The sequence below is a fragment of the Kineococcus sp. AC630 genome (genome assembly GCF_979255925.1).
In genome coordinates this window covers 56,587-236,230 of record NZ_CEEDMJ010000006.1, presented here as the reverse complement: position 1 = coordinate 236,230, position 179,644 = coordinate 56,587, and the positions used below count along the sequence as shown (strand labels likewise).

Sequence of the window (179,644 nt, the reverse complement as noted above, 5' to 3'; positions counted from 1 at the left end):
GGGTGGAGGGAGGTGGGGGGAACGGGTGTGGGAGTGAACGGGCGGAGCGCCTGTGTCGTGGGGCAGAGTGGAGCCGTCGCGCGCTGGGGTGCTCGGACCTGAGGGGTTCGGGCACCCTTCGGCGGCTCCGGACGTTCGCACCCGCGGACGCCCATCGACGAGACGAGGCCACGTGACCACGACGAGCGCACTCCCGGGCAGCCACTCCGGCGAGCCCCTCGCCCTCGACCCCCGGGAGCTCCCCGCGGCCCTGGAACGCCTGCGCGGCACCGCCGACGCGCTCGCCACGACCGTGGACCGGGTCATCCAGGGCAAGGACGAGACGGTCCGCCTCGCGCTGACCGTCCTGTTCGCCGAGGGGCACCTGCTCGTCGAGGACGTGCCCGGGGTCGGCAAGACGATGCTCGCCAAGACCCTCGCCCGGGCCGTGGACGGGACGGTCCGCCGGATCCAGTTCACCCCCGACCTGCTCCCCAGCGACGTCACCGGGTCGAGCATCTGGAACCAGGAGCGCGGTGCCTTCGAGTTCCGCCCGGGTGCGGTGTTCGCCAACGTCGTCATCGGCGACGAGATCAACCGCGCTTCGCCCAAGACCCAGTCGGCGTTGCTGGAGTGCATGGAGGAGGGCCAGGTGACCGTGGACGGCACCACCTGGAAGCTGGACCGGCCCTTCATCGTCTTCGCCACCCAGAACCCGGTGGAGATGGACGGCACCTACCCGCTGCCCGAGGCGCAGCGCGACCGGTTCATGGCGCGGATCTCGATGGGCTACCCCTCGGCCGACGCGGAACTGACCATGCTCAACGAGCACGGCGGAGCGGCCCCGCTGGACGCGGTGAGTCCCGTCGTGGACGTCGCCGAGGTTCGGCTCCTCGCCCGGGCCGTCCGCAGCGTGCACGCCGCCGAGGCGCTGAAACAGTACGTCGTGGACCTGGTGCGGCGCACGCGGGTGCACCCGGACCTGCGTCTGGGCGCCTCGCCCCGCGCCGCCCTGCACCTGCTGCGGGCGGCCCGCTCCCGGGCTGCGCTCGAAGGGCGTGACCACGTCCTGCCCGACGACGTCCAGGCCCTCGCGGTCCCCGTCGTCTCCCACCGCCTGCTGCTGACCGCGGACGCTCTGCTCGCCGGCCGGGACGGGTCCGACGTGGTCACCGACGTCCTGCGCACGACGGCCCTCCCCTCGCCGCGGTGAGCGCACGGTGAACCAGGGTCCGGTGCGTCTGCGCCCGACCGCGCGGGGGTGGTCCTTCGCCGGCGTCGCGGTGGTGCTGCTGATCGGCGCCCCCGTGCTGGGGCAGCGCGACATCCTGCGGGTCGGGGTCCTGCTGGCGGTGCTCCTCGTCGTCGCCGGCTGGTCGTCGGTGCGCAGCGCGAGAACCCTCGACCTCGTGGCGAGGTCGAAGTCCGAACTGGTCGAGGCCGGGGTCTCCAGCACCGTGCGGTTGACCGTCCTCGGCCGGTCGCGGTCCGGCGTGCGCCTCGTCGTGGAGGACCAGGCTCCGCTGACGCTCGGCGGGACGGCGCGCCTCGCCGTGCCGCGCCTCCAGGAGGGCCAGACCCTCGACCTCGAGTACAAGGTGAGAGCTGAGGTCCGGGGGTCCTACCCCCTCGGACCGGCGACGTTGATCGCCCGTGACGTGTTCGGCCTCGTGACGGCCAGCCGGACCGTCGGCGAGAGCGTCACCCTCGACGTTCTGCCCCGCGTCCACCCGCTGGCCGACCTCACCCTCGGTGAGCTGGGTGGAGCCCGCGGTTCGTCCGCGAGCGCCTCGGCGGCCGCCTCCCCCGACGACGTGTCGATCCGGGAGTACCGCGTCGGCGACGACCTGCGTCGGGTGCACTGGCGCTCCACCGCTCGTCGCGGGTCGGTCATGGTGCGTTCCGACGAGCACCCCGGCCGCCCCGACGTGGTGCTGCTGCTGGACAGCCGGGCGGGGGCGCACGCGGGCCGGGGCGCGGGTTCCTCGCTGGAGTGGGCGGTCAGCCTGACCGCCTCGGCCGCCGTGCACCTGCACCGGCGCGGGCACCGTGTCCGACTGCTGCACGACGGCGCCTTCGACCCCCCGCGCGAGCTCGACGACACCTCCGCCGTCCGCGGGTTGATGCGCTCGCTGGCCCGGTTGCAGCCCGGCTCGCCGGACGGGCTGGCGCGTTCCACCGCCGCCCTCGGGCGCGCCGAGTCCACCCTGCTGGTCGCGGTCCTCGGGGCCGTCGACGAGGACGACGTCGCTCCGCTGCTGGCTGCGCGCCCGCTCGGGGTGCCCGCGCTGGCGATCCTGGAACGGACCGCGGCCTGGGCGAGTCCCGGGCCGTCGGAGGACGGCGCCGGTCTGCAGCGTGCGCACCTGGTCCTGGCCCGGGCCGGCTGGCGCACCGCGCTCGCCGGTCCCGGTGACCCCGTCTCCGACGTCTGGGCCCGGCTGACCCGCACCGGTGCGCGGGGGGTACCGACGGGGGTCTCCTCCGGCACGGCCGCCGGCGTCAGCGACACCACCCCGCTCACCGACCAGGAGGTCGCCCCGTGACCCGAAGTGCCCGTACCGCCCTGTGGGCGGGAGTCGCGAGCGCCGCCGCCGTCCTCACCCTGCGCCCGCTCGTCGTCTCCTCCGGGTGGGTCGTCGGGGCCCTGGGGATGGTCTGCGCCGTGACCGCCTCGGGGTTGCTGGTCCGGGGACTGTTCCGTCGTCGGGGGCTCGCCGTCGGGGTGCAGGTCCTCGTCCTGCTGGCGGTGCTCCTCGTGCTGTTCGGCGGGAGCACCACCCTGCTCGGGGTCCTCCCCACGCCCAGCACCCCGGGCCGGTTCGTGCAGCTGGCCACCGACGGGGTGCAGGTCATCCGTCGCTACAGCGTGCCGGCCGTCGACCTGCGGGGGCTGCGGTTGCTGCTGGTGACGGGTGCGGGGCTCACGTCCCTCGCCGTGGACCTCTTCGCCGTCACCCTGCGACGGCCCGCGCTGGCGGGGTTGCCGCTGCTCGTCGTGATGGCGGTGCCGTTGGCCCTGGCCCCCGGTGGTTCCGGGGCGATCGCCTTCGTCATCGCGAGCATCCCGTTCCTGGTGCTGCTGGCGGGCGACCGTCGCGGGGCCTTCCTGCGCCCGGCCGGGTCCGCCCGCCGTTCGGTCGCGGGGGTGACCGCGAGCGCCACGGCGGCCGTCGCGCTGGTGGCTGCGATCGCCGTGCCCGCGGCGGTCCCGGGTCTGGACGAACGGCCGCTGACCATCGACACCGGCCCGGGCGACACCATCGCGGTGATCAACCCGATCCTGAACCTCAAGGCCAGCCTGGGCGCGCGGTCGGACGCCACGATCCTGACGTACCGGACCGATCAGCCCGATCCCGCGCCGTTGCGGATCGTGACCGCTGACGTGTTCGACGGCGAGACGTGGGCGCCGAGCACGGGGGCGGACATCCCCCGCAGCCAGCGGGTGCAGGACGGTCTGTCACCCGCGCCGGGCCTGTCCGAGGTGGTGCGCGACGCCTCGACGGTGCGCACCACCTCGATCTCGGTGCGCGGGCTGGACCAGACGTACCTCCCGCTGCCGTACCCGAGCCTCGAGGTCGCCATCAATGGCGACTGGCTCTACGAGACCGACAGCCTCAACGTCGTCGGCGACGGTGAGACGACCCGGGGCCGCTCCTACACGGTGAACCACCTCGAGGTGACGCCGACGGAGGACCAGCTGCGGGCCGCCCCCGCGGCACCGGGCGACATCGAGTCGCGTTACACCGAGCTGCCGAAGGACCTGCCTCCGGTCGTTCAGCAGACGGCCGAGCAGGTCACGGGTGGGGCGAGCAACCCGTACGAGAAGGCCGCCGCGTTGCAGCAGTGGTTCCGTTCCACCGGGGGGTTCACCTACTCGACGGACGCCCCCAACGACGGCGGCACGAGTGCGGTCGTGGACTTCCTGACCCAGAAGTCGGGGTTCTGCGTGCAGTTCGCCTCGGCGATGGCCGTGATGGCCCGCTCGCTGGGGATCCCCGCCCGGGTGGCCATCGGGTTCCTGCCGGGTCAGGAGAACTCCACCGGCGGCGACGACGGCACCAGCAGCTGGCGGATCAGTGCGCAGGACGCGCACGCCTGGCCGGAGCTGTACTTCGAGGGAGTGGGCTGGACCCGCTTCGAACCCACGCCCGCCACCCGGACCGGTCGGTCGCCGTCCTGGACGGTACCGCTGACCCCGGTGCCGACGGCGACTCCGTCCTCCTCGGCCTCGGCGCCCGTCGCCGGGCCGTCCGCCTCGTCCCCGACGGCGACCTCCTCGACCGCGACCTCGACCGCGACCGGTGCGGCTGACGCTGCGCCGCTGACCGGCTGGGGCCGGGTGGCTGCGCTGCCGTGGGGATGGATCCTCGGAGCCCTGCTGCTGGTGCTGCTGGTCCTCACGCCGTGGGTGTCTGCGGTGGTGACCGGGCGGCGGCGGTGGGCCGGGGTGCACGACACCGGTTCCTCGGCGGAGGCGGCCTGGTCGGAACTGGAGGAACGGGTCCACGACCTGGGGGTGCACTGGCCCCCGTCGACGACACCCCGTCAGCGGGCGGCGGAGTTGCTGGCGTTCACCGTTCCCGGCTCGCCCGCGGCGGAGGAGGTCCAGCGGATGCGCGCGGCGGTGGAGGGCAACCGCTTCGGCTCCCGGCCCACCGCGGCGGGTTCGGTGCTGGTGGAGTCGCGCACGGCAGCCCAGACCGGGCGCCTGGTCCGGGCGCAGGTCGACGTCGTGGTCGACACCGTGGCGGCGAGCCGGTCGCGGTGGCAGCGGTGGCGGGCGCGGCTGTTCCCGATGGCCGGGGTGCGTCGGCTGCTGGCGTGGTGGGACCGGGACTGACCGGTCCCCGGCTCACCGGGGTACGACGAGGACGGGCGCCGCGAGGATCTCGCGGCGCCCGTCCTGGTGTTCTGCGTGTGGTCCGCACCGGACCGGGTCCGGTGCGGAGTGGATCACCACTGACCGCGTCGGCGGTCCCACCGTTGCTCGAGGCGTTCCATGAAAGACCCGCTCTTCCGCGACTTGGCCGGTCGCGTCGGGCGTGGGCCACTCGCGGGAGGCTGTCCGGCGGCGGTCCCCGACGTTCCCCGAGCCGGCGAGAAGGCCCAGATCGTGCCGGCGAGCATGACGATGAAACCGCCTGCTCCCAGCCAGATCAGACTCATGCTGGCCCCGATGATGAGGAGCACGAGACCCACCACGACGGCAGCGATGCCGATGAAGAGGCGCCGCTTGGCGGCGCGTCCGTGACGAGAACCTTTCATGGCGTTGGCGAACTTGGGATCGTCCGCGGACAGCGCACGTTCCATCTGCTCGAGCAGACGCTGCTCATGTTCCGAGAGCGGCACCTGTACCTCCTGGCGTGCGCACGTTGAGCTTCAAGGATATGTCCCCGCGGCTGCGGACGAAACTCGGCTTACCACATCGTCGCGTACCGACCGTCGTGCCGTGGTGCTGTTGGCGTGTCTCGTACCTCTGCCGGATGAACGACGCAGCTCTGCAGTCGGTTCCACCGCAGGTCAGACGAGTGTGCCGGATGCCCACCGGGAACGCTCCCCAGGGCCTGGCGATCACCGGGGGGTGAGGAGAGTGGCAGGTCTCACACTCCCGGCCCCGAAGCGGGCACCGGCCTGGTCGACCGCCCCGTCGGCCTCGCGCCACCCGTGGGCCCGTTCCCCGAGGACCAGCTGCCGCGGCTGGGTCGCGGCGTCGGCCAGCCCTTCCAGCCGGACCCCGACCAGGCGCAACCGGGCGCGGTCCAGGGCGAGGGCGTCGAAGAGGTCACGGGCGGTCGTGTGGATCTCCCGGGTGACGTCGGTGCGTTCGCGCAGGGTGCGGGACCGGGTGATCGTCGTGAAGTCGGCGAAGCGGACCTTGAGGACGACCGTGCGTCCGGCCATCCCCGCGGCCCGGGCGCGCGAGGCGGTCCGCTCAGCCAGCCGCAGCAGTTCGCGGTGCACCACCCGGGGGTCGTCGACGTCGCGGGAGAACGTCTCCTCGGAGCCGATGCTGCGTTCGGGGGCGACCGCCACGACCCGACGTCCGTCGCGGCCCCAGGCCAGGGCGTGCAGGTGCTTGCCGGTGGCCTCCCCCAAGCCGCGCACCAGCGTCGACTCCGGGGTGTGGGCGATGTCGGCGACGGTCCGCAGGCCGAGCCGGGCCAGCGCCTCCTCGGTGCGCTCCCCCACCCCCCACAACGCCGAGACGGGCAACGCGTGCAGGAAGGCGACCGTCTGGGCGTGCGGGACCACCAGCAGGCCGTCGGGTTTGGCCCCACCGGAGGCGAGCTTGGCGACGAACTTCGTCGAGGCGACCCCGACGGAGCAGGTGATGCCCTGCTCGTCGGCGATCCGGTCACGCAGGGCCGCGCCGATCTGAGCCGGGCGGCCGAGGCGGCGGAGCGCACCGGAGACGTCGAGGAAGGCCTCGTCGAGGCTGAGCGGTTCGACGACCGGGGTGACCGACCGGAACACCTCCATGACCCCCGCGGAGATCCGGGAGTAGTCCTCGTGGTGCGGGAGCAGGACGGTGGCGCTCGGGCACAACCGTCGGGCGCGGGCCATGGGCATGGCGGCGTGCACGCCGTAGCGGCGAGCTTCGTAGGTCGCGGACAGCACCACCCCGCGGCTGCCGCCGCCGACGATGACCGGGGTGCCGACCAGGTCGGGGCGGCGCAGCAGTTCGACGGAGGCGTAGAAGGCGTCCATGTCGACGTGCAGCACCGTGCAGCCGGAGTCGTCGTCGTCCAGTCCCCAGCCACCGGGTGCGCTGGGACGCCGCAGCTGCCGGCGGCTCACCGCCCCCTCCCCGTGGGAGGGAGCGGTTCAGCGGGTCGCGTGCAGGTGCAGGTGGCCGGCGAGACCGAGCAGCTCCGGTGAGGCCGAGGCCCGCGACTCCAGCTCGCGCAGGAGGGCGAGGGCGTCGTCGGACCCGGTGCCGGCCGAGGGCACGACGTCGCTGAAGGTCCGGGTTCCCTCGACCGCGGTGACGTCGAACCCGACCGCTTCGGCCAGGGCCGTCGCCGAGGCGCGGTCGAAGCGTCGGCGCAGCGGGTCGTGCCCGCTCCAGCGGTGGTCGGGGTCGGAGAGCACGTGCAGCGCCTGGTCGAGGTGACCCGCGAGGACGCGGGAGAGGACGGTGGCCGGCCACTGCGCGACGAGCAGGCTGAGCCGGCCCCCGGGGCGCAGGACCGTGTGCGCGGCCCGGAGCGCGGCGGCCGGGTCGTCCACGACCTCGAGGACACCGTGGCAGAGCAGGACGTCGACGCTGCCGGGTTCGAGGACGGCAGCGAGGTCGGACGCGTCGCCCTGCAGGGAGCGGACCCGGTCCGACAACCCCGCCTCGACGGTGCGACGCTCCAGCGCGGCGAGGGCGTCGGGCGAGGGGTCGACGACGACGACCCGGTGACCCAGCGCGGCGACCCGCACGGCGAGCCCACCGGTGCCGCCACCGAGGTCGACGACGGTGAGTTCAGCGCTGCCCGGGCCTCCCGACCCCGCGGCCTCCTCGAGCAGGCGTGCGACCCCTTCCCAGAGGACCGTCGACGTGCGGGGACGGCCCCGTTCCTTCGCCACTCGTTCCTCCAGGGTCGTGCGGTTCGTCCGGTCGGTGCTGCGCCTCCCCACCCTAGACACCCCGTACCGCCGAGCCCGTCCGCCATCCCGGTCACCACCCCGAACTGCCCTGGCTGGAGTGCCACAGCTTGCGCGGGGGCTCCTCCCGGTCCTCCTCGGGAGCCGCGGCCCGGCCGATGGACCGGGAGTTTCGGGTGTCCTCGCCCGCCGGTCTCAGATCTGCGTAGGGCGACTGGCGGAACCCGCTGGCGTGCACCAGCACGCGTCGGGTGCCCACCCCCCCGGCGGAACCGTGCTCCTCGGCGTGCGGGGCCGGGGTCATCACCGGACGGGAGGAACGACTGGCGGCGGCGCCGACGGTCGCAGCGCGGGAGTACTCGGGGTTCGGGGCGCTGGTGATGAGGTCGCGCACGACCTCGATCCCGCCGTCGGTCCAGGCGTCCCACAACGCGGGCAGTTCCCAGGCGCCCGTGGCGCGCAACGAGACCCCGCGCGGGCCGGTGCGGCGCAGCACCCCGCGCACCACGAGCAACCAGGAGTGGAAGACCGTCGCGGCGTAGGGACCCTGCGCGTCCTCGAAGAAGGTCGCGTCGAGGGGGCCGGTGGTGTCGTCGAGGGTGAGGAAGACGACACGCCGCCCGGAGCGGACCGGCGGGGTCTGGGTGGCGACCTTCACCCCGGCGACGAGCAGTTCGGCGGCGTTGCGCCGCGAACGCAGATCACGGGCCGGGGTGACCTGCAGCGCCCGCAGCAGCGGTGCGTAGAAGTCGACGACGTGCGCACTGACGTCGAGGCCGAGGACGTCGAGTTCCGCCCGGACCCGTTCGGCCCCGGTCATCTCGGGCAACCCGCTGAGCGCGACCTCCTCGGGGGCGTCCCCGAGGTCGAGGGCGAGCTGGACGGTGCGGGCGGAGTCGTCGACGGGCCGGGCGGCCCGGGACTGCGCGTCCGCAGCCGCCCGGACGTCGAGGGGGCCGCTGCGCGGGGCGGTCCTGCGGGCGCGGGTGGTGGTGGTGGTGCCGGTGGGCGAGCGGCTCCAGCGGTCGAGTTCGGCGACCTGCAGCAGCAGGTCCCGGCGGGTGGCGCGGCCCCGGCGGGGGACGGCGTCGCCGGCCCGGCCGACCGGACGCATGCCGTGCAGGGAGTCCAGCGCACCGGCCAGGACGAGTCGTTCGGCGATCGGCCGGGTGGGCCGGGCCCGGTGCCAGAGGTCGGCCAGCGACCGGTAGGGCCGGCCGGCGACGATGCGGGTGACCTCGGCCTCGGAGATGCCCTTGACGTCGGTCAACGAGAGCCGGATGCCGAAACCCGTGCCGTCGGCGATGCCCTCCCCCAGGCCGTCGGCGTTGCGCACCCCGCGGCCACCGAGCCAGGGGTCGAGGAGTTCCTGACCGTCGTGCCCGGCCCGGGGTTCGGGCACGTCCACGCGTTCGACGCGGTAGGTGTCGTCGGAGGCGTTGACGTCGAGGCCAAGCACCTCGATGCCGAGGTTGCGGGCGTCGTCGAGGATCAACCGCTTCGGGTACATGCCCGGGTCGTGCGTGAGGACCCCGGCCAGGAACGCGGCCGGGTGGTGCGCCTTCAGCCACGCCGACTGGTAGGTCGGCAACGCGAAGGCAGCGGCGTGGGCCTTGCAGAACCCGAACGAGGCGAACGCCGTGAGCACCTCCCAGATCCGGTCGACCGTCGCCTCGGGGTACCCGTGCTCGATCGCGCGACGCTTGAACTGGGGTTCCATCTCCTCCTGGCCGGCACGGGTGCCGAGGTGGCGGCGGTACTCGTCGGAGACCGCGAGGTCGTGGCCGGTGGTGGCCTGGATGAGTTCGATCACCTGCTCGTGGAACACGACCACCCCGTAGGTCTGCTCGAGCACGTGGCGGAGCCGGTCGTCGAGGTACTCCGGCTGCGCCCAGCCCTGCCGGGCGCGCAGGAACGGGTTGACCATGTCCGACTTCACCGGTCCGGGACGGAACAGCGAGATGTCGACGATGACGTCGTGGAAGGTGGCGGGGGCGAACTTGCCGACGAGTTCGCGCTGACCGGGCGACTCGATCTGGAAGCAGCCGAGGGTGCGGGTGGACTGGATCAGCTTGTAGGTGGCCGGGTCGTCCAGCGGCACCTGGTCGCGGTCGTCGAGGTCCACCGTCGTCTCCTCGACGCGTTCGACCTCCCGCACCGCGTAGGCCATCGCCGACTGCATCCGGATCCCGAGGACGTCGAGCTTGAGCAGGCCCATGTCCTCGACGTCGTCCTTGTCGAACTGGCTCATCGGGAAACCCTTCCAGCTGGCCTCCACCGGGGTCCGGTCCAACAGGGCGGGGTTGGACAGCACGACCCCGCAGGGGTGCAGGGCGATGTGGCGGGGCAGACCGTCGAGGCGTTCGACGAGGTCGAAGAAGACGTCGAGGCGTTCCTCCCCCAACCCGCTGCGCCGCAGCTCGGGCAGCTCGGCGATGGCGTTGCGGGCGTCGCGGGCGCGCAGGTGCGGGAACGCCGTGGCGATGGCGTCCACCTCCCCCGGGGGCAGACCCAGCGCCGCACCGACGTCGCGGACGGCGTGCCGCACCCGGTAGCTGTCCATCATCGACACGCAGGTGACGCGTTGACCGCCGAAGCGGTCCAGGATCGCCTCGTAGACGGCCTCGCGGCGGGCGGACTCGACGTCGAGGTCGATGTCGGGCAGCTGCCCACGGCGGGGGTTGAGGAACCGTTCCATGAGCAGGCCGTGCTCGAGGGGTTCGACGTCGGAGATCCCCAGCAGGTGGTTGACCAGGCTGCCTGCGCCCGACCCGCGGGCCGCGACCCGGACGTGCAGGGACCGGGTGAGGTCGCAGACGTCGGCGACGGTGAGGAAGTAGCTGGCGAAACCGACCTTCCCGATGATCTCGAGTTCCTCGTCGAGCCGGCGACGGACCCTGGCCTCGAGCTTGAGGTCGGCACCCGAGTAGCGCCGGGGGATGCCCTCCTCGGAGCGTCGACGCAGGACGGCGATCGCCTCGACGTCCGGCGCCAGCCCCAGGGCCTCCCGGTCGGGCAGGTGGTGGGCGCCGATGCCGAGGTCGGTGGCCGGGTCGAGGCGGAGACGTTCGGCCAGGGTCGTCGTGGCGTTCAGGAGTTCCGCGGCCCAGCCGGGGTCGCCGGCGGCACGGGCGACGTCGGCCGCCGTCCGGACCATGTCGGCCGTGGGCAGCAGGTGCCCCTGTCCCGTCGTCCGGTCCAGGTGCCGGGTGCCCAGCGGGACGAGCCGGCGGATCGCGTCGAGCAGGTCGGCGGTGGGTGCCCCGTCGGTTCCGGCGGAGCGGACGGCGGCGGTGAGGACGACGGGAATCCCGGCCTCGCGGGCCAGGCCCAGCATCCGGGCGGCGTGCTCGACGCTGCCCGCCGTTCCCGGCGGGGCGTGGTGGCAGACCACCTCGACGTGCAGCGAACCGACGGGCAGCAGGTCCCGCCACCGCTGCAGGACGGACCGGGCGAGGTCGTCGCGACGGGCGAGCACCGCCCGCCCGAGTTCGGACCCCGGGCCCAGCAGCACGACCAGGGCCGGACGACCCGAGGTGTCGACGGCGTTCGCCGCGACGAGTTCGAGGCTGCTGACCGGAGTTCCGCGCATCCCGCCGAGGTGGGTCTCGCTCACCAGCCGGCACAACCCCGCCCAGCCGCGAGCGGCGCCGGCGTCGTCGGCGCCGAGGGCGAGCACGGTGACCCGGGGCAGCCGGGGGTCGACGACCGCCCCACCGCGGGTGGGGTTGCGGGAGGTGGTGCGGCGCACGGCGACCGAGGGGTCGGCCCAGGCCGGCAGACCGTCGACCAGCCCGCTGGGGGCGGTGGCGAGGTCGACGCCGAGGACGGGGGTGATCCCCGCCTCGCTGCAGGCGCGCACGAACTTCACGGCGCCGTAGAGACCGTCGCGGTCGGTGAGGGCGAGGGTCGGCATGTCGAGTTCGGCGGCCCGGGTGACCAGAGCGGTCGGGGTCGAGGTGCCGTAGCGCAGCGAGTAGCCGGAGGCCACGTGCAGGTGCGTGAACGGGGAGTTCGAGGGTGCGGTGGTGCGCATGGGGACGTCCTTCGAGAACGCGCCCGTGGGGAAGGCCGAGCGGAGTGGTGCGAGGTGCTGGGTCGCGGGCGCGTCCGCCGGTGGTCGCCCGCGGCGGTCAGCCGGCCAGCGGGAGGGCGCTGAGCCCGAGCAGCGATTCCACGACGCGGTGGAACTGCTCGGCGTCGGTGAGGAGTTCCTCGGCGGCAGCCTCGTCGACGACGCCGGTCCGGCCGGCCTCGACCGCGGAACGCAACGGGGCGGTCGCGGCGAACCGTTCGGCCCACGCCTGCAGGGCGGGGTCGAAGGCGGGGAGCATCTCCCAGACGCTGCGGGGGCCGCTGCGCCGGGGACTGGTGGGACGTCCGTGCACGGCGACGAGGGCAGCGCCCGCACGCAGTGCGGCGAGGTGAGCGTGGACGTAGCGCTCGGCGGTGTCGTCGGAGCGCAGGGCGACGAGCAGCTCGTCCTCGCAGCGCTCGAGCAGGTCGAGAGCGGCGGTGGTCAGCGGGCGCGGGAGACCCTGGGGGACGTCGAGGGTGGCGGGCATCGCGTTCTCCTCCGTGATCGGTCGGTCTGGTGCGGTTCGGTGAGGGGTCGGGCGGCTGGTCAGTCGCTGACGCGCAGCAACTGCCAGCCGTCCGACCCGTCAGGAGAAGGAGTAGCAGCGCCCTCCGACACAGCCGCCGTTCCGGGCGGGACGCATCGGGCGAGGTCGTAGACACCGATCGCACCGGAGCGCCCGACGCTGGCCTCGACGCGGAAGACCTCGCGTTCGAGGTCGCCGATCTCGAGGACGGGACGGACCGCGGTCGCCGTACCGCCGCCCGTCGGGCCGTCGCCGTGGACGGCGGCGACGGCCGGGTGCTCCCACCAGGCGCTGCGTTCACGCCACCGGGACAGGACCGCGCGCACGACGTAGAGCCGTCCGTGCCAGACGAACTGGGCGGGTTCGTCGGGCGCCTCCCCCACCGCACCGGACCGGACGTGGACCTCGTCGAAGAACCGTCGCACCGCTGTCACCTTCCCCACTCGAGCCGGCGCTGCAGTGGATCACCCGCAGCGCGGCGAGCCGGGGGAAGCGGCCCGCGACGACACGCCCGGAGCGCGGCCCGCGGAGCTTCCCCTCCCCCCGGACCGCGCCACCGGGCGGTCACCACGTTCGAACACCGGTTCGAACGCAACTCGAAGCTACACCACCGCACTCAGGGGTCGTCAACGGTGAACCGGGTAATCCACAGGGCGGAGAGTCCCTCCCCAGGGACGGAGGGTGAGCGCTCGCGAGGAGTCACCCGAACGGCCGACAGGTTGTCCACAGACGCCGTCCGGCGGTGCCTCCGAGAGCCCCGGCCGTGCGACCGTGCCGCAGTGATCCAGCTCCACCGCGCCGCCGCACCCCTCGTCGCACTCGCCGTCACCGGTCTGCTCGTCGGGTGTTCGAACGAGACCGTCGCCGGACCCGTCGCGAGTTCCACGACCGCCGCGACGAGCGGCCCCGTCGCGACGCCGACGCCGACGGAGACTGCCCTCGCGGCACCGACCTCGGTCGCGACGGCGGAGTTCCCACTCCCGGAGCAGGACGACCTGAGCCGGACGTTCACGGTGGACGGGGCCGGGACGTTCGCGGCCTACTTCACGCGGGTCCTGAACTACTCGCGCGCGACGGGGGACCCCACCCTGCTGCGGTCGATCTCCGATCCCAACTGTGGTGGATGCAAGTACCACGCCGATGTGATCGAGGAGTATCGCAGCAAGGGTTACACATCAGAGGGATTCCTAATTCAGTTCACTGGCACCAATGTTGACTCTTGGGCTCCTGATACCGGAGAGATCGGCTTGACCGTGACGGTAACCAGTCCCGCCTACAACACCACCGACCGCAACGGGCAGATTATCGGCTCTGCCACTGAGATGACAGATGGCGAGTTCTGGATCGACCTCAACTGGGTGGAAAATCGTTGGATCGTCTGGGAAGTCCAGTGAGTCGAATGCGACTCCTCGCCATCGGGGTGGGAGTGCTCACACTGAGCGTTACCACCTCACATGCATTCGCAGGTACTCCTTCGGAGACCAACGGATCCGGTCAACGAGACGGGATTGAGATCGGCGCATCTCGCTCGAGCCGGGACCATCGAAAACCAAACTCAGGAACTACCGGTAAGTCTTCTCAACCTGTCCAGGTCTCCAAGACCCCCGCCTGCGGCCGCAACGGCCCAGAAGGCTCCTTCGGGTCCGACACCTGCCGGGCCTCCATCGCGAACTGCCCGCCCGGGCAGTTCCTCGTCACCACCTGGACCCGGACCGGTGACGACGTCCGCTGGATCAACCAGGGGAACTCCTGCACGACCGGGGCCACCACCGCGGCACCCGTCGTCCTGCCGACCGTCACCGAGGCCGACCTGCGCCGCGTTCCGCTGCCCGCGAGCCCGGTGAACCTCCAACCCGACGGCGGCGAGGCCCTGCTCAACGTCCCGCTGATCCTGCACACCACCACGGGGACGGTCACCCGGGACACCACCGTCCTGGGCTACCCGGTCACCATCCGCGCCACGCCGACGAGCTGGACGTGGACGTTCGGCGACGGTTCCACCTTGGGGCCCACCGCGGACCCCGGAAACCCCTACCCCCACCAGAGCCTCACCCACACGTACACCGCAGCGGGCGACCGGGAGATCACCCTCACCACCACCTACACCGGCGAGTACACGATCGCGGGGCTCCCCTACCGACCCATCGACGGCACCGCCTCGGTGACGTCCGCACCGACCCCGGTCCACGTCCTCACGGGATCCGCCGTCCTCACGCGCTGACCTGCACGAACGTCTCCCGGACGCTCGGCGCGACGGGGCGCGCGAACCGGCCTACCGTGGTGGTGCATGAGGTGGACGGTGCTGCAGGCGACTCCTGGGAACGGGGGGCCGACCACCGCCACGCCCCCCGCCGTGGAGGCCACCGCGACCGCTCTCGTCGACCTGGACGGCGCGGGTGAGGTCCTCGAAGTACCGGCGACCCTGCGGAACCCGGCCGAGCTCGCGGAACACCTCGGGGTCCCGCTCGCCGCCGTGGCGACCACCGCCGTGCTGAGGACCCGGGACGGCAGGCACCTGCTGGTCGTGGCCTCCGCGACGCACCCGATCTTCCTGCCCACCCTCGCCGGCGTGCTCAGCGAACCGGAACTCCGGTGGGACGACGACTCGGAAGTGCTGCGCCGCACCGGATCCGTCCTGGGATCGGCGTCGCCCATCGGACTCACCGCGGAACTACCGACCTTCGTGGACGTGGCCCTGGCCCCGTACCCGGCGATCTGGGTCCCGGCCGGACACCCGCACGCCGTGTTCCGCACCCGCTACGACGAGCTCCTCCGCCTCACCAGCGGGCACCCCGTCGAGATCGGATGACCGAACTCCTCGAGGGGTTCGCCGTCCACCACGCCGGGTCCACCGCCCCCGAGGCACCGGTCGTCGTCCTCGTCCACGGCCTCGGTGGTGCCGCGAGCACGTGGAACCCCCTCGTCCCCCACCTCGCCCCCGACCACCGCCTTCTGCTCGTCGAGCTCCCGGGGCACGGGGTCAGTCCGTCGATCGACAGCGCGCAGATGAGCCCCCGGGCGCTGGGTGCCCGGCTGCACCGGCTCACCGCCACCCTCGCGAACCGGCAGGGACGCACCGTCCACCTGGTCGGGCACTCCCTCGGCGGCTGGATCTGCCTGGAGGCCGCGGCGGAACCCGGGGCCCGCGACACCGTCGCCAGCGTCACCGCCTTCACTCCCCCGGGGCTCTGGACCACTCCCCGCCGACGGCCGCCGCTGCTGCCGACCGGTCAGCAGTTCCCCCGCCTCGCCGGCCGGTTCCCGAGCGAACTCGTCACGACCAGGATCGGGCGGACGCTGGCCCTGGGAGCGACCAGCACCGCACCCCGCCGCCTGCCGGCCGAGGTCGTGCGCGCGGCGGTGCGCTCCATCGCCGCCGCACCCGGGTACGCCGGCGCGGACGCCGGCATCGCGGGCGGAGCGTTCACCCGGGGCGGTGCGGTGCTGGTCCCGGTGACGGTCGTGACCGGTCTGCGGGACCGGGTGCTGCCACCGTCGTTCGTGGTGCGGGCCTGCGCGCCACCGCAGACGCACTGGCTGGAGTGGGAGGACTGCGGTCACGTCCCGGTGTGGGACCGCCCCGCGGACTGCGCCACCGTCGTCCGCGACCGACTGCGCAGCGCGTAGCCTCACCGGGTGCCCACCCCTGAGATCGTCACGCTCGACGTCTGGAAGGTTGCGGCGCAGACCGTTCCGCGGGCGCTGTGGCGGATGGCTGTGGACCGCCGGAAGGTGACGCGGCTACCGGGAGCGCAGTTCGCGAAGCTCCTGGGCACCGGTGACGGCACGACCTTCACGGTCCGTGACGCGGACCCGCTGCACTGGGCCGTCCTGGTCGCCTGGAACTCCCGGGCCGACGTCGACCGATACGAGGACTCGCGGCCGGTCCGCGCCTGGCGGAGTTTCGCCACCGAGCGGTTGCAGGTCCGCCTGGCTCCGCTGAGCAGCCGCGGGAGCTGGTCCGGGCGCGAACCCTTCGGCGGGTCCCGGTCGGCGCCGGACGACGGCGGGCCGGTGGCCTCGATCACCCGCGCCCGGTTGCGACCGACGAAGGCGCCCTCGTTCTGGCGGGCGGTCCCGCCCGTCGCCGCCGACCTGCACACCGTGCCCGGGTTGCGGTGCGCGATCGGGGTGGGTGAGGCGCCGCTGGGGTACCAGGGGACGTTCTCGTTGTGGGAGTCGACGAACGCGATGCGGGAGTTCGCCCACCGCCGCAGCGCCCACCGCGAGGTCATGGCCGCCACCCCGCGGGAAGGCTGGTACGCGGAGGAACTGTTCGCGCGGTTCCGGGTGCTGGAGGTCCGGGGGACGTTGGACGGAGCGGTGCCCTGAGGCCGGCCGGGGCTCGTGTCGGAGCCGACTCCTAGAGTGCTGGGGTGCCTCCCAAACTCGCGCCGCTCCTGACCGGGGTCCTCACCGGGGCGGCCGTGCTCACGCAGATCGCCCACCCGCTGCTGCGGGGCGAGACCCTGCGTCGCACGACGATCGGATCGGTCGCGGCCTTCTCCGCGGCGGCCCTCGGTGACGCGGCCCGCCGGGGCGGTGCGCGCGGGACGGTGACGACCCTGGCCGTCGCGGGCGGTCTCGGTCTGCTGGCCGAGGCGGTGGGTACCCGCACGGGGAAACCCTTCGGGCGCTACCGCTACGCCGGGACCCTCGGTCCGCAGGTCCTGGACGTGCCGGTGGTCGTCCCGCTGGCGTGGACGATGCAGGCCCAGCCGGCGGTCCGGCTCGGACGGCGCCTGGCCCGGGAGCTGCCCCGGGAGTGGTCGCGCGGACGACGTGACGTCGTGGTCGTCGTCACGGCCGCGTGGACGCTGGCCAGCTGGGACCTCTTCCTCGACCCGCAGATGACCGCCGCGGGCCACTGGGTCTTCGCCGACCCCCACCCGCACCTGCCGGGGGTACCGGGCATCCCCCTGGGCAACTACGCGGGCTGGTTGCTGACGGCCCTCGTGATCTGCGCGGCACTGCACCGGGCCCTGCCGGCGGAGGACGAGGACCCGCAGACCGTCCCCGCGACCCTGCTCGGCTGGACCTGGCTGGGCTCGACGCTGGGCAACGCGGTGTTCTTCCGGCGTCCCGTCGTCGCCGCCTACGGCGGGGTCGCGATGGGGCTCACCGTCCTCCCCTACCTCCGCGTCGTGCTCGGGGGTCGGCGGTGAACTGGTGGCGCACCCTCACCTGGGCCGGGACGGCGAGCGCCGTGGCGCTGACCGCCCACTCGCTGGTGAACGCCCACGCGTTGCGACTCCCTCCGCTCGATCCACCGCCGGTCCCGGGACGGATCAGCGTGCTGGTGCCGGTGCGTGACGAGGAGGACCGCGTCGAGGCCTGCCTGACCTCGCTGCTGGACCAGCTCAGCGTCCCCGACTACGAGGTGCTCGTCCTGGACGACGCCTCGACCGACCGCACGGCCGACATCGTCGCGGCGATCGCCGCCGCCGACCCACGGGTCCGGTTGCTGCGCAGCGACGGCCCGGAGCCGGGGTGGCTGGGGAAGACCCACGCCTGCCACCTGCTGGCCCAGGCCGCCGGGGGTGAGGTCCTGGTCTTCGTGGACGCGGACGTGGTGCTCGCTCCGCACGCCGTGGCGGCGGGGGTCGACCTGCTGCGCAGCACCGGCCTGGACCTGGTCAGTCCCTACCCCCGCCAGCTCGCCGACACGTGGAGCGAGCGGCTCGTGCAGCCGTTGTTGCAGTGGTCCTGGCTGACGACGTTGCCGCTGCGGCGGGCGGAGGTCTCGCCGCGGGCGAGCCTCGCCGCCGCGAACGGTCAGTTCCTCCTCGTCGACACCGCCGCCTACCGCGACGCGGGCGGGCACGCGGCGGTGCGGGCCGAGGTCCTCGACGACCTGGCGCTGCTGCGGTCGGTGAAGGCGCACGGTGGGCGCGGTGGGGTCGCCGACGGCACGGCGCTGGCGACGTGCCGGATGTACGGCGGCTGGGACGAACTGCGCGAGGGGTACGCGAAGTCGTTGTGGTCGGCGTTCGGGTCGGCCCCCGCGGCGGGTGCCGTGGGTGCGGCCCTGGCCCTGGCCTACCTCGTGCCGCCGGTCGCGGCCCTGACGGGGTCGAAGGCGGGGGCGCTCGGCTACCTCGCCGGCGTCGTGGGCCGCTACGCGGCGGCGGAGCGCACCGGTGGCCGTTCCGTCCCGGACGCGTTCGCGCACCCGGCCTCCATCGCCGTCTTCCTCGGGCTGCTGGCCGACTCCTGGCGCCGCCACGGCCGGGGCGAACTGACTTGGAAGGGGCGGACGCTCTGAGCACCGTCGTCGTCATCGGGGCGGGCCTCGGGGGGTTGTCGGTCGCGGCGCGACTGGCCGCCCTCGGGCACCGCGTGGAGCTCTTCGAGCAGGCCGAGGAGGTCGGCGGGAAGCTCGGCTGGTTCAGCCGGGACGGGTTCTCCTTCGACACCGGCCCGTCGCTGCTGACGCTGCCCGCGGTGCAGCGCGACCTGTTCCTCAAGACGGGTGACCCGATCGAGTCGGTGCTGGACGTCGTCCCGCTCGACCCGATCGCGCACTACCGCTTCGCCGACGGCACGGAGCTCGACCTGCCGGGGGGCGGGCTGCCGGTCGTCGCCCGGGCCCTGGACGAGGCCCTCGGGGCGGGGACGGGAGCGCAGTGGACGGCGTTCCACCGCCGCGCCGCGGCGATCTGGGACGTGGCCCGCGAACCGTTCCTCGAGTCCCCCCTGGAGGGTTCGCGGACGCTGGTCCGGTTGGCCCGCAGACGCTCCGACGTCACCACGGTGGCCCCGTGGGCGAGTCTGCGGGGGTTGGGACGGCACTACCTGAGCGACCCGCGGCTGCGGGTCCTGCTGGACCGCTACGCCACCTACTCCGGGTCCCACCCCGCGAAGGCGCCCGCCGCGCTGGCGACGGTGCCGTTCGTCGAGCAGGCCTTCGGCGCCTGGTACGTCCGCGGCGGGTTGCACGGGCTGGCGCGCGCCGTCGCGGACCGGGCGGGTGAGCTGGGGGTGCGGATCCACACCGGGACCCCGGTCGCCGCCGTGCTGAACGAGGGGGTCCGTGCGAGCGGGGTCCGCCTCGCCGACGGCACCGAGGTGCGCGCCGACGTCGTCGTCTCGGCGGTGGACGCCGCGCAGCTGTACCGCACGCTGCTGCCCCGACCGCGGCTGGCGCCCCGCCGCTCGCGCCGCTCGACGTCGGGGTTCGTGCTGCTGCTGGCCCTGGACGGGCGGACCCCGGGGCTGCGCCACCACACGGTCCTCTTCCCCGACGACTACGACGCGGAGTTCGCCGACCTCGCCGCCGGCCGGCCGGTGGCGGACCCGACGGTCTACGTCAGCGCCCCCGACGATCCGGCGCTGCGCCCGGACGAGAACTCCGAAGCCTGGTTCGTCCTGGTCAACGCCCCCGTGCACGACCCGGAGCGCGGCACCGACTGGAGCGCGCCCGACCTCGTGCGACGGCACACCCGCACGGTGCTGGAGACCATGGCGTCACGCGGTCTGGACGTCCGGGACAGGGTGCGCTGGAGCGAGGCCCGCACGCCCGCCGACCTCGAACGCCTCACCGGCAGCGACGGCGGGGCGATCTACGGGACGGCCAGCAACGGGGCCCGCTCGGCCTTCCTGCGCCCGGCGAACCGCTCACCCGTCCCGGGGTTGTTCCTCGTCGGGGGCAGTTCGCACCCGGGTGGGGGCCTGCCCCTGGTGGGTCTCTCGGCGCGGATCGTCACCGACCTCATCGGGCCGGCCTAGAGCCGGCGGCCGACCGCGGTCGCGACCTGCACCAGCCCGATGAAGCCGAGGACGGCCCACACCCCGGCGCCGAGCGTCGCCCAGTCCAGCCAGACGACGATGGCGGTGGCGGCGGCGCAGGAGGCGGCGATCGCGAGCCGGACGGGGCGTTCGGCGACGGAGACGATCCGCACGTCGTCGACGCCGAGGCCCTGACCCCGCGCGCGCAGGTACTCCTGCAGCTGGGCGAACCCGCCCGCGGTGAGGACCAACCAGGCCGGGGCGCCGCACCCCCAGAGCACGACGGCGCAGGCGGCGTCGCCGACCCGGTCGCAGGCCGCGTCGAGCAGCGCGCCGCGGCGGCTGGTCCGGCCCGTCATGACCGCGACGGCACCGTCGAGGTTGTCGAAGATCCCGGCGATCGCGAGGAGCGCCCCGGCCACCACCGCCGCCACCCCGCCGCGGCCGCCGAGGACGGCGACGGCCGCCGCGACGACCGCGAGGGCACCGCCGGACAGCGTGATCGCCGCCGGGGGGACGCCGGCTCCGGCGAGCGGGCGGGCGAGGGCGTGCGCCGCGCTGAGCCAGCCGCGGACGAGGGCGTTGGCGTGCGTTCCACCGTGCAGTGCGCGCCAGGTGCGCAGGTACGCCTCTCGATCCATCGCCACGGACCCAACGGTAGAGCCCAACCCGCCCGTGACCCGCCGGTGACCAGCGCGGACGCGCGTTCGCCTGCCGACAGGGGGGTGCTTAGAGTGCACCTGTGCCGCCCGCCTCCTCCGCCCACCCGACGGTGACCAGCGATCTGCGACGTGCCGTCTCGGAGGTCCTCGACGACTTCCTGCGGGACCAGGCCGCGGTCCTGAGCGAGGTCAGTGACGACTGCACGCCGATCCTCGACGCGATCTCGTCGTTGCTGTCCGGCGGGAAGCGGTTGCGTCCGGCGTTCTGCTACTGGGGTTTCCGCGGCGTCGGTGGCGACCTCCCCGACGAGGGCATCGTGACCGCCGCCGCGTCGCTGGAACTCTTCCAGGCGGCGGCGCTCATCCACGACGACGTGATGGACGACTCCGACACCCGCCGGGGCCAGCCCGCCGTGCACCGTCGTTTCGCGTCGCTGCACGCGGCGCAGGGCTGGGACGGCAGCGGCGAGCGGTTCGGGCTGGCCGGGGCGGTCCTCGCAGGCGACCTGTGCCTGGGGTGGAGCGACGAACTCTTCTCCCGGGCCCGCCTGGACCCCGACGCCCTGGACCGCGGCCGGCGCATCTTCAACGTGATGCGCACGCAGCTCATGGGCGGGCAGTACCTCGACATGCTCGAGCAGGCGTCCTCGGACCAGCGCGGTGCCGCCGGCGCCGTGGACCGGGCCCGGCGGGTCGTGACGTTCAAGAGCGCGAAGTACTCCATCGAGCACCCGCTGCTGCTGGGGGGCTCGCTGGCCGGGGCCTCGACCGACCTGCTGGCCGACTACTCGCGCTTCGGGCTGGCGCTGGGTGAGGCGTTCCAGCTGCGCGACGACGTCCTGGGCGTGTTCGGTGATCCCACCGAGACGGGCAAACCCGCTGGGGACGACCTCCGGGAGGGCAAGCGCACCGTGCTGGTCGGTCTGGCCGTGCAGGCCGCCGACCCCGCCCAGGCCGCGCAGATCAAGCGCTACCTGGGCTCCCCCGACCTGGACGCCTCGGGCGTCCAGACCTTGCGACAGGTTCTGGTGGACACCGGTGCCCTGACTGGAGTGGAGAAGATCATTTCCGAACAGGTAGACGTGGCCTGCGCGACGCTGGACGCCGCCGACGTGAGCGAACCGGCCCGCGCCGCGCTGCACGAGCTCGTCGTCGCCGCCACGAGCCGTCGCTCGTGAGCGCCCTCGACCGCACCCTCGACTGGTTGCCGGGTCGCACCCGGCACGTGAGCGGCCCCAGCGAGAACGTCGTCGTGGTCGGGGCCGGCCTCGCCGGGCTGTCCACGGCGATGCGCCTGGCCGGTGCCGGACGCAAGGTGACCGTCCTCGAACGGGAGGACGTGCCGGGTGGTCGTGCCGGACTGGTGGTGACGGACACGGCGGACGGGCAGTACCGCTTCGACACCGGTCCGACGGTCCTCACCATGCCGGACCTCATCGCCGACTGCTTCGACGCCCTCGGCGAGGACATGAACGACTGGCTGGACCTGCAGCCCGTCGACCCGCTCTACCGCGGGAACTTCGCCGACGGTTCGAGCCTCTACGTCTCCTCGGACGTGGAGCGGACCGCAGTGGAGATCGAGAAGCTCTGCGGCGCAGCGGAGGCCGACGGCTACCGGCGGTTCGTCCAGCACGTCGCGAACCTCTACCGCTACGAGATCCGCGACTTCATCGACTCCAACATCGACACCCCGCTGGACCTGCTCAAGCCGAACCTCGTGCGCCTGCTGGCGGCCGGGGGCTTCAAGAAGATGGCCCCCGAGGTCGGGAAGTTCCTCAAGGACCCGCGGACCCAGCGGATGTTCTCCTTCCAGGCCCTCTACGCGGGGCTGTCCCCCTACGACGCCCTCGCGCTCTACGCCGTCATCGCCTACATGGACTCCGTCGCGGGGGTCTTCTTCCCCAAGGGCGGCATGCACGCGCTGCCGACGGCGATGGCGGCCGCGGCGGAGAAGCACGGGGTGCAGTTCCACTACGGCACGACCGTCACGAGGGTGGAGCACCACGGCGGACGGGCCACGGCGGTCCTCACCGCGGACGGGCGGCGGTTCCCCGCCGACGTCGTCGTGCTCAACCCCGACCTCCCGGTCGCCCGGGAGCAGCTCCTCGGGGACCCGGTGCGGCGCAAGCTGACCTTCTCCCCCTCCTGCTACCTCCTGCTGGCCGGGTCCTCGAAGGACTACCCCGACCCCGTCCACCACTCGATCCACTTCGGGGACGCGTGGGAGCAGGTGTTCGCCGAACTCCTCGACGGGCGGCTGATGAGCGACCCCTCGGTCCTCGTCTCGCGCCCCACGGTCTCCGACCCGTCGCTGGCCCCGGCCGGCAAGCACGTCTACTACGTGCTCTTCCCGACGCCGTCGCTCTCGGCGGGCTCGAGCCGGATCGACTGGGACACCCACGCCCCGCGCTACCGCGAGCACGTGCTGGAGGTCATGGAGCAGCGTGGCTACGAGGGCTTCGGCGACTCCCTCGAGGTCGAGGACGTCGCCACCCCGGCGGACTGGGAACGCCGGGGCATGGCCGACGGCGCCCCGTTCGCGTCCTCGCACCTGTTCCGTCAGACCGGGCCGTTCCGGCCGGGGAACATGTGGGGCGAGAACGTCGTCTTCACCGGCTCCGGGACCCAGCCCGGGGTCGGGGTGCCGATGGTGCTCGTCTCGGGTCGGCTGGCGGCCGAGCGCGTGACGGGCCGGGACCGCTCGTACCGTTCGCGCGCCTGGCGCAGCGTGTGAAGCTGCCCCGCAGCAGCGCCGCGGCCCTGGACGCGGCCGCGGCGACCGACCCCGCGCTGCACGACCCGGAACTGCGCGCCGCGTTCGAGACCTGCCGGCGCCTGCACGCCGACCACGGGAAGACCTACTACCTGGCGACGTTGCTGCTGCCCGCGGCGAAGCGTCCCTACGTGTGGGCGCTGTACGGGTTCGCCCGCTACGCCGACGAGTTCGTCGACTCCTTCACCGACCCCGACCCGGACGCCCTCGTCGCGTGGTCCGACGACTTCCTGAAGTCGCTGGACGAGGACGGCCCGCACGACCCGGTCGGGCGGGCGATGGCGGTGACGATGCGCCGTTGGGACATCCCGCGGGAGCAGGTCGAGGCGTTCCTGGACTCGATGCGGATGGACATCACCGAGACCGGCTACCCCACCTACGCGGACCTCGACCGCTACGTCTACGGGTCCGCGGCGGTCATCGGTCTGCAGATGCTGCCGATCCTGGAGCCGCTCACCCCGGCCGCCGTCGCGCCGGCCCGCGCCCTGGGCGTGGCGTTCCAGCTGACGAACTTCATCCGCGACGTCGGCGAGGACCTCGACCGCGGTCGGGTCTACCTGCCCGGTGAGGACCTCGCTCGGTTCGGGCTGACCCGCGAGGACCTCTTCGCCGCGCGCAGAACGGGGACGACACCGCAGGCCGTCCGCGACCTGCTCGCCTTCGAGACCGAGCGGACCCGGGCGCTCTACGCGGAGGCGGAGCTCGGGCTGGACATGGTCCACCCGACCAGCCGGGACTGCCTGCGCACGGCGTACCTGCTCTACGGCGGGATCCTCGACGAGGTCGAGCGCGCCGGGTACGACGTCCTCGCACGCCGGGTGCGGGTCAGCGGACGCCGTCGCCTGGCCGTCGCCCTGCCCGGCCTGGTCCGGGCCCGGCGGGCGCGCCGCGAGGAGTCGCGCTGGCGGACCGCTGCCCGCTGAGGTCCCCGCCGACGACCTCGCTGGGACCAGCGAGGTCGTCGGTCGTGGTCCTCAGAAGCTGAGGGCCTGCGCGCGGCGGCGGATCTCGGTCTTGCGGTTCGCCTTCAGCGCATCGACGGGCGTGCCCGGCAGCGTGTCGTCCGGCGTGTAGAGCCACGCGATGGACTCGGTGTCGGTGAAGCCGGAGTCGGCGAGCACCGACAACGTGCCCTTCAGGTGGTTCAGCGGCCCCTCGGGGGTGACGAACCCGGCGGGTACGTGCGCGACGGCACGTTCCCCGCGACGGACGGCCACCAGTTCACGTTCCTGCAGCCAGCGCCGGACCTCGCGCTGGTCGACGCCGGCCACCTCGGCCACGTCGGGGACGGTCAGCCACTCGGGGACGAGGGCGTCCAGTTCGTCGGTACCCGTCTCACGGGCGATCTCTGCTCTCAGCGGTGCGACCACCCCACCAGTCTGCCGCCTCGCGACGCGCCCGCCCACCTCCCCCGACGAAGTCACGCTCTCCACCATCGTGGGGGTGGTGGTGTCGGGAGCGTCCGATAGGTTCACCCCCGCCCCACCAGCCCCACCCGGAACTCGTGCACCACCAACCCCTGACGACCTGCGAGGAACCCCCGCCATGGCCGACGACCACGACCCCAGCGACGCACCCGAGAAGAACTCCCGGCGCGGCCGGTGGCTGGCCGCCGCCCTCGTCGGGGCCGCCGCTCCCACCGCGCTCGTCCCCGCCACGGCCACCGCGGCCCACGCCGCGACGCCGGAGGAGACCGTCACCGTCCAGCTCGGCGACACCGTGGGGGCGATCGCGAACCGCTCCGGCACCACCGTCGACGCGATCGTGGAGGCCAACGGCCTCGACCGCGGCGCCACCATCGTCGAGGGCCAGCGCCTGCGGATCCCCGGGCCCGAGGCGACCGGCAGCGACGCCGGTGACGCGTCCGCCGGCGGCAGCTACACCGTCCGCCCCGGTGACACCCTCGGGGCGATCGCCGTGGCGCAGGGCACCACCGTCGGTGCTCTGCGTGATGCCAACGGGCTCAGCGCCGACGGGTTCATCCGCGCCGGGCAGGTCCTCACGCTGTCCGGCGGTACGGGTGCCGGCGCCGGGCCCACCACCCGCACGGGCAGCACGACGTACACCGTCCGCGCCGGGGACACCCTGTCCCACATCGCGCAGACGACCGGAGTGAGCGTCGACGACCTCGTCGCGCTCAACGGCCTCGACGACACCGGCTTCATCCTCGAGGGTCAGGCGCTGCAGCTCGGCGCCCGCCCCACGACGGCGACGCAGGCCCCGGCTCCGCAGCCGACCCAGGCGGCCACCGTCAGCGAAGCCGTCGAGACCAACCGCGCGAACCTGCAGGCCTCCGCCCAGCCGAGTCGCGACGAGATGCGCGAGATCATCCGCTCCACCGCGGTGAAGCTCGGGGTGGACCCGTCGCTGGCGCTGGCCATCGGCTACCAGGAGTCCGGCTTCAACATGAAGGTCGTCTCCGGCGCCAACGCCATCGGCGCGATGCAGGTCATCCCGAGCTCCGGCGAGTGGGCCTCGGACCTGCTGGGACGGCCCATCGACCTCTTCGACGCGCGCGACAACGCGCGGGCCGGGGTGGCGATCCTGCGCACGCTCGTCGCCAACAACCCGCCGGACGTCGCGATCGCGTCCTACTACCAGGGTCAGGCGTCGGTGCGCTCGCGCGGGATGTACGACGACACGCGGCGCTACGTGGCCAACGTGCAGACACTGCAGGCGCGCTTCAGCTGACCTGACGCTCGGTCCACCTAGACTCGCTGATCGTGGACGCAACCCTCTCCGACCCCCTCGTCGGGCGACGCCTCGACGGGCGCTACCGCGTCCTGGGACGGATCGGGCGGGGTGGGATGGGTGTCGTCTACCGCGCCGAGGACGAGCGGCTCGACCGCGCCGTCGCCGTGAAGGTCCTCCGGGCCGACCTCGCCCACGACCCGGCGGCCCGCGCCCGGTTCGTCACCGAGGCGAAGTCGGCGGCGCGGATCGGGCACCCCGGGGTCGTCGCGGTGCTCGACCAGGGCGTCGACCACGAGGGTGGCGTCGAGACGGCGTACCTGGTGATGGAGCTCGTCGACGGCCGGACCCTGCGCGACGTGGTGCTCGACGCGGGGGCCCTCACCCCTGGTGAGGCGCTGAAGGTCACCGCCAGCGTGCTCGAGGCGCTGGCCGAGGCCCACCGCAAGGGCGTCCTGCACCGCGACGTGAAGACCGCCAACGTCCTCGTCGCCGACGACGGCCGGGTCAAGGTCGCGGACTTCGGTCTCGCCCGCGTCGCCAGTCCCGGGGGGCAGAGCACCACCGTCGGCATGGGCGACCTGATGGGCACCGCGGAGTACCTGGCCCCCGAGCAGCTGGAGTCGCGGACCACCGACGCCCGCAGCGACGTCTACGGCGTCGGCGTCATGCTCTACGAGATGCTCACGGGCGCTCCGCCGTTCACGGGTGAGAGCCCGTTCACGATCGCCTACAAGCACGTGCACGAGCAGGTCCCGCCGCCCTCGACCCGTGCGCCCGGACTGTCCCCCTCGCTGGACGCCCTCGTCCTCGACGCCCTGGCCAAGGACCCCGACGAACGTCCCGACGACGCCGGGGAGATGCTCGAGCAGCTGCGCGCGGTGCAGTCCTCGCTGACCCCGGAGCAGCTCGCCGCCCGCCCGCCACGCCCCGCCGGTGCGGCCGCGCCGGGCAGCACGACCCGCATCGGCGAGGTCGCCGCCGTCGCCGCCACCCCGACGAAGCGCCCCGCGCCGGCCGAGGGCCACCGTTCCCGCCGCGGCCTGCTGGTCGGACTGGTCCTGCTCGTGCTCGCCGTCGCCGCCGGACTGGCCTGGTACTTCACCGCCGGCCCCGGCGCGTACACCACGACCCCGTCGGTCGCGGGGAAGTCACCGCAGGAGGCCACCAGCACCCTGCAGGCCGCGGGTCTCGCGGTCGAGCAGCAGCCGGGGTTCAGCGACACCGTCGCGCAGGGCCTCGTGGTCTCCAGCGACCCCGGGGAGGGCGGTCGCGTCCGCAAGGACGGCACCGTGACGATCGTCGTCTCCCAGGGCGTCCAGCAGTTCGCCGTCCCCGAGGTCGTCGGCAAGACCAGGGGCGAGGCGGAGCAGCTCCTGACCGGTACCGGCCTCACGGTCGGGAACGTCAGCGAGCAGTTCGACGAGAAGGTCCCCGACGGCTCGATCGTGGCCGCCACCCCGGCCGTGGGGCAGGTCGTCCCCCACGACTCCAGGGTCGACCTCGTCGTCTCGAAGGGTCGCGAGCCGATCGGCGTGCCCGGGGTCGTGAACCAGACGCAGGACGCCGCCAAGAAGGCCATCACCGACAGGGGGCTGTCGGTGGGCAAGGTCACCCAGCAGGTCAGCGAGAGCGTCGCGGCCGGTGAGGTCATCTCCCAGACACCCCCCGACGGGACGCTGTTCCGCGGTGACGCCGTCGACCTCGTCGTCTCCTCGGGTCCGCCGCTGGTGGCCGTCCCGGCCGTGCAGGGCACGCAGGTCGACGCGGCCCGCGCCAAGCTCCAGGGACTCGGGTTCCAGGTCCAGGTCACCAACGTCCTCGGCGGGGTGTTCGGCACCGTCCGCTCCAGCGACCCCGAGGCCGGCACGTCGATCCCCAAGGGGTCGACGATCACCCTCACCGTCGTCTGAAGACGCACGAAGGGCCCGCCACCCGGAGGTGGCGGGCCCTTCGTCGTGAGCCGGTCAGCGCTTGGAGAGCATCTCCGCCGCGAGGAAGGCGAGCTCCAGCGACTGCTGGTGGTTCAGCCGCGGGTCGCACAGCGACTCGTAGCGGGTCGCCAGCGCCGCGTCGTCGATCTCCATGGCCCCACCGAGGCACTCGGTGACGTCGTCACCGGTGAGTTCGACGTGCAGGCCGCCGGGCACGGTGCCCAGGGCCTGGTGGACCTCGAAGAACCCGCGGACCTCGTCCACGACGTCGTCGAAGCGACGGGTCTTGTACCCGCTGGTGGAGGTGATCGTGTTGCCGTGCATCGGGTCGCAGACCCAGGTGACCTGGGCGCCGGACTTCGTGACCCCCTCGACGAGCGCGGGCAGGGCCTCGCGGATCGTCGAGGCGCCCATGCGCGTGATGAACGTCAACCGGCCCGGTTCGCGGTAGGGGTCGACCTTGTCGATGAGCGCGAGCGCGTCGTCGACGGAGGTCTTCGGCCCCAGCTTGATCCCGATGGGGTTGCGGATCTTCGCGGCGAAGTCCACGTGCGCACCGTCGAGCTGACGGGTGCGCTCCCCGATCCAGACCATGTGCGCGGCGACGTCGTAGGGACCGCCCTGGCGCACGTCCTCGGCGGCGGGACCGCTGAGCGGCGGTTCCTCGTCGAGGGTCCGGGTCAGCGGACGTTCGTAGTCGAGCAGCAGCGCCTCGTGGCTGGACCAGAACTGCACGGTCTGCAGGGCGTCGAAGTCGGCGCCGCAGGCCGCCATGAACTTCATGGCCTTGTCGATGTCGTGCGCGAGGGAGTCGTACTTGGCGTTGGCCGCGGTGGCCGCGAAGCCGCGGTTCCACTCGTGGACCTTGCGCAGGTCCGCGTACCCACCGGTCGTGAACGCCCGGATGAGGTTCAGCGTCGCGGAGGACGTGTGGTAGGCGCGGAGCAGCCGCTGCGGGTCGGGGATCCGCGACTCGGGGGTGAACGCGTAGTCGTTGACGGCGTCGCCGCGGTAGGCGGGCAGCGTGACGCCGTCGCGGGTCTCGTCGTTGCTGGAACGCGGCTTGGAGAACTGCCCCGCCATGCGACCGACCTTGATGATCGGCAGGCTGGCCCCGTAGGTGAGGACGGCCGACATCTGCAGCATCGTCTTCAGCCGGCGGCGGATGCCGTCGGCCGTGGCGCCCGCGAACGTCTCGGCGCAGTCCCCGCCCTGCAGCAGGAACGCCTCGCCCCGGGCGGCCTTGGCCAGCTGCCCGCGCAGCTGGTCGGACTCCCCCGCGAAGACCAGGGGCGGATACGACGCGAGCTCCGCGTGCACCTCGGCCAGCGCGGCGGCGTCCGGCCACTGCGGCTGCTGGGCGGCGGGCAGGTCGGGCCACGTGATGCTGGACAGACCCGCGGAGTTCGTCGTCGTGGGAGTGCTCACGCGGGCAAGTGTCGCACCCCCCGCGGGGTAGGGTCGCCACACTCGTGACCGAGCGTCACCAACGGACGCCGGCCGTCTCGGCCCGTCGCGCGTCGGGCACCGTGCGCAACACCCCGGTGGCCTCGGCCAGCGGCACCTGGTGGACCTCGACCCCGTGCAGGGACGCCATCGTGCCCAGGTTCCCGCTCGCGAGCGCCTCGATCGCCGACAGCCCGAACCGCGTCGCGAGGATGCGGTCGGCCGCCGACGGGGTCCCGCCCCGCAGCAGGTGGCCCAGGACGGTGACCCGCGTCGACAACCCCGGGATGCGGGCGAGGAGCTCGTGCTCCAGGGCGTCCCCGGCCCCGCCGAGCTGGGCGTGTCCGAAGGCGTCCCGCGGGGCGTTCTTCGCGGCTTCCTCGCCGTGGACCTTCGCGCCCTCGCTGACGACGATGAGCGGTGCCTGACCGCGGGCCAGGACGGAGCGCGTGACGTCGGCGACGGCGTCGAGGTCGGGGTCCTCCTCGGGCAGGATCGTGACGTGCGCGCCGGCCGCCATCCCGGTGTGCAGCGCGATCCAGCCGGCGTGGCGGCCCATCACCTCCACGATCATCGCCCGGTGGTGGCTCGCGCCGGTGGTGGCGAGGCGATCGCAGGCGTCGACGGCGGTCTGCACCGCGGTGTCGAAACCGAACGTCGCGTCGGTGGCCGACAGGTCGTCGTCGATGGTCTTGGGGGCGCCCACGACCGGGATGCCCGCGGCGTGCAGGGCCGTCGCGACGCCGAGGGTGTCCTCGCCGCCGATGGCCAGCAACGCGTCCACCTCGAGTTCCGTCAACTGCTTGCGGACCCGGGCGACGCCGTCGTCGACGCCGTCGGCCAGCGGATTCGTCCGCGAGGAGCCGAGGATCGTGCCGCCGAGGGTCAGCAGCGGTCTGACGGTGTCCTCGTCGAGGGGGACGGTGTCCCCCTCGAGGACCCCGCGCCAGCCGTCGAGGAACCCGACGAACTCCATCCCGTGCCGTTGGGTCCCGGCCAGCACCGCCGCCCGGATGACCGCGTTCAGTCCCGGGCAGTCGCCGCCCCCGGTGAGGATCCCGACCCGCATCGTGCGTTCTCCAGTCCCCGGCGCCTTCGCCGACGTGCCTGTCGTCCGTCCGGGGGGAACTCTGCCACCGCGGGTCTAGTGCTGCGCGTCGCCGGGCCTCGGCGCGTCGCCGCCCGGGGCGGCGCGCCCGCCCGGGCCGCCCGTGGAGGTGCTCGGCGGCTCGGGGACGCCGGTGCTGCGGGACAGCTCGCTGCGCAGCCGGCTGCGCTCGGCGTAGGCGTCGACGTACTCCTGGCGCGACAGCTTCTGGATCGCGTACATGATCTCGTCGGTGACGGAGCGGACGACGAGCTGGTCGTCCCCCCGACCGGCGAAGCGGGAGAAGTCCAGCGGCTCCCCGAACACGGCGCCGACGCGCCGGATCCGGGGCAGCCTCCGGCCGGTCGGCAGCAGGTCCTCCGTGCCGATCATCGCGACCGGGATCACCGGGGCGCCCGAGGCGAGGGCGATGCGGGCGACACCGGTGCGGCCGCGGTAGAGGCGACCGTCCGGTGACCGCGTCCCCTCGGGGTAGATCCCGAAGAGGTCACCCTCCTGCAGGACGCGCACCGCCCCCGCGATGGCGGCCGAGGACGCCCGGCCCCCGGAACGGTCGACGGGCAGTTGACCGATCCCGTGCATGAGGCCCTTGGTGAGCCGACCGCGCACGCCGCGGCCGGTGAACAGGTCCGCCTTGGCGATGAAGGTGACCCGCCGTTCGACCACCGTCGGGAGCAGCACGGTGTCCGCGGCGGAGAGGTGGTTGCTGGCCAGGATCGCCGGACCGTCGGTGGGAACGTTCTCGAGCCCGCGGACCCAGGGCCGGAACACGGCCGTGACCAGCGGTTCCGCGACCAGCAGCTTGATCGGCCAGTACAGGACGGGAAAGCGCGGCACCGGCCCCCCTCGTCCTTCGTCGCCCGATCGGTGATCGCTGACCCTAGCGAACGGACCGGCGCGCGCCACGCCGAAACCTCGACCACCCCGGGTCACCCGTGACACCATTGGGGCGTGCCTCGAACCCCGGACGACGGATCCGGTCCCCTCGACGTCGATGCGGCGTTCGCGCTGATCGTCGCGCACTGGGGTGAGGAAGCCACGTCGAGGACCGACACGCCGCCCCGGGACACCACCCCCGAGGCCGAGGAGGACAACGCCCAGGCCGGCGACGCGCCTCGCCCCGAGCCCCGGTTGGTCCGCCCGGTCACTCCGCTCCCTCCGCCCCCTCACGAGGACGTCCCGACGCCCGAGTGGTTCGCGACCTCTCGCCGGCGCGACGACGAACCGGTCGAACTGCGGTCCTCCTCCGAGGAACGCTTCGTCCCCGCCGAACCGAAGCCCCTCCCCCGCGACCTCCTGGGCTGGGCCGCGTGGATCGCCGTCGTCGGCGCACCGCTCTTCCTGCTCGTCGTGGCGCTGGGCTGGAACGACGTCCCGCAGCTCGTCACCGCGATCACCGCGGGGGTGTTCGTCGCGGGGTTCGCGACCCTGGTCATCCGTCTTCCCGGCTCGCGGGACGACGACGACGACGACGGTGCCGTGGTCTGAGACCCGTCCTCAGCCGGCCGGGACGAGCAGGTCGGCGACGACCGCCAGGTGGTCGGTGGCTGCGGCCGCGTTCCCCGGCGGGGTGCTGACCCCGGTGACGCTCAGCCGGCGATCGACCAGGACCAGGTCCAGCCGCCTGCGCGGTGCCCGCGCCGGGAAGGTCGGGAAGGGCCGGCCCGCGACCTCGGCCGCGTCCGCGAGCACCGTCGAGAAGCGCTGGTGGACCGCTCCCCCGGGTTCTTCGTTGAGGTCACCCGCCATCACCAGGGGCGCGTCGGACCACGGCCCGCAGGACCCCGGGACTGGGGTCGCGGGCAGCAGCCGGGCCACGTGGTCGGAGCGTTCCCCGGCCTCCAGGCCGAGGTGGACGCTGCGCACCAGCACCTCCTGCGACCACCCCTCACCCAGCGGGACGCGGACGACGGCCTCGGCGGTTCCCCGGCGTCGCACCGGCCTGCGCCCCCGCCAGCGGGCGGTCGGCAGTTCCCGCACCGCACCGGCCCGCACGTCGACGCGGGCGGCGGTGAGCACCGCCGTCCCCGCGCCGGCCCGACCCCACGCCGCGAGCCAGAGGCCGGTGTCGGCGGCGAGGTCCCCGAGGCGGTGGGCGACCGGACCGAACGTGGGGACCTCCTGCAGGCACACGACGTCGGCCGCCGCGGTGCGCAGCAGGTCGCGCAGCGCGACGGTGTCGTCGAGCAGCTCGCGCACGTTGAACGTCGCCACCCGCATCCGGGCGACAGGGCGCCCGACGGAACCCGGGCCGGCCATCAGCCCCAGCCGCGGGACAGGTCCGCCGCACCCACCAGACCCGCCGCCGGGCCGAGCTTGGCGCGGGCGATCGTGAGCTCGGGACGGAAACCCCGCCCCGTGAGGGTGCGGCGGAACGCCTCGCGGCAGGGGCCGAGCAGGAGTTCGCCCGCGTCGGAGACCCCACCCCCGATGACGACGGTCCCCGGGTCCAGCGCGGCGGCGAGGTTCGCGACGCCGATGCCGAGCCAGCGGCCGACGTCCTCGAAGAGTTCCACGGCGGCCGGGTCGCCGGCCCGGGCGGCCTCGGTGACGAGGGGGCCGGTGATCGCCTCGGGATCGCCCCCGGCGAGTTCCAGCAACGTGTGCGCGACGGGCGAGTTCGACCGGGCGAGCTCCCGGGCCTCGCGCACCAGCGCGTTGCCCGAGGCGTACTGCTCCCAGCAACCACGGTTGCCGCACTCGCAGCGGTGGCCACCGGGGACGACGATCATGTGCCCGAACTCACCGGCGATGCCGTAGCGGCCGCGGACCACACGGCCCTGGTTGACGATCCCGCCGCCGATGCCCGTGCCCATCGTCACGCAGACGAGGCGCGACTCCTCCTGGCCGGCCCCGAAGCGGTACTCGGCCCAGGCGGCGGCGTTGGCGTCGTTCTCGACGATCGTGCGCCGGCCGATGCGCCGACCCAGCCGGGCGCGGATGCGCCGTTCGACGGCCTCGCGCAACGGTTCGTGGCGCCAGGCCAGGTGCGGCGCGAAGAGCACCGTCGCGCGTTCGGCGTCGACGAAACCCGCGGCCCCGATGCCGACGGAGACGATGTCGTGGTGGGCGGCGAGCTCCTCCACGACCTCGGCGATCGTGTCCTCGACCCCCTGCGGGCTCGTCGTGGGCGTGTCGCGCCGCAACTGCATGACGACGTTGCCCTCGCCGTCGACGACTCCCGCCGCGACCTTCGTCCCGCCGATGTCGACGCCGACGGCCGGCCCGTCCCCGATGAAGACCCGACGGGTCTGCTGGCGCAGCCGTTGCTGCAGCGCGACCCGTCGCGGGTCGGGTGCGCGCCGACGGCGGGGCGGGCGCGGGGTGCGGGGTACGGCCATGTCTCTGCTCCCGATCGCAGGGGTGTCGTCCGTCAGACCCGGGCGAGGTCGGCGGCGCCGATGATCCCGGCGTCGTTGCCCTTCGTCGCCGTGCGCAGCGGCGGCGGCTTGCGGTGGGTCCGGCCGGAGAGGTTCTCCGCCAGGCTCACCCGGGCCGGGGCCAGGAGCAGGTCACCGGCGCTGGACACGCCGCCACCGATGACGACGACCTCGGGATCGAGCATCGCGACGAAGCTCGCGACGGCCTCGCCCAGCCAGCGGCCCACGTCGGCGAGCAGGCGCGCGCAGCCCGGGTCACCGGCCTGGGCGAGGCGGGTGATGACGGGACCGGTCACCGCGTCCGGGTCGCCACCGACCTCGCGCAGCAGCACCGCACCGTCGGCGTCGCCGGAGCGGAGCAGGTCGCGCGCGTCGCGGACGAGGGCGTTCCCGGCGACGTACTGCTCCCAGCAGCCGGAGTTCCCGCACCCGCAGGCGCGGCCACCGGGGACGGCGCGGACGTGACCGAGTTCGGCGGCGGCGCCGTTGGCCCCGCGCTGCAGCAGACCACCGGAGACGATGCCGCCCCCGAGGCCGGTGCCGAGCGTGAGCATGACGAGGTCGGCGACCGCGTTGCCCTCCTCGTCGAGGCCACCACCGAAGCGGTACTCCGCCCACGCGGCGGCGTTCGCGTCGTTCTCGACCACGACGCGGCGCGCCACGCGGGACTCCAGGCGGTCGGCGAGGGGCTCGTCGCGCCAGGCGAGGTTCGGGGCGAAGACGACGCTGCGCCGGGCGGCGTCGACGAAACCGGCCGCGGCGACGCCGACGGGACCGAACTCGTGGGTCGTCTCCAGCTCCGCGATCGCGTCCGCGACGGCGTCGGCGATGGCCTCGGGGTGCAGGGCCGGGGTCTCCCGGCGGGTCTGGGCGATGATCTCGCCGCGGTGGTCGACGACCCCGGCGGCGATCTTCGTCCCCCCGATGTCGACACCGACGGCGTTGCCGGTGCCCGTGGCGTCGTGGTGGTGCGTCTCGGCGCGCTGCTCGACCATGCCGGTGCGGTTCTCCCTGCGACGTCGGCCCCGCGACCGGGGCGGCTGCCCGAACGTGCAGCCCCGGCGAGGTTACCCGGTGCGTGCGGGTGACCCGTGCCGGTCCCGCGCCTCAGCCGAGGACGACTCCCAGGGCGGTCATGCCACCGAGCAGCAGGGCCGTCAGCCCGAGCCCGCCCCCGACGGCGACGGCGATCTTCGCCTGTCGGCTCTGCAGGCCGCGCGGTCCCTTGACGTCGGTGCGGGCGAGGGCACCGAGCATGCGCTCGACCTCGGCCTCGTCGACGGCCGGCGCGGCGGGCCGGGGCTGCTCGAAGTCCAGCGCGAGCTGGCCGTCCTCGTCCTCGACGACCCGTGCGGGCGGGACCTCACGGCGCACGGGCGCGGCCGTCACCACCGGCGCGATCACCACCGGCGCAGGGGCGGGGAGCAACGAGGCGTGGCAGAGGGAGCACCAGTCCTGCTCGGGACGGACCCGGGCGGCGCAGGAGGGACAGCGCTCGGCGCGCGCCACGACGGGACCCTCGGGTGCGGGCGCCACGACGGGTTCCTGGGCGAGCCGGCTGACCGGTGGGCCGACCTCGACCGCGCCGAACGCGGCGCTGGTGCGGGTCGTGTCGCGACCGGCGTGCCGGGGGGCCGGCAGCAGGCCCTGGTCGTCGAGCGGCGCGAAGCCATGGAGGTCCCCGACGGGGAGCGGTCGCGCCTTCTCGTCGTTCACACCTGCACGCATCGACACCCCCGGCCCCGACCTTGAACCCCTCCCGCTGCTCCGTGCGGGTGTCGCGGTGACGTCGCGCCGGGGCGGGGACCCCTCGCAGGTAGGGTCGTCGCACCGCCGACGGAGACGGCGGCGCCCGGACGTCCGCGCACCGCGCGAGCACGGCGGCCCGGGAGCGATGCGAGGAGGAACCAGCGTGCGGAGCAGCTGCGAGCCACCGCTCGTCCAGCCCGCCACGACCGGCAACCTGACCGACTGCGTGGTGGACACCGCGCGGCAGGACCCCCGGCACGTCAGCGTGAGCCGCAAGGGTGCGGACGGCACGTGGCAGCACATCACGGCGCAGGAGTTCCTCGCCGACGTCACCGCGATCGCCAAGGGCCTGCTGGCCGCGGGCATCCACCCCGGCGACCGGATCGGGATCATGGGCCGGACCAGCTACGAGTGGACGTTGTTCGACGTCGCCGGGTGGTTCGCGGGGGCCGTGACCGTCCCCGTCTACGAGACGAGCTCCCCGGAGCAGATCGAGTGGATCCTCTCCGACTCCGGCTGCGTGGCCGCCGTCGTGGAGACGACCGAGAACGCGGGCCGGATCGCCTCCGTCCGAGAGCGCCTCCCCGCCCTGCGCGACGTCTGGACGCTGGAGTCGGGGGCCGTCGCCGACCTGCGCACCGCGGGCGAGGACGTCAGCGACGCCGACGTCGAGCACTCCCGCTCGCTGGCCCGTCCGAGCGACCCGCTGACGATGATCTACACGTCCGGGACGACGGGCCGGCCCAAGGGCTGCCTGCTGACCCACGGCAACTTCCTCGACCTGGCCCGCAACGCCGACGAGGCCATCCCCGAGGTGCTGCGCCGCCAGGACGCGGCGACGTTGCTGTTCATCCCGCTGGCCCACGTCTTCGCCCGCTTCATCCAGGCGCTGTGCCTGGTCAGCCGGATCCGGATGGGCCACACGGCCGACGCCAAGGACCTGCTGCCCGACCTCGCCGGGTTCCGGCCCACGTTCATCCTGGCCGTGCCGCGGGTGTTCCAGAAGGTCTTCAACGGGGCCGAGCAGCGCGCCGCCTCCGGCGGGAGGTTCCGGGCGCGGATCTTCGAGCAGGCCGCGCTCACCGCGGACGCGTGGTCGCGGGCCATCGACACCGGCGGCCCGTCGGTGGCGCTGCGGGTGCGGCACCGCGTCTTCGACCGCCTGGTCTACTCCAAGCTGCGGACGCTCATGGGGGGCCGCGTCGAGTACGCCGTCTCCGGGGGCGCGCCGATGGGTGAGCACCTCGCGCACTTCTTCCGCGGCGTCGGCCTCGTCGTGCTCGAGGGGTACGGCCTCACCGAGACCACGGCCCCGCTGACGGTCAACCGCCCCTCCCGGATCAAGGTCGGGACCGTGGGGCCGCCGCTGCCGGGTACCGACATCGCGATCGCCGAGGACGGCGAGATCCTGGCCCGCGGGGTCGGGGTCTTCCACGAGTACCGCGGACGCGCCCAGGAGACCGAGGAAGCCTTCGCCGACGGGTGGTTCCGCACCGGCGACCTCGGCACCCTCGACGACGAGGGCAACCTGCGGATCACCGGGCGCAAGAAGGAGATCATCGTCACGGCGAACGGCAAGAACGTCGTGCCGTCCGCGCTCGAGGACCGGCTCCGGGCGCACGCGCTGATCTCGCAGGCCGTCGTCGTCGGCGACGGTCGCCACTTCGTGGCCTGCCTGCTGACGTTGGACGAGGAGGCGCTGCCGGGCTGGGGCGCCAACCACGGCAGACCCGGTCTCGACCTCGCGACCGCCCGCACCGACGCCGAGGTGCTGGCGGAGTTGCAGAAGGCCGTCGACAAGACCAACGAGTCGGTCAGCCGGGCGGAGTCGATCCGCAAGTTCCGGGTGCTGGCCGACGACTTCACCGTGGAGAACGGCTACCTGACCCCCTCGCTCAAGGTGAAGCGGTCGGAGGTCCTCAAGGACCTCGCCGACCAGGTCGAGGCCCTCTACTCCTCGTGATCCACTCGATGAGCCGCCGCGACGCGTCCACGCTCGTGGCGTGGACGGGGCTGATGGCCCTGGCCACCCACAGCGTGGTGCGCTACCGGTGGTGGATCGTCGCCGGCTACGTCGTCATCGCCGCCCTGGTCGTGGGCCTGGCGTGGACGGCACGCGACGACCGGCAGGAGGCGCGGGACGGCGCAGCGGGCGGGTGGGTACCCTCCGCCCTGCTGGCGCTCGTCGGCCTGGTGAACCTCGGGGTCCCCGCCTTCAGCTACCTCGACGACGCGGGGCAGCTGCTGGTCCGCATCGTGCTCGGGGTGTGCTGCTTCGTCGTCGCCGGGCTGCTGCTCCCCGGCAGCGGGGCGAGCCGGCGACTGGCGGTGCTCGCGGCGGTCGTCGGGGCCGTGGGCACGGGCGCGCTGGTGATCGTCGGCGACCCGGCGCCCCGCATCGACGTCTGGGTCATCCTGCAGCAGTCCGCGGACGCGATGGCCGCGGGGAAGTCGATGTACGCCCAGACCTGGGTCGGCTCCCCCGGCATCACCGACGCCTTCGCGTACCTGCCGTGGACGGCGGTGCTCACGGCCCCGGGTCGCTGGCTCGCCGGGGACGTGCGCTGGGCGCTGCTGGTCCTCGTGGTGGTCAGCGCCCTCTGCGTCGGTGCGCTGGGCCGCTGGCGCCGGCCGGCGGTCGCGGCGGCCGCGCTGCTGCTGCTCGCTCCCGGCTCCGGGACGTTGATCGAGCAGGCCTGGACGGAACCGACGGTGCTCGTCGGCCTCGCCGGCTGGGCGCTGCTGGTGCGGACCGGGCGTGCCTGGTGGGCCGTGGTCCCGCTCGCGGTGGCGCTGGCCAGCAAGCAGCACGTGGTGGCCCTGCTGCCGCTGCTCGCGGTCTGGCCCCGTTTCGGCTGGCGGCGCACGGCGGTCGCCACCGGCGGGGCGGGGTTGCTCATGGCGCCCTGGATCGTCGCCGGGTTCGGTGACTTCCGGCACGACACGGTCACGACGATGCTCGACCTCGCCCCTCTGCGCTTCGCCGACACGCTCTACACCTTCGTGCTCAACGAGGCCGGCGTGCAGTTGCCGATCGCCGTCGTCGGGGTGGTCGTCCTGGCGGTCCTGGGTGCGGCCGTGGTGACGCTGCGCCGCCGCGCGGTCGGCCTGGCCGGCCTGCTGAGCTGGTGCGCGGCCGTCCTGTTCGTGGCGAACCTGGTGAACAAGCAGGCCTTCTACAACCAGTTCTGGCTCGTCGGGGCCCTGCTGCTGCTCGCCGTGGCCGCCTCCTCGGGCGCGCTCAGTCCCGCCGTTCCGCCGGGTCGGGCGGAACGTCGGTCCCGGCCAGCAGGTGCGCCAGTCGACGTGCCTGCTCCTCCCAGCCCCAGCGACGGCTGACCCACTCACGTCCCGCGGCACCGAACTCTTCGGCCGTCCTCCTGTCCCGCAACAGGTCGGCGACCGCGGCGGCCACCTCAGCGCTGGAGCGGCCGTCGACGACGTGACCGTTCACCCCGTCGAGGAGGGCGTCCGGGGCTCCCCCGGAGTCCCCCGCCACGACGGGCAACCCGCAGGCGGCGGCCTCCAGGTAGCAGATGCCGAGGGCCTCGGGTTCCAGCCCGCCGAGACGGGTGCGGGTCGGCATGCAGAAGACGTCACCGGCGGCGTAGTACTCCGGCGCCCGGTCCCACGGGACCGACCCGGTGAAGACGACGTCCCCGGACACCCCCGACCGCCGGGCGAGCGCCTCCACCGCCCCGCGGTGCGGACCGTCGCCGACGATGAGCAGCGCCGCGCCCGGCACCCGCCGCCGGATCTCGGGGAGCGCCCGGACCAGGACGTCCTGGCCCTTGCGGGCGACGATCCGCGAGACGCAGACGACGACGGGGCGCTGCCCCAGGCCGAACTCGGCCCGCACCCGTTCCCGGGCCGCGGGGTCGGGACGGAACACGTCCGCGTCGACGCCCGGGGTGAGCCGGCGCATCCGGGACCTCGCGGCGGCGGTGAGCGGTCGCTCGATGCGCGAGCGGCACCAGTCGCCGAGGTAGGTGACGGTGTCGTTGCCCTCCCCGATCCGGCGCAGGGCCGAGCGGGATCCGGGCAGGCTGGACCACCACACCTCGTGGCCGTGCGTCGTCGCGACCGTGCGCCGCACCCCGGCCGTGCGCAGCGCGGGCGCCATCAGCCCCAGCGGGGCCGCCGCCCCGAACCAGACCCGGTCGGCGTCGTGCTCGCGGGCCGTGCGCTGCACCCTCCGCACGATGCCCGGGGTGGGCACCATCAGCGGGGACGGGTCGCGGACCACGACGATCCCCCGCGCGGCCAGCTCCGCGTCCACGGCGGCGTCACCCCGCTGGCGGGCGGTGTGCACGACGACCCGGGCCGCGTCGTCGTCGCCGAAGGCGGGCAAGCGGCGGACGACGGCGTGGACGAACGACTCGATCCCCCCGGTCCGCGGCGGGAAGTCGTTGGTGACGACGAGCGTGCTCACGGCCCCCACCCCACCAGGTCGCTCGCGACGTCGGCGCGCCAGGTCTCGACGACGTCCCCGAACGAGCGGCCCAGCGCCTGCCGGCAGGCGGCCTCCAGGTCCGTCCCGGCCAGCACCGTGCGGAGCAGGGCCGTCACCGCGGCCGTCCCCGCCACCCGGGCCGTCGACGTCACCAGCGTCCACGCCGCGGCGTAGGCGAGCTGCAGCACCGCCGGCTCCGAGCTGCGGAACGCCGCGTCGTCGGGGACCTGCGGGACGCCGTCCGCGCTCAGCAACGGGGCGGCGAGCGCCGTCGCAGCGACGTCGCGGCGCAGGCGGGCGACGTGGTCGGCGTAGCCCTCGGTCAGCCAGGTGGGCACCACGGCGCCGGCGGCGCGGGGGCTCGCCCGGGTCGCGACGTGGACGAGTTCGTGGGTGAGGGTGACGCTGCGCCCCAGCGGGCTCAGCGCGGCGAAGCGCTCCACCGAGAGCACGACGCGGACCCCGGCCGGGGCACCGTCGGACAGGTCGGCGTCGAGGCCCACGGCGACGGCGTCGAGGCGCCCGGAGGGGTCGCGTCCGGCGAACCGGGTGACCTCGGCGGCCGTGGGGAGGACGACGACCGCCGTTCCCCGGGGCCAGTCCCGGCCCCAGGCGGCGTCGACGCGCGCCGTGGCGTCGGGGAGGTCGGCCGCGACCTGGTCGGCGACCTCACCGGCGGCGGGGTCGACGACGAGGACGACCCCGCCCCCGACGACCCGGGCCTCGACGTCACCGAGGTCCCACGGCTGCGGTGTGCCCGCGGTGGAGGTGCGGAGCCGACCGTCCCAGCCGGCCCGGAAGGCGCCGGCGACGGCCCGCCCCTCGCCCTCGACGCGGACGCGGAGGGTCCCCGCGACGCCCGCGGCGGTGTCGTCGAGCCCGCTGACGGCCCACTCGCGCAGTCCGGCGTGCACGGCCCGGGCGTCGAGGACGCGCACGGCGCCGCGCTCGGCGGGGTCGTAGCCCGCACCGGCCGCCGTGAGGTCACCGGCCACCAGCGCGGCCCCGCGAGCGGCGAGGACCTGCTGGACGTCGTCGGGTGCGGGGGCCGTGGGCGGCGCGGAGCACCCGGCGAGGACGGGGGGCGCCAGGAGGAAGAGCCGTCGTGGCAACGACGGGACGGGACGCACCGCTGCATCATCCCGCCTCGCGCTGGGTCGCCAGCCGCAGCGGGGGAACCAGCCCGGAGGCCGCGAGCACCTCCACGGCCCCGAGCTCGTCGGCGTCGAGCACCGCGTCCCCCGGTGGTCCGAGCAGGACCGAGACGACGCACTCGGAGCACGCCTGCGGACGGACCGTGCAGCTGTCGCAGTCGATGAGCACCGGGTGACCTCCAGATCGTCGGGACCGGCCCCAGCGGCCGGTGCTCCGCATCCCAGCACCGCCCTCCGACACGACCCCTCGAACGGGCGTTCGAGCAGGTCAGCGGGTCGGGCGGAGGTCTGCGGGCACCGCTGCGCCCGACGCAGCGGCGTGCCGGCCGACCCCTGCGGAGGGCGGTCTGCGCGTGTCGTGCCGCGGTCGTGTCGGGCCCGGCGCCTACGGTCCCCCCATGTCCACCGGCACCACCAGCTTCCAGAGCAGCTTCGAGGACCTGGGCCGGCCGCTGGCGGACGTGACCTTCGTGGTCGTCGACCTCGAGACGACCGGTGGCCCCCCGGCCGGGGCCGGCATCACCGAGATCGGCGCGGTGAAGGTCCGCGGGGGCCAGGTCCTCGGCGAGTTCCAGACCCTGGTGCGCCCGACCTCCCCCATCCCCGCCTTCGTCCAGGTCCTCACGGGGATCACGAACCGGATGGTCGCCTCGGCGCCGACCCTGCGGCAGGCGCTCCCCGCGTTCCTGGAGTTCGCCGGCTTCGACCGCGGCGCGGTCCTCGTCGCGCACAACGCCCGCTACGACGTCTCGTTCCTCGTCGCCGCCTGCGGGCTCACCGACCGCGACTGGCCGAAGCCGCGGGTGGTGGACACCGTCGTCCTGGCCCGTCAGCTCGTCGACCGCGACGAGGCCCCGAACAACAAGCTCGGGTCGCTGGCCCGGTTGTTCGGCACGGTGACCACCCCGGACCACCGCGCCCTCAACGACGCCCGCGCGACGGTCGACGTCCTGCACGCTCTGCTCGGACGGGTCGGCAACCGCGGCGTCCACACGATCGAGGACCTGACCGCGTTCGCCGCGACGGTCGTCAGCAAGGCGCGCCGGGAGAAGAAGCACCTCGCCGTCGGGCTGCCCTCGGCCCCGGGGGTCTACCAGTTCCGCGATGCCGCCGGGCGGGTCCTCTACGTCGGCACGTCCGTCGACGTGCACCGGCGGGTGTCGTCCTACTTCACGGCCTCGGAGACGCGTCCGCGGATGACCGAGATGGTCCGGGCCGCGACCAGCGTCGTCCCGGTGGTCTGCGAGACGCCACTGGAGGCGAGGGTGCGCGAACTCCGGCTCATCGCCGAGCACGCACCGCCCTACAACCGGCGCTCGAAGACCCCGGAGAAGGTGACCTGGGTCAAGCTCACCACCGACGCCTGGCCCCGCCTGTCACTGGTGCGGCAACGACGCGAGGACGGTGGCGACTACCTGGGCCCCTTCCGCTCGGCCCGGACGGCCGAGCTCGCCGTGGAGGCCCTGCACGACGCCCACCCGTTGCGCCAGTGCACCCGTCGCATCCCGAAGAACCCCGCGCAGGACGGCCCGGGCGCCTGCGTCCTGCTCGAGATCGGTCGCTGCGGCGCGCCCTGCCTGGGCACCGGACGCGGCGGGCAGGACGCGCAGTCCTACGCCGGTGTCGTCGCGGCCGTCCGGGACGCGATGCACCACGACGCGACGACGACCTTCACCCGCGGCCGGGACCGGTTGCAGCTCCTCACCGAGCAGCAGCGCTACGAGGAGGCCGCCGGGGCCCGGGACCGCCTCGAGGCGTTCCTGCACGCCGCGGACCGTTCTCAGCGTCGCGCGCCGATCGCCTCGGCCCCCGAGATCGTCGCGGCCCGGCGCAGCGTCGCGACGCCGGGCTGGCGCAACGGCGGCTGGGAGGTCGTCCTCATCCGTCACGGCCGGCTCGCCGGGACCTGCGTGACCCCGCGGGGGGCCGACCCGATGCCGCACATCGCCGCCCTGCGGGCCACCGGCGAGGCCGTCCCCACGCCCGACGCCGCCCGCAGCGGCCTGCTGGTGGAGGAGACCGACCTGCTGCTGGGCTGGCTCGAGCAACCGGGCGTGCGCCTGGTCAGCGTCGAGGAGGACGACCGGCGACCCTGGGCCTCACCCGTGCGCGGCGCGGGCTGGGCGCGGTACCACCTGCGCCCGGGGCAGCCCGAGTAGTCTCGGCGCGTGATCACCGCCATCGTCAACGTCCAGTGCGACGGCCGGCGCATCCCCGAGGTCGCGCAGGCGCTCGCCGACCTCGACGGGGTCAGCGAGGTCTACTCGGTGACCGGGGACGTCGACCTCGTCGTCATGGTCCGCGTGCAGGAGCACGACCGGCTGGCCGACGTCATCGCCGGCGGGATCGCGCGGGTCGACGGCGTCGTCAGCACGACGACGAACATCGCCTTCCGCGCCTACTCCAAGCACGACCTCGAGACGGCCTTCGCCCTCGGTTTCGACTGAGGGACCCCACTGCGAGGCGCCCGGGACTCAGGCCGCGCTGGCGCGGACCCACCGGTCGAGCACGTCGGCCGCCGCGCCGGAGTCCAGCGCGGACTCGGCCCGGCGCATCCCCTCGGCGAGGTGGTCGACGAGCGCGGGCGCGGGATCGACGGCGGTGGAGCCCGCGGCCCGCACCCCGGCCGCGACCATCGCCGCGGCGGCGTTGAGGACGACGGCGTCGCGCACCGGACCCCGGGCTCCCGCGAGCAGGCGGCGAGCCACCTCCGCGTTGTAGACCGCGTCCGCGCCGCGCAGGTCGGCCAGCGTCGACGGCGCCAGCCCGAGCTCCGCGACGGCGTCGAGCACCGTCTCGGTGACGTGGCCGCCGCTCACGACCCAGATCCGGGCCGGCCCCGTGCTCGTGAGCTCGTCGAGCCCGTCCTCGCCGCGGAAGACCAGCGCCGAGGTCCGGCGGCCGGCCAGGACGCCGGCCACGAGCGGGGCGATCCGGCGGTCGGCGACCCCGATGGCGCAGGCCCCCGCCCGCGCGGGGTTGGTCAGCGGGCCGAGGACGTTGAAGGCCGTCGGCACCCCGAGGCCGCTGCGGGCGCCGGCGGCGAAGCGCATGGCGGGGTGGAAGACCTGGGCGAAGCAGAACGTGATCCCGACCTCGACGGCGAGCTGGCCGACCCGCTGCGGCGGCAGGTCGAGCCGGACCCCGAGCGCCTCGAGCACGTCGGCGGAGCCGGAGGAGGACGAGGCGGCCCGGTTGCCGTGCTTGACGACGCGGTGGCCGGCTCCGGCGAGCACCAGCGAGGCCATGGTCGAGATGTTCACCGTGTGCGCGCGGTCCCCGCCGGTGCCGACGAGGTCGACGATCGGGCCGGGGACCTCCAGCGGCACGGCGTGGCTCAGCATGGCCTCGGCCAGCCCGGTCAGCTCGGCGCTGGTCTCACCCTTGGCGCGCAGGGCCACGAGGAAGCCCGCCAGCTGGACGTCGTTGGCCTCTCCGCGCATCACCTGGTCCATGGCCCACGACGCCTGCTCCAGGGCGAGGTCGCGACCGGCCATCAGCTCGGTCAGCAGCCCGGACCACGTGGGTGCGGCGGGGGTGGTCATGGCTGGTCCTGGCTCCCTGGGTCGACACGATCGACGGCCGCGCTCGAGCGCGCGGCGACCCGAACCCTACTGATCGCGGGAACGGGCGGGCCCACCTGCCGACGCGCCGGACGCGCGGTCCCCAGATCGAGACCGTTCTGTGACCTCAGGGGGCGGTGGACGCCGTCGCGAGGCCCGGACGCCTTGCTCCAAGCAGGATCCGCACCCTCCGCACGACCTGCGCACACCCCGTGGCGAACCTCCCCCGACCGGCCCAACGGAGATCTACGACACGTTGTCGGTGGGCCGGGCAGCGAAGCAGAAACGGGTGGGGCATGATTGTGCGCGTGGCGAGTGCACAGGCTGTCCAGAGCAGTACCCCGAGTCCGGCCCACGGGTCCGTGAACCGACCGAACATGGTGTCGGTCGGCGTGATCGTGTGGCTGTCGAGCGAGCTCATGTTCTTCGCGGGCCTGTTCGCCATGTACTTCACGATCAGGTCGGTGGCCCCGGCGCTCTGGGAGTCCGGCCCCCAGCTGCTGAACGTGCCGTTCTCCAGCGTCAACACGACGATCCTCGTGATCTCGTCGTTCTGGTGCCAGTTCGGGGTGTTCGCCGCGGAGCGCTTCCAGCCGCGCCGCCTCGGCAAGCTCCACCAGCTCTCCAAGTGGGGCATGCAGGAGTGGTTCGTCCTCACCTACATCTTCGGAGCGCTCTTCGTCGCCGGCCAGGTCTTCGAGTACGCGGAACTCGCGCACGAGGGTCTGACCATCGCCACCAACGCCTACGGCTCGGTCTTCATCCTCGCCACCGGCTTCCACGGCATCCACGTCTTCGGCGGTCTCATCGCCTTCCTCATGGTCATCGGCCGGTCCTTCGCCGTGAAGCGCTTCGGGCACCAGGAGGCGACCAGCGCCATCGTCGTCTCGTACTACTGGCACTTCGTCGACGTCGTGTGGATCGGTCTGTTCACGATCATCTACATCCTCAAGTAACGCCCCGACCGCCAGCGCAGTTCCCGCAGTCCGAACGCCCCGTAGGAAGCGAGCACCAGCACCGTGACCAGGACCCTCACCGCACTCAGCGCCCGACGGCGCCACCCGATGGCCGTCGTCGTGCTGATCGCGTTGGCGCTCCTCCTCGTCGGCGGCCTGTACGCCGCGGTGGCCCCGCGCGACGCGCAGGCGACCACCGCGACCGCGTCGGCCGACGACGTCGAGGCGGGCAAGAAGCTGTTCCTCGCCAACTGCAGCACCTGCCACGGGCTCAACGCGCAGGGTGGTGGCGTGGTCGAGGGCAAGAACCCCGGCCCCTCCCTCATCGGCGTGGGCGCGGCGGCCGTCGACTTCCAGGTCGGCTCCGGGCGCATGCCGTTGGCCCAGTCGGGCGCTCAGGCCCCCGAGGTGAGCAAGGTCCGCTTCTCGCAGGACCAGATCAACCAGATGGCGGCCTACATCGCCTCCCTCGCACCGGGCCCGGCCATGCCGACGGACGAGCAGCTCGACACCAGCTCGGTCAGCAAGGAGCAGCTCGCGCAGGGCGCCGCGATCTTCCGCACCAACTGCGCGATGTGCCACAACTTCGCCGGCAAGGGCGGGGCCCTCACGGCCGGCAAGTACGCGCCGAGCCTGGACGGGGTCTCCGCCAAGCACATCTACGAGGCCATGGTCTCCGGCCCGCAGTCGATGCCGGTCTTCAACAACAACACCATCAGCACCGAGGACAAGACGGCGATCATCGCCTGGCTGACCAACGAGGACGTGCGACCGGACCCGGGTGGCCTCACGCTGGGATCCGTCGGCCCGGTCTCCGAGGGTCTGCTGGCCTGGATCGGCGGCATCGGCCTCCTGATCGGCGTCTCCGTCTGGTTGGGGATGAAGTCCTCCTGATGAGCAGCACCTCGAGCACGACCAGCAGCAGCGTGAAGGAACCGGACGGGCAGGGAGCATGAGCGACATCGAACGCGCCGACGAGGCGCACGGGCAGGCGAGCACCACCCTCGCCAAGCCCGAGGGCGGCGTTCCCGACCGCTTCGAGAACCCCGGGCTGCCGGAACACCGGCACCGCATGGGCGACACCGACCCGGCCGCCGCCCGGCGCGCCGAGCGTCAGGTCGCCTTCTTCCTGGTGCTCTCCATGATCGGGACGATCGGGATCATCGTCTCGCTCATCGGCATCAAGTACGACGACAGCTTCGAGCGGATCAGCCTCTCGACCAAGGCCATCGGCCTGTCGATGTTCGTCTCGCTCTTCGCCCTCGGCGTCGGGGCCGTGCACTGGGCCAAGACCCTCATGCCCGACGACGAGCGCATCGACTACCGCCACCGTCAGCGCGGCACCACGGCCGAGCGCGACGAGGCCGTCTCGATCCTCAAGGAGGGCGCCGCGGAGGCCGGTCTCGGTCGTCGTCCCCTCATCCGCAACACCCTCATCGGGTCCCTGGCGCTGTTCCCGATCCCCGCGGTGTTCTTCTTCCGCGACACCGGTCCCCTCCCGGGCAACGACCTGTCCACCACGATGTGGAAGGCCGACACCTACCTGGTCAAGGACCCCGAGGGTGGTCGCATCCGCGCGGCCGACGTGAGCATCGGCTCCGTCGTCCACGTTCTCCCCGAAGGCATCGAAGAGGCCGACGAGGTCCTCAACGAGAAGGCGAAGTCGGCCGTCCTGCTCATGCGTCTCGACGCGAGCCTGCTCACGCAGAAGTCCGCGGAATGGGGTGTCGACGGAACCGTCGCCTACTCCAAGATCTGCACTCACATGGGCTGCCCTGTGGCCCTCTACGAACAGCAGACCCACCACCTGCTGTGCCCCTGCCACCAGTCGACGTTCGACCTGACGCAGGACTGCAAGGTGATCTTCGGCCCCGCCAAGAGGGCTCTCCCCCAACTGCCGATCGCGGTGGACGACGAGGGGTACCTCATGGCGACCGACGGCTTCAACGAGGCCGTGGGCCCGAGCTTCTGGGAGCGCGGATGAGCACCATCGACAAGGCGGCCGGTGGCGTCGCGAACTTCGCCGACGACACCGTCGGCGCGAGCAAGGTCGTCAACGGGTTCGCTCGCAAGATCTTCCCCGACCACTGGTCGTTCATGCTCGGCGAGATCACGCTGTACAGCTTCGTGATCCTGCTGCTCACGGGCACCTTCCTCACGTTCTTCTACGAGCCGTCCGCGGCCGAGACGACGTACAACGGCATCTACCTGCCGCTGACGGGACAGCACGTGTCCGAGGCCTACGCCTCGTCGCTGCGGTTGTCCTTCGACGTGCGCGGCGGTCTGCTGATGCGCCAGGTCCACCACTGGGCCGCGCTGGTCTTCGTCGCCGCGACGATCGTCCACATGGCCCGCGTGTTCTTCACCGGCGCGTTCCGCAAGCCGCGCGAGGTCAACTGGGTCATCGGTGTCCTGCTCGCCATCCTGGCGGTCTTCGAGGGCTTCACCGGGTACTCCCTCCCCGACGACCTGCTCTCCGGGACCGGGATCCGCATCGCGGACGCGATCATCCTCGCGGTCCCCGTGGTCGGCAGCTACATCAGCTTCTTCCTCTTCGGTGGCGAGTTCCCGGGCCAGGACTTCATCCCGCGGTTCTTCACCATCCACATCCTGCTGCTGCCGGCGATCATGCTCGCGCTCATCGCGGTGCACCTCATGTTCGTCGTCGTGCACAAGCACACCCAGTACCCCGGCCCGGGTCGCACCGAGGACAACGTCGTCGGTTTCCCGCTCTTCCCGGTGTACATGGCCAAGGCCGGTGGGTTCTTCTTCCTGGTCTTCGGTGTCATCGCCCTGATCGCGTCGCTCGTCTCGATCAACCCGATCTGGGCCTACGGGGCCTACGACCCCTCCCCCGTGACCGCCGGTTCCCAGCCGGACTGGTACATGGGCTGGCTCGACGGGGCGGTCCGACTCACCCCGGGCTGGCTGGAGTTCACCGCCTGGGGCTTCACGTTCTCGATGAACATCTTCATCCCCACGACGTTGGTGATCGTGTTCGCCCTGGGCGCCGCGATCGTGTACCCGTGGATCGAGCAGGCCGCGACGGGCGACCGTCGTGAGCACCACCTGCTGGACCGCCCGCGCAACCAGCCGACCCGCACGGGGTTGGGCGTCATGGCGCTCACGTTCTACGTCCTGCTGTGGATCTCGGGCGGCAACGACATCATCGCCCACATGATGTCGCTGTCGATCAACGACATCACCCGCTTCCTGCGGGTGGGCATCTTCGTCCTGCCGCCGCTGGCGTTCGTGATCACCAAGCGCATCTGCCTCGGCCTGCAGCGCAAGGACCGCGAGAAGGCGCTGCACGGTCGTGAGACCGGCCGCATCGTCCGGCTCCCGCACGGTGAGTTCATCGAGGTCCACGCCGCCCTGACCGACCTCGAGCGGTGGACCCTCGTCCAGCACGACTCCCTGCGCCCCATGGAGATCGAGGACCGCGTGGACGCCGGGAACCCGGACACGCTCTACGGCAAGGTCCAGCGTCGCCTCTCGAAGTTCTACTTCGAGGACCGCGTCGAGCCGGTCACCCCGACCGAACTCGCCGCCTCGCACGCCGACCACCACGGTGAGGTCGGCGGGGGTCACCAGGACGAGATCGACGCCGGCACCAACCCGGCCATCGGGACGTCGCAGACGACCCACGGCTGATCCTCGCCACACGGCTCGGGGCCCTTCCGCTCCTCCCCTCACGGGGAGGGCGGAGGGGCCCTTCGGCGTTTCCGACCCTCCTCCCCCGACGGTTAGGCTCTCCCTCCGTGACTTCTCCCCTCGCCCCTGACACCCTGACCGGCAAGCGCGTCCTCGTCACCGGTTCCTCCCGTGGCATCGGCGCCCAGACCGTCACGTACTTCGCCCAGGCGGGTGCGTCCGTGGTGATCAACTACCGCAACAAGGCCGTCCGCGCCGAGAAGCTCGTCGCCCAGCTCACCGAGTCGGGCACGACGGCCTTCGCCGTCGCCGCGGACCTGACGGACGACGCCTCCGTCACCGCGATGTTCGACACGGTCCGCGCCGAACTCGGTGGTCTCGACGTGCTGGTGCTCAACGCCTCGGGCGGCATGGAACAGGGCATGGCCGAGGACTACGCGATGCAGCTCAACCGCGACGCCCAGGTGCGCGTCCTGCAGACCGCGCTCCCCCTGCTCGCCGCCGGATCCCGCATCGTCTTCGTCACCAGCCACCAGGCGCACTTCATCAACACGACCGAGACCATGCCGGAGTACGAGGCGGTCGCGCGCAGCAAACGGGCCGGAGAGGACGCGCTCCGGGCTCTCCTCCCCGATCTCGAGGCGCGCGGGATCGAATTCGTCGTCGTGTCCGGGGACATGATCGAGGGCACCATCACCGCCACCCTGCTGGAACGCTCCAACCCCGGTGCGCTGGCCACCCGCAAGGAGGCGGCCGGGAAGCTCTACGACGTCGCCGAGTTCGCCGCCGAGGTGGCGCGTGCCGCGCTCGACCCGGTCCCCGCGGACCACACCCGCTACGTCGGCGACACGGGCAGCTTCACCGGCTGATCCCGCTCGCCCGGGTGGGGACCCGTCGACGCACCGGGCGCATCGTCGCGTCCGGTGCGTCGAGGGTGCGAACCCCTAGACCGCGCGACGCCGCCGCAGCCAGAGGAGCGCGACCCAGGCGAAGGGCACGCGGAGCCAGAACGTCAGGGCCCGGTAGAGGAGCGCGGCGGAGAGGGCGGGCACCGGGTCGAGCCCCGACGCCACCAGTCCCGCGGCCAGCGAGGCCTCGGAGGCGCCGATGCCCCCCGGAACGGGGATCGCGGCGGTGACGGCGGAGCTCCCGACGACGACGAGCACCAGCAGGGGCAGCGAGGGGTCTCCCCCGACCGCACGGGCGCAGCAGAGCAGGGTGGAAGCGAACCCCAGAGGCACGGCCAGGTGTCCGAGCAGGGCCACCAGGACGCGGGTCGGGTGGGTCAGGACGCGGCGCAGCGCCGGCCATTCCGCCCGGACCGGCTCGACCACCTTCTCGGCGATCAGACGCCGGGCGCGGGGCCACCAGCGGACGACGAGGAACAGCACGCCCGCGAGCACGACCGCCCCGCCGAGGACCGGCCAGGGCAGCGACACCCCGGCCTCGGGCTCGCGACCCGCGAGGAGCACGCAGCCGAGCAGGAGCACCGCGGTGACGACGAACGAGGTGGACTGGACGATGCCGATGGTGGTGGCCGCGACCGCGAGCGGCAGGCCCCGCTGCTGCAGGTAGCGGACGGTCAGCGCGACACCCCCCGTGCTCGAGGGGGTGACGAGGTTGACGAAGGACGTCGCGAGCCAGAGCAGGCAGGTCCGCACGACCGGGATCCGCACCGGCGAGAGGGCGGTCATGGAGGCGACGTTGCCGAGCAGGGGGACGACGGCGACGATCGCGGCGATCGTCACCCAGCCGGGGTCGGCGGAGCGCAGCCGCTCCCCCAGGTCGGCCCCTTGCAGACGGTGCACGAGGACGACCACGGCCACGACGGTGGCGACCGCGAGGAGGACCCGCCAGAGGCGACGGGCCCACGGCCGGCGGCGTCTCAGGCGGTCAGCGCGGAGCCCTGGCGCCACTGGTCGTAGGTCTCGTTCCACACGTTGAAGCCGTTGCCGGGTTCGATGCTGCGGTCGCTGCCGGTGTAGGTCACGACGTCACCGACCTTGGAGTTCTGGAACATCCACTGCGCGTTCTCGGTGCTCATGCCCGTGCAGCCGTGGCTGACGTTCGCCCTGCCCTGCGAGGCGACGGACCACGGAGCGGCGTGCAGGAACTCCCCCGAGTTGGTCAGACGCATCGCGTACTTCACGTCGAGGTTGTAGTAGCGCGGGTCGTCCTGCCCGATGCCGGTGGTCTCGGAGTTCATCTCCCGGGACTTCTCGAGACTCATGATCACCTTGGTGCCGCTGCGGGTGACGAACTGCCCACCGCTGCCGGACTGCCCCAGGGTGACGGGGATGGTCTTGAGGACCTCGCCGTCGCGGGTGACGGTCAGGGTGTGCGCGCCGATGTCGACGGTGCTGACCATCGCGGAGCCGATCGTGAAGTCGATGTCGCGACTCTTGCCCCACACCCCCGGGGCGACCTCGATCGCGCCGAGCGCGATGCCGACGTGCACCGTGCTGTGCGCGGGCCAGTACTGCTCGGGCCGGAACTCGACCTTGGTGTCGGAACGCCAGTTCCACGACCCAGCGACGGGGTTCGGGGACCCCGTGACCGTCATGTTCTGCTCGACGACGCTGCGCTTGTCCTTGGCGACGGGGGCGTCGAAGGTGACGATGACCGGCATCCCGACCCCGACCTCGGAACCGGCCAGCGGAGCCACCGCCGGGAAGGCCGTCTCGGTCGGGGTCAACGTCGTGAGGGTGCTGTCCCGCGTCGCGGCCGAACCCGCGGTGTTCGTGGCGACGGCGTGCACGGCGTAGGCCGTGGCCGGCGCGAGCGCCGCGCTGCTGGTCCACGTGGTCCCGGCGGCGTCCACGGCGCCGGCTAGCGGGGTGCCGTCGGCCGCGGTCACGGTGACGTCGGTGAGCTTGCCTCCGGCCGCGGTGACGGTGACGGGCGCGTCCGGACGGACGTCACCGGTCAGGTCGGCCGGGGTCACGGTGATCGTGGCCGGCGGTGCGGACGGCGTCCCGCTCGCGGACGGTTTCCCGGCCGCGCCGGAGTCGGCGTCCGACTGGCAGGCGGTCAGTCCGAACGGCAGGGCGACCCCTGCCAGGACCGCCGCGACGATCGTGCGTCGCCGCACCTGGACGTACGTGCTGTTCTCCACCGAGCGCTTCTCCCCCGGGTCACCAGGACCCTCTCGTACTTCCCCCACCGTCGATCCTCGCACCTGGACGGCTCACCCCGGTGACGCCGCGCGGACACGTCGCGTTGCACGCGTGCACATCACGATCCGGTCACGGTCGCGACGGGTACCGGCCGGGGGGTGGCGACAACGGGGTGACGGGAGACCGCGATCCCCGGACGACCAGCCGCAGGGTTTCTCGCCCGGGCCGTGCACCGGACGTTCCCGGCCCCGGCGAAACGAGCTGTTCACAGGAACGAGACGAGCAAGCAACGCGGACGACCTACGTTCGACTCGAGTGACATTCGAAGTCATCGAAGCAGGTCACGCACCCACCCACGACCAACCGAGGAGTCTCGTGGACGTCGGCGTCTTCATCCCGATCGGCAACAACGGCTGGCTCATCTCCAAGTCGTCGCCGCAGTACATGCCCAGCTTCGAACTGAACAAGACCATCGTCCAGAAGGCCGAGCAGCACGGTTTCGACTTCGCCCTCTCGATGATCAAACTCCGCGGTTTCGGCGGGGAGACGGAGTTCTGGGACCACAACCTGGAGTCCTTCACGTTGATGGCCGGGCTCGCGGCGGTCACCGACCGCATCAAGCTCTACGCCTCGACCGCGATCCTCACCCTGCCCCCGGCGTTGGTCGCCCGCATGGTGTCGACCATCGACTCGATCGCCCCCGGACGGATCGGCGTGAACATCGTCACCGGGTGGGCACCGAAGGAGTACTCGCAGATGGGCCTCTGGCCCGGCGACGACCACTTCCGCGACCGCTACCGCCGCGCCGAGGAGTACGTGCGGGTCCTGCGCGACCTCACCGAGAACGGTCGCAGCGACCTCGAGGGCGAGTTCTACACGATGGACGACTGCGTGCTCTCCCCCCGTCCCGGACACATCGACGTCGTCGCCGCCGGCCAGTCCGAGACCGGGATCCGCTTCGCGGCCGAGAACACCGAGTACGACTTCCTCAACGGCGTCGGGATCAACACCCCGACCGCGATGGCCCCGCACGGCGAACGCCTGCTGGCGGCGACGAAGGAGTCCGGTCGCGACGTCGGCGCGCTCGCCCTGTTCATGGTGATCGCCGACGAGACCGACGAGCTGGCCATGGCGAAGTGGCACGACTACCACGCCAACGCCGACCTCTCCGCCCTCGACTACCGCGCCGACGAGGCCGCCGCCGACGTGCACGCCGACGCGGACTCGACCGCACGCACCATCTCCCTCCCCGAGGGCGCGGTGAACTTCAACATGGGAACCCTCATCGGTTCCTACGCCTCCGTCGCGCGGATGCTCGACGAGTTGTCCACGGTCCCCGGGATCGCCGGCGTCATGCTGACCTTCGACGACTTCGTCGCCGGCGTCGACGCGTTCGGGGAACGCATCCAGCCGCTCATGACCAGTCGCCGGCACGTGGCGGTCCCCGCGTGAGCCGGGTCCTGCGCGCGGCGGTCGTCCAGGCCGGGGAGTCCACCGAAGACCTCGACGCGAACCTCGACTCGCTGGAAGCGCTGGTGCGCAGAGCATCCCGACGCGACGACGGGACGTCCCCGGACCTCGTGCTGCTCCCGGAACTCATCACCACCCCCTACTTCTGCACCTCCCGGGCAACGGACCGCTCGGGCTGGGCGCAGACCCTGCCCGGGCCCACCACAGGACGCTTCGCCGCCCTCGCACGCGAACTCGGGGTCGCGATCGTCTGGGGGATGTACGAGCGGACGGGTTCCGACGTCCTGCACAACTCCGCCGTCGCGGTCGACGCGAACGGCGACCTGCTCCCCTGGCGGGACGCCGACGGGAACAGCCGCCCGGCCTACCGGAAGTTGTCGTTGCCGGCCAACCACGTCGGTGGCGTCGACGTGGACGAGAAGTTCTTCTTCTCCCCCGGCGCCTCCCCCGTCGTCCTCGACGTGCTCGGGGTCCGGTTCGCCTGCGTCATCTGCTACGACCGGTCCTTCCCCGAGCACTGGGCGCTGGCCCGGGCGATGGGCGCCGAGGTCGTGCTGGCCGTCGTGAGTTCCCTGGGCAGCCGGGAGGAGCTGTTCCTGCAGGAACTGTCGATCCGGGCGATGGAGTCGCAGGTCTTCGTCCTCGCCGCCAACCGGGCCGGCGCCGAGGAGCTCAACGGCCACCGGGTCAGCTACTTCGGCCGTTCCTGCGCGGTCGACCCCACCGGCGCCGTCCTCTCCGAGGCACCCGCGCACTCCGCCGGAGCGGTCCTGCAGGTCGACCTGGACCTCGACCTGGTCACCCGCACCCGCGCGGCGTTCCCGTTGTCGCGCGACCGCCGTTCCGACGTCGTCGAACTGCTCGCCCGCCTCGTGGCGACCCGCTGAACCACCAGCACGAAACCCCCCACGAACTCCCGCCGACCCTCCAGGAGCTCCTGTGCCCGTCGCCTCGCCGCGCCGCCCCTCGTTCCGGGCCGCTGCCCTCCTCCTCGCCGTCGGCCTGTCCGCGACCCTCACCGCCTGCAGCAGTTCCGACGCCTCGACCGGTGGTGGTTCCGGCGAGGTCGACCAGGCCGGGGTGACCGCGGCCGCGGCCGCGGTCGAGGCCGCCAGCGTCGACCCGACGTTCACCCTCGACGCCCCGGCGTTCGCGATGTCCGGCATCAAGGGCAAGAAGATCTTCAACATCCCGAACTCCAGCGCGATCCCCTACATCCAGGCCGTCGACGACGAGAGCGCGACGATCGCCGAGAAGTACGGAGCCACCTGGGTGGAGTACACCAACCAGGGCACCCCCACCGAGCACAGCGCCGGGATCGACCAGGCCATCAGCCAGGGCGCGGACCTCATCGTGCTCGCGCAGGGCATCAACGCCGACCTGCTGACCCCGGCCCTGCAACGGGCCGAGACCGCGGGCATCCCGGTCATCGTGACCCACACCCAGCAGACGGGGACGACGTTCAGCGCCACCTCGGCGCCCCTGATCGCGGCCCAGGTCACGGCCCCGTTCAACGAGGCCGCCGCCCTCATCGCGAACTGGTCCATCGCCGACTCCGGGGGTTCGGTCGACGCCGTCATCATCACCTCCCAGGAGGTGCCGCCCTCCAACGGCATGGTCGCGGCGATGCAGGCCACGCTGAAGGAGAACTGCCCCTCCTGCACGAGCAAGGTCGTCAACGTCCCGACCACCGACTGGGCGACGAAGATCTCCGGTGAGGTCCAGACCGCCCTGCAGTCCGACCCGAAGGTGAACTACGTCCTGCCGATCTACGACTCCATGTCGATCTACGCGCAGCAGGGCATCACCGCGGCCGGCAAGACCGGCCAGGTCCAGATGGCCTCGTTCAACGGGACCCCCGACCTGCTGAAGCTCATCCAGGACGGCGACGTCATGGCGATGGACGTCGGCGAGAACATCTCCTGGCTGGCCTACTCGACGTTGGACCAGGCCGGGCGCGTCCTGACCGGGGCCCCGATCGTCGAAGACGGCGACGAGGGCACCCCGCTGAAGGTCTTCACCGACGACAACGTCGCCGAGACGGGCACCCCGCCGGCCGCCGGCACCGGCTACGGCGACGCCTACGTCGCCGGGTACGAGGCGCTCTGGGGCCGACCGTGACAGCCGCCCCCGCGATCCGGCTGACCGGGCTGAGCAAGACCTTCGGCGGCCACCGCGCCCTGGACGACGTCAGCCTGGAGATCCCCGCCGGGACCGTCCACGGGCTCCTCGGGGAGAACGGGTCGGGGAAGTCGACCCTCATCAAGGTCCTCACCGGGGTCTACGAGCCGGACGCCGGAGCGGTCCTGGAGGTGGCGGGCCGCCCCGCCCCCCTGCCGCTGGCTCCGGGGGCCTTCCGGGCCCTCGGGATCAGCGTCGTGCACCAGGACCTCGGGTTGCTGCCCGAGCTGTCCGTGGCCGAGAACATGCGCATCGCCCAGGGGATCGCCACCCGGCGCGCGCTGGTCTCCTGGCGGACCGAACGCCGACTGGCGGGCGAGACCCTGCGCCGACACGGCCTCGACATCGACCCGGCCGCCGCGGTCGCCACCCTCAGCGACACCGAACGGGCGCTGGTGGCGATCCTGCGCGCGGTCGACGAGCTCGGGGACTCCCGCACGCTGCTGATCCTCGACGAGCCCACGGTCTTCCTCCCCCGCGAGGGCACCGACCTGCTGTTCCGGGTCGTGCGCGACCTCGTCGCGGACGGCCGCACCTCGGTCCTGCTGGTCTCCCACGACCTCAACGAGGTCTTGGAGCACACCGCCCAGGTCACCGTCCTGCGCGACGGTCGCCGGGCGGGGACGGTGGACTCCGCCACGACCGACCCGGCCGGTCTCACCGAACTGATCGTGGGCGCCGACCTGGCCGCCGCCCTGCGCAAGCGCACCGACGCGGACGCGGACGCGCCGGGTCAACAGCCGGGCCCGGTCCCGGGGCAGGGCCTGGTCCAGGTCGCCCGCCTGGTCGCGCCGCGCCTGCACGGGGTGTCCTTCGACGTCGGACGCGGCGAGGTCCTCGGGCTCACCGGGTTGGCCGGTTCCGGCTACGACGAGGTCCTCCCCGCGCTCTACGGGGCCGCGGACGACGTCTCCGGGGACCTCCTCGTCGACCGCGACGCCCTCCAGCTCTCGTCCCTGACCCCTGCCCGGGCCCTCGGCGCGGGGATCGTCCTGGTTCCCGCCGACCGTCGCCGTGACGGTGGCATCGCCGAGGAGTCGGTGGAGCGGAACGTGACGATGCCGGTCATGACGACGCTGGGGTCGCGGTTCCGCCTCGACCGCCGCGCCCTGCAGCGCCGGGCCCAGGAGCTGTCCCGGCGCTACGACGTGCGGCCCTTCGACCCGGGCAAGGCGTTCGGGACCCTCTCCGGCGGCAACCAGCAGAAGGCCGTCCTGGCCAAGTGGTTGCAGACCGACCCGCGGGTCGTCCTGCTCGCCGAACCGACCCAGGGGATCGACGTGGGCGCCAAGGCCTTCGTCTTCGACCTGCTGCGCCAGGCGGCCGAGCGGGGCGCCTCGATCCTGCTCGCCAGCTCCGACTACGAGCAGCTCGCCACGGTCTGCGACCGCGTCCTGGTCCTGGCCCGCGGCCACGTGGTCGCCGAACTGAGCGGCGCCGACCTGACCCAGGCCACGCTGTCCGACCGCGTCCTGTCCAGCACCCGGCTGCTGGACACCCACTTCCCCGTCCCCACCCAGACCAGGGAGGCCTCGTGAGCACGAGCACCCGCACCGCCACGTCCACCGACCCCACCACGGAGGCCGGTGGTCGGAGCCGGTGGCGACTGGCTCCGCACGCCGAGCGGTTCGCCCTCATCGGCGTCTGGGTCGTCGTCCTGGTGGTGTTCTCCCTCGCCCGGCCGGAGACCTACCCGACCGCGGGGAACCTGCAGGGCGTCCTGGGTTCCCAGGCGGTCCTGCTGGTCGCCTCCCTCGGTGTCCTGCTCCCCCTCATCACCGGGGAGTTCGACCTCTCGGTCGCCTCCGCGCTGGGTCTGTCCTCCATGGTCACGGCCGTCATGAACGTCCAGCACGGCTGGAGCATCGGTGCGGCGGTGCTGGCCGGGGTCACCTCCGCGCTCTGCGTGGGCATCGTCAACGCCCTCGGCGTCGTCGTGTTCGGGATCCCGTCGTTCATCGTGACCCTCGGGTCCGGCACCTTCGCGCTCGGCGTCGTGCAGTGGATCTCGGGGCAGTCCACGGTGACCGGGATCGACCCCCACCTCGTCCAGGCGACCGTCGGGACGCGACTGCTGGGAGTGCCGCTGCAGTTCTTCTACGGTCTCGCCGCCGCGGTCCTGCTCGCCGCGCTCCTGGAGTTCACCCCTCTGGGACGACGTCTGCTCTTCGTCGGTCGTTCCCCGCAGGTGGCGAAGCTGTCCGGCTTCGACGTCCCGCGCCTGCGGGCGGGGGCGTTCCTCGGGTGCTCGACCATCGCCGGTCTCGCCGGTGTCGTCTACGCCGGGGCCCTCGGCGGCGCCGACCCGTCCTCGGCGCAGTCGTTCCTGCTGCCGGCCTTCGCCGCGGCCTACCTCGGTGCGACCGCGATCGTCCCGGGCCAGTTCAACCCCCTCGGCACCGTCGTCGCCGTGTACTTCCTCTCCTCCGGGGTGGTCGGTCTGCAGATGCTGGGCGCGCAGAGCTTCGTCCAGCAGCTCTTCTACGGCGGGGCGCTGGTCGTGGCCGTCGGCCTCTCCCGCTACGTCCGCCACCGCGCGACCCGCTGAGCCCCCACCGCACGACGAAGGGCCCCGCACCGGATTCCGGTGCGGGGCCCTTCGTCGTGCGGGTAGGACTCAGTGGGCGTGCTCGCCCTTGTAGTACTCGAAGACCCAGCCGACGATCATCGGCACGGAGATGACGACCCCGATGAACCAGAGCCACCAGCCGACCGCGACCCCGAAGAAGGTCACCGCCCCGCCGGCGGACAGGAACAGCGGCCACCAGGAGTGCGGGGAGAACATGCCCTGCTCGCCCGCGCCTTCGCTGATGTCGGCCCGGGGGTTGTCCTCGGGACGCTCGTCGATGCGCCGTGCGGTGATGGTCAGGTAGGTACCGACCAGCAGGGCGAGACCACCGGTGAGCAGCAGGGCGATGAAGCCGACCCACTCCGTCCACTGGGTGAGCATCCCGTAGACGAACGCGACGGGGACGAAGAACAGGATCCCGCCGGAGAACAGCCAGGTTTCGGGTTTCATCGTCAGCGGCCTTCCGTCACGTCTTCACGGCCACGGCGGTCGGAGCCGCCGTACACCGCGTCCAGCAGGTTGCCGCCGCCGTCGTGGATGTCGTGCGCGGCGATCTCGGGGTGGTGCAGGTCGAAGGCGGGACGCTCCGAACGGATCCGCGGCAGCGAGGTGAAGTTGTGCCGCGGCGGCGGGCAGGACGTCGCCCACTCCAGCGAGGCGCCGTAGCCCCAGGGGTCGTCCACGGTGACCTGCTCGCCGTGGCGGGCGGTGCGGTAGACGTTCCAGAGGAAGGGCAGGAACGACAGGCCCAGGATGAACGACCCGATGGTGGAGATCTGGTTCATGGTGGTGAACCCCTCACCCGGCAGGTAGTCGGCGTAACGACGCGGCATCCCGGCCGCACCCAACCAGTGCTGGATGAGGAAGGTCGTGTGGAACCCGACGAACAACAGCCAGAAGTGCAGCTTGCCCCAGCCCTCGTGCAGCATCTTCCCGGTCAGCTTCGGCCACCAGAAGTAGAAGCCGGCGAACATCGCGAAGACGACGGTCCCGAAGACGACGTAGTGGAAGTGCGCCACGACGAAGTAGGAGTCGGAGAGCTGGAAGTCCAGCGGCGGCGCGGAGAGGATGACGCCGGTCAGACCACCGAAGAGGAAGGTGATGAGGAAGCCGACGGCCCAGAGCATCGGGGTGTCGAAGGTCAGCGACCCGCGCCACATCGTGCCGATCCAGTTGAAGAACTTCACGCCCGTCGGGACTGCGATGAGCATCGTCATGAACGAGAAGAACGGCAGCAGGACCTTGCCGGTCACGTACATGTGGTGCGCCCACACCGTCACCGAGAGGCCGGCGATGGAGATCGTCGCGAAGACGAGGCCCTTGTAGCCGAAGACGGGCTTGCGGCTGAACACCGGGAAGATCTCGGTCACGATGCCGAAGAACGGCAACGCGATGATGTAGACCTCCGGGTGCCCGAAGAACCAGAACAGGTGCTGCCAGAGGATCGGCCCACCGTTCGCGGCCTCGAAGACGTGGGCCCCGAGGATGCGGTCCGCGGCCAGCGCGAGCAGCGCGGCGGCCAGCACCGGGAAGGCCATCAGGACCAGCACGCTGGTGATGAGGGTGTTCCAGGTGAAGATCGGCATCCGGAACATCGTCATGCCGGGAGCGCGCATGCAGATGATCGTGGTGATGAAGTTGACGGCACCGAGGATCGTCCCGAACCCGGAGAACGCCAGGCCCATGACCCAGAGGTTGCCGCCCAGACCGGGCGAGTGGACGACGTCGCTCAGCGGCGCGTAGGCGAACCACCCGAAGGAGGCGGCGCCGCCGGGGGTGACGAAACCGGCCGCGGCGGTGAGACCGCCGAAGAGGAAGAGCCAGTACGCGAACATGTTCAGCCGCGGGAAGGCGACGTCAGGTGCACCGATCTGCAGCGGCATGATCGCGTTCGCGAAGGCGGAGAACAGCGGCGTCGCGAACAGCAGCAGCATGATCGTGCCGTGCATCGTGAACGCCTGGTTGTACTCGTTCTTGGTGTTGAACACCTGCATGCCGGGCTCGAAGAGCTCGGCACGGATGAGCAGCGCCATGATCCCCGCGAGCAGGAACCAGATGAACGCGGTGATGAAGTACAGGTTGCCGATGACCTTGTGGTCGGTGCTGGAGAGCCAGCCGGCGATGACCGCGCCACGACGGCGCGGGATGACCTGCCCCAGGGGCTGGCGCGTGGTGACGCGCGCTGCCGTCCCGGGCAGGTTGAAGCTCTCAGCAGCCATCAGCCGTTGTTCCCGTCACTGGTCTTGTCCTTCGCGGTCTCAGGGGCCTCGCCGACGGAGTCGGCCTGGACACCCGCGAGCTCCTCGGCGCCGGCGAGGGTCGTCGGCAGCGAGCCGGTCTGGCCCGCGGCGTCGAGGTCGTCGAGGTGCTGCTGGTACTCCTCCACCGAGACGACCTTGACGTTGAAGAGCATCTCGGAGTGGTACTCACCGCAGAGCTCGGCGCACTTGCCCTTGAAGGTCCCCTCCTTGGTGGGGGTGACCTGGAAGGCGTTCGGGCTGCCCGGGATGAGGTCCATCTTCATGAGGAACGCCGGGACCCAGAACGAGTGGATGACGTCGCGGGAGTACAGGTCGAAGCGGACCGTCTCGTTGACGGGCAGGTACAGCGTCGGGAGCTCGTCCTCGACGCTGGCCTCACCCGAGAGGTCGGCCTGACGACCGGTGTCGTAGACGCCCGGCTTGGAGTTGTCCTCGAGGTAGTTGAAGTCCCAGGACCACTTCTTGCCCACGACCTGGATCGTGACGTCCGGGGCCTTCTTCGTGTCGAGGATCGTCTGCTGGTCGCGCGCCACGTAGTAGAAGAGGACACCGACCATCATCACGGGGACGATCGTGTAGAGGATCTCGATCGGCATGTTGTAGCGGACCTGCGGCGGCATCTCCGGGTCGTTCTTGCGACGCCGGTAGGCCACGACGCACCAGATCGTCAGGGCCCAGACCAGGACGCCGACCGCCAGGGCGGCGATCCACGACCCGTCCCAGAGCTTGGAGATCCGGTCGGTCATGTCCGTGGCGCCGATGCTGGCGTTCGGCAGGAAGAAGTTGCTCGCCGAAGCGTCCGGCCAGTCGCCGGCGCAGCCGGACAGCAGCAGGGCCGCACCACCGGTGAGGGCGCCTGCCAGCAGTGCCTTGGGGGGACGGCGACGACGTGTCGCGCCCGAGTCTCGCGTGCCCAACGTCGGCCTTCCCACGGTTCGTGCGGTGAACGGGGACGTTTCGTGCTCCCGACGCGTTGGTCTTGAGCAGAGCCGTCCTTTGGTGAGGAGACTACCCCTTGTCGTAGTCGATGGGCCGATCGGGGCGTGCCGCGTCGTGCACCTCGTCGCGGGGCACCCCCGCCGCGGTGAACGCGCGGGGCACGGGCAGCGGCAGGGCATCACCGAGGAGGCGCAGGTAGGCCGGACGGTCGACCTCCTCCACCCCCAGGGTGGCCAGGTGGTCGGTGCGCCACTGCACGTCGACGAGGCGACCCGGGACGCCGTCGGCGGTCATCAGCTGCGCCAGCGCCACGACCGCCGCCTTGGAGGCGTCGGTGACGCGGTGGAACTTCGACTCCGCCGCGAAGAGCCCGCCGATGCTGAGGCCGTAGAGACCGCCGGCGAGCTCCCCGTCGAGGAAGACCTCGACGGAGTGCGCCCAGCCCAGCCGGTGCAGCCGGGCGTAGGCCCGGGCCACCTCCCGGGTGATCCAGGCTCCGCTGCGTCCGGGGTCGGCGCAGCCGGCGACGACCTCCTCGAAGGCGGTGTCGACGCGCACCTCGAAGCGGCGCGACGAGCGGCGCAACGACCGGGACACGTGGACCCGCTCGGGGACGAGGAGGCCACGGGGGTCCGGCGACCACCAGCCGACCGGCCCGGTGCCGCCGCCCCCCAGACCCATCGGGAAGAACCCGTGCCGGTAGGCCTCGAGGAGGGTCGCCGGGGAGAGGTCCCCACCCGCGGCGGCGAGGTCCTCCCTCGCCTCGACGGCGAGGTCGGCGAACCCGAAGAGGGCCGGACCCGGATCCCGGCGTCGACGACCCTGCGGCCCCTCGGGCAGGGGTACCCCCCAGACGCAGTCGGCCCCCGCACCGGTGGGTGCGGGGGCCGACGGGTGCAGTGCGGGGTGCTGCGGATCAGCTGAAGGAGTCACCGCAGGCGCAGCTGCTCCCGGCGTTGGGGTTGTCGATCGTGAAGCCCTGCTTCTCGATCGTGTCCGCGAAGTCGATGGTGGCGCCCTCGAGGTAGGGGGTGCTCATCTTGTCCACGACGACCTCGACGCCGTCGAAGTCGCGCAGGGCGTCCCCGTCCAGCGTGCGCTCGTCGAAGTAGAGCTGGTAGATGAGGCCCGAGCAGCCACCGGGCTGGACGGCGATGCGCAGACGCAGGTCGTCGCGGCCCTCCTGCTCGAGCAGCGTGCGGACCTTCGTCGCGGCCACGTCGGTCAGCAGGACCCCGTGGCTCGCACCCGTCGACCCGGTGGTGGTCGTGTCGGTGGTCGTGGTCATGAGCATCGTCTCCAGATTCGCTCGCGGGGCCTTGCCGTGCAGTCCTCGTCAGGAACGGCGCGGTGACCGCGGATGTTCCCTCCCCCGAGGTTACGTCGCCGCGGAGAGACCGTCGAGCAGGAGCACCTCGCCGAGGCACGCGTGGGTGAAGTCCGCCAGGTGCAGCGACTCGTCGGCCCCGTGGGCCCGGGAGTCGGGGTCCTCGACCCCGGTGACCAGGATCGCGGCGCCGGGGTAGACCGCGGCGAGGTCGGCGACGAACGGGATGGACCCGCCCATGCCCATCTCGACCGTCGGTGCGCCGTAGGCCTCGGCGAAGGCGGCCCGGGCCACGTCGTGCGCCGTGGAGGTGGTGTCGGCGGAGAACGCCTGCCCCTCCTCGCCGTCGGTGACGGTGACCCGCGCCCCGAACGGGGCGTTGGCCAGGAGGTGGCGCCGCAGGGCCGTCATCGCCGCCGACGGGTCCTGACCCGGGGCGATGCGCATGCTGATCTTGGCCCGGGCGGAGGGGACCAGGGTGTTGCTGGCCCGGTCCACCGGGGTGGCGTCCAGGCCGATGACGGCGATGGCGGGCTTGGTCCAGAGCCGTTGCGCGATCGTCCCCGTCCCCGCGAGGTGGACCTGCGCCAGCACGCCGGCGTCGGAGCGGAACATCTCCTCCGTGAGGTCGACGTCGGGGGCGGAGGTGGTGAGCAGCCCCTTGACCGCCACGTCGCCGTTCTCGTCGTGCAGCGTCGCGAGCAGACGGGCCAGGCTGGTGAGGGCGTCGAGCACCGGTCCACCGTTGACCCCGGAGTGCACGGCGTGGGTGAGCACGTCGACGGTGACGTCGCAGTCGACGAGACCGCGCAGGGTGGTGGTGATCGCCGGGATCCCGATCCGCCAGTTGCCGGAGTCCGCGACGACGATGACGTCCGCGGCCAGCGCCTCGCGGTGCTGGGCGAGGAAGGCGCCGAAGGTCGGCGAGCCGATCTCCTCCTCCCCCTCCAGGAAGACGGTCACGCCGACCCCGTCCTCGGGGCCCCACAGCGGCAGCAGCGTGCGCAGGGCGTGGACGTGGGCCATCACCCCGGCCTTGTCGTCGGCCGCGCCGCGGCCGTAGAGGCGTCCGTCCCGTTCCGTCGGCTCGAAGGCGGGCGAGGACCAGGCGGCCTCCTCTCCCGGCGGCTGCACGTCGTGGTGGGCGTAGAGCAGGACGGTCGGGGCACCGGCCGGGGCCGGGCGGTGCGCGATCACGGCGGGGTTGGACTCCAGGTCCCCCTCGGGCGTCGCGGCGTGCGCCGTCACGATCTCCACGCTCGGCATCCCGGCGGCGCGCAGCAGCTCCGCGGTGGCCTGCGCGCTGGCGGTGACGTGCGCGGCGTCGAAGGCGCGCGCCGAGACGCTGGGGATGCGCACGAGCGCCTCGAGGTCGGCGCGGGTGGCGGCGTCCTGGGCGCTCGAGGCGGCCCGCAGGGCGGCGGTGCGGTCGGGTCCGGGGGATGGCAGCGTGAGGTCCGTCACGACCGCGACGCTACACAGGCCCCACCGCCGCAGGAGGAGGTGGAGGTCGCGCGCGGTGACGTAGGCTCGGTCTCGTGTTCGGACGCTCGAAGGAGAAGCCAGCCGCCTCGACCCAGGTCGTCGAGGGGTCGCTCGTCGAGCTGACCAAGGAGGGCGGCAAGGGCCGTCCCACACCGAAGCGCAGCGAGGCCCGCGCCCGCAACGCCCGCCCCCTGGTCCCCACCGACCGCAAGGCCGCGCAGAAGCTGAGCCGCGAGGCCCAGCGCGAACAGCGCGCCAAGATGCAGAGCGCGTTGCTCACGGGCGACGAGCGCTACCTGCCGGTGCGCGACCGCGGAGCCCAGAAGCGCTTCGTCCGCGACGTCGTCGACGCCCGTCGCAACGTCGGTGAGTACTTCCTCATCATCGCCGGTGCCTCGCTGATCCTCTCGATGATCGCCCAGCCGCTGGGTTCCGCGCAGCTCCTGCTCGGCACCACGCTGCTCATCTACCTGATGCTGGCCGTCGTGATCATCGACAGCGTCCTGCTGGGCCGCAAGGTGTCCCGTGCGGTGAAGGCCCGGTTCCCCGATCCCGAGCGCGGTCTCGTCTCCTACGGCGTCACCCGTGCGCTGCAGATCCGCCGGATGCGCCGACCGGTGCCGATGGTGGACCGCGGCGCCCTCCCCCGCTGACCGGAGCCGCACCGTGACCCACTCCCGCGCCGTCCGCTGGACGACCGCGGCGGCCCTGGCCGTCGCCATCCTCATCATCGTGACCGGCGGGATCGTCCGGGTCTCCGGCTCCGGGCTCGGCTGCCCGACCTGGCCGCGCTGCACCGCCGACTCCTTCACCTCCGCCGCCGCCTCGACCGGCATCCACGGCGCGATCGAGTTCGGCAACCGGCTCCTCACGACGGTCATCTGCATCGCCGTCGGGGCCGTGATCATCGCCTGCCTGCTGCAGCGGCCTCGTCACCGCGCGCTGCTCTGGTCCGGCTGGGGGCAGTTCCTCGGGGTCGTCCTCAACGCCGTCGTCGGCGGGATCACCGTCCTCACCGGGCTGAACCCCTACATCGTGGCCGCCCACTTCGTCGCCGCCATCGCCCTGCTCGTCTCCGCCACGGTCAGCTACGACATCGCCCACCGCGCGGTGATCCCCGCACCGGCCGAGACCACCCGCCGGCTGGCCCGCGGGCTGGTCGTGGTGACCGGGGTCGTCGTGGTGCTGGGCACGATCGTCACCGGGTCCGGGCCGCACCCCGGTGACAGCGCCGAGATCCACCGCATCCCGGTGAGCTGGACGGCCGTCACGGTCGTGCACGGGTTCTCGGCCGTCCTCGCGCTGGTGCTCGCGGCCGTCGTGGTCGTCGTGGCGCAGCGTGCCGGGGACGACCTGGTCCGCCGTCGCGCGACGATCCTGCTGGTCCTCTTCGTCCTCCAGGCCGGCCTCGGGATCTACCAGAGCCTCGACGGCCTCCCGGGGGTCGCGGTGGTCCTGCACCTCCTCGGTGCCGCGCTCACCGCGTCCGGTGCGACGCGCGTGCTGCTGGCCGCCCGCAGCTCCACGGTGGACCGACTCGCCCCCGAGGCCCTCGCCGTCTGAGCGCCCACAGGTTAGGTTCGCGACCATGGAGTTCCGACACCTCGGTCGCAGCGGACTGAAGATCTCAGAGATCACCTTTGGCAACTGGCTCACCCACGGCTCCCAGGTCGAGAACGACGCGGCGATCGCGTGCGTCCACGCCGCGCTCGACGCGGGCATCTCGACGTTCGACACGGCGGACGTCTACGCGAACACGGCCGCCGAGACGGTCCTGGGCACCGCGCTCAAGGGCCAGCGCCGGGAGAGCCTGGAGATCCTGACCAAGGTCTTCTTCCCGACCGGCCCCAAGGGCCACAACGATTCAGGCCTGTCCCGCAAGCACATCCACGAGTCCATCGACGGGTCGCTGAAGCGGCTCGGCACCGACCACGTCGACGTCTACCAGGCTCACCGCTGGGACGTCTCGACCCCGGTCGAGGAGACGATGCAGGCCTTCGCCGACGTCGTCCGCGCCGGCAAGGCGCTCTACATCGGCGTGAGCGAGTGGACCGCCGACCAGCTCCGCCAGGGCCACGCGCTGGCGAAGGACCTGGGTTTCCAGCTCGTCTCCAACCAGCCGCAGTACTCCGCGCTCTACCGCGTGATCGAGGAGGAGGTCGTCCCGACCTCGCGCGAGCTGGGCATCTCCCAGGTCGTGTTCTCCCCCATCGCCCAGGGCGTGCTGACCGGCAAGTACACCCCCGGTGGCGCGCCGCCCGAGGGCAGCCGGGCCACCGACGAGAAGGGCGGCAAGCAGATGATCAGCCGCTGGATGCGCGACGACGTGCTGTCACGGGTCCAGGAGCTGAAGTCGGTGGCGAGCGAGCTGCAGCTCTCGATGGCGCAGCTGGCCGTCGCGTGGGTGCTGCAGAACGACAACGTCGCGGCCGCGATCATCGGCGCCTCGCGTCCGGAGCAGGTGCACGAGAACGTCAAGGCCTCCGGCGTGACGATCCCGGCGGAGCTGCTCCAGAAGATCGACGCCGCCCTCGGCGAGGTCGTCGAGCGCGACCCCGCCCGCACCGCCGCGACCGCCCCCACGTCCCGCCCGTCCTGACCCCCGACCGTGATCCTGCTGGGTCTCCCAGCAGGATCACGGTTCGTCAGTCGACGGGGCGCAGCGAGAGCGGGCCGTAGACCTCGGCGCCGTCCGCCCACAGGTGGGCGTTCTCGACGCCGCGGGCGCGCAGCTCACGCCACGACTCACCGATCCACACCTCGGCGTCGGACTGCGTCGGGAACACCGTCTCGTCACCGTCGAGGGCCCGGCCCTCGACGTCCTCGTACTTCCAGGTCCACTGCGTCGGTCTCACCTCCGCGAACCTACTCGACCCGGTGCCGGGCCGCGCTGGCGTCGTGCGCGCCGTGCTGGTGCGCGGCGCGGCGGCGCAGGTCGACGATCGCCAGCACGAGCGCGAGCACGACGAGTCCCAGCGAGACGCGCAGCCCGTCGGAGAGCGCCTCGCCGAAGACCTCCTGCGAGCGCGGACCCGCGGCGACGGTGGAGAAGAAGATCGCGGTCGTGGCCGCGACCCCGACCGCCGAGCCCACACGCTGTCCCGTCTGCAGGACCCCGCCCGCGACCCCGGCGACGCTGCGCGGCACCTCGGCCAGCGTCAGCGTCTGGTTCGGGGAGATCACGAGCCCGCTGCCGGCCCCCGCGACCGCGAGGCACGCCGACAGGGCGAGGGCACCGGCGGTGCCCTGCAGGGCGGCGGACACCACGTCGGCCCCGGCCAGGCCGAGCGCCACGACGACGAGCCCGACGACGACGACCGGCCGACCGCGCCGGTTCACCTGGCGCCCCCCGACCTGGGCGAAGATCGCGGACATCACCGCGAAGGGCGTCTGCACCAGCCCGGCCTGCAGGGGCGAGAACCCCAGCCCGGTCTGCAGGTAGAGCGTGACGACGAGGAAGATCCCGGTGAACCCGGCGAAGTAGGCGATCCCCACGAGGGCTCCCCCGGTGAAGGACGCCGTGCGCACCAGCTCACCGGCCACGACCGGGTCGCGACCGCGCTTGCCCTCCCTGCGTTCCCAGGCGACGAACGCGGCGAGCAGCACCGCACCCGGCAGCAGGAACCACCAGCGGGCGGGTGAGTCCCCCTGGCCGGTGGTGAGGACGAAGGGCAGCATGCCGAACACCGTGGCCACGGCCAGCAGCAGCAACCCCGGGACGTCGAGGTGGAGCTTGGACCGGGCCCTCGACCGGTCGCGGCCGGGCAGCCACTTCCACGCCAGCGGCAGCAGCACGATCCCGATGGGGACGTTCACCAGGAAGACCCCTCGCCAGCCCTCGGCCTCGCCGAACACCGCGAGGATCCCGCCGCCGAGCAGCGGCCCGATGGCGGTGGAGAGCCCGATGGTGGTTCCGAACAGCCCGAAGGCCTTGCCCCGCTCGGCGCCGGAGAACAGCTCCTGGATGAGGGCGAGGACCTGGGGGTTGACCAGCCCGGCCGTCACCCCCTGCGCGAGACGGACGATCGAGAGCGCCGTCGCGGACTGGACGAGCCCGGCCCCCGCACTGGTGAGGACGAACCCGGCGAGACCCACGACGAAGAGCAGCCGCCGCGAGTAGAGGTCGCCGACGCGCCCGGCGGGGACGAGGACTAGGCCGAAGGCGAGGGCGTAGCCGGCGACGATCCACTGGATCTGGCTGGACCCCGCCCCCAGGGACGTCTCGATCGAGGGCAGCGCGACGTTCACGATGGAGACGTCGAGGAGGGTCATGAACCCGACGGCGAGGCAGACCCCGAGGGCACGCCAGCGGTTCGGGTCGGGTGCCGTGTCGGAGGAGGAGGGCCCGTCGGAGGAAGCGGAGGGGCGTCGGGCCAGGTCGGTCACGGGTCCGACCATCACCCGCGTCCGCGGGTGGCACAACTCAGAACCGCTTGTCGCCCTCACGACGGGTGCGGCTGGCGGCCAGTTCGCCCAGGACGCGCCGGGCCCAGCCCGGGCCCTCGTAGATGAACGCGGTGTAGGCCTGCACGAGCGAGGCGCCGGCGTCGAGGCGTTCCTGGACGTCCGCGGCCGTCTCGATCCCCCCCACGCTGATGAGCACGAGGCGCCCGTGGGTGCGCGCGGCGAGCCGGCGCAGCACCTCGACCGAACGCTCCTTCAGGGGGGCACCGGAGAGACCACCCCCACCGGCGGCGGCGACGAGCGCTGCACCGGAACGCAGTCCCTCGCGCGAGATCGTGGTGTTCGTGGCGACGATCCCGTCGAGCTCCTCCTCCAGGGCGAGGTCGGCCACGGCGTCGACGTCGGCGTCGGAGAGGTCGGGGGCGATCTTCACCAGGAGCGGGACGTGGCGGTGGGCGGCGGCGTCGGCGGCCTCGCGCACGGAGCGCAGCACCGGCCGGAGCTTCTCGACGGCCTGGAGGTCACGCAGACCCGGCGTGTTCGGGGAGGAGACGTTGACGACGAGGTAGTCGGCGTAGGGGGCGAGGAGCCGCGCCGAGACCGCGTAGTCGGAGGCGGCGTCGGCCTCGGCGACGACCTTGCTCTTGCCGATGTTCACCCCGATCACGACGGGGTGCACGGGCGGGACGGCCCGCACCTGGCGCAACCGCCGCGCCACGACCTCGGCACCGGCGTTGTTGAAGCCCATCCGGTTCACGACGGCCCGGTCGGCGACGAGCCGGTGCAGGCGGGGTCTGGGGTTCCCCGGCTGCGGCAGGGCCGTCACGGTCCCGATCTCGACGCAGGAGAACCCGAAGTTGCCGAGCGCCGCGATCCCCGTGGCGTTCTTGTCGAACCCGGCGGCCAACCCCAGCGGGGTCGGGAAGTCGAGGCCGAAGACCGTCGTGCGCAACCGCGGGTCCGGTTCGACGAAGACACGGCGCAGCACCTGCGAGGCAACGGGAACGCGGCTCGCGACCCGCATCCCGGCGAAGGCCCAGCGGTGGGCGTCCTCGGCGTCGATGCGCGTCAGCAGGTGTCGGTACACCGTCTTGTAGGCGCGTCCCGATCCAGCCACCACGTCCTGCACTCCCCCGGTCGTCACGCTGCGTTCGAGCACCACGGCCGCCGTTCCCGGCGGCCGTGGTGCCTCACGATAGACGGTGGATCAGCTGATCGAGGACGTCCGGGTCTCGCGCAACAGCGACAGCGCGACGAGGCTGACGACGGCCGTGCCGGCCAGGTAGAACCCGACCCAACCGACACCGTGGGCCGCGGCCAGCTTCACCGCGGTGTACGGCGCGAGGGAGGCGCCGAGGATGCTGCCGCAGTTGAAGGCCAGCGAGGCCCCGGTGTAGCGGACGATGGTCGGGAAGAGCTCGGGCAGGTACGCCCCGATCGGACCGAACACCAGGCCCATGAAGAACAACCCGGCGCACAGCCACACCATGACCAGCGCGGTGCTGCCGGAACCCAGCAGCGGACCGGTGAGCAGTCCCACGACCGCGCCGCCGACCATCGCGGTGGCCAGGACCGGACGACGACCGAAGCGGTCGGAGAGGATCCCGGAGAGCGGGGTGGCGGCGGCCATGAAGAGCACGGCGACGCACAGCATCAGCAGGAAGTCGTGACGCGAGTAGGCCAGCCCCTTGGTGCCGTAGCTCAGCGACCAGGTCGTGGTGAGGTAGAAGAGGGTGTAGGTCAGCATCACCGAGAACGCACCGAGGACGACGATGCGCCAGCTGCTGCGGAAGGTCTCCGCGACCGGGACGCGCACCCGGCGGTTCTCCGACAGCGCCTTGGCGAAGATCGGCGTCTCGGCCAGGCTGAGCCGGATCCACAGGCCCAGGACCACCAGCACGGCGCTGAGCAGGAACGGCACCCGCCAGCCCCACGCGGTGAACGTCGCGTCGCTCATGGTGGAGGACAGGACGATGAACAGGGTGTTGGCGATGATGAAGCCGAGCGGCGCACCGAGCTGCGGGAACATGCCGTAGAGCGCACGACGGTTCGCCGGGGCGTTCTCCGTCGCGAGCAGCGCCGCGCCGCCCCACTCACCCCCCAGCCCGAAACCCTGCCCGAAGCGCAGGACGCAGAGCAGGACGGGAGCGAGGGTCCCGGCGCTCGCGTGCGTCGGCAGGACGCCGATGAGCACCGTCGAGATGCCCATGACGAGCAGCGCGGCGACGAGCGTCGTCTTGCGACCGATCCGGTCCCCGAAGTGGCCGAACACGACGGAGCCGATGGGGCGCGCGACGAAGGCGATCGCGAAGGACGCCAGCGACGCCAGCGCGGCGGCGGTGTCGTTGTCGGAGGGGAAGAAGAGCTGCGGGAAGACCAGGACGGCGGCCGTCGCGTAGACGTAGAAGTCGTAGAACTCGATCGTGGTGCCGATGAGGCTGGCGGCGGCGACCTTCCCCGTGGGGTTGGTCGGCGGCGCGGCCCGGGTGGTGCTGAGGTCGGCGGGACCCATGAGTGGAAACCTTCGGACGACGGGTGGGTGCGGGAGCCGTTCCCAGGGTTCGTCCTGGCGGGCGGGTGACACCCGGAGTCGCTCAACCGGGGTCGCCGTCGCCGCTCCGGGTGTGACGCAGATCCTACGCCCCAGCTGTGAGGCATCCAACGAGCGAGACGACCGTCTCACTCCGTGAGATGGACGACCTCCTGGTGCTCGATGCTGCCGTGCACCGCGTCCACGGTGGTGCAGGTCTCGACCGCGTCCCACGGGTCGACGGGGACGGGACCCCGTCCGCGCACCGCGGCCGCGAACCCGGCGTAGAAGTCGGGCCAGCGGCCGGCCTCGCTGGTCACCCGGTGCACCGCGCCACCACCGAGGGCGAGCCACCCCCAGCGACTCGCGGGTTCCGCGCCCCACGCCGCGCCCTCGGAGGACGGTGTCCGGCCCGAGAGGAGGACCTCCTCCTGGACGTCCATCGGGGACTCGACGACGAAGCTGCCCCGGGTGCCCGTCACGCGGTAGCGCGGCCCCGGCAGGGCCTGCTTCCACGACCCGGACAGTTCGCTGCGCACCCCACCGACGTGCTCGATCTGGATCCGGAAGTCGTCCTCGCTCCCCTTCCCGCCCCGGGCCTGCGCGTTCACGCTGCGCGCCGGCCCGAAGAGGTGCAGCGCCTGGTCGACCAGGTGCGCCCCGAAGTCGCGCACCAGGCCACCCCCGGCCGCCGGCGGGTCGCCCGCGGACCACCGTTCGAAGGAGGACTCGAAGCGCACCACGTCCCCGAGCTCCCCCTCGGCCAGCACGCGCTGCAGGGTCAGGAAGTCGGAGTCCCAGCGCCGGTTCTGGTACGGCGTCAGCAGCACCCCGGCGGCCTCCGCGCGCTGCACCGTCCCGATCGCGCTCCGGGCGTCGAGGGCGAAGGGCTTGTCGCAGACCACGGGCAGACCCAGGTCGATCGCCTGGTTCGTCAGGTCCGTGTGCGTCGCCGCCGGGGTGGAGATCGCGACCGCGTCCACGCCCAGGTCCTTCGCCTCGGCGAGCGAGCCGGCGACCTCGACCCCGTGCTCGGCCTTCGCCTGCGCCGCCCGTTCGGGGTCGGAGGTCACGACGACCCCCAGCCGGGCCCCGGGGGCGCCCGCGATGATCGGGGCGTGGAAGAAGCGCCCACCCCCGCCGTACCCGAGCAGGGCGAAGGTCACGGGTCCAGGGCGGGTGTCGGCGTCGCTCACGCAGGCCACCGTAGCCACCCGTCGTCCGCGAGGACCGGGGAGACCGGGAACCTCCCGCTCAGACCCGGCACAACCGGGACCGGACGAGGAAGCGCACCCCGTCCGGCGCCTCGAGCGAGAACCCGGCCCCGCGCCCGGGGACGAGGTCGATGGTCAGTTCGGTGTGGGCCCAGCGCAGGTGCTGCTCCTTCGACATCCACACCCCGACGGTGAACGCCTCGGAACCGTCCTCGGCCGGGATCTCGAGGTTCCCGAGGAACTCGTCCGCGTCGGAGAGGATGAAGTCGCCGTCGGGGAAGCACATCGGGGAACTGCCGTCGCAGCAGCCCCCCGACTGGTGGAACATCAGCTCCCCGTGCCGGGCGCGGAGGCGGCGCAACTGCGCCGCCGCCTCCGCCGTCAGTCCTACCGGCACGTCCTCACCCCCGCTCCGCGGCGAACCGGCCCCGGACACGGGCGCCGGGCGGTTCGTCCTGCAGGGTCATCGTCGGACTCCTTCTCGTCGGGAGGGGCGAACGTGGGCGGTGGCTCAGAAGAAGCCGAGCTTGCTCGTGGAGTAGCTGACGAGGAGGTTCTTCGTCTGCTGGTAGTGATCGAGCATCATCTTGTGGTTCTCCCGCCCGATGCCCGAACTCTTGTACCCGCCGAACGCGGCGTGCGCGGGGTAGGCGTGGTAGTTGTTCGTCCACACCCGCCCGGCCTGGATCCCCCGGCCCATGCGGTAGGCGAGGTGGATGTCGCGGGACCACACCCCGGCCCCGAGACCATAGAGGGTGTCGTTGGCGATCTTCAGCGCGTCGTCCGGGCCCTCGAAGCGGGTCACCGAGACCACGGGCCCGAAGATCTCCTCCTGGAAGATGCGCATCGAGTTGTCGCCCTCGAAGATCGTCGGGTTCACGTAGTACCCGCCGGCGAGGTCGCCCCCGAGGTCGGCCCGGTCGCCGCCGATGAGGAGCTTGGCGCCCTCCTGCTTGCCGATGTCGATGTAGGAGAGGATCTTCTCGAGCTGGTCGTTGCTCGCCTGGGCGCCGATCATCGTCTCGGTGTCCAGCGGGTTCCCCTGCTTGATGGCGCGGGTGCGTTCCACGGCGTCGGCCAGGAACGACTCGTAGATCCCGTTCTGGATCAGGGCGCGCGACGGGCAGGTGCAGACCTCGCCCTGGTTGAGGGCGAACATCGTGAAACCCTCGAGGGACTTGTCGTAGAAGTCGTCGTGCGCGCTCGCCACGTCGTCGAAGAAGATGTTCGGGCTCTTGCCGCCCAGTTCCAGCGTGACCGGGATGAGGTTCTGGCTCGCGTACTGCATGATCAGGCGGCCGGTGGTCGTCTCACCGGTGAAGGCGATCTTGCGGATGCGCGGGTTGCTGGCGAGGGGTTTCCCGGCCTCGGCCCCGAACCCGTTGACCACGTTCACCACCCCCGGCGGCAGCAGGTCGCCGATGAGGTCCATCAGGAACATGATCGAGGCCGGGGTCTGTTCCGCCGGCTTCAGGACGACGCAGTTGCCCGCCGCGAGCGCCGGGGCCAGCTTCCAGATCGCCATCAGCAGCGGGAAGTTCCAGGGGATGATCTGCCCGACCACGCCCAGGGGTTCGTGGAAGTGGTAGGCGACGGTGTCCTCGTCGATCTGCGAGATCCCACCCTCCTGGGCGCGGACGACGCCTGCGAAGTACCGCAGGTGGTCCACGACGAGCGGGATGTCGGCGGCGAGGCACTCGCGGACGGGTTTGCCGTTGTCCCAGGTCTCGGCGACGGCGATCTTCTCGAGGTTGGCCTCGATGCGGTCGGCGATCCGGTTCAGGACGAGGGCACGTTCGGCGACCGAGGTGCGGCCCCAGGCGGGGGCCGCGGCGTGGGCGGCGTCGAGGGCCCGTTCGATGTCGGCCGCGGTGCCGCGGGCCACCTCGGTGAAGGTCTGCCCGTTCACGGGACTGGGGTTCTCGAAGTAGCCGCCCTCGGCGGGCGCCACGCGTTCGCCACCGATCCAGTGGTCGTAGCGGTCGGCGTACTCGACCACGCTGCCGGTGCGTCCGGGGGCTTCGTAGACCGTCATGGAGACCTCCGTGGTGAAGGAGAACAGCGACTGCTCCGTCGCTCCCCGCCACAGTGCGCCGGGCTGCGTTGCAACCCCGTTGCAGGCGGCGCTCACCCGCGGAGGCGGACCTCCCGGGCCAGCGCCTCGGCCCGCCCGGGGTCCCCCGGGGCGAGCCGCCGGACGAGGTCGTGGGCCACGACGGGGTCGTCGCGACCGATGCCGGTCCGGGAGAACTCCAGCAGGGCCTGGTCGTCCTCCCCCTCGAGGACGGCCGCGCGCAGCCCGGCGCGCAGTTCCTCGCGCAGTTCCCGGATCCCGGGGGCGTCGGAGGCGGGCAGCAGGTCACCGGTCCAGCCCCGGACCGCGTCCCGCACCCGGCCGGCCCGCAGCGCGTCCCGGACCTCGAGGGCGTCGCAGCCGAGCGGTCCGAGAAGCCGGTAGGGCGCGGGCGACAGCGCGACGAGACCACGGGTGCGTTCCACGAGCACCGAACGCAGCCGGTGCACCTCGGCGCGCACCGACACGGGGGCGAGGTGGCGTTCGTCGAGCTCGGCGGCCAGCCGGGCCGCGGACTGCCCACCCTCCGGGCCGGTGAGCAGCGTGAGCAGGATCTCGCTGTGCCGCAACGACAACGAGCGGACGTCGGCGGCGACCCCGAGGTGCGCGGCGGCCCCCAGCACCGACAACCGGACAGCGGCTGGCGGGAGCGCGACGGGCATCCCCCCGAGGCCACGACGCAGCGCGGAGACCCGCAGCTCTCCCTCGAGCGCACCGACGGCGGCGCGCACGAACTGCAGGGCCCGTTCGCGGCCGAGGTCGTCCCCGCCGGTGAGGTCGAGGACGCCGAGCACCTCACCGGAGGAGGGGTCGCGCACCGGGGCGGCGGAGCAGCTCCAGCGGGAGACGGCCGTCGCGTAGTGCTCCTCGGCCCGCACCCGGACGGGACGACCGAGGGTGAGGGCCGTCCCGGGGGCGTTGAGGCCGGCGACGTCCTCGCTCCAGCGCGCCCCGGCGGTGAAGGCCATCCGTTCGGCCGCCCGGCGCAGTCCCGGGTCGCCCTCGACCCACAGCAACGTCCCGTCGACGTCGCTGACGGCCATCAGGACGGGTACCCCGAGAGGTTCCTCGAGCAGCAACCGGCGGGCGGTGGGCAGGACACCGGCGAGCGGGTGGGCGTCGCGACGCTCGAGCAGGTCGGTCCCCTCGAGCAGGACCGGGGGCAGGACGTGGTCGGGGTCGAGGCCGGTGCTGCGCGCTCGCCACCACGAGGAGGACACGACGTCGCGGGCACCGGGCAACGGCGTCCCCGCGGGACCGCTCTCGCAGGACGCCAGCCAGTCCTCGCGCGATCGGGACAACCGTGCCGACACCCGCTCGTCCCTCCCCCTCGGGCCCTCCGTCGGACCCGGGTGGGAGAACGGTAGGCCGGGCGGCGACGAGCGACAAGGGACGGCCCGCCCGCCGGGGCGCCCGGGGGTGCGACCATGCGGGGCACGCGGCCGTCCGCGGTTTCCGTGGCACGCTGCGAGACCCGTCCCACCCGTCCCCCCGAGGAGCACCGATGACCGACGGCCCGCGGCCGTTGAACCTGCGTGAGATCGCCGAGGGTCTGCGCTCGCCGCACACCCCGCTCGCGCGCCCCCGGCTGGTGGCGCCGCTGCGTCCGGCCTCGCGCGCCGACGGGCTGGCGTCATGGCTCGCCGGGACGCAGGACCGTGACGTGCCGGCTCCGCTGGAGCGGGTGCGCCTGGTCGTCTTCGCGGGTGACCACGGTGTCGCCGCCCGGGGGATCTCCCGGCTGGAGCCGGGGTGGACGGCGCAGGCCGTGCGCGAGCTCGTCGCCGGCCGGGGGGCCTTCGCCGCTCTCGCCGCGGCGGTCGGGGTTCCCGTGGCCGTGCACGCCCTGGGCGTGGACTGGGGCGAGCAGGGCCCCGACGGTGTGCCCGTCGCCGTGCTCGAGCACGCGCTCCGGCCCTCCGGGGACATCGCCTCCGGGGACGCGCTGAGCGCCGAGGAGGTCGAGGTCGCGGTACGCGCCGGGGCGGCCATCGCCGACGCCGAGGTCGACGCCGGGGTGGACCTGCTGCTGCTCGGGGACCTGGGCACCGGGGCCACGACCGTCGCCGCGACGCTGGTGGCCGCCTGCCTGCGCAAGGGCGCGGTCGACGTGGTCGGGCGCGGCAGCGGTATCGACGACGACGCGTGGATGCGCAAGACGGCCGCCGTGCGCGACGCCGTCCGCCGCTCGCGCAAGCTCGCGACCCGGCCCACCGCCGTCCTGCAGGCCGTCGCGAGCGCCGACCTGGCCGCGGCGGTCGGGTTCCTGCTGCGGGCCGCGGCCCGCCGGACCCCGGTGCTGCTGGACGGGGTGGTCGGGGTCGCCGCCGCGCTGCTCGCCTCCCGCGGGGTGCCGGGGGCGGAGAAGTGGTGGCAGGTCGGCGCGGCGAGCGCGGAACCGGCGCAGGCCCTCGCCGCGGACCGGCTGAAGATGGTGCCGGTGCTGGACCTCGGCGCCGGTCGCGGGGGCGGGTCGGGCGCGCTCACCGCCCTCGGTGTGCTGCGGGCCGCGCAGGCCCTGGCCGCGGCGGACGAGGCGGCGCTCCCCCCGCTACCCGACCCGGAACCCGAGCCCGAGCCCGAGCCGGAGCCCGAGGCCCCGGTTCAGGAGGCCGGAGCCGTCGCGGTGGAACCCGTCGCGGAAGGACCCGCGGAGCCGAACGACCGCCCGAACGTGTAGCCCCGCGCCGTCGCGGCGAGCTCCACCAACCCCGCGCGCCGGTAGAACGCGACGGCGCCGGGGTTGGCGCCCGACACCCCGAGGTGGACCCCGGGGGACCCGTCGGCCGCCAGCTGGGCGCAGACCCGCTGCACCAGCGCCCGGCCGATCCCCCGGCCCTGCAACCGGGGCAGCAGGTCGACGTGCAGGTGCGAGGGGTGGGTGGCCCAGACGGGTTCCGGGGTCACGCCGCCGTGGACGGTCCGCAACGGCCCGGCGTCGAAGCCCTGCACGTCCTCCGGGCGGGGGTAGCGCGCCCGCAGCGGCGGCCACCACTCCGCCTCGCGCCAGCGTTCGAACGCGGCGGTGTCCCGGCAGCCGAGGAGGTACCCGGCGACGCCGTCGGCGTCCTCGACGACCGTTCCGAACCGGGCCTCGTGGTGGGCGTACGGCGTCGCGTAGACGTCGGCGAGCAGTGCGGGGAAGGCCGTGCGTGCGGTCGCGTCGCGACCCGCGTCACCGGTGCGCAGGCAGATCTCCTGCAGCGCGGGGACGTCGGTCACGCTGACCTGACGCCACCACAGGCCGGGGCGGACCTCGTGCGGGCCGGCGCTGACGTCGGGGTCCGGGTGCGGCGCAGGTGGCTGGATCACGCCCCCACGTTAGGGTGCCGTGGTGTCGCGTCTCCTGCTCAGCAGCAAGTCCGTCAAGAGCGTCTCGGTCGACGCGCTGGTCCTGGGGCTGGCTCCCGCGACCGGCAAGCGCGCCGGTGCCCCCGAGGTCCTGGGGGGTGACGACCTCCCCCGCGCGACGCGTTCCGCGCTGGCCGAGGCCGCCGTCGCCCTGGGTGCGAACGGCAAACCCGGTTCGGTGCACCTGGTCCCCGGGACGGCCGGGCTCGCGACGCCGTTGGTCGCGCTGGTCGGGGTCGGCACCGCGCCGGACCACGAGACCCTGCGCCGCGCCGCGGGTCAGGCCGTGCGTGCCCTCGCCGGCAAGGGCCGGGTGGCGTTCGCGCTGCCCACCCCCGACGCGGCCACGCTGGCCGCCGTCGCCGAGGGCGCCGGGCTCGGTGCCTACGCCTTCACCCGCTACAAGGCCGCCGAGCGTGAACCGGTCGCCGAGGTCACGCTCCTGGTCGACAAGCCCCGGGACAAGACCTTCCGCGCCGCGGTCGAGCGGGCCGAGGTCCTCGCCCGGGCCGTCGCGACGGCTCGCGACCTCATCAACACGGCACCGGCCGACCTCGCACCGGCCGACCTCGCCGCGGCGGCGCTGCAGGCCGCGGCGGGAACCTCGCTCACCGTCCGGGTGCTGGACGAGCAGGCTCTGGCCGACGGCGGCTTCGGCGGCATCCTCGGCGTGGGCCAGGGGTCCTCGCGTCCCCCGCGCCTGGTCGTCGTGGAGCACTCCCCGGCCAAGGCCAAGGGCCACCTCGCGTTCGTCGGCAAGGGCATCACCTTCGACTCCGGCGGTCTCTCGCTGAAGCCCGCGGGCGGCATGGAGACGATGAAGAGCGACATGTCCGGTGCCGCGGCCGTGCTGGCCGCCGTCCGGGCGGTCGCCGACCTGAACCTCCCCGTCAAGGTCACCGGCTGGCTGGCCATCGCGGAGAACATGCCCTCCGGCACCGCGATCCGCCCCTCCGACGTGCTGACGATGCACGGGGGGACGACGGTCGAGGTCCTGAACACCGACGCCGAGGGGCGGCTCGTCCTCGGTGACGCGCTCGACGCCGCCTCGGCCGAGCGTCCTGACGCCATCGTCGACGTGGCCACCCTGACCGGTGCCCAGGTCGTGGCCCTGGGGAACCGGGTCTCGGGGATCATGGGCAACGACGACGACTTCCGCAGCGCGGTCCTCGCCGCGGCCGAACGGGCCGGCGAGTCGTTCTGGCCCATGCCGTTGCCCGACGAGCTGCGGGCGACGCTGGACTCCCCCGTGGCCGACCTGGCCAACATCGGCGACCGGGCGGGCGGGATGCTCGTGGCAGCGGTCTTCCTGCGCGAGTTCGTCGGCGACTCCGCCGCGGGGACCGCGATCCCCTGGGCGCACCTGGACATCGCCGGTCCGGCCTTCGCCACGGGTGAGCCGTGGGGGTACACCCACCGCGGCGGGACGGGTGTCGCGGTGCGGACCCTGGTCGCGCTGGCCGAGGACCACGCCGGGCGCTGAGCCCGGCCGGGGCCCGGGACGCAGCTGCGGGGCCGTTCCCCTGAAAGGGGGTGCGGCCCGGGTCAGGCATTCCGGTGCTTCTCGGCCCGATCCTCGTCGTGAAACGTTCTGGGAACGGGAACCTCTGCGTCAGAGACTGTTCACCGACGATTTCCATGATCGAAGATGCTGCGGCCCATTGATCGAGTGATCATTTTCGAGACAGCTCGTGCACTCTCTGCAACTAGCTATATGCTCTCGGTGACGACCTAGTTCGGGGGCGTCACCACGCCGACCGGTTCGGTACATCACAAAGCTCCCCGGTGTGCACCGGGGCACTCGTCACGGAGGCACCATGTCCAGCACCGCCACCCCGTCCCGCTCCTCCCGCCGCCTCGCGCGTCTCGCCGCGGGTCTCGCGGCCACCGCCGTCCTGGCCGGTGGCGGTCTGGCGTCGGCGGCCGTCGCGTCGGCTGCACCGTCCGCGACCCTCACGACCGCCAAGGTGGCCCCCGGGGTGAAGGCGACCTCGACGGTCGACCGCAAGGAATCGGCGACCCAGCGCAAGGAATCCACGGTCGAGCGCAAGGAGTCCGCGACCCAGCGCAAGGAATCCACGGTCGCCCGCAAGGAATCGACCACCCAGCGCAAGGAATCCACGGTCGCCCGCAAGGAGTCCGCGACCCTGCGCAAGGAGTCCGCGGTGGACCGCAAGGAATCGGTCACCTCCGAGAAGGAGCGCTGACCCGCTCCTCCAGACCGGCCGGTCCAGACGAACCGAACCCCCCGCACACAGCGCCTGCTCCCCCGGGACCGGGCGCTGTCGTGCGTCCAGCCCTGCGTCCCAGCGTCACCGCTCGCTCACACACCCCCTCGCGCTGCGTGCGGGGCGTGGTGAGAGGATCGCGACGGAGCAGTCGCCAGCACAGCCGACCTCAGGAGCATTTCGTGGCAGGTGCCGCCGAGCAGCAGTACGACGTCGTCATCCTCGGGGGAGGCAGCGGGGGCTATGCCACCGCGCTGCGTTCCGCCGAGCTGGGCCTGAAGGTGGCCCTGGTGGAGAAGGACCTCCTGGGAGGGACCTGCCTGCACCGCGGGTGCATCCCGACCAAGGCCCTCCTGCACGCCGCCGAGGTCGCCGACACGACCAGGGAGTCGGAGACCTTCGGGGTCCGCGCCTCCTTCGAGTCCATCGACATGGCGGGCGTCAACAAGTACAAGGACGGCGTCATCGCGCGTCTCTACAAGGGTCTGCAGGGGCTCGTGAAGTCCCGCAAGATCGACCTGATCTCCGGGACCGGCAAGCTCGTCGCGAAGAACACCGTCGAGGTCGACGGTCAGCGCTACACCGGCCGGTCCGTCGTCCTGGCCTCGGGTTCCTACTCCCGCAGCCTGCCCGGCCTCGAGATCGGCGGTCGGATCATGACCAGCGAGACGGCCCTCGGCCTGGACTCGGTGCCCGAGAAGGTCATCGTCCTCGGCGGCGGGGTCATCGGCGTCGAGTTCGCGAGCGTGTGGCGTTCCTTCGGCGCCGACGTGACGATCGTCGAGGCCCTCCCGCACCTGGTCCCCCTCGAGGACGAGGCGGCCAGCAAGGCCCTCGAGCGCGCGTTCCGCAAGCGCGGCATCAAGTTCTCCCTCGGCGTCCGCTTCAAGGGGGTCGAGCAGACCGACTCCGGCGTCGTCGTCACCCTCGAGGACGGCAAGACCTTCGACGCCGACCTCATGCTCGTGGCCGTCGGTCGCGGTCCGAACACCGCCGGCCTCGGCTACGAGGAACAGGGCATCACGATGGACCGCGGGTTCGTCCTCACCGACGAGCGCCTCGCGACCAACGTCGCCGGCGTCTACGCCGTCGGCGACATCGTCCCCGGCCTGCAACTGGCCCACCGCGGGTTCGCCCAGGGCATCTTCGTCGCCGAGGAGATCGCCGGCCTCGACCCGAAACCGGTCGACGAGCTCGGCATCCCGAAGGTGACCTACTGCGAGCCCGAGGTCGCCTCCGTCGGCCTCACCGAGGCCAAGGCCCGGGAGAAGTTCGGTGACGTCGACGTCCTCGAGTACAACCTCGGGGGCAACGGCAAGAGCCAGATCCTCGGCACCACCGGTTTCGTCAAGCTGGTCCGGCAGAAGGACGGCCCCGTCGTGGGCGTCCACATGGTCGGTTCCCGCATGAGCGAACAGGTCGGCGAGGCGCAACTCATCGTGAACTGGGAGGCCTACCCCGAGGACGTCGCCGCCCTCGTGCACACCCACCCCACCCAGAACGAGGCCGTCGGAGAGGCGTTCCTGGCGCTGGCCGGGAAACCGCTGCACTCCCACTCCTGACCCGAACCTGAAACCCGCGGCGTCCTCCGGGCGCCGGAGAACGTCCGTGAGGAGAACCGAAGACATGTCGAACTCGGTGCAGATGCCCGCTCTCGGTGAGAGCGTGACCGAGGGCACCGTCACGCGGTGGCTGAAGTCGGTCGGTGACACCGTCGAGGTGGACGAACCGCTGCTGGAGGTGTCCACCGACAAGGTCGACACCGAGATCCCCTCGCCGATCGCCGGTGTCCTGCTGGAGATCCTCGTGCCCGAGGACGAGACCGCCGACGTCGGCGCCGACCTGGCCCGCATCGGTGAGGCGAGCGAGCAGGGCGGTGGGGCGTCCGCGCCGGCGCCGCAGGAGGAGTCGACCCCGGAACCTGCGCCGGAGCCCGAACCCGCGGCCCCGCCCGCACCGGCTCCGTCGGCCCCGGCTCCGTCGGCCCCGGCCGCTGCGCCCTCCGCCGGCTCCGGTGGCGGCGAGCCCGTCAAGATGCCGGCGCTCGGCGAGTCCGTCACCGAGGGCACCGTCACCCGCTGGCTCAAGGCCGTCGGGGACAGCGTCGAGGTCGACGAACCGCTCCTCGAGGTCTCGACCGACAAGGTCGACACCGAGATCCCCTCCCCGATCGCCGGCACCCTGCTGGAGATCCTCGTCGGCGAGGACGAGACGGCCGACGTCGGCGCCGACCTCGCCCGCATCGGCGACGCCTCCGCGCAGTCCTCGGCCCCGCAGGAGGAGACCCCCGCGCCGCAGGAGTCGCCGCAGGAGGAGTCCCTGGCCGACGAGGTCGCGGAGCGCGAGACCGCGCGGTCGCAGGCCGAGCAGGCCACCCAGCCCTCGACGCCGGCCGCCAAGGAACCCGAGGCCGCTCCGGCCCAGGAATCCGCTCCGGCACCCACCCCCGCCCCGGCCCCGGCCCCGGAGAAGCCGGCGGCTCCGGCCGCCGCCGAGGCCACCGGTGGCAGCACCTACGTGACCCCGTTGGTGCGCAAGATGGCCAAGGACCTCGGGGTAGACCTCTCCTCCCTCACCGGCACGGGTGTCGGTGGCCGCGTGCGCAAGCAGGACGTGCAGGAGGCGGCGGACAAGGCAGCGGCCGCCGCCAAGGCTGCCGCGGCCCCGGCCCCCGCGGCCGAGAAGCCCGCGGCCAAGCCCGCGGCGGCGGTGGAGGTGTCCGCCAAGCGCGGCACCACCGAGAAGATGTCGCGCCTGCGCAAGGTCATCGCCCAGCGCATGAAGGACTCGCTGCAGAACTCCGCGCAGCTGACGACGGTCATCGAGGTCGACGTCACCCGGGTCGCCCGGCTGCGGGCGCGGGCGAAGGACAACTTCGCCGCGACCGAGGGCGCGAAGCTGACGTTCCTGCCGTTCTTCGTGAAGGCCGCGGTCGAGGGGCTCAAGCAGCACCCCTCGCTCAACGCCAGCATCGACGGCGAGAACATCGTCTACCACGGCACCGAGAACGTCTCGATGGCCGTGGACACCCCCAAGGGCCTGATCACCCCGGTGATCAAGGACGCCGGGGACCTCAACCTCGGTGGCCTGGCCCGCAAGATCGCCGACCTCGCGGCCCGCACCCGGTCGAACAAGATCACCCCGGACGACCTGTCCGGCGGCACGTTCACCATCACCAACACGGGCAGCATCGGGGCGCTCTTCGACACCCCGATCCTCAACGCCCCGCAGGTCGCCATCCTCGGGACGGGCGCGATCGTCAAGCGTCCGGTCGTCCTCACCGACGCCGAGGGGCAGGAGACCATCGCGATCCGCTCGATGATGTACCTGGCGCTGTCCTACGACCACCAGGTCGTGGACGGTGCGGACGCGGCCCGCTACCTGCAGACCGTGAAGAAGCGCATCGAGGCCGGCGAGTTCGAGGGCGACCTCGGTCTCTGACCCGACCTGTTCCGGCAACCCCGTTCCCGCCCGGCGGGAACGGGGTTGTTCCTTTCCCGAGAACCTGGAGTTCCACCGTGCGCATCCTCGTCAGCGGAGCCAGCGGGCTCATCGGCCGTCACCTCGTCGCGAAGTTGCGCAACGGCGGTCACGAGGTCGTGGTGCTGGTCCGTCGCCCCGAACGCGAACCGTCCGAGCTGCGCTGGGACCCGGCCGCCGGGGACCTCGACCCGGCCCGCCTCGGCCGGATCGACGCCGCCGTCAACCTGTCCGGGGCCGGTGTCGGCGACAAGCGGTGGACCCCGGAGTACAAGGAACTCATCCTCCGTTCCCGCACCGAGACGACGTCCACCCTGGTGGGCGCACTCGTGGCCCTGGACCAACGCCCAGAGGTCCTGGTGAACGCGTCGGCCATCGGGGCCTACGGCGACGGCGGCGACACCGTGCTCACCGAGGCCGCCCCCCGCGGCGGGGACTTCCTCGCCGCGGTCGTGCGGGAGTGGGAAGAGGCGACCGAACCCGCTGCCGCAGCGGGGATCCGGGTCAGCCTGGCCCGCACCGCCCTGCTCGCCAACCCCGTCGGCGGCGCCTTCGGACAGTTGCTGACGCTGTTCCGCCTCGGTCTGGGCGGACCGATGGGCGACGGCCGCCAGTGGTGGAGCCTCATCTCCATGCCGGACGAGCTCGCGGCGTTGGAGTTCCTGCTCACCCACGCCGTTCCCGGGCCGGTCAACCTCGCGACCCCGGAACCCGCGACGAACACCGCCGTCGTGAGCGCCCTGGGGGCAGCCCTGCACCGCCCCGCCCTGCTGCCCGTCCCGTCGTTCGCGCTGCGGATGGTGCTGGGCGAGTTCGCCGAGCAGATCACCGCGAGCCAGCGGGTGGTCCCGACCGCCCTGCTGGAGGCGGGGTTCACCTTCCGCCACCCCGACGTCGCCTCGGTCACCGGCTGGCTGGCGAACGCCTGAGCGTCACCCGACCGCGCTGATCCGCCACTCCCCCTCGACCCGGTCCAGGGTCAACCGGGACGTGCGCGGCGCGCTCTGCGGGACGCTCGTCCGGGCCCCGTCCGCGGCGACGGTCTCGTGCGCCGACGTGACGACGTCGGTGCTCAGGGTCCACTGCTCCCCCGTCCCGCTCTCGACCCGCACGTCGCTCACCGCGAACCCGAGTCCCGTGAGGGAGGTCCCCGCACGGGCGAGGTCGTCGAGCACCGCCCGGTCCGCCGCGGCGGCGGACGACCCGGGGACGTCCACCCGGTCGAGCGCACCGGCCTCCCCCGAGGAGAGCGCGCTCGCCCGGCGGTCGGCGAGTTCGGTCACGACGGCGACGGGATCGGTCCCCCGGAGGACGTCGGCGCCGGCGATCGCCGCGGGGGTCTCCCCCACGGGCGCTGCCGGGGTCTTCCCCACGACCGGCGCCGCGACGTCGGGCGCCGCCGGAGCGGGTGCCGCGGCGGACGCGTCCGGGGAGGCGGGCGCTGAGGGCCCGGAACCGTCGCCGCGCAGCGAGAGGGCGAACACCCCCGCGCCCACGACGAGCACGACGCCTCCGGCCACGAGGGGGAGCCGCAGGCCACGGGTCCCGCCGCCCGCCCGGCGCCGGGGCGGCCCCGCAGGAACCGCCCGGCGCCGAACGGTGGGCGTCGCGGGGCTCGGGCGCGCGCTGACCGGCGGCGGGGCCGTGTCGGACAGCTGCCGGGTGGCTCCCGGCGGGGGCGGGACCACGGGTGCCGGGGTGCCCGGAACCCGTCGGGGCGCGGCGGGTGCAGCGCTCGGCGTCAGACCCCGGACCGCCCGCGGACGGGACGCCGCGGACACCGCCGCGGCCAGCTCCCCGGGCGTCGGACGCCGGGACTGGCTGCGGTGCAGTCCCTCCTGCAACGCCGCGAGCACGACGGCGGAGGATCCGGGCGGCAGGTCCGCGGCCGCCCGCCGGACGGCCGACCGCGCGCCGAGCGCCCCGGCTCGGGTCGCCACCTCACCCGTCAGCGCCCACCACCCCAGCGCGGCGAGCCCGTAGACGTCCGAGGCCGCACCGACACCACCGCCGCCCAGAGCGGTGGGGTCGGCGAAACCGGGTGTCCCCAGGACGCTGCCGTGCTGGCGGCCCAGAGCCCGCGAGACCCCGAGGTCGGCCAGCAGCGGTTCACCGCGGGCGTCGAGCAGGACGTTGCCGGGGGCGATGTCCCCGTGCACCACACCGGCCGCGTGCAGGTCCTCCAGGGCCGGGCCGAGCACCGAGAGCAGCCCGGAGACCTCACCGGCGCTGAGGCGCCGGCGCTGCGCCACCAGGGCCGCGAGCGATCCGCCGACCGCGAGGTCGAGGACCAGGACCGGTCGCCCCTCGGCGTCGGTGGAGATGTCGTGCACCGCCACGACCCGGGGGTGGCGGACCCGGCGCAGCATGGAGAGTTCGGCGAGGAGGTCCCCGGAACCCCCGGGGTGCAGGACCTTCAGCGCACGTTCGACGTCGTCGACGCCGGTGCCCGCCCAGACGACGCTGGAACCGCCGGCGCCCAGCAGCCGGTCGATGCGGTAGCCGTCCACCACGGGGGCGCGGCGGCGGGGATCGTCCCCGAGCGCGGCCAGCGCCTCCCGCCGCCACTGCCGGGCGGGGGCCGTCTGCGTTCCGGGTCCTGTGCGCTCCACGTCTCAAGGGTGCGCTACGCCGGGGACTGCCGTGCCGGTTGTCCACAGGCTCGATAGGCTCTGCGGGTGACCGTCAGCACCACTTCCGATGCCTCCTCCCTCAGCCCGTACGGGACGGAGTCCCCGCACGGCTCGGCGCTGCGCTCCTCGGCCGAGGTCGTCGTCATCGGCGCCGGGCTCGCCGGCCTCGCGTGCGCCAAGCACCTCAGCGCCGCCGGGCTCGACGTGGTGGTGGTGGACTCCGCCGACGCCGTCGGTGGCCGGGTGCGCACGGAGACGGTGGGCAGCTTCCGCGTCGACCGCGGGTTCCAGCTGCTGAACCCCGCCTACCCCGAGGTCCCCAAGGTCCTCGACGTGGACGCCCTCGACCTGCAGTCCTTCGACGCCGGAGTCGCCGTGCACCGCGGTGGCCGGATCAGCACGCTGCGCGACCCGCGACGCCACCCGACGGCCGTGCTGGACGCCCTGCGCTTCCCGCTCGGTTCGGTGAAGGAGAAGGCCGCCCTCGCGCGCTGGGTCCTGAAGGTCACCTCCGCGGGCGACCTCAAGGACCCCGACACGGGCTGGTCGGACGCGCTGGACGCAGCCGACGTCCACGGCGAACTGCGCTGGTCGATCCTTGAGCCGTTCCTGGCGGGGGTGCTCGGCGAGGTCGACGGGACCACGTCGCGCCGCTTCGTCGACCTGCTCGTCCGCAGCTTCCTGCGCGGGACCCCGGGCCTGCCCGCCCGGGGCATGCAGGCCGTCCCCGACCAGCTGGCGGCGGGGCTCCCCGCCGGGTCCGTCGTCCTCGGGACGGAGGTGCGCCACATCGGTCTCGCACCGCGTTCGCTGGTCGTCCAGACCGTGGCGGGCGGGGTGAACTGCGAGCGGATCGTCGTCGCGACCGACGCGCACACCGCCGCCCACCTGGTCCCCGAACTCTCGGTCCCCGACAGCAACGGGCTGTCGACGTTCTGGTTCGCCGCCGCGACCTCCCCCGCGCCGCAGTCGCGGGAGAAGCTGCTGCACCTCGACGGCGACCGGTCGGGCCCCGTCGTGAACTCCGCCGTCGTGTCGTCGGTGGCCCCCGGCTACGTGCTGGCCGGCAGCGACCACCGCGCGCTCGTCAGCGCCCAGACCCTCGGGACCGACACCAGCGCCGAGACGGAGCAGCGCGTCCGCGAGCAGCTCGGCCGGGTCTACGGCGTGAACACCGGTGCCTGGGCGCTGGTCACCGCGCACTCCATCCCGCACGCGCTGCCCGTGGTCGCGCCGCCCTTCGAGGGGCCGCAGCCGGTCGAGGTGGGCGACGGCGTGTTCGTCGCCGGGGACCACCGCGAGAACTCCTCCCTGCAGGGCGCGCTCGTGTCCGGTCGGCGCGCCGCGGACGCCGTGGTGTCGAGCGTGTTCGGCCGCAACGGGATCCGCCGTGCCGGCTGACCGCCCGACCATCGTCGCGACGTCGGGCGGTTTCACCCGTCGTGAGCGCGGCGGGCTGGACTGGGCGGGAACGGCGCACCTCGCCGTGGACCTCGCGAAGGTCCCCGCGAGCCGGCGTCCCCGGCTCACCTACCTGGGCACCGCCGGTGGAGACCAGCGGACCTGGGCCGCCGAGGTGCACGCCGCCGGTGAACGGGCCGGGTTCTCCACCACCGTGCTCGACCTGTTCCCGATGCCCAGCGTGGAGGACCCCGCCGCGCAGTTGCTGGGTTCCGACGTCGTCTGGGTCGGCGGGGGCTCGGTCGCGAACCTCCTCGCCGTCTGGCGCGTCCACGAGCTCGACGGGGCGTTCCGCGCCGCGTGGCAGGCGGGGGTCGTCCTCGGCGGGGTCAGCGCGGGGTCGATCTGCTGGTTCCAGGGCGGCACGACCGACTCCTTCGGGACGGAACTGCGCGCCGTGACGAACGGGCTGGGCCTGCTCCCCTACGGCAACGGCGTCCACTACGACTCCGAGGCCCGCCGGCGTCCGCTGGTCCACGAACTCGTGGGTTCCGGGGTCCTGGGCGAGACGCACTGCAGCGACGACGGAGTGGGACTGGTCTACCAGGACACCGAACTCGTCGAGGCCGTCACCGAGGTCCCCGGCAAGGGCGCCTACATCGTCCGGCGGGGCGAGGACGGCGTCGTCGAGACCCGCGTCGACCCCCGCCCCCTCTGACCCCCACCCGCGATCTCGCCGGGTTTCCCCGCGGGAGCGCGGGTCAGGGACGGGCGCGGAACAGGTCCGCGGCGCGTTCGGCGACGGCGATGACGGGGGCCTGGGTGTTGCAGGTCGGGATCGACGGGAACACCGACGCGTCGCAGACGGACAACCCCTCCACCCCGTGCACCGCGAGGTCCGGCCCGACCACCGACCGCTCGTCGGTCCCCATCGCGGCGGTGCCGCTGGAGTGGAAGAACGTGTCGACGCTGCGGCGCACGAAGGCCACGGCCTCCGCCCGGTCGCGCGGGCGACGTTCCGGCGCCGCCGCTCCGGAACTCAGCGCCCGGTACCCCGAGGTCGCCATCAGGTCGAAGACGGTGTCGATCGACTCGACCAGCGCCTGCAGGTCATCGGGTTCGGCGAGGTAGTTCGGCTGGACGTGCAGCGGAGCGCCGGGCTCCGCCGACGTCAGCCGCACCGCTCCGGTGCTGCGCGAGCCCATCAGACCGGGCGACACGGCGAAGACGTCGCCGGACACGTCGTGGGCGGCGCGCACCTCGGGACCGGCGTGCGGACCCTGCACGACGAACGCGTGCAGGTCCGGGCCCACCCCGGCCACGGAACTGCGCCAGTTCAGCATCGCGCCACCCCCGTTGTCCCGCACCGGGCCCAGCGGTTCGCGGGCCCGGAACACCATGCCCATGAGCAGCGGGTGGTCGGCGTAGCGGTCCCCCACCCCCGGCAGCGCGACCCGCGTCGCGAGCCCGAGCCGGGACAGTTCCGCGGGGTCCCCGATCCCGGACAGCGAGAGCAGCCGCGGGGTCTCCAGGGCACCGGCGGACAGCACCACCCGCTCCGCCCGGGTCGTCCGCAGTCCACCGTCCACGACGTGCTCCACCCCGACGGCGCGCAGGCCCTCGAACACGACGCGGTGCACCGGGGAGCCGGTGAGCACGTGCAGGTTCGGTCGCTCCAGCGCCGGTTCGAGGTAGCCCCGCGCCGTGCTCCAGCGTTCCAGGACACCGTCCGCGCGGCGGCGGGCGTTGAAGTTCGCCAGCGTCGCCCCGAGGTTGTCGGCGGCGTTGGCGTCCTCGATCACGGGCAGCCCGAGTTCGCCCGCACCGCTCAGCAGCGCCGACGCGACGGAGTGCGGGTCCTTCGAGGTCTCGATCCGCATCGGGCCACCGGCTCCGCGGAACTCGCTCGCCCCGCCCTCCCAGTCCTCGCTGCGCCGGAAGTACGGCAACAGCGACGCCCAGTTCCAGCCGCTCGCTCCGCGACGTTCCCAGTCGTCGTAGTCGCTCGGGTGCCCGCGGTACCAGAGCATCGCGTTGATGCTGGAGGACCCGCCGAGCACCCGGCCGCGCGGGATCGGGATCGTCCGCCCGTCCACGAGGTCGGTGGGCGCGTGGACGTGCCGGTGGTCCAGGTCCCCACCGAGCAACGACACCCAGCGACCGGCGTCGAGGACGTCGGCCAGCCCGCGGTGGTCGGGGCCGGTCTCCAGCAGCAGCACCCGGGCAGCCGGGTCGGCCGACAACCGGTTCGCCAGGACGCAGCCGGCCGCGCCACCACCGACCACCACGTAGTCGTAGGTCATCTCAGTTGTGCTCGCTCGGGCCCATGATGGTGATGCCCTCGGTCGCCTCGACGTGGCGGACGAAGACGTACTTGTCCTCCCGGCCGTCGGAGTGCTTGCGCTTGATCCCCGGTTGCAGGATCCCGTCGGTCTTGGCGACGAGCACGTAGGGTTCGTCGGCCGCGAGTCCCGCGGCGCAGTGGGCGTCGAACTCGTCGAGGTCGCTGGTGACGAACGCCTTCTCCACCCCGCAGCCACGGGCGATCGCGGCGAGGTCGACGCGACCGCTGGCGGTGTGCGTCCTCGGGCCGCCGATGGACTGGTACTGCTCGTTGTCCCACACCACGACGAAGAGGTTCTTCGGCTGTTCGTTGCCCAGGGTGGCGAGGATGCCGAGGTTGAACAGCAACCCCCCGTCGGTGTCCAGGGACACGACCCGCCGGTGCGGCAGCCCGACGGCGAGGCCGAACGCCTCGGGGGTGACGCACCCGAGCTGCTGCTGGAAGAGGCTGGCGCTGCGCATGTGCGGGGCCGCGTCGTACCACTCGTCGACCGCCCCACCGAGGGACAGGACGACGAGTTCGTCCTGCAGGCGGGCGCCCAGCTTCTCCATGCACTGGTAGCGGGACATCTTGGCCGTCGTCGTGGCGCTCATCGGACGATCCCTCCGCCCAGCACGACGGCCGAGTGGTAGTAGGCGTTGTAGGACCAGTCGTAGGAGTCGGTGATCGCGCGTTCGATCTCGCCGACCTCCCGCACGATCCGGTAGGGGGTGCGCAGGGCGTCGAGCAGCGGTTCCATGGTGATCCCGTGCGGGATGGCCCACCAGTTGTTCTCGCCGAGTTCCCCGCGGTAGCTCATGAGCATGATGACGGGGATCCCGGCACCGAGGCCCATCCGCGCGAGGTGCTCCGTCGCGGCCCGCAGCCCGGAGTTCTCCATGACCAGGGCGGCGCGCTTGCCGGAGAGGAACACCCCGCCGCAGATCGCGGCCCCCTCCCCCTCGTTGGTCACCTGGATGGTCCGGATGTCCGGGTCGGCGTCCAGGGCGGGGTAGAGCTCCTTGAGCAGGGAGTCGGGCAGGTACGCGACGACGCTGACGCCGGCCTTCTTCAGCCCGGCGATCACCGCCTCGACGGCTTCGGGGGTCATGCGCTCGTCTCCTCGGTCTTCGGGGGGCCGGGGAGCGAGAACCGGCTCCCCGGGTGGGTCGGTGCGAGCCGGCCACCGGGACGACCGGACAGCCTCTCGCGGAGCGTGGGTCCGGAGGCTCCCGTCGTCGTGGGGCCGGAGGCTCCTGTCGTCGTGGGGCCGGAAGACTCGCCGAGCAGACCGCGGTCGCGCAGCAACGGCTGGACGAGCTCGATGAACTCCTCGTAGCACTCCTGCCCGCCGAACGTCGGTTCGAGCATCAACCCGTCGACGTCGCTGCCGGTGACGATGGCGGTCAGCTCGTCGGCGACCTCCGTGGGGGAACCGGTGACCTGGAACCCTCGGATCGCCTTCCGCCGGAAGTCGTCGAGGACGTGCCCGACGGTCGGGACGGGTTCGCCGGGCCGGACGAAGCGGTTGACCAGGGTCTGCCCGGAGTCGCTGGGCGGCAACGCCGTCAGCGGGGTCGTGGGGTCGACCTCGCGGAGGTCGAGGCCGGTGAAGCCGGCGAACACGACGGCCGCGTCCCGCACGGCGAAGCAGGCGTCGAGCTCGGCGCGCTTCTCCCGCGCGGCGGCGGAGTTCTCCGCCACGGTCACGGTCACCCCGGTGATGACCTTCACGTCGTCGGGCCGACCGTGCCGGACGGCCTGGGCGCGGATGTCGGCGACGTGCGCCCCGGCCTGGGCGATCGTCTGGCCCTGGATGAGGACGGCCTCGGCGTTGCGCGCGGCGAACGCCCGGCCGCGGGCCGAGGTCCCGGCCTGGAACAGGACGGGGGTGCGCTGCGCGGAGGGGGCGACGGCGAACTGCCCCGACACCCGGAACGCGTTCCCCGAGTGCTCGGTGCGGTGCAGCCGGGCCGGGTCGGCGTACACGTTGGCGCTACGGTCCCGAAGTTCCGCACCGTCCTCCCAGCCGCCTTGCCACAACTGCAGGCACACGTCGACGAACTCGTCGGCAACGTCGTAGCGCGAGTCGTGCGTCCCCGACGCGGCCACGCCGAACAACCCGTCCGTCGTGGACTGCGACGAGCCGGTCACGACGTTCCAGCCGATCCGCCCGCGGGTGTAGTGGTCCAGCGACGCGAACCGCCGGGCCGTCGCGTAGGGGTGCTCGACCGTCGTCGGGGAGGTCACGACGAAACCCAGCCGCTCCGTCGCCATCGCCAGCGCCGGGATCGCGAGCATGGCGTCGAGCGCGGGGAACTGCAGGCCGTGCGCCGCGACCTCCGCAGGCAGCGATCCCTCGATCGTCGGGTAGCCGTAGGTGTCGGCGAAGAAGAGGAAGTCGAACCCCGCGCGGTCCAGCGTCCGGGCGAGCCGGATCCAGTAGCCCAGGTCGTCCCAGTCGTCACCACGACCGCCCGGGTGGGTCCAGGTCGGCATGCCGTTGCTGGGGTTGATCATCTCGAACACCCCGAGGGCGATGCGCTTGCGTCGCGGGGTCACAGCAGCCCCACCACGGTCTTGGTCTCCAGGTAGTTCTCCAGGCCCTGCGGCCCGTTCTCGTACCCCCAGCCGGACTCCTTGTGCCCGCCCTTGGGCAGTTCGGGGCCGAGGTAGGAGTGGCAGTTGATCCAGACCGTCCCGGACCGGATCCGGTGCGCCACCCGGTGCGCGGAGCTGAAACCCTGCGTCCACACGCTGGCGGCGAGGCCGTAGCGGCTGTCGTTGGCCCAGGCGAGGACCTCGTCGAGGTCGTCGTAGGGCGTGACGGTGACGACGGGCCCGAAGACCTCCTCGCGCACGATGCGGTGGTCCTGCGCGACGCCGGTCACGACGGTGGGTTCCACGAACGTCCCGAGCGCGCCGCTGCGCCGTCCGCCGCTGACGACCTCGAGACCGTCCTCGCGCAGGTAGCCCTCGACGCGTTCGGCCTGAGCGGTGCTGACCAGCGGCCCGAGGTCGGTCTCGGGGTCGAGGCCGTGCCCCAGCCGCAACCCCCGGCCGAACGCGGCCATCCCCTCGACGAGCCGATCGTGCACGTCGCGGTGGGCGTAGACCCGGGAACTCGCCACGCAGACCTGGCCGCCGTTGTCGAAGATGCCGCGGGAGATCCCCTCGACCGCCTCGGTGAGGTCGGCGTCGGGCAGCACGATGGCGGGTGACTTCCCGCCGAGTTCCAGGGTGAGGCGTTTGAGGTTCCCCTCGGCCGCACGGAGCAGCCGCTTGCCGACGGCGGTGGACCCGGTGAAGGCCACCTTGTCGACGCCGGGGTGGTCGGCCAGCGCCTGACCCGTCTCGTGGCCGTAGCCGGTGAGGACGTTGACGACGCCGGCCGGGAACCCGGCCTCGACGACGAGCTCCGCGAGGCGCACCGCGGTGAGCGGGGTGTTCTCGGCGGGTTTGAGGACCACGGTGCAGCCGGCGGCCAGCGCGGGCGCCAGTTTCATGCTCGCCATGAGCAGCGGTGAGTTCCACGGCACGATGGCCGCGACGACGCCCACCGGTTCGCGGCGGGTGTAGGCGAGGACCTCGCGCCCGACGGGGGTGCGCGAGAGCGAGGTGGGGATCGTCTGACCGAGGATCTTCGTGGCCCAGCCGGAGTAGTAGCGGAACTGGTTGATCGCGGCGGGCACCTCCCCGAACCGCGCGGTGCGCAGGTTCTTCCCCTGGTCGAGGACCTCCAGCTCGGCGAGCTGCTCGAGGTCGGCCTCCAGGAGGTCGGCGAGGCGCCACAGCAGCTTGGCGCGCTCGGCCGGGGTCGTCCCGGTCCAGGCCGGTCCCTCCAGCGCGGTGCGGGCCGCGGCCACGGCGGCGTCGACGTCGCCGGCACCGGCCCGCGCGAGCTCGCCCAGGACCGCACCGGTGGCGGGGTCCGTCGTGCTGAACGACCGGCCGTCGGCCGCGGGCCAGAAGGCGCCGTCGATGAGCAGTCCGTGCGGGGATCGGTCGAGGAACTCCCGGGTGCGGGCACCGGGGGCGGGAACGGTCACGGTCGGTCCTTCCGGAAGGGGACGGCGAAGCACAGAGCGCGCACAGTCGCGCCAGGGTGTTCTCGCGGGGAGGCCGCCCACCGTGGGGTTCTCACCCGATCCGAGGAGTACGCGCGATGAACCACACCCCTGGTGGCCCGCAGGACGACCACCGCCGCGACCAGCCCGTCGAGGGCACCGTGGTCCCCAGCGGTACGGGCCCGGTCGGTTTCACCGGCTCCCCCGCCCTGGCCACGACCGGTCCCTCGACCGCGCCGGTCTGGCCGCAGAGCTACTGGGCCGCGACGCCGCTCGCCCCCGGTGGCGCGGCCCCCACCCGTCGCAGGCGCTGGATGCCGTTCGCGCTCACCGGTGCCGGACTGGTCCTCCTCGTCGGCGGCGGGGCGGGCGGCTACGCCATCGGGCACGCGAACGCGGGCGGTGTGGCGACGTCGCAGACGGGCCAGCTCGTCCCCGGCACGACCGGGCAGTTCCCCGGACAGCTCGACGGTTCCACCGGTCGTTTCGGCGCACCGCCGGACCTGAGCGACGGCTCGGGCGGGCAGCTCGACCAGCACGACGGGACCACCGACGGGACCACTGGCGGAACCACCGACGGGACCACTGGCGGGACCGACGACGGCACCACGACCTGAGGGCGACGTCGGGCTGTTCGACACGGTGCTCCTGTCCACGGGTGGGGGTGCCCCCAGTGAACTCCCCGGCACGCGCGGTCGGCCACGTGCGATCGGACGAAACCACCGGGCCGCGAGCCCACCCTCCCGGTGCCTGCGACCACCAGGTTTCCGCGGTGTTTCGTCGACGTTGCGACGAGCCGCGTGCGGGGTTCAGCCGTCCCCGGGGGCGGGACGGCACTGCAGCGCCAGGAACACGTCGACGCGGTCCCGGATCGTGGAGAGGTCGCGGCCGGTGACCTCCTCGATCCGGGCGATGCGGTAGCGCAGGGTGTTGGGGTGCACGTGCAGCGCCCGGGCGGCGTCCTGCCAGGACCCGCCGTGGTCGAGGAAGACCCGCACGGTGCTCACCAGGTCGGCGCCGTGACGGCGGTCGTAGTCCTCGAGCTCGCCCAGGACGCCCACGGCGAACGCCGCCCGGACGGAGGCGGGGAGCATCCGCAGCAGCGACCGGTGGTCGCCGCCGGCCGAGGAGTCCAGCAGCACGACGGTTCCGTCCGCCGGCCCGGGGCGGGCGTCGAACTCCCCGAGGCGCTCGGTGGCGACGGCCAGCGCGCTCGCCAACCCCCCGACCCCGGTCACCGGGTCGCTGCTGGCCACGACGAGGGTCCGCCCGTCGAGCAGGTCGAGGGGTTCGGGCAGCGCCTGCGTCAGGCGCACCCCCAGGCCGGGTGCGGCGGGAGGTTCCGAGAGCACGGCGGTGGCGGTGCCCGCGTGCAGCCCGACGGCGATCCGCACACCGTCGCCCGCACCGACCCGTCCCAGCAGTTCGACGAGGGCCTCGACCGGGAACTCCGCTCCGGTGGTGCGGGCGAGCAGGACCCGCAGGGGTTCCTGCGGGTCGAGCGCGGCCAGCCGGGACAGCGCGGCGACCTCCCCCCGGGGCAGGGACTCGTCGGTGGCGGCGGTGAGGAGCCCGGAGGTCCGCTCCCAGCGCGCCGTGCGGGACCGGTGGGCGAACCGCAGTTCCGGGCGGAGCACCGCGGCGAGCGTGTCGAAGGCCCGGGCCGCCTCCGGGACGAGGTCCGCACCGGGGTGGTGGGCCACCAGCCGGGCCCGCGAGCGCGGCGGCCCGAGCGGCCACGACGTCACTCCGACGGACGGGGCCTTCCCGGCCCAGACGGCGACGACGAGCCCGGCGTCGAGGTCACCCGCGACCACCGGCACCGTGCCGTCGTCGTCGACCACCCAGCAGTCCACCCCGAACCGGTCCCGCACGAGGGCCAGTCCCCCGTCCAGCGCCCCGTCCGCGACGGTCTGCTGGATCCGCGCCGCGAGTTCCGCCGCGGGCGACGTCGCCGCCGGTGGACCGCCGACCCCCTCGACGACGGCCTGGACGACGGAGCCGAAGGAGGCGCCCTCGGGCAGCGTCGCGACGACGAGCCCCTCGCGCCGGGCGACCTCGACGAGTACGGGCGGGACCTCCCCGAGTTCCACCAGCCCCAGGACCAGTGCGGTCGCGCGGGCGCCCACCAGGGCCTGGACGAACCGCTCCACGCCGTCGGGGCGTTCCACCCAGAGACCGTTGGAGAGGACGACGGTCCCCGGACCGAGGAACCGCGACGGATCGGGCAGGTCGGTGATGAACGCGCCGGTGACCGGGAGTTCTCCTGCGGTGCCGCCGCCGACGACGACGCGCAGCCCGAGGGCGCGTACCCCGACCAGCTCCGACAGCTTCACGGGAGGCTCAGACCCAGAAACCCTCGTGCACCGCGGCGGCCTCGTCGGCGAGCGCCGGGCCCGCCACGCGCACGACACGCTGCCCGGCGTTGAGCACGGCGGCGCTGGAGAGGGCCATGGTCGGGTTCTCCTCGTGGTCCCGGGTGAGTTCGCCCAGCCGTGCCTCGCTCAGGGCGTGCACGACCCGGCCGATGCCCGACCAGTAGATCGCCCCGGAGCACATCGCGCAGGCCTCGGCGCTGGTGTAGAGCGTGAACTCCGCCAGCGCGGCGGAGCCGAAGGCCTGGAACGCGGCGCGGGCGAGCTTCAGCTCGGCGTGCGCGGTGCAGTCGCCGTCGGCGGGGACGCTGTTCTCCGACTCCAGGACGACGGCTCCGGACGGGTCGACGAGCACGGCCCCGAAGGGGTGCTGGCCGTTCTCGCGGGCCCGGCGCGACACCGCGATGGCGTCGCGCAGACGCGCGAGGTCGGTCTCGGTGACCGGGGTCTCGGGGGTTCCGGTGCTCACGGCACGACTCCTTCCGGCTCGCCGTTCTCCGCGAGCCAGGCGCTGCGGCGGGCGAAGAGTCCGGGGACGGCGGCGTTCGCCCGGGCGATGACCTCGTGCAGGTCCGCCGTGAGGAGTTCCCCGCCGCGGACGACGACCTTCCCGGCGACCATCGTCAGGTCGACGTCGGACCCCCGGACGGCGTGGACGAGGTTGTGGTGGACGTTGGTGTAGGGACCCGCGGTGAACAGCGGCGTCATCCGCGGGGTGTCGAGGCGCACGGCGATGACGTCGGCCTGCTTGCCCGGTTCAAGCGATCCCGTGGTCTCGTCGAGTCCCATGGCGCGGGCACCGCCGCGGGTCGCCATCTCGAGGACCTGCCAGGAGTCCATGGCCGCCGCGTCGAGCGTGCGCAGCTTCCCGAGCAGGGACGCCACCTTCATCTCCTCGAACAGGTCGAGGTTGTTGTTCTCCTTCTCGCCGTCGCTGCCGATCCCGACGGCCACCCCGGCCTCGAGGAGTTCGGCGACGGGGGCGAAACCGCTCGCGAGCTTCATGTTGCTGACCGGGTTGTGCGAGACGCCACCACCGCGGGCGGCGAGGAGCTCGATCTCGGAGGGGTCGAGCCAGACGGCGTGCGCCAGGACCGTGCGCGGGGTGTCGAAGAACCCCAGCCGGTCGAGGGCGTGCACGGGCCGGGCGCCGTAGCGCTGCTGGAACTGCTCGATCTCGACCTCCGCCTCGGAGCAGTGCGTGTACAGCCCCGTGCCGTACTCGTTGGCCAGGGCGATGGCGCGACGCTGACCGGCCTCGTCGGCGTAGAAGGGGTGTTCGAGACCGACCCACGGCACGATGCGGCCGTCGGCGGCGCCGGCCCACTCGCGCAGCATGCGCTCGTTGTCGTCGAGGGTGTCGAAGTAGTCGTGCTCGGGGTGGGCCCCGACGTAGTTCACGGTCACGAGCCGGTTCCCCAGCTGCGTGGCGGCCCGGGCGGCGCCGTCGAGGTAGCGCCACATGTCGACGACGGTCGTCGTGCCGGAGAGCAGACCCTCGGCGTAGCAGAGCCACGCGGCCGCCTCGGCCTCCTCGGGGCGCAGCACCCGGTGCATCGGATCGATGTGCAGCCGGAGCCACTCCCAGACCGGCAGGTGCTCGGCGGTACCGCGCAGCAGACCGGAGTGGTGGTGGGCGTTGACCAGACCGGGCATGAGGACCCGGCCGGGCAGGTGCTCCACGGTGGCGTCGGGGTGAGCGGCCTGCACGTCCTCGGGCGTCCCGACCGCCACGATCGTCCGGCCGCTGACGGCCACGGCCCCGGGGGCGAGGATGCGGTGCCGCTCGGGACCGGCGCCCGCGAGCGGCACCACGACGTCGGCGGTGTAGGTGGTGGTGAGGGGCACGGGCACAGGGTCCCAGAACCTCCGGCGGGCGGGGACCCCGGGACCGCGCGTCGTAGGCTGGCCCGGTGCGGGGACCGGAGCTCGGGGTGGCGGCGCTGCAGGTCGAGCGGGTCGCCCTGGGGTCGCACCCGGTCGACTACCGCGAAGCCTGGGCGCTGCAGCGGACCCGGCACGCCGAGGTCGTCGCGGGTGATCGACCGGACACCGTCCTCCTGCTGGAGCACGCCCCCGTCTACACCGCCGGCAAGCGGACGAACTCCTGGGAACGCCCCGACGACGGAACCCCCGTCGTCGACGTCGACCGCGGTGGGCGGATCACCTGGCACGGACCGGGACAACTCGTGGGGTACCCGATCGTGCGGCTGCACGGGGCGCTGGACGTCGTGGGGTACGTGCGCCGCCTCGAGGAACTCCTCATCGCGGTCTCCGCGCGGTTCGGTGTCGAGGGCTACCGCGTGGCGGACCGCACCGGCGTCTGGACGGGAGCCGAACCGCTGGCCCCCGGGTGGCGTTCGGAGGGCAAGCTCGCCGCGATCGGGGTGCGGGTCGCGAAGGGGGTGACGATGCACGGTTTCGCCCTGAACTGCGACACCGACCTGCGGGGTTTCAGCCACATCGTCCCGTGCGGTCTGCCCGACGCGGGGGCGGCGTCGCTGAGCGCCCGGTCGGGGCGCCGCGTCGGCGTCGTCGACGCCGCGGACGTCGTCGAGGAACTCCTCCCCGCCGCGCACCTCCCCGGCTGAGGGGACCCCGGCGACGGGCTCGGACCGGGGGTTCGGACCGGGGGCTCAGATCGGGAGCAGCTGGATCGCCGAACCCTTGGCGTAGCGGGCCTGCAGCGCGAGACGCTGCGAGGACGAGCTCGCGGCGTCGCGCAGGACGTCCCACATCTTGCGGTAGCGGGTCGCCCTCCAGCGCAACAGGTTCGCCGGTGGGTTGTCGGGGAAGAACGTGCGGTGGACGGCGGCGTAGTCACCGGTGCCGATCCCGTGACCGGCCGAGGCCTCGTGCAGCCGGACGTGCAGGGACGGGGTCGCCACCTCGACGAACCGGCCACGCAGCAGCAGTTGCCCGAGGAGGACCTGGTCCGAGCACGGGTAGCTGCCGAGCTGGTCGGTCCCCCAGACGGCCTCGCTGCGGATCAGCCCGGACAGGTAGGCCAGCACCGCGATCGAGGAGCGGCCGTTGATCATGTCGAGGAACTGCGCCATCCGGCGACCCGGGTCCTCGTCCCAGCTGAACGAGGCCAGTTCCCGGCCACCGCGGGCGGGACGCCCCTCGGCGTCGATGAGGTCCCAGGTCGGCACGGCGAGCACCACCCCGGGATCCGCCTCGAGGGCGGCGACGCAGTCCGCGAGGTTGGTGCGGTCGACGAGGTCGTCGGCCATCGCCCAGCGGAAGTACTTCCCGCGCGAGAGCTGGAACACCCGGTTGAAGTTCTTCGCGAGACCGATGTTCCTCGGGTTGCGCAGGTAGCGGACGCGGTCGTCGCGGGCGGCGAACCCCTCCGCGATCTCGCGCGTGCGGTCGGTCGAGGCGTTGTCGCAGATGATGAGCTCGAAGTCGGCGTACGACTGGTCCAGCAGCGCCTCGAGGGTCTGCTCGAGGTACGCCTCGCCGTTGTAGACGGGGACACCGACGCTCACGGTCGGCGCGTCCTCGCGCTCGTGGTCCCGCACCGTGGCCTCCTGCCGCACCCGACCCCGGAACCCGGCGTCTCCTGCTGCGAGGGTGCACCGGCGCGGGACGGCACCACAACTCTCACCTGGGGTGACACCGTCACCCCGGGCGGACCGTGCGTCATCCCTCCCGCCGTGTGGGGGAGGGACGACACCGGGGGTCAGAGCTGGGGTGCGACCTCGGCGGCGATCAGCTCGAGGTGGTCGAGGTCGTCCAGGTCCCAGATCTGCAGGTAGATCCGTTCGACCCCGGCCTCGGCGTAGCGACCGATCGCGTCGACGACCTCCGCGGGCGTTCCGGCGAGCCCGTTCTGCCGCAGTTCGTCGGGGTCGCGGCCCTCCGAGCCGATGTGCCGCGCCCGGCGGGCCACCTCCTCCTCGTCCCGGCCGCAGCACACGACGAGGGCGGAGGAGTAGGCCAGCGAGGCGGGGTCGCGCCCCACGAGCGAGCACGCCTCACGCACCCGGCCGAAGGCGGCGGCCGTGTCGGCCGGCGAGGAGAACCCGGAGTTGAACTCGGCCGCGTACTGCGCAGCCAGCGCCGCACCGCGCTTCTTCCCGGCCCCGCCGACGATGATGGGCGGCGGCGACTGGACGGGTTTGGGCAGCGCCGGCGAGCCCGTCAGCCGGTAGTGCTCACCGGCGAAGTCGAACGTCTCCCCCACGGGCGTCGCCCAGGACCCGGTGATGAGGGCGAGCTGCTCGGCGAAGCGGTCGAAGCGTTCCTTCAGCGAGGGGAACGGGATGCCGTAGGCGGTGTGCTCCTCCTCGTACCACCCGGTCCCGAGGCCGAGTTCGACACGGCCGCCGGACATCTCGTCGACCTGGGCCACCTGGATGCCCAGCACCCCGGGGTGGCGGAAGGTCGCAGAGCTGACGAGCGTGCCCAGGCGGATCGAGGTGGTGTCGCGGGCCAGGGCGGCCAGCGTCGTCCACGCGTCGGTCGGGCCGGGCAGGCCGGAGCCGCCCATCGTCAGGTAGTGGTCGGAACGGAAGAACGCCGAGAACCCGGTCTGCTCGGCGGCCACGGCCACCCGTCGCAGGTCCTCGTAGCTGGCGCCTTGCTGGGGTTCGGTGAAGATGCGCAGGTCCACACCCCGATCCTGCCGGGTGGCCCGGAGCCGAGCTCTGGCAGGGTCGGAGCATGGACGTCACGTTGCTGCCGGGCACCACCCGCACCCTCGAGCACCTGCTCGCCCGTGAGCAGAGCGGTTCCCGGTTGCCCTCGGTGGTGGCCGGTCTCGTGCGCGGCGGGAGCCTGGTCTGGAGCGCCGCCGCCGGGAGCACCGGGGTCGAGGCCCCCCTGGACGCACGGGACACCCAGTACCGGGTCGGGTCGATCTCGAAGACGTTCGTCGCGGCGGCGGTGATGCGCGCCGTCGAGGACGGTCTCGTCGGTCTCGAGGACCCGGTGCGCGCGCACCTGCCCGAGCTCACCGACGGCGTGGGGCGGGTGAGCGTCGGCCAGCTGCTCGGCCAGGCCGGCGGCGTGCAGGCCGAGACCGACGGGCCCTGGTGGGAGCGCACGGAGGGCGGCGGCTGGGACTCCCTCCTCCCGATCCTCGGCGCCTCCGCCGTGCGGCACCGCCCGGGCACCCGCTTCCACTACTCCAACGTCGGTTTCGGCGTCCTCGGCGAGCTCGTGGGACGGGTCCGCGACAGCACGTGGCGCGACGTCGTCGCGACCCAGTTCCTCCTCCCCCTCGGCATGTCGCGCACCTCGATGCGCCCGCAGGCCCCCGCCGCCCGCGGTCTGGCCGTGCACCCGTGGGCCGACGTCGTCCTGCCCGAACCCGAGCACGACGCCGGCGCGATGGCCCCCGCCGGGCAGATCTGGTCGACGGTCGCCGACCTCGCGCGCTGGGTGGGCGTCGTCGCCGGCACCTCGCCGGTGCTGCGGCGCGACACCGTCGAGGCGATGTGGGAACCGCAGAGCGTCGACGACGCCCGCGGGGGCCCCTGGTCGGTCGGCTACGGCCTGGGGTTGCAGCTCTGGAACGTCGAGGGCCGCCGTCACGCCGGCCACTCCGGGTCGATGCCGGGGTTCGTGGCGATGCTGCGCGTCGACGTCGAGACCGGCGACGCGGTCATCGCCCTGACGAACTCGACGTCGGGGTTCGGGGACCTGCCGAGCCGGTTGCTGTCGACCCTCGCGACGCAGGAACCGCTCTCCCCCGCACCGTGGGTCCCGCGGGAGGTCCCCGCCGACGTCATCGAGCTCGTCGGGCCCTGGTACTGGGGACCCACACCGCTGCTGGTCCGCGCCACGAGCGACGGCTTCGAGCTCGGGGGCATGACCGGGCGCGGGCGCGCGTCCCGCTTCGTCCCCGCCGGCGAACCCGGGACCTGGCGCGGGCTGGACAACTACTACGCGGGCGAACTGCTGCGCCCGGTCCGCGGGGCCGACGGCACCGTCGGCCACCTGGACCTGGCCAGCTTCCGCCTCACCCGCACCCCCTACGACCCCGGGGCCGACGTCCCCGGCGGGGTCGACCCCCGGGGGTGGGCACCTCGCGGGTGAGCCCGACGTAGGCTGGTGGGCGTGACTCTCGCACCGGAAGGGCGGCGGATGCTGCGCATCGAAGCGCGCAACGCCGAGACGCCGATCGAGCGGAAGCCGTCGTGGATCCGCACGAAGGCCCGCACCGGTCCGGAGTACACCGAGCTGAAGGGCCTGGTGAAGTCCGGCGGACTGCACACGGTGTGCGAGGAGGCGGGCTGCCCCAACATCTACGAGTGCTGGGAGGACCGCGAGGCCACCTTCCTCATCGGGGGCTCCGAGTGCACCCGCCGCTGCGACTTCTGCCAGATCGACACCGGCAAGCCCTCGCCGCTGGACCGCGACGAACCGCGCCGCGTCGCGGAGTCGATCGCGACGATGGGGCTGCGCTACGCGACGATCACCGGGGTCGCCCGTGACGACCTGGCCGACGGGGGTGCGTGGCTCTACGCCGAGACGATCCGCCAGACCCACGCGCACAACGAGGGCACGGGCGTGGAGATCCTCGTCCCGGACTTCAACGGCCGCCCGGACCTGCTGCAGCAGGTGTTCGACGCCCGGCCCGAGGTGTTCGCGCACAACGTCGAGACCGTCCCGCGCATCTTCAAGAGCATCCGCCCGGCGTTCCGCTACGACCGTTCCCTCGACGTGATCACCCAGGGCCGCGACGCCGGGCTGGTGACGAAGTCGAACCTCATCCTCGGCATGGGTGAGACCGACGAGGAGGTCCTCGAGGCGCTGGCCGACCTGCACGGTGCGGGCTGCGACATCATCACCATCACCCAGTACCTGCGACCCACCCCGCGCCACCACCCCGTGGCGCGGTGGGTGAAGCCGGAGAAGTTCGTGGAGTTCTCCGAGGCGGCTGAGCGCCTCGGCTTCTCCGGGGTCATGGCCGGTCCGCTGGTCCGCTCGTCCTACCGGGCGGGGCGCCTGTGGGCGCAGGCGATGAAGAAGCGCGGTGTCGCCCTCCCCGAGCAGCTGGCCCACCTGGACAAGGAGAGCCCCGCCGCACAGGAGGCGTCCAGCCTGCTCGCGCGCTGATCCGGGGCTCCCCGGCCGGGGCCGTATCCTTGCCCGCATGGCACGACGTGAGAAGCCTGCGGGCGCGACCCCGGCACAGAAGCCGAAGAAGCAGCGGTTCGCCCGGACCCGCCAGCTGAAGCAGGTCTACGACATGACCGTCCGGGTCGACCCGGGCGCGAAGTGGGTGCTGCTGGCGGCCCTGCTGGGGCCGATCGTGGTGGGTCTCGTCCTGGGCCTGCTCGTGGACCACCCGATCTACTTCACGATCCTCGGCGTCATGATCGGCGTCCTGCTCGCGATGTTCCTGCTCGGCCGGCGCGCCGAGCGCGCCGCCTACATGAACCTCGACGGGCAGAAGGGCGCCGCCGGGGCGGCCCTGAGCTCCATCCGCCGCGGCTGGACGATCGAGCAGGAACCCGTCGCCGCCGAGGCCCGCAGCCAGGACATGGTCTTCCGCGCGACCGGTCGCGCCGGGATCGTCCTCGTCGGGGACGGCCCGCCGACCCGGGTCAGGAAGCTGCTCGAGGCCGAACGTCGCAAGGTCAACCGGATCGCGCCCAACGTCCCGGTGCACCTGTTCACCGTCGGCGACGGTGGCGGTGAGAACGAGGTGCCGCTGCGCAAGCTGGCGTCGCGCGTCCAGCGCCTCAAGCCGCAGCTGACCAAGGACGAGGTGGCCACCGTGCAGAAGCGCCTCAAGGCCCTCGGCGGCATCCGTCCCCCGGTGCCCAAGGGCATCGACCCGATGCGCGCCCGCCCGGACCGTCGGGCCATGCGCGGTCGCTGACCGCCCACCCGCACCGCAACGGGGAAGCCCGCCGTTCGCACGACCGTCGAGGTCGCGCAGAGCGGCGGGCTTCGTCGTGCGCGGGGCGGTCAGCGCCGCACGACGACCACCTGGGCGGCCTTGTCGTGCAGTCCGCGGCGGTCGGGGTCGGTGATGACGGCAGGGATGACGATGCTCAGCAGCAGCGCGCGGGCGAAGCCGGCGACGAAGCCGACGGGACGCCCGTCCAGGCGCCGCACCGCGATCCCGACGACGGCGTGACCGATGGTCATCCCGATCGTGGACACCAGCAGCAGGTGCATGACGAAGAAGACCAGGAGCGGACCGAACTGGGCCCCCAGGGACGTGAGGAAGGCGCGGGCGATGAGGCTCGCGATCACCCAGTCGACGAGCACCCCGAAGAAGCGTCGCCCCCAGCCGGCCACGGAGCCGCGGCCCTCGGCGGGCAGTCCGAGCCGGACCCCGGCGGATTGCGGGGGCGTGTTCTCGATCGATCGCTCGGCCACCCGGTCAGCGTACGTGGGCCCGGCGGGTCTCCCTGTCCTCACCTCCACGACCTCGGTAAGCTACCGGAAACGCGGTCGTAACAAGCACGAAACATCGTGCCCCTACGGTCAGCGCGTCCGCGGCGGCTCGACATCCGGGCCGGATCCGTTTCTGGAGGTTGGATGTTCAGCAACGCCCAAGAGGTCCTCGACTACATCGCGAGTGAGGACGTGAAGTTCGTCGACATCCGGTTCTGCGACCTGCCGGGCGTGATGCAGCACTTCACCATCCCCGCGAAGACGCTCGACCTCGACGCGCTCTCCGAGGGCCAGATGTTCGACGGGTCCTCGATCCGCGGCTTCCAGGCCATCCACGAGTCGGACATGAAGCTCATCGCGGACCCGACGTCGGCCTTCCTGGACCCGTTCCGCAAGGAGAAGACCCTCGTCATCAACCACTCGATCGTGGACCCGTTCACGAACGAGGCGTACAGCCGGGACCCGCGCAACGTCGCGGCCAAGGCCGAGGCGTACCTGAAGACGACCGGCATCGCCGACACCGTCTTCTTCGGCCCCGAGGCCGAGTTCTACATCTTCGACGACGTGCGCTTCGAGACGAACCAGCGCGAGTCGTACTACCACATCGACTCCATCGAGGCCGCGTGGAACACCGGTCGCAAGGAGGAGGGTGGCAACCTCGGGTACAAGACCCGGTACAAGGGTGGCTACTTCCCCGTCGCGCCGATCGACCACTTCTCGGACCTGCGGGACGAGATGGTCGTGGAGCTGGAGAAGGCCGGTCTCAGCGTCGAGCGCGCGCACCACGAGGTGGGCACCGCCGGTCAGGCCGAGATCAACTACCGGTTCGACACCCTGAAGAACGCCGGCGACCAGCTGCTGCTCTTCAAGTACATCATCAAGAACGTGGCGCTGCGCAACGGTCACACCGTGACCTTCATGCCCAAGCCGCTGTTCGGTGACAACGGTTCCGGCATGCACTGCCACCAGTCGCTCTGGAAGGACGGCGAGCCCCTCTTCTACGACGAGAAGGGCTACGGCGGTCTCTCCGACCTCGCGCGCTGGTACATCGGCGGTCTGCTGCACCACGCGCCGTCGCTGCTGGCCTTCACCAACCCGACGGTGAACTCCTACCACCGCCTGGTCCCGGGCTACGAGGCACCGGTGAACCTGGTGTACTCGGCCCGGAACCGCTCGGCCTGCATCCGCATCCCGATCACGGGGAACTCGCCCAAGGCCAAGCGCATCGAGTTCCGCGTGCCGGACCCGTCGGCGAACCCGTACCTGGCGTTCGCGGCGCAGCTGATGGCCGGCCTCGACGGCATCAAGAACCGCATCGAACCGGCCGACCCGGTCGACAAGGACCTCTACGAGCTCCCGCCCGAGGAGCACGCGAACATCAAGACGGTCCCCTACGACCTGGGTTCCGTGCTCGACGCGCTCGAAGCCGACCACGAGTACCTCCTCGAGGGCGGCGTGTTCACGCCCGACCTCATCGAGACGTGGATCGACTACAAGCGCACCAACGAGATCGACCCGATCCGGCTGCGTCCGCACCCGCACGAGTTCGAGCTCTACTACGACATCTGAGGTTCATTGAGCCTCTGACCTGCGTAGACGCCCTGGGCCGTCGTCGCCAGTCCGCAACCAGTCCGCACGAGCGGACAACGCGGACGCGACGGCGGCCCTTGTCGTGTCGTCGGAGTCCGGCCAGAGATGCGCGTAGGTGTCCAGCGTCGTCTTCGCCGAGGCGTGCCTGACCCGGCGCTGCACCACCTTCACATCCAGGCCCTGCGAGATGAGCAGCGATGCGAAGTAGTGCCGCAGGTCATGGAAGCGGAAATCCTCCGGCAGGTCGATCCGGGAGCGCGCGCGACGCACAAGGCGATCCAGGGTCCATGTCGGCAACGGCTCGCCCTGGTCGTTGGTCAGCAGTGTCTCCGCCGGCCACCGCGCGACGTGCGGCGCCAGGAAGTCCTCCACCAGCTCGCGTGGGATCGGGATGGGCCACCTCGAGGACTCCGTCTTCAGCGGCAACCCGCCGGCCTGCACCGTCGGCGTGACGACACCGCGCAAGAAGTCCACGTCCTGGACTCGAAGCCCCACGGCCTCCGCGGTACGCAGACCGACCATCGCCCCGAGCAGTACGGCGACACGCTGCCGCTCTGGGAACTCCTCGAACAACGCCCACACCTGCTCCGTCGTGGCGACGTAGGCCCGCTGCTCCCCCGCCTTCGGCGACGTCCGCCGCGAGCACGGGGACCTCGGCACGATCCCGTCGTGGACGGCGTCTGAGAACACCTGACCAAGGCGACCGTGAAGCGCGTAGACGTAGCTGGCCGCCAAGCCCTCGGCCTGCAGCCGCGCGAGCCAGGAACGGACGTGTGACGGCCTCACGTCAGCCAGGCGCATGGTTCCGAACTCGGCAACGATCCGGGCCAGGTGGACGTCGGCCTGCCTCACCGTCGAGGCCCTCTTGCCTGCGTACCCGTCGCGCCACGTCGCGCACCACTCCCCTACGGTCAGCTTCGCCGTCTTGGGGTCGATGTAGGTGCCGCTCTGGACCGACGTCGTGACGCCGTCGAGCCATGCCTGTGCGTCGACCTTTCGAGGGAAGTGCCTGGCGTGCTCCTTGCCAGTGGCGTCCCGGTAGCGGGCCCGCCAACGGCCGTCAGGGCGCTTCGCGATCGAGGCCAAGGCCCGGCCTCCACTCCTCGATTACCGACTGTGGCGTGATCTTCAGCACCTCTCGTGCTGCAGCGAGGCGCCCCGCGTGCTCATCAGTGCCGTAGCCCTCCAGCGCAGGAAGACCCTCGAGCAGACTCCTGTGCGTGGCGTCGATCAGACTCAGGTCTCGGTGCACCCGATGACGCACCTTCGGTAGAAGCTCCACGTCGAACGTGATGGAGCGGACCAGCTCCTGTTCATCCGGATCAGCCACCAGGCCATCTACGGACGTCTCGAAGATGCGCGCCAAGGCCAAGGCCTCCGTCATCTTGAGCGACCGCTCGCCCTTTTCCAGCCGGCTGACCGTGTTCTGGTGCCACTTGAAGCCGTGCTCGGCCATGCGTCGCGCGACATCCTCCTGGGACCAGTCCCTGCGCTCTCGTGCCCGGGCCACGTTGCGCGCAAGACGCGCCTCGTCATCCTCCACCCCTGCGGTCATCCGGTTCATGGATAGGACCCTACAACACCATGACTTGACGTGACTACCCCATAGCCCCCATGCTCACCGCAGGACGTAGTGGCGTCCTACGACGAAAGGGGATGAAGTGGACCTCGAGTACGTGGACACGAAGTGGGTCGCCGGCCGCACGGGGACCCCCGAGGCCACCTGGCGCTGGTGGGTGCACATCGGCCAGGGACCGCGGCACTACAAGATCGGCCGCCTCGTCCGCTACAAGCCCGGCGAGGTTCTCGCGTGGATCGAGGCACAAGCCGTCCACCCGGCTGCCTGAACAACCCGAAACGGAACCCCCAGTGTCCGTCATCGGACCCGCGGGCCATCGAGAAGCGGAAACGCGAATGACCCCAGAACGACGAGCGGCGCCCCCCGCCACAGGAAGCGCCGCCCCAACCGTTACGAACCCCACCGACGAAGTTCCCCTCCAGAGTAGCTTCCATGCGGACCTCCTCGCATCTGTCAGCGGTCGCCTCGCAGCCATCACGGCCACCGAGCTGGTCGATCCAGATACGGGCGAGAAGCACTACCGGCTGCGTCCCTTCTTCACGCTGAAGGCCGCCGAGAACGCCGTCCGCGCCGCCTGGGATCGCGGTCAGCGCGCCGAAGTCGTCGTCGTCCACCTCACCGCCGTCCGCATCGGGGGCGATCTGTGATGGACCTCGCCCGCATCGCCCCCGATCGCTACGCCTGGTACTTGTGTGGCTGGGAGAACGGCTTCCTCGCCGGCGCCGAACAGGAACGCGCGGACCAGGTCGCCATGTTCACCCCCGAGGCCATCGCCTCCGTGAAACGCGCCGCCGCAACGGATACGCAGACAGCACGAACCCGCATCAACTGCCCCGGCCGCACCCCTGAAGAGATCCGGCGACGTGCCTACGAATCCTGGGGACTCACCCCGCAGGAGGTGGCGGCCTGATGGACGACACCTACTACGACGGGGAAGTTCCCCCGCCCTGGGATGAGCCCTCGCTGCTCGAGGTCCGTGGCCGCGAGAACGGGTGGTTCTCCTCCGCCGCCGAGCTGATGAACCGCGAGTTCCCCGAACCCAAGTACGCCGTCCCAGGACTCATCTGCGAAGGATTCAACCTCTTCGTCGGTGCCCCGAAGATCGGCAAGTCGTGGTTCTGCCTGGGCCTCGGCCTGGCCATCGCCGCCGGCGGGAAGGCGCTCGGAAAGATCGACGTCGAGCAGGGCGCGGTCCTCTACGCCGCGCTCGAGGACACCCCCCGGCGCCTGCAGAGCCGCCTGCGGATCCTCCTCGGCGACAAGCCCGTCCCCTCCGACTTCCACATCGTCACCTGGCTCCCGACGATGCCCGACGGCATCAACGCCATCGACTCCTGGCTCACCGCGACCCCGCACGCTCGCCTCGTCATCGTCGACGTCCTGCGCAAGATCCGACCCCCCGAGGGTGGCCGCAACAGCGACCTCTACGCCCAGGACTACGCGGTCATCTCCCAGCTCAAGGCCCTCGCCGACAAGCACTCCGTGGCCGTCGTCGCCGTCCACCACACCCGCAAGTCCAGCGACGAGAACGACGTCTTCAACGAGGTCAGCGGCTCCACCGGACTGACCGGCGCCGCCGACGCCATCCTCATCGCCAAGCGCGGACGCAACAGTGCCGACGCCGTCCTCTCCGTCACCGGCCGCGACGTCCCCGAGAACGACTACGGACTCGCGTTCGACCCCACCAGCTGCGCCTGGACCCTCCTCGACGAGCCCGTCCAGGTCCTGCAGATGGGAGACCTCCGCCGGCGCATCACCACCTACCTGCAGGACTCCCAGGGTGCGACGCCCAAGCAGATCGCCGACGCCCTCGGCGAGAACGGCAACACGGTGCGGCAGCGCCTGTTCCAAATGGACAAGGCCGGGGAGGTCGACAAGGCCGACGGGCTCTACATCAGCGCCGTAACGCATAACAGCCGTAACGCCGTAACGCCCACCCTGGACGTCGACGCTGGTCAGGACGACGGAGACGTCCTGCCGTTACGGCGTTATGAGCGTTATGACCCCCCTAAGGAGGCGTCGTGACGGCCCAGGAGGCCCTCGATCGCCTCACCCGGGCCGTTGCCGACATCGGCGGGGACGTGCCCTGCCGCGGCGACGACCGCTGGTACTCCGAAGACCACCGCGTCCGCGCCCAGGCCGCCAAGCACTGCACCGCCTGCCCCGTCCTTGAGGCCTGCGGGGTCTACGCCACTACCGCCGGAGAGCGCTTTGGCGTCTGGGGCGGGCGCGATCACACCCACACCACCACGACGAAGGAGAACGTCGCGTGACCGAACCCGTCTCGCCCATCGTCTGCCCCCGTTGCACCGGACCGCACGTTCCCGACGATGAGCTCGGTGTCCGTTTCACCCACCTCGCCGCCTGCATGCTCGGAGCCGCCGAGGACTCCCGCCTGATCGCTGACCTCGACGCCTACAGCTACTACCCCGGGTACGTCTTCACCAGGCAGGCCACCGCCGCCGAGGTCGAGCTCGTGCAGGCCACCGGCCGCCCCGTCCAGGACAGCGCACGCGTCGCCGTCCAGTTCCTCAGCCCCCACGTCCGCGCCCGACGGTTCGAGGTAGCACCCCAGGGGCCTGAGACCACCCCCTCGATCGCGGACTGCCCGGGCAGTCCGGTCAGCTATCCCCCCGAGCCCGAAATCCACACTGACCCGCAGGAGACGAAACCGTGAGCACTCCCCGCAAGCTCTCCCTCACCCTGGCTCGCGCCATCTACCGCGGCGAGGCCACCGTCAACTTCGACTCCCTACACGAGACACCCGACGGTGAACCCCTGGGCGTGACTCGCGAGACGTTCCGCGGCCGGCGCATAAGTTCCCCCGAACTCCTCGGCTGGGATCGCGAACTCCTCGAGGCCGAGACCACCGCCGACGTCATCGCCATCCTGAACCGACCGGAGGACCCCCAGTGAGTACTGAAACCACCACCCCCAGCACCGAGCCCACCCCTGACCCCCAGGAGGTGCCCGAGACGCCTCAGGATGCTCCGGAGAAGCCCGCCGGCGACCGTGAGGCCGCCAAGTACCGCACCCGCCTGCGCGAGGCTGAGGCCCAGCGCGACGCCCTCACCGCACGTCTTCGGGGCCAGCAGGAGAACCTCCTCCGCACGCTCGCCGCGGAACACCTCACCGACCCCGACGACCTCCTCCGCTACGGCACCCAGTTCGACGAGCTCCTCGACGAGGACGGCATCCTCGACGTCGAGAAGGTGAATACCGCGACCACGCAACTCCTGGAGCAGCGCGCGCACCTCCGCCGACCGCAGCCCCCTCGCCCGGACCTCTCCCAGGGAGCTCGCGGCGCCGACGGCACGACGTTCGGCAGTGGCTGGAACTCAGTGCTGCGTCGGAAGTAGCCGCTAGAATGGGCCCCGTCGACTCTCGGCGGGGCCCGTGGCCCACCAGGAACCGACAGCAGCCCAGGAGGGCAACCGAACGCGGCAGGCCGCAACGGAGCACCACACCCCGTTCGCACCCCTCCAGAGGAGCCCAGCCATCATGGCCATGAACACCACCACCGCGACGTCGATCATCCGCCCTGAGCAGATCGGCAACCTCGTCGTCACCCCCGTGACGCAGGCTTCCATCGCCACCCAGGTCTCGACCGTCGTGCAGACCGACTCCCCGACGTTCCGCATCCCCATCGTCACCGCCGACCCCTCCGCCGGCTGGGTCGCTGAAGGCGCTGAGATCCCCCTCTCCGACGCCCAGGTCGCCGAGCTCGACGTCACCCCGTCCAAGCTCGCCGCCCTCACCGTCATCACCAACGAACTCGCCGAGGACTCCACCCCCGAGGCCGCGACCGTCGTCGGGCAGGGCATCGCCCGCGACATCGCCCGCAAGCTCGACGTCGCGTTCTTCGGCAACCTCGCCTCCCCGGCCCCCAAGGGACTCGCCGGACTCGCCGGCATCACCACGGTCTCCGCGATCCCCGCCGCGTTCGTCACCCTCGACCCCTTCCTCGAGGCCATCGCCGCAGCCGAAGCCGCCGGCGTCACCCTCCGCGCGTTCGTCGCCAACCCTGCCGACGTCCTCGCCCTGGCCAAGACCAAGCAGGCCAGCGGCAGCCAGGTCCCCCTCTTCGCCCCCGACCCGACCGAGCCGACCACCCGCCGCATCTCCGGGGTCCCGGTCCTGTCCTCCCCGGCCGTCACCGCGGGCACCATCTGGGGCATTCCCGAGGACCGCGTCACCATCGTCATCCGACGAGACACCACCCTCGACATCGACAAGTCGGCGTTCTTCACCAGCGACCGCACCGCCATCCGCGCCACCATGCGCATCGGCTTCGGCTTCCCCCACCCCGCCGCCGTCATCAAGGTCATCAAGACCGTCTGATGGCCACCAAGCGCGCCGGCCGCCCCTGGCGTCGTCTCCGCGCTCAGGTGCTCGCCAAGTCCCGGGTCTGCTGGTTGTGCGGCGGACCCGGGGCTGACAGCGTTGACCACATCGTCCCTGTCTCCCTCGGCGGGCCAGAGCTCGACATCACCAACTGCGCACCGAGTCATCTCCGGTGCAACCTTCGCCGCGGGAACCGTCCCCCGAGCTACGGCCTGAGCCGCCCGAGCTACGACCTCGGTGGTTCCCGCAACTGGTGACCTGCCCCCACCGGGGGGACTCCTAGGGGTGGGGCTGGACTGCCCGGGGCAGTCCGGCCTTTTCTCTCCCCACGGATTTCCACCGACTTGAGCGGCACACCGAAGAGGTCCCTCCACAACGCATGGAGGGACCTCGGGGGGGTGGGATTAGCTCAGGAGGGCGTCAGCGTTGATCCCCACTCCAGCCTTTCTGAGCTCCTTGGCCAGGGGCGCCTTCCATCCTCCGTTTGCGTCGAGGGTGGTGTACAGGAATCCGGCGATGTCGGATGGCAACTCCACCCCTTCCTCGTACAGGAGCGCCACCTTGTCGCGGCCGAGCCGGCCGATGAAGAACCCCAGCTCGAGGATGACGTTCTGGCGCGCTCGAGGTTGGTCCTCGGTCTTGTCCTTCACCCGTCCAACGTCGTCCCCGGTCCCAAGGACGACCGCGAAGGCGGCTTCTCGAGCGGCATCTTCGAACTTCTCGATGATGGTTCTCCCGCCGTTCTCCACCTCCATGAGGATCGTTGGGTTCATGCCCGTGAGCTCGCGCAGGAAGCGAGCAACTTCGTGCTTCTTCGCGTCGTCGCGGCCATGGACGATGAACACGGTGCCGGACGTCGAAGGATGGGCCCCGTCACCCGGCTCGGGGAGTCCTCCGGAGATGTCGATCTCGATGAAGCAGGCCGTCAGGATCGCGGTTGCCCTCGCGATGCCGTCTCGTCGAGCTTCGTCGTAGACGCTGTCGGCCATGCCACCCCACAGGACGGTCGGGCTGTACTGCACGCCCTTCAATGCCTCGTACTGCGGGTTGGCGTCGCCGACGGTGTTTCGCAGGATGACCTCGTTCTCCTGGCGCCAGAGATCGAGGTCGTGAACGACGCCGTCGCGAGCCTTGTCGAGCTGTCCCTGGATCAGTTCCTTCTTGCGTTCGCGGTCCACCTTGCTCAGCTCCGATCTGTGCCGTCGACGGTCTTCTCGAGGAACTCCACGAGGACGGGGGGCGGGTTGAAGCCTTCGGGGCCTTGCTGGGTGCCCGGCCACCAGGCCGCGGCGACGGTGACGCCGTGCTGGGCCATCGTCATGCCGATGTCGGGCGGGAGGACGACGTTGCCGTCGACGAGGGTGCGGACCTGCCGCCGTGTGGACTCGTCGAGATCAGCCCACCACTGCTCTACAGCTTCGCGTTGAGTCATACGACCACCGTAGCCAAGCACTTACGCATAGTGTTGGCACATGACTCAACGCGCTGCCCGCGACATGGACGGGACCCTCATCAACCGTCGAGTGACTCTCTCGTTGACGACTGAAAGCAGGGGTGAGGAGCTCGTCACGGGGACGGTCTTGTCAGTCACGCACAGGCGGGAACCCGGAGGGGAATACGTCGTAGAAGTGGATTTCGAAATCATGGGTGGGACCGCGCACGTCACAGTGCCGAACACCACTCCGGCTTCCTGGACCTAACGAGAGAGCCCGACGGGGCGACGCTCATGACCGGAACCGCAGCAGCATCCACCCCGCGGCCGTGACCCCTACGCCCGGACCGCGCGCCAGTTCGCCGCCATGAACCGCCGTCACTGAGATCCGGATCGGGGAGCGGTCCTAGTGCGGGCCTCGATGAACCGGCGGAGGTGGTCGGAACGCACGCGACTCTTGCTCTTGCCCTTGCCGATGTCAACGACGGGCAGGTCGCCGCAAGCGATGCGGTTGTACACGGTGTCGCGGTGTACTCCGAGGCGCCGGGCGGTCTCCGGGATGGTCAGCAGGTACAGGTCCTCTTCCATGGGCCGACCCTGGCGTCCAGTTCGTATCGGGGCGACTTGTAGCCGCTGCCCTGCAGGCAAAAACGTCTCCGGTCGACAGGAATCGACCGGAGACGACCTGTAGACGGGGGTACCCACTGAGCGGGTACCCCCGTCGCTCAGTGCCAGTACCAGGCGACCCAGCCGTTGGCGACATTGACAGTCACGAGGAAGGCCACCGGCAACCACGCCGTCCCGCCGGACATGAGCAGCGCCGAGACTCCCATGACGACGCCCACGAGCGAGCAGAGGAGCGCCAGGACCTCCCAGCCGCCGAGGTGGGGTCCGGAGTGAGTGCGGACCCTCGCGCGGCCAAGGGTCTCCACTGAACGGAGCCCCTTGTCCTCGTCGTCGAGGCTGGTGACGGTGGCGGGCCGCTCGACTGACCGGATCCGGTCAGTCCCCGCGAGATCGTCGGACACGGTGCTCTGTCCGGCGCCGACGATCGGGGCGATGGCCCGCGTGCTCATCGGGCACCGCCCTGGGTGGTGCGGTCCACGATGCGCGCGGCGTCCAGCAGGGCGTCGGTGATGTCGCGCTGGGCGATGGCCCGCGTCATCGCGCTGGCCAACGAGCGCGCCTCGGGGGCGGTCAGCTCGGCCTCGACACCGTTGAAGTTGGCGTAGACGTAGGGGTTCATCCGCTCGGTCGGGGCCCAGTCGACCTGGACCATCCGGTAGTCGTGGTCGTCGTTCTCCTCGGTCTGGTTCAAGAGGATGAGGCTGTGGGCGGGGCCCTCGCCAGCCGCGAGGACGTCCGTGGAGTGGTCGTTGGTGCACCAGGTCGGGCAGTCGGCTTGGTTGGCGGCACCCGTCGGCACTACCGACGGGATGACCACGCCGAGGCCGCGCAGGTCGGCGATGGCGTCCTTGTAGCCGCGGCGCCAGGCGTCAATGTTGTCCGTCTGGGTGACGGACAGTTCAGGTGTGATGGTCGTGGGACGATCCATGACAGGTCTCCTCGTGGTGAAGCACGGGTGGGATCTAGGCCTCCGAGCGGCGTTGGCGCGCTGCTTGGGGGCCGTCTTGCTACCTGGTGAGGTACGCCTCGATCTCCTCGATCGTGACGCCGTCCTCACCGCCGAGGACGACCTCGTCGCCTCGCGTCAGCCAGCACCGGCCGAAGTCGAGGGCACGTGGGTCGCGCCGGCGGTTCTTGACGATCGTGAGCCCCTGGCGTCCAGCTGCTCGGCGTAGCCGGTTGTCCCGGACCTTGGGGTTCTCGCTCACAACAAGATGATGCTCCGCGTGATGCTCCGCGTCAACCTCTGCGACGGCTCAGTCCGCAGGGAGTCCGCAGGCTGCCCACAAACCACCCCATCTGAACAACACACCCAACGTCATCAATGCAGGTCAGACGAGGACATCGAGAGTCGCTGCAGGCCAGGGAGGTCCGCGTGGAGTTCGAGCTCTACTACGACATCTGATCCTCGGACCACGATCTCGCAGTGAGTTCCCGGAGCCCCCGTCCCGACGCCGACCGCGTCGGGACGGGGGCTCCGTCCGTTCCGCTCCACCCCGGCCGTCCCCGGCGACCACCCCGGCCCGGGGGCTGACCCTGGACCCTGGCCGGGGGTATCTTGTGATCTCCCGGGGACAGGACGTCGCCGTGCCAGTCGCCCAGAACACCCAAGGACGGGGATCCTCCGACGTGCCGACGACGACGATCTGCCCGGCCTGCCGCGCAGGCATGCGCGAGGCCGACACCTTCTGCTGGACGTGCGGATCCCCGCGCGGCGGGGCCGTCGGGGCGGCCGCGCCGGACCGGCTCGAGGTCGTCCACCGACCGGACCCGACGCGCCGGGCGGCCCGGTCCCACGGTCGGGGTCCTTCCCGACGCCAGGCCGGGCGGGTCATCGCGGTGTTCTCCGTCGCCCTCGTCGCGGCCGTGGGGATCGCCGCGTGGTGGCTGCTGAAACCCGACGAGGACACCACGACGACGGTGCAGGCGGCGCCGACGCGCTCCACCCCCGCGGCCACCCCCTCCGCCGACCCGGAGCCGGTGAGCGCTCCCCCCGCGACGGCCGAGGCCACCCCCACCGTCCAGTACCCCACCGGTGTGCTCGTGCCGTCGAAGGTCACCGCACCGAGCACGTCACCGGACTCCGCCGACTCCGCCGGACGCACGACCACCTACCGGGCCGCGAACGTCCTGGACGGCGACCCGAGCACGGCGTGGCGCACCGAGGGCAACGCCTCGGGTTCGACGCTGCAGTTCTCCTTCGACTCCCCCGTGCGCATCACCGAGGTCGGGCTGGTGAACGGCTTCGCGAAGGTCGACCCCCACGACGGTACCGACCGCTACACGCAGGGCCGGCGCGTCCTCGCGGTGACCTGGACGTTCACCACCCCGACCGGACCCGTGACGGTGCAGCAACAGTTGCGCGACGGCGACCGTGCCCTGCAACGCGTGCCGGTCCCCGCGGTGGAGGCGAGTTCCGTGGCCCTCACCGTCGACTCCGTGACCCGGCCGGGCGCGGGTGGGCGCTTCGACCGCACGGCCATCAGCGACGTGCAGTTCGTCAACGCCTGATCTCCCAGAAACTCCACGGCGTGTGGTGTTGTGGGTACTGTCAGTACTCACAACGCTGCGACGTGGAGGTGGGACACCGTGCGACGACGCACCGGCCAGGGTTCTCGGACCCGGAGCCTGCGGACCGCGGGTTTCGTCCTCGCCCTCGGGGCGCTGTCCCTCTCGGCGGCTCCGGCCCACGCAGCCGCCCACCTGACCTGCGGGGCCGGACTCACCGTCGACACCACGCTGACCGAGGACCTGGTCTGTCCCGACGCGGGGAACGGACTCGTCGTCCGAGGGAACGGCGTCGTCCTCGACCTGGCGGGGCACCGCATCGTCGGCGGCGGCTGGTCCGGGGTCCTCGTCCAGGGACGTGACGTCGTCGTACGTGGCGGGACCGTCACCGCCTTCGGCGAGGGGATCTCCGTGCTGGGCGGCGCCTCGGCGACCGTCGAGCGGGTCACGTTGCTGCGCAACATCACCGGGATCGACAGCGACGGCGAGGCGGTCCTGCGCGACTCGCAGGTGCGAGCCAACTCCCGGGGCGTCCTCGCCGAAGGCGACGGCGTCGTCTCGGTCGAGGGCTCCGACCTGGCCCGCAACCCGACCGCGGTCTCCGCCTACGACGGTGGCGAGGTGCGCATCACGGACTCCACGGTCCGCAGCAACCAGTGGGCGCTGGACTGCGACGCCGGGACGCTGCACGTACGGCGCTCGGTCGTCCTCGACAGCGGGACCGCGGTGCGCGTGAGCGGGTGCACCGGTTCGTCGGTGGCGGGGAGCCTCTTCGTCCACAACGACGTGCAGGTCGTGGATCCCGCCCTGGCGACCCGCCAGATCGCCTTCTCCTGCACGCGCTTCCTCGACGGGCGCTCGGCTCCCGCCTCCGTGCCCTGCCCCTGAGGTCGCGACCGTTCCCCGCCCCGTGACCACTCGTGAGGACCCGAGAGAGGACCACCCCGTGCGACTGCTCGCCACCACCCTGCTCGTCCCCGCCCTGCTGTTCGCCGGGGCCGGGACCGCCGCCGCGGCGAACGACCCGGTGGCCTGCGGGGACGCCCTCACCACGGACACCCGGCTCACCGAGTCCCTCTACTGCGAGGACGGTCCGGGACTGCGCATCGACACCCCGGGGGTCACCCTCGACCTCGGCGGACACTCCATCGTCGGCAGCGCGGGGATCGGCGTCTCCGTGACCGCCGACGGGGTCACCGTCTCCGACGGCGAGGTCGTCGGGTTCCCCGTCGGCGTCTACACCGGCACGCCGGAGAACGAGTACGAGTACGCCGGCGGTTTCGACCTGCCGGACCTGCCCCCCACCGATGACCAGGGTCCCCAGGCCACGGTGGTGCTGGACCGCCTGGAGATCAACCGGAACGGCGACCTCGGTCTCGAGGTCGCCGGTGCCGCCACGACACTGACCGGATCCGCCCTCGTGGGCAACGACATCGGCGCTCGGGCCGAGTACGGCGGAGAACTCCGGGTGGCCGTCAGCGAGGTCACCGGCAACAGCCTCGGCCTGCAGGCCCTCGAAGGTGGCCCCGTCCGGGTGGAGAAGTCGTTGTTGCGCCGCAACGGCACCGCGGCGGGTTGCTCGGAGAGCGCCGTCTTCGTCGCCGACTCCGTGGTCGCCGACAACAGCACCGGGATCGACTACTTCGTCTGCGGTGGTTCCTCGGTCGTCCGGTCGTTCTTCAGCCACAACGACCAGCACATCGCCAGTGAGGGGTTCCCCGACCAGCTCCCCACCGTCGGCTGCACGGTGTTCGTGCTGGGCGGCCCCGCCCCGGACTTCCCGAAGGCCCCCTGCTTCTGAGCGCTACAACTGCACGCCGCGGGTGAGGGCACCGTCCACCACGAGGTTCGTCCCGGTGACGAAGCTGGCCGCGGGGCTGGACAGGAACACCACCGGCCGGGCGATCTCCTCGGGGGTCGCCATCCGGCCGGTGGGGTTCAGGGCCAGGGCCTCGGCGAAGAACTGCGGGTCGTTGCGTTCGGTCAGCTGCCACACCCCACCCTCGAAGTAGGTGTTGCCCGGCGAGACGGTGTTCGCCCGCACCCCCTCCGCGGCGAACTGGTGGGCGAGACCCTGGGTGTAGGCGACGAGCGCGGCCTTGACCGTCCCGTAGGGGCCGGCGAAGGCGTCGACCTCACGGCCGGAGACGCTGCCGATCGTCACGATGGACCCCCCGCCACCGCGGCGCAGGTGGGGCAGGGAGGCGTCCACCAGCGCGACGGTGCCCATGAGGTCGACGTCGAGCGACAACCGCCAGGACTCCTGGTCGTTGGCCGCGGCGATGGCGCTGACGTTCGCGACGACGGCGTCGATCCCGCCGAGTTCGGCGACGACGTCGTCCACCCAGGCGAACACCTCGTCCCGGTGGGCGACGTCCACGACGGCACCGCGCAGGGTCCCCGGTCCGCCCGCGGCCGCGACGGCCGCCTCGACGTCGTCGGCCGTCCGCGCGCACATCGCGACGTCGGCCCCCTCGGCCAGGAACTCCGCGACGATGGCCGCACCGATCCCCTTCGTCCCGCCGGTCACCAGGACGCGGGCACCGTCCAGCTGCAGGTCCACCAGTTCTCCTCTCAGCCGCGCGCGAGAGCGCGCAACCGGTCGTGGGCGCCGTCGTAGGCGGGCTTCGGCGTGGGCAGCAGGCGTTTCGGGAGCTTCGTCGGCACGCTGTAGTTCACGTCGACGGCGTTGGCCAGCGGGACCTCGCTGATCTGGGAGAGCAACTGGTAGGCGTCGAGGGTCTCCAGTCCGTAGAGCTCCTCGAGCCAGCCGACCGCCTCGACCTGGCCGATGCGCCAGGCATCCTCGAGCGGGCGGGAGGAACCCACGACCGTCCAGTGGGTGTCGGACTCCATCCGCGGCCAGGCCGGGGCGGGGAACCCGGCGGAACCCTTGACGAGGTCGACCAGGACGAGCGAGTTCATCGCGCCCTCCACGGCCGTTCCGCAGGACTCGCCCTCGCCCTGGCGGTAGTGCCCGTCGCCCAGGGAGAACAGCGCCCCGGGGACGTTGACCCGCAGGTAGACCGTCGTGCCGGCCTTCGCCTCGGGGGTGTCCATGTTGCCGCCGAAGGAGTCCGGGACCAGCGACGAACGGACCTCCCCGGCCGCCGGGGCCACCCCGATGGTGCCGAGCATGGGTTCGAGCGGCAGCGCGACGCGGAAGTCCCCCGCGGAGGCCTCGAACGCGACGGTGCCGGCCGCGGAGTCGAGCTGGTAGATCCAGGTCCGCTCGGGCAGCGCGGGCTGCAGGGTGGCCGTGCGGTCGGTGCCGGTGAGCCCCCCGAAGAACGGGATGAGCGCCGAGGCGCCCCAGGTCCGGGCCGGCGTCAGTTCGGCCAGGTGCAGGACCAGGGTGTCGCCCGGTTCGGCGCCCTCGACGAAGAACGGCCCGGTCTGCGGGTTGACGAACGGCATCTGCAGCGAGGCGCCGGGCAGGTCCGCGACGGAACGCAGCCTCCCGCAGAAGGCGTCGTCGCTCCACAACCGCAGAGCCGTCCCGGGACGCACGGTCATCACCGGCGCGACCCCGCCGAACGTCCAGGCGTACTGCTCGGGGGTCGGGGTGAACTCCACGATCTCGACGTCGGGGTGCACGGTCCTCCACTCGGAAACGGTTGCGGTCGATGATCTTCTACCGCACTTGCCGTCCCGACGGAAGACCTCGACTCACGACTCGGGAGGCCGGGTGCCCTCGGACCGGGCCCGCGAGCGCCGCACGGCCTCGTCGAACTCGGCGTCGACCCGGGCGAGTTCCCGCACGAGTTCCTGATCGAGGCTCGCGTCGTGGTCGGCGGTGGAGGCCCGGCGGGGACGTTCGTCCTCGGGGAACCCGGTGCGGTGGGAGGACCAGACCCCCTCGCGCTGCGGGTGGCGGCCGGGGCGGCCGGCGACCAGCCAGGCGATCCCGCCGAGGAGGGGGAGGATCACAGGGCACGGTGCGGATCCCGGAACGTCCCGGGGTGTCGGCTGCGGGGACCCGGAGGCGGGCGGTGGGACCCTGTCGGCGCCGGAGCGCCCGCGGCGGGCGTTCACGCGGATCACCACCCGGACGGGCGTCGCCCCGGGGGCGGATTAGGTTGGGTCCGCACGGACGCGCGGAGGTGTCGTCCGGGACGACGAGAGGTGGGAACACGGTGAGCCAGACGGTGGACACGCACGGTCAACCCTTGAAGCTGGGGTACAAGGCGTCCGCGGAGCAGTTCGCGCCCGGCGAGCTCGCCGACTTCGCCGTCCAGGCCGAGGAGCAGGGTCTGGACTCGGTGTGGATCTCCGACCACTTCCAGCCGTGGCGACACGTCGACGGCCACGCCCCCGCCGCCCTCGTCTGGCTGCCGTGGGTCGCGGCGAAGACGTCCCGCGTCCAGCTCGGCACCAGCGTCCTGACCCCGACGCTGCGCTACAACCCGGCCGTCATCGCCCAGGCCTTCGCGACGCTGGGCTGCCTCGCCCCGGGCCGCGCGATCCTCGGCATCGGCACGGGTGAGGCCCTCAACGAGACCGCCGTGGGCGCGGACTTCCCCGAGATCAAGGAACGCTTCGCCCGGATGCGCGAAGCCGTTCGTCTCATCAAGAAGCTCTGGAGCGAGGAACGCGTCACCTTCGAGGGCGACTACTACACCCTGCGCGACGCGACGGTCTACGACCGTCCCGAGCAGCCCGTCCCGATCTACATCGCCGGCGGCGGCCCCGGCGTCACGAAGTACGCCGGCCGCGCCGGTGACGGCTACATCTGCACCTCCGGCAAGGGCATGGACCTCTACTCCGAGACCCTCCTGCCCGCGCTGAAGGAGGGTCTGGAGGCCTCGGGTCGCACCGAGCAGCAGATCGACCGGACCATCGAGATCAAGCTGTCCTTCGACGAGGACCCCGCCCGGGCGCTGGAGAACACCCGGTTCTGGGCTCCGTTGTCCTTGACGCAGGAGCAGAAGGCCTCCGTCCACGACCCCGTCGAGATGGCCCGTCTCGCCGACGAACTGCCCATCGAGCAGGTCGCCAAGCGCTGGATCGTCTCCTCCGACCCCGCCGAGGTCGCCGCCGCCGTGCAGGGTTACGTCGACGCGGGGTTCACCCACCTCGTCTTCCACGCCCCCGGCCAGGACCAGTCGCGGTTCCTGACCCAGTTCAGCGCCGACGTCGTGCCCCTCCTGCGTCCCTGAGTCAGGACTCCTCGCGGCCGTAGAAGACGCGTTCGACGACGGCGCGGCAGCGACGGGTCGTCCGCAGGTACAGCTCCTCGAACTCCCGGGAACTGCCGGGTTCGAACCCGAACATGCGGGCGACGCCGTCGAGGTCGCGGGCCTGGGTGGGCAGGGAGTCCCCGGACTTCCCCCGCCACAGGGCGACGGCGTTGCGCGCACGGGACGCGAGGTCCCACGCGGTGAGCAGCACGTCGGCGTCGTCCGCGGCGAGGAGGCCGGCCTGGACGGCGGCCCGCAACGCCCGGGGCGTCGACGTCGTCCGCAGCCCCTCGTGCTCGGCGGCGTGCTGCAGCTGCAGCAGTTGCGCGGTCCACTCGACGTCGGAGATCCCCCCGCGGCCCAGTTTCAGGTGCCGCGACGGGTCGGCTCCACGGGGCAGGCGTTCCGCCTCGACGCGGGCCTTGATGCGCCGGACCTCGCGCACGTCGGCCTCGGCCAGGCCCCCTGCGGGCCAGCGCAACGGGTCGATGAGCTCGAGGAACGCCTCGCCGAGGTCGGCGTCCCCGGCGACGGGACGAGCGCGCAGCAGCGCCTGCGCCTCCCACGACAGGGACCAGCGTTCGTAGTAGGCGCGGTAGCTCGACAACGACCGCACGAGCGGGCCGTTGCGGCCTTCCGGGCGCAGGTCCGCGTCGACCTCGAGGGCGGGTTCCGGGCCCGGCGCCCCGAGCGACCTGCGCAGTTCCCCCACGACCTCGGTGGCGGCCTGCTGGGCCTTCGTCTCGTCCGCACCGGGCAGGGGGTCGTGCACGAACAGCACGTCCGCGTCGCTGCCGTAGCCGGTCTCCCCCGCGCCGAGACGGCCCATCCCGACCACGACGACCTTCGTCGGCAGTTGCTCACCGCGCCGGCGTTCCACCGCCCGCACGCTCAACCCGAGCGCCACCTCGAGGACGGCCTGGTCGGCGTCGCTCAGCGCCTGCCCGACGCCCGCGAGGTCGCGGACCCCGACGAGGTCGGCCACGACGGTGCGGAACTGCTCCCGGCGACGGACCCCGCGGGCGGCGAGGACGGCGGCGCCGACGTCCTCGCGGCGACGGGCGGCGGCCTCCGCGTCGGCGATGACCTCGGAGACGTCCTCGGCCGCGAGCCGGTCCTCCCCCGCGAACACCGCGACCGCCTCCGGGGAGCGCAGCAGCAGTTCCACCGGCAACCGGGCCGCGGAGAGCACGTACGCCAGACGTTCCGCGGCGGCGCCCGCGTCGCGCAGCATGGTCAGGTACCACTGGGTACCGGCGAGCGCCTCGGACACCTGGCGGAAGGCGAGCAACCCGGCGTCGGGGTCCGCGCCGTCGGCGAACCAGCCGAGCATGACGGGCAGCAGGGTGCGCTGGATGCTCGCGCGCCGGCTCACCCCGGAGGTCAGCGCCTCGAGGTGGCGCAGCGCCACGGCCGGGTCGCGGTAGCCGAGGGCGGCGAGGCGTTCGCGGGCGGCCTGCGGGCTGAGCTGCGCGTCGATGCGGGCGTCGGCGGCGGGCAGTTTCGCGACGGCCGTCAGCAACGGCCGGTAGAACAGCTTCTCGTGCAGGCGGCGGACGTCGCGCCGGGTTCCGCGCCACACCTCGTCGAGCGCCTTCACCGGGTCGGGTCGCAGGCCCAGGGAGCGTCCCAGCCGTCGGAGGTCCGCCTCCCCCGTGGGCATGACGTGGGTGCGCCGCAACCGGTGCACCTGGATGCGGTGCTCCAACGACCGCAGCAGCCGGTAGTCGCGGTCGAGCTCACCGGCGTCGTGGCGTCCGACGTAGCCGTAGGCGGCGAGGGAGTCGAGGGCCTCGAGGGTGTTCGCGCTGCGGCGCAGGCGTTCGTCGCTGCGACCGTGGACCATCTGCAGCAGCTGGATGCTGAACTCGACGTCGCGCAGACCACCGGCGCCGAGCTTCAGCTGCCGGTCGGCCTCCTTGGAGGGGATGAGCGCCTCGACGCGGCGCCGCATCGACTGCACGTCGGCGACGAAACCCTCGCGTTCGCTGGCGCTCCAGACCATCGGCGCGATGGCGGAGATGTAGGCCCACCCCAGCTCGAGGTCCCCGGCGACGGGCCGGGCCTTGAGCAGGGCCTGGAACTCCCACGTCTTGGCCCACCGGCGGTAGTACTCGACGTGGCTGTCCAGGGTGCGGACCAGCGACCCGGACTTCCCCTCCGGGCGCAACGCCGCGTCGACCTCCCACAACGATCCCTCACCGGTGGGTTCGGAGCAGATGCGTTGCAGCGCGACGGCGAGCTTGGCGCCGACGGCGAGCGCGTCGTCCTCGGCGGCCCCGGGCGCGGGCTCGGCCACGTAGACGACGTCGACGTCGGAGAGGTAGTTCAGTTCCCGCCCGCCGGTCTTGCCCATCCCCAGGACAGCCAGGCGGCAGGCGCGCCAGGACCCGGGTTCCTCGCCCGGGTCGTGGTCGGGCAGTTCCGCACGGGCGATCGCGAGCGCCGCCTCGAGGGCCGCGGCGGCGAGGTCGGCGAGTTCGGCGGAGGTGACGGGCAGGACGGTGAGCGGGTCGGCGGAGGCGAGGTCGCGTCCGGCGAGGCCGAGGAGGCGGCGGCGGTAGGCGACCCGCAGCGCGTCGGTGGGGGTCCGTCCGGAACGGCCCGTCGTGGCGACCGGGACCGGGTCGTCGGCGTTCGCACCGATGGCGGCGAGCAGTTCGGCGCGCAGTTCCCCGGCGTCGGGCGGGGTCGCGGCGGCGAGGACCGTCCAGTGCCGGGGGTGGCGCACCAGGTGGTCGCCCAGCGCCATCGAGCCGCCGAGGACGGCGAGGAGACGGGCGCGGGTCCCGACGACCTCGGGCACGTGGTCGCCGCGCAGGAGGTCGAGCGCGGCGGCGATCCCCTCGACCTCGTGGGAGGCGGAGCTGCGGTCGAACCCGGCGGTGAGGGACTCGGCCCACCGGACCAGGCCGAGCAGGGCCTGGTCCGGGTCGGCCGTGCGGGCCAGCGACCGGACGAGCTCACCGGTGGAGTCGGTGAACTCGCCGTCGGCGGCCACGTCATCCACGTCGCGGACGACGCCCCGCAGCGCCGGGTCGCGCAGCAGCCGTGCGGCCCGGTCCGGGTCGGCGAACCCGGCCCGGACCAGTTGCGCGGTGGCGGAGGAGCGGCGTCCGCGCGTGCCGCCCGGTGTGGTGCTCACAGCAGGGGCAGGTACCGCTTGAGCTCGAAGGGGGTCACCTGCGAGCGGTAGTCGGCCCACTCCTGGCGCTTGTTGCGCAGGAAGTAGTCGAACACCCCTTCGCCGAGGGCCTCGGCGACGAGTTCGGACTTCTCCATGACGGCGATGGCGTGCTCGAGGCTCTGCGGGAGCGGTTCGATGCCCATCGAGCGGCGTTCGGCGTCGGTGAGGGACCAGACGTCGTCCTCGGCGCCGTCGGGCAGGTCGTAGCCCTCCTCGATGCCCTTGAGCCCGGCGGTGAGCAGCAGCGCGAAGGCGAGGTAGGGGTTGGCCGCGGAGTCCAGCGCGCGGTACTCGATGCGCACCGACTGGCCCTTGGAGGGTTTGTACATCGGCACCCGGACGAGCGCGGAGCGGTTGTTGTGGCCCCAGCAGACGTAGCTGGGGGCCTCGCCCCCGGACCAGAGCCGCTTGTAGGAGTTGACGAACTGGTTCGTCACGGCGGTGATCTCGGCCGCGTGGCGGAGGATGCCGGCGATGAACTGCCGCCCGGTGCGGGAGAGCTGGTACTCCGCACCGGCCTCGTAGAAGGCGTTGGCGTCGCCGTCGAAGAGGGACAGGTGGGTGTGCATGCCCGAACCCGGTTCCCCGGCGAGGGGTTTGGGCATGAAGCTGGCGTACACGCCCTGGTCGCCCGCGACCTCCTTGAGGACGGTGCGGAAGGTCATGATGTTGTCGGCCGTGGTGAGGGCGTCGGCGTAGCGCAGGTCGATCTCGTTCTGCCCCGGCCCGCCCTCGTGGTGGCTGAACTCGACGGAGATGCCCATGCTCTCCAACGTCGAGATCGCCGTGCGGCGGAAGTCGGTGGTGGTGCTGCCCGGGTGGTTGTCGAAGTAGCCGACGTAGTCGACGGGTTCGGGCACCGCCCCGCGTTCCAGGGGGGTCTTGAAGAGGTAGAACTCGATCTCGGGGTGGGTGTAGAAGGTGTAGCCCTGCTGCGCCGCGCGGTCGAGGGCGCGCTTGAGCACGAACCGCGGGTCCGAGCGCGCCGGCTGCCCGTCCGGGGTGAGGATGTCGCAGAAGATGCGGGCCGTGCCCTGGTGCTCGTCGCTGGCGCGCCAGGGCAGCACCTGGAACGTCGACGGCTCGGGCTTGAGCAGCATGTCGGACTCCGACACCCGCGAGAGTCCCTCGATCGCGGAACCGTCGAACCCGATCCCCTCGCCGAAGGCTCCTTCGAGCTCGGCGGGTGCGATCGCCACCGACTTCAACGTCCCGATGACGTCGGTGAACCAGAGCCGGACGAAGCGGATGTCCCGCTCCTCCAGCGTCCGCAGCACGAACTCCTGCTGGCGGTCCATGGCACCCTTTCCGTCGCTTCCCTCGCCGGGCCGTCGGCGGTCGTCGCCGGCCCCGGCCTCATCATCGCGCACCCCCACCCCCGGGGGGACGCACACCCCGCCGCGCCCGCCTGTCGCACCCATCGGGGTCACCACGGGTCGCACCCACCGGTGTCACCACGCGCGGACGCGTGGAGTGAGGTGTGGGTGTGCCGAAGTGGTCGCCAGAACGCCTGGTTCGGGACACCCACGCCTCACTCCACGACCCGGTCCCCTCAGACGGTCAGCCGCGGACGCGCCACCACGGCAGGGCGCGTCGCCCGGCGCAGGGCGAGGTAGGCGCGCTCGACCGCCCGGAGGACCCGGCGACCGTCCGTCCGCAGGGTGCGCGGCGAGAACGCCATCACCGGTACGCCCGCCGTTCCCAGTGCGGTGTCGGTGCGCAGCGTCCACTCCCAGTCCTCCTCGGCGAAGTGGTGGCTGCGGGAGTGCACCTGCAGCGCCAGGCCCACCTCGTCGACGAACCCGTCCGGGCTGGGGAGGGTCTCACCGGCGATCGTGGTGAGGACCGGGTTGAGCAGCACGGTGGGGAGGAGGGAGCTGGAGGCGAGCAGGTCGGCGAGCTCGCTCTCGGGCAGGGACCAGGCGCCGCCGGAGACCTCCTGGACGGCGGCCCGGACGGCGGCGCTCCCCCGCACCGCCCCGGCCTCCACCTCCGCGGAGAGTTGGTCCACCGTCACGAACCGCCGCTGCACGGCCTCGAACACCACGGCCCGGACGGCGTCGCCGCGCAGCTGACGGGCCGCGTCGACGACGGTGCGCGGGGGTGAGGTGAAGGCCAGCGGGCCTCTGGACCACTCGTGGGGATCGGGTCGTCGCGTCCGACGGACCGACACCCCGGGACGTTCGCGACTCTTCGCCCCCCAGGGCACGAACAAGCGTCGCACCCCGTCCTCCGGCACCGAGGTGAGTCCGAAGTACCGGGCCGCGGTGGTGGAGCCGATCTGCGCGCCCGGACCGGCGAACAGCTGGGCCGCCACCAGCTTCTGCGCCGGATCGAGTCGGCCCGTGGTCGTCGCGACGACGCTGCCGTGCACGAGCCGCCACCGCCGGCCGAGGGCCCAGCGGATCTGGTGCGTGCTCACCCCCGCGCCGTAGAGCTGTCGCCGGGTGAGCAGGCCGTGCTGCTCGTGCAGGACGGGGCGCAGGGAGTCGGGGATCCAGGACACGTGCTGAGGGTGCGCGTGGTTCCGCCCGTCGTCCCGCCTGTCCGGCCCACGCTGTGGACGGCCCGGCGGCGGGACGCCCTGTGGACACCGCGGTGACGTCCGGGCCGACCTCGTGGAGTGAGGTGTCGGTGCGACGAAGTGGGCGCCGGGGCAGCCGATCCGTCGCACCGACACCTCACTCCACACCTCACGAGGGTGGTGACACCGATGGGTGGGACGGGGCGGGTGGTGAGCCACCCGTGCACCTGGGCAACCGCCCCTCGCCGCGCTCACTACGCTGACCCCATGCCTCAGCTGCGGGTGGCCATGGCCCAGATCGACACGACGGTCGGTGACCTCGACGGCAACGTCGCGGCCATCCGCGCGTGGACGCGGCGGGCGGCGCAGGAGGGGGCGCACCTGGTGCTGTTCCCCGAGACCGCCGTCACGGGGTACCCGGTGGAGGACCTCGCGCTGCGCACGTCCTTCGTGGACGCCTCCAAGCAGGCCGTGAAGCGGTTGGCGCGCGAGCTCGCCGACGACGGTCACGGCGACGTGGCGGTCGTGGTCGGCTACGTCGACCGGGCCGGGGAGGACACCCGGCCGGCGACGGCGGGACGGCCCAAGGGTCTGCCGCAGAACTGCGCGGCCGTGCTGCACGGCGGGCGCGTCGTGGCGCGCTACGCGAAGCACCACCTGCCCAACTACGGCGTCTTCGACGAGTACCGGATCTTCGTCCCGGGCGACGACCTCCTCGTGGTCCGGGTCAAGGGTGTCGACGTGGCCATCGCGATCTGCGAGGACCTCTGGCAGGACGGCGGACCGGTGCAGATGGCCGGTGACGCCGGGGCGGGACTGCTCGCGGTCATCAACGCCTCACCCTACGAACGCAACAAGGACGACGTCCGCCTGGAACTCGTCGCACGGCGCGCGGCGGAGGCCGGCTGCCCCATCGCCTACGTCAACGCCGTCGGCGGTCAGGACGAACTCGTCTTCGACGGCGACTCCCTCGTCGTGGCGCCCGAGGGCACCGTCCTCGCCCGCGGCCCGCAGTTCCGCGAGGAACTCGTCGTCGTCGACCTCGAGGTCCCCGAGGGGGTGAAGACGCCGGGCTGGGAGGAGAACATCCAGCGCGCGACGATCAGCGCGGACCTCGTCCCGGCCTACCAGCCCACCGTCTCCCCGGTCCTGGAGCCGCTGCCCGACGTGGCCGACGTGCACGCGGCGCTGGTGCTGGGGCTGCGCGACTACGTGCGCAAGAACGGTTTCCGTTCCGTCGTGATCGCGGTCTCCGGGGGCATCGACTCCGCGCTCGTCGCGAGCCTGGCCTGCGACGCGATCGGTCCGGAGAACGTCGTCGGGATCTCGTTGCCGTCGGGGTACTCCAGCCAGCACTCCAAGGACGACGCCGAGGACCTCGCGACCCGCTGCGGTTTCGAGTACCGGCAGTACCCGATCGCCCCGATGGTCGACGCCTTCCTCGGAACCGTTCCGCTGCAAGGGGTCGCGGAGGAGAACCTGCAGGCCCGGGTGCGCGGGACGACGATCATGGGACTCGCGAACCAGGAGGGTCACCTGACCCTGGCGACGAGCAACAAGAGCGAGCTCGCCGTGGGGTACTCGACGCTGTACGGCGACTCCGTGGGCGGCTACGCGCCGTTGAAGGACGTCCCCAAGACGCTGGTGTGGGACCTGTCGAACTGGCGCAACGCCGACGCGGCCTCGCGGGGCGAGCAGCCACCGATCCCCGAGAACACCATCACCAAACCCCCGTCGGCGGAACTGCGCCCGGACCAGACCGACCAGGACTCGTTGCCGCCCTACGAGATCCTCGACGCGATCCTCGAGGACTACGTCGAGGGCGACAAGGGCCGCGCGGACATGCTCGAGGCGGGTTTCGACCCCACGGTCGTGGACTCCGTCGTCACCCTCGTCGACCGCGCGGAGTGGAAGCGGCGCCAGTTCGCACCCGGGCCGAAGATCTCCTACAAGGCGTTCGGACGGGACCGGCGCCTGCCCATCACGAACCGCTGGCGCGAACCGGCGGCGTCGGCGACGCTGACGCCGCCGGTCGAGGTCAAGACCGATTCGCCGTTGGGACGGAACTGACATGGCCTACGCCACCGAGGCGCCCGCGAAACGGCGCCGAACCCGCATCCACCACTTCCAGCAGTGGAAGGACGCGGGCGAGAAGTGGTCGATGCTGACCAGCTACGACGCGATGACCGCGGCGGTCTTCGACGAGGCGGGGATCCCGGCGCTGCTCGTGGGCGACTCCGCCGCCAACACCGTGTTCGGGATGGCGACGACGATCCCGGTGACCATCGACCAGCTGCTGCCGCTGGTGCGGGCCGTCGTCGCGGGCGCCCCGCACGCCTTCGTCGTGGCCGACCTGCCCTTCGGCTCCTACGAGGCCTCCGACGAGCTCGCGGTGACCTCCGCGGTGCGGATGATGAAGGAGGGCGGCGCCCACGCGGTGAAGTTCGAGGGCGGCGCGCAGCGCGCCGGCCGGGTCCGGGCCGTCGTCGACGCCGGCATCCCGGTGATGGCGCACATCGGGTTCACCCCCCAGTCCGAGCACGCCCTCGGCGGGTACCGGGTCCAGGGCCGCGGCGACGCGGCCGACCGGGTCCTCACCGACGCCCGCGCGCTGGCCGAGGCGGGCGCCTTCGCGGTGCTCATGGAGATGGTCCCGGCCGACGTCGCGGAACAGGTCACCAAGACCCTGGCCGTCCCGACGGTGGGCATCGGGGCCGGCAGCGGCACCGATGGTCAGGTCCTGGTCTGGCAGGACTTCGCAGGCCTGACGGAGCGCACCGCGTCGTTCGTGAAGAAGTTCGCCGACGTCCGCACCGCGCTGCTCGACGGGGCCCGCGCCTACGCCGCCGAGGTCCGCGACGGCTCCTTCCCCGGGCCGGGCCACTCCTTCTAGTCGAGGCGCAGCGAGAGGGCCTCGCCGCGCACGTGGTCCAGGGCGCGCCGCAGCGCACCCAGGACGACGACGTCGCGACCCAGCGTCGAGGCGACCACGCGGGGGCGCGGCAGGTCGAGGAACGAGGGCAGTTCCCGGTTCACGACCTCGACGAGCGCCGGTGACGCCGCGCCGCCGGCCAGGATCACCCGTTCGGGGTCGAACAGGCTCACGAGCGTGACGACGATCCGCGTCAGGCGCAGTCCGGCGATCTCGACCTGCGCGGTCGCGACGAGCCCACCGGCCCGTGCGGCCGCCAGGACGTCGGCGGCCTCCTCCGTCCCGCCGAGGTCGCGCAGCACCTTGCCGAGACCCGCCGAGGACCCGACCCCCTCGACGATGTCGAGGTAGCGCATCTCCCCCACCCCACCGCGCACCCCGCGCAGCAGCCGCCCGTCGTCGACGACGCCGGCCCCGATGCGTTCCCCGGCGAGCACCGTGACCTGGTGCGCCAGACCGGCCCCGGCCCCGCACCAGCCCTCGGCCAGCGCCGCGAGGTTCGCGTCGTTCTCGACGAGGACGGGCCAGCCGAACCGGTCGCCGAGGACGCCGGCGAGGTCGGGGTTGGTGAACGCCCAGAAGGGGTTGTCCGTGCCGACGGTCCGCCCGTCGACCCCCACCGGGGCCGGGACCCCGACCGAGACGGCCAGCACCCGGGGGGAGCCCGCCGCCGCGCACGCCTCCCGGAGGACCTCGTCGAGGGCGGTGATCCGGTGCGCGACCGGGGTCCGGCCGGCGACCTGGTCGACGACCCGCTCGACCGCCGCCAGCGGGGCACCCCGCAGGTCGGTGACCCGCACCGAGATCCGGTGCTCTCCCGCGTCGATCCCGACGACCGCCGCGGCGCGGGCGTCGAACCCGTACCGACGGGCAGGGCGCCCCTTCGTGTAGGTCCCGGTGGAGCGCTCGTTCTCCAGTTCCCGCAGCCAGCCGCGGTCGATGAGCTCGTCGCACACGTCGTGGACCGTCGCCCGGGAGAGTCCCGTCACGGCGATCAGGTCGCTGCCCGTGACGGCGGCGCCGGGCGGCAGGTCCCAGACGTGCAGGAGCACGGCGCGCGCGTTGTCGTCGCGCAGGCGGCGGGTCACCGACCCGGCGGTGGAACCCGTCGTCGTCACCCCTTGACCCCTCCCCTCGACGCTGGGCACACTTTAGCCACGGCTTAGATTTAGGCCCCACATCAAATACTCACCGTCACTGGAGACCGTGTGTCCCACCTGCTGGAAGAACGACCCACCGCCCCCGCGACCGACGCCACCTGGTGGCGGCAGGCCGTCGTCTACCAGGTCTACCCGCGCAGCTTCGCCGACAGCGACGGCGACGGCATCGGCGACCTCCCCGGCATCACCGCTCACGTCCCGCACCTGCGCCGGCTCGGGGTTGACGCCGTCTGGCTCTCCCCCTTCTACCCCTCCGCACTCGCCGACGGCGGCTACGACGTCGACGACCACCGCGCCGTCGACCCGCGCATCGGCACCCTGGCGCAGTTCGACGACCTCGTCACCGCACTCCAGGCGGCCGGGATCCGGCTCGTCGTCGACATCGTGCCCAACCACTCCTCCGACCGGCACCGGTGGTTCCAGGCCGCGCTCGCGGCCGGTCCGGGTTCTCCCGAGCGGGAGCGCTACGTGTTCCGGCGTGGCCTCGGCGTCGACGGGGAACGACCCCCGAGCGACTGGACCTCGGTGTTCGGCGGTCCGGCCTGGGAACCCGTCGGCGACGGCGACTGGTACCTGCACCTCTTCGCCCCCGAACAGCCGGACTGGAACTGGGACCACCCCGACGTGCGTGCGGACCACCTCGAGACCCTGCGGTTCTGGGCCGACCGCGGGGTCGACGGGTTCCGGATCGACGTCGCCAACGCCCTCACCAAGCACCTCCCGGCCACGTTGCCGAGCGCCGAGGAACTGCGTGCCGCCGACCTGCCCGACGGAGCGCACCCCTACTTCGACCGCGACGAGGTGCACGAGGTCTACGCCGCCTGGCGCGAGCTGTTCGACTCCTACGACCCGCCGCGCACCGCGGTCGCCGAGGCCTGGGTCCCCGCCCACCGCCGCGCCCGCTACGCCTCCCCGCTCGGCCTCGGCCAGGCGTTCAACTTCGACCTGCTCCTGGCCCGCTTCGACGCGGCGACCTACCGCACCGTGGTCGAGGAGAACCTCCGGTTCGCCCGGGACGCCGAGAGCTCCTCGACCTGGGTGCTCTCCAACCACGACGTCGTCCGCCACGCCAGCCGTTTCGCGCTGCCGCCCGGCACCGACGAGAAGGCCTGGCTGCTCAGCGACGGCCACGACCCCGAACCCGACGTCGCCGGCGGTCTGCGCCGCGCCCGGGCGGCCACGGCCTTCGTCCTCGCCCTCCCCGGCAGCGCCTACCTGTACCAGGGGGAGGAACTCGGACTGCCGGAGGTCGCGGACCTGCCGCGGGCCGACCTGCAGGACCCGACGTGGCTGCGCTCGGGCGGCACCGAGAAGGGACGCGACGGGTGCCGGGTCCCGCTGCCCTGGAGCGCCGACGGTCCCTCGCACGGGTTCGGGCCGGGTGGTTCGCACCTGCCCCAGCCGTCGTGGTTCGCCGACGTCGCCGCCGACCGCCAGGACGGCACCCCGGGATCGACGCTGGAGTTCTACCGGACGGCGCTCGCGGTGCGGCGTCGACTCCAGACCGTCGAGGAACTGTCGTGGGTGGAGGGGACCCCCGAGGGTGTCGTGCAGTTCACCCGACCCGGCGGCTGGACGTGCCTGACGAACTTCGGTCCCGACCCGGTGCCGTTGCCCGCCGGTCGGGTCGTGCTGTGCAGCGGTGAACTCGGGAGCGACCTGCTTCCCGCGGACACCACGGTCTGGCTCGAGGACGAGGCTGGACGACCCTCCGCCTGACGGCGACGGCGATGGAGGCGGCGGCAGCGCTCGACCGTGTCCGGCGTCACCCGGGGCGCCGTCACGTGAACGCCCGGTCCTGCTGCGACACCGGTCGCAGCAGGACCGTGGCGGCCAGGGCCGCGAGCACCGCGGGCACCAGCACCGCGGCCACGTCGGGCCAGGGGCCACCCTGCAGGCTCGAGACGAAGATCACCACGCCCTCGGTGGGTTGTGCGCTCTGCTCGCGCTGGAAGGCGGTGGGCGGGGCGTACCAGGCCCACGCCGTGAGCCCGGCCAGGGCGACGCCGACGAGGGCGGCCACCAGGGCCACCACGCCCGCGCACCGTCGCCGCCCCGAGGACCGCCCCCCGGGAGACGCCGCCGAAGCGCACGAGCCGAGGGCGGTGCAGAGCAACGGCAGCGCGGAGTCCAGCCACGCGACCGAGCGGAGGTGGTCGCCGAGACCGGGGGCCTCGGTGAGCCCCGGGTAGGCCGCGACGTCGTCCGCGTCGAGACCCCCGGCGAGGACCGCCGCCGCGGACCCGAGGACCAGGAGCGTCGGAAGCGCCGACGCCAGTACGAGCACCCAGCCGCGAGCGCCGTTCACGACCGCGCCGGACGGGCCAGCACCGTCGCCGCGGTCGCGGCGACGAGGGTCGTGAAGACGAGCGGGCCGAGCACGGGGGCCTGCTGGACGGCGGCGGAGAGGCTGAACCCGCCGTCGGAGTACCCCGGGAACGGATCGGTCCACAGGTCCGTCACGGTCACCACCGCGGTGAGGGCACCGACCACGGCGAGGACCACCGCGACGACGCCGCCGGCCACCCGCACCGGTGTCGGCACCGCCCGGCGCCGCAGGGCGGGAGCGGCCAGGACGAGCGCGGTGAGCACGAGCAGGGCGACGGTCGCGGCCACCAGGGCGGGGGCGGCGGCGATCCCGGACACGGCCGCACCCCAGCGTTGCCCGAAGGAGGTCGCCGAGGACGTGGGGTCCAGCTGGTGTCGCAACGCCTCCGCGGCGGCGTCGACCTGCAGCGACCGGCCGGCGTCGAGGAGCAGCAGGGCCGGCGGGACGCCGGCGGCGAGCAGCAGGACGACGGCCGGCGCGGTCACGGACGCCGGTGGTCGGTGGGGCGGGTCGTGCGGAGGTGCCATGATCCGACGGTAGGACAGCCCGCCCACCCCGTCGGAGGAAACCACCGTGGACCGCCCGCTCAGCCCACCGCAGGGGGCCGGCCCGGAGCCGACGCCCGAGGAACCGCGCGACTGGGTGCACCGCGCCGTGCGCACGGTCGAGGCGGACGCCAACCGCAGCGCCGACACCCACCTGCGGGTGTTCCCGCTGCCGGCGAGCTGGGGGGTCCAGCTCTACCTCAAGGACGAATCCGTCCACCCGACCGGTTCGCTGAAGCACCGGCTGGCCCGCTCGCTGTTCCTCTTCGGCCTGGCCAACGGAGCCATCGGTCCCGACACCACCCTCGTCGAGGCCTCGAGCGGCTCCACGGCCGTGTCCGAGGCCTACTTCGCCCGGATGCTCGGACTGGAGTTCGTCGCGGTGGTCCCCCGCCAGACCGCGGCGGTGAAGCTCGACCTCATCACCCGCTACGGCGGACGGTTGCACCTGGTCGATCGACCCGGTGACGTCTACGCGGCCGCGGAGGACCTGGGGTCGCGGGAGGGCTGGTACTACTTCGACCAGTTCTCCACGGCCTCGACGGTCACGGACTGGCGCGGGAACAACAACATCGCCTGCTCGATCTTCGAGCAGATGGCGATGGAACCCCACCCGGAACCGGAGTGGATCGTGGTCGGCGCCGGGACCGGTGGGACGAGCGCGACGATCGGGCGCTACTGCCGCTACCAGCAGCACGCGACCCGCCTGGCCGTGGCCGACCCGGAGGGTTCCGTGTTCGCCGAGGCCTGGCGCACCGGGTCGCGCACCGTGACCGGTCCGGGTTCCCGGATCGAGGGGATCGGGCGCCCCCGGGTCGAACCCTCGTTCGTGCCCTCGGTGATCGACGAGGTCTTCACCGTCCCCGACGCCGAGTCCGTCGCCGCGATGCGGATGTTGTTCGAGCGCACCGGGATCCGTGCCGGCGCCTCCACGGGGACGAACCTCTCCACGGCGTTGCGCCTCGTCGACCGGATGCGTCGGGACGGGCGGCCCGGGTCGGTCGTCACGCTCATCTGCGACGACGGGAACCGCTACCTGGACACGTACTACTCCGACGCCTGGGCCGAGGGGCGGGGCCTCGACCTCGACGGCGCCCGGGCGGTGCTGGCCCCGCTCTTCGGCGACGTCGGTCCGTGAGCCGACCCCGGCGGAACTCCCGCGACGGGGCGGGTCCGCTTCGCTAGGTTCGGCTCGTGACGACGACGGAGTTCGATCTCGACCTTCCCGACGGGCGCGTCCTGCACGCCCACGACACGGGCGCGGCCCACGACCCGGCCACCTGCGGACCGGTCGTGCTGTGGCACGGCGGGACCCCGAACACCGGTGAACCCCCCGTGCCGCTGCTGACCCCCGGCGTCCGCTGGATCGGCGTCGACCGCCCCGGCTACGGCGGTTCGACGCGCCGGGAGGGACGCGACGTCGCGAGCGTCGCCGCGGACGTGGTGGCCGTGCTCGACCACCTCGGCATCGAGCGCTGCGTGACGCTCGGGCACTCCGGAGGCGGGGCGCACGCCCTCGCCTGCGCGGCCCTGGCGCCCGACCGGGTCGTCGCGGCGCTGTCGATCGCGGGTCTGGCGCCCTACGACGGGAGAACCGACTGGTTCGAGGGGATCGGTCCCGCGGGGCGGGCGAGCCTGGGTTCCGCCGTGGCGGGACGCGCGTCCCGGGAGGCGTTCGTGCCGGGGCCCGACGCGATCGACTTCACCGCCGCGGACTGGCAGACGCTGGAGGGGCCGTGGGGCTGGTTCGGCCCGGTCGTGCAGCGGGCCACCGCGAACGGGCCGGGCGGGATGGTCGACGACGACCTCGCGGGGGTGGGTCCGTGGGGTTTCGACCTGGCCTCGATCCGGGTCCCGGTGTTCCTGCTGCACGGCGACGCGGACCGGGTCGTCCCGGTCGGGCACGCCCGCCGGGTGGCCGCCGCCGTCCCGGGGTCCTCGCTGCGGGTCGTCCCGGGGGCGAGCCACCTCTCCGTGCTCGCCGAGGCGCCCGCGGCTCTCGCGGAGCTGGTGGAGATCTGGCGGTGACGCTCGGTCGATCGTGCGCCGGGCCCGACCGGTGGTCATCGGCGTCCCTAACGTCGAGGGGTGCCCACCCGCAGGTTGCCGATCGCCCTCACCATCGCCGTGGGTTTCGGCTGCCTCACCGCGGGGCTCGTGAACCTGGCCGAGCACCCGGCGGCGCGCTTCGGCGGGTACCTGCTGAACGCGGGGTGGGCCTGGGCGGGGTTGTCGGTGCTGGCGGGTGCGCTCGTCGCGCGGCCGGTCCCGGGCGCCGTGACCGGGTGGCTGGCCGCGGGGTGCGCGTTGTTCGCCTTCGACGCCACGGACGCGGTCGCCCGCGGTGCGCCGCTGGTCTCGGCGCTGCGGGCGGACCTGTCCTGGTGGGCGGTCAGCCTGGTGCTCTGCCCCCTCCTGGGCCTCGTCGGCTCCCAGCTCCGGCGCCCGGACCGGCTCGGTCTGTCGGCCCGGCTGGTCGTCCCGGCAGGGGCCGCGCTGGAGATGGTCCTCCGCCCGCCGGGCGGCGGCCTGCACCCCGAGGCGCTCGGGGTGCAGGTGAGCGTCTGGGCCGTCGCCGCCGTGACCGCGGTGGTCCTGCTGACCCGGTACCGGCGGACGGAGCGGCCCTGATCGGACCCGGTCCCACAGCGCCGTCGGGTCGTCCGCCGGACAGGACCCGCACCTCGGGGCGGTTCAGGCGGACAGCATCCGGGCCACCGTCGCGTACGACTCCCGCGGGTCCCCGGCCAGGAGGGTCTTGGCCAGCGCGGCGAGGTCGTCGGTCACCACCTCGAACTCCCCGGCCTCGACCCCGTCCAGGGTGGCGCGGGCGATGTCGGCGGGATCGGCCTTGGGCAGGTCCTGGCCCGCCGTCATGTCGGTGTCCGCGATGCCGATGTGGACGCTGGTGACCTGGGTTCCCTGACCGGCGAGTTCGTGGCGCAGGCCGTTGCTCATGCTCCACAACGCCGCCTTGGTCATGGCGTAGGCGGTGGCGCCCGGCAGGGCCAGCCAGGACGCGGCCGAGGCGACGTTGACCACGGCACCGCCACCGTTGGCGGCCAGGACGGGCGCGAACGCGCGGACCATGGCCAGCGGGCCCCAGACGTTGACGGCCATCTCGGCGTGGACCCGGTCCAGGTCGCCGAGCAGGGTGGCGCCGGAGGCGATCCCGGCGTTGTTGACGAGCAGGTCCACGTCGGTGGCCACGCGGGCGGCGGCCTCGACGGCGGCCGGGTCGCTGACGTCGAGGGCGAGCACCTCGGCTCCGGGGAGGTCGAGCAGTTCCGGACGGCGGGCGGTGGCGTAGACCTTCGCCCCCCGCTCCAGGAGTTGGGTGGCGAGGTGGGCGCCGATGCCCCGGTTGGCTCCGGTGACGAGTGCGGTGGCTCCGTTGAGGTTCATGCCGGGTACGCTAGAACCTCACACGAGCGTGAGGTTCAAGTCGAGTGGCGGGGAGGTTCTGTGCGCATCGGAGAACTCGCCCACCGGGCGGGTGTCAGCGTCCGTTCGCTGCGCTACTACGAGGAGCAGGACCTCGTCCCGGCCGAGCGGACCCCCGGGGGCCACCGGGAGTACCCCGAGTCCGCCGTCGAGCGGGTCCGGTTCATCCAGCAGCTGTACTCCGCCGGGCTCGCGAGCACCGTCATCGCCGGGCTCCTGCCGTTCCTGGACACCCGTGTCGTGACGTCGGAGATGGAGGAGCGCCTGGCCGGGGAGCACGACCGTCTCCAGCAGCAGATCGACCGGCTCTCCGTGGCGCGCGACCGCCTCGCCGAACTGCGCTCGATCGCCGCCGACGCCGACGGCGAGCAGGTTCCCTGCGCGACCGATGCAGCCCTGCCGGCGTTCAGCTGAGCCGGGCGAGCAACCACGCGGCGATCTCCTCGCCCGCCGCGGCGCCGCTGGCGCCGGTGAGTTCGGCGCCCGCGTGCTCCCAGCCGGCCCGGAAGAGTTCCCCGTGCCGGGGACGGCGCGACTCCTGCGCCGCGACCAGCAGGTCCACGTCGAGGAGGGAGTCGCCCGCCGAGACGAAACCCGCTGCGCCGCAGCGGGACACGACCTCAGCGACGGCGGCGGACTTCGTCAGCGGCCGCGGCACGGCGTACAGCTTCCGCCCCTGCAACGAGACGGTGTACCCCCACCCGTCCATCGACGCGACGAGTTCCCCGAGCCGGGGCCCTTCGAGTTCCGCCCGCTGACCGTCGCGCAGGACCACGTAGCAGAACAGGTCCGGGACGCTGCGCACGGCAGGGTCCTCCGACCCCGGGACGGCCCGGACCAGGTCCCCGGCCGACCGGAGGAGTTCCGCGTGGACCTCGGCCAGGGGGGCGCACCCGGACAACCGTTCCTGCACCGCCGCGGCCCACGCCGCATCGGGGCGCCCGGAGGTCAGCAGCACCCCGCCGTTCGCGCACACGGCGTGGCGCGGGGCGGCACCGGGCCAGCGGATCCGTGCGTACTGCTCGGGGGTCCGCGTCGTCACGGGGACGAACCGGTCGGAGGCCACCAGGGAACCGAGCAGGGCCCACGCCGCGGGAGTGACGTAGGAGATGGTGCGCCCCTGGTACTCCTCGACCTCCACCAGACCCGAGACCGGGACCCCGGCGGAACGGGCGGAGAACACCAGCGTCTGATCGAGGTCGCTGGCTGCGAGGATCGTCACACCGCCAGCCCGTCAGCACCGGTCGCCCCGCGGGTGAACCGCGGGTGGATGAGGCCGATCGCGGAGTAGGACAACCCGGGAACCTCTTCGACGACGACACCGCGCTGGTCGGCGAGCAACCGCACGTGGGCCAGGTCGTCGGGGTGCGACAGTTCCGACGCCGGACGCACGAGGACCCGCCACGGCACCCGCCGCAGCAGCACGCGCGTCGTCTCCCCCACCCCGGGTTTCACCAGGTTCACGTCCCCGATGCCGTAGTGCTCGCTCACCCGCTCGACCTCGGCCCACCCGGTGAAGCTCGCCGTGCGATCCCCCGAGCGCAACCCCTCGACGACGGCGGGGACCTCGGCCGCGACGTCGTCGAACCAGGAACTCACGACGTCGAGGAACCGGTTCGACTCGTCCGCCGGCGCGAGGTCGGCGTAGAACTTCGCCCCGTGGAACTGCCCGGGCGCGAGCAGCCGTTCGTTCAGCACCGTGCGGCTCACCAGGCCCGACACCGTCGAGTTCAGGCAGGCCGAGGGGATCAGGTAGTCCTCGCGGGTCCCGAACGTCCGCACGCAGTGGCCGGGGTCGGCGAGCACGGCCAGGTCGTCGCTGAAACCCCCGAACCGCTCGAGCGCGACGGACAGCTCCCGCACGATGGCGCCCTTGCCCGTCCAGCCGTCGACGAACACGACGGAGGCGGGGTCGTGGTGCGCCGCGATCCAGCGCAGGGCGACCTCGTCGATCCCGCGACCGCGCACGATCGAGACCGCGACGTGCGGCCAGTGCAGACCCTGCCGGATCGCCCAGCGCCGCAGCAGGATCCCCACCGGGGTGCCGGCGCGGGCCAGCGAGGCGAGCAGCAGGTCGTCACCGCGTTCGGCGCGCAGCAGTTCCGCGACGACGCCCACCCCCAGCGCGACCCGGCGGGCCGTGCGCTCCAGCGCGTCGGCGAACAGCTTCCGGTACTCCCCGCTCGGCTGGTACTCCACGGGCAGGGACTCCGCGTAGTGCGCGCCGCCGCTCTGGATCGCCTCCTCGCGCTCCTCCGCCGGGGCCTCCAGTTCCACTCCGGACAGGTCGGTCAGCAGCCAGCTCACCTCGTCGGGGAGGTAGGAACCGAACTGCGGCCCCGACAGCGGGGCGGGCGTGGACGTCACGGGGAGCTTCTCCAGGAATCAGCGGGCAGGGTCACGAGCAGCAGCCGCGACGTCAGCGGGGCCAGCGCGGCGAGCACCCCGTCGGGGGCGTGCAGGTCGGCGGGTGCGGAGGCCGAGTCGACGACCAGCACGATCGCGTCCCACCCGCCCGCACGGGTCGCGTTGTGGGCGTAGCGGATTCCCGCCCCGTCCAGCACCGGGTCGTGGGAGACGAACGCCACCGAACTGCGCACCGCGTACCCGGCGTCGTCGACGGCGAGCACGGGTGAGCGGGTCGTGGAGGAGAACCGGACCTCCCCCGGGTGACGTTCGGCGAGCTGCGCCGCCACCGCCAGGGGGGCGTGCAGGAGTTCCTCCGACCCCAGCACGAGGACGGAACCGGCGGCGTGGACCTCCGGCAGCAGGTGGCGCACCAGGTCCGCCCCGGCCAGGAGTTCTGCGTGGGCGGGTGCGCTGCCGAACCGGCCCGTCGTCGGGACACCGGCCGGCCAGTCGACCACGACCGCGACCACGTCACCGGGACGACCCACCCCGGGCAGCACGGGCGCGGCGTCCGCGACCAGGGCCGTGCCCCGGGCCAGGACGTCCGCGGGCAGCTCCACCCGTCCCTGCGCCAGGCTCACGACGTCGATGCGGGTCCCGAGCTCCACGGCCAGGGCGGCCAACCGGTCGTGGTCGGCCGCGGAGCGCACGTCGACCAGGCCCGCGACGACGTAGTGGCGGTGCGGGGCCTTGGCGTGCAGGACGCGCAGGGTGTTCGCCACGGTGCGGCCGGTGGACAGCTCGTCGTCGACGAGCACGACCGGCGCGTCCGGATCGGCCAGCGCCGCCAGCACGGCCGGTTCGCACGGCAGGAGCTGGTGGCCGCTCGCGTGGGAGTGCTCCTCCTCGAAACCCGCGTAGTCGATCGCCTCGGGCACCGCGCGACGGGTGGAGTGCAGACCCGCGCAGCCCAGCGCGTCCGCCACCGTGTGCCCGAGGCCCGTGGCGGTCTCGGCGTAGCCGATGACCAGGGCGTCGGGGCGGGCCGGGGGCCGCCGGACCGCGGCGTCGACCGCCGCCGTGGCCCGCGCCTCGCCCGCCAGCGCCGCCCGCCACGTCGACGCGTCCAGCACGGGGGCGTCGGGGACGCCGAGGAGCTCCGCGACGCGGGCCCCGAGCCGTAGCCCGGCGGCCCGGACCAGGCGGGGGTCGGTGGGGACGTGCTTGCCCAGGACCTGGCTGACCAGCAGGTGCGCCCGTCTCGGGTTGCGGCGCAGCGCGAGCCCGAGGAGGTCGTGCACGGTCAAGCCGTCGGTGCCGGGCGAGCCCTCGACGTGGACCCCGAGCCGTTCCCCGACCCAGCGCGCGCTCGGGTGCGGGGCGGCGAGGTTCACGCGCGGACCCCGTCGAGGGAGGCGCGCACGGCCCGCCAGGAGTCGTCCTGCGCCTGCAGCAGGTGGGCGTAGGAGATGTCCTCGCGGGCGACCCCGAAGGCGTCGGCGCGGGCGAGGACGCGTTCGGCCCAGGGGCGGTGCGGGCCGGCCTCGTTCATCTTGTTCCGGTAGGCCGAGGCCATCGCGCCGCCCCCGTGCTGGGCGAGCACGTCGGAGGCGTCGCAGAAGTCCTCGTGGGTGACGACGGACATCGCGTGCACGACGGCGACGTGGCTGGGGTGGATGACCGTCTTGCCCTGCAACCCGTTGACCCGGTCGAGGACGAGTTCGCGGACGAGACCGTCGAGGTCGTCCGCGATCAGCTGCTCGCGCAGCTCCTCGTTGCCGGACTCCGCGAACGGGCTGGTCGCCAGCGAGGTGCGGAACACCCGTTCTCCGGAGGAGAAGTGCTCCCACACGGGGGCCGTGATCGGGTACCCGCTGCCGTCGGCCCGGCCGAGGACGTTGATGACGTCGCCGAGGACGTCGGCGACGACGCGGACGTCCCAGACGGTGGAGCCGCGGGGGCGGCGCAGGCCGTAGGCGGCGGAGAGGTCCGTCGCCCCGGTGCGGACGGCGAGGACGACGTCGCGGTGGGCGTCGAGGACGTCGCGGATGGCGAACAGCGCGGCGTGGCGGGTGTCGAGGTGCGCGACGTCGCGGCTCTCCAGGACCGGCATGGCCCACAGCCGGCGCCCAGCCCGTTCGGACGCCGTCCCGACGGCTTCGAGCCACTCGTCGGGCGAGGGCTGGCCGGCACCGCCGAACTTGGGGATGACGAAGCCCAGGAGGCAGTCCAGGCCCACGCCGCTGCGCTCGACGACGCTGAGCAGCTGCTGCGGGGTGCGGGTGCGGATGAAGAGCATCAGGGGGGCACCGTCGCGCCACTCCGGCGCGGTGGCGAGGCCGCGCAGTTCCCGGACGAGGATCTCCTCGGCCTCGGCGACGCGGTGGTCGGGGACGGAGTCCTCCAGGCAGGCGACGGCCGACATGACGCCCCGGCGGGCGAGGCGGACGAGGTCACCGGCGAGACGCTCGCGCGTCGCGGGGCAGTACAACGTGGCGCCGAGCGCGACGGCGAGTTCGTCGCGCCCGGCGGTGACGTCGACCGGCTGCGGAGGGTGCAGGAAGAGCTGGTCCTTCTGCTCCGCGTCGAGGGTGGCGAAGTGCCGCACGGTGTCGGGAGGTTCAGACGTGGGCGGCGACGGCGTCGCGCAGGTCGCGGATGTGGCGGCCGGTGGCGGGGGCGCCGATCGCCGTCATGGCCCAGCCCGACCCCTCACGGGTCAGCTTGGCCATGATCTGCGCCGTGTGCGGGCCGGCGTCGGAGAGCTCGTAGCGGGCCAGTTCGACCTCCTGCGGCTGCGCGGCGTCGACGACCCGGCAGACGGCGTTCTGGACCTGGGAGAAGTCCTGGCCGGTGAAGCTGGAGACGGTGAAGACCAGGGTCGTGACCTGCGCGGGCACGGCGGGCAGGTCGACGTAGATGGTCTCGTCGTCGCCGTCGCCCTCACCGGTGAGGTTGTCCCCGGTGTGGATGATCGAACCGTCCTTGCTGCGCAACTGCTGGAACCACACCTCGTCGACGAGCTTGCCCGCGCTGTCGAAGAGCAGGCAGCTGGCGTCGAGGTCGACGTCGATGGACTTCTTGCGGAAGAGGCCCTTGGCGACGGCGTCCCAGCCGAGACCCATGAAGACCCGGGTGAGGGTGCCACCGCCGGACTTCTCCAGCGACAGCTTCTGGCCCTTGTTCAGACTGACGGCCACGGGTGGCCCCTCTCTCGTGGTGGTGCGGGTGGTCCTCAGGAAGGACGCGGGACGGTGCCCTCGTGGTTCCAGTCGAGGTCGTCGAAGCCGTAGGCGAGCGCGACGTCGCGGACCGGACCGGGGAAGAACTCGTTCTCGCGGCGGACGACGAGGTCGCCGGCGACGTCGTGCACGGAGGCGATGACGCAGGTGCGCGCGTCGGCGGGGGGTTCACCGGTCCACATCTGCAACGTCCCCCCACCGCGGCGGGCCAGCGTCAGGTGCGGCGCCAGTCGCGCGTAGTCCGGGGGCTGCGTTCCCTGCGCGTAGACGTAGAAGACCATCCGGCGCAGCAGGTCGAGGTGGGCGGCGTCGGCGAGGACCTCCTCGCCCTCCTGTTCGCTGCGGGGGCCCAGGCGCAGGACCTGACGTGCCCCGAACCCGGGCGCGGCGAGGAGTTCACCCAGGGACTGCAACGCACCCGCGTGACGGTCGCGCGTCTCCCAGAGGCACCCCAGGTGGACGTCGGACGAACGGTGCAGTCCGGCGGAGGTGACGAGCTGGTCCCAGCGCAGGGTGATGCGCAGCGACCCGGTCGAACGCTCCGCGGCGGTGATCGTGTGGGACGGGTGTTCGTCGTCGAGGACGATGCGGCGCTCGCTGGCCCGGGCCTGTCCGACGACCGCCGCCGGTGCCGGTGCGGGTTCCCGCACCCGTGGGAGCACGGGAGCGGGAACCGGTCGGGGCGCCGGTGGCGCGGGTGGCTTCGCGCGCGCCGGCGTGGGGGCGGGACGGGGCGGGTTCAGGTGGTCGGCGAAGGTCCGCGGGCTGCGTGCCCGCCCCGGTCGGCCGAGGAAGTTGTGGACCTCCTCCGCCGGCCGGTCGTTCCTCGTGCCGCTCACCGTTCGTCCTCCCGTCCCGCGATGCCCTTCCCCCTCGTCCCCGGCGCTGCGTCAGCTCGCGTGCGAGGGCGACTTGTCCAGGTGGGCGTCCTCGGGGTGGGAACGGTTGTGCACGATCGAGGTGATGAGGGCCGCCACGATGAACGCGACGCCGATGAGACCGGTGACGACCTCGGGCACCTCGTGCTCGATGCTGTAGAGCAGGATCGCGGCCAGGGCCCCGATCGCCCAGAGCGCACCGTTCTCGAGGTAGGGGTACATCGAGAGGGTGCCCTCGCGGACGAGGTGGACGGTCATCGACCGGATGTACATGGCCCCGACGCCCAGGCCGATCGCGATGATGATCGCGTCGTTGGTGATGGCGAAGGCACCGATGACCCCGTCGAAGGAGAACGACGCGTCGAGGACCTCGAGGTAGAGGAAGAGGAAGAACGCCGCCTTGCCGCCGACCTTCGCGATCTCGGAGGGACCCTTGCGGGCCGGGGTGGACTGGCCGAACTCCTCCTCGTCGTCGGAGTCGTCGTCCTCCTCGATGTTGAAGAGCTCACCGAGACCGTTGACCAGCAGGTACACGACCATGCCGAGGACACCGGAGGCCAGCACCGTCTGGGCGTGGTCGGTGGCGAAGGTCTCGGCCACGAGGAAGAGGACCGTGCCGCCGACGATGACCGACATGGCCTCGACCTGGCCGATCTTCTCGAGGAAGCGCTCGATCGGGCCGAGCCAGTGGTGCTCCTTCTCCCCGAAGATCCAGTTCAGGAAGAGCATCAGCAGGAACATGCCGCCGAAGGCCGCGATCGTGGGGTGCGCGGCGTTCAGCAGGTACCCGTAGGTCCCCGGCTCGTCGACCGGCCCCTTCTCGAGCGCGAGCTTGACGGCGTCGACGGGGTTCAGCGAGGCCGTGATGCCCACGAGCAGCAGCGGGAAGACGAGTCGCATGCCGAAGACGGCGATGATAATGCCGACGGAGAGGAAGATCTTCTGCCAGAAGTCGTTCATCCGTCGCAGGACGGTGGCGTTGACGACGGCGTTGTCGAAGGAGAGGCTGATCTCGAGGACGGCCAGGATGGCGACGAGGCCGATGCCCGCCGCACCGTCGTAGAGGACGGCCAGGACGAGGCCCAGCGCGGTGACGCCGAAGGCCCACCCGTAGGTCTTGAGGATCAACGGTCAGCTTCCTGTTCGTGCGGAGCCCACTCGGGCCGGACGGGAAACCCTCTCACGAGACGCACACCGCACGCACGGACGGCGCACGGCTGACTGCCGGGCGCCGTCCTGCGTGCGGTGGGTGCGGTCAGCGGGTCAGACGCTGACGCCGAAGTCCGACGCGATGCCGCGCAGACCGTTGGCGTAGCCCTGGCCGACGGCGCGGAACTTCCAGTCCGAGCCGTTGCGGTACAGCTCACCGAAGACCATGGCGGTCTCGGTCGAGGCGTCCTCGGTCAGGTCGTAGCGCGCGACCTCGGTGCTCCCCTCGGCGTTCACGACGCGGATGAAGGCGTTGCGGACCTGGCCGAAGGACTGCTTGCGGGTGTCGGCGTCGTAGATGGCGACGGTGAAGACGACCTTCTCGATCTCGGCCGGGATGAGGGAGAGGTCGACGTTGATGGCCTCGTCGTCGCCCTCGCCCTCGCCGGTCCGGTTGTCACCGGTGTGCTCGACGGAGCCCTCGGGGGACTTCAGCTGGTTGAAGAAGACGAAGAACCCGTCGTTGGGGACCTTGCCGTCGGCGCCGACCATGATGGCCTGCGCGTCGAGGTCGAACTCCGAGCCGGTGAAGCTGTTGGAGTCCCAGCCCAGGCCGATGACGGCCTTGGTCATCCCCGGCGCTTCCTTGGTGAGGGAGACGTTGCCGCCCTTGCTGAGGCTGACGCCCATGGTGTTCGCTCCGTTCGTCTGGTGGTGCTTGCGAAGGGCCCAACGATCACCGGGCCCGATGAGTGCCCGCGCTCAGTCGCGCGAGCCCGAGAACAACCCTCCCAGGGCCCCGAGGCCCTGCTGGTCCGGCTTGGCCGTGTTCTTGACCAGTGCCTTGGCGAAGGCCTCGATGGTGACGGACTGCAGGATGACCCGCCCGTTGCCGCGCAGCGTGGCCAGGGTCATGCCCTCCCCGCCGAAGACCGCGCTCATGATCCCCTGCCGGTTGAGCCGGCCGACGGTCTCGACGCCGTAGGTGATGCGGTCGTCCCAGGCGACGATGCACCCGGTGTCGACGCGGATCGTGCCGCCGTAGTCGGCGGGGTTGATGTCGATGAAGTCGCCGGCCCCGGCGATGAGCAGCGAGCCGCGGCCGGTGAACTTCTCGAGGATGAACCCCTCACCGCCCATCAGCCCCTGCCCCATGCCGGAGAAGGCGATGTCGAAGTTCACCCCGGCCTCGGCGGCGACGAAGGCGTCCTTCTCGGCGAACCACGTGGTGCCCCCGTCGAGCTCGAGGTGGCGCATCTCGCCGGGGAGCACCCCCGCGAGACCGAGCAGCCCGTCCCCGCCGGGGGTGTGGAAGTGCTGGAAGGCGAAGGACTCCCCCGCGAGCATCCGCTTGCCCGCGTTGGCCGCCCCGCGCAGCAGGCCGCCGAGCCCGCCGCTCTCGCCCTTGCCGCCGGGGGCGCTGAGCTTGGTCTCCATGACGACGTCGCCGGAGGAGAAGAGGAACTTCCCCGCCTCGCAGTACAGCGTCTGGCCGGGGCGCAGGGTCACGACGGCCATCTGGGTCGTGGAACCGACGAGCTGCACGTCGAGGGTCATGGTCTCTTTCCTACCGCACTCGTCGGGTCCGGGGATCTGGTCATCGTGCTCAGAGGTCCAGGTCGCCGCGCCGGAACTTCGACTCCAGGAACCGGCTCTGCTGCTGCTGACGGTCGACGTCGGCGGAGAGGACGGAGTCGCGCAGCTGCCGGCACCCCTCGACCATCAGGTGCAGCTGGTTGCGCAGCTCCTCCGCCGGAGTGGTGCCGGCGGCGTTGCGGCTGGTGCGCGCCACGTCGGCCGGCAGGGCGAGGAAGTCCTCGACGGTACGGGGCAGGTGCTCCCCCGCCAGGGTCTCGAGGTCGTGGCGGACCTGGGGGTCGCCGCCGCGTTCGGCGATGCGCAGCAGCAACGGGCCGAGCAGTTCGGCGACCTCGTGCACCAGCACGACGTCGGTCCGCTCGAAGCGGTCCACCGCGGTGTCCACCCGGCGCACCGTGACGACGAGCGCGCGTTCGGCGGCGCTGACCGCCGGGCTGTGGGCCACGGGAGCCACCGGCGCAGGGCGGGCGGGTTCCTCGGGGCGGAGCAGGACGGGGTTCGGGGAGATCAGCGCGTACTTCAGGGCCCGCCGGTAGTGCCGTCGCAGCCGGCGTCGCCGACGGGACTCGTTCTCGTAGGCGACGTTCGCCGCGATCCAGGCCCACATGGCCAGGAACCCGACCCACCAGAACGCATCGGGCAGCACGGCGTAGAGGACGATCCACCCGCCGAGCCCGACGAAGCGGAAGAGCTGGAACGCCGGGTCGGAGATCCAGCCGAGCACCGGGAGGGTGGCTCCGAGGCGGGGTTCGAGGTCGTTCGGCCCGATGACCTCGACCTCCCGCTCGGGCAGCACCGCGCGACGCGGTGCGTCGTCGTGGGATCCGTCGTGGGAGCCGTCGTGGGAGCCCCCGCCCCCGCTCAGTTCGATGCCCACCGCGGCCCCCGTCACAGGTCCAGGTCGGAGCGGCGGAACTTCGCCTCGAGGAAGCGGCTCTGCTGCTGCTGGCGGTCCACGTCGCGGCTGAGGACCGAATCACGGAGCTGACGACAGCCCTCGACGAGCAGGTGCAGCTGAGCACGCAGTTCGTCGGCGGGGGTCGTGCCCGCCGCCGTCCGGTGCTCGTGGGCGTAGTCGTCGGGCAGGACGAGGTAGTCGTCGATCGCCCGCGGGAGGTGCTCCCCCGCGAGGGTCTCCAGGTCGTGGCGGACCTGCGGGTCGGCGTCGCGGGTGCGCAGGTTCGCCAGCAGCGGGCGGAGCAGGCGATCGACCTCGCGGACGAGGTCCACGGACTCGGCGTCGAGACGCCCACCCGTGGTCTCGGCGCGCACGACCGCCGCGGCGAGGCGGCGTTCGGCGGTGGAGACGGGGTCCGGCAGCTGCGGAGTCTCGACGCGCTCCTCCACCGACAGCCGTCCTCGGCCGTGCCGGTCGCGGTGCCGCTCGAGCCGGCGGGCCCTGCGTTCCGCCCGGTGCGGCCCCGCCCAGGGAACGCCCTCCTTCTTGACGTAGCTGAACACGGCCCCCTGCATCATCAACATGATCAGACCGACCCACCACAGCTTGCCGGTCGAGAAGGCGACGATCCACCCCGCCACCCACGCGGCGTTGAACAACCGCAGCGCATGGGGGCTCAGGCCCGACGAGTCGTCCTCGGGCACCGAGGGTTCCCGCTTCTCGTACGGCGCCGGCACCGGAGTCGTCCGCGCGACCGGCCCGTCCGAGCGCACCTGGGGTACGTCCTCGCGGTGCGAGGTCCCCCGCTCGTCACCCTTGCCGAGCTCGACGCCCACGGCGCACCCCCTACAGGTCCAGGTCGGAACGACGGAACTTCGCGTCCAGGAACCGGCCCTGGACCGACAACTTCTGCGCGTCGTGGTCGTAGACCGCGCGCTGCAGGTCCTTCGCGCCGTCCACCAGGAGGCGGAGCTGGGTCACCAGCTCCTCGGCCGGCGTGGAGCCCGAGGGACCGCGGTTGGTGAGGGCGTAGTCCTCGGGCAGGTCGAGGTAGTGGTCGAGGGCCCCGGGGAGGTACTCGGTGAGGATCGCCTCGAGGTTGTGCAGTTCCTCGACGTCCGCCCCGCGCTTGGCGACGTGGGCCAGCAACGGCTTGAGCACGTCCTCGATCTCCCGGACCGCCGGGACGGCACCGTCCGGCAGCCGGCCACCGTTGCGGTTGGCGATCCGCACGACCTCGCGCAGCGAGTTCTGCAGGCCCACGACGGGATCCGCCGGGACCGCCGGTTCCACCGGCGTCGGGGAGTTCTGCTCCAGCACGGGGTCGCCCGTGAAGGCCGCCTTGATCCGCAGCCACGTGGAGTTCGCCATGACGGAGTGCACCAGACCCAATCCCCAGGTGCCCGCGCCGAGCAGGATGCCCAGCCACAACCACCAACCCTGCGCCGCCACGGCCGTGGCGGCACCGCTCATCGCGGCGGCGTAGGCCACCGCAGCGAAGACCCACCGGGCCCGGCGTCCGCGCAACCCCATGTAGAGGAAGGACAACCAGGGCAACCCGACCGCGGGGATCGCCAGCCACCAGGAGTTCGCCGCCCGCCACGTCCGGCTCCGCAGCCGACGCGACACGAGTTCCGGCGGCGCCTGCGCCGGGCCGCGTCGCACGACCTTCCCCTCGACCGCCGCCGCCCGCCGCAGCGCCCGCGAGGGGCGCTGGTCGGACCGGGACGGGGCCACGGAACTCACCGTGGGCCTTCGAGCGCGGGGCCGGAGCCCTGCTCACCGTTGCGCGCCCGCTCGAGGTAGGAGCGCGAGCGGTGCACCTGGCCCTCGAGGGCGTCGACGGTGTTCGCCATGCTGACCACGGCCTGCTGCTTGAACGTGTCGATGGCGTCCATCGTCGCGAAGACGTTGTCGAACGCCTTCTGCAGCGTCGCGACGTCCACCATCGCCGTCGAGGCCTGCTCGTGGATCTGCGCGGTCTGCTGCTTGAGCATCTCCGACGTCGACAGGATCATCTGGTTCGTCGTCGTGTTCAGGGCGTTGATCTGGTCGAGCACGAGCTTCTGGTTGGCCAGCGCCTGCGCGACGATCACGGCGGTCCGCAGCGCCGCGACGGTCGTCGTCTGCGCCCGGTCGACCCCCTTGATGAGCTCGATGTTGTTCTTGCGCACCAGGTCCAGCGCGAGGTAGCCCTGCACGCTGACGGCGAGCTGGGTCAGCAGGTCCTGGTGGCGCTGGCGGATCGGGAAGAGCGCGTCGGAGGTGAGCGCGTCGGCGGCCTGCGGGTTGGTGGCCCGGACCTCGTCGATCTTCGCCACCGTCGCGGCGTCCAGCGCCTTGGCCAGCGTGGAGTACTCGGTGAGCTTGCCCATCGTGGTCCACAGGTTCTGCTTCTCGGACTCGATCGAGGCGTTGTCCTTGCGCAGCTCGTCCTGGCCGCTCGCGAGCGCCTTGATGATCGCGTCGAGCTGGCTCTGGGCGTCCTGGTAGCGCTCGAAGTAGCGCTGGATCTTGTTGCCCATCGGGATGATCCCGAGGATCTTCTTCGCCCCGTGCAGGTCGGCGCGGCCCGGGTCGAGGTTGGTGACGGTCTGGCGCAGTTCCAGCAGCGTGTTCGCGACCTTGACCTGGGCATCGGCGCCCGGTCCGGTGGCCTTCTGCCCCTTGGCGCCCGCGAGGCTGGACTGCGGGCGTTCCAGCATCCGGTTCGAGACCTGCGCGGAGGAGCGGACCTCCTGCTCGCCCATGCGCGTGATGTCGTCGACCTTCTTCTGGAAGGCGGGACTGCGCGGGTCCTGCGCCGCGAGGTCGGCGACGAAGGCCTGCGCCTTGCGCTGCAGCTCGACCCGGGTGGCCTCGTCGAGCGGGATCATGCCCTCGGCCTGCTCGTCGGCCACCACCGGCACCGGTGCGGGCGGCGTCAGCTGCAGGTCCGAGACCGGCGCCGGCACCGGTGCGGCCGGCGGGTTCAGCGGCTTGCTCAGGTCCAGCGACTCCGACATCAGGCGGTTCCCCTCGTGTGTTCCGTGCGTGCCACCCGCGCCTCCCCCGGGCTCGTTGCCGATCCTAGGTCCGCCACGGGCGGTCGTCCGATCCTGGCTGAGGGTGAGGCCCGGGGCATCCACCCCTCGGTGGAGAGATCCGCGGCGACCGTCGTCCTCCCGTCGGGGACCACCCCCGACGACGCCCGGCGCAGGTCAGGGGTGCCCCCCTACCGCGGTAGCGCCACGATCAGGGGGATCCCGGGGTCACCAGTCGTTCTCCTCGCGGTCCTTGCGGTCGTTCTCCTCGGTCCGCGCCCGCGCCGACTCCAGCGCGTGCTGGGCCTCCGCGCGGGAGGCGTAGGGCCCGAGCAGGTCCTTGTTCTGTCCCCGCTTCTCCAGCTCCTGGACCTCGCCGGTGTTCACGTCGTAGAACCACTCCGTCGCCATGGAGGCATCCTGGCGCGTGGGGGCCGAGTGCGCACCCGACCTAGACTCGGCCCCATGAGCACGGGCACCGCGACAGCACCCATCGGCACCCTGGTGCCCGGCACGATCTCCCCGCGCCGGCCGGTTCCGCCGCAGATCGACCGCCCCGAGTACGTCGACCAGCAGGCGCCGCTGCCCTACAAGGGCCCGAACGTCATCGACGCCGAGGGCATCGAGCGCATCCGGCGCTCCAGCAGGCTCGCGGCGCAGGCGATGGCTCTGGTGGCCGAGAGCATCGTCCCGGGCACGACGACGGACGAGCTGGACCGGATCGGGCACGAGTTCCTCTGCGACCACGGCGCCTACCCGTCGACGCTGGGCTACCGGGCGTTCCCGAAGGCGTTGTGCAGCAGCGTCAACGAGGTCATCTGCCACGGGATCCCGGACTCCACGGTGCTCCAGGACGGCGACATCGTGAACCTGGACATCACCGCCTACCTGGACGGGATGCACGGCGACACCAACGCGACCTACCTCTGCGGCGACGTCGACGAGGAGTCCCGGCTGCTCGTCGAGCGCACCCACGAGGCGACGATGCGGGGCATCAAGGCCGTCGCACCGGGACGGGCCATCAACGTCATCGGCCGGGTCATCGAGAAGTACGCCAAGCGCTTCGGGTACGGCGTCGTGCGCGACTTCACCGGCCACGGCGTCGGGCCGGCGTTCCACACCGGGCTGATCGTCCCCCACTACGACGCCGCGCCCTCGCACGCGCTGGTGATGGAGCCCGGCATGGTCTTCACCATCGAGCCGATGCTGACGCTGGGCACCCACGACTGGGACATGTGGGAGGACGGCTGGACGGTCGTCACGAAGGACCGCAAGCGCACCGCCCAGTTCGAGCACACCCTCGTGGTGACCGACACGGGCGCGGAGATCCTCACCCTTCCCTGACCCTGGCGTAGCCCCCAGGTCGTGGTCGGCGGCGGGAAGATCAGCCCTGGGTAGCGCGACGGGGACGGGGGCCGGGGCGTTGGATGGTCGTAGCCGGCACACCCCGGCGGACGACCCGAAGGAGCCCCACCCGTGAGCAGCACCGACCTCTCCCGCCCGACCTCCGGCAAGCTGATCGCCGGCGTCTGCGCCGGCCTCGGACGCCGGTTCGGACTGTCCAGCAACGTGGTGCGGGCGCTGTTCGTCGCCTCCTGCATCCTGCCCGGACCGCAGTTCCTCGTGTACATCGCGCTGTGGATCGTCATGCCGAAGGACACCGGTCGCTGACGGGCCTAGGCTCGCGCTCGTGACCAGCAGCGAGACGCACGCAACGACCACCCCCCCGACCGGCAGGGTCGGTCTCGGGGTGGACATCGGAGGTTCCGGCATCAAGGCGGCCCCGGTCGACCTGGAGGCCGGTGAGTTCGCCGCCGAGCGCGTGCGGATCGAGACCCCGCAGCCGGCGACCCCCGCGGCGGTGGCACCGGTCGTGGCCGAGGTGCTGGCGGGGTTCGACGTCCCCGGGGACACCCCGATCGGCATCACCTTCCCCGCCGTCATCCAGCACGGGATCGCGCGCAGCGCCGCGAACGTCGACGAGTCCTGGATCGGGACCGACGCGGAGACGCTGTTCTCGGAGGTCCTCGGCCGTCCGGTCCTCGTCGTCAACGACGCGGACGCCGCCGGGTACGCGGAGACGCAGTTCGGCGCGGCGAAGGGCGTCCACGGGGTCGTCCTGGTGACGACGCTGGGCACCGGCATCGGCACGGCCCTCATCGTCGACGGGCGGCTCGTCCCGAACACCGAGCTCGGGCACCTGGAGATCGACGGTCACGACGCGGAGAAGAAGGCCGCCGACGCAGCCCGCGAACGCCACGACCTGTCCTGGTCGCAGTGGGCGAAGCGCCTGCAGCGCTACTACTCCCACCTCGAGGACCTGCTGTGGCCGGACCTCATCGTCGTCGGCGGCGGGGTGAGCAAGAAGCACGAGAAGTTCCTGCCGCTGCTGGACCTGCGCACCCCGATCGTGCCCGCGACCCTGCGCAACGACGCGGGGATCATCGGTGCGGCGGCCCTCGCCGCCGCCCGGGCGGCCGACCGCGGCTGACCTTCCGGTCATGGCCCGGGCGCACTAGTGTCCGGGCCATGACTGACGCGACGCCGCGGCTGAAGTTCGGGCTCTTCGTTCCCCAGGGCTGGAAGCACGACCTGGTGGGCGTGGACCCCGTCGACCACTGGAAGGTCATGAGCGGTCTGGCGCAGCGCGCCGACCGCGGTGACGTCTGGGACTCGATCTGGGTCTTCGACCACTTCCACACCGTTCCCGAACCCACTGACCAGGCCACCCACGAGGCGTGGAGCCTGATGGCCGCCTTCGGGGCGGTGACCTCCCGCATCCGCCTCGGGCAGATGTGCACCTGCATGAGCTACCGCAACCCCGCCTACCTGGCCAAGGTCGCGACCACGGTCGACGTCGTCTCCGGCGGCCGCCTCAACATGGGGATCGGCGCGGGCTGGTACGAGCACGAGTGGCGCGCCTACGACTACGGGTTCCCCGGTGCCGGTGAGCGCCTGGCCCGCCTCGACGAGGGCGTGCAGATCATGCGCCAGATGTGGACCGAGGGGATCTCCACCTTCGCGGGCAAGCACTACACGACGGACGGTGCGATCAACCGTCCGCTGCCCGTGCAGGAGGGTGGGATCCCGCTCTGGATCGCCGGGGGTGGGGAACGCAAGACGCTGCTGACCGCGGCGAAGTACGCCGACTACACGAACTTCGACGGGACCCTCGAAGGGTTCACGCACAAGTCCGCCGTCCTGGCCCAGCACTGCGAGGACATCGGGCGCGACTACGCCACGATCACCCGCTCGGCCGACTACAACATCGCCATCGGCCGCGACGAGGCCGAGGTCGCCGACCGGATCGCGGCGCGCCGTGCGCAGCTCGAACCGCACGTCAGCGCCGAGGCCGTCGACCGTGACCTCGCGAGCCTCGCCCCGGGGTCGGCGGGGGTCGGCACCCCGGAGCAGATCGTGGAGAAGTTGCGGCCCCTGCTCGACGCGGGCCTGGGGTACGCGAACTTCTACTTCCCCGAGGCCGCGACCGACACCAGCGGCATCGAGTTGTTCGAGCGCGAGGTCGTGCCGGCGCTGCTCGGCTGAGCGTCACGGGTACTGCTGCAGGGCAGGGGTTCCGGGACCTGCGGCAGTACCCGTTCCCGTCCGGTCGGGGTCAGCGGGAGCCCGCGTCGGGTCGCTGGGCGGAGTTCACCGCGTGGACCACGGACCGGAACAGCGGGACACCGGCGACGTAGCACAACGCCTCGAGAACACCGAGACCGGTGAGGACCCCGTCGGAGGCGGTGTCGGAGAGCCGCAACGAGATCCCCCCGGCCAGACCGGCGAGGACCCAGGCCGTCCACCAGAGCCGCAGCGGTGCCTCGACACCCCGGGGTGCCCGACGACGGGACGCGGTCCAGACGTCCTCGACCAACTGGCGGGGGACGAAGAACCACGCGATCGGCGTGAACCAGCCGAACCACGCCCACACCGCCGCCCGGCGGTGCGGCACGGCCGGGGTGATGCGCTGGGCGTTGCGACGGGCCCGGCCCAGCCAGAGCGCGGTGACGACCAGGGCGGCGAGCAGACCGCCGTAGAAGCCCGCGCCCCCCACCAGCAGCGCCACCCACCCGGCGAGGGAGTCGCCCAGGAGCAGACCCGCCGCGCAGACGACGTCCGCGGCTGCCACGACGACGGCGAGCACGACCGCGGCCTGGCCGAGTCCGGCGACGGCTTCGAGTCCCACGACCCGGGGCTCGACCGGCTGCGCAGCGCCACGGAACCCCTGCGGGACGGAACCTCCGTGGCCGCCACCGGGACGCGCGTCCGGCACGGGGGGCGCCGGGACACCGAACTGCGCGACCGGTCCTGCGCCGGGGCCGGCGGCGAAACCCCCGGCGCCCGGGTCGAACTCCCCGCGCGGTGGGGCGAAGAAGGGCAGGTCGCTCACCGGTCGCCTCTCCGGCGGTCCCCCGGGTCGGTGCTGCTGGCCGCTCACTCGTTCGTCCTCCTGCTCGCCGGCTGGGTGCGAGACCCGGTGGATCTCCTGCGTCTCCTCGGTCGCGCGGGACCACCACTGCAGTGAGCGCGATCACGGACCACCCGGTCGGACGAAGGAATCAGCCGTGTGCGCCAACGACTCCAGGAGCAGGCATGCTTGCGCCGTGGACCTCGACACCCTCCCGGAGGAGACCCCGGTCAGCTGCGCGTTCTGCGGTTCCCGGGAACCGGACGCCGACGTCCGGACCCAGGAACGGCTGGGGGTGCAGGTGGCGGTCTGCGCGGCCTGCCGGGAGCGTTTCGCGGGGGCGAACGCGCCGGCGACGAAGGCTCCGGTGCTCGAGGAACCGCGTGGCCTGCCGCCGACGCTGGGCCAGCAGTCGGGTGCCGTCTTCGCCCTCGTCCAGCGGATGGCGAGGATCGCCGCGGACCGTCCGTACACCGAGGAGGAGTGCGAGCACTGCGGTCACCTCGTGCACCACTACCGCGACAGCGCGGGTACCGACGTCGGGCTGGCCAAGGAATCGGTGCTCGCGGTGAGCGTCCCGGCCGACGAACGCTGGCGGGTGGTCGCGGACCGGGCCGTCACGGTCGCCGAGCTGGAGGCGGACGACGGGTACGACGAGGACGACGAGGACCAGGTCGGCGCGCGGGTGCGGCACGCGGTGGTCTGCCCCGCGAACCCCGCACCCGCGAACCCCCGGCTGGCACGGATGTGGAACGCCCACCGCACCCCGCCGTCCCCCGACCACTGACCCGTGATCCCGCGGGGAGACCCAGCGGGATCACGGCGCGGGGTGGAGGGTCAGTCCTCGTCGGTGACGAGGACGAGCTCCTGCACGACGTTGCCGCGGGTCGCACGGCTGTAGGGGCAGGTCTGGTGCGCGGCGTCGAGCAGGTCGCGCGCGACGGACTCCTCGAGACCGGGCAGCTGCGCCTCGATCTTGACGGCGAGGTCGATGCCCTCGGCCATGCCACCGGTCACCCCGACGGTGACCGAGACGGCCGACTCCGAGACGTCCACCTTGCGCATGCGGGCGATGCCCTTGAGCGCGCTGTGGAAGCACGCCGCGTAACCGGCGGCGAACATCTGCTCGGGGTTCGTGCCGGGACCGTCGTCGCCGCCCATGCCCTTGGGGATGGAGAGGCTGACGTCGAGGCGGTCGTCGGAGGAACTGACCCGGCCGTCGCGGCCGCCCCACGCGGTTGCGGTCGCTTCGTACATGGTCGCCATCGCGGAACTCCTTCGCTTTGATGCACCAGGCTGGTACGTGAATAGGATGGCACGGTGCAGACCGCAAGGCGAGGCCGCCCCCGCGACCCGGAGATCGACGCCCGGGTGCTGACCGCCGCCGTCGAGGAACTCGCCGAGAAGGGCATCGCCGGGTTCAGCACCCGCGGGGTCGCGACGCGGGCCGGGGTCGACCGCCGCGGGGTGGGGGCGCGCTGGCCCAGCACCGAGGACCTCGTCGTCGACGCGCTGGCGAGCCTCACCGCCCGGCTGGAACCCCCGCTCACCGGGTCGCTGCGCAGCGACCTGGAGCTCCTCCTGCCCCCCATCGCGGCCGCGCTCTCGGGTCGCCGCCGCCAGGTCCTGCAACGCTGCGTCGACGAGGTGGCGACGTCGCCGGCCATCACCGAACGGTTCCGCCGCGACCACGTCGACCGGTGCGCCGCCGTCCTCGAGGACGCCTTCCACCGCGCCGCGGCCAGGGGTGAGCTCGTCGAGGCCACCACCCCGGCGCAGGCGACGGAGCTGCTGATGGGCTCGCTCCTGCTGCGCTCCCTGACCGTCGGCGACGCGGCCGTCGACGACCGCTCGCAGCGCGACGTCCTCGAGCACGTGCTCGGACTGGTGACCCGCGGAAGGCACTCAGCGCGACGAGCGTGACGGTCCGGCTGACCGGGTGACGCTGTAGGTCCGGGCGGGTGACGCCCGCTGCAGCCGGCGCCGGATCGGCCGACAACCTTGCAGTGCAGCAACAGAGTGACGCGCTCGCGTCGTGGTGGCGACAGTTGGAACCGGCCGTGCAGGGCGACCTGTTGACCCTGTCCCCGCACGCCCACCTGCCCGCGGACCTGGCCGCCGAACTGCGGTCCTTCGGTGTCGACGTCTCCGACGTGGGCCTCGCGCTGCGCCTCGGCGACCGGGCCTTCGTCGTCCACGCCCAGCCGCGGGCGTTCCAGGACTTCCTGGCCGCGGCCCGCATCTGGGCGGCGATCTGGACCAGGGTGTGAGCGGACGAGCCGGCCTGTAAGCCGGATCCTGTACCCGCTCCGGGGAGCGGGCGGCGACCATCCCTCTAGGACGTGCGTTGCCGCACGCCTCAAGCGACCTACCCGACGACTCGGGCGGGCAGCCCTCGAACGCCGTCTGTCTGGTCTTGCTCCGGGTGGGGTTTACCTAGCCGCACTGGTCACCCAGCACGCTGGTGGTCTCTTGCACCACCGTTTCACCCTTACCCCTCCGCCGGAGCGGAGAGGCGGTCTGCTCTCTGTGGCACTGTCCCGCGGGTCACCCCGGGTGGCTGTTGGCCACCACCCTGCCCTGTGGAGTCCGGACTTTCCTCGGCGATCGGGTCACCCCGATCGACGCGGTCGCCCGGCCGACTCGTCCTCCAGGAAGCTTAGAGCATCACCCCGTAGGCTCCCGCCTCGTGCTCGTGCTGCTCCCCCCGTCGGAGACCAAGTGGGCGGGCCCGCGACGCGGCACGCCCGTCCGTCTCGACGCGTTGTCGTCCCCCGAACTCACCGCGGCCCGGGAGCAGGTGCTCGACGCGCTCGTCGAGGTCTCCGCCCGACCCGACGCCCCCGAGGTCCTGGGCGCCGGGGCGAGCCTCGCCGACGTCGTCGCCGCCAACACGACGCTGCGGACCCGACCGGCCGCGAAGGTGTCGCAGGTCTACACCGGCGTCCTCCACGACGCCCTCGGCCTCTCGACCCTGCCCGCGGCGGCGGCCCGGAGGGTGCTGGTCTTCTCCGCCCTCTGGGGGGTCCTGCAACCCCGCGACCGGGTCCCCGGCTACCGGCTCTCGATGGGCACGAGCCTGCCGGGGATCGGTCCGCTGGCCTCCTTCTGGCGCCCGCGGCTCACCGCGGTGCTCGCACCCGAGGGCGTCGTCGTCGACTGCCGTTCCTCCACCTACGCGGCGGCGTGGGTCCCCGGGGGCGAGACCGCCGCCCGCACCGTCGGGGTCCGCGTCCTCGCCGGCGGGAAGGTCGTCTCGCACTCCGCCAAGCACACCCGCGGCCTGGTCGCCCGGCACCTGCTCACCCGCGGGGGTCGCGCCCCGAAGAGCCCCGGCGCCCTGCACGACGCCGTGTCCGAGGCGTTCGACGCGAAGCTGCTCGAACCGGCACGACGCGGGGGTCCCTGGACCCTCGAGGTGGAGGCACGCTGACGTGTGGTGGATCTGCGGGCTCGCCGGGGTCGCCGTCGTCGCGACCGGTCTGCTGGGGGGTGACGGCTTCCACGAGGTCGCCGGACGCGCCGCCCCCGTCCTCGCCTTCCTGCTGGCCGTCACGGTCGTGGCCGAACTCGCCGACGCCGCGGGGGTCTTCGACGCGGCCGCCCGGCTCGCGGCCCGCGCGGGTCGTGGCCGGACCTGGCTGCTGTGGTTGCTCGTCGTGGTCCTGGGCACCCTCGCGACGGTCGTCCTGTCGCTGGACACCACCGCGGTCCTGCTCACCCCGGTCGTCCTCGCCCTGGCCGCGCAGCTGGAGCTGAACCCGTTGCCGTTCGCGGTGACGACGGTGTGGCTGGCGAACACGACGTCGCTGCTGCTGCCGGTCAGCAACCTCACGAACCTCATCGGCCTCGACACCATGAAGGGTTTCGGGGTCTCCGGGACGGCGGGTTTCACCGCCCTCACCTGGGCACCGTTCCTGGCCGGTCTGGTGGGTGCCGTGCTCGTCCTCGGGCTCGCGCACCGACGGTCCCTGCGCGGGTCCTACGGCGCACCACCCCCTGCGCCGGAACGGGATCCGGTGACGTTCTGGACGGCGGCCGTCGTCTGCTGCCTGCTCGCACCGGCCTTCGTCAGCGGCATCACCCCGGCGATCCCCGCCGCCATCGCCGCCGTCGTGCTGGCCGTGGTGTTCGCGGTCCGCAAGCGCGACGCCCTGAGGTTCTCCCTGCTCCCCTGGCGGACGGTCGTCCTGGTGAGCGGGTTGTTCCTGGTCGTCGAGACGGCGCAGGTCCACGGCCTCGAGGACCTGCTGCGACCACTCGCCGGGACGGGTGAGGGGTTCCTGGACCACCTGCAGCTCGCCGGGACGGCCGCCCTGACCGCCAACGTCGCCGACAACCTCCCCGCCTACCTCGCGGTGGAACCCCTCGCGGGCAGCGCCCACCGGCTCGTCGCCGTGCTGATCGGGGTGAACCTCGGACCGCTCGTGACCCCCTGGGCCTCGCTCGCGACGCTGCTCTGGCTGGACCGCTGCAAGGCCCGCGGGGTGACGATCTCGTTGCCGCGCTTCGCCCTGCTGGGTCTGGTCGGCGTCGTGGTCTGCGTCCCGCTCGCCGTCGCCGCCCTGCAGCTCACCCGCTGAACGGCGGCGCCGTCGTCCCCCGCACGACGAGGCGGGTGGGGAAGCACCCCGTGTCGCGCACCGGGCGCCCCTGCAACAGGTCCAGGACCTTCTGCCCCGCAGCGGACCCGAGCGCCTCCGGGTCCTGGGCCACCGTCGTCAGGTCCGTGAGCTCGGCCAGCGGGTGGTCGTCGATCCCGATCACCGACATGTGCCGGGCGACCTCGATGCCGGCGCGCCGCAGGCTGCGGATGGCCCCCAGGGCCACCTCGTCGGAGAAGGCGAACACCCCGGTCGGGGACCGACGACCGGACAGCAACCGGTCCATGCCCTGCGCCCCGCCGCGCGAACCCCCCGACCACGAGACGACGAGTTCCTCGTCCACGGGGATTCCCGCCATCGCCATCGCCGTCCGGTACCCCTCCTCGCGGTCCTGCTGCGCCTGCCAGGCACGGTCGGAGTCGGCGACGGTGTTCAGCATCGCGATGCGCCGGTGGCCGAGCTGGAGCAGGTGGTTGACGGCCTGCTGCGCGGCGAGGACGTCGTCGACGGAGACGGACGGCACGGTCTCGGAGTGGCTGCCCGCGGCGACGGCCACCACCCCGGCGTCGTCCAGCTTGGCGAACTCCCCCGGGGTCAGCGCGATCGCGACGACGACGAGGGCGTCCACCTTGCGGCGCACCGGCATCCGGGCGAAGAACTCGACCCGGTCGTCCGGGTCGTCGACGCAGCGCACGAGGAGGTCGAGACCGGCGGGGCGGAGTCTGCGTTCGAGCCCCAGGACGACGGAGCTGCCGTACCAGGTGGTCAGGTCGTGCAGGACGACGGCCACCCTGCCGGTGGAACGCCCGGCCAGCGCGGCGGCCTCCGGGTTCACGACGTAGTCGAGTTCCGCCGCCACCTCCCGGATCCGCTCACGCGTCGCCGCGCTCACCCCTTCGAGGCCACGCAGCGCCCGGGACACCGTGCCCAACGAGACCCCCGCGCGCTCGGCGACGTCCGCCATGCGGACCTCGGACACCGGGGGCTGGGAACGGCTCCCGGGTCGGGACGGAGAACGCGACGTCGCGGGCATGGCAGGAATGCAACACCCGGAAACCCGCCCCGGTCCAGTTCCCGCCCTGCGGACCGGGTCCCACAATCGCCTGTGTTACCAAAGTGCAACGCAAGCGCTTGCGGAGCACTGACCTGCGGATTCGTACACGCAACCGCTTGCGTGGCGGCCGGTTGCGCGTTGACGCTCGGGAACCGTCGGGTGTGTAGTGCTCCAGCCGGTCCGGGTTCGCCGTGGAACCCCGGTCGAAGGCACCCGGACGCGCCGGAGTGCCCTGCTGCACTCCCGGCGGGAGTTCCCGCCTGCTCTCGACGAAGAGGAGAACGCTGTGTTCGGCAAGTCCCGCCTTTCGCGCAAGGCCACCCACTCCCTCGCCCTCGCGGCGAGCAGCATCCTCGTCCTCGCCGCCTGCGGCGGCGGCAACGACTCCGGCGGGTCCGGCGACGCCGCCGCCGCCGGGAACTCCACCGGTCCCATCACCTACGTGCAGGGCAAGGACAACAGCAACATCGTCCAGCCGGCCGTCGACAAGTGGAACGCCGCGCACCCCGACGAGAAGGTCACGCTCAAGGAGCAGACCGACCAGGCCGACCAGCAGCACGACGACCTCGTGCAGAACTTCCAGGCCAAGAACGCCGACTACGACGTCGTCAGCGTCGACAACATCTGGACGTCGGAGTTCGCGGCCAAGGGGTGGCTGCAGCCCCTCACCGGTGAGTTCGCCCTGGACACCTCGGGTCTGCTGCCGGCGACCGTCACCGCCGAGACCTACAACAAGACCCTCTACGCCGGCCCCACCAGTTCCGACGGCGGCCTGCTCTACTACCGCAAGGACCTCGTGCCCACCCCGCCGAAGTCGTGGGACGAGATGATGTCCATGTGCAGCATCGCGAAGCAGAACAGCATCGACTGCTACGCCGGGCAGTACTCCCAGTACGAGGGCCTCACCGTGAACGTCGCCGAGGCCATCAACACCTTCGGCGGTTCGGTCCTGTCCGAGGACGGCAAGAAGGCCACCGTCGACACCCCCGAGGCCAAGAAGGGCCTGGACGCCCTGGTGACGGCGTTCCAGGACGGCAACATCCCCAAGCAGGCCACCACCTACCAGGAGGAGCAGGGCCGGCAGTCCTTCGAGGACGGGAAGCTGCTGTTCCTGCGCAACTGGCCCTACGTCTACAGCCTGGCCAAGACCGACGGCTCCTCGACGGTGAAGGACACCTTCGGCGTCGCGGTGCTCCCCGGCGGCGGTGACGGCAAGCCGGGCGCGTCGAGCCTCGGCGGTCACGCCGCGGCCGTCAGCGTGTACTCCGACCACAAGAAGACGGCCTTCGAGTTCGTCAAGTTCCTGGAGTCCGAGGAGATCCAGAAGGACTGGCTGACCAAGGGCTCCGCGGCCCCGGTCATCGCCTCCCTCTACGACGACCCCGCGCTCGTCCAGCAGTTCCCGTACCTGCCCGAGCTGAAGACCTCCATCGAGAACGCCGTGCCGCGGCCCGTGACGCCGTTCTACCCGGCCGTCACCAAGGCCATCCAGGACAACGCCTTCGCGGCGGTGTCCGGCAGCAAGACGACCGACGCCGCGCTGAAGGACATGCAGGCCTCGCTCCAGAACGCCATCTCCGGCGGCAAGTGACCCGGAAGCCGTGAACCGGGGGCGGGACGCCGACGTCCCGCCCCCGGTGACGAGTCCTGAGGAGGACCCATGAGCTCCACGTCCGGTGTGGCCACCGGCGAGTTCGCGCAGGGCAAACCCCCGCTGAACCCCTCGGGGAAACGCGCCAGCCTGCACGACGGTTCCGGACGGCGTGCCGCCGTCCTCATCGCCCCCACCCTGATCCTGCTCGCCATCGTCATCCTGTACCCGGTCGTCTCGGCCGTCTCCCAGTCGTTCACGAAGGACGCCGGGCTCGACCCGAACACCGGGATGTTCGTCGAGGGCGGGTTCGCCGGCGTCTCGAACTACAAGCTGTGGCTCCTGCAGGACTGCGGCGGCGGCGCCTTCTCGTGCCCGCCCGGGACCCTCGGGTCGCAGTTCTGGACCGCGACGGGTGTGACGTTCCTGTTCACCGTCGTGGCCGTCTCGCTGGAGACGGTGCTGGGGTTCGTCTTCGCCCTCGTCATGCACCGCAACTTCAAGGGCCGGGCCATCCTGCGCGCGAGCGTCCTGGTGCCGTGGGCGATCCCGACGGCGGTCACCGCCAAGCTCTGGTACTTCATCTTCGCCTACGACGGGATCGCCAACAAGGTCCTCGGGACGAACATCCTGTGGACCGGGGAGGGGTGGCCGCCCAAGGCGGCGATCATCATCGCCGACACCTGGAAGACGGCCCCGTTCATGGCCCTGCTGATCCTCGCCGGTCTGCAGGTCATCGACGGCAGCGTCTACGAGGCCTCCAAGATGGACGGCGCGGGCGCGTGGCAGCGGTTCCGCTACATCACCCTGCCGCTGGTCCGTCCGGCCCTCATCGTCGCGGTGCTCTTCCGCACCCTGGACACCCTGCGCATGTACGACCTCCCGAAGATCCTCACCGGCGGGGCCGGAGACACCTCGACGTTGTCGATGCTCGTCGTCGACCAGGTCCGGACGGGTTTCAACGCCGCCTCGGCGTTGTCGACGCTGACGTTCCTCATCGTGTTCGCGGTGGCGTTCGTCTTCATCAAGTTCCTGGGCGCGAACGTCACCGAGCAGCGGGCACCGAAGACGAAGAAGGCGGTCTGAGATGGCGATCACGTCCCGCAGCACCGCGACCGGGCGCAGCGGCAAGGTCACCGCGTCCGGCGTGGAGGTCGTCCAGCGCCGCAACGTCCCGGGCGCCGTCCTCACCTACGCCGGGGTGGTGCTCATCTGCCTGTGGGGCCTGCTGCCCTTCTACTGGATGATCGTCACGAGCTTCCGCGACGTCGGCTTCACCTTCGACACCACCCCGTGGCCGACGCACGTCACCTGGGAGAACTACAGCACCGCCTTCTCCACCGCCCGCGGCAACCACTTCGGCCGGGCCCTGCTGAACAGCGTGGTCATCGGGGTCATCACGACCGTGGTGGGTCTGATCGTCGGCGTGTTCACCGCCTACGCCCTGGCGCGGCTGGAGTTCCGCGGGAAGTTCTACGTCCTGGGCCTGATCCTGGGGGCCTCGATGTTCCCCGGCGTCGCCCTCGTCACCCCGCTGTTCCAGCTGTTCACCAACATCGGCTGGATCAACACCTACCAGGCCCTCATCATCCCGGACATCTCGTTCATCCTGCCGCTGACGGTCTACACGCTGACGGCGTTCTTCACCGAGATGCCCTGGGAGCTGGAGGAGTCCGCGCGCATGGACGGGTGCACCCCCGGCCAGGCCTTCCGCAAGGTCATCCTGCCGCTGGCCGCCCCCGGGATCTTCACCACCGCGATCCTGGCCTTCACCGCGGCCTGGAACGAGTTCCTGCTCGCCAGTCAGCTGGGTGGGGACAAGGTGCAACCGGTCACCGTCGCGATCGCCAGCTTCGCCGGGGCCCAACCCCACCAGGAGCCGTACACCGCGGTCATGGCGGCCGGGACGATCGTCACCGTCCCGCTGATCATCATGGTGCTGGTGTTCCAGCGCCGCATCGTCTCCGGCCTGACCGCCGGCGGCGTCAAGAGCTGACGCACCCCTCTCGGACAGGAGACCGCCGTGCCCCCCTCCCCCCGCCCCGGCGCCACGACCGACGTCGTCCGCGCACGCCGGAACGCGCAGCACCTGGAGACGTTCGGTGGTCTCCTCGTCGCGATGACGGTCCTCGTCCTCGGCGTGACGATCCACGCCGAGGTCACCGGGGCCCCGGCGCTCAAGCTCGTCGGGATCCTCGTCCTGCTGCTCCTGGCCGACGTCGTGGTCGTCCGCGCTGCCCGCTCGCAGCGAGGACGCGCCGAGCGGTGAACACCACCTGGTGACGGTGGGCCGTCGTCCACCAGGTCGACGCCCGCTCCTGCGGCCGTCCCCCGCGCCACCCGCGCCGGGATCACCGCGCGCATCCCCCACCCGGTGCGTCTGACGTCCACCAGCAGGACCACCCGGGATCGACCCTGACCTCCTACCGCGAGGCCCCCGCCCGGTGACCGGAACGGCAGGGGCGGAGGAACCGGAGTTCCTACCGGTCCCCGAGGGCGTCGTCGCGTTCCGGCGCCCCGGCGGGTGGGTCCGCACCCCGAACTCCACCACCGACGCCGTCCCGCTCCCCCGGGCCGTGTCGTCCTCCGCGGCGGGGAGAACCCGACGGACCACCTGGCCGGTGAGACGGCGGTCTGGTCCCTGCCCTGGGGCCTCACGCGGCGAGGATCGCCGTGACGGCCTCCAGGGTCGGGCTGCCGGGGACGAGGTAGTCGTCGTGGTCGCAGTCGGCGGGGACCGGGAGTTCCCGGACGCCGGGCGACCCGATCGGATCCGTCCCGAGCCCGAACGCGGCGAGCCGGACGTGCGGGACGAACCGGATCGGGTCGGCGGAACCCCTCGCCGCCCAGCGCTGCACACCGTCGGGCAGGCGGCCGTCGCCGACGCCGGGTGAGGCCAGGTCGACGACGTCGTCGACGCCGTGGGCGGCTCCGTCGGCGAGCGCCGCGGCGCAGACGGCGCTGCCGTAGCTGTGGCAGACCAGGACGACGTGGTCGGCGGAGGTGTTGCGCACCAAGCTGTCGAGGAAGGTCCGCAACCGCCGCCCGCCGACCTCGGCGAGACCGGACTCGGCCGCCGAGAGGTTCAGGCCGGCCGGACCGACGTAGTCGGCCCAGGCGATGACGGCCGCGTCGGGATCGGCGTCGGCGAGCGCCACCGCACCCGCCCGCAGGGTTCCGTGGTCGAAGGTCGTGAGGTCGGTGCCGACCCCGCCGACGGCCACGGCGACGTCGCGGGCGGTGCCGAGGTCGCCGAAGACCTCGGTGACGAGTCCGCGTCCGGTCCGGTCGTGGGTGAGGAACTGTCGTCCGGCGGTCCGGGGGTGCTCCCCGTACGACGTCGGGACGGTCGTGACGGGCGGGGCGGTGGTCTCGATCGACGGCGAGAACCCGAGCAGGGCGAGGCTCAGCAGGAAGCAGCCGAGAGCGAGCAGCGGCACGGTGGCGGTGCGGAAGGCCTGGACGAGGGGCAGCACGGGCACGAGGGACTCCCAGGGGTACGTGAAGTCGTTGCGGCGCAACACCTCGACCCTCGCGATCCGGCCGACGGACTCCCAGGGCGCGAACCGACCTCTTCACCCTCGTGGCCCCCGCCCGGGAGGGGTCGTGCCAGCACGAGGGACGTCATCGGAGCGGGCCGCTACCGTCGGGCGGGTGGCTGCTCCGGGGACGTTCGCGCGTGCGGTGCTGCGCGCCCCCGTGAGCGCGCGGACGTGGCGCGAGGTGGGCTACCAGGCGCTGGCGTTGCTGCTGGCCCTCGCGGGTCTGCTGGTGCTCGTCCTGCTGCTGCTCGGGGTCGTCCTGTCGCTGACGTTCCTGGGGTTGCCGCTGGTGGCGCTGGCGTTGACCTGCGCGCGCGGGCTCGGTCGGGTGCACCGCGAGCTCGCCCGGCGGGTGCTGCGCGTCGAGGTGGACGAGCCGGGCCCCCGCACCCGTGGGCGGAACCCGCTGGACGGGTTGTTGCGCATCCTGACCGACCCGACGGAGTGGGCCGGGATGGGTTTCCTCATCGTCCAGGCGCCGCTGGCGGTGCTCGGCGCGGTCAGCCCGTTGACGCTGCTGCCAGCGGTGACGGGGAACCTGCTGGGGTCCCACGCCGCGAACACCTCGGAGTTCCCCGGGGTCCTGCTGGTGGGGGTCGTCGTGGTCTTCGGGAGCCCGTGGTCGCTGCGGTTGGCGGTGTGGGTGCAGAGCGTGCTGGTCCGTTCCACGAGCGGACTGGAGGAGGACAGCGACCGGTTGCGGCGCAGTCGGTCCGCCGTCCTCGAGGGGTCCGCGGCGGAGGTTCGGGCCATCGAGCGGAACCTGCACGACGGCACCCAGGCCCGGCTGACGGCGATCGCGCTGCACGTCGACCTGGCCCGCGCCCAGGTGGGCGCCGAGGCCGAGCACGCCCGGGAACTCCTCGACGTCGCGCACACGACGACGCTGGAGGCGATCACCGAACTCCGCACGATCATCCGGGGCATCCACCCGCCCGCCCTGGACGAAGGACTGGGGCCCGCGTTGACGACCCTCGCGGAACAGGCGGGACTCCGTGTCGAGGCCGACGTCGACCTGCGTGCCGCGGTGCTCTCCCCCGCGATCGAGACGATGGCCTACTTCTGCGTCGCGGAACTGCTGGCGAACGTGACCAAGCACGCCGCCGCCGACCGCGCGTGGTTGAAGGCCACGACGACGCGACGGCGGCTGCGGTTGGAGGTGCGCGACAACGGTCGCGGCGGAGCGGATCCGGCTCGGGGCAGTGGACTGCACGGGCTGGAGCGACGGATCGCGACCGTCGACGGGTCGTTGCGGCTGGAGAGTCCCGCCGGGCTGGGCACCCTCGTCCGCCTCGACCTCCCGGTGCGGGCGTGATCCCGTTGCGGGTGGTCCTGGCCGAGGACTCCGCGATCCTGCGCGAGGGCATGGTCCGGCTGGTGGAACTGCGTGGGCACACCGTCGTCGCGGCGGTGGGCGACGGTGAGCAACTCGTCCGGGCCGTGGACGCCGACGTCCCGGACGTCGTCGTCACCGACGTCCGGATGCCCCCGGACCACACCGACGAGGGGCTGCGCGCGGCGCTGGAGTGCCGGCGCCGTCACCCGGGACTGCCCGTCGTGGTGTTCTCGCAGTACGTCGAGAACCGGATCGCGCGCGACCTGCTCGGCGAGTCCGCGGCCGGGGTCGGCTACCTGCTGAAGGACCGGGTCGCGGACTCCGCGGAGTTCCTGGACGCCGTGGAACGCGTCGCCGCCGGGGGGACCGCACTGGACCCCGACGTCGTGGCGCAGCTGGTCCGACGCGGCCGGGACGCGCTGGCCGAGCTCACGCCGCGCGAGCTGGAGGTGCTCGCCGCGATGGCCGAGGGGCTGTCCAACGCCGCCGTCGCGGCCAGGCTGGTGGTCGGCGAGCGGGCCGTGGAGAAGCACGTGGCGGGGATCTTCACCACGCTGGACCTCCCGCCGAGCGCGGAGGAGAACCGCCGGGTGATGGCGGTGCTGCGCTACCTGCGCGGGCGCTGACGCTCACCCGTTCGGCCCACGCCCGTCCGCTGCTCCCCGCACCGCGGGACACGTCCCGTCCGAGCTCTCCCCTACGGTTCTCCGAGCACCACCGCAGACGGCAGGACATGGATCGGGGACCGATGAGCAACATCCGCGACGACCTGGCGCGCGCCACCCAGGCGTTCGCGCGGCCGACGCTCAACCTCCTGCGCCGCCCCAGCGGTCCGCTGGTCGTCGCCGTCCTCACGTGCGCCTTCGGCGGTCAGCGCACCCGCATCCCCGCCGACCGCTTCCACGCCCAGGTCCAGGGGCTGCTGGAGGAGGTGGCGCTGCACGGCCACGAGATCCCCGACACCCCCTCGCGCGAGCTGGTCCGGGCCTGGGTCCGCGAGCAGTGGCTCTCCCTGGCCCCCACGGGCGAGGACGGCGAGGAGGAGTACGCGCTGACCTCGCACACCCAGGACGCGATGGAGCAGGTCTCCCGCCTGTCCGGGCAGCGCGTCCTGCTGGGCGAGTCGCGCATCCGGACCATCCTCGAGGTGGCCCGCCGGTGCGCGCTGGAGGCCACCCAGGACCGCGACGTCCGCGTGCAGCGCCTCGACGAGCAGATCCGCCAGCTCACCCTGGAACGGGACCGGCTGCTGGCGGGTGGCGAGGTGGAGCACGCGTCCCGGGAGCAGATGCTCGGGGAGTACCTCAACCTCGAGGACCTGCTCTCGGCCCTGCCCGGCGACTTCCTGCGGGTCTCCGAGGAGGTCCGCCGCATCCACCGCGAGATCGTGGGCGACTTCCGCGCCGAGACGCGCCCCTCGGGTGACGTCCTCGACGACTACCTGCGCCGGGCCGAGGAGATGCTGACGGAGTCGATGTCCGGACGGGCGTTCGCCGGTGCCGTCGAACTCGTCCGGGACGAGGCGACGGCCCGCGCGCTGGGCTCCGACCTCACCTCGATCCTCGACCACGACTTCGCCGCGGACCTGAGCTCCGAGCAGCGCTCGGCGTTGCGGACGACGTTGGAGACCATCGCGGAGGGCATCGAACTGGTGCTGGAGCAGCGTCGGCGGTTGTCCGCCTCGTTGCGTTCGCACATCCTGCGCCACGACCCGCTGCGCGACCGGGAACTCGACGACGCGCTGCGCGCGGCGGCGGAGGCCCTGACGGGGTGGGTCGCCACCGCCGGGCCCCGGGCCACCCTCGACCTCGACCTGCCGGTGCCCGCGGCCCGGATCGCGATCACCACCCTGCGGACCCGCCTGCACGACCCCGCCGACGACGCCAGCCCCCCGCCGTTGCGCGAGCACGCGGACACCCCCGTCACGTCGTCCTCGCTGGAACAGCTGAAGCGCTGGGGCGGGCCGGACTTCGAGCGGTTGCGCGCCGCCCTGACCGGAGCGCGCGAGGACGGGGTGACCGGCACCGGCGAGCTGTTCGACGAGCTCCCGGACGACCTGCGCCGTCCCGCCGACCTGATGGGGTTGCTGCACCTGGCCGTCTCCGCCGCCGGCGGTGACCCGGACACCTCCCCCGGCGCCACGGTCTACACCACGACCCGCCCCGACGGCGTCGTGCACCGCTTCCGCGGCCCCGACCTGACGTTCACCACCCCTGAGCAGGAGATCGAGACCCCCGCATGAGCACGCACGACGACGAGTGGACCGACGCCGAACCGGAGGCCCTCGAAGCGCTCGACCAGGGGTCGGAGACCACCCTCGACGAGGACGGTCTCTTCCCGGGCGACACCGGCACCCTGCCGCAGGCGGTGCGGGCGGTCCTGGTGCAGCTGCTGAAACGCCGCTACCTCTCCGCCGAGGCGCACCCCCGACCCTGGCGGATCCTGCTGGAGCACCAGCGGGCGGTCCGGGCCCGGCTGAACGACCTGTTCCTCGACCTCGTGATCGACACCGACCACCAGGTCGCCTACAAGCAGCAGGTGGCCGCCCGTGACGGCCAGCGGTTCCCGACCCTGCTCTTCGACCAGCCGTGGTCGAGGGAGGAGACGATCCTGCTGATCTGCCTGCGCCGCCTCGCCCGCTCCCGCGCGGCCTCCGGGGAGGCCCAGGTGTTCGTCGAACGCGCCGAACTCGTCGACGAGGTCGGCCACTTCCGGCCGTTGAGCAGCACCAACCAGGCCCGTGACGAGCAGCAGGCCGCGACGGCCGTCGACAGCCTGCTGCGCCAGGAGGTCCTGCTGCGCACCGGGACGGAGAACCGCTACCGGGTGTCCCCGATCCTGGAACTCCTGCTGCCCGTGGACGTCGTCCAGCGCATCGTCGCCCGGCTCACGGGCCCCGAGACCCCCACCCACGCTTCGCCCGAGGCCCTGCAGGAGACGCTGTGAACGACGGACCGATGATCCCGGGGCTGGCCCTGGCCGGTGCCGGTCACCAGCAGTGGCACGTGGCCCACGTCCAACTGGTGAACTGGGGTGGTTTCGACGGCTACCACCGGGTCGAGTTCGACCCCCGGGCGAACCTCATCACCGGCGCCTCCGGCACGGGGAAGTCGACCACGCTGGACGCCTACATCGCGGTCATGATGAACACCACGACCGCGTTCAACGGCGCCAGCAACGACGCCACCACCGGCCGCGCCCGTTCCTCGACCCAGCGCAACCCGCTGTCCTACGTCCGCGGGAAGCTGGACGAGGTCCTCGACGAGGACACGGGCAGGAACCGCGACGAGACGTTGCGCGGTCGCGACGCCGGCGGGAACGCGACCAACGCCTGGTCCGGTCTCGCCTTCACGTTCCGGCACACGGGAGGTCAGAGCGTCACGACGATGCGGCTGTACTTCGCACCCGCGTCGGCGAAGGACCCCCGCGACGTCAAGGACCACCTCGCGGTGTTCCGCGGTGACTTCGACCTGCGCCGCGTCGAGCCCTTCGCGGAGCGCCGCTTCGACCACAAGCTCCTGCGCCGCCGGTTCACCGGCCTGGAGTTCTACGACTCCTACTCGAAGTTCGCCGCCTTCCTGCACCCCCTGCTGGGCATCGGCGCCGACGGCGACGGCACCGCCGCCATGAAGCTCCTGGGCCGCATCCAGGCCGGCCGCGAGGTCGTCTCCGTCGACCAGCTGTACCGGACGATGGTCCTGGAACGACCGCGCACGTTCGAGGCCGCCGACGCCGCGATCACCCACTTCGCCGACCTCGAGGCGACGTACGAGACGATGAAGACCGCCGAGGAGCAGATCACCATCCTCGGCGAGGTCCCCCGGCTGCACGCCGAACTCCAGGGCGCCCGCGAGGCCATCGCACTCGTCGACGCGCTCGACGCGGTCGGGTCGTCGCGCCACAGCGTGTTCGGGGCGTGGGTCGCCCGCACCGAGCGCGACCTGCTGGACGTCGAGGTCCGCCAGGCCAAGGCCGTCGTCGACGAGGCCACGGAGTCGCTGCGAGCGGCCCGCGCGGCGCGTCTCGCGGTGGACCTGCAGCTCGACGACACGAAGCGACTGCTCGAGGCCCAGGGCGGTGGCGCGCTGGAGTCCCTCGGGCTGCAGGTGAAGGCCGCCGAGCAGGAGCACGCCGACACCGAGGCCGCCTGGAGGCGGTTCGCCGAGCACACCCGCGTCCTCGGCGAGCTCCCCCGGGACCAGGCCGGGTTCACCGCGCAGCAGCGCGCCTCCGCCGACTTCCTGCGCGAACTGCCCGCGACCCTGCAGCGCCTCGACGAGCAGAGCCGGGCCCTCGACGAGTCCGCCGCGCCGGACCTCGCCGACCGGCAGCGGCTCGTCGCCGAGCAGCGCTGGTTCTCGCAGCGGTCCGACCTCGTCCCCCACGACCTCGACGCGGCCCGCAACGCCATCGCCGACCAGCTCGGGATCGCCCCGCAGGACCTCCCGTTCGCCGCCGAACTCCTCGACGTCTCGCCCGAGCACGAGCAGTGGCGCAGCGCCGCGGAACTCCTGCTCGGGGGTTTCGCCCGGACCCTCGTCGTCGAGACCTCGTTGCGTTCCACCTTCCGCGAACGCGTCGACCAGCTCCGGCTGCGCAAGCGGGTGCAGTTCCGCTTCGCCGAGGCCGAGCGCCCGGTACCGGACCTCGACCCGGCGACCCTCGTCGCCAGGCTGCGGGTCGCGGAGGACTCCCCCTACCGGGGGTGGCTCACCGCGCTGCTGGCCCAGGACTTCCCGCACCTCGCGGTCGAGGGGCCGGACGCCTTCCGCGACGACCGCGTGCGGCGCATCACCCTCGCCGGTCAGGTGCAGAACGGCGACCGGGGCGCGCACGGCGGGCAGGACGGCCTGCGGGCGATCCTGGGGTTCTCGCCCCAGGCCCTCCTGCAGCGCATCGGGGACGAGCTCGCGGACGTCGACGCCCGCCTCGCGGGACACCTGCAGCGCCAGCGGGACCTCGCCGGGCAGCGGGAGTCCCTGCTGCGCCAGGAGAAGGCCCACCAGCGGCGCGGGGAGGTCCGCTGGGCCGAGATCGACACGGCGGCGACCGCGGGCGCCATCGCGCGACGCCAGGCCGAGATCGACGCCCTGCTCGTCACGAACGACCAGATCGGGGTGCTGAGCGCCGAACGCGACCGGTTGGAGTCCGAGGCCGACCTCGCCCGGCAGGTCGAGGCCTCGGCGAAGGTCGCGCGCAGGTCCGGCGAGAAGGTCTGGGGCGACCTCGTCGCCGTGCAGGACGAGGTGAACGACCTGCTCCTCGAGCTCGAGGAACGCGGCGTCGGCGTGACCGACGAGCAGGTGGCGCACCTGGACGGCCTGCACCAGCGGTACCGGACCGAGGACACCCTGGAGAACTTCCGCCGGGTGCAACCCAAGATCCAGCAGGCCACGTCCGAGGGACGGGTCGCCGCCGTCGGGCGCGAGGCGGACGCCGCGGCCCGGTTGGAGCGCGCCTTCCGGGCGTTCCAGAGCCGCTGGCCGCAGCCGAACCTGGGCCAGGGCGTCGGCTCCTACGAGGGGTACCGCGCGATCCTGGACGAGCTGACCAAGCAGGGACTCGCGGCGCGGGCCGAGGAGTTCCGGTCCCAGGTGCTCAGCTGGTCCAGCGACGACCTGCTCACCCTGCAGACGAGGTTGCGTCAGGCCGGGGCCGAGATCGTGAACCGGCTCGCCCCGGTGAACGAGATCCTCGCCGGCCTCCCGTTCGGGCCGCACCAGGACCGCCTGCACATCGAGGTCCAGCCGCAGGTGATCCCCGAGGTCGCGGTGTTCCAGCGGGAACTGCGCGAGCTGGCGTCGGGGACGACGCGGATCGACGACCCCGCGGCCGTCGAGGCCCGCTTCCTCGCCCTGCGCGGGTTCATCGACCGCATCCGCAGCGGCGCCGGGACGGCCTCGGAACGCGAACTGCTGCTCGACGTCCGCAAGCACACCTCGGTCCGGGCGCTGCGGGTCGACGCCGAGACCGGGGCGACGCTGAGCATCTACGACCACCTCGGCGGCAAGTCCGGCGGCGAGGTCCAGGAACTCATCGCGTTCATCGTCGGCGCCGCGTTGCGCTACCAGCTCGGGACGAGCCGCAACGCCCTGCCCGTCTTCGCGCCCGTCTTCCTCGACGAGGGTTTCGTGAAGTCCGACGGCGAGTTCACCGCCCGCGGGGTGAACGCTTGGCGCGGGCTGGGGTTCCAGCTCGTCATCGCGGCGCCGCTGGACAAGGTGCCCGCCATCGAACCGCTCATGCAGCGGGTCATCGAGGTGACCAAGACCCCCGGCGGCTACGCGAAGGCGATCACCCTGGTCGACGCCGACGCCGACGCCGCAGGGTGAGCTGATCAGAGCTCGTCGTGGTGCTCCGTGAACGCCCGGCCCATGCCGGTCAGGAAGCGGTGCACCACGTCGAGCTCGGCGTCGTCGAACTGGTCCATCACCGCGCTGGAGCGCCGGCCGAGGGGCCCGAAGAACTCCTGGGCCAGTTCCTGGCCGGGTTCGCCGTAGCGCAGGAACACCTTGCGGCGGTCGGTGTCGCCGCGGTCGCGGCGCAGGTGGCCGTGCCGTTCGAGGCGGTCCACCACGCCGGTCGCGGCCCCGGTCGTGACGTTCAGCAGACCGGCGAGCTCGCCCGCGGTCAACGGGTCCCCCGCGCCTTCGCGCCGCATCACGTGGATGAGGGCCTGCAGGTCGGTGGGGTGCAGGCCGTGCCGGGCGGCGAAGGCGTGCGCGATGCGTTCGGAGACGCCCACGAGGTCGCGGAGGTCGTCGACGACCTCCTGCTCGCGGCGGGCGCGGGGAGTGTCTCGGGGCCGGTACATGCTCATCGGTTTGCCATCCTACTCCTCGACCGGTAGACATCTCAGTCACTGAGAGATTCACTGAACGAGGTGACCATGCGTTTCCTGACCGGCCGTCTGACGGCGTGGCTCGTGCTGCTCGCCGCGGTCCTCCTCGCCGGCGGGGTGAACGCCTTCGGCGGCGAGGCCCCCGCGAGCACCTCCGCGACCAGCGGGCCACCCGCCTCGGCGGAGTCCGTCCGCGCGGCGGAGCTCGCCGCCCCCCTCCCCGACGACGGGGCCGGGAGCCTGCTCGTCGTCTACTCCCGCGACTCCACCCTCACCCCCGCCGACCTCGCCACCGCGAGCGCCCTGGGGACTCCGATCCCCAGCGAGGACGGGCAGGCGGTGCTCGTGACCGTGCCCGTCCAGGTCGACGTCCCCCGCGAGGAACTGGCCGCCACCGTGACGGACCTGCGCGCCCGGGTCGCCCGCGACCTGCCGGCCGGGCTCACGGTCGAGGTGACCGGCGGGCCGGCGTTCAGCGTCGACATCGCCGACTCCTTCAGCGGTGCGAACACGCGGCTGCTGCTGGTCACGGCCGCGGTGGTGGCGTTGCTGCTGCTCATCACCTACCGCTCCCCCGTGCTGTGGCTGGTCCCGCTGGTCGTCGTCGGGATCGCGGACCAGGTCACCACCCGGTTGCTGGAGATCGTCGGGCGCCTCACGGACTCCCCCGTCGACCCCTCCGCGACCGGCATCACGAGCGTCCTCGTCTTCGGCGCCGGGACGGACTACGCCCTGCTGCTCATCGCCCGCTACCGCGAGGAGCTGCGCCGCGAACCCGACCGGCGGGCGGCGATGCGCAACGCCCTGCGGGGGGCCGGGCCGGCCATCGCCGCGAGCGCGACCACCGTCGTGCTCGCGCTGCTGACCCTGCAGGCGGCCGTCCTGCCGGCCGACAAGACCATCGGCCGCGACGCCGCGATCGGGATCGTCGTCGCCCTCGTGTTCGGACTGCTGGTGCTGCCGAGCGCCCTCGTGGTCTGCGGACGGCGGTTGTTCTGGCCGTTCGTCCCGACGGTGGGCTCGGTCGAGACGACCCGCACCGGGGTCTGGGCACGGATCGCCGGGGCCGTGCTGGCCCGCCCCACCCGCATCGTCGTCGGTTCCCTGGTGCTGCTCGGGGCACTGGCCACGGGGCTGACCGGCGCGTCGCTGGGGTTGCAGCAGACCGACCAGTTCCGGGTCTCCGCGGAGTCCGTGGACGGCTCGCGCACGCTGTCGGAGCACTTCCCCGGCGCGGCGGCCGAACCCGCGCAGGTCCTCGTCCGCGGGGACGCGGGTGAGCTGGGCGCGGTGCTCGCCGCTGCCGAGGGTGTGACCGGCGTCGACGAGGTCAGGCCGGGACGCACCGCGGACGGGGTGAGCGAACTGCTCGCCACCCTCGACGCCGAGCCGGGCTCGGCGCAGAGCCGGGAGACCGTGGAGCGGCTGCGGACCGCCGTGCAGGCCGTGGCCCCCGACACCCTCGTCGGCGGGACGGAGGCCGAGGCCCTCGACACCCGGACCGCGACGGTCCGCGACCTGCTGGTCGTGACGCCGCTGGTGGTCCTCGTGGTGCTCCTCGTCCTGATCGCACTGCTGCGCTCCCTGGTGGCCCCGTTGCTGCTCGTGGCGACGGTGCTCGCGACCTACGCCGCCGCGCTGGGGGCCGCCAACCTGCTCTTCACCCACGTCGCGGGGATGCCGGGCCTGGACAACCAGGTCCCGCTGCTCTCGCTGCTGTTCCTCGTCGCGCTCGGGGTGGACTACAACATCTTCCTCGTCACACGGATCCGGGAGGAGACCCCGGAGCTGGGGACGCGGGAGGCGGTCCGGGTCGGCGTCGCGGTCACCGGCGGGGTGATCACGAGCGCCGGGATCCTGCTGGCGGCGGTGTTCGCCGTCCTCGGCGTCCTGCCGCTCATCGTCCTGACCCAGATCGGGGTCGTCGTCGGCATCGGGGTCCTGCTCGACACGCTGCTGGTGCGGACGGTCCTCGTGCCGGCGCTGTTCGCACTGCTGGGCCACCGGGTGTGGTGGCCCAGCGCGCTCGACTCCCCGGACGAGCGTCAGACGCGGTTGACGGCCAGCACCTCGGACGTGCCGTCGGCGCGGTAGCGCAGCAGGGTGCGCGAGCCCGGGTCCACGTGGATCCGGCGCTGCATCCGCCCGTCCACCCCGAGGACGGAGCGGAGCAGCACGCGCAGCGGGTCGCCGTGGCTGACCAGGACGACCCGCTTCCCGGCCCAGCGCCGCAGGAGCGCGTCGCGGGCGGCGAGCACCCGTCGTTCCACGGTCAGCAGGGACTCCCCGCCGGGCGGGGCCGCGTCCGGGGAGTCGTTCCAGGCGGCGAACTCCCGGGGCCAGCGCTTGACGACCTCGCCGGCCGTCAGGCCGTCCCACTCGCCGAAGTCGGTCTCGTCCCACTGCGGGTCGGTCACGACGTCGACGCCGAGGGCGTCGGCGATGGCCCGCGCGGTCTGCTGGGAACGGCGCATCGTCGAGGAGACGACGACGTCGGCGCCCGCGACGTCCCTGCAGGCCGCGGCGGACCGCACTTCGGCGAGGCCGCCCTCGGAGAGTTCCGGGTCCTCGCCGTAGCGGCCGGAGACCCGGCGCTGCTCGGTCAGCAGGGTCGAACCGTGGCGCACGAGGACCAGGACGGTCGGCGGTGCGTCGGGGTCCACCGGAGCCGCGGAACCGCCGGAGGCGGCCGCCGGGGCGACGGTCGCGCGCTGCCACTGCCGACCCGCCGCGGCCGCGTCCATGGCCTCGTTGGCGAGGCGGTCGGCGTGGGAGTTCTGCGCCCGCGGGATCCAGCCGAAGTCCACCAGACCCGGCCGGACCAGCGCGCGGGCCTCCTGGGCCAGGGTGCGCATGTCGGCGTGCTTGACCTGCCAGCGTCCCGACATCTGCTCCACGACGAGCTTGGAGTCCATCCGGACCTCGATCCGCGCGTCCGGGTCGATGGCGTGCGCCGCCCGCAACCCCGCGACCAGTCCGCGGTACTCGGCGACGTTGTTGGTGGCCCGCCCGATCGACTCGGCGACCTCGGCGAGGACCTCACCGCTCGTCGCGTCCTTGACCACGGCGCCGAAGCCGGCCGGGCCCGGGTTGCCCCGGGACCCGCCGTCGGCCTCGATCCGCAGCACGCGGGACATCCTCAGAGACCCGACTGGTCCGTGCGCACGAGGATCCGCCCGCACTCCTCGCAGAACACGATCTCGTCGGAGGGCGCCGAGCGGATCGTGGAGATGTCGGAGGCGTTGAGGTCGAGGTGGCACCCCTCGCACCGACGCGCCCGCAGCATCGCCGCACCGACCCCGCTGCGGGGCGCGCGGACCTTCTCGTAGAGGGCCACGAGGGCGTCGTCGATGCCCATGACGATGGCCTGGCGACGCGCCAGGGTGGCGGTCTCCTCACCGGCGATGGCCGCGAGCGCCGCGTCGCGGCGCCCCGTGACGTCGGCGATCTGCTCGGCGAGCTCGCTGTCGGTGGTGGTGAGCTCGGCCGCGGCGAACTGGACCTGCTCGAGGCGCTCCATGACCACGAGCTCCTCGTCCTCCAGCACTCCCTGCCTGCGTCCGAGGGACTCGAGCTCGTGCTCCAGGGCGGCGGCGTCCTTGGCCGAGACCCCGCCGGACTGCAGTCGCTTGGTGTTGCGGTCGGCGCGGTCGCGGACCTGCGCGACGTCACCCTCGGCCTTCGCGACCAGTCGTTCGACGTCGCTGACGAGGGTGCGGGCGGCGACGAGCATGTCCGCCGAACGCCGGCGTTCCTTCTCGAGGCCGTCGAGTTCGACCTGCTCGGGCAGCGTCTTGCGACGGTGCGCGAGCTGCGCGAGACGGGTGTCGATGGCTTGCAGGTCCAGCAGTCGCTGCTGGTCGATCGCCGGAGCCTTCGGCATGCGCCGGCTCACTCTCCTCGGCTGGGGACGCGCAACGTCCAGGGGTCGGTGCGCGTGGTGGACACGTGGGCGACCACCGTACGGCCGAGAGCGGCCAACGCCACCACCAGGCGGTCCGCGCACCCCGCCAGCCACGGCCACTCGCTGGCCCAGTGGGCGACGTCGACGAGGTACGGGCGCCCGTCCTCGAAGCCCGCCCGCTCGCGGGCCTCGGAGGCGGGGTGGTGGCGCAGGTCGGCCGTGACGTAGACGTCGGCGCCGCTGGCCCGGACCTGGTCGAAGAGGCTGTCGCCCGATCCCCCGCAGACGGCGACCCGCTGGACCACTGCGTCGGCGTCCCCCGCGACGCGGACGCCCTGCTCGGTCTCGAGCAGCGCCTGGGCCACGCGGTCGGCGAAGTCACCGAGGCGTTCGGGGACGGCGAGGTTGCCGACGCGACCGATCCCGAGCTCCGGGTGCCCCGGCAGCGGCTCCAGCGGGACGAGGTCGTCGAGGTCGAGGACGCGCGCGAGGGCGTCGGAGACGCCGGGGGCGCCGGCGTCGGCGTTGGTGTGGGCGACGTAGATCGCCAGTCCGGACCGGATCGCGCGGTGCAGGACACCGCCCTTGAACGTCGTGGCCGCGACGGAGTTCACCGGCCG

General features: G+C 72.6%; 175 protein-coding genes, 1 other RNA gene and 1 pseudogene (1 of these 177 cut by a window edge). 88 read left to right on the top strand and 89 right to left on the bottom strand.

Going from position 1 to position 179,644, the window contains the following annotated elements:
• Positions 1-172: 172 nt before the first annotated feature.
• From AC0I8G_RS08980 to AC0I8G_RS08970, 3 genes are read left to right on the top strand one after another with little or no spacing between them, the layout of a single operon-like run.
• Complete coding sequence (locus AC0I8G_RS08980) at positions 173-1,192, top strand: AAA family ATPase (RefSeq protein WP_380260049.1); 1,020 nt, start codon at positions 173-175, stop codon at positions 1,190-1,192.
• A gap of 7 nt (positions 1,193-1,199) precedes the next feature.
• The gene (locus tag AC0I8G_RS08975) at positions 1,200-2,525 is read left to right on the top strand and encodes a DUF58 domain-containing protein (RefSeq protein WP_471729592.1); all 1,326 of its coding nucleotides are present in this window, start codon (positions 1,200-1,202) and stop codon (positions 2,523-2,525) included.
• Positions 2,522-4,822, top strand: a complete 2,301-nt coding sequence (locus AC0I8G_RS08970; RefSeq protein WP_471729591.1) for a transglutaminase TgpA family protein — start codon at positions 2,522-2,524, stop codon at positions 4,820-4,822. Before AC0I8G_RS08975 ends, AC0I8G_RS08970 begins: the two co-directional genes overlap by 4 nt.
• A 113-nt stretch (positions 4,823-4,935) precedes the next feature.
• Here AC0I8G_RS08970 and AC0I8G_RS08965 read toward each other — a convergent pair whose 3' ends face one another.
• The 6 genes from AC0I8G_RS08965 to AC0I8G_RS08940 form a co-directional block, all read right to left on the bottom strand.
• A complete protein-coding gene (locus AC0I8G_RS08965) occupies positions 4,936-5,331 on the bottom strand; it encodes a DUF3040 domain-containing protein (RefSeq protein WP_328295682.1) in 396 nt (131 codons plus the stop codon).
• A gap of 222 nt (positions 5,332-5,553) precedes the next feature.
• The gene (gene dinB / locus AC0I8G_RS08960; RefSeq protein WP_471729590.1) at positions 5,554-6,780 is read right to left on the bottom strand and encodes a DNA polymerase IV; all 1,227 of its coding nucleotides are present in this window, start codon (positions 6,778-6,780) and stop codon (positions 5,554-5,556) included.
• Between the two features lie 27 nt (positions 6,781-6,807).
• On the bottom strand, positions 6,808-7,557 hold the full coding sequence (locus tag AC0I8G_RS08955; protein WP_471729589.1) for a methyltransferase domain-containing protein: 750 nt from the start codon (positions 7,555-7,557) through the stop codon (positions 6,808-6,810).
• 91 nt (positions 7,558-7,648) lie between these two features.
• Positions 7,649-11,611 carry a DNA polymerase III subunit alpha gene (locus tag AC0I8G_RS08950; protein WP_471729588.1) on the bottom strand — a complete coding sequence of 1,321 codons (3,963 nt, stop codon included), beginning with the start codon at positions 11,609-11,611 and terminating at the stop codon, positions 7,649-7,651.
• A 97-nt stretch (positions 11,612-11,708) separates the two neighbouring features.
• A complete protein-coding gene (locus tag AC0I8G_RS08945) occupies positions 11,709-12,140 on the bottom strand; it encodes an SAV_6107 family HEPN domain-containing protein (RefSeq protein WP_380260055.1) in 432 nt (143 codons plus the stop codon).
• Between the two features lie 59 nt (positions 12,141-12,199).
• On the bottom strand, positions 12,200-12,604 hold the full coding sequence (locus AC0I8G_RS08940; RefSeq protein WP_471729587.1) for a DUF6504 family protein: 405 nt from the start codon (positions 12,602-12,604) through the stop codon (positions 12,200-12,202).
• A 354-nt stretch (positions 12,605-12,958) separates the two neighbouring features.
• Between AC0I8G_RS08940 and AC0I8G_RS08935 the strand changes: the two genes are divergently transcribed.
• Positions 12,959-13,573 carry a DUF6318 family protein gene (locus AC0I8G_RS08935; RefSeq protein ID WP_471729586.1) on the top strand — a complete coding sequence of 205 codons (615 nt, stop codon included), beginning with the start codon at positions 12,959-12,961 and terminating at the stop codon, positions 13,571-13,573.
• Positions 13,574-13,757: 184 nt separating this feature from the next.
• Here the strand turns inward: AC0I8G_RS08935 and AC0I8G_RS08930 are convergent, their stop codons facing one another.
• Positions 13,758-13,979, bottom strand: a complete 222-nt coding sequence (locus AC0I8G_RS08930) for a hypothetical protein (protein ID WP_471729585.1) — start codon at positions 13,977-13,979, stop codon at positions 13,758-13,760.
• A 40-nt stretch (positions 13,980-14,019) separates the two neighbouring features.
• Here AC0I8G_RS08930 and AC0I8G_RS08925 point away from each other — a divergent pair, with 40 nt between their 5' ends.
• From AC0I8G_RS08925 to AC0I8G_RS08895, 7 genes are all read left to right on the top strand, one after another.
• A complete protein-coding gene (locus AC0I8G_RS08925) occupies positions 14,020-14,400 on the top strand; it encodes a PKD domain-containing protein (RefSeq protein WP_471729584.1) in 381 nt (126 codons plus the stop codon).
• A 66-nt stretch (positions 14,401-14,466) separates the two neighbouring features.
• On the top strand, positions 14,467-14,988 hold the full coding sequence (locus tag AC0I8G_RS08920; RefSeq protein ID WP_471729583.1) for an aminoacyl-tRNA deacylase: 522 nt from the start codon (positions 14,467-14,469) through the stop codon (positions 14,986-14,988).
• On the top strand, positions 14,985-15,806 hold the full coding sequence (locus AC0I8G_RS08915; protein ID WP_471729582.1) for an alpha/beta fold hydrolase: 822 nt from the start codon (positions 14,985-14,987) through the stop codon (positions 15,804-15,806). Before AC0I8G_RS08920 ends, AC0I8G_RS08915 begins: the two co-directional genes overlap by 4 nt.
• 9 nt (positions 15,807-15,815) lie before the next feature.
• Positions 15,816-16,511 (top strand): monooxygenase, encoded by a 696-nt coding sequence (locus AC0I8G_RS08910; protein ID WP_471729581.1) that lies wholly within the window; start codon positions 15,816-15,818, stop codon positions 16,509-16,511.
• A 44-nt stretch (positions 16,512-16,555) separates the two neighbouring features.
• Positions 16,556-17,344, top strand: coding sequence for a carotenoid biosynthesis protein (locus AC0I8G_RS08905; protein ID WP_471729580.1), 789 nt, complete (start codon positions 16,556-16,558; stop codon positions 17,342-17,344).
• A complete protein-coding gene (locus AC0I8G_RS08900) occupies positions 17,341-18,444 on the top strand; it encodes a glycosyltransferase (protein ID WP_471729579.1) in 1,104 nt (367 codons plus the stop codon). The genes AC0I8G_RS08905 and AC0I8G_RS08900 overlap by 4 nt, the downstream gene beginning before the upstream one ends.
• On the top strand, positions 18,441-19,907 hold the full coding sequence (locus AC0I8G_RS08895; RefSeq protein WP_471729602.1) for a phytoene desaturase family protein: 1,467 nt from the start codon (positions 18,441-18,443) through the stop codon (positions 19,905-19,907). Before AC0I8G_RS08900 ends, AC0I8G_RS08895 begins: the two co-directional genes overlap by 4 nt.
• Here the strand turns inward: AC0I8G_RS08895 and AC0I8G_RS08890 are convergent.
• On the bottom strand, positions 19,904-20,548 hold the full coding sequence (locus tag AC0I8G_RS08890) for a CDP-alcohol phosphatidyltransferase family protein (protein ID WP_471729601.1): 645 nt from the start codon (positions 20,546-20,548) through the stop codon (positions 19,904-19,906). The genes AC0I8G_RS08895 and AC0I8G_RS08890 overlap by 4 nt on opposite strands.
• 101 nt (positions 20,549-20,649) lie before the next feature.
• On the opposite strand from AC0I8G_RS08890, the gene AC0I8G_RS08885 reads away from it, so the two are divergent.
• The 3 genes from AC0I8G_RS08885 to AC0I8G_RS08875 are packed head-to-tail and all read left to right on the top strand — an operon-like array spanning position 20,650 to position 24,265.
• On the top strand, positions 20,650-21,747 hold the full coding sequence (locus AC0I8G_RS08885; protein WP_471729578.1) for a polyprenyl synthetase family protein: 1,098 nt from the start codon (positions 20,650-20,652) through the stop codon (positions 21,745-21,747).
• Positions 21,744-23,303: a phytoene desaturase family protein gene (gene crtI, locus AC0I8G_RS08880; protein ID WP_471729577.1), complete on the top strand. Its 1,560-nt coding sequence runs from the start codon at positions 21,744-21,746 to the stop codon at positions 23,301-23,303. The genes AC0I8G_RS08885 and crtI overlap by 4 nt, the downstream gene beginning before the upstream one ends.
• The gene (locus AC0I8G_RS08875; RefSeq protein WP_471729576.1) at positions 23,300-24,265 is read left to right on the top strand and encodes a phytoene/squalene synthase family protein; all 966 of its coding nucleotides are present in this window, start codon (positions 23,300-23,302) and stop codon (positions 24,263-24,265) included. Before crtI ends, AC0I8G_RS08875 begins: the two co-directional genes overlap by 4 nt.
• A gap of 51 nt (positions 24,266-24,316) precedes the next feature.
• On the opposite strand, the gene AC0I8G_RS08870 is transcribed toward AC0I8G_RS08875, so the two are convergent.
• Positions 24,317-24,712, bottom strand: coding sequence for an Rv2175c family DNA-binding protein (locus tag AC0I8G_RS08870; RefSeq protein WP_471729575.1), 396 nt, complete (start codon positions 24,710-24,712; stop codon positions 24,317-24,319).
• 175 nt (positions 24,713-24,887) lie between these two features.
• On the opposite strand from AC0I8G_RS08870, the gene AC0I8G_RS08865 reads away from it, so the two are divergent.
• Complete coding sequence (locus tag AC0I8G_RS08865) at positions 24,888-26,033, top strand: LysM peptidoglycan-binding domain-containing protein (protein WP_471729574.1); 1,146 nt, start codon at positions 24,888-24,890, stop codon at positions 26,031-26,033.
• A gap of 32 nt (positions 26,034-26,065) precedes the next feature.
• Positions 26,066-27,946: a Stk1 family PASTA domain-containing Ser/Thr kinase gene (gene pknB / locus AC0I8G_RS08860; RefSeq protein WP_471729573.1), complete on the top strand. Its 1,881-nt coding sequence runs from the start codon at positions 26,066-26,068 to the stop codon at positions 27,944-27,946.
• A 54-nt stretch (positions 27,947-28,000) separates the two neighbouring features.
• On the opposite strand, the gene AC0I8G_RS08855 is transcribed toward pknB, so the two are convergent.
• The 3 genes from AC0I8G_RS08855 to AC0I8G_RS08845 form a co-directional block, all read right to left on the bottom strand.
• A complete protein-coding gene (locus AC0I8G_RS08855; RefSeq protein WP_471729572.1) occupies positions 28,001-29,395 on the bottom strand; it encodes a class II 3-deoxy-7-phosphoheptulonate synthase in 1,395 nt (464 codons plus the stop codon).
• Between the two features lie 55 nt (positions 29,396-29,450).
• Positions 29,451-30,482 carry a 6-phosphofructokinase gene (locus AC0I8G_RS08850; RefSeq protein ID WP_471729571.1) on the bottom strand — a complete coding sequence of 344 codons (1,032 nt, stop codon included), beginning with the start codon at positions 30,480-30,482 and terminating at the stop codon, positions 29,451-29,453.
• Positions 30,483-30,557: 75 nt separating this feature from the next.
• Entirely contained in the window at positions 30,558-31,358 is an 801-nt protein-coding gene (locus tag AC0I8G_RS08845; protein WP_471729570.1) for a lysophospholipid acyltransferase family protein, read from the bottom strand.
• Between the two features lie 114 nt (positions 31,359-31,472).
• Here AC0I8G_RS08845 and AC0I8G_RS08840 point away from each other — a divergent pair, with 114 nt between their 5' ends.
• Positions 31,473-32,009 (top strand): hypothetical protein, encoded by a 537-nt coding sequence (locus AC0I8G_RS08840; RefSeq protein WP_471729569.1) that lies wholly within the window; start codon positions 31,473-31,475, stop codon positions 32,007-32,009.
• Between the two features lie 9 nt (positions 32,010-32,018).
• On the opposite strand, the gene AC0I8G_RS08835 is transcribed toward AC0I8G_RS08840, so the two are convergent.
• From AC0I8G_RS08835 to AC0I8G_RS08820, 4 genes are all read right to left on the bottom strand, one after another.
• On the bottom strand, positions 32,019-32,780 hold the full coding sequence (locus AC0I8G_RS08835; protein ID WP_471729568.1) for an endonuclease/exonuclease/phosphatase family protein: 762 nt from the start codon (positions 32,778-32,780) through the stop codon (positions 32,019-32,021).
• Positions 32,780-33,862: an ROK family glucokinase gene (locus AC0I8G_RS08830; RefSeq protein WP_380157019.1), complete on the bottom strand. Its 1,083-nt coding sequence runs from the start codon at positions 33,860-33,862 to the stop codon at positions 32,780-32,782. Before AC0I8G_RS08830 ends, AC0I8G_RS08835 begins: the two co-directional genes overlap by 1 nt.
• Positions 33,863-33,894: 32 nt before the next feature.
• Positions 33,895-34,896: an ROK family protein gene (locus AC0I8G_RS08825; protein WP_471729567.1), complete on the bottom strand. Its 1,002-nt coding sequence runs from the start codon at positions 34,894-34,896 to the stop codon at positions 33,895-33,897.
• A 112-nt stretch (positions 34,897-35,008) separates the two neighbouring features.
• On the bottom strand, positions 35,009-35,617 hold the full coding sequence (locus tag AC0I8G_RS08820) for a hypothetical protein (protein WP_471729566.1): 609 nt from the start codon (positions 35,615-35,617) through the stop codon (positions 35,009-35,011).
• Positions 35,618-35,813: 196 nt separating this feature from the next.
• Between AC0I8G_RS08820 and AC0I8G_RS08815 the strand changes: the two genes are divergently transcribed.
• Together AC0I8G_RS08815 and AC0I8G_RS08810 are read left to right on the top strand one after the other, a co-directional pair.
• Positions 35,814-37,613: an AMP-dependent synthetase/ligase gene (locus AC0I8G_RS08815; RefSeq protein WP_471729565.1), complete on the top strand. Its 1,800-nt coding sequence runs from the start codon at positions 35,814-35,816 to the stop codon at positions 37,611-37,613.
• An 8-nt stretch (positions 37,614-37,621) separates the two neighbouring features.
• Positions 37,622-38,989, top strand: a complete 1,368-nt coding sequence (locus AC0I8G_RS08810; protein WP_471729564.1) for a hypothetical protein — start codon at positions 37,622-37,624, stop codon at positions 38,987-38,989.
• On the opposite strand, the gene AC0I8G_RS08805 is transcribed toward AC0I8G_RS08810, so the two are convergent.
• The 3 genes from AC0I8G_RS08805 to AC0I8G_RS08795 are packed head-to-tail and all read right to left on the bottom strand — an operon-like array spanning position 38,892 to position 41,426.
• Positions 38,892-40,082: a glycosyltransferase family 4 protein gene (locus AC0I8G_RS08805; protein ID WP_471729563.1), complete on the bottom strand. Its 1,191-nt coding sequence runs from the start codon at positions 40,080-40,082 to the stop codon at positions 38,892-38,894. The two genes, AC0I8G_RS08810 and AC0I8G_RS08805, sit on opposite strands and share 98 nt — an antisense overlap.
• Complete coding sequence (locus AC0I8G_RS08800; protein WP_471729562.1) at positions 40,079-41,233, bottom strand: hypothetical protein; 1,155 nt, start codon at positions 41,231-41,233, stop codon at positions 40,079-40,081. The genes AC0I8G_RS08805 and AC0I8G_RS08800 overlap by 4 nt, the downstream gene beginning before the upstream one ends.
• Positions 41,234-41,240: 7 nt before the next feature.
• Entirely contained in the window at positions 41,241-41,426 is a 186-nt protein-coding gene (locus tag AC0I8G_RS08795; RefSeq protein WP_471729561.1) for a hypothetical protein, read from the bottom strand.
• A 229-nt stretch (positions 41,427-41,655) separates the two neighbouring features.
• On the opposite strand from AC0I8G_RS08795, the gene AC0I8G_RS08790 reads away from it, so the two are divergent.
• Positions 41,656-43,416 (top strand): DEDD exonuclease domain-containing protein, encoded by a 1,761-nt coding sequence (locus AC0I8G_RS08790; RefSeq protein ID WP_471729560.1) that lies wholly within the window; start codon positions 41,656-41,658, stop codon positions 43,414-43,416.
• Between the two features lie 9 nt (positions 43,417-43,425).
• Positions 43,426-43,704, top strand: a complete 279-nt coding sequence (locus tag AC0I8G_RS08785) for an Lrp/AsnC family transcriptional regulator (protein WP_328295650.1) — start codon at positions 43,426-43,428, stop codon at positions 43,702-43,704.
• A 27-nt stretch (positions 43,705-43,731) separates the two neighbouring features.
• Here the strand turns inward: AC0I8G_RS08785 and trpD are convergent, their stop codons facing one another.
• Entirely contained in the window at positions 43,732-44,802 is a 1,071-nt protein-coding gene (trpD, locus tag AC0I8G_RS08780) for an anthranilate phosphoribosyltransferase (protein ID WP_471729559.1), read from the bottom strand.
• 314 nt (positions 44,803-45,116) lie between these two features.
• Between trpD and ctaE the strand changes: the two genes are divergently transcribed.
• The 5 genes from ctaE (at position 45,117) to AC0I8G_RS08755 (ending at position 50,299) form a co-directional block, all read left to right on the top strand.
• On the top strand, positions 45,117-45,776 hold the full coding sequence (ctaE, locus tag AC0I8G_RS08775) for an aa3-type cytochrome oxidase subunit III (protein ID WP_471729558.1): 660 nt from the start codon (positions 45,117-45,119) through the stop codon (positions 45,774-45,776).
• 108 nt (positions 45,777-45,884) lie between these two features.
• Positions 45,885-46,670, top strand: coding sequence for a cytochrome bc1 complex diheme cytochrome c subunit (gene qcrC / locus AC0I8G_RS08770; RefSeq protein WP_471729600.1), 786 nt, complete (start codon positions 45,885-45,887; stop codon positions 46,668-46,670).
• Positions 46,671-46,728: 58 nt separating this feature from the next.
• Positions 46,729-47,760: a cytochrome bc1 complex Rieske iron-sulfur subunit gene (qcrA, locus tag AC0I8G_RS08765; RefSeq protein WP_471729557.1), complete on the top strand. Its 1,032-nt coding sequence runs from the start codon at positions 46,729-46,731 to the stop codon at positions 47,758-47,760.
• The gene (gene qcrB, locus AC0I8G_RS08760; RefSeq protein ID WP_471729556.1) at positions 47,757-49,430 is read left to right on the top strand and encodes a cytochrome bc1 complex cytochrome b subunit; all 1,674 of its coding nucleotides are present in this window, start codon (positions 47,757-47,759) and stop codon (positions 49,428-49,430) included. The genes qcrA and qcrB overlap by 4 nt, the downstream gene beginning before the upstream one ends.
• A gap of 107 nt (positions 49,431-49,537) precedes the next feature.
• A complete protein-coding gene (locus AC0I8G_RS08755; RefSeq protein ID WP_471729555.1) occupies positions 49,538-50,299 on the top strand; it encodes an SDR family oxidoreductase in 762 nt (253 codons plus the stop codon).
• A gap of 75 nt (positions 50,300-50,374) precedes the next feature.
• Here the strand turns inward: AC0I8G_RS08755 and AC0I8G_RS08750 are convergent, their stop codons facing one another.
• On the bottom strand, positions 50,375-51,346 hold the full coding sequence (locus tag AC0I8G_RS08750; RefSeq protein ID WP_471729554.1) for a lysylphosphatidylglycerol synthase transmembrane domain-containing protein: 972 nt from the start codon (positions 51,344-51,346) through the stop codon (positions 50,375-50,377).
• Positions 51,316-52,545 (bottom strand): L,D-transpeptidase, encoded by a 1,230-nt coding sequence (locus AC0I8G_RS08745; protein ID WP_471729553.1) that lies wholly within the window; start codon positions 52,543-52,545, stop codon positions 51,316-51,318. Before AC0I8G_RS08745 ends, AC0I8G_RS08750 begins: the two co-directional genes overlap by 31 nt.
• A 376-nt stretch (positions 52,546-52,921) precedes the next feature.
• Between AC0I8G_RS08745 and rutA the strand changes: the two genes are divergently transcribed.
• The 5 genes from rutA to AC0I8G_RS08720 are packed head-to-tail and all read left to right on the top strand — an operon-like array spanning position 52,922 to position 58,745.
• A complete protein-coding gene (rutA, locus tag AC0I8G_RS08740; protein WP_380260087.1) occupies positions 52,922-53,998 on the top strand; it encodes a pyrimidine utilization protein A in 1,077 nt (358 codons plus the stop codon).
• Positions 53,995-54,903 (top strand): carbon-nitrogen hydrolase family protein, encoded by a 909-nt coding sequence (locus tag AC0I8G_RS08735; RefSeq protein WP_380157040.1) that lies wholly within the window; start codon positions 53,995-53,997, stop codon positions 54,901-54,903. Before rutA ends, AC0I8G_RS08735 begins: the two co-directional genes overlap by 4 nt.
• 52 nt (positions 54,904-54,955) lie before the next feature.
• On the top strand, positions 54,956-56,137 hold the full coding sequence (locus AC0I8G_RS08730; protein ID WP_471729552.1) for a sugar ABC transporter substrate-binding protein: 1,182 nt from the start codon (positions 54,956-54,958) through the stop codon (positions 56,135-56,137).
• Complete coding sequence (locus tag AC0I8G_RS08725) at positions 56,134-57,735, top strand: sugar ABC transporter ATP-binding protein (protein WP_471729551.1); 1,602 nt, start codon at positions 56,134-56,136, stop codon at positions 57,733-57,735. The genes AC0I8G_RS08730 and AC0I8G_RS08725 overlap by 4 nt, the downstream gene beginning before the upstream one ends.
• Positions 57,732-58,745, top strand: coding sequence for an ABC transporter permease (locus tag AC0I8G_RS08720; RefSeq protein ID WP_471729550.1), 1,014 nt, complete (start codon positions 57,732-57,734; stop codon positions 58,743-58,745). Before AC0I8G_RS08725 ends, AC0I8G_RS08720 begins: the two co-directional genes overlap by 4 nt.
• Before the next feature lie 69 nt (positions 58,746-58,814).
• Here the strand turns inward: AC0I8G_RS08720 and AC0I8G_RS08715 are convergent, their stop codons facing one another.
• The 6 genes from AC0I8G_RS08715 to AC0I8G_RS08690 form a co-directional block, all read right to left on the bottom strand.
• The gene (locus tag AC0I8G_RS08715; protein WP_328295636.1) at positions 58,815-59,216 is read right to left on the bottom strand and encodes a cytochrome c oxidase subunit 4; all 402 of its coding nucleotides are present in this window, start codon (positions 59,214-59,216) and stop codon (positions 58,815-58,817) included.
• A gap of 2 nt (positions 59,217-59,218) precedes the next feature.
• Positions 59,219-60,985 (bottom strand): aa3-type cytochrome oxidase subunit I, encoded by a 1,767-nt coding sequence (ctaD, locus tag AC0I8G_RS08710; protein WP_328295635.1) that lies wholly within the window; start codon positions 60,983-60,985, stop codon positions 59,219-59,221.
• Entirely contained in the window at positions 60,985-61,944 is a 960-nt protein-coding gene (gene ctaC / locus AC0I8G_RS08705; RefSeq protein WP_471729549.1) for an aa3-type cytochrome oxidase subunit II, read from the bottom strand. The genes ctaD and ctaC overlap by 1 nt, the downstream gene beginning before the upstream one ends.
• 91 nt (positions 61,945-62,035) lie before the next feature.
• Entirely contained in the window at positions 62,036-62,899 is an 864-nt protein-coding gene (gene aat, locus AC0I8G_RS08700) for a leucyl/phenylalanyl-tRNA--protein transferase (protein ID WP_471729548.1), read from the bottom strand.
• A complete protein-coding gene (locus tag AC0I8G_RS08695) occupies positions 62,883-63,254 on the bottom strand; it encodes a HesB/IscA family protein (protein ID WP_328295632.1) in 372 nt (123 codons plus the stop codon). Before AC0I8G_RS08695 ends, aat begins: the two co-directional genes overlap by 17 nt.
• Before the next feature lie 90 nt (positions 63,255-63,344).
• Complete coding sequence (locus tag AC0I8G_RS08690) at positions 63,345-64,757, bottom strand: M20/M25/M40 family metallo-hydrolase (RefSeq protein WP_471729547.1); 1,413 nt, start codon at positions 64,755-64,757, stop codon at positions 63,345-63,347.
• Between the two features lie 74 nt (positions 64,758-64,831).
• Between AC0I8G_RS08690 and AC0I8G_RS08685 the strand changes: the two genes are divergently transcribed.
• Genes AC0I8G_RS08685 through AC0I8G_RS08675 form a run of 3 tightly spaced genes read left to right on the top strand, consistent with a single transcriptional unit; the run spans position 64,832 to position 67,377 of the window.
• A complete protein-coding gene (locus AC0I8G_RS08685; RefSeq protein WP_471729546.1) occupies positions 64,832-65,431 on the top strand; it encodes a DUF3043 domain-containing protein in 600 nt (199 codons plus the stop codon).
• A 13-nt stretch (positions 65,432-65,444) separates the two neighbouring features.
• On the top strand, positions 65,445-66,341 hold the full coding sequence (locus AC0I8G_RS08680) for a COX15/CtaA family protein (protein ID WP_471729545.1): 897 nt from the start codon (positions 65,445-65,447) through the stop codon (positions 66,339-66,341).
• 25 nt (positions 66,342-66,366) lie between these two features.
• Complete coding sequence (locus AC0I8G_RS08675) at positions 66,367-67,377, top strand: aldo/keto reductase family protein (protein ID WP_471729544.1); 1,011 nt, start codon at positions 66,367-66,369, stop codon at positions 67,375-67,377.
• 46 nt (positions 67,378-67,423) lie between these two features.
• On the opposite strand, the gene AC0I8G_RS08670 is transcribed toward AC0I8G_RS08675, so the two are convergent.
• The 8 genes from AC0I8G_RS08670 to AC0I8G_RS08635 form a co-directional block, all read right to left on the bottom strand.
• Positions 67,424-67,633 (bottom strand): hypothetical protein, encoded by a 210-nt coding sequence (locus tag AC0I8G_RS08670; protein ID WP_328295627.1) that lies wholly within the window; start codon positions 67,631-67,633, stop codon positions 67,424-67,426.
• A gap of 10 nt (positions 67,634-67,643) precedes the next feature.
• Positions 67,644-69,176 (bottom strand): MFS transporter, encoded by a 1,533-nt coding sequence (locus AC0I8G_RS08665; protein WP_471729543.1) that lies wholly within the window; start codon positions 69,174-69,176, stop codon positions 67,644-67,646.
• Between the two features lie 25 nt (positions 69,177-69,201).
• On the bottom strand, positions 69,202-70,302 hold the full coding sequence (locus AC0I8G_RS08660; protein WP_380260435.1) for a quinone-dependent dihydroorotate dehydrogenase: 1,101 nt from the start codon (positions 70,300-70,302) through the stop codon (positions 69,202-69,204).
• Positions 70,303-70,389: 87 nt separating this feature from the next.
• The gene (locus AC0I8G_RS08655) at positions 70,390-71,694 is read right to left on the bottom strand and encodes an MFS transporter (RefSeq protein WP_471729542.1); all 1,305 of its coding nucleotides are present in this window, start codon (positions 71,692-71,694) and stop codon (positions 70,390-70,392) included.
• Between the two features lie 167 nt (positions 71,695-71,861).
• Entirely contained in the window at positions 71,862-72,908 is a 1,047-nt protein-coding gene (locus AC0I8G_RS08650; protein ID WP_471729541.1) for a Gfo/Idh/MocA family protein, read from the bottom strand.
• Positions 72,909-72,966: 58 nt separating this feature from the next.
• Complete coding sequence (locus AC0I8G_RS08645) at positions 72,967-73,323, bottom strand: DUF779 domain-containing protein (RefSeq protein WP_471729540.1); 357 nt, start codon at positions 73,321-73,323, stop codon at positions 72,967-72,969.
• A gap of 114 nt (positions 73,324-73,437) precedes the next feature.
• Complete coding sequence (exaC, locus tag AC0I8G_RS08640) at positions 73,438-74,961, bottom strand: acetaldehyde dehydrogenase ExaC (protein ID WP_380162139.1); 1,524 nt, start codon at positions 74,959-74,961, stop codon at positions 73,438-73,440.
• A 92-nt stretch (positions 74,962-75,053) separates the two neighbouring features.
• On the bottom strand, positions 75,054-76,313 hold the full coding sequence (locus AC0I8G_RS08635) for a GAF domain-containing protein (protein ID WP_471729539.1): 1,260 nt from the start codon (positions 76,311-76,313) through the stop codon (positions 75,054-75,056).
• 191 nt (positions 76,314-76,504) lie between these two features.
• Here AC0I8G_RS08635 and AC0I8G_RS08630 point away from each other — a divergent pair, with 191 nt between their 5' ends.
• Positions 76,505-77,680: a nicotinate-nucleotide--dimethylbenzimidazole phosphoribosyltransferase gene (locus AC0I8G_RS08630; RefSeq protein WP_471729538.1), complete on the top strand. Its 1,176-nt coding sequence runs from the start codon at positions 76,505-76,507 to the stop codon at positions 77,678-77,680.
• On the opposite strand, the gene AC0I8G_RS08625 is transcribed toward AC0I8G_RS08630, so the two are convergent.
• Positions 77,605-78,312: a GNAT family N-acetyltransferase gene (locus AC0I8G_RS08625; protein ID WP_471729537.1), complete on the bottom strand. Its 708-nt coding sequence runs from the start codon at positions 78,310-78,312 to the stop codon at positions 77,605-77,607. The two genes, AC0I8G_RS08630 and AC0I8G_RS08625, sit on opposite strands and share 76 nt — an antisense overlap.
• 22 nt (positions 78,313-78,334) lie before the next feature.
• Here AC0I8G_RS08625 and AC0I8G_RS08620 point away from each other — a divergent pair, with 22 nt between their 5' ends.
• The 5 genes from AC0I8G_RS08620 (at position 78,335) to AC0I8G_RS08600 (ending at position 84,988) form a co-directional block, all read left to right on the top strand.
• The gene (locus AC0I8G_RS08620) at positions 78,335-79,834 is read left to right on the top strand and encodes a leucyl aminopeptidase (protein ID WP_471729536.1); all 1,500 of its coding nucleotides are present in this window, start codon (positions 78,335-78,337) and stop codon (positions 79,832-79,834) included.
• Positions 79,835-80,168: 334 nt separating this feature from the next.
• Positions 80,169-80,558, top strand: a complete 390-nt coding sequence (locus AC0I8G_RS08615; protein ID WP_471729535.1) for a hypothetical protein — start codon at positions 80,169-80,171, stop codon at positions 80,556-80,558.
• 203 nt (positions 80,559-80,761) lie between these two features.
• Complete coding sequence (gene lpdA, locus AC0I8G_RS08610; protein ID WP_471729534.1) at positions 80,762-82,141, top strand: dihydrolipoyl dehydrogenase; 1,380 nt, start codon at positions 80,762-80,764, stop codon at positions 82,139-82,141.
• Between the two features lie 64 nt (positions 82,142-82,205).
• Positions 82,206-84,020: a 2-oxoglutarate dehydrogenase, E2 component, dihydrolipoamide succinyltransferase gene (sucB, locus tag AC0I8G_RS08605; RefSeq protein WP_471729533.1), complete on the top strand. Its 1,815-nt coding sequence runs from the start codon at positions 82,206-82,208 to the stop codon at positions 84,018-84,020.
• A gap of 77 nt (positions 84,021-84,097) precedes the next feature.
• Complete coding sequence (locus AC0I8G_RS08600; protein ID WP_471729532.1) at positions 84,098-84,988, top strand: TIGR01777 family oxidoreductase; 891 nt, start codon at positions 84,098-84,100, stop codon at positions 84,986-84,988.
• A 3-nt stretch (positions 84,989-84,991) separates the two neighbouring features.
• Here the strand turns inward: AC0I8G_RS08600 and AC0I8G_RS08595 are convergent, their stop codons facing one another.
• Entirely contained in the window at positions 84,992-86,671 is a 1,680-nt protein-coding gene (locus AC0I8G_RS08595) for a protein kinase domain-containing protein (RefSeq protein ID WP_471729531.1), read from the bottom strand.
• Between the two features lie 66 nt (positions 86,672-86,737).
• Here AC0I8G_RS08595 and AC0I8G_RS08590 point away from each other — a divergent pair, with 66 nt between their 5' ends.
• The gene (locus tag AC0I8G_RS08590) at positions 86,738-88,093 is read left to right on the top strand and encodes an FAD-dependent oxidoreductase (protein ID WP_471729530.1); all 1,356 of its coding nucleotides are present in this window, start codon (positions 86,738-86,740) and stop codon (positions 88,091-88,093) included.
• Entirely contained in the window at positions 88,083-88,811 is a 729-nt protein-coding gene (locus AC0I8G_RS08585; RefSeq protein ID WP_471729529.1) for a Type 1 glutamine amidotransferase-like domain-containing protein, read from the top strand. Before AC0I8G_RS08590 ends, AC0I8G_RS08585 begins: the two co-directional genes overlap by 11 nt.
• A 43-nt stretch (positions 88,812-88,854) precedes the next feature.
• On the opposite strand, the gene AC0I8G_RS08580 is transcribed toward AC0I8G_RS08585, so the two are convergent.
• The 5 genes from AC0I8G_RS08580 to AC0I8G_RS08560 are packed head-to-tail and all read right to left on the bottom strand — an operon-like array spanning position 88,855 to position 94,465.
• A complete protein-coding gene (locus AC0I8G_RS08580) occupies positions 88,855-90,396 on the bottom strand; it encodes a GMC family oxidoreductase (RefSeq protein WP_471729528.1) in 1,542 nt (513 codons plus the stop codon).
• 1 nt (position 90,397) lies between these two features.
• Positions 90,398-91,030 carry a thiamine pyrophosphate-dependent enzyme gene (locus tag AC0I8G_RS08575; RefSeq protein WP_471729527.1) on the bottom strand — a complete coding sequence of 211 codons (633 nt, stop codon included), beginning with the start codon at positions 91,028-91,030 and terminating at the stop codon, positions 90,398-90,400.
• Complete coding sequence (locus AC0I8G_RS08570; RefSeq protein ID WP_380260115.1) at positions 91,027-91,527, bottom strand: thiamine pyrophosphate-binding protein; 501 nt, start codon at positions 91,525-91,527, stop codon at positions 91,027-91,029. The genes AC0I8G_RS08575 and AC0I8G_RS08570 overlap by 4 nt, the downstream gene beginning before the upstream one ends.
• Positions 91,524-92,978: an NtaA/DmoA family FMN-dependent monooxygenase gene (locus tag AC0I8G_RS08565; RefSeq protein ID WP_471729526.1), complete on the bottom strand. Its 1,455-nt coding sequence runs from the start codon at positions 92,976-92,978 to the stop codon at positions 91,524-91,526. Before AC0I8G_RS08565 ends, AC0I8G_RS08570 begins: the two co-directional genes overlap by 4 nt.
• The gene (locus AC0I8G_RS08560; protein ID WP_471729525.1) at positions 92,975-94,465 is read right to left on the bottom strand and encodes an aldehyde dehydrogenase family protein; all 1,491 of its coding nucleotides are present in this window, start codon (positions 94,463-94,465) and stop codon (positions 92,975-92,977) included. Before AC0I8G_RS08560 ends, AC0I8G_RS08565 begins: the two co-directional genes overlap by 4 nt.
• A gap of 116 nt (positions 94,466-94,581) precedes the next feature.
• On the opposite strand from AC0I8G_RS08560, the gene AC0I8G_RS08555 reads away from it, so the two are divergent.
• On the top strand, positions 94,582-95,100 hold the full coding sequence (locus tag AC0I8G_RS08555; protein ID WP_471729524.1) for a hypothetical protein: 519 nt from the start codon (positions 94,582-94,584) through the stop codon (positions 95,098-95,100).
• A 192-nt stretch (positions 95,101-95,292) separates the two neighbouring features.
• On the opposite strand, the gene AC0I8G_RS08550 is transcribed toward AC0I8G_RS08555, so the two are convergent.
• Genes AC0I8G_RS08550 through AC0I8G_RS08540 form a run of 3 tightly spaced genes read right to left on the bottom strand, consistent with a single transcriptional unit; the run spans position 95,293 to position 98,706 of the window.
• Positions 95,293-96,819: a helix-turn-helix domain-containing protein gene (locus AC0I8G_RS08550; RefSeq protein WP_471729523.1), complete on the bottom strand. Its 1,527-nt coding sequence runs from the start codon at positions 96,817-96,819 to the stop codon at positions 95,293-95,295.
• Between the two features lie 7 nt (positions 96,820-96,826).
• On the bottom strand, positions 96,827-97,327 hold the full coding sequence (locus AC0I8G_RS08545; RefSeq protein ID WP_471729522.1) for a nucleoside deaminase: 501 nt from the start codon (positions 97,325-97,327) through the stop codon (positions 96,827-96,829).
• The gene (locus tag AC0I8G_RS08540) at positions 97,324-98,706 is read right to left on the bottom strand and encodes an amidohydrolase family protein (protein WP_471729521.1); all 1,383 of its coding nucleotides are present in this window, start codon (positions 98,704-98,706) and stop codon (positions 97,324-97,326) included. Before AC0I8G_RS08540 ends, AC0I8G_RS08545 begins: the two co-directional genes overlap by 4 nt.
• Positions 98,707-98,801: 95 nt before the next feature.
• On the opposite strand from AC0I8G_RS08540, the gene lipB reads away from it, so the two are divergent.
• Positions 98,802-99,449, top strand: coding sequence for a lipoyl(octanoyl) transferase LipB (gene lipB, locus AC0I8G_RS08535; protein ID WP_471729599.1), 648 nt, complete (start codon positions 98,802-98,804; stop codon positions 99,447-99,449).
• Between the two features lie 45 nt (positions 99,450-99,494).
• Here the strand turns inward: lipB and AC0I8G_RS08530 are convergent, their stop codons facing one another.
• Together AC0I8G_RS08530 and AC0I8G_RS08525 are read right to left on the bottom strand one after the other, a co-directional pair.
• On the bottom strand, positions 99,495-100,385 hold the full coding sequence (locus tag AC0I8G_RS08530; protein WP_471729520.1) for a glycosyltransferase family 2 protein: 891 nt from the start codon (positions 100,383-100,385) through the stop codon (positions 99,495-99,497).
• Positions 100,386-100,546: 161 nt separating this feature from the next.
• Positions 100,547-101,479 (bottom strand): LLM class F420-dependent oxidoreductase, encoded by a 933-nt coding sequence (locus AC0I8G_RS08525; RefSeq protein WP_471729519.1) that lies wholly within the window; start codon positions 101,477-101,479, stop codon positions 100,547-100,549.
• A 50-nt stretch (positions 101,480-101,529) separates the two neighbouring features.
• Between AC0I8G_RS08525 and AC0I8G_RS08520 the strand changes: the two genes are divergently transcribed.
• Genes AC0I8G_RS08520 through AC0I8G_RS08510 form a run of 3 tightly spaced genes read left to right on the top strand, consistent with a single transcriptional unit; the run spans position 101,530 to position 104,698 of the window.
• Positions 101,530-102,906 carry a serine hydrolase domain-containing protein gene (locus AC0I8G_RS08520; protein WP_471729518.1) on the top strand — a complete coding sequence of 459 codons (1,377 nt, stop codon included), beginning with the start codon at positions 101,530-101,532 and terminating at the stop codon, positions 102,904-102,906.
• Between the two features lie 21 nt (positions 102,907-102,927).
• Positions 102,928-103,929 (top strand): lipoyl synthase, encoded by a 1,002-nt coding sequence (gene lipA / locus AC0I8G_RS08515; RefSeq protein WP_328295597.1) that lies wholly within the window; start codon positions 102,928-102,930, stop codon positions 103,927-103,929.
• A gap of 37 nt (positions 103,930-103,966) precedes the next feature.
• A complete protein-coding gene (locus AC0I8G_RS08510) occupies positions 103,967-104,698 on the top strand; it encodes a DUF4191 domain-containing protein (protein ID WP_471729517.1) in 732 nt (243 codons plus the stop codon).
• 89 nt (positions 104,699-104,787) lie between these two features.
• On the opposite strand, the gene AC0I8G_RS08505 is transcribed toward AC0I8G_RS08510, so the two are convergent.
• Positions 104,788-105,204, bottom strand: coding sequence for an RDD family protein (locus tag AC0I8G_RS08505; protein WP_471729516.1), 417 nt, complete (start codon positions 105,202-105,204; stop codon positions 104,788-104,790).
• Between the two features lie 162 nt (positions 105,205-105,366).
• Here AC0I8G_RS08505 and glnA point away from each other — a divergent pair, with 162 nt between their 5' ends.
• Positions 105,367-106,791 (top strand): type I glutamate--ammonia ligase, encoded by a 1,425-nt coding sequence (glnA, locus tag AC0I8G_RS08500; protein WP_380260126.1) that lies wholly within the window; start codon positions 105,367-105,369, stop codon positions 106,789-106,791.
• A 3-nt stretch (positions 106,792-106,794) separates the two neighbouring features.
• Here glnA and AC0I8G_RS08495 read toward each other — a convergent pair whose 3' ends face one another.
• Positions 106,795-107,898 carry a tyrosine-type recombinase/integrase gene (locus tag AC0I8G_RS08495; protein ID WP_471729515.1) on the bottom strand — a complete coding sequence of 368 codons (1,104 nt, stop codon included), beginning with the start codon at positions 107,896-107,898 and terminating at the stop codon, positions 106,795-106,797.
• A complete protein-coding gene (locus tag AC0I8G_RS08490) occupies positions 107,873-108,376 on the bottom strand; it encodes a helix-turn-helix transcriptional regulator (RefSeq protein ID WP_471729514.1) in 504 nt (167 codons plus the stop codon). Before AC0I8G_RS08490 ends, AC0I8G_RS08495 begins: the two co-directional genes overlap by 26 nt.
• A gap of 97 nt (positions 108,377-108,473) precedes the next feature.
• Between AC0I8G_RS08490 and AC0I8G_RS08485 the strand changes: the two genes are divergently transcribed.
• The 10 genes from AC0I8G_RS08485 to AC0I8G_RS08440 all read left to right on the top strand — a co-directional run bounded on the left by AC0I8G_RS08485 (position 108,474) and on the right by AC0I8G_RS08440 (position 112,992).
• Positions 108,474-108,659, top strand: coding sequence for a helix-turn-helix transcriptional regulator (locus tag AC0I8G_RS08485; protein WP_471729513.1), 186 nt, complete (start codon positions 108,474-108,476; stop codon positions 108,657-108,659).
• Between the two features lie 67 nt (positions 108,660-108,726).
• Positions 108,727-109,038 (top strand): hypothetical protein, encoded by a 312-nt coding sequence (locus tag AC0I8G_RS08480; RefSeq protein WP_471729512.1) that lies wholly within the window; start codon positions 108,727-108,729, stop codon positions 109,036-109,038.
• A complete protein-coding gene (locus AC0I8G_RS08475) occupies positions 109,038-109,301 on the top strand; it encodes a hypothetical protein (RefSeq protein WP_471729511.1) in 264 nt (87 codons plus the stop codon). Before AC0I8G_RS08480 ends, AC0I8G_RS08475 begins: the two co-directional genes overlap by 1 nt.
• A complete protein-coding gene (locus AC0I8G_RS08470; RefSeq protein WP_471729510.1) occupies positions 109,301-110,416 on the top strand; it encodes an AAA family ATPase in 1,116 nt (371 codons plus the stop codon). Before AC0I8G_RS08475 ends, AC0I8G_RS08470 begins: the two co-directional genes overlap by 1 nt.
• Positions 110,413-110,664 carry a WhiB family transcriptional regulator gene (locus AC0I8G_RS08465; protein ID WP_471729509.1) on the top strand — a complete coding sequence of 84 codons (252 nt, stop codon included), beginning with the start codon at positions 110,413-110,415 and terminating at the stop codon, positions 110,662-110,664. The genes AC0I8G_RS08470 and AC0I8G_RS08465 overlap by 4 nt, the downstream gene beginning before the upstream one ends.
• Positions 110,661-111,068, top strand: a complete 408-nt coding sequence (locus AC0I8G_RS08460; protein ID WP_471729508.1) for a hypothetical protein — start codon at positions 110,661-110,663, stop codon at positions 111,066-111,068. Before AC0I8G_RS08465 ends, AC0I8G_RS08460 begins: the two co-directional genes overlap by 4 nt.
• Positions 111,065-111,307 carry a hypothetical protein gene (locus tag AC0I8G_RS08455; protein WP_471729507.1) on the top strand — a complete coding sequence of 81 codons (243 nt, stop codon included), beginning with the start codon at positions 111,065-111,067 and terminating at the stop codon, positions 111,305-111,307. Before AC0I8G_RS08460 ends, AC0I8G_RS08455 begins: the two co-directional genes overlap by 4 nt.
• A 50-nt stretch (positions 111,308-111,357) precedes the next feature.
• On the top strand, positions 111,358-111,750 hold the full coding sequence (locus AC0I8G_RS08450) for a hypothetical protein (RefSeq protein WP_471729506.1): 393 nt from the start codon (positions 111,358-111,360) through the stop codon (positions 111,748-111,750).
• A gap of 37 nt (positions 111,751-111,787) precedes the next feature.
• Positions 111,788-112,732, top strand: a complete 945-nt coding sequence (locus AC0I8G_RS08445; RefSeq protein WP_471729505.1) for a phage major capsid protein — start codon at positions 111,788-111,790, stop codon at positions 112,730-112,732.
• Positions 112,732-112,992, top strand: a complete 261-nt coding sequence (locus tag AC0I8G_RS08440) for an HNH endonuclease (RefSeq protein WP_471729504.1) — start codon at positions 112,732-112,734, stop codon at positions 112,990-112,992. The genes AC0I8G_RS08445 and AC0I8G_RS08440 overlap by 1 nt, the downstream gene beginning before the upstream one ends.
• Before the next feature lie 147 nt (positions 112,993-113,139).
• On the opposite strand, the gene AC0I8G_RS08435 is transcribed toward AC0I8G_RS08440, so the two are convergent.
• The 6 genes from AC0I8G_RS08435 to AC0I8G_RS08410 all read right to left on the bottom strand — a co-directional run bounded on the left by AC0I8G_RS08435 (position 113,140) and on the right by AC0I8G_RS08410 (position 116,002).
• Positions 113,140-113,913: a TIR domain-containing protein gene (locus AC0I8G_RS08435; RefSeq protein ID WP_471729503.1), complete on the bottom strand. Its 774-nt coding sequence runs from the start codon at positions 113,911-113,913 to the stop codon at positions 113,140-113,142.
• Positions 113,914-113,918: 5 nt separating this feature from the next.
• Positions 113,919-114,167 carry a hypothetical protein gene (locus AC0I8G_RS08430; RefSeq protein WP_471729502.1) on the bottom strand — a complete coding sequence of 83 codons (249 nt, stop codon included), beginning with the start codon at positions 114,165-114,167 and terminating at the stop codon, positions 113,919-113,921.
• Between the two features lie 378 nt (positions 114,168-114,545).
• Positions 114,546-114,755, bottom strand: coding sequence for a helix-turn-helix domain-containing protein (locus tag AC0I8G_RS08425; protein ID WP_471729501.1), 210 nt, complete (start codon positions 114,753-114,755; stop codon positions 114,546-114,548).
• A 137-nt stretch (positions 114,756-114,892) separates the two neighbouring features.
• Complete coding sequence (locus AC0I8G_RS08420) at positions 114,893-115,243, bottom strand: hypothetical protein (protein WP_471729500.1); 351 nt, start codon at positions 115,241-115,243, stop codon at positions 114,893-114,895.
• Positions 115,240-115,722, bottom strand: coding sequence for a DUF6907 domain-containing protein (locus tag AC0I8G_RS08415; RefSeq protein WP_471729499.1), 483 nt, complete (start codon positions 115,720-115,722; stop codon positions 115,240-115,242). Before AC0I8G_RS08415 ends, AC0I8G_RS08420 begins: the two co-directional genes overlap by 4 nt.
• A 79-nt stretch (positions 115,723-115,801) precedes the next feature.
• Positions 115,802-116,002, bottom strand: a complete 201-nt coding sequence (locus tag AC0I8G_RS08410; RefSeq protein WP_471729498.1) for a hypothetical protein — start codon at positions 116,000-116,002, stop codon at positions 115,802-115,804.
• Positions 116,003-116,381: 379 nt separating this feature from the next.
• Here AC0I8G_RS08410 and AC0I8G_RS08405 point away from each other — a divergent pair, with 379 nt between their 5' ends.
• From AC0I8G_RS08405 to AC0I8G_RS08395, 3 genes are all read left to right on the top strand, one after another.
• Positions 116,382-117,305 carry a discoidin domain-containing protein gene (locus tag AC0I8G_RS08405; RefSeq protein WP_471729497.1) on the top strand — a complete coding sequence of 308 codons (924 nt, stop codon included), beginning with the start codon at positions 116,382-116,384 and terminating at the stop codon, positions 117,303-117,305.
• 78 nt (positions 117,306-117,383) lie between these two features.
• On the top strand, positions 117,384-118,190 hold the full coding sequence (locus AC0I8G_RS08400; RefSeq protein WP_380260128.1) for a right-handed parallel beta-helix repeat-containing protein: 807 nt from the start codon (positions 117,384-117,386) through the stop codon (positions 118,188-118,190).
• 58 nt (positions 118,191-118,248) lie between these two features.
• The gene (locus AC0I8G_RS08395; protein WP_471729496.1) at positions 118,249-119,103 is read left to right on the top strand and encodes a hypothetical protein; all 855 of its coding nucleotides are present in this window, start codon (positions 118,249-118,251) and stop codon (positions 119,101-119,103) included.
• A gap of 3 nt (positions 119,104-119,106) precedes the next feature.
• Here the strand turns inward: AC0I8G_RS08395 and AC0I8G_RS08390 are convergent, their stop codons facing one another.
• The 3 genes from AC0I8G_RS08390 to AC0I8G_RS08380 all read right to left on the bottom strand — a co-directional run bounded on the left by AC0I8G_RS08390 (position 119,107) and on the right by AC0I8G_RS08380 (position 121,232).
• On the bottom strand, positions 119,107-119,865 hold the full coding sequence (locus AC0I8G_RS08390; RefSeq protein WP_328295590.1) for an SDR family NAD(P)-dependent oxidoreductase: 759 nt from the start codon (positions 119,863-119,865) through the stop codon (positions 119,107-119,109).
• Between the two features lie 11 nt (positions 119,866-119,876).
• Positions 119,877-120,899 (bottom strand): acetamidase/formamidase family protein, encoded by a 1,023-nt coding sequence (locus tag AC0I8G_RS08385; protein ID WP_328295589.1) that lies wholly within the window; start codon positions 120,897-120,899, stop codon positions 119,877-119,879.
• 72 nt (positions 120,900-120,971) lie between these two features.
• Positions 120,972-121,232, bottom strand: coding sequence for a hypothetical protein (locus AC0I8G_RS08380; protein ID WP_471729495.1), 261 nt, complete (start codon positions 121,230-121,232; stop codon positions 120,972-120,974).
• A gap of 206 nt (positions 121,233-121,438) precedes the next feature.
• On the opposite strand from AC0I8G_RS08380, the gene fgd reads away from it, so the two are divergent.
• A complete protein-coding gene (gene fgd / locus AC0I8G_RS08375; RefSeq protein WP_471729494.1) occupies positions 121,439-122,461 on the top strand; it encodes a glucose-6-phosphate dehydrogenase (coenzyme-F420) in 1,023 nt (340 codons plus the stop codon).
• A 1-nt stretch (position 122,462) separates the two neighbouring features.
• On the opposite strand, the gene AC0I8G_RS08370 is transcribed toward fgd, so the two are convergent.
• The 3 genes from AC0I8G_RS08370 to AC0I8G_RS08360 form a co-directional block, all read right to left on the bottom strand.
• Positions 122,463-125,627, bottom strand: coding sequence for a bifunctional [glutamine synthetase] adenylyltransferase/[glutamine synthetase]-adenylyl-L-tyrosine phosphorylase (locus tag AC0I8G_RS08370; protein ID WP_471729493.1), 3,165 nt, complete (start codon positions 125,625-125,627; stop codon positions 122,463-122,465).
• Positions 125,624-126,967, bottom strand: coding sequence for a glutamine synthetase family protein (locus AC0I8G_RS08365; RefSeq protein WP_328295586.1), 1,344 nt, complete (start codon positions 126,965-126,967; stop codon positions 125,624-125,626). The genes AC0I8G_RS08370 and AC0I8G_RS08365 overlap by 4 nt, the downstream gene beginning before the upstream one ends.
• A 254-nt stretch (positions 126,968-127,221) precedes the next feature.
• A complete protein-coding gene (locus tag AC0I8G_RS08360) occupies positions 127,222-128,175 on the bottom strand; it encodes a hypothetical protein (protein ID WP_471729492.1) in 954 nt (317 codons plus the stop codon).
• 285 nt (positions 128,176-128,460) lie between these two features.
• Here AC0I8G_RS08360 and AC0I8G_RS08355 point away from each other — a divergent pair, with 285 nt between their 5' ends.
• Complete coding sequence (locus AC0I8G_RS08355; protein WP_471729491.1) at positions 128,461-130,263, top strand: NAD+ synthase; 1,803 nt, start codon at positions 128,461-128,463, stop codon at positions 130,261-130,263.
• 1 nt (position 130,264) lies between these two features.
• On the top strand, positions 130,265-131,086 hold the full coding sequence (panB, locus tag AC0I8G_RS08350; protein WP_471729490.1) for a 3-methyl-2-oxobutanoate hydroxymethyltransferase: 822 nt from the start codon (positions 130,265-130,267) through the stop codon (positions 131,084-131,086).
• Here panB and AC0I8G_RS08345 read toward each other — a convergent pair.
• Positions 131,083-132,243, bottom strand: coding sequence for an ROK family protein (locus AC0I8G_RS08345; RefSeq protein WP_471729489.1), 1,161 nt, complete (start codon positions 132,241-132,243; stop codon positions 131,083-131,085). The two genes, panB and AC0I8G_RS08345, sit on opposite strands and share 4 nt — an antisense overlap.
• Before the next feature lie 90 nt (positions 132,244-132,333).
• On the opposite strand from AC0I8G_RS08345, the gene AC0I8G_RS08340 reads away from it, so the two are divergent.
• On the top strand, positions 132,334-134,004 hold the full coding sequence (locus AC0I8G_RS08340) for a glycoside hydrolase family 13 protein (protein WP_471729488.1): 1,671 nt from the start codon (positions 132,334-132,336) through the stop codon (positions 134,002-134,004).
• Between the two features lie 61 nt (positions 134,005-134,065).
• Here AC0I8G_RS08340 and AC0I8G_RS08335 read toward each other — a convergent pair whose 3' ends face one another.
• Both AC0I8G_RS08335 and AC0I8G_RS08330 read right to left on the bottom strand, forming a co-directional pair.
• Positions 134,066-134,593, bottom strand: a complete 528-nt coding sequence (locus AC0I8G_RS08335; protein ID WP_471729487.1) for a hypothetical protein — start codon at positions 134,591-134,593, stop codon at positions 134,066-134,068.
• On the bottom strand, positions 134,590-135,141 hold the full coding sequence (locus tag AC0I8G_RS08330) for a hypothetical protein (protein ID WP_471729486.1): 552 nt from the start codon (positions 135,139-135,141) through the stop codon (positions 134,590-134,592). Before AC0I8G_RS08330 ends, AC0I8G_RS08335 begins: the two co-directional genes overlap by 4 nt.
• 46 nt (positions 135,142-135,187) lie before the next feature.
• Here AC0I8G_RS08330 and AC0I8G_RS08325 point away from each other — a divergent pair, with 46 nt between their 5' ends.
• The 3 genes from AC0I8G_RS08325 to AC0I8G_RS08315 are packed head-to-tail and all read left to right on the top strand — an operon-like array spanning position 135,188 to position 137,790.
• Entirely contained in the window at positions 135,188-136,297 is a 1,110-nt protein-coding gene (locus AC0I8G_RS08325) for a PLP-dependent cysteine synthase family protein (RefSeq protein ID WP_471729485.1), read from the top strand.
• A 56-nt stretch (positions 136,298-136,353) separates the two neighbouring features.
• The gene (locus AC0I8G_RS08320) at positions 136,354-137,187 is read left to right on the top strand and encodes an alpha/beta fold hydrolase (RefSeq protein ID WP_471729484.1); all 834 of its coding nucleotides are present in this window, start codon (positions 136,354-136,356) and stop codon (positions 137,185-137,187) included.
• 60 nt (positions 137,188-137,247) lie between these two features.
• On the top strand, positions 137,248-137,790 hold the full coding sequence (locus AC0I8G_RS08315; protein WP_471729483.1) for a hypothetical protein: 543 nt from the start codon (positions 137,248-137,250) through the stop codon (positions 137,788-137,790).
• A gap of 63 nt (positions 137,791-137,853) precedes the next feature.
• On the opposite strand, the gene AC0I8G_RS08310 is transcribed toward AC0I8G_RS08315, so the two are convergent.
• Positions 137,854-138,564 carry an SDR family oxidoreductase gene (locus AC0I8G_RS08310; RefSeq protein ID WP_471729482.1) on the bottom strand — a complete coding sequence of 237 codons (711 nt, stop codon included), beginning with the start codon at positions 138,562-138,564 and terminating at the stop codon, positions 137,854-137,856.
• Between the two features lie 60 nt (positions 138,565-138,624).
• Here AC0I8G_RS08310 and AC0I8G_RS08305 point away from each other — a divergent pair, with 60 nt between their 5' ends.
• On the top strand, positions 138,625-139,017 hold the full coding sequence (locus AC0I8G_RS08305) for a MerR family transcriptional regulator (protein ID WP_471729481.1): 393 nt from the start codon (positions 138,625-138,627) through the stop codon (positions 139,015-139,017).
• On the opposite strand, the gene AC0I8G_RS08300 is transcribed toward AC0I8G_RS08305, so the two are convergent.
• The 13 genes and pseudogenes from AC0I8G_RS08300 to AC0I8G_RS08240 all read right to left on the bottom strand — a co-directional run bounded on the left by AC0I8G_RS08300 (position 139,010) and on the right by AC0I8G_RS08240 (position 152,152).
• Entirely contained in the window at positions 139,010-139,825 is an 816-nt protein-coding gene (locus AC0I8G_RS08300; RefSeq protein ID WP_471729480.1) for an HAD family hydrolase, read from the bottom strand. The genes AC0I8G_RS08305 and AC0I8G_RS08300 overlap by 8 nt on opposite strands.
• Positions 139,822-142,346 (bottom strand): annotated as a pseudogene (locus tag AC0I8G_RS08295) (phosphoribosyltransferase). Before AC0I8G_RS08295 ends, AC0I8G_RS08300 begins: the two are co-directional and overlap by 4 nt.
• Positions 142,343-143,560: an HpcH/HpaI aldolase/citrate lyase family protein gene (locus tag AC0I8G_RS08290; protein WP_471729479.1), complete on the bottom strand. Its 1,218-nt coding sequence runs from the start codon at positions 143,558-143,560 to the stop codon at positions 142,343-142,345. Before AC0I8G_RS08290 ends, AC0I8G_RS08295 begins: the two are co-directional and overlap by 4 nt.
• A gap of 13 nt (positions 143,561-143,573) precedes the next feature.
• Positions 143,574-144,152: a TerD family protein gene (locus AC0I8G_RS08285; protein ID WP_471729478.1), complete on the bottom strand. Its 579-nt coding sequence runs from the start codon at positions 144,150-144,152 to the stop codon at positions 143,574-143,576.
• Positions 144,153-144,187: 35 nt separating this feature from the next.
• Positions 144,188-145,033, bottom strand: a complete 846-nt coding sequence (locus AC0I8G_RS08280) for a hypothetical protein (protein WP_471729477.1) — start codon at positions 145,031-145,033, stop codon at positions 144,188-144,190.
• A gap of 51 nt (positions 145,034-145,084) precedes the next feature.
• Positions 145,085-146,200, bottom strand: a complete 1,116-nt coding sequence (locus tag AC0I8G_RS08275; RefSeq protein WP_328295567.1) for a DUF475 domain-containing protein — start codon at positions 146,198-146,200, stop codon at positions 145,085-145,087.
• 135 nt (positions 146,201-146,335) lie between these two features.
• Positions 146,336-146,911, bottom strand: coding sequence for a TerD family protein (locus AC0I8G_RS08270; RefSeq protein WP_471729476.1), 576 nt, complete (start codon positions 146,909-146,911; stop codon positions 146,336-146,338).
• A gap of 72 nt (positions 146,912-146,983) precedes the next feature.
• Entirely contained in the window at positions 146,984-147,778 is a 795-nt protein-coding gene (locus tag AC0I8G_RS08265) for an AIM24 family protein (protein WP_328295565.1), read from the bottom strand.
• Between the two features lie 49 nt (positions 147,779-147,827).
• On the bottom strand, positions 147,828-148,697 hold the full coding sequence (locus AC0I8G_RS08260; protein WP_471729475.1) for a hypothetical protein: 870 nt from the start codon (positions 148,695-148,697) through the stop codon (positions 147,828-147,830).
• 11 nt (positions 148,698-148,708) lie between these two features.
• A complete protein-coding gene (locus AC0I8G_RS08255) occupies positions 148,709-149,554 on the bottom strand; it encodes a hypothetical protein (protein ID WP_471729474.1) in 846 nt (281 codons plus the stop codon).
• Positions 149,555-149,564: 10 nt separating this feature from the next.
• The gene (locus AC0I8G_RS08250; protein WP_471729473.1) at positions 149,565-150,455 is read right to left on the bottom strand and encodes a hypothetical protein; all 891 of its coding nucleotides are present in this window, start codon (positions 150,453-150,455) and stop codon (positions 149,565-149,567) included.
• Between the two features lie 5 nt (positions 150,456-150,460).
• Positions 150,461-151,723: a toxic anion resistance protein gene (locus tag AC0I8G_RS08245; RefSeq protein WP_471729472.1), complete on the bottom strand. Its 1,263-nt coding sequence runs from the start codon at positions 151,721-151,723 to the stop codon at positions 150,461-150,463.
• A gap of 246 nt (positions 151,724-151,969) precedes the next feature.
• A complete protein-coding gene (locus AC0I8G_RS08240; protein ID WP_471729471.1) occupies positions 151,970-152,152 on the bottom strand; it encodes a hypothetical protein in 183 nt (60 codons plus the stop codon).
• 54 nt (positions 152,153-152,206) lie between these two features.
• Here AC0I8G_RS08240 and map point away from each other — a divergent pair, with 54 nt between their 5' ends.
• The 4 genes from map to AC0I8G_RS08220 all read left to right on the top strand — a co-directional run bounded on the left by map (position 152,207) and on the right by AC0I8G_RS08220 (position 155,287).
• A complete protein-coding gene (map, locus tag AC0I8G_RS08235) occupies positions 152,207-153,085 on the top strand; it encodes a type I methionyl aminopeptidase (RefSeq protein WP_471729470.1) in 879 nt (292 codons plus the stop codon).
• Between the two features lie 132 nt (positions 153,086-153,217).
• A complete protein-coding gene (locus tag AC0I8G_RS08230; RefSeq protein ID WP_328295558.1) occupies positions 153,218-153,412 on the top strand; it encodes a PspC domain-containing protein in 195 nt (64 codons plus the stop codon).
• Positions 153,413-153,431: 19 nt separating this feature from the next.
• Positions 153,432-154,232, top strand: a complete 801-nt coding sequence (ppgK, locus tag AC0I8G_RS08225; RefSeq protein ID WP_328295557.1) for a polyphosphate--glucose phosphotransferase — start codon at positions 153,432-153,434, stop codon at positions 154,230-154,232.
• Positions 154,233-154,291: 59 nt separating this feature from the next.
• Positions 154,292-155,287 carry an LLM class F420-dependent oxidoreductase gene (locus AC0I8G_RS08220; protein ID WP_471729598.1) on the top strand — a complete coding sequence of 332 codons (996 nt, stop codon included), beginning with the start codon at positions 154,292-154,294 and terminating at the stop codon, positions 155,285-155,287.
• Between the two features lie 70 nt (positions 155,288-155,357).
• On the opposite strand, the gene AC0I8G_RS08215 is transcribed toward AC0I8G_RS08220, so the two are convergent.
• Positions 155,358-156,134 (bottom strand): DUF4328 domain-containing protein, encoded by a 777-nt coding sequence (locus tag AC0I8G_RS08215; RefSeq protein WP_471729469.1) that lies wholly within the window; start codon positions 156,132-156,134, stop codon positions 155,358-155,360.
• Positions 156,135-156,348: 214 nt separating this feature from the next.
• On the opposite strand from AC0I8G_RS08215, the gene AC0I8G_RS08210 reads away from it, so the two are divergent.
• Positions 156,349-156,939 carry a DUF6083 domain-containing protein gene (locus AC0I8G_RS08210; RefSeq protein WP_471729468.1) on the top strand — a complete coding sequence of 197 codons (591 nt, stop codon included), beginning with the start codon at positions 156,349-156,351 and terminating at the stop codon, positions 156,937-156,939.
• A 50-nt stretch (positions 156,940-156,989) separates the two neighbouring features.
• Here AC0I8G_RS08210 and AC0I8G_RS08205 read toward each other — a convergent pair whose 3' ends face one another.
• On the bottom strand, positions 156,990-157,418 hold the full coding sequence (locus AC0I8G_RS08205; protein ID WP_328295553.1) for an organic hydroperoxide resistance protein: 429 nt from the start codon (positions 157,416-157,418) through the stop codon (positions 156,990-156,992).
• Positions 157,419-157,472: 54 nt separating this feature from the next.
• Between AC0I8G_RS08205 and AC0I8G_RS08200 the strand changes: the two genes are divergently transcribed.
• On the top strand, positions 157,473-158,075 hold the full coding sequence (locus AC0I8G_RS08200) for a TetR/AcrR family transcriptional regulator (RefSeq protein ID WP_471729467.1): 603 nt from the start codon (positions 157,473-157,475) through the stop codon (positions 158,073-158,075).
• A gap of 83 nt (positions 158,076-158,158) precedes the next feature.
• On the top strand, positions 158,159-158,422 hold the full coding sequence (locus AC0I8G_RS08195) for a hypothetical protein (protein ID WP_380260161.1): 264 nt from the start codon (positions 158,159-158,161) through the stop codon (positions 158,420-158,422).
• Between the two features lies 1 nt (position 158,423).
• Here AC0I8G_RS08195 and rnpB read toward each other — a convergent pair.
• An RNA gene (gene rnpB / locus AC0I8G_RS08190) (RNase P RNA component class A) lies at positions 158,424-158,798 on the bottom strand.
• Between the two features lie 43 nt (positions 158,799-158,841).
• Here rnpB and AC0I8G_RS08185 point away from each other — a divergent pair.
• Positions 158,842-159,585: a YaaA family protein gene (locus AC0I8G_RS08185; RefSeq protein ID WP_471729466.1), complete on the top strand. Its 744-nt coding sequence runs from the start codon at positions 158,842-158,844 to the stop codon at positions 159,583-159,585.
• 1 nt (position 159,586) lies between these two features.
• A complete protein-coding gene (locus AC0I8G_RS08180) occupies positions 159,587-160,735 on the top strand; it encodes an SLC13 family permease (RefSeq protein WP_471729465.1) in 1,149 nt (382 codons plus the stop codon).
• Here AC0I8G_RS08180 and AC0I8G_RS08175 read toward each other — a convergent pair.
• A complete protein-coding gene (locus AC0I8G_RS08175; protein WP_380260164.1) occupies positions 160,725-161,735 on the bottom strand; it encodes a LacI family DNA-binding transcriptional regulator in 1,011 nt (336 codons plus the stop codon). The genes AC0I8G_RS08180 and AC0I8G_RS08175 overlap by 11 nt on opposite strands.
• A 361-nt stretch (positions 161,736-162,096) precedes the next feature.
• On the opposite strand from AC0I8G_RS08175, the gene AC0I8G_RS08170 reads away from it, so the two are divergent.
• The 4 genes from AC0I8G_RS08170 to AC0I8G_RS08155 all read left to right on the top strand — a co-directional run bounded on the left by AC0I8G_RS08170 (position 162,097) and on the right by AC0I8G_RS08155 (position 165,670).
• Entirely contained in the window at positions 162,097-163,401 is a 1,305-nt protein-coding gene (locus AC0I8G_RS08170; RefSeq protein WP_471729464.1) for an ABC transporter substrate-binding protein, read from the top strand.
• Between the two features lie 69 nt (positions 163,402-163,470).
• Positions 163,471-164,487 (top strand): carbohydrate ABC transporter permease, encoded by a 1,017-nt coding sequence (locus AC0I8G_RS08165; protein WP_380260166.1) that lies wholly within the window; start codon positions 163,471-163,473, stop codon positions 164,485-164,487.
• Position 164,488: 1 nt separating this feature from the next.
• The gene (locus tag AC0I8G_RS08160; RefSeq protein WP_471729463.1) at positions 164,489-165,397 is read left to right on the top strand and encodes a carbohydrate ABC transporter permease; all 909 of its coding nucleotides are present in this window, start codon (positions 164,489-164,491) and stop codon (positions 165,395-165,397) included.
• Between the two features lie 27 nt (positions 165,398-165,424).
• Positions 165,425-165,670 carry a hypothetical protein gene (locus tag AC0I8G_RS08155; RefSeq protein WP_471729462.1) on the top strand — a complete coding sequence of 82 codons (246 nt, stop codon included), beginning with the start codon at positions 165,425-165,427 and terminating at the stop codon, positions 165,668-165,670.
• A 385-nt stretch (positions 165,671-166,055) separates the two neighbouring features.
• Here the strand turns inward: AC0I8G_RS08155 and AC0I8G_RS08150 are convergent, their stop codons facing one another.
• Complete coding sequence (locus tag AC0I8G_RS08150; RefSeq protein WP_471729461.1) at positions 166,056-166,925, bottom strand: alpha/beta hydrolase; 870 nt, start codon at positions 166,923-166,925, stop codon at positions 166,056-166,058.
• Between the two features lie 130 nt (positions 166,926-167,055).
• On the opposite strand from AC0I8G_RS08150, the gene AC0I8G_RS08145 reads away from it, so the two are divergent.
• The 5 genes from AC0I8G_RS08145 (at position 167,056) to AC0I8G_RS08125 (ending at position 174,611) form a co-directional block, all read left to right on the top strand.
• Positions 167,056-168,258: a sensor histidine kinase gene (locus AC0I8G_RS08145; protein WP_471729460.1), complete on the top strand. Its 1,203-nt coding sequence runs from the start codon at positions 167,056-167,058 to the stop codon at positions 168,256-168,258.
• A 5-nt stretch (positions 168,259-168,263) separates the two neighbouring features.
• Complete coding sequence (locus AC0I8G_RS08140) at positions 168,264-168,905, top strand: response regulator (RefSeq protein ID WP_471729597.1); 642 nt, start codon at positions 168,264-168,266, stop codon at positions 168,903-168,905.
• Between the two features lie 122 nt (positions 168,906-169,027).
• The gene (locus AC0I8G_RS08135; RefSeq protein WP_471729459.1) at positions 169,028-170,521 is read left to right on the top strand and encodes a DUF3375 domain-containing protein; all 1,494 of its coding nucleotides are present in this window, start codon (positions 169,028-169,030) and stop codon (positions 170,519-170,521) included.
• Positions 170,518-171,225, top strand: coding sequence for a DUF4194 domain-containing protein (locus tag AC0I8G_RS08130; RefSeq protein ID WP_471729458.1), 708 nt, complete (start codon positions 170,518-170,520; stop codon positions 171,223-171,225). Before AC0I8G_RS08135 ends, AC0I8G_RS08130 begins: the two co-directional genes overlap by 4 nt.
• The gene (locus AC0I8G_RS08125) at positions 171,222-174,611 is read left to right on the top strand and encodes an ATP-binding protein (RefSeq protein WP_471729457.1); all 3,390 of its coding nucleotides are present in this window, start codon (positions 171,222-171,224) and stop codon (positions 174,609-174,611) included. Before AC0I8G_RS08130 ends, AC0I8G_RS08125 begins: the two co-directional genes overlap by 4 nt.
• Positions 174,612-174,616: 5 nt before the next feature.
• Here the strand turns inward: AC0I8G_RS08125 and AC0I8G_RS08120 are convergent, their stop codons facing one another.
• The gene (locus tag AC0I8G_RS08120) at positions 174,617-175,099 is read right to left on the bottom strand and encodes a MarR family winged helix-turn-helix transcriptional regulator (protein WP_471729456.1); all 483 of its coding nucleotides are present in this window, start codon (positions 175,097-175,099) and stop codon (positions 174,617-174,619) included.
• A gap of 69 nt (positions 175,100-175,168) precedes the next feature.
• Here AC0I8G_RS08120 and AC0I8G_RS08115 point away from each other — a divergent pair, with 69 nt between their 5' ends.
• The gene (locus tag AC0I8G_RS08115; protein WP_471729455.1) at positions 175,169-177,214 is read left to right on the top strand and encodes an MMPL family transporter; all 2,046 of its coding nucleotides are present in this window, start codon (positions 175,169-175,171) and stop codon (positions 177,212-177,214) included.
• On the opposite strand, the gene AC0I8G_RS08110 is transcribed toward AC0I8G_RS08115, so the two are convergent.
• The 3 genes in view from AC0I8G_RS08110 to AC0I8G_RS08100 are tightly spaced (at most 8 nt apart) and all read right to left on the bottom strand, a layout consistent with a single transcriptional unit that may run on beyond the window.
• Entirely contained in the window at positions 177,166-178,257 is a 1,092-nt protein-coding gene (locus AC0I8G_RS08110) for a bifunctional RNase H/acid phosphatase (protein WP_471729454.1), read from the bottom strand. The two genes, AC0I8G_RS08115 and AC0I8G_RS08110, sit on opposite strands and share 49 nt — an antisense overlap.
• A 2-nt stretch (positions 178,258-178,259) precedes the next feature.
• A complete protein-coding gene (locus tag AC0I8G_RS08105) occupies positions 178,260-179,003 on the bottom strand; it encodes a zinc ribbon domain-containing protein (protein ID WP_471729453.1) in 744 nt (247 codons plus the stop codon).
• An 8-nt stretch (positions 179,004-179,011) separates the two neighbouring features.
• Positions 179,012-179,644 carry the 3' portion of a Nif3-like dinuclear metal center hexameric protein gene (locus AC0I8G_RS08100; protein WP_471729596.1) on the bottom strand. 228 nt of this gene lie beyond the right edge of the window, so 633 of the gene's 861 nt are visible here — the last part of the coding sequence; its start codon lies off the right edge, out of view; its stop codon occupies positions 179,012-179,014.

Coding starts and splice junctions, on each gene's coding strand:
- AC0I8G_RS08950 (WP_471729588.1), bottom strand. CDS start 11,611: ATGCGCACCACCGCACCCTCGAACTCCCCGTTCACGCACCTGCACGTG.
- AC0I8G_RS08945 (WP_380260055.1), bottom strand. CDS start 12,140: ATGCCCGCCACCCTCGACGTCCCCCAGGGTCTCCCGCGCCCGCTGACC.
- AC0I8G_RS08920 (WP_471729583.1), top strand. CDS start 14,467: ATGAGGTGGACGGTGCTGCAGGCGACTCCTGGGAACGGGGGGCCGACC.
- AC0I8G_RS08915 (WP_471729582.1), top strand. CDS start 14,985: ATGACCGAACTCCTCGAGGGGTTCGCCGTCCACCACGCCGGGTCCACC.
- AC0I8G_RS08890 (WP_471729601.1), bottom strand. CDS start 20,548: ATGGATCGAGAGGCGTACCTGCGCACCTGGCGCGCACTGCACGGTGGA.
- AC0I8G_RS08865 (WP_471729574.1), top strand. CDS start 24,888: ATGGCCGACGACCACGACCCCAGCGACGCACCCGAGAAGAACTCCCGG.
- AC0I8G_RS08850 (WP_471729571.1), bottom strand. CDS start 30,482: ATGCGGGTCGGGATCCTCACCGGGGGCGGCGACTGCCCGGGACTGAAC.
- AC0I8G_RS08835 (WP_471729568.1), bottom strand. CDS start 32,780: ATGGCCGGCCCGGGTTCCGTCGGGCGCCCTGTCGCCCGGATGCGGGTG.
- AC0I8G_RS08830 (WP_380157019.1), bottom strand. CDS start 33,862: ATGGCCGTACCCCGCACCCCGCGCCCGCCCCGCCGTCGGCGCGCACCC.
- AC0I8G_RS08825 (WP_471729567.1), bottom strand. CDS start 34,896: ATGGTCGAGCAGCGCGCCGAGACGCACCACCACGACGCCACGGGCACC.
- AC0I8G_RS08810 (WP_471729564.1), top strand. CDS start 37,622: ATGAGCCGCCGCGACGCGTCCACGCTCGTGGCGTGGACGGGGCTGATG.
- AC0I8G_RS08790 (WP_471729560.1), top strand. CDS start 41,656: ATGTCCACCGGCACCACCAGCTTCCAGAGCAGCTTCGAGGACCTGGGC.
- trpD (WP_471729559.1), bottom strand. CDS start 44,802: ATGACCACCCCCGCCGCACCCACGTGGTCCGGGCTGCTGACCGAGCTG.
- ctaE (WP_471729558.1), top strand. CDS start 45,117: ATGATTGTGCGCGTGGCGAGTGCACAGGCTGTCCAGAGCAGTACCCCG.
- qcrC (WP_471729600.1), top strand. CDS start 45,885: ATGGCCGTCGTCGTGCTGATCGCGTTGGCGCTCCTCCTCGTCGGCGGC.
- qcrA (WP_471729557.1), top strand. CDS start 46,729: ATGAGCGACATCGAACGCGCCGACGAGGCGCACGGGCAGGCGAGCACC.
- qcrB (WP_471729556.1), top strand. CDS start 47,757: ATGAGCACCATCGACAAGGCGGCCGGTGGCGTCGCGAACTTCGCCGAC.
- AC0I8G_RS08715 (WP_328295636.1), bottom strand. CDS start 59,216: ATGAAACCCGAAACCTGGCTGTTCTCCGGCGGGATCCTGTTCTTCGTC.
- ctaD (WP_328295635.1), bottom strand. CDS start 60,985: ATGGCTGCTGAGAGCTTCAACCTGCCCGGGACGGCAGCGCGCGTCACC.
- AC0I8G_RS08695 (WP_328295632.1), bottom strand. CDS start 63,254: ATGACCACGACCACCGACACGACCACCACCGGGTCGACGGGTGCGAGC.
- AC0I8G_RS08675 (WP_471729544.1), top strand. CDS start 66,367: ATGGAGTTCCGACACCTCGGTCGCAGCGGACTGAAGATCTCAGAGATC.
- AC0I8G_RS08665 (WP_471729543.1), bottom strand. CDS start 69,176: ATGGTCGGACCCGTGACCGACCTGGCCCGACGCCCCTCCGCTTCCTCC.
- AC0I8G_RS08655 (WP_471729542.1), bottom strand. CDS start 71,694: ATGGGTCCCGCCGACCTCAGCACCACCCGGGCCGCGCCGCCGACCAAC.
- exaC (WP_380162139.1), bottom strand. CDS start 74,961: ATGACGGTCTACGAAGCCCCCGGACGCACCGGCAGCGTGGTCGAGTAC.
- AC0I8G_RS08630 (WP_471729538.1), top strand. CDS start 76,505: ATGACCGACGGCCCGCGGCCGTTGAACCTGCGTGAGATCGCCGAGGGT.
- AC0I8G_RS08615 (WP_471729535.1), top strand. CDS start 80,169: ATGTCCAGCACCGCCACCCCGTCCCGCTCCTCCCGCCGCCTCGCGCGT.
- sucB (WP_471729533.1), top strand. CDS start 82,206: ATGTCGAACTCGGTGCAGATGCCCGCTCTCGGTGAGAGCGTGACCGAG.
- AC0I8G_RS08580 (WP_471729528.1), bottom strand. CDS start 90,396: ATGACCTACGACTACGTGGTGGTCGGTGGTGGCGCGGCCGGCTGCGTC.
- AC0I8G_RS08575 (WP_471729527.1), bottom strand. CDS start 91,030: ATGAGCGCCACGACGACGGCCAAGATGTCCCGCTACCAGTGCATGGAG.
- AC0I8G_RS08570 (WP_380260115.1), bottom strand. CDS start 91,527: ATGACCCCCGAAGCCGTCGAGGCGGTGATCGCCGGGCTGAAGAAGGCC.
- AC0I8G_RS08555 (WP_471729524.1), top strand. CDS start 94,582: ATGAACCACACCCCTGGTGGCCCGCAGGACGACCACCGCCGCGACCAG.
- AC0I8G_RS08520 (WP_471729518.1), top strand. CDS start 101,530: ATGGACGTCACGTTGCTGCCGGGCACCACCCGCACCCTCGAGCACCTG.
- AC0I8G_RS08510 (WP_471729517.1), top strand. CDS start 103,967: ATGGCACGACGTGAGAAGCCTGCGGGCGCGACCCCGGCACAGAAGCCG.
- glnA (WP_380260126.1), top strand. CDS start 105,367: ATGTTCAGCAACGCCCAAGAGGTCCTCGACTACATCGCGAGTGAGGAC.
- AC0I8G_RS08490 (WP_471729514.1), bottom strand. CDS start 108,376: ATGAACCGGATGACCGCAGGGGTGGAGGATGACGAGGCGCGTCTTGCG.
- AC0I8G_RS08480 (WP_471729512.1), top strand. CDS start 108,727: ATGACCCCAGAACGACGAGCGGCGCCCCCCGCCACAGGAAGCGCCGCC.
- AC0I8G_RS08475 (WP_471729511.1), top strand. CDS start 109,038: ATGGACCTCGCCCGCATCGCCCCCGATCGCTACGCCTGGTACTTGTGT.
- AC0I8G_RS08470 (WP_471729510.1), top strand. CDS start 109,301: ATGGACGACACCTACTACGACGGGGAAGTTCCCCCGCCCTGGGATGAG.
- AC0I8G_RS08440 (WP_471729504.1), top strand. CDS start 112,732: ATGGCCACCAAGCGCGCCGGCCGCCCCTGGCGTCGTCTCCGCGCTCAG.
- AC0I8G_RS08430 (WP_471729502.1), bottom strand. CDS start 114,167: ATGACTCAACGCGAAGCTGTAGAGCAGTGGTGGGCTGATCTCGACGAG.
- AC0I8G_RS08425 (WP_471729501.1), bottom strand. CDS start 114,755: ATGGAAGAGGACCTGTACCTGCTGACCATCCCGGAGACCGCCCGGCGC.
- AC0I8G_RS08420 (WP_471729500.1), bottom strand. CDS start 115,243: ATGAGCACGCGGGCCATCGCCCCGATCGTCGGCGCCGGACAGAGCACC.
- AC0I8G_RS08415 (WP_471729499.1), bottom strand. CDS start 115,722: ATGGATCGTCCCACGACCATCACACCTGAACTGTCCGTCACCCAGACG.
- AC0I8G_RS08365 (WP_328295586.1), bottom strand. CDS start 126,967: ATGGACCGCCAGCAGGAGTTCGTGCTGCGGACGCTGGAGGAGCGGGAC.
- AC0I8G_RS08355 (WP_471729491.1), top strand. CDS start 128,461: ATGCCTCAGCTGCGGGTGGCCATGGCCCAGATCGACACGACGGTCGGT.
- panB (WP_471729490.1), top strand. CDS start 130,265: ATGGCCTACGCCACCGAGGCGCCCGCGAAACGGCGCCGAACCCGCATC.
- AC0I8G_RS08330 (WP_471729486.1), bottom strand. CDS start 135,141: ATGGCACCTCCGCACGACCCGCCCCACCGACCACCGGCGTCCGTGACC.
- AC0I8G_RS08310 (WP_471729482.1), bottom strand. CDS start 138,564: ATGAACCTCAACGGAGCCACCGCACTCGTCACCGGAGCCAACCGGGGC.
- AC0I8G_RS08270 (WP_471729476.1), bottom strand. CDS start 146,911: ATGGGCGTCAGCCTCAGCAAGGGCGGCAACGTCTCCCTCACCAAGGAA.
- AC0I8G_RS08265 (WP_328295565.1), bottom strand. CDS start 147,778: ATGACCCTCGACGTGCAGCTCGTCGGTTCCACGACCCAGATGGCCGTC.
- AC0I8G_RS08245 (WP_471729472.1), bottom strand. CDS start 151,723: ATGTCGGAGTCGCTGGACCTGAGCAAGCCGCTGAACCCGCCGGCCGCA.
- AC0I8G_RS08240 (WP_471729471.1), bottom strand. CDS start 152,152: ATGGCGACGGAGTGGTTCTACGACGTGAACACCGGCGAGGTCCAGGAG.
- map (WP_471729470.1), top strand. CDS start 152,207: ATGAGCACGGGCACCGCGACAGCACCCATCGGCACCCTGGTGCCCGGC.
- AC0I8G_RS08205 (WP_328295553.1), bottom strand. CDS start 157,418: ATGGCGACCATGTACGAAGCGACCGCAACCGCGTGGGGCGGCCGCGAC.
- AC0I8G_RS08165 (WP_380260166.1), top strand. CDS start 163,471: ATGAGCTCCACGTCCGGTGTGGCCACCGGCGAGTTCGCGCAGGGCAAA.
- AC0I8G_RS08160 (WP_471729463.1), top strand. CDS start 164,489: ATGGCGATCACGTCCCGCAGCACCGCGACCGGGCGCAGCGGCAAGGTC.
- AC0I8G_RS08135 (WP_471729459.1), top strand. CDS start 169,028: ATGAGCAACATCCGCGACGACCTGGCGCGCGCCACCCAGGCGTTCGCG.
- AC0I8G_RS08130 (WP_471729458.1), top strand. CDS start 170,518: ATGAGCACGCACGACGACGAGTGGACCGACGCCGAACCGGAGGCCCTC.
- AC0I8G_RS08120 (WP_471729456.1), bottom strand. CDS start 175,099: ATGAGCATGTACCGGCCCCGAGACACTCCCCGCGCCCGCCGCGAGCAG.
- AC0I8G_RS08115 (WP_471729455.1), top strand. CDS start 175,169: ATGCGTTTCCTGACCGGCCGTCTGACGGCGTGGCTCGTGCTGCTCGCC.
- AC0I8G_RS08110 (WP_471729454.1), bottom strand. CDS start 178,257: ATGTCCCGCGTGCTGCGGATCGAGGCCGACGGCGGGTCCCGGGGCAAC.
- AC0I8G_RS08105 (WP_471729453.1), bottom strand. CDS start 179,003: ATGCCGAAGGCTCCGGCGATCGACCAGCAGCGACTGCTGGACCTGCAA.